Origin of the sequence: Propionivibrio sp., assembly GCF_047602565.1 — a bacterium.
GTDB lineage: Bacteria > Pseudomonadota > Gammaproteobacteria > Burkholderiales > Rhodocyclaceae > Propionivibrio.
Window position 1 is genome coordinate 1148512 of the sequence record NZ_JASGGX010000001.1, and the last position, 228234, is coordinate 1376745.

At 63.6% G+C, this 228234-nt stretch carries 217 protein-coding genes, 1 tRNA gene and 4 pseudogenes (1 of these 222 only partly in view); 119 read left to right on the top strand and 103 right to left on the bottom strand.

Translation table 11 applies throughout. From position 1 onward, the window contains the following. Positions 1 to 83 precede the first annotated feature (83 nt). The 6 genes from QM701_RS05195 to QM701_RS05220 form a co-directional block, all read right to left on the bottom strand. The gene (locus QM701_RS05195; protein WP_415166027.1) at positions 84 to 1727 is read right to left on the bottom strand and encodes a putative manganese-dependent inorganic diphosphatase; all 1644 of its coding nucleotides are present in this window, start codon (positions 1725 to 1727) and stop codon (positions 84 to 86) included. Between the two features lie 42 nt (positions 1728 to 1769). Next, positions 1770 to 2309: a cysteine hydrolase family protein gene (locus tag QM701_RS05200; RefSeq protein WP_415166028.1), complete on the bottom strand. Its 540-nt coding sequence runs from the start codon at positions 2307 to 2309 to the stop codon at positions 1770 to 1772. A gap of 212 nt (positions 2310 to 2521) precedes the next feature. After that, positions 2522 to 3391: an acetyl-CoA carboxylase, carboxyltransferase subunit beta gene (accD, locus tag QM701_RS05205; protein WP_415166029.1), complete on the bottom strand. Its 870-nt coding sequence runs from the start codon at positions 3389 to 3391 to the stop codon at positions 2522 to 2524. A gap of 13 nt (positions 3392 to 3404) precedes the next feature. After that, positions 3405 to 4214: a tryptophan synthase subunit alpha gene (trpA, locus tag QM701_RS05210; RefSeq protein ID WP_415166030.1), complete on the bottom strand. Its 810-nt coding sequence runs from the start codon at positions 4212 to 4214 to the stop codon at positions 3405 to 3407. Positions 4215 to 4224: 10 nt separating this feature from the next. Further along, the gene (gene trpB / locus QM701_RS05215) at positions 4225 to 5430 is read right to left on the bottom strand and encodes a tryptophan synthase subunit beta (protein WP_415166031.1); all 1206 of its coding nucleotides are present in this window, start codon (positions 5428 to 5430) and stop codon (positions 4225 to 4227) included. Positions 5431 to 5585: 155 nt separating this feature from the next. Beyond that, complete coding sequence (locus QM701_RS05220; protein WP_415166032.1) at positions 5586 to 6206, bottom strand: phosphoribosylanthranilate isomerase; 621 nt, start codon at positions 6204 to 6206, stop codon at positions 5586 to 5588. Between the two features lie 126 nt (positions 6207 to 6332). On the opposite strand from QM701_RS05220, the gene siaA reads away from it, so the two are divergent. The 4 genes from siaA to siaD are packed head-to-tail and all read left to right on the top strand — an operon-like array spanning position 6333 to position 10079. Beyond that, positions 6333 to 8327: a biofilm regulation protein phosphatase SiaA gene (gene siaA, locus QM701_RS05225; protein ID WP_415166033.1), complete on the top strand. Its 1995-nt coding sequence runs from the start codon at positions 6333 to 6335 to the stop codon at positions 8325 to 8327. A 13-nt stretch (positions 8328 to 8340) separates the two neighbouring features. Continuing rightward, a complete protein-coding gene (siaB, locus tag QM701_RS05230) occupies positions 8341 to 8883 on the top strand; it encodes a biofilm regulation protein kinase SiaB (protein ID WP_415166034.1) in 543 nt (180 codons plus the stop codon). A gap of 22 nt (positions 8884 to 8905) precedes the next feature. After that, positions 8906 to 9289, top strand: coding sequence for a biofilm regulation phosphoprotein SiaC (gene siaC, locus QM701_RS05235; protein WP_415166035.1), 384 nt, complete (start codon positions 8906 to 8908; stop codon positions 9287 to 9289). Further along, positions 9276 to 10079, top strand: a complete 804-nt coding sequence (gene siaD / locus QM701_RS05240) for a biofilm regulation diguanylate cyclase SiaD (RefSeq protein ID WP_415166036.1) — start codon at positions 9276 to 9278, stop codon at positions 10077 to 10079. The genes siaC and siaD overlap by 14 nt, the downstream gene beginning before the upstream one ends. A 23-nt stretch (positions 10080 to 10102) precedes the next feature. On the opposite strand, the gene truA is transcribed toward siaD, so the two are convergent. The 10 genes and pseudogenes from truA to aroC form a co-directional block, all read right to left on the bottom strand. After that, positions 10103 to 10894: a tRNA pseudouridine(38-40) synthase TruA gene (gene truA / locus QM701_RS05245; protein WP_415166037.1), complete on the bottom strand. Its 792-nt coding sequence runs from the start codon at positions 10892 to 10894 to the stop codon at positions 10103 to 10105. Between the two features lie 6 nt (positions 10895 to 10900). Next, complete coding sequence (locus tag QM701_RS05250) at positions 10901 to 11503, bottom strand: hypothetical protein (RefSeq protein WP_415166038.1); 603 nt, start codon at positions 11501 to 11503, stop codon at positions 10901 to 10903. A gap of 86 nt (positions 11504 to 11589) precedes the next feature. Beyond that, positions 11590 to 14700 (bottom strand): FimV/HubP family polar landmark protein, encoded by a 3111-nt coding sequence (locus tag QM701_RS05255; protein WP_415166039.1) that lies wholly within the window; start codon positions 14698 to 14700, stop codon positions 11590 to 11592. A gap of 138 nt (positions 14701 to 14838) precedes the next feature. Next, a complete protein-coding gene (gene asd / locus QM701_RS05260; protein ID WP_415166040.1) occupies positions 14839 to 15969 on the bottom strand; it encodes an aspartate-semialdehyde dehydrogenase in 1131 nt (376 codons plus the stop codon). Between the two features lie 30 nt (positions 15970 to 15999). Next, positions 16000 to 17074: pseudogene (leuB, locus tag QM701_RS05265) on the bottom strand (3-isopropylmalate dehydrogenase). A 68-nt stretch (positions 17075 to 17142) separates the two neighbouring features. Continuing rightward, positions 17143 to 17271 carry an entericidin A/B family lipoprotein gene (locus tag QM701_RS05270; RefSeq protein WP_415166041.1) on the bottom strand — a complete coding sequence of 43 codons (129 nt, stop codon included), beginning with the start codon at positions 17269 to 17271 and terminating at the stop codon, positions 17143 to 17145. Between the two features lie 132 nt (positions 17272 to 17403). Beyond that, positions 17404 to 18216 carry a M48 family metallopeptidase gene (locus QM701_RS05275; protein WP_415166042.1) on the bottom strand — a complete coding sequence of 271 codons (813 nt, stop codon included), beginning with the start codon at positions 18214 to 18216 and terminating at the stop codon, positions 17404 to 17406. A gap of 16 nt (positions 18217 to 18232) precedes the next feature. Next, positions 18233 to 19438 carry an MFS transporter gene (locus tag QM701_RS05280; protein ID WP_415166043.1) on the bottom strand — a complete coding sequence of 402 codons (1206 nt, stop codon included), beginning with the start codon at positions 19436 to 19438 and terminating at the stop codon, positions 18233 to 18235. A gap of 47 nt (positions 19439 to 19485) precedes the next feature. After that, positions 19486 to 19749, bottom strand: coding sequence for a YdcH family protein (locus tag QM701_RS05285; protein WP_415166044.1), 264 nt, complete (start codon positions 19747 to 19749; stop codon positions 19486 to 19488). Between the two features lie 59 nt (positions 19750 to 19808). After that, entirely contained in the window at positions 19809 to 20909 is a 1101-nt protein-coding gene (gene aroC, locus QM701_RS05290; protein ID WP_415166045.1) for a chorismate synthase, read from the bottom strand. A 75-nt stretch (positions 20910 to 20984) separates the two neighbouring features. On the opposite strand from aroC, the gene QM701_RS05295 reads away from it, so the two are divergent. Then, positions 20985 to 21146 (top strand): hypothetical protein, encoded by a 162-nt coding sequence (locus QM701_RS05295; protein WP_415166046.1) that lies wholly within the window; start codon positions 20985 to 20987, stop codon positions 21144 to 21146. Between the two features lie 52 nt (positions 21147 to 21198). Here QM701_RS05295 and QM701_RS05300 read toward each other — a convergent pair whose 3' ends face one another. The 5 genes from QM701_RS05300 to QM701_RS05320 all read right to left on the bottom strand — a co-directional run bounded on the left by QM701_RS05300 (position 21199) and on the right by QM701_RS05320 (position 26487). Further along, positions 21199 to 22431 carry a cystathionine gamma-synthase family protein gene (locus QM701_RS05300; protein WP_415166047.1) on the bottom strand — a complete coding sequence of 411 codons (1233 nt, stop codon included), beginning with the start codon at positions 22429 to 22431 and terminating at the stop codon, positions 21199 to 21201. Positions 22432 to 22657: 226 nt separating this feature from the next. Then, positions 22658 to 22885, bottom strand: a complete 228-nt coding sequence (locus tag QM701_RS05305; RefSeq protein WP_415166048.1) for a hypothetical protein — start codon at positions 22883 to 22885, stop codon at positions 22658 to 22660. 252 nt (positions 22886 to 23137) lie between these two features. Continuing rightward, positions 23138 to 24706 carry a sensor histidine kinase gene (locus QM701_RS05310; RefSeq protein WP_415169348.1) on the bottom strand — a complete coding sequence of 523 codons (1569 nt, stop codon included), beginning with the start codon at positions 24704 to 24706 and terminating at the stop codon, positions 23138 to 23140. A gap of 73 nt (positions 24707 to 24779) precedes the next feature. Further along, a complete protein-coding gene (locus tag QM701_RS05315) occupies positions 24780 to 25661 on the bottom strand; it encodes a response regulator (RefSeq protein WP_415166049.1) in 882 nt (293 codons plus the stop codon). Then, the gene (locus QM701_RS05320) at positions 25555 to 26487 is read right to left on the bottom strand and encodes a TRAP transporter substrate-binding protein (protein ID WP_415166050.1); all 933 of its coding nucleotides are present in this window, start codon (positions 26485 to 26487) and stop codon (positions 25555 to 25557) included. Before QM701_RS05320 ends, QM701_RS05315 begins: the two co-directional genes overlap by 107 nt. A 434-nt stretch (positions 26488 to 26921) precedes the next feature. On the opposite strand from QM701_RS05320, the gene QM701_RS05325 reads away from it, so the two are divergent. From QM701_RS05325 to rpiB, 9 genes are all read left to right on the top strand, one after another. Then, positions 26922 to 27914, top strand: coding sequence for an ABC transporter substrate-binding protein (locus QM701_RS05325; protein ID WP_415166051.1), 993 nt, complete (start codon positions 26922 to 26924; stop codon positions 27912 to 27914). 134 nt (positions 27915 to 28048) lie between these two features. Then, on the top strand, positions 28049 to 29569 hold the full coding sequence (locus tag QM701_RS05330; protein ID WP_415166052.1) for a sugar ABC transporter ATP-binding protein: 1521 nt from the start codon (positions 28049 to 28051) through the stop codon (positions 29567 to 29569). Next, positions 29569 to 30639, top strand: a complete 1071-nt coding sequence (locus QM701_RS05335) for an ABC transporter permease (RefSeq protein ID WP_415166053.1) — start codon at positions 29569 to 29571, stop codon at positions 30637 to 30639. Before QM701_RS05330 ends, QM701_RS05335 begins: the two co-directional genes overlap by 1 nt. Next, on the top strand, positions 30636 to 31637 hold the full coding sequence (gene yjfF, locus QM701_RS05340) for a galactofuranose ABC transporter, permease protein YjfF (protein ID WP_415166054.1): 1002 nt from the start codon (positions 30636 to 30638) through the stop codon (positions 31635 to 31637). The genes QM701_RS05335 and yjfF overlap by 4 nt, the downstream gene beginning before the upstream one ends. Positions 31638 to 31741: 104 nt before the next feature. Beyond that, a complete protein-coding gene (locus QM701_RS05345) occupies positions 31742 to 32635 on the top strand; it encodes an NAD(P)-dependent oxidoreductase (protein ID WP_415166055.1) in 894 nt (297 codons plus the stop codon). A gap of 9 nt (positions 32636 to 32644) precedes the next feature. Beyond that, positions 32645 to 33664: an NAD-dependent epimerase/dehydratase family protein gene (locus tag QM701_RS05350; RefSeq protein WP_415166056.1), complete on the top strand. Its 1020-nt coding sequence runs from the start codon at positions 32645 to 32647 to the stop codon at positions 33662 to 33664. A gap of 76 nt (positions 33665 to 33740) precedes the next feature. Beyond that, positions 33741 to 34403, top strand: a complete 663-nt coding sequence (locus QM701_RS05355; RefSeq protein WP_415166057.1) for an aspartate/glutamate racemase family protein — start codon at positions 33741 to 33743, stop codon at positions 34401 to 34403. A gap of 80 nt (positions 34404 to 34483) precedes the next feature. Beyond that, the gene (locus QM701_RS05360) at positions 34484 to 35884 is read left to right on the top strand and encodes an L-fucose/L-arabinose isomerase family protein (protein WP_415166058.1); all 1401 of its coding nucleotides are present in this window, start codon (positions 34484 to 34486) and stop codon (positions 35882 to 35884) included. 66 nt (positions 35885 to 35950) lie between these two features. After that, the gene (rpiB, locus tag QM701_RS05365) at positions 35951 to 36442 is read left to right on the top strand and encodes a ribose 5-phosphate isomerase B (protein ID WP_415166059.1); all 492 of its coding nucleotides are present in this window, start codon (positions 35951 to 35953) and stop codon (positions 36440 to 36442) included. Between the two features lie 578 nt (positions 36443 to 37020). Here the strand turns inward: rpiB and QM701_RS05370 are convergent. Continuing rightward, positions 37021 to 37980: an HNH endonuclease gene (locus QM701_RS05370; RefSeq protein ID WP_415166060.1), complete on the bottom strand. Its 960-nt coding sequence runs from the start codon at positions 37978 to 37980 to the stop codon at positions 37021 to 37023. 254 nt (positions 37981 to 38234) lie between these two features. On the opposite strand from QM701_RS05370, the gene QM701_RS05375 reads away from it, so the two are divergent. Both QM701_RS05375 and QM701_RS05380 read left to right on the top strand, forming a co-directional pair. Beyond that, a complete protein-coding gene (locus QM701_RS05375; RefSeq protein ID WP_415166061.1) occupies positions 38235 to 38822 on the top strand; it encodes a recombinase family protein in 588 nt (195 codons plus the stop codon). A 629-nt stretch (positions 38823 to 39451) separates the two neighbouring features. Then, complete coding sequence (locus QM701_RS05380) at positions 39452 to 40126, top strand: ParB N-terminal domain-containing protein (protein WP_415166062.1); 675 nt, start codon at positions 39452 to 39454, stop codon at positions 40124 to 40126. Positions 40127 to 40382: 256 nt separating this feature from the next. On the opposite strand, the gene QM701_RS05385 is transcribed toward QM701_RS05380, so the two are convergent. From QM701_RS05385 to QM701_RS05415, 7 genes are all read right to left on the bottom strand, one after another. Continuing rightward, positions 40383 to 42068, bottom strand: coding sequence for an integrase (locus QM701_RS05385; RefSeq protein ID WP_415166063.1), 1686 nt, complete (start codon positions 42066 to 42068; stop codon positions 40383 to 40385). A gap of 115 nt (positions 42069 to 42183) precedes the next feature. After that, positions 42184 to 42273: transfer RNA gene (locus QM701_RS05390), tRNA-Ser, on the bottom strand. 88 nt (positions 42274 to 42361) lie between these two features. Next, entirely contained in the window at positions 42362 to 43645 is a 1284-nt protein-coding gene (gene serS / locus QM701_RS05395; RefSeq protein WP_415166064.1) for a serine--tRNA ligase, read from the bottom strand. Positions 43646 to 43683: 38 nt separating this feature from the next. Then, positions 43684 to 45000, bottom strand: a complete 1317-nt coding sequence (locus QM701_RS05400; RefSeq protein ID WP_415166065.1) for a replication-associated recombination protein A — start codon at positions 44998 to 45000, stop codon at positions 43684 to 43686. Beyond that, entirely contained in the window at positions 44993 to 45631 is a 639-nt protein-coding gene (gene lolA / locus QM701_RS05405; RefSeq protein ID WP_415166066.1) for an outer membrane lipoprotein chaperone LolA, read from the bottom strand. The genes QM701_RS05400 and lolA overlap by 8 nt, the downstream gene beginning before the upstream one ends. 43 nt (positions 45632 to 45674) lie before the next feature. Then, positions 45675 to 48008 (bottom strand): DNA translocase FtsK, encoded by a 2334-nt coding sequence (locus QM701_RS05410; RefSeq protein WP_415169349.1) that lies wholly within the window; start codon positions 48006 to 48008, stop codon positions 45675 to 45677. A gap of 82 nt (positions 48009 to 48090) precedes the next feature. Further along, the gene (locus tag QM701_RS05415) at positions 48091 to 48765 is read right to left on the bottom strand and encodes a Crp/Fnr family transcriptional regulator (protein WP_415166067.1); all 675 of its coding nucleotides are present in this window, start codon (positions 48763 to 48765) and stop codon (positions 48091 to 48093) included. 159 nt (positions 48766 to 48924) lie between these two features. On the opposite strand from QM701_RS05415, the gene trxB reads away from it, so the two are divergent. Then, complete coding sequence (trxB, locus tag QM701_RS05420) at positions 48925 to 49884, top strand: thioredoxin-disulfide reductase (protein ID WP_415166068.1); 960 nt, start codon at positions 48925 to 48927, stop codon at positions 49882 to 49884. Positions 49885 to 49998: 114 nt separating this feature from the next. After that, positions 49999 to 50556, top strand: a complete 558-nt coding sequence (locus tag QM701_RS05425; protein WP_415166069.1) for a Smr/MutS family protein — start codon at positions 49999 to 50001, stop codon at positions 50554 to 50556. Positions 50557 to 50568: 12 nt separating this feature from the next. On the opposite strand, the gene QM701_RS05430 is transcribed toward QM701_RS05425, so the two are convergent. Then, complete coding sequence (locus QM701_RS05430) at positions 50569 to 50952, bottom strand: hypothetical protein (protein ID WP_415166070.1); 384 nt, start codon at positions 50950 to 50952, stop codon at positions 50569 to 50571. Positions 50953 to 51174: 222 nt separating this feature from the next. Between QM701_RS05430 and QM701_RS05435 the strand changes: the two genes are divergently transcribed. Together QM701_RS05435 and QM701_RS05440 are read left to right on the top strand one after the other, a co-directional pair. Then, positions 51175 to 51909 (top strand): response regulator, encoded by a 735-nt coding sequence (locus QM701_RS05435; RefSeq protein WP_415166071.1) that lies wholly within the window; start codon positions 51175 to 51177, stop codon positions 51907 to 51909. Then, complete coding sequence (locus tag QM701_RS05440; protein ID WP_415166072.1) at positions 51906 to 53276, top strand: ATP-binding protein; 1371 nt, start codon at positions 51906 to 51908, stop codon at positions 53274 to 53276. Before QM701_RS05435 ends, QM701_RS05440 begins: the two co-directional genes overlap by 4 nt. Before the next feature lie 168 nt (positions 53277 to 53444). Here QM701_RS05440 and dctP read toward each other — a convergent pair whose 3' ends face one another. Continuing rightward, a complete protein-coding gene (gene dctP, locus QM701_RS05445) occupies positions 53445 to 54467 on the bottom strand; it encodes a TRAP transporter substrate-binding protein DctP (RefSeq protein ID WP_415166073.1) in 1023 nt (340 codons plus the stop codon). Positions 54468 to 55017: 550 nt separating this feature from the next. On the opposite strand from dctP, the gene QM701_RS05450 reads away from it, so the two are divergent. Continuing rightward, positions 55018 to 55848 (top strand): shikimate dehydrogenase family protein, encoded by an 831-nt coding sequence (locus QM701_RS05450; protein ID WP_415166074.1) that lies wholly within the window; start codon positions 55018 to 55020, stop codon positions 55846 to 55848. A 161-nt stretch (positions 55849 to 56009) separates the two neighbouring features. Here QM701_RS05450 and ppnN read toward each other — a convergent pair whose 3' ends face one another. Beyond that, on the bottom strand, positions 56010 to 57401 hold the full coding sequence (gene ppnN, locus QM701_RS05455) for a nucleotide 5'-monophosphate nucleosidase PpnN (protein WP_415166075.1): 1392 nt from the start codon (positions 57399 to 57401) through the stop codon (positions 56010 to 56012). Between the two features lie 130 nt (positions 57402 to 57531). On the opposite strand from ppnN, the gene QM701_RS05460 reads away from it, so the two are divergent. After that, positions 57532 to 58221 carry a DUF3334 family protein gene (locus QM701_RS05460; RefSeq protein ID WP_415166076.1) on the top strand — a complete coding sequence of 230 codons (690 nt, stop codon included), beginning with the start codon at positions 57532 to 57534 and terminating at the stop codon, positions 58219 to 58221. 24 nt (positions 58222 to 58245) lie between these two features. Here QM701_RS05460 and QM701_RS05465 read toward each other — a convergent pair whose 3' ends face one another. After that, a complete protein-coding gene (locus QM701_RS05465; protein ID WP_415166077.1) occupies positions 58246 to 58614 on the bottom strand; it encodes a sulfite exporter TauE/SafE family protein in 369 nt (122 codons plus the stop codon). Positions 58615 to 58836: 222 nt separating this feature from the next. Here QM701_RS05465 and QM701_RS05470 point away from each other — a divergent pair, with 222 nt between their 5' ends. The 3 genes from QM701_RS05470 (at position 58837) to QM701_RS05480 (ending at position 61896) form a co-directional block, all read left to right on the top strand. Then, positions 58837 to 60063 carry an MFS transporter gene (locus QM701_RS05470; RefSeq protein ID WP_415166078.1) on the top strand — a complete coding sequence of 409 codons (1227 nt, stop codon included), beginning with the start codon at positions 58837 to 58839 and terminating at the stop codon, positions 60061 to 60063. 35 nt (positions 60064 to 60098) lie between these two features. Beyond that, on the top strand, positions 60099 to 60782 hold the full coding sequence (locus QM701_RS05475; RefSeq protein WP_415166079.1) for a hypothetical protein: 684 nt from the start codon (positions 60099 to 60101) through the stop codon (positions 60780 to 60782). A gap of 235 nt (positions 60783 to 61017) precedes the next feature. Beyond that, positions 61018 to 61896, top strand: a complete 879-nt coding sequence (locus tag QM701_RS05480; RefSeq protein ID WP_415166080.1) for a DMT family transporter — start codon at positions 61018 to 61020, stop codon at positions 61894 to 61896. Between the two features lie 18 nt (positions 61897 to 61914). On the opposite strand, the gene QM701_RS05485 is transcribed toward QM701_RS05480, so the two are convergent. The 6 genes from QM701_RS05485 to QM701_RS05510 all read right to left on the bottom strand — a co-directional run bounded on the left by QM701_RS05485 (position 61915) and on the right by QM701_RS05510 (position 67133). Further along, positions 61915 to 62643, bottom strand: a complete 729-nt coding sequence (locus tag QM701_RS05485) for an amino acid ABC transporter ATP-binding protein (RefSeq protein ID WP_415166081.1) — start codon at positions 62641 to 62643, stop codon at positions 61915 to 61917. Between the two features lie 56 nt (positions 62644 to 62699). Further along, positions 62700 to 63440 (bottom strand): amino acid ABC transporter permease, encoded by a 741-nt coding sequence (locus QM701_RS05490; protein ID WP_415166082.1) that lies wholly within the window; start codon positions 63438 to 63440, stop codon positions 62700 to 62702. A 3-nt stretch (positions 63441 to 63443) separates the two neighbouring features. Beyond that, entirely contained in the window at positions 63444 to 64136 is a 693-nt protein-coding gene (locus tag QM701_RS05495) for an amino acid ABC transporter permease (protein ID WP_415166083.1), read from the bottom strand. Positions 64137 to 64302: 166 nt separating this feature from the next. After that, positions 64303 to 65109, bottom strand: a complete 807-nt coding sequence (locus QM701_RS05500; protein ID WP_415166084.1) for an ABC transporter substrate-binding protein — start codon at positions 65107 to 65109, stop codon at positions 64303 to 64305. 113 nt (positions 65110 to 65222) lie between these two features. Next, positions 65223 to 66329, bottom strand: coding sequence for an aminotransferase class I/II-fold pyridoxal phosphate-dependent enzyme (locus QM701_RS05505; protein ID WP_415166085.1), 1107 nt, complete (start codon positions 66327 to 66329; stop codon positions 65223 to 65225). Positions 66330 to 66458: 129 nt separating this feature from the next. Next, positions 66459 to 67133 (bottom strand): RraA family protein, encoded by a 675-nt coding sequence (locus QM701_RS05510; protein WP_415166086.1) that lies wholly within the window; start codon positions 67131 to 67133, stop codon positions 66459 to 66461. A 155-nt stretch (positions 67134 to 67288) separates the two neighbouring features. Between QM701_RS05510 and QM701_RS05515 the strand changes: the two genes are divergently transcribed. Then, on the top strand, positions 67289 to 68251 hold the full coding sequence (locus QM701_RS05515; RefSeq protein ID WP_415166087.1) for a LysR family transcriptional regulator: 963 nt from the start codon (positions 67289 to 67291) through the stop codon (positions 68249 to 68251). A gap of 259 nt (positions 68252 to 68510) precedes the next feature. After that, positions 68511 to 68957 (top strand): DUF2141 domain-containing protein, encoded by a 447-nt coding sequence (locus QM701_RS05520; protein WP_415166088.1) that lies wholly within the window; start codon positions 68511 to 68513, stop codon positions 68955 to 68957. A 27-nt stretch (positions 68958 to 68984) separates the two neighbouring features. On the opposite strand, the gene trxC is transcribed toward QM701_RS05520, so the two are convergent. Next, positions 68985 to 69452, bottom strand: coding sequence for a thioredoxin TrxC (gene trxC / locus QM701_RS05525; RefSeq protein ID WP_415166089.1), 468 nt, complete (start codon positions 69450 to 69452; stop codon positions 68985 to 68987). Between the two features lie 74 nt (positions 69453 to 69526). Between trxC and QM701_RS05530 the strand changes: the two genes are divergently transcribed. From QM701_RS05530 to QM701_RS05545, 4 genes are all read left to right on the top strand, one after another. Next, positions 69527 to 69880, top strand: coding sequence for a carboxymuconolactone decarboxylase family protein (locus QM701_RS05530; protein ID WP_415166090.1), 354 nt, complete (start codon positions 69527 to 69529; stop codon positions 69878 to 69880). A gap of 142 nt (positions 69881 to 70022) precedes the next feature. Continuing rightward, complete coding sequence (gene ppgK, locus QM701_RS05535) at positions 70023 to 70781, top strand: polyphosphate--glucose phosphotransferase (RefSeq protein WP_415166091.1); 759 nt, start codon at positions 70023 to 70025, stop codon at positions 70779 to 70781. A gap of 46 nt (positions 70782 to 70827) precedes the next feature. Further along, on the top strand, positions 70828 to 71721 hold the full coding sequence (locus QM701_RS05540; protein ID WP_415166092.1) for a ketopantoate reductase family protein: 894 nt from the start codon (positions 70828 to 70830) through the stop codon (positions 71719 to 71721). Continuing rightward, positions 71718 to 73010, top strand: coding sequence for an Nramp family divalent metal transporter (locus QM701_RS05545; RefSeq protein ID WP_415166093.1), 1293 nt, complete (start codon positions 71718 to 71720; stop codon positions 73008 to 73010). Before QM701_RS05540 ends, QM701_RS05545 begins: the two co-directional genes overlap by 4 nt. 18 nt (positions 73011 to 73028) lie before the next feature. On the opposite strand, the gene QM701_RS05550 is transcribed toward QM701_RS05545, so the two are convergent. From QM701_RS05550 to QM701_RS05565, 4 genes are all read right to left on the bottom strand, one after another. Next, the gene (locus QM701_RS05550) at positions 73029 to 74438 is read right to left on the bottom strand and encodes an enolase C-terminal domain-like protein (RefSeq protein WP_415166094.1); all 1410 of its coding nucleotides are present in this window, start codon (positions 74436 to 74438) and stop codon (positions 73029 to 73031) included. A gap of 152 nt (positions 74439 to 74590) precedes the next feature. Then, complete coding sequence (locus QM701_RS05555) at positions 74591 to 75565, bottom strand: Bug family tripartite tricarboxylate transporter substrate binding protein (protein WP_415166095.1); 975 nt, start codon at positions 75563 to 75565, stop codon at positions 74591 to 74593. A 64-nt stretch (positions 75566 to 75629) separates the two neighbouring features. Continuing rightward, positions 75630 to 77141: a tripartite tricarboxylate transporter permease gene (locus tag QM701_RS05560; RefSeq protein WP_415166096.1), complete on the bottom strand. Its 1512-nt coding sequence runs from the start codon at positions 77139 to 77141 to the stop codon at positions 75630 to 75632. 12 nt (positions 77142 to 77153) lie between these two features. Continuing rightward, positions 77154 to 77618, bottom strand: coding sequence for a tripartite tricarboxylate transporter TctB family protein (locus QM701_RS05565; RefSeq protein ID WP_415166097.1), 465 nt, complete (start codon positions 77616 to 77618; stop codon positions 77154 to 77156). A gap of 218 nt (positions 77619 to 77836) precedes the next feature. Between QM701_RS05565 and QM701_RS05570 the strand changes: the two genes are divergently transcribed. Further along, the gene (locus QM701_RS05570) at positions 77837 to 78565 is read left to right on the top strand and encodes a GntR family transcriptional regulator (protein ID WP_415166098.1); all 729 of its coding nucleotides are present in this window, start codon (positions 77837 to 77839) and stop codon (positions 78563 to 78565) included. Between the two features lie 101 nt (positions 78566 to 78666). Here QM701_RS05570 and QM701_RS05575 read toward each other — a convergent pair whose 3' ends face one another. The 4 genes from QM701_RS05575 to denD form a co-directional block, all read right to left on the bottom strand. Next, complete coding sequence (locus QM701_RS05575; RefSeq protein ID WP_415166099.1) at positions 78667 to 78831, bottom strand: hypothetical protein; 165 nt, start codon at positions 78829 to 78831, stop codon at positions 78667 to 78669. 118 nt (positions 78832 to 78949) lie between these two features. After that, positions 78950 to 79738 (bottom strand): N-acetylmuramoyl-L-alanine amidase, encoded by a 789-nt coding sequence (locus QM701_RS05580; protein ID WP_415166100.1) that lies wholly within the window; start codon positions 79736 to 79738, stop codon positions 78950 to 78952. Between the two features lie 10 nt (positions 79739 to 79748). Beyond that, complete coding sequence (locus QM701_RS05585) at positions 79749 to 81164, bottom strand: TonB-dependent receptor (protein ID WP_415166101.1); 1416 nt, start codon at positions 81162 to 81164, stop codon at positions 79749 to 79751. A gap of 132 nt (positions 81165 to 81296) precedes the next feature. Beyond that, positions 81297 to 82271 (bottom strand): D-erythronate dehydrogenase, encoded by a 975-nt coding sequence (gene denD / locus QM701_RS05590; RefSeq protein WP_415166102.1) that lies wholly within the window; start codon positions 82269 to 82271, stop codon positions 81297 to 81299. 212 nt (positions 82272 to 82483) lie between these two features. Here denD and QM701_RS05595 point away from each other — a divergent pair, with 212 nt between their 5' ends. The 14 genes from QM701_RS05595 (at position 82484) to QM701_RS05660 (ending at position 96200) form a co-directional block, all read left to right on the top strand. Continuing rightward, positions 82484 to 83461 carry a ParA family protein gene (locus tag QM701_RS05595; protein ID WP_415166103.1) on the top strand — a complete coding sequence of 326 codons (978 nt, stop codon included), beginning with the start codon at positions 82484 to 82486 and terminating at the stop codon, positions 83459 to 83461. Between the two features lie 3 nt (positions 83462 to 83464). Continuing rightward, positions 83465 to 84733 carry a ParB/RepB/Spo0J family partition protein gene (locus tag QM701_RS05600; protein WP_415166104.1) on the top strand — a complete coding sequence of 423 codons (1269 nt, stop codon included), beginning with the start codon at positions 83465 to 83467 and terminating at the stop codon, positions 84731 to 84733. Then, positions 84730 to 85227: a hypothetical protein gene (locus QM701_RS05605; protein ID WP_415166105.1), complete on the top strand. Its 498-nt coding sequence runs from the start codon at positions 84730 to 84732 to the stop codon at positions 85225 to 85227. The genes QM701_RS05600 and QM701_RS05605 overlap by 4 nt, the downstream gene beginning before the upstream one ends. Further along, positions 85224 to 86063, top strand: a complete 840-nt coding sequence (locus QM701_RS05610; protein ID WP_415166106.1) for a hypothetical protein — start codon at positions 85224 to 85226, stop codon at positions 86061 to 86063. Before QM701_RS05605 ends, QM701_RS05610 begins: the two co-directional genes overlap by 4 nt. Beyond that, positions 86060 to 86533, top strand: coding sequence for a lytic transglycosylase domain-containing protein (locus tag QM701_RS05615; RefSeq protein WP_415166107.1), 474 nt, complete (start codon positions 86060 to 86062; stop codon positions 86531 to 86533). The genes QM701_RS05610 and QM701_RS05615 overlap by 4 nt, the downstream gene beginning before the upstream one ends. An 11-nt stretch (positions 86534 to 86544) precedes the next feature. Then, entirely contained in the window at positions 86545 to 88698 is a 2154-nt protein-coding gene (locus QM701_RS05620; protein WP_415166108.1) for a DNA topoisomerase, read from the top strand. Between the two features lie 635 nt (positions 88699 to 89333). After that, complete coding sequence (locus tag QM701_RS05625; protein WP_415166109.1) at positions 89334 to 89627, top strand: TrbC/VirB2 family protein; 294 nt, start codon at positions 89334 to 89336, stop codon at positions 89625 to 89627. A 9-nt stretch (positions 89628 to 89636) separates the two neighbouring features. Next, positions 89637 to 89984, top strand: coding sequence for a type IV secretion system protein VirB3 (locus QM701_RS05630; RefSeq protein WP_415166110.1), 348 nt, complete (start codon positions 89637 to 89639; stop codon positions 89982 to 89984). A 176-nt stretch (positions 89985 to 90160) separates the two neighbouring features. Beyond that, positions 90161 to 92551, top strand: coding sequence for a VirB4 family type IV secretion/conjugal transfer ATPase (locus QM701_RS05635; protein WP_415166111.1), 2391 nt, complete (start codon positions 90161 to 90163; stop codon positions 92549 to 92551). Then, positions 92548 to 93429 (top strand): hypothetical protein, encoded by an 882-nt coding sequence (locus tag QM701_RS05640; RefSeq protein ID WP_415166112.1) that lies wholly within the window; start codon positions 92548 to 92550, stop codon positions 93427 to 93429. Before QM701_RS05635 ends, QM701_RS05640 begins: the two co-directional genes overlap by 4 nt. Continuing rightward, complete coding sequence (locus QM701_RS05645; protein WP_415166113.1) at positions 93429 to 93734, top strand: hypothetical protein; 306 nt, start codon at positions 93429 to 93431, stop codon at positions 93732 to 93734. The genes QM701_RS05640 and QM701_RS05645 overlap by 1 nt, the downstream gene beginning before the upstream one ends. Next, positions 93731 to 94078 (top strand): hypothetical protein, encoded by a 348-nt coding sequence (locus tag QM701_RS05650; protein WP_415166114.1) that lies wholly within the window; start codon positions 93731 to 93733, stop codon positions 94076 to 94078. The genes QM701_RS05645 and QM701_RS05650 overlap by 4 nt, the downstream gene beginning before the upstream one ends. A gap of 178 nt (positions 94079 to 94256) precedes the next feature. Beyond that, positions 94257 to 95459: a replication initiation protein gene (locus tag QM701_RS05655; protein WP_415166115.1), complete on the top strand. Its 1203-nt coding sequence runs from the start codon at positions 94257 to 94259 to the stop codon at positions 95457 to 95459. Between the two features lie 342 nt (positions 95460 to 95801). Continuing rightward, entirely contained in the window at positions 95802 to 96200 is a 399-nt protein-coding gene (locus QM701_RS05660; protein ID WP_415166116.1) for a transcriptional repressor, read from the top strand. Between the two features lie 304 nt (positions 96201 to 96504). Here the strand turns inward: QM701_RS05660 and QM701_RS05665 are convergent, their stop codons facing one another. The 4 genes from QM701_RS05665 to QM701_RS05680 are packed head-to-tail and all read right to left on the bottom strand — an operon-like array spanning position 96505 to position 99652. Then, complete coding sequence (locus tag QM701_RS05665; RefSeq protein ID WP_415166117.1) at positions 96505 to 97068, bottom strand: DUF3299 domain-containing protein; 564 nt, start codon at positions 97066 to 97068, stop codon at positions 96505 to 96507. Between the two features lie 4 nt (positions 97069 to 97072). Further along, positions 97073 to 98338 (bottom strand): ABC transporter permease, encoded by a 1266-nt coding sequence (locus QM701_RS05670; RefSeq protein WP_415166118.1) that lies wholly within the window; start codon positions 98336 to 98338, stop codon positions 97073 to 97075. After that, entirely contained in the window at positions 98335 to 99048 is a 714-nt protein-coding gene (locus QM701_RS05675) for an ABC transporter ATP-binding protein (RefSeq protein WP_415166119.1), read from the bottom strand. Before QM701_RS05675 ends, QM701_RS05670 begins: the two co-directional genes overlap by 4 nt. A gap of 4 nt (positions 99049 to 99052) precedes the next feature. Beyond that, the gene (locus QM701_RS05680; RefSeq protein ID WP_415166120.1) at positions 99053 to 99652 is read right to left on the bottom strand and encodes a DUF2796 domain-containing protein; all 600 of its coding nucleotides are present in this window, start codon (positions 99650 to 99652) and stop codon (positions 99053 to 99055) included. Between the two features lie 704 nt (positions 99653 to 100356). Here QM701_RS05680 and QM701_RS05685 point away from each other — a divergent pair. The 18 genes from QM701_RS05685 (at position 100357) to QM701_RS05770 (ending at position 122251) form a co-directional block, all read left to right on the top strand. Then, positions 100357 to 101145 (top strand): SDR family NAD(P)-dependent oxidoreductase, encoded by a 789-nt coding sequence (locus QM701_RS05685; RefSeq protein ID WP_415166121.1) that lies wholly within the window; start codon positions 100357 to 100359, stop codon positions 101143 to 101145. A 109-nt stretch (positions 101146 to 101254) separates the two neighbouring features. After that, on the top strand, positions 101255 to 102067 hold the full coding sequence (locus QM701_RS05690) for a sugar phosphate isomerase/epimerase family protein (protein WP_415166122.1): 813 nt from the start codon (positions 101255 to 101257) through the stop codon (positions 102065 to 102067). A 212-nt stretch (positions 102068 to 102279) separates the two neighbouring features. Beyond that, positions 102280 to 103065 carry an IclR family transcriptional regulator gene (locus QM701_RS05695; RefSeq protein ID WP_415166123.1) on the top strand — a complete coding sequence of 262 codons (786 nt, stop codon included), beginning with the start codon at positions 102280 to 102282 and terminating at the stop codon, positions 103063 to 103065. Positions 103066 to 103073: 8 nt separating this feature from the next. Beyond that, a complete protein-coding gene (locus QM701_RS05700) occupies positions 103074 to 104126 on the top strand; it encodes a Gfo/Idh/MocA family protein (protein WP_415166124.1) in 1053 nt (350 codons plus the stop codon). Between the two features lie 62 nt (positions 104127 to 104188). Continuing rightward, the gene (locus QM701_RS05705) at positions 104189 to 105073 is read left to right on the top strand and encodes a shikimate dehydrogenase family protein (protein WP_415166125.1); all 885 of its coding nucleotides are present in this window, start codon (positions 104189 to 104191) and stop codon (positions 105071 to 105073) included. A 55-nt stretch (positions 105074 to 105128) separates the two neighbouring features. After that, entirely contained in the window at positions 105129 to 106148 is a 1020-nt protein-coding gene (locus QM701_RS05710) for a TRAP transporter substrate-binding protein (protein ID WP_415166126.1), read from the top strand. 77 nt (positions 106149 to 106225) lie between these two features. Next, positions 106226 to 106732: a TRAP transporter small permease gene (locus QM701_RS05715; RefSeq protein WP_415166127.1), complete on the top strand. Its 507-nt coding sequence runs from the start codon at positions 106226 to 106228 to the stop codon at positions 106730 to 106732. 49 nt (positions 106733 to 106781) lie between these two features. Further along, positions 106782 to 108059: a TRAP transporter large permease gene (locus tag QM701_RS05720; protein ID WP_415166128.1), complete on the top strand. Its 1278-nt coding sequence runs from the start codon at positions 106782 to 106784 to the stop codon at positions 108057 to 108059. 50 nt (positions 108060 to 108109) lie between these two features. Continuing rightward, positions 108110 to 109129, top strand: a complete 1020-nt coding sequence (locus QM701_RS05725; protein WP_415166129.1) for a Gfo/Idh/MocA family protein — start codon at positions 108110 to 108112, stop codon at positions 109127 to 109129. A gap of 15 nt (positions 109130 to 109144) precedes the next feature. Continuing rightward, entirely contained in the window at positions 109145 to 109996 is an 852-nt protein-coding gene (locus tag QM701_RS05730) for a sugar phosphate isomerase/epimerase family protein (protein WP_415166130.1), read from the top strand. Positions 109997 to 110173: 177 nt separating this feature from the next. Next, positions 110174 to 111211 carry a sialidase family protein gene (locus QM701_RS05735; protein ID WP_415169350.1) on the top strand — a complete coding sequence of 346 codons (1038 nt, stop codon included), beginning with the start codon at positions 110174 to 110176 and terminating at the stop codon, positions 111209 to 111211. Between the two features lie 137 nt (positions 111212 to 111348). Then, positions 111349 to 112998, top strand: coding sequence for a hypothetical protein (locus QM701_RS05740; protein ID WP_415166131.1), 1650 nt, complete (start codon positions 111349 to 111351; stop codon positions 112996 to 112998). A 54-nt stretch (positions 112999 to 113052) separates the two neighbouring features. Next, positions 113053 to 113988, top strand: a complete 936-nt coding sequence (locus QM701_RS05745; RefSeq protein WP_415166132.1) for a dihydrodipicolinate synthase family protein — start codon at positions 113053 to 113055, stop codon at positions 113986 to 113988. 423 nt (positions 113989 to 114411) lie between these two features. Next, positions 114412 to 115677, top strand: a complete 1266-nt coding sequence (locus QM701_RS05750; RefSeq protein ID WP_415166133.1) for an Hsp70 family protein — start codon at positions 114412 to 114414, stop codon at positions 115675 to 115677. Positions 115678 to 115998: 321 nt separating this feature from the next. Continuing rightward, positions 115999 to 117471, top strand: a complete 1473-nt coding sequence (locus tag QM701_RS05755; RefSeq protein ID WP_415166134.1) for a DNA cytosine methyltransferase — start codon at positions 115999 to 116001, stop codon at positions 117469 to 117471. Positions 117472 to 117495: 24 nt separating this feature from the next. After that, a complete protein-coding gene (locus QM701_RS05760; protein WP_415166135.1) occupies positions 117496 to 118869 on the top strand; it encodes an ATP-binding protein in 1374 nt (457 codons plus the stop codon). 144 nt (positions 118870 to 119013) lie between these two features. Next, positions 119014 to 121275 (top strand): Z1 domain-containing protein, encoded by a 2262-nt coding sequence (locus tag QM701_RS05765; protein WP_415166136.1) that lies wholly within the window; start codon positions 119014 to 119016, stop codon positions 121273 to 121275. Position 121276: 1 nt separating this feature from the next. Beyond that, a complete protein-coding gene (locus QM701_RS05770) occupies positions 121277 to 122251 on the top strand; it encodes a PD-(D/E)XK motif protein (protein ID WP_415166137.1) in 975 nt (324 codons plus the stop codon). Between the two features lie 327 nt (positions 122252 to 122578). Here the strand turns inward: QM701_RS05770 and QM701_RS05775 are convergent, their stop codons facing one another. After that, the gene (locus tag QM701_RS05775) at positions 122579 to 124780 is read right to left on the bottom strand and encodes a hypothetical protein (protein WP_415166138.1); all 2202 of its coding nucleotides are present in this window, start codon (positions 124778 to 124780) and stop codon (positions 122579 to 122581) included. A 738-nt stretch (positions 124781 to 125518) separates the two neighbouring features. Here QM701_RS05775 and virB5 point away from each other — a divergent pair. From virB5 to QM701_RS05915, 28 genes and pseudogenes are all read left to right on the top strand, one after another. Then, positions 125519 to 126229, top strand: coding sequence for a P-type DNA transfer protein VirB5 (gene virB5 / locus QM701_RS05780; protein ID WP_415166139.1), 711 nt, complete (start codon positions 125519 to 125521; stop codon positions 126227 to 126229). A 3-nt stretch (positions 126230 to 126232) separates the two neighbouring features. Then, positions 126233 to 126460, top strand: a complete 228-nt coding sequence (locus QM701_RS05785) for a hypothetical protein (protein WP_415166140.1) — start codon at positions 126233 to 126235, stop codon at positions 126458 to 126460. A gap of 12 nt (positions 126461 to 126472) precedes the next feature. Beyond that, the gene (locus QM701_RS05790) at positions 126473 to 126700 is read left to right on the top strand and encodes a hypothetical protein (protein WP_415166141.1); all 228 of its coding nucleotides are present in this window, start codon (positions 126473 to 126475) and stop codon (positions 126698 to 126700) included. Positions 126701 to 126826: 126 nt separating this feature from the next. Further along, positions 126827 to 127864: a type IV secretion system protein gene (locus tag QM701_RS05795; RefSeq protein ID WP_415166142.1), complete on the top strand. Its 1038-nt coding sequence runs from the start codon at positions 126827 to 126829 to the stop codon at positions 127862 to 127864. A gap of 80 nt (positions 127865 to 127944) precedes the next feature. Further along, positions 127945 to 128691, top strand: a complete 747-nt coding sequence (locus QM701_RS05800) for a virB8 family protein (protein ID WP_415166143.1) — start codon at positions 127945 to 127947, stop codon at positions 128689 to 128691. After that, the gene (locus QM701_RS05805; RefSeq protein WP_415166144.1) at positions 128688 to 129695 is read left to right on the top strand and encodes a TrbG/VirB9 family P-type conjugative transfer protein; all 1008 of its coding nucleotides are present in this window, start codon (positions 128688 to 128690) and stop codon (positions 129693 to 129695) included. The genes QM701_RS05800 and QM701_RS05805 overlap by 4 nt, the downstream gene beginning before the upstream one ends. Then, positions 129692 to 130993 (top strand): type IV secretion system protein VirB10, encoded by a 1302-nt coding sequence (gene virB10, locus QM701_RS05810; RefSeq protein ID WP_415166145.1) that lies wholly within the window; start codon positions 129692 to 129694, stop codon positions 130991 to 130993. Before QM701_RS05805 ends, virB10 begins: the two co-directional genes overlap by 4 nt. Continuing rightward, the gene (virB11, locus tag QM701_RS05815) at positions 130983 to 132059 is read left to right on the top strand and encodes a P-type DNA transfer ATPase VirB11 (protein WP_415166146.1); all 1077 of its coding nucleotides are present in this window, start codon (positions 130983 to 130985) and stop codon (positions 132057 to 132059) included. The genes virB10 and virB11 overlap by 11 nt, the downstream gene beginning before the upstream one ends. Before the next feature lie 16 nt (positions 132060 to 132075). After that, on the top strand, positions 132076 to 132843 hold the full coding sequence (locus tag QM701_RS05820) for a hypothetical protein (protein ID WP_415166147.1): 768 nt from the start codon (positions 132076 to 132078) through the stop codon (positions 132841 to 132843). Position 132844: 1 nt separating this feature from the next. After that, positions 132845 to 133306 carry a toxin co-regulated pilus biosynthesis Q family protein gene (locus QM701_RS05825; protein ID WP_415166148.1) on the top strand — a complete coding sequence of 154 codons (462 nt, stop codon included), beginning with the start codon at positions 132845 to 132847 and terminating at the stop codon, positions 133304 to 133306. Between the two features lie 11 nt (positions 133307 to 133317). Beyond that, complete coding sequence (locus QM701_RS05830) at positions 133318 to 134916, top strand: hypothetical protein (RefSeq protein ID WP_415166149.1); 1599 nt, start codon at positions 133318 to 133320, stop codon at positions 134914 to 134916. A 16-nt stretch (positions 134917 to 134932) separates the two neighbouring features. Next, positions 134933 to 135550 carry a hypothetical protein gene (locus QM701_RS05835; protein ID WP_415166150.1) on the top strand — a complete coding sequence of 206 codons (618 nt, stop codon included), beginning with the start codon at positions 134933 to 134935 and terminating at the stop codon, positions 135548 to 135550. 1 nt (position 135551) lies between these two features. Continuing rightward, positions 135552 to 136775 carry a type 4b pilus protein PilO2 gene (gene pilO2, locus QM701_RS05840; RefSeq protein WP_415166151.1) on the top strand — a complete coding sequence of 408 codons (1224 nt, stop codon included), beginning with the start codon at positions 135552 to 135554 and terminating at the stop codon, positions 136773 to 136775. Then, entirely contained in the window at positions 136762 to 138408 is a 1647-nt protein-coding gene (locus QM701_RS05845) for a GspE/PulE family protein (protein ID WP_415166152.1), read from the top strand. The genes pilO2 and QM701_RS05845 overlap by 14 nt, the downstream gene beginning before the upstream one ends. A 5-nt stretch (positions 138409 to 138413) precedes the next feature. Beyond that, positions 138414 to 139502: a type II secretion system F family protein gene (locus tag QM701_RS05850; RefSeq protein ID WP_415166153.1), complete on the top strand. Its 1089-nt coding sequence runs from the start codon at positions 138414 to 138416 to the stop codon at positions 139500 to 139502. A 33-nt stretch (positions 139503 to 139535) separates the two neighbouring features. After that, positions 139536 to 140027: a type 4 pilus major pilin gene (locus tag QM701_RS05855; RefSeq protein ID WP_415166154.1), complete on the top strand. Its 492-nt coding sequence runs from the start codon at positions 139536 to 139538 to the stop codon at positions 140025 to 140027. A 13-nt stretch (positions 140028 to 140040) separates the two neighbouring features. Further along, positions 140041 to 141000 carry an ATPase, T2SS/T4P/T4SS family gene (locus QM701_RS05860; RefSeq protein ID WP_415166155.1) on the top strand — a complete coding sequence of 320 codons (960 nt, stop codon included), beginning with the start codon at positions 140041 to 140043 and terminating at the stop codon, positions 140998 to 141000. Next, positions 141000 to 141473, top strand: a complete 474-nt coding sequence (gene pilM / locus QM701_RS05865; protein WP_415166156.1) for a type IV pilus biogenesis protein PilM — start codon at positions 141000 to 141002, stop codon at positions 141471 to 141473. Before QM701_RS05860 ends, pilM begins: the two co-directional genes overlap by 1 nt. Positions 141474 to 141491: 18 nt before the next feature. Then, entirely contained in the window at positions 141492 to 142886 is a 1395-nt protein-coding gene (pilV, locus tag QM701_RS05870; protein WP_415166157.1) for a shufflon system plasmid conjugative transfer pilus tip adhesin PilV, read from the top strand. 532 nt (positions 142887 to 143418) lie between these two features. Next, positions 143419 to 145537, top strand: a pseudogene (locus QM701_RS05875) (type IV secretory system conjugative DNA transfer family protein). After that, entirely contained in the window at positions 145534 to 147408 is a 1875-nt protein-coding gene (locus QM701_RS05880) for a PriCT-2 domain-containing protein (protein WP_415166158.1), read from the top strand. Before QM701_RS05875 ends, QM701_RS05880 begins: the two are co-directional and overlap by 4 nt. A gap of 448 nt (positions 147409 to 147856) precedes the next feature. Then, the gene (locus tag QM701_RS05885) at positions 147857 to 150628 is read left to right on the top strand and encodes an LPD7 domain-containing protein (RefSeq protein WP_415166159.1); all 2772 of its coding nucleotides are present in this window, start codon (positions 147857 to 147859) and stop codon (positions 150626 to 150628) included. A gap of 15 nt (positions 150629 to 150643) precedes the next feature. After that, entirely contained in the window at positions 150644 to 150898 is a 255-nt protein-coding gene (locus tag QM701_RS05890) for a hypothetical protein (RefSeq protein WP_415166160.1), read from the top strand. Further along, entirely contained in the window at positions 150891 to 151553 is a 663-nt protein-coding gene (mobC, locus tag QM701_RS05895; protein ID WP_415166161.1) for a plasmid mobilization relaxosome protein MobC, read from the top strand. Before QM701_RS05890 ends, mobC begins: the two co-directional genes overlap by 8 nt. Continuing rightward, positions 151553 to 152725: a relaxase/mobilization nuclease domain-containing protein gene (locus QM701_RS05900; RefSeq protein WP_415166162.1), complete on the top strand. Its 1173-nt coding sequence runs from the start codon at positions 151553 to 151555 to the stop codon at positions 152723 to 152725. The genes mobC and QM701_RS05900 overlap by 1 nt, the downstream gene beginning before the upstream one ends. A gap of 131 nt (positions 152726 to 152856) precedes the next feature. After that, the gene (locus QM701_RS05905; RefSeq protein WP_415166163.1) at positions 152857 to 153444 is read left to right on the top strand and encodes a TrbM/KikA/MpfK family conjugal transfer protein; all 588 of its coding nucleotides are present in this window, start codon (positions 152857 to 152859) and stop codon (positions 153442 to 153444) included. Positions 153445 to 153784: 340 nt separating this feature from the next. Then, the gene (locus QM701_RS05910) at positions 153785 to 154744 is read left to right on the top strand and encodes a hypothetical protein (RefSeq protein ID WP_415166164.1); all 960 of its coding nucleotides are present in this window, start codon (positions 153785 to 153787) and stop codon (positions 154742 to 154744) included. Between the two features lie 359 nt (positions 154745 to 155103). After that, positions 155104 to 155753 (top strand): annotated as a pseudogene (locus QM701_RS05915) (IS5 family transposase); the annotation flags it as partial. A gap of 259 nt (positions 155754 to 156012) precedes the next feature. On the opposite strand, the gene QM701_RS05920 reads toward QM701_RS05915, so the two are convergent. The 10 genes from QM701_RS05920 to QM701_RS05965 form a co-directional block, all read right to left on the bottom strand. Continuing rightward, positions 156013 to 156912, bottom strand: a complete 900-nt coding sequence (locus QM701_RS05920; RefSeq protein WP_415166165.1) for a sulfurtransferase — start codon at positions 156910 to 156912, stop codon at positions 156013 to 156015. Between the two features lie 78 nt (positions 156913 to 156990). Next, positions 156991 to 158103 carry an ABC transporter substrate-binding protein gene (locus tag QM701_RS05925; RefSeq protein ID WP_415166166.1) on the bottom strand — a complete coding sequence of 371 codons (1113 nt, stop codon included), beginning with the start codon at positions 158101 to 158103 and terminating at the stop codon, positions 156991 to 156993. 35 nt (positions 158104 to 158138) lie between these two features. Then, the gene (locus QM701_RS05930) at positions 158139 to 158873 is read right to left on the bottom strand and encodes an ABC transporter ATP-binding protein (protein ID WP_415166167.1); all 735 of its coding nucleotides are present in this window, start codon (positions 158871 to 158873) and stop codon (positions 158139 to 158141) included. Between the two features lie 7 nt (positions 158874 to 158880). After that, entirely contained in the window at positions 158881 to 159636 is a 756-nt protein-coding gene (locus QM701_RS05935) for an ABC transporter ATP-binding protein (RefSeq protein ID WP_415166168.1), read from the bottom strand. After that, positions 159633 to 160499, bottom strand: a complete 867-nt coding sequence (locus QM701_RS05940; protein ID WP_415166169.1) for a branched-chain amino acid ABC transporter permease — start codon at positions 160497 to 160499, stop codon at positions 159633 to 159635. The genes QM701_RS05935 and QM701_RS05940 overlap by 4 nt, the downstream gene beginning before the upstream one ends. A gap of 79 nt (positions 160500 to 160578) precedes the next feature. Then, entirely contained in the window at positions 160579 to 161472 is an 894-nt protein-coding gene (locus QM701_RS05945) for a branched-chain amino acid ABC transporter permease (RefSeq protein ID WP_415166170.1), read from the bottom strand. A 48-nt stretch (positions 161473 to 161520) separates the two neighbouring features. Continuing rightward, positions 161521 to 162816 (bottom strand): NAD(P)/FAD-dependent oxidoreductase, encoded by a 1296-nt coding sequence (locus QM701_RS05950; RefSeq protein WP_415166171.1) that lies wholly within the window; start codon positions 162814 to 162816, stop codon positions 161521 to 161523. A 368-nt stretch (positions 162817 to 163184) separates the two neighbouring features. Next, entirely contained in the window at positions 163185 to 163364 is a 180-nt protein-coding gene (locus tag QM701_RS05955) for a hypothetical protein (protein WP_415166172.1), read from the bottom strand. 1522 nt (positions 163365 to 164886) lie between these two features. Then, positions 164887 to 165141: a hypothetical protein gene (locus tag QM701_RS05960; RefSeq protein WP_415166173.1), complete on the bottom strand. Its 255-nt coding sequence runs from the start codon at positions 165139 to 165141 to the stop codon at positions 164887 to 164889. Positions 165142 to 165152: 11 nt separating this feature from the next. Beyond that, positions 165153 to 165818, bottom strand: a complete 666-nt coding sequence (locus QM701_RS05965) for a DNA methyltransferase (protein WP_415166174.1) — start codon at positions 165816 to 165818, stop codon at positions 165153 to 165155. 731 nt (positions 165819 to 166549) lie between these two features. Between QM701_RS05965 and QM701_RS05970 the strand changes: the two genes are divergently transcribed. After that, positions 166550 to 167584: an IS110 family transposase gene (locus tag QM701_RS05970; RefSeq protein WP_415166175.1), complete on the top strand. Its 1035-nt coding sequence runs from the start codon at positions 166550 to 166552 to the stop codon at positions 167582 to 167584. Between the two features lie 38 nt (positions 167585 to 167622). On the opposite strand, the gene otnI is transcribed toward QM701_RS05970, so the two are convergent. Genes otnI through otnK form a run of 3 tightly spaced genes read right to left on the bottom strand, consistent with a single transcriptional unit; the run spans position 167623 to position 170368 of the window. Beyond that, complete coding sequence (otnI, locus tag QM701_RS05975) at positions 167623 to 168423, bottom strand: 2-oxo-tetronate isomerase (protein ID WP_415166176.1); 801 nt, start codon at positions 168421 to 168423, stop codon at positions 167623 to 167625. Between the two features lie 14 nt (positions 168424 to 168437). Beyond that, a complete protein-coding gene (gene otnC / locus QM701_RS05980; RefSeq protein ID WP_415166177.1) occupies positions 168438 to 169091 on the bottom strand; it encodes a 3-oxo-tetronate 4-phosphate decarboxylase in 654 nt (217 codons plus the stop codon). Further along, complete coding sequence (gene otnK / locus QM701_RS05985; RefSeq protein WP_415166178.1) at positions 169088 to 170368, bottom strand: 3-oxo-tetronate kinase; 1281 nt, start codon at positions 170366 to 170368, stop codon at positions 169088 to 169090. Before otnK ends, otnC begins: the two co-directional genes overlap by 4 nt. 221 nt (positions 170369 to 170589) lie before the next feature. On the opposite strand from otnK, the gene QM701_RS05990 reads away from it, so the two are divergent. The 4 genes from QM701_RS05990 (at position 170590) to QM701_RS06005 (ending at position 174673) form a co-directional block, all read left to right on the top strand. Then, on the top strand, positions 170590 to 171351 hold the full coding sequence (locus QM701_RS05990) for a FadR/GntR family transcriptional regulator (protein ID WP_415166179.1): 762 nt from the start codon (positions 170590 to 170592) through the stop codon (positions 171349 to 171351). A gap of 301 nt (positions 171352 to 171652) precedes the next feature. Next, positions 171653 to 173926: an NADP-dependent malic enzyme gene (locus tag QM701_RS05995; protein ID WP_415166180.1), complete on the top strand. Its 2274-nt coding sequence runs from the start codon at positions 171653 to 171655 to the stop codon at positions 173924 to 173926. A gap of 55 nt (positions 173927 to 173981) precedes the next feature. Beyond that, positions 173982 to 174326: a YidH family protein gene (locus QM701_RS06000; RefSeq protein WP_415166181.1), complete on the top strand. Its 345-nt coding sequence runs from the start codon at positions 173982 to 173984 to the stop codon at positions 174324 to 174326. A gap of 8 nt (positions 174327 to 174334) precedes the next feature. After that, positions 174335 to 174673: a DUF202 domain-containing protein gene (locus QM701_RS06005; RefSeq protein ID WP_415166182.1), complete on the top strand. Its 339-nt coding sequence runs from the start codon at positions 174335 to 174337 to the stop codon at positions 174671 to 174673. A gap of 94 nt (positions 174674 to 174767) precedes the next feature. Here the strand turns inward: QM701_RS06005 and rpmG are convergent, their stop codons facing one another. The 3 genes from rpmG to radC form a co-directional block, all read right to left on the bottom strand. Beyond that, positions 174768 to 174923 carry a 50S ribosomal protein L33 gene (gene rpmG, locus QM701_RS06010; RefSeq protein WP_305073498.1) on the bottom strand — a complete coding sequence of 52 codons (156 nt, stop codon included), beginning with the start codon at positions 174921 to 174923 and terminating at the stop codon, positions 174768 to 174770. Positions 174924 to 174937: 14 nt separating this feature from the next. Beyond that, positions 174938 to 175171 carry a 50S ribosomal protein L28 gene (gene rpmB / locus QM701_RS06015; protein WP_415166183.1) on the bottom strand — a complete coding sequence of 78 codons (234 nt, stop codon included), beginning with the start codon at positions 175169 to 175171 and terminating at the stop codon, positions 174938 to 174940. Positions 175172 to 175259: 88 nt separating this feature from the next. Further along, positions 175260 to 175937: a RadC family protein gene (gene radC / locus QM701_RS06020; protein ID WP_415166184.1), complete on the bottom strand. Its 678-nt coding sequence runs from the start codon at positions 175935 to 175937 to the stop codon at positions 175260 to 175262. A gap of 50 nt (positions 175938 to 175987) precedes the next feature. On the opposite strand from radC, the gene coaBC reads away from it, so the two are divergent. Together coaBC and dut are read left to right on the top strand one after the other, a co-directional pair. After that, complete coding sequence (gene coaBC, locus QM701_RS06025) at positions 175988 to 177190, top strand: bifunctional phosphopantothenoylcysteine decarboxylase/phosphopantothenate--cysteine ligase CoaBC (RefSeq protein WP_415166185.1); 1203 nt, start codon at positions 175988 to 175990, stop codon at positions 177188 to 177190. Next, positions 177177 to 177626 (top strand): dUTP diphosphatase, encoded by a 450-nt coding sequence (gene dut, locus QM701_RS06030; RefSeq protein WP_415166186.1) that lies wholly within the window; start codon positions 177177 to 177179, stop codon positions 177624 to 177626. The genes coaBC and dut overlap by 14 nt, the downstream gene beginning before the upstream one ends. A 12-nt stretch (positions 177627 to 177638) precedes the next feature. Here dut and QM701_RS06035 read toward each other — a convergent pair whose 3' ends face one another. Both QM701_RS06035 and QM701_RS06040 read right to left on the bottom strand, forming a co-directional pair. Beyond that, complete coding sequence (locus QM701_RS06035) at positions 177639 to 177866, bottom strand: sulfurtransferase TusA family protein (protein WP_415166187.1); 228 nt, start codon at positions 177864 to 177866, stop codon at positions 177639 to 177641. A 32-nt stretch (positions 177867 to 177898) separates the two neighbouring features. After that, complete coding sequence (locus QM701_RS06040; protein ID WP_415166188.1) at positions 177899 to 179377, bottom strand: M48 family metalloprotease; 1479 nt, start codon at positions 179375 to 179377, stop codon at positions 177899 to 177901. On the opposite strand from QM701_RS06040, the gene QM701_RS06045 reads away from it, so the two are divergent. Continuing rightward, positions 179376 to 179537 (top strand): hypothetical protein, encoded by a 162-nt coding sequence (locus QM701_RS06045; RefSeq protein ID WP_415166189.1) that lies wholly within the window; start codon positions 179376 to 179378, stop codon positions 179535 to 179537. The two genes, QM701_RS06040 and QM701_RS06045, sit on opposite strands and share 2 nt — an antisense overlap. Here QM701_RS06045 and QM701_RS06050 read toward each other — a convergent pair. Beyond that, on the bottom strand, positions 179524 to 179727 hold the full coding sequence (locus QM701_RS06050; protein WP_415166190.1) for a cold-shock protein: 204 nt from the start codon (positions 179725 to 179727) through the stop codon (positions 179524 to 179526). The two genes, QM701_RS06045 and QM701_RS06050, sit on opposite strands and share 14 nt — an antisense overlap. 222 nt (positions 179728 to 179949) lie before the next feature. On the opposite strand from QM701_RS06050, the gene clpS reads away from it, so the two are divergent. Both clpS and clpA read left to right on the top strand, forming a co-directional pair. Next, positions 179950 to 180261 carry an ATP-dependent Clp protease adapter ClpS gene (gene clpS / locus QM701_RS06055; protein WP_415166191.1) on the top strand — a complete coding sequence of 104 codons (312 nt, stop codon included), beginning with the start codon at positions 179950 to 179952 and terminating at the stop codon, positions 180259 to 180261. Next, positions 180262 to 182512: pseudogene (gene clpA, locus QM701_RS06060) on the top strand (ATP-dependent Clp protease ATP-binding subunit ClpA); the annotation flags it as partial. It lies immediately after the preceding gene. A gap of 67 nt (positions 182513 to 182579) precedes the next feature. Here clpA and QM701_RS06065 read toward each other — a convergent pair. From QM701_RS06065 to QM701_RS06075, 3 genes are read right to left on the bottom strand one after another with little or no spacing between them, the layout of a single operon-like run. Further along, the gene (locus QM701_RS06065; protein WP_415166192.1) at positions 182580 to 183164 is read right to left on the bottom strand and encodes a CoA pyrophosphatase; all 585 of its coding nucleotides are present in this window, start codon (positions 183162 to 183164) and stop codon (positions 182580 to 182582) included. 40 nt (positions 183165 to 183204) lie between these two features. Beyond that, complete coding sequence (locus QM701_RS06070) at positions 183205 to 183468, bottom strand: hypothetical protein (RefSeq protein ID WP_415166193.1); 264 nt, start codon at positions 183466 to 183468, stop codon at positions 183205 to 183207. Positions 183469 to 183477: 9 nt separating this feature from the next. Continuing rightward, positions 183478 to 184080: a TIGR02281 family clan AA aspartic protease gene (locus QM701_RS06075; protein ID WP_415166194.1), complete on the bottom strand. Its 603-nt coding sequence runs from the start codon at positions 184078 to 184080 to the stop codon at positions 183478 to 183480. A gap of 91 nt (positions 184081 to 184171) precedes the next feature. On the opposite strand from QM701_RS06075, the gene QM701_RS06080 reads away from it, so the two are divergent. Further along, a complete protein-coding gene (locus QM701_RS06080; RefSeq protein ID WP_415166195.1) occupies positions 184172 to 184897 on the top strand; it encodes a type 1 glutamine amidotransferase in 726 nt (241 codons plus the stop codon). A 72-nt stretch (positions 184898 to 184969) separates the two neighbouring features. Here QM701_RS06080 and rquA read toward each other — a convergent pair whose 3' ends face one another. From rquA to QM701_RS06130, 10 genes are all read right to left on the bottom strand, one after another. Then, positions 184970 to 185680 carry a rhodoquinone biosynthesis methyltransferase RquA gene (rquA, locus tag QM701_RS06085; protein ID WP_415166196.1) on the bottom strand — a complete coding sequence of 237 codons (711 nt, stop codon included), beginning with the start codon at positions 185678 to 185680 and terminating at the stop codon, positions 184970 to 184972. Positions 185681 to 185877: 197 nt separating this feature from the next. After that, on the bottom strand, positions 185878 to 188889 hold the full coding sequence (locus tag QM701_RS06090) for a DEAD/DEAH box helicase (protein WP_415166197.1): 3012 nt from the start codon (positions 188887 to 188889) through the stop codon (positions 185878 to 185880). Positions 188890 to 189095: 206 nt separating this feature from the next. After that, positions 189096 to 189590: a YajQ family cyclic di-GMP-binding protein gene (locus QM701_RS06095; protein WP_415166198.1), complete on the bottom strand. Its 495-nt coding sequence runs from the start codon at positions 189588 to 189590 to the stop codon at positions 189096 to 189098. Positions 189591 to 189600: 10 nt separating this feature from the next. After that, entirely contained in the window at positions 189601 to 189912 is a 312-nt protein-coding gene (locus tag QM701_RS06100) for a pyrimidine/purine nucleoside phosphorylase (protein WP_415166199.1), read from the bottom strand. A gap of 55 nt (positions 189913 to 189967) precedes the next feature. Beyond that, the gene (gene argF / locus QM701_RS06105) at positions 189968 to 190903 is read right to left on the bottom strand and encodes an ornithine carbamoyltransferase (RefSeq protein ID WP_415166200.1); all 936 of its coding nucleotides are present in this window, start codon (positions 190901 to 190903) and stop codon (positions 189968 to 189970) included. 12 nt (positions 190904 to 190915) lie between these two features. After that, positions 190916 to 192088, bottom strand: a complete 1173-nt coding sequence (locus QM701_RS06110) for an aspartate aminotransferase family protein (RefSeq protein WP_415166201.1) — start codon at positions 192086 to 192088, stop codon at positions 190916 to 190918. A 212-nt stretch (positions 192089 to 192300) separates the two neighbouring features. Next, the gene (gene rpsT / locus QM701_RS06115) at positions 192301 to 192567 is read right to left on the bottom strand and encodes a 30S ribosomal protein S20 (protein ID WP_415166202.1); all 267 of its coding nucleotides are present in this window, start codon (positions 192565 to 192567) and stop codon (positions 192301 to 192303) included. 176 nt (positions 192568 to 192743) lie between these two features. Next, on the bottom strand, positions 192744 to 194408 hold the full coding sequence (locus QM701_RS06120; protein WP_415166203.1) for a PepSY-associated TM helix domain-containing protein: 1665 nt from the start codon (positions 194406 to 194408) through the stop codon (positions 192744 to 192746). 18 nt (positions 194409 to 194426) lie between these two features. Beyond that, positions 194427 to 194717 carry a hypothetical protein gene (locus tag QM701_RS06125; RefSeq protein ID WP_415166204.1) on the bottom strand — a complete coding sequence of 97 codons (291 nt, stop codon included), beginning with the start codon at positions 194715 to 194717 and terminating at the stop codon, positions 194427 to 194429. Beyond that, entirely contained in the window at positions 194714 to 194980 is a 267-nt protein-coding gene (locus QM701_RS06130) for a hypothetical protein (protein ID WP_415166205.1), read from the bottom strand. The genes QM701_RS06125 and QM701_RS06130 overlap by 4 nt, the downstream gene beginning before the upstream one ends. 181 nt (positions 194981 to 195161) lie before the next feature. Between QM701_RS06130 and murJ the strand changes: the two genes are divergently transcribed. Together murJ and QM701_RS06140 are read left to right on the top strand one after the other, a co-directional pair. Then, complete coding sequence (gene murJ / locus QM701_RS06135; protein ID WP_415166206.1) at positions 195162 to 196700, top strand: murein biosynthesis integral membrane protein MurJ; 1539 nt, start codon at positions 195162 to 195164, stop codon at positions 196698 to 196700. A 40-nt stretch (positions 196701 to 196740) separates the two neighbouring features. Next, complete coding sequence (locus QM701_RS06140) at positions 196741 to 197370, top strand: YbhB/YbcL family Raf kinase inhibitor-like protein (protein WP_415166207.1); 630 nt, start codon at positions 196741 to 196743, stop codon at positions 197368 to 197370. Positions 197371 to 197452: 82 nt separating this feature from the next. Here the strand turns inward: QM701_RS06140 and adk are convergent, their stop codons facing one another. The 6 genes from adk to QM701_RS06170 all read right to left on the bottom strand — a co-directional run bounded on the left by adk (position 197453) and on the right by QM701_RS06170 (position 201205). Further along, a complete protein-coding gene (gene adk, locus QM701_RS06145; protein WP_415166208.1) occupies positions 197453 to 198106 on the bottom strand; it encodes an adenylate kinase in 654 nt (217 codons plus the stop codon). Between the two features lie 76 nt (positions 198107 to 198182). Then, positions 198183 to 198959, bottom strand: coding sequence for a 3-deoxy-manno-octulosonate cytidylyltransferase (kdsB, locus tag QM701_RS06150; protein ID WP_415166209.1), 777 nt, complete (start codon positions 198957 to 198959; stop codon positions 198183 to 198185). Further along, the gene (locus QM701_RS06155) at positions 198959 to 199135 is read right to left on the bottom strand and encodes a Trm112 family protein (RefSeq protein ID WP_415166210.1); all 177 of its coding nucleotides are present in this window, start codon (positions 199133 to 199135) and stop codon (positions 198959 to 198961) included. The genes kdsB and QM701_RS06155 overlap by 1 nt, the downstream gene beginning before the upstream one ends. Further along, entirely contained in the window at positions 199116 to 200150 is a 1035-nt protein-coding gene (gene lpxK, locus QM701_RS06160) for a tetraacyldisaccharide 4'-kinase (RefSeq protein WP_415166211.1), read from the bottom strand. The genes QM701_RS06155 and lpxK overlap by 20 nt, the downstream gene beginning before the upstream one ends. Positions 200151 to 200169: 19 nt before the next feature. Beyond that, on the bottom strand, positions 200170 to 200586 hold the full coding sequence (locus tag QM701_RS06165) for an ExbD/TolR family protein (protein ID WP_415166212.1): 417 nt from the start codon (positions 200584 to 200586) through the stop codon (positions 200170 to 200172). A gap of 10 nt (positions 200587 to 200596) precedes the next feature. Next, positions 200597 to 201205, bottom strand: coding sequence for a MotA/TolQ/ExbB proton channel family protein (locus tag QM701_RS06170; RefSeq protein ID WP_415166213.1), 609 nt, complete (start codon positions 201203 to 201205; stop codon positions 200597 to 200599). A gap of 317 nt (positions 201206 to 201522) precedes the next feature. Between QM701_RS06170 and xseA the strand changes: the two genes are divergently transcribed. From xseA to QM701_RS06200, 6 genes are all read left to right on the top strand, one after another. Beyond that, positions 201523 to 202878 carry an exodeoxyribonuclease VII large subunit gene (xseA, locus tag QM701_RS06175; RefSeq protein ID WP_415166214.1) on the top strand — a complete coding sequence of 452 codons (1356 nt, stop codon included), beginning with the start codon at positions 201523 to 201525 and terminating at the stop codon, positions 202876 to 202878. Positions 202879 to 202962: 84 nt separating this feature from the next. Continuing rightward, entirely contained in the window at positions 202963 to 203550 is a 588-nt protein-coding gene (locus tag QM701_RS06180; protein WP_415166215.1) for a superoxide dismutase, read from the top strand. A 105-nt stretch (positions 203551 to 203655) separates the two neighbouring features. Beyond that, the gene (locus QM701_RS06185) at positions 203656 to 204798 is read left to right on the top strand and encodes a cytochrome P450 (protein WP_415166216.1); all 1143 of its coding nucleotides are present in this window, start codon (positions 203656 to 203658) and stop codon (positions 204796 to 204798) included. A 284-nt stretch (positions 204799 to 205082) separates the two neighbouring features. Then, on the top strand, positions 205083 to 206057 hold the full coding sequence (locus tag QM701_RS06190; RefSeq protein ID WP_415166217.1) for a DEAD/DEAH box helicase: 975 nt from the start codon (positions 205083 to 205085) through the stop codon (positions 206055 to 206057). Further along, positions 206023 to 206412 (top strand): hypothetical protein, encoded by a 390-nt coding sequence (locus QM701_RS06195; RefSeq protein WP_415166218.1) that lies wholly within the window; start codon positions 206023 to 206025, stop codon positions 206410 to 206412. Before QM701_RS06190 ends, QM701_RS06195 begins: the two co-directional genes overlap by 35 nt. Then, positions 206409 to 206621, top strand: a complete 213-nt coding sequence (locus QM701_RS06200) for a hypothetical protein (protein ID WP_415166219.1) — start codon at positions 206409 to 206411, stop codon at positions 206619 to 206621. The genes QM701_RS06195 and QM701_RS06200 overlap by 4 nt, the downstream gene beginning before the upstream one ends. 154 nt (positions 206622 to 206775) lie before the next feature. On the opposite strand, the gene QM701_RS06205 is transcribed toward QM701_RS06200, so the two are convergent. Continuing rightward, positions 206776 to 207558, bottom strand: coding sequence for a hypothetical protein (locus tag QM701_RS06205; RefSeq protein WP_415166220.1), 783 nt, complete (start codon positions 207556 to 207558; stop codon positions 206776 to 206778). Between the two features lie 12 nt (positions 207559 to 207570). Next, on the bottom strand, positions 207571 to 208224 hold the full coding sequence (locus QM701_RS06210; protein WP_415166221.1) for an intradiol ring-cleavage dioxygenase: 654 nt from the start codon (positions 208222 to 208224) through the stop codon (positions 207571 to 207573). 330 nt (positions 208225 to 208554) lie between these two features. Between QM701_RS06210 and QM701_RS06215 the strand changes: the two genes are divergently transcribed. Together QM701_RS06215 and QM701_RS06220 are read left to right on the top strand one after the other, a co-directional pair. Continuing rightward, positions 208555 to 210648: an ATP-dependent helicase gene (locus QM701_RS06215; protein ID WP_415166222.1), complete on the top strand. Its 2094-nt coding sequence runs from the start codon at positions 208555 to 208557 to the stop codon at positions 210646 to 210648. Between the two features lie 589 nt (positions 210649 to 211237). After that, positions 211238 to 212089, top strand: coding sequence for a LysR substrate-binding domain-containing protein (locus tag QM701_RS06220; RefSeq protein ID WP_415166223.1), 852 nt, complete (start codon positions 211238 to 211240; stop codon positions 212087 to 212089). Between the two features lie 19 nt (positions 212090 to 212108). Here QM701_RS06220 and QM701_RS06225 read toward each other — a convergent pair whose 3' ends face one another. Together QM701_RS06225 and QM701_RS06230 are read right to left on the bottom strand one after the other, a co-directional pair. Then, positions 212109 to 212867 carry a hypothetical protein gene (locus tag QM701_RS06225; RefSeq protein WP_415166224.1) on the bottom strand — a complete coding sequence of 253 codons (759 nt, stop codon included), beginning with the start codon at positions 212865 to 212867 and terminating at the stop codon, positions 212109 to 212111. A 207-nt stretch (positions 212868 to 213074) separates the two neighbouring features. After that, a complete protein-coding gene (locus QM701_RS06230) occupies positions 213075 to 213944 on the bottom strand; it encodes a LysR family transcriptional regulator (RefSeq protein ID WP_415166225.1) in 870 nt (289 codons plus the stop codon). A gap of 86 nt (positions 213945 to 214030) precedes the next feature. On the opposite strand from QM701_RS06230, the gene QM701_RS06235 reads away from it, so the two are divergent. Next, positions 214031 to 214981 (top strand): DMT family transporter, encoded by a 951-nt coding sequence (locus QM701_RS06235; protein WP_415166226.1) that lies wholly within the window; start codon positions 214031 to 214033, stop codon positions 214979 to 214981. A gap of 194 nt (positions 214982 to 215175) precedes the next feature. After that, positions 215176 to 215652, top strand: coding sequence for an Lrp/AsnC family transcriptional regulator (locus QM701_RS06240; RefSeq protein ID WP_415166227.1), 477 nt, complete (start codon positions 215176 to 215178; stop codon positions 215650 to 215652). Between the two features lie 37 nt (positions 215653 to 215689). Here QM701_RS06240 and QM701_RS06245 read toward each other — a convergent pair whose 3' ends face one another. Beyond that, entirely contained in the window at positions 215690 to 216982 is a 1293-nt protein-coding gene (locus QM701_RS06245; RefSeq protein ID WP_415166228.1) for a serine dehydratase subunit alpha family protein, read from the bottom strand. A gap of 495 nt (positions 216983 to 217477) precedes the next feature. Between QM701_RS06245 and QM701_RS06250 the strand changes: the two genes are divergently transcribed. From QM701_RS06250 to QM701_RS06265, 4 genes are all read left to right on the top strand, one after another. After that, complete coding sequence (locus QM701_RS06250; protein WP_415166229.1) at positions 217478 to 218446, top strand: ABC transporter substrate-binding protein; 969 nt, start codon at positions 217478 to 217480, stop codon at positions 218444 to 218446. After that, entirely contained in the window at positions 218443 to 220116 is a 1674-nt protein-coding gene (locus QM701_RS06255) for an ABC transporter permease (RefSeq protein WP_415166230.1), read from the top strand. Before QM701_RS06250 ends, QM701_RS06255 begins: the two co-directional genes overlap by 4 nt. Positions 220117 to 220178: 62 nt before the next feature. Further along, positions 220179 to 221222 carry an ABC transporter ATP-binding protein gene (locus QM701_RS06260; protein WP_415166231.1) on the top strand — a complete coding sequence of 348 codons (1044 nt, stop codon included), beginning with the start codon at positions 220179 to 220181 and terminating at the stop codon, positions 221220 to 221222. Continuing rightward, the gene (locus QM701_RS06265) at positions 221219 to 222022 is read left to right on the top strand and encodes an inositol monophosphatase family protein (protein WP_415166232.1); all 804 of its coding nucleotides are present in this window, start codon (positions 221219 to 221221) and stop codon (positions 222020 to 222022) included. Before QM701_RS06260 ends, QM701_RS06265 begins: the two co-directional genes overlap by 4 nt. Positions 222023 to 222042: 20 nt before the next feature. On the opposite strand, the gene QM701_RS06270 is transcribed toward QM701_RS06265, so the two are convergent. The 7 genes from QM701_RS06270 to rfaD all read right to left on the bottom strand — a co-directional run. Further along, complete coding sequence (locus tag QM701_RS06270) at positions 222043 to 222861, bottom strand: GntR family transcriptional regulator (RefSeq protein ID WP_415166233.1); 819 nt, start codon at positions 222859 to 222861, stop codon at positions 222043 to 222045. A 133-nt stretch (positions 222862 to 222994) separates the two neighbouring features. Continuing rightward, entirely contained in the window at positions 222995 to 223333 is a 339-nt protein-coding gene (locus tag QM701_RS06275) for a P-II family nitrogen regulator (protein ID WP_415166234.1), read from the bottom strand. Between the two features lie 38 nt (positions 223334 to 223371). Beyond that, a complete protein-coding gene (locus QM701_RS06280) occupies positions 223372 to 224982 on the bottom strand; it encodes an NAD+ synthase (protein ID WP_415166235.1) in 1611 nt (536 codons plus the stop codon). A gap of 88 nt (positions 224983 to 225070) precedes the next feature. Further along, positions 225071 to 225553 carry a 2TM domain-containing protein gene (locus QM701_RS06285; protein ID WP_415166236.1) on the bottom strand — a complete coding sequence of 161 codons (483 nt, stop codon included), beginning with the start codon at positions 225551 to 225553 and terminating at the stop codon, positions 225071 to 225073. A 117-nt stretch (positions 225554 to 225670) separates the two neighbouring features. Further along, a complete protein-coding gene (locus QM701_RS06290) occupies positions 225671 to 226465 on the bottom strand; it encodes a 3'-5' exonuclease (RefSeq protein WP_415166237.1) in 795 nt (264 codons plus the stop codon). 42 nt (positions 226466 to 226507) lie between these two features. Next, entirely contained in the window at positions 226508 to 227410 is a 903-nt protein-coding gene (gene cysM / locus QM701_RS06295) for a cysteine synthase CysM (RefSeq protein ID WP_415169351.1), read from the bottom strand. Next, positions 227400 to 228234, bottom strand: the 3' portion of a protein-coding gene (gene rfaD, locus QM701_RS06300; RefSeq protein ID WP_415166238.1) for an ADP-glyceromanno-heptose 6-epimerase. Its footprint extends 161 nt past the window's final position; the window shows 835 of its 996 coding nt (coding positions 162-996); its start codon lies off the right edge, out of view — the gene reads right to left on this strand; it ends in the stop codon at positions 227400 to 227402. The genes cysM and rfaD overlap by 11 nt, the downstream gene beginning before the upstream one ends.

Genomic DNA, 228234 nt, shown 5'->3' on the forward strand with positions numbered 1-228234 from the left:
GGCGACACAACGGGCACAACGAGAAATAAGATTTTGCTTCTCGCCGTGCCCGCCGTGTCGCCGTGGTTAATTGTTTTTGCCTTTCATCCCTTTCCCACGACATCAAGGATGCGCAGGATTTCCGGCAGCAACTGCTTCTTGCGCGAGAGGATGCCGGGCAGGTCGAAGATGTTTTCTTCGAGGCGCTTGTAAGCGAACTCCTTCGCCGCGGCGGGCCAGGGCGAGCACAGCAGCACGCTGTGCTCGCGGGTCACGTCGGTCACCAGCAGCAGCGCCCAGGTCAGGTTGCGCTCCTTGCAGACACGTTCGAGCGCGGCCAGGATGTTGGCCTTGACCTCGTCCATGTCGGCCAGCGTGCCGACCTCGACTTGGCTGACGCCGACCCGGAAGCCGCATTCGGCGTATTCCTTGAAGTCGCCGGTGACCATCTGCAGCGGATCGGTCTGCTTCAGGCTGGCCGTGAGCGAGAGCATCAGCGTGCCGTATTCCTGCAGGTCCACGCCGGCCAGCCGCGCCAGTTCCGGCGCGTACAGGCGGTCTTCGGGCGTGGTGGTCGGCGAGCGCAGCAGCATGGTGTCCGAGAGCAGGCCGGAGAGCATCAGCAGCGCGGTTTCCCGGTCCGGCGCAACGCCGGCCATGCGGAAGTGGCTGTACACGATCGAACAGCTCGAACCGATCGGCTTGCAATAGATGTAGATCGGCGTGTTGGTCTTCTCCGCGCCCATGCGGTGATGGTCGATGATCTCGCAGATCTCGGCGTCCTCGGCGCCGGCGACGGCCTGCGACAGCTCGTTGTGGTCGATCAGGATCAGCTTGCGGCGCGGCTTCTCGATGAAGCTCTCGCGCGTCACCACGCCGACGAAGCGCCCGTCCTTCAACACCGGCAGCCCGTGATGCTCGGTGTTGAGCAGGGTTTTCTTGGCGGCGTCGAACAGTTCGTCGTGCGGCAGGCACAAGGGCTTGGTGTCCATGATCTGCTTGACCGGCAGCGACAGGCGCAGCATGCGGATCGTCTCCGAGGTATCGCAGGTGGACACATAGACCGAACCGGCAAAGCCGCCGAAATCGACCGACGGCGTTTCGCCGGCTTCGTAGCCGGTGAGGATGATCGCCGGGACTTCCCGGTTGATTGCCATGTCGATCAGCTCCGGCCGGTTGCCGACGATCATGATCGGCTTGGCCGGCGCCAGGGCGTCGAGCCGCTTGGCGGACTGGTCGAGGGCCATCGCCCCGGCCATGATCGGCGCCCGGAACTCGTCGTCCCGGCCGCGCTTGAGGAAATAGCCGGGGATCACCTTTTCGATGTTGTCCGCGCGGAAAGTGTAGAACGGCCGCGACTTGACGGTGCCCTCGACGAAATAGCCGAGCATTTCATGCACGCCGACGATGCCGGCGAAGTTCTTCGCGTCGTCGAACACCGGCACCACCGACAGCCTCGGCGTATCCAGATCGTGGAAGGCCATCTTCAGCGGATCGTTCTGGTCGAGGCGGATGCCGGCGTCCTCGGCGATGTCGCCGACGCGCGGAATGACGTCCTTCAGGTAGGGTGGCGGTTCGACGCCGGCATTGGTGAACACGAACTTGGCCTGCCGCCCCAGCTGGCCGCACACCGCCGCGCGATAGCGGTGCTGCGGATCGACGGCGTTCTTGTAGCGCGCGTAACTCCAGGCCGCGCAGGCGGAATCGGTGTCGGGATTGCGGTGGCCGATGACGATGATTTCAGACATGGGATTCTTTCAGCGAAAAATGACGCGGATGCCGAACATGGACTACGCGGTGATCCGTATTTCGGAGGCGGGCGACACGCGGGCGCGAGGGCCGAAGCTCGTAATGCTGCTCAAGGTCGCATTGTGATGAGCGGATATCTGGGAAGCCTTGAGCACGCCGTTATCGACAGTCGAATGACCGTCGGAGACTAAAGTCACGGGATACCCGAGCGCCAGGGCGCGCCTGACGGTGGTATCCACGCAAAAATCGCTTTGCAGGCCGCAGACGATCAGGCTCGAAACGTGGCGCGCGGACAATATCGCCTGCAGCTCGGTGTTGTGAAACGAATCCGGCGTCCGCTTGCGCAGGCGTATATCCGCAGGAGCGACGACGAGGCCGGCGGCCGTCTGCCAGCCGGGCTCTCCGAATTTCAACGGGCCGTCGGGCGTCTCGTGCTGGATGACGACCACCGGGATGCCCGCGCTTCTGCCGAGCGCGGATACCTGATTGATGCGATCGATGACGCGCTCGGCCTCGAATGCGGCGAATTCGCCGAAACAAAGCGACTGCTGTACGTCAATGATCAGAAGCGCTGTGGTCATGGCTGGAAATTCAAAGGCCTATGCGATGTAGTTTTGCCGGAATCCCCGGGCGGTACCGCCATCTCTCCCTCCCCTTCAAGGGGAGGGCCGGGGTGGGGATGGGGTAACGCCTCGGCCATCTAAACGCCACCCCATCCCCCTCCCAACCTCCCCCTTGAAGGGGGAGGAGTCCGGGGCGGAACCGGTGTGGCAAATTACTGACCCCCAAAACATCACGCCGCCGCCGGCAGCTTCTGCAGCATGCCCAGCAGCTTCGCCAGCCGGTCCTTGAGTTCGCGGCGGTCGACGATCAGGTCGATGGCGCCCTTTTCGAGCAGGAACTCGGCGCGCTGGAAACCTTCCGGCAGTTTCTGGCGCACCGTCTGCTCGATCACACGCGGGCCGGCGAAACCGATCAGCGCGCCGGGTTCGGCGATGACCACGTCGCCGAGGAAGGCGAACGACGCCGAGACGCCGCCCATGGTCGGGTCGGTGAGGATCGAGATGAACGGCAGGCCGGCCTCCGACAGCCGGGCCAGCGCGGCCGTCGTCTTGGCCATCTGCATCAGCGAGAACAGGCCTTCCTGCATGCGCGCGCCGCCCGAAGCGGCGACGCAGAGGAAGGGCAGGCGCTGCTCGACCGCCAGTTGCACGCCGCGCACGAAGCGTTCGCCAAGCGCGGAGCCCATCGAGCCGCCCATGAACTCGAACTCGAAGACCGCCAGCACGACCGGGATCGCGCGCAGCCGCCCCTGCATGACCACCAGCGCGTCGGTCTCCCCCGTGCTTTTGGCCGCGTCGGCCAGCCGGCCGGCGTACGGCTTGCTGTCCGTGAAGTGCAGCGGATCGGCGGGCAGGACGTCGGCGCCGATCTCGAAACGCTCGTCCGCATCGAGCAGCAGGTCGATGCGGGCGCGCGCGCCGAGCCGGTTGTGGTGGCCGCACTTGGGGCAGACCTGGTCGTTCTTCTGCAGGTCGGTGGCGTAGAGCACGGCCTCGCAGGCGGGGCACTTGCTCCACAGCCCTTCCGGCAGGCTGGTCTTGCGTTCGACGCCGGCGGGGCGCTTGATCTTGGGCAGGACCTTGTTCAACCAGCTGCTCATGGCGTTTCCTTCCTCAGGCCTGGCCGGCTTCATCGATGCCCCGGCGCAGCTCGGCGACGAGGCGCTTCACCCGCGCGCAGACGTCGCCTTCCGGCGATTGCTCGATTTCCTCGATGATCCGGCTGCCGACGACCACCGCGTCGGCGATGCGCGCGATCGCGCCGGCCGTCCGCGCGTCGCGGATGCCGAAGCCGACGCCGACCGGCACGCCGACCGCCGCGTGGATCTCGGGAATGCGCCGGGCCACCGCCTCCACGTCGAGCTGCGCCGAGCCGGTGACGCCCTTGAGCGAGACGTAATACACGTAGCCGCTGGCCAGTTCGGCGACCATGGCGACGCGCTCCTCGGTCGAGGTCGGCGCGAGCAGGAAGATCGGATCGAGCGCGTTGGCCTGCATGGCCCGGGCGAAATCGGCGCTTTCCTCCGGCGGGTAGTCGACCACCAGCACGCCGTCGACGCCCGCGTCGAACGCCGCCGCGGCGAAGGCCTCGACGCCCATGGCCTCGATCGGATTGGCATAGCCCATCAGCACGACCGGCGTCTCGTTGTTGTCGGCGCGGAAGTTGGCGACCATTTCCAGCACCCGGCGCAGGCTGACGCCCTTGGCCAGGGCGCGTTCGGAGGCGCGCTGGATGGTCGGCCCGTCGGCCATCGGATCGGAGAACGGCACGCCGAGCTCGATGATGTCGGCGCCGGCTTCGACCAGCGCGTGCATCAGCGGCACGGTCAGCGCCGGCTCGGGGTCGCCGGCGGTGATGAAGGGGATCAGCGCCTTGCGCTGCTGCGCCTGCAGACGCTCGAAGGTGGCTTGGATCTTGGACATGGCGGCCTCCTTAGAATTGGATGCCCGACTTTTCGGCGACGGTGTGCATGTCCTTGTCGCCTCGGCCGGAAAGGTTGACCAGCAGAATCTTGTCTTTGCCCATCGACGGGGCGATCTTGACCGCGTGCGCCACGGCATGGCTCGATTCGAGCGCCGGGATGATGCCTTCGAGCCGGCACAGGGTATGGAAGGCCTGCAGCGCCTCGGCGTCGGTGATCGTCGCGTACTCGGCGCGGCCGGTGTCCTTCAGCCAGGCGTGCTCGGGGCCGACGCCGGGATAGTCGAGGCCGGCGGACACCGAGTGCGTCTCGATGATCTGCCCGTCGGCGTCCTGCAGCAGGTAGGTGCGGTTGCCGTGCAGCACGCCGGGATGCCCGGCGGTCAGCGAGGCCGCGTGGCGGCCGGTCTCGATGCCGTCGCCCGCCGCCTCGACGCCGATCAGGCGCACGTCCGCGTGGGCAATGTACGGGTGGAAGATGCCCATGGCGTTCGAGCCGCCGCCGACGCAGGCGATCACCGCGTCGGGCTGGCGGCCGCACAGCTCGGGCAGCTGGGTCAGGCATTCCTGGCCGATCACCGCCTGGAAGTCGCGCACCAGCATCGGATACGGATGCGGGCCGGCGACGGTGCCGATGATGTAGAAAGTCGTCGACACGTTGGTCACCCAGTCGCGCATCGCTTCGTTGAGCGCGTCCTTGAGCGTCTTCGAGCCGCTTTCGACCGGCACCACCGTGGCGCCGAGCAGCTTCATGCGGTAGACGTTGGCCGCCTGCCGCCGGATGTCCTCCGAGCCCATGTAGACGACGCAGTCCATGCCGTAGCGCGCGGCGACGGTGGCCGTGGCGACACCGTGCTGGCCGGCGCCGGTCTCGGCGATCACCCGTTTCTTACCCATGCGGCGGGCGAGCATGGCCTGGCCGATGCAGTTGTTAACCTTGTGCGCGCCGGTGTGGTTGAGATCCTCGCGCTTGAGATAGATCTGCGCGCCGCCCAGTTCGTCCGACAGGCGCTTGGCGTGGTAGACCGGGCTGGGCCGGCCGACGTAGTGCTTGAGGTCGTACTCGAACTCGGCGATGAATTGCGGATCGCGCCGGGCGGCCGCGTAGGCCTCGTTCAGTTCGGCGAGCGCGGGAATCAGCGTTTCGGCGACGAAGATGCCGCCGTAGGGGCCGAAATGGCCGCGCGCGTCGGGCAGGTCGTAAGGTGTGGCAGTCATGATTTTTCCTTGAGGCGATTGAAAAGGGACAACGGATGATCGGGTCGATCATCGGCCTCAGGTGTGATCGGCAAGGAACCGTCTCCAGCAGGTGCGGGTACGTCCGCCACAGGTCTTGCGCATCGTTCCGTCCAGTTCTTCCCGGAAAGTCCGGATCAATCGGTTGCCGCCGCGCGCGCGGCGGCGATGAAAGCGCGGATCTTCGCCGCGTCCTTGATGCCCTTGGCCGCCTCGACGCCCGACGAGACGTCAACCGCCGCCGGCCTCACCCGGGCGACCGCCGCGCCGACGTTGCCGGCGTCGAGCCCGCCCGAGAGAATGAGCGGCTTCGACAGCCCGGACGGCAGCAGATTCCAATCGAATGCCCGGCCGCCGCCGCCGTACCCGGCGACGAAGGCGTCGACCAGGATGGCCTGCGCCGAGGGGAAAGCCGCTGCGTATTGTAGCAAATCGAATCCCGGCCTCATCCGCGCCGCCTTGACGTAGGGCCGGCCGAACTGCCGGCAGTAGGCCTCGTCCTCGTCGCCGTGGAACTGCAGCAGATGCAGCGGCACGGCGGCCAGCGTTGCGTGCACGCGCTGCGGCTCGGCGTTCACGAACAGGCCGGTCACGCTGACGAACGGCGGCGCCAGCCGCGCCAGCCGCGCCGCCTGTTCGAGGTCGACGCAACGCGGGCTCGGCGGGTAGAAGACGAGGCCCAGCGCATCGGCGCCGGCGTCGATCGCCGCCCGCATGTCCTGCTCGCGCGTCAGGCCGCAGATCTTGATTCGCAACATAGGCACACATGAATTGAATGGCGGGCTTCGATTATACGATGCCCGATTTTTATCCTCTCCCACTGATGATTTGCCGCCCCAGTGAAGACTACAATAGCCGCTTTTCGAATCGCGTCAGGGGACCAGATGGCCATCTGGAATCTAAGATTAAGAACAAAGGCGATATTGGCGTTGTTGTTGGCATGTTTGCTGGTCATGCTGCCGGCGGGCCTGGTGGGGCGACATGTTTTCGAGGAGGTCCGCAATCATTTCGGGGAAGCCTACGCGGTCAATTTCACCCTGCACAAGCGGCAGAGCATCCTCGCGCCCGTGGCCCGGGAACTGGTGCTGTCCCAGCGCCTCGCGGATTCGGTCGTTTCCATCCAGTGGCTGCTGGACGAGGACAACGCCGACAAGCGGGCGCTGTTCTTCAAGGAAGCGGACAGATACCGCAAGGATTTCCGCGATCACGCCTATTCCATCGCCAGCGCGGACAGCCGGGGCTATTACGCCAACGACGACAAGGAGCCGTTCAGCGAGCAGCCCCGTTACGTGCTGAGCCGGGACAACGAGCGCGATTCGTGGTTCTTCAGCTCGCTCGCGCGGCGGGAGGATTACAACATCAACGTGGACTACGACCGCGTGCTGCAGGTCACGCGCGTCTGGTTCAACGTGCTCGTCCGGGACGGCGACCGCATCCTGGGCGTCGCCGGCGCGGGCCTCGACCTGAGCGGCTTCCTCCAGGATTTCATCGCCACCAGCGAACCGGGCGTCACCTCGATCATCATCAACCAGGCCGGCGCCATCCAGGCGCACGGCGACGAGCGCCTGATCGCCTTCAATACGGCGGCCAACGCGGCCAGCGGGGAGCAGACGCTCGCCGGCCAGCTGGCGGACGGCGGGCAGCGCGGCGAACTGGCCCACGCCATGGGCCAGGCGTACGCCCAGCCGGGCAAGGTGTTCACGCTGTACGCCACGCTGGACGGCAAGTCGCAGCTGCTCGCCCTGTCCTACATCCCGGAACTGAAGTGGCATATCGTCACCGCGCTCGACCTGCAGGCCGCGCAGGTGCTGGACCGGATGTGGCTGAACATCGCCATCGCCGCGCTGGTGGTGCTGATCGCCATCCTCTCGGCGGTTTTCGCCTACGCCGTCAACCGGCTGGTGCTGCGGCCGCTGAACAAGCTCAAGCTGTCGGCGACGGCGCTGGCGCAGGGCAATTTCGAGGTGTCCCTGCCGCCGCCCACGGAGGATGAGCTGGGCGACCTCAGCCGCGCATTCGGCGTCATGGCCAACCGTATCCGGCGCAACACCGAGGAGCTCGAGGACAAGGTGCAGGCCCGCACGCAGGCGCTGGAGGCGGCGAATCTCGAAATGCGCCGGGTGCACCAGAAGATCAAGGATTCCCTCGACTACGCCAGCCTGATCCAGCGGGCCACCCTGCCGGACCGGCAGCTGCAGCACGCGCTGGGACAGCATCACTTCGTGCTCTGGCGGCCGCGCGACGTGGTCGGCGGCGACTTCTACGTCTTCCGCGCCGACGACGAGCGTTTTCTGGTCGGCGTGGTCGACTGCGCCGGCCACGGCGTTCCCGGCGCATTGATGACCATGCTGGCCCGCGCGGCGCTGGATTTCGCCACCAGCCGCGCCGGCATGGAATCGCCGGCGGCCATTCTCGAACAGGCGGACGTGTCCATCCGCGACATGATCCGGCAAGGCGATTTCCAGCGGTCGATCGCCACCAACATGGACGTCGGGCTGGCCTACGTGAACCGGGAGCGCAAGATCCTGCGCTTTGCCGGCGCCAAGATCGGCCTGTACTGGACCGACGGCGGGCAGGTCAGGGAAATCAAGGGCGCGCGCCGGGCGATCGGCGACCGCCGCCGGGGCAGCTACGCCGACACGGAAGTCGAGATACAGGCCGGCGCGACCTACTACCTGGTCACCGACGGCTTCCTCGATCAGGCCGGCGGCGAACTGGGCTACGGTTTCGGCAACACCCGTTTCGCCGAGCTGCTTCAGAAATGCGCCGGGCTGCCGATGGAAGAACAGGCCGGCGCGCTGAATCAGGCGCTGGAGGACTTCCGCGGCGCCTATCCGCAGCGGGACGACATCACGATACTATCTTTCCGATTCGACTGAAGGGGGAGCGGCGATGGAACCGATCGGCATCTTCGAACTGCGCGAGTATTTCAACAGCGGAAAAATCCTGCTTTGTTTCAACGGTCCGATTTCCCGGAGCCTGATCGAAGAAATCGGCAATGCCCTGAAGAACTATCTGCAGGCCGACAACGCGCATCCGGCCGAAGCCATGGACGTGTTCGGCGTCTACGTCGAAATGACCCAGAACATCCGCCATTACGCCCTGGCCCGGGGCTACGACGAAATGAACAGCTCGGCGACGGTGATCGTGGCGCGGGACGCCAGCGGCCGCTACCTGGTGGAAGCCTGCAACCTGGTGGAAAGGGACGACGGCGAAACGCTGCTGGCGCGCGTCGGGGAGCTCGCCCGGATGGACAAGGAGCAGCTCAAGGCCGCCTACAAGACGCAGCTGCGCCTGCCGCGCCCGGAAGGCGCGGCCAGCGGGGCGGGCCTGGGACTGATCGACATGGCCAGGAAGTCGGCCGAACCGCTGCGCGCCTGCCTGGAGCCCACCAGCGCCGTGCGTTCCTTTTTCAGCCTGCGGGCCGTCATCTGAAATCGTTATCGGATTTAGCGCAATGAATAGTCTGAACATCCAGGGAAGCCAATCGACCCCGAGCATCAGCGGCGACTGGGAGCGCGGCGTGCTGGCCATGGCCGGCGATTCCTACCCGGAAAATTCCTTCGAGTTCTTCGGGCAGGTGATCGGCTGGGTCGAACGCTACCTCAAGGAAACCTCCGCGCCGCTCAACCTCGAATTGCGGCTGGTGTACATGAACACCAGCTCGGTGCGGGCCATGATGGACATTTTCGACCTGCTCGAAGAGGCGCATGGGCGGGGCCGCGCCGTCAGCGTGAACTGGTATTACGACCCGCGCAACGAGCGCGTGCTGGATCTGGCCGACGAGTTCCGGGAGGATTGCACCTTCCCGTTCGAGATCGCCGCCGATGTGCGCCAGTAGTCCGCTGCCGACTCCGGCCGCCTCCGAAGACGATCTGGCCGCGCTGATCCGGGCGGCCCTGGCCGATCCCGCGCACGCCGGCAATCCGCTGCGCGAACTGCTTGCGCAGCTGCTCGAACAGAGCGACGGCCAGCGGCAGCGGCTCGAACGCCTGGTCAGGATTTCCGACGGCTATCACCTGCTGTCGCGTTCGAGCAACGAAACGCTGGTGCAGCAGTACGACCGGCAATTGCGCCGCATCGAAAAGCTGGTACGGATTTCTGACCGCTACCAGCAGAGCCTGAGGGAATTGAGCGAGACGCTGCGCGAAGTGTCGCTGCGCGACCCGCTGACCAGCCTGGGCAACCGCCGCTTTCTCATGGAACGGCTGGCCGAGGAGAGCGAGCGCTCCAGCCGCAACGGCACGGGCTATTCGCTCGGCATCGCCGACATCGATTTCTTCAAGTCGGTCAACGACCGGTTCGGACACGACGTCGGCGACCGCGCGCTGTCCGAGGTCGCCTTCACCATCCGCGACGCGCTCAGGGAATACGACGTCTGCGGCCGCTGGGGCGGCGAGGAATTCCTGTTCATCCTGCCGGAGACGCCGATCGAACTGGCCTGCCAGATCGCCGAACGGGTACGCACGTGCGTCGAGCGCATCCGCTTCGATTTCACCGAGAGCATAACGATCAGCATCGGCCTGGCCCGCTACCAGTGCGGCGAAAGCTATTCGCACACGCTCAACCGCGCCGACAAGGCGTTGCGCCAGGCCAAGACGCTGGGCCGCAACCGCGTCGAAGTCTTCTGAGTTTTTGCCGCCGGTCCGGCCCGTCAAGGAATGGCGTACCCCGGCAGGAACGGATTTTCCGCCACCGGCAAGCCCCAGCATTTTTCGTAGCGCACCCCGACGAGGTATAGGCCGGCCGCCGCGAAGGTCGGCGCCGCCAGCGTGCGGTCCCGCGCCGCCAGCAGCTCGCCGATCCATTCCGGCGGATGCTTGCCCTGCCCGACGTAGACCAGGCTGCCGACCAGGTTGCGCACCATGTGGTGCAGGAAGGCGCCCGCTTCGAAATCGAAGACCAGCATCTCGCCGACGCGCCGGACCTCGGCGTGGCGCATCGTCTTGACCGGCGTTTTGGCCTGGCAGTCCGCCGCGCGGAAGGCCGAAAAATCGTGCTCGCCCAGCAGCAGATCGGCGGCCCGCTGCATCTGCGCCTCGTCCAGCGGCCGGTGATGCCAGCCGGCGCGGCCGTGCCAGACGCCGGGGCGCTGCGGCCGGTTGAGCAGCAGGTAGCGGTAGCAGCGCCCGTACGCCGAGAAGCGGGCATGAAAAGCGTCGCCCACGGGCTGCGCCCAGCGCACGGCGACGGCCGGCGGCAGGAAGCTGTTGGCCCCGCGCACCCACGCCGTCAGCGGGCGCGCGGCCTGCGTGTCGAAGTGCACGACCTGCCCGGCGGCGTGCACGCCGGCGTCGGTCCGTCCGGCGCAGACCACGGCGATCGGTGCGCCGGCGATGCGGCTCAGCGCCGCTTCCAGCGCGTCCTGCACCGTGCCGCCGCCCGGCTGCGTCTGCCAGCCGCGCAAGGCGCCGCCGTCGTATTCCACTCCCAGGGCAATGCGCATCGCCGGCTACCGGAAACAGAACAGAACGAGACCGCCGAGCAGCCCGGCCATCACGCAGCCGTCGAGCCAGCGCAGGGCCTGATGCTCGATCTCGATGGTTTCGCAGGCGGCGGTTTCCGGAATGTCGAGCAGCGATTTCCAGTCGCGCGGCCGGGGCAGCGTTTCCACGTAGCGCAGCACGAGCATCAGGCGCACGACCCCGCGGTCCGCATCCACGCCGAGGCGCCGCAACGGCGCGAGCAGCGCGTGCGTGGCCGCCAGCAGTTCGGCGAGCGGCATGAATTCGAGGAACGCCGCCACCGAGACGAGCACCAGCACCAGGCGGCCGAGATGTTTCAGCGCCTCGTCGACGCCCTCGCGGGTCGGCGCCAGGCTGCCGCTCCACAGCGGCTCGCCCGCGACGCCCCAGGCAAAGACGAGCAGCAGCGAGAGCAGCAGCCAGCGCGTCCGCCAGACCAGGCGGCCGCCGCGCCGCATCACCCGCGCGCCCGCCAGCGGGGCGAACAGGCAGGCGGCGAGCAGCACCGCGCCGCTCAGGCATTGCACGGCGATCAGCAAGGCCAGCCAGGCGATCAGGCGCGTCGCCGGATGAACGGCCGTTTTTCCCATATGCACCGAATCCGCTCCCCCCGCTCAAAAGAGAAGGCCGCATCCCGCTGCCGGGCTGCGGCCTTGCGTGCCACGTCCCGCGAGGATTATCCGCCGATCCGCGTCAGCATGCTCTGCGCGGCCTCGCGCTGATTCGCATCCCCTTCCTTCAGGACTTCCTGCAGCAGTTCGCGCGCGCCTTCGACGTCGCCCATTTCCTCGTAGGCCTTGGCCAGATCGAGCTTGGTCGCGACCTCCTCGCCCACGCCGATATCCAGCTCCGGCGCCAGTTCCTGGGCCGGACCGGCGGTCGAGGGACTGATGACCGTCTCCGCCTGCTGGTTGGCGAGTTCGAAATTGAGCGCCGTGTCGGACTGCGCATCCGGTATTCCCGGCACCACCAGCGTTTCCATCTGTTCCGAGGCGAAATCGGGGTTCACCGTCGTGTCGTCCTGGCCGCCGGCGAAGCTGGTGGGCGTCACCACGGTTTCCATCTGCTCCGTAACGAAATCCGGATTGACCGCGGTGGATACCTGCGCGCCCTCGAACGCGGCTTCCCCGGCGGGCTCCTGGGGCGTCTTCGCCGCACTGGCGGCGGCGGGCGGTTCTTCGAGTCCGCCGATTTCCAGATCCGGCGACTGCAAATCCAGATCGATCGCCGCCATGTCGAACGACGACGGCTCGGGCGGCAGGCGCCCGAGGAAAGTGGATTCGGTCAGGCTGACGTCGAACTCGACCGCATCGTCCCCCAGGGCCGGCGCGTCGGCGGGCGTGTCGGCCGCCTCGGCAGCCTTCCCGAAATCGACCGGGACCACGCTGTCGCTCCCCAGATCGAAATCGAGATCGGACAGCTGCGCCTTGGCTTCCTGCCGGTCGAGCGTCTCGGACAACGGCGCGATCTTCGTGCCGATGTCGAAATCCAGATCCGACGCTTCGGCATCGGCCGCCGGAGCGGCGGGAGCCGCCGGCACGGCTTTTTCGGCTGCGGCGGGCGCGGCGAGGTGCTGGCCGGCATCGCCGCCGAGATCGAAATCAAGCGTCTCGGGCAGCGGCGATGCCTTGCCGGCCGGTGCCGGCTGCGGAGCCGGCGCGGGCTTGTGCCCGTCGTCGCCGAGATCGAAGTCGAGGTTCGCCAGGGCGGCGGCGGACGCCCCCGCGACGGCCGCCGCAACGGGTGCCGCCAGCCCGGACGAGCCGCCGTTCGCCGGCCCGGCCTTCACCGCGCCGGCGGACACGGTGCCGCGGAAAATCGGATTGTTGGGGTCGAGCAGACGCCCCATCGCCGCGGCCTTCTCCCAATCGGAGCCGACGCCGCCCGTTTCGCCGTACAGCTCGGCCGCCAGCGCCTCGAACTGCTTGGCGTCCTTGCGCCCCGAGTAGATCTCGAGCAGCTTGACGGCGATGGCGGTGCGCTTCGGGTCCTTCTGGCGGGCTTCGAGCAGGATTTCCTCCGCCTGCGCGTCGCGGCCGTAGGCCATATAGACGTCGGCCTCGGCCACCGGATCGACTTCGTCGGTATCGATGCTGCCCGGCCCGGCCTGGCTGAAATCGGTCTGCGCCGGCACCTGCGACGAGGTATCGACGCTCTGCCCGCCGGTGTTGCGGAACACCGAATTGGCCGTCAGGCCGGTCGTGCTCGGCGGCGTCAGGGTGCTGCTCAGATCCCGCTCCGGCGTGTCGGCCATGGCGCGCCGGCGGCGCATGAACAGGTAGGCCGCGATGAGCGCCAGAATGCCCCCGCCGCCCAGCAGCGCCGTGGTGTTGCCGAGCAGTTCCTCGAAGAATCCCGGCTCCTCGGGGGGAGGCGGCGGCGCGACGACCTTGGGTTTTTCGGCCGGCTTCGCCGGCGGCGGCGGCGGCGGCTCCACCTTGGCCGCGGGCGCCTCAGGCGCCGGCGCCGGGGGTGGCGCCACGGCGGCGGGGGCGGATTCGGCCGCCTTGGGAGGCTCCGCCGGCGCGGCTGGCGTGGCCGCTGCGGGCGCCTCTTCCGGCTTCGCCGCCGGAGCGGCGGGCGCCGGCTGCGCCGAGGATTGTTTCTGCAATTCGGCCAGGTTCTGATTCTTCAGTTCCAGCAGCTTCTGCAGGTCGGCCACGTTCTTTTCGAGGGCCGCCACGCGCTCGTTGGACTCCTTGAGCGCCTTGTCCCTGGCGACCGCATCCTCCGCGGACTCCTTCGCGGCCGCCGCGCCGCCCTTGGCCGGCGCCGATTCGGCCTTGGAAACCTTCAGCTGATCCTTGGGCGCGGCTTGTTCCGCATCGTCGACCTTGGCGGTGATCTTGCCACTGGCTTCCTGCCGCGCCGCGTCGTCCTTGGCCGGCGACTTGGCGGCGACGCCGGCGAGCTTGCTCCGGTAGGCGTTCCAGTCCGACGACTGCGCCACCACGATTTTCCTGGCTTCTCCCGGAGCGACCGCTTCGATCGCCGACTTGTCGGGTATCGCGAGAATGGCCCCGGTCTTCAGGCGGTTCATGTTGCCGCCGTCGAAGGCGCCGGGATTGGCGCGGAACAGGGCGACCAGCATCTGTTCGAGCGAAACGCCTTCCAGTTTCGTTTCCGAGGCGATGCGGTGCAGGGTCTCGCCGCGCTTGACTTCGCGCCCTTCCCCGGCCTGGACGGCCGGTTCGGCGGATTTTTGCGGCGCCTGCTGCCGGCCCTGCACCTGCGCGGCCGCCCGCGCCCGCACCTCGTTGTCGATGGCCGAGGAGCCGCCGGACGCCGGCACCGACCGGCCGGCCGGCGCGGCGACGACCGCCGGGGCCGCCGGCGCGGACGCCTTGGCGGCGAATTCCGGCGGATCGAGCAGGAAGGTGTATTCGCGCACCAGCCTGCCCGTGGACCAGTTCAGCTCCAGCAGCATGTCGAGGAAGGGCTCGCTGATCGGCCGGTCCGAGGTCAGCCGGATGACCGCCTGGCCGTTTGGCCGCTTGTCGAGGCTGAAGCGCACGTTCAGCAGGGCCGTCGCGTAATCCAGTCCGGCCTGCTTGAAGGTCTCGGGCGAGGCCAGCTGCGCCTTCATGCCGGCCAGTTCCTCGCGCGTCGCGGTGACCTCGATTTCCGCCCGGAGCGGCTGGCCGAGCGCCGAGAACACGACGAGCCGGCCGAGGCCGGCCGCATGCGCCGCCAGCGGTACGCCGGACAGAACGAGGGAGGATGCGACCGCCATGACGGAGGAGCGCAGGCCGAAGTGCTTGATGGATTGATATGTTTTATTTGCCAAGACGGCACCCTGAGCGTCGAAATCGGGAATATTAAAATAACATCATGGGGTTAGCGATGCAAGCTCGACTTGCTTATAACATGCCGCCAAACCGTAAAAAAGACCGGGGAGCCACCCCCGGTCCTTTTTTTGTACCAATCAGCCTTCGAGCAGGACGCGCAGCATGCGCCGCAGCGGCTCGGCGGCGCCCCACAACAGTTGGTCGCCGACGGTGAAGGCGCCGAGGTATTCCGCGCCCATGGCCAGCTTGTGCAGGCGTCCGACCGGCACCGTCAGCGTGCCGGTGACCGCCGCCGGGGTCAGTTCGCGCTCGCTGATCTCGCGCTCGTTGGGCACGACCTTGGCCCACGGGTTGCCATCGGCGATGATGCCCGCGATCTCGTCGAGCGGCGCGTCCTTGCGCAGCTTGATGGTCAGGCCCTGCGAGTGGCAGCGCATGGCGCCGATGCGCACGCAGATGCCATCGACCGGGATGCTTCCCGGCGAGCGGAACGGCGGACGGCCGAGAATCTTGTTGCATTCGGCGCCGCCCTTCCATTCTTCCTTGGACTGGCCGCCTTCGACCGGCACGTCGATCCAGGGGATCAGGCTGCCGGCCAGCGCCGTGTTGCGGAAGTTCTTGGTCGGGAAGCTGGACGCGCGCATCGTCTCCGCGACCTTGCGGTCGATTTCGAGGATGGCCGAGGCCGGATCGGCCAGCTCGGCGCGCACCGCGTCATGCAGCGCGCCCATCTGGCACAGCAGTTCGCGCATGTTCTGCGCGCCGGCGCCGGAGGCGGCCTGGTAGGTCATCGCCGAGACCCACTCGACGAGATCGTGCTTGAACAGGCCGCCGATGCCCATCAGCATCAGCGACACGGTGCAGTTGCCGCCGATCCAGTTCTTGCCGCCCTTGGCCAGCGCGTCCTTGATGACGTTCAGGTTGACCGGATCGAGGATGATCACCGCGTCCTTGTCCATGCGCAGCGCCGACGCCGCGTCGATCCAGTGGCCGTTCCACCCCGTCGCGCGCAGCTTGGGGAAGACTTCCTTGGTGTACTCCCCGCCCTGGCAGGTAATGACGATGTCCATCTGCTTGAGCGACTCGACCGACATCGCGTCCAGCAGCGTGCCGCCGTCCTTGCCGCCCCATGCCGGCGCCTTGCCGCCGACCGACGAGGTGGAGAAATACACCGGTTCGATGAAGGCGAAATCGCCTTCCTCTTCCATGCGCTGCATGAGCACGGAACCGACCATGCCGCGCCAGCCTACGAGACCTACCTTCTTCATTGCGTTTACCTCGATCAAAAAAAGAAATCTTTACGCTGCCCGGAGCGCCGCGAGCACGGCGTCTCCCATCTCGGCGGTGCCGACCCTGGTCGTGCCCGGCTCGTAGATGTCGCCCGTGCGCAGGCCCTGTTCGAGCACGCGCTTCACCGCGTTCTCGATACGCCGGGCCGCTTCCTCCTGGGCGAACGTGTAGCGCAGCATCATCGCCGTCAACAGGATAGTCGCCAGCGGATTGGCCACGCCCTTGCCGGCGATGTCCGGCGCCGAGCCGTGGCAGGGCTCGTACAGCCCCTTGCCGGTCTCGTTGAGCGAGGCCGACGGCAGCATGCCGATCGATCCGGTGAGCATCGACGCCTCGTCGGACAGGATGTCGCCGAACATGTTGCCGGTGACCATCACGTCGAACTGCTTGGGCGCGCGCACCAGCTGCATGGCGGCGTTGTCGACCAGCATGTGCGTGAGCTCGACGTCGGGATATTCAGGCGCCAGTTCGTTCATCACGTCGCGCCAGAGCTGCGTCGTCTCCAGGACGTTCATCTTGTCGAACCGAACAGAGCTTGCGGTTGCGCTTGCGCGCGGCTTCGAACGCCATCTTGCCGATGCGCCGGATTTCCGCTTCGCTGTAGATCATCGTATTGACGCCGACGCGCTGTTCGGCGCCGTCAACCTGGCGCGTCTCGATGCCGCGCGGCTGGCCGAAGTAGATGTCGCCGGTCAGTTCGCGCACGATCAGGATGTCGAGGCCGGACACGACTTCCGGCTTGAGCGTCGAGGCGTTGGCCAGTTCGGGATAAAGCACGGCCGGACGCAGGTTGGCGAACAGGCCGAGCAGCTTGCGGATGCCGAGCAGGCCGCGTTCCGGGCGCAGTTCGCGGGCCAGGACGTCCCATTTCGGGCCGCCGACCGCGCCGAGCAGCACGGCGTCGGCCGCCTGGGCAAGTTTCTGGGTGGCCTCCGGGAACGGATTTCCCGTCGCGTCCACGGCGCAGCCGCCGAGCAGGGCTTCTTCCATCTCGAACTTCAGGTCCAGCGCCTTCAGCACGCGCAGCGCCTGGGCGGTGATTTCCGGACCGATGCCGTCACCCGGCAAGACACAAATTTTCACGTCATTTTCCTCGATACGATCAAAAAACCGGTTTCGCTCTTCCTCGGAGCGTCAACACGCAGAGGCGGCTACTTGGTGGCCGCCTTCTCGATGGCCTGGCCGCCGCGCTCGATGTCCTTGCCGATGCCGCGCACGGTGTTGCACGCCGCCGACAGGGTGGCGGCGACGAGCACCAGGGCGAGCACTATTCTTCTCATGGCGAATCTCCTCCAATTGCGACAAGTCGGCCATCCGTGGGACATCTCTGTGAAAGACGCCGAAAAACCCGATGATTATCTCATGGGATACCGGCCCTGTCAGCCGACACAACCCCATGAAACCAAACAAATTCAATTCCTTGCACGCGCCGCGCGATAGAGCGGCTGCACGCGCTCGGCGTAAACCCGCAGATCGGCGAGGCGCGTCTCGTTCGACGGGTGCGTGGATAGCCATTGCGGCGTGCCGTTCCCGGACGCGCGCCCCATCTTCTCCCAGAGGGAGACCGCCGCCAGCGGATCGAAGCCCGCCCGCGCCGCCAGTTCGACGCCGATCCGGTCCGCCTCCTGCTCCATCCCGCGCGAATTGGGGCGCATGAACGCCAGATCGCCGGCGGTTCCCACCACCTCCTTGCCGATGCTGGCATCGAGTCCGTAATACGCGCCGATCACGCCGCCCAGCGTGGCCGCCAGATCGACGCCCGCCGCCTGGCTCGCCTTCTCCCGCCCATGTTCGCGCAGGGCGTGGGCGATCTCGTGCCCCATCACCGCCGCCAGCTCGTCGTCAGTCAGCGCCAATTTTTCCAGCAGCCCGGTATAGACGGCGATCTTGCCCCCCGGCATGCACCAGGCATTGAGCTCGCTCGAACTGATGACGTTGCTCTCCCAGCGCCAGCCGGGCGCGTCCGTACGGAACACTCCGGTCACGGCGACCAGGCGCGCGGCGACCGCCTTGACCCGCTGCACCTGCGCGGGATTGCGGTTCAGCAGGTTTTTCGCCCGCGCTTCCTGGATCGTCTGCGCGTAGGCCTTTTCCGCCGCCTGGTTCACCTCGGCGGACGAGAGCAGCATGGCCTGCCGCCGCTCCACGCCGACCGCCCCGGCGGACGTCGTATGCGTCGGCGTACAGGCCGTGCCCAGCAGCATCGATAGAAAAACCGCGCTCACCCCGACCTTCAAAACGCTACCTCCGTCGCCCTTCGACATCGCTCACTCCATTGACAACGCACAACGGTTGATTTTCGCCGACATCCGCGCCCCGAACCCCGAAAAAAATGACAGTTAGACCGACGAGCGCGAACAACGATCCCAACGCGAACGCCTCGGCGCCGCCCAGGCGCTCCCAGGCCCAGCCGCTGGCCAGCCCGCCGGCCACGCCGCCGGCGCCGAAGCTCACCGAGGAATAGAGCGCCTGGCCGCGGGCGCGGATGTTTCCCGGGAACCAGAGATTGATCGTGGCGACCGCCGCCGAATGAAAGGCGCCGAAGGTGAGTCCGTGCAGCAGCTGGGTCAGGACCAGCGCGACCGGCAAGTCAACCAGTTGTCCGATGGCCGCGAAACGCACGACCGCCGCCGCGAAGCACGCCAGCAGGACCTGCCGCAGGCCGAAGCGGCGCATGAGCTGCGCCATGAAGAAAAAGGTGACGATCTCGGCGAGCACGCCGAAGGTCCACAAGGTTCCCGCCGCCGACTTGCTGTATCCGTGGTCGGTGAGGAAGATGGTGTAGAAGACGTTCATGGCGCCGTGCGCCGCCGACATGGCGAAGCAGGCGGTCAGCAGGGCCATGACGCGCGGCTGGCGCAGGACGCGGCCGATCGGCTGATGCGTTCCGGCGGCATGCGGGACGCCCGCCTCGGGCACCGCCAGCCCGCACAGCGCGGCCATCGCCAGCGAAAAGCCGCACGCCCAAAGCACCGCGTCCACCGGCCACCGGTCGAGCAGCGCGCCGACGCCGAGCACGGCCGCGATGAAGCCGACCGACCCCCACAGGCGGATGCGGCTGTAGCGTTCCGGCTTTTCCCGCAGATGGTCGAAAGTCAGTGTTTCCAGCAAGGGCAAGGCCGCCACCCAGAAGAAGGAAAAGCAGCTCATGGTGGCCAGCACGATGCCGAAGCGGCGCGCCACGAAGAACACGCAGAACAGCGCGAAGGTGGCGATCCCGGTCAGGCGGATGACCGCGATCCGCTTTCCCGTCCGGTCCGCCAGGGCGCTCCAGAAGAACGGGCCGGCCAGGCGCATCAGCTGCATCTGCGTCATCAGCAGGCTGATGTCCCACGCCGAGAAGGCGAGCGAGCGGAGATAGAGCGCGAAGTACGGGGAAAAGGCGCCGATGAAGGTGAAATAGAAAAAGTAGTAGGCCGACAGGCGCCAATAAGGAACGGGGAGCATCCGGCAATTCTACCGAACGCTCCCCGGACCGATTCCGTAAAAAAGAGTTATTTGACCGACTGCTGGCCCGCGCGGTAGGCAAGCATCATGTGATAGAGGTCGTCCTTGACCTTGACGCGGTGCTTTTTCATGTCTTCGAGGGTGAAGTCGTCTACCGGCATGTCGTGTTCTTCCAGATCTTCAACCTTGCCCGTCAAGCGGTGGTAGGTCGCGAAAAGCCGGGCAAACATGGGATTTCCCGTGCGCAAGGTATTGATCACGTCCTTCATCTCGGGAAATTCCTGGTGAAGCTCATGGTGTTCGACGTGCATTTTGAGTCCCTCCTCCGTGCAAATTTCCAGTTGGACATCGACAGAAAGATGCGTTTGTTTCAAGGCATTTTGCTCCCAATTTTCGGCGTTTGGCAATCCACGTCCGCGCACTGCGCGCGGTGCCGCAAGGCATGGTCGATGAGCACCAGCGCGAGCATCGCCTCGGCGATCGGTGTGGCCCGGATGCCCACGCACGGGTCATGGCGGCCGTGGGTTTCGACCGTGGCCGGCCGGCCCTGCAGATCGATCGAGCGGCGCTGCAGCCGGATGCTCGACGTCGGCTTGACGGCCAGGCGGACGACGATCTCCTGGCCGGTGGAAATGCCGCCGAGCACGCCGCCGGCATGGTTGGAAAGAAAACCCTCGGGGGTCATCTCGTCGCCGTGCTCGCTGCCCTTCTGGGCGACACAGGCGAAGCCGGCGCCGATCTCGACGCCCTTGACGGCGTTGATGCCCATCATCGCGTAGGCGATGTCGGCGTCCAGGCGATCATAGACCGGCTCGCCCCAGCCCGGCGGCACGCCGCGCGCCGCCACGCTGATCTCCGCGCCGATCGAGTCGCCCGCCTTGCGCAAGGCGTCCATGTATTCTTCGAGCCGCGGCACGATCGCGGCGTCCGGCGCGAAGAACGGGTTTTCACCGATCCGGGCGGCATCGACGAAGGGAATCTCGATCGGCCCGAGCCGGCTCATCCAGCCCTGGATGGTCACGCCGCAGCGCTCCTTGAGCCATTTGCGGGCGATGGCGCCGGCCGCCACGCGCACCGCCGTCTCGCGCGCCGACGAGCGGCCGCCGCCGCGATAGTCGCGGAAGCCGTACTTCTGCGTGTAGGCGTAGTCGGCATGCCCCGGACGGAAGGTCTGGGCGATGTTGCCGTAATCCTTGCTGCGCTGGTCCTGGTTGCGGATGAGCAGGCCGATCGGCGTCCCGGTCGTCCGGCCCTCGAACACGCCGGACAGGATCTCCACCGTATCCGGCTCGCGGCGCTGCGTCACGTGCCGCGAGGTGCCCGGCTTGCGTCGGTCCAGTTCCGCCTGGATGTCCGCCTCGCACAGCGCGAGCCCCGGCGGGCAGCCGTCCACCACGCAGCCGATGGCCGGGCCGTGCGATTCGCCGAAGGAGGTGACGGTGAACAAGGTGCCGAGTGTATTGCCTGCCATGATTTCCCGGGATCGATAGAATGAGCGGGAAGTCTAGCATAGAGGCATTGCCCGCCCCGCCGAGGAGACACCGCCATGCGCAACCCGCCGAAACCGCCGCGCCAGCCCCGGCCGGACTCCGGCCGGCCGGGGGACGGACCGGCCGTGCCCGACCCGTCGCGCCAGCCGGACCGGCGCTGGCAGCGCACCGTGCGCTACGGCTGGGACAAGGGCGGATCGCGCGGCGGCCGGAAGTAGCACCGGCCCGCCCGCGCCCGTCAGAGGCGCCGACGGTGGGAAGGCCCGCCCGTCAATCCTCCAGCGCCCGGCCGAAGTCGGCGAGCAGGTCCTCGACGTCCTCGATGCCGACGGAGATGCGGATCAGCGATTCGGCGATGCCCAGGCTGGCGCGGCGCTCGGGGCCGAGCTCGAAATAGATCGTCGGCGCGACGGGAATGGCCAGCGTGCGGTTGTCGCCCAGGTTGGTCGAGGAAATGACCAGTTCCAGCTTGCCGAGCACGTCAAAGCAATCGACGCCGTCGACCAGCTCGAAGGACAGGATGCCGCTATTCCCGCCGAACAGCGCCTTGGCGCGCGCGTACTGGGGATGGCTCTCCAGCCCCGGATAATAGACTTTCGCCACTTTCGGGTGCGCCGCCAGGAACTCGGCCAGCGCCTGGGCGTTGCTGCAGGTGCGCGCCATGCGCAGCGCCAGCGTCTCGGCGCCGATGGCCAGGTGATGCGCCGCCTCGGGCGACAGCGTGGCGCCAGCGTCGCGCAGCCCCTTCTTGCGGATCTGCACGATGCCCCACGTGCGGGGATCGCCCTTGCGGTACAGCTCGCTGATGTTCGGATAGCGCGTCCAGTCGAACAGGCCGGTGTCGGTGAGCGCGCCGCCCAGCGCGTTGCCGTGGCCGCCGATGTACTTGGTCAGCGAATTGACGACCAGGCTGGCGCCCACGTCCCGAGGCCGGAACAGGTAGGGCGAGGTGACGGTGTTGTCCACCACGTAAACGACGCCGCGCGACCGGCACAATTCGCCGATGCCCGCGAGGTCGGTCACCTGCGTGCGCGGATTGGCGATCGTTTCGACGAAGACCAGGCGCGTCTCCGGACGCAGCGCCGCCTCCACGTTGGCCGCCTCGGTGGCGTCGACGAAGCTCACCTCGATGCCCATCCGGCCGAAGGTTTCGAACAGGCTGGTGGTATTGCCGAACAGGAAGCTGCTGGAAACGATGTGGTCGCCGGCGCGCAGCAGCGCGAAGAGCGTCGCCGAGATCGCCGCCATGCCGCTGCTGAAGGCGACGGTCAGGAACCCCTGCTCCATGCGCGTGACCTTTTCCTCCAGCGCCGCCGAGGTCGGCGTGCCCTGGCGCCCATAGACGAAACCGGCCTGCTCGCCCTGGAAGACCTTGACGAGATCGTGCGCGCTGGCAAAACCGAACGCCGCCGAGTTATGCACGGGTTTGTGGGTCGCGCCGTGCTCGATCGGCTTGGCACGGTCGCAATGCAGCGTGGTGGTGGTGAATCCGCGTTTGTTCATGATGTCCAGAAGAAGATTGAGGAGGTGGGAGGCGATCGCCCGAGCGGGCTCCGGCATCGCGGCAAAGCAGTCATTCTAACGCTCCGGCAACCGGTTCCGACGATCTGTACGTGCAGGATGTCCCCCGGGAATCGGTGCCGGAGGGGACATGGCCGCGGGAGATACGCCGAAAAAAAAGCGCGGCGGGCTGCCAGGCCAGGGCCGACACCTTGCGAAGCGGCGGCGTTCAGTTCACCGATTTCACCGAGGAAGCGCGCTTGACGCGCAGGCCGTGCGACAAAAGGAGCACCCAGATGACCGTACCGAGCGGCAGCACGGCCCCGATGCCGAAAAGGACCATTTTCGTCGAACGACCGAGCGGCGTACGCGCAAAAAACAACGCGCCATGGGCCTGAGTCAGCTTTTTCCCCCACTTCATATAGCCGCGTGACAGGGATGCGGCATTCTCTTCCATCTCGACGGTCCTCTTCTACAGGACTTCATTATCGCGCAGCACCGTGACCGAATGATGAAAAAAAACAACAAAATCACTGGAAGTGTTGTAAATCTGCAAAAACATCCCCGGCGTGGCTGGGACGCGCCGTATCGGCAGACAAAATCGCTGCCGATTCAATAGCTAACGCTGCGAGGCAGTCGTCAGCTGCTCAACTCCGGTGGGTCCTCCCTAGGGCGGGCGTAGCTCATACCTGGCCATGGGGCGGCCGGATCACCGGGCAACGGGCGGATCGTTCCGACAGTCCCCCGTCGGCGGCGCGGGCCAGCGCTTCATTCGTCGTTGAGCGGCAGCAATATCTTGACCGTGGTGCCCTGGCCCAGCTCCGAGTTCAACAAATATCCGTCCCTGGTGGGCCATGATCACCCGATAGCAGTAACTCAGCCCGAGCCCCCAGTTTTCCTGCCTGTTGCCCGTGCTGAAAAACGGAATGAATATCTTGTCGAGATTGTCTTTCGCAATGCCGCACCCGTTGTCGGAGATCGAAATATCGACCCAGAACTTGTTTTTGTGCATTTCGATGCAAAGTGAGCGCGGCTCCTGCGGCATTGCCTGCAGGGAATTGTTCAGTATGTTGATGAACACTTCCTTCATGTGTTGCGGATCGAGAAGAACGGGAAGCGGGTGCTCGTCGGCCGAGTACTCGATGCCCACCCCTTCGGACTTGAATTGATCGAGCGCGCGACTCATGACCTCCCGGATGTCCGCGGCGCACAGATTAAGCGACGTGACGGAGAACTTCGACTGAATTCCGTTGAGGGTGACCAGCAGTTCCTTCGAATTCCGAATGATCCGGTCGGCGTGCGTCAGGACGGACGATGCGTCGGACACCTTGTTTTTGAGCGATTCGCCGTCGACCAGGATGGCCATGGCGAAATTCTTGATCATATGGTTGTAGAACTTGATGCCTGAATTGGTGATGTCGAATGAACGATAGATGTTCGTCTTGACGTTTTGCAGAGAAAAATACAGGTGGTTGAAGCGGTACAGCGCCAGCAGCAGGGTGACGAACGAGGCCAGCATGATATGAGGGTAGAACTCGATGATGTTGCCTTCGACGAGAATCGATACCGGCAGGAAATGCATGGAGTCCTTTGCCGTGGTGAGAGAAATAAGCCTCTTGGGCGCCCACCAGAGAAAGGTGATGAACAAAAGCACTATCGACGTGTATCCGGAAGCGATCAGGAAATAGTAGCTGCGGAAATATTTTATTTTTGGGGTGATGAAGTAGTTGTAAATCATCATCACGAAGCCCGAGCCTATGTAGGAATGATTGACCAGTTTCGTGATGAAATGGATATTCTCGTCAATGGCGTAGAAGTCGGCGAATGAAATCACGTCCTGATAGGGCGAGACGAAAAGAGTCCTGTAGACGTATTCATATACCCAGGGAGAGTAGATGAAGAACTGCAGAAGTTGAGGGATGGCCAGCAGAATGTAGATACCCGTGTTCTTCCTGAGCGGCTTCAGAAAAGACAGCGGAAAGCAGAGCGCCGAATATACGAAAATGGCTATTCCGAAGTTCATTACCGAGATGATCTTGTCGCCGCTGCCAAGCAGCGTGATCGGCGATTTTGGCAGGAGCGTGGTGATGAGTATCTTTTTCGAGAACAGGTTCTGGTACAACTCCCGTTGATCCAGGTATTGGATGTAAGCGATGAAAAAGAATACCGAGATGATCCAGCCGGCGGTGAGCAGGAACAGGAAAATCCGTGTATCGCCTTTTTCCTTATAGAGGATGAATAACGAAAACGCGACAAGAATGACTGCCAGATAGACCATCACGGTTGCGATCCGCAAATAGTATTGAAAATGGGAACGGGCGCGCCGGGATGCCGTGCGTGGCGCGCGTCGGCTAGAAGCGGATCGACTGACGCAGAAGATCGTCGGATTGATAGTTTTTCAAGGCCTTCACGATGTCGCTCGAACTCTTCATCTCCAGTTTCTTCAAAATACTGCCGATATGCGTCTTGACGGTCGACAACTCTATGCAACGTATATGAGATATTTCGTTGCGCGTCTTTCCGTCGCACAGCAAAAGAAGGATATCCAACTCGACCTGCGTCAACACCCTGGCGATATGCAGCACGAATCTCATCGACTCCTGGTTTCCGCGAAGGTGCGCGAATTCCTTCCTGAGTTTTTTTGCGATCAGCGGAGAAGGCGTTGACTGATCCCGGTATGCCGACTTGACCGCTGAAAGGATCTCGTCGGGCTTGGCGTTCTTGAGCAGGTAATCCACGGCGCCGATCTGGAATGCATTGAAGACGGTTTCGTCATCCTCGAGGACGGTGGACATGATGATTTTCACCGACTTCAAAGCTGTGCAGATCTGCGTCGCCGCATCAATTCCGGCGCGATCGTTCTCCATGATTACATCCATGAGAATGACATCGGGCCGTTGCTTGAATGCAATCGCGACGGCTTCTTCTCCCGAGGACGCCACCCCCACGACCTTGATCGCCGGATCGTCCGAAAGAACTTCGCAAAACCTTTCGCGAAAGGTTTCCATATCGTCAACTACGAGAACTCTGATCATAAATAAATAACGCTGTGAGTGAGAAAAGTACGAACAAATCCGCCTGGGAACCGTCGATGCGCAATTCGGTTTACGCAAACGGCCCGAGCCTTCAATATTTTTTCCGCAGGTCCGCGATGATCTGCTGCTCCTTTTCCATGCCGATCCTGCGGGCGTTTTCCACGTGCAGGCTCCTGCATATGTCCACCGCGCGTTCATAGTCGGCGTTGCTGAGTTCGGTCACTTTCAAGCCGTACTGCTCCTTCAATATCTGTTCATTTTTCTGGTCGAATTCGATCGCCCAATCGAGTTGCTCCTTGGCCGAATCCTGCGCGGCCTGGATTACGATGTCTCCAATGTCCTTCGGCAGTTTCTTGATGAATTTTCCGCTGAGGATGGCCGGCATTGCCATGTGGTTATGCGCCGTCCTCAATACATACTTCGACGTTTCGTGGAATTTCATTCCAATGAGCGCGGTCATCGTGTTTTCCGCTCCATCGACGCGCCCGGCCTGAAGCGCCGAATACAGTTCGAAGTATCCAGTCGGCGTCGGATTGGCCCCAAGCGCCCGCCAGGCGCCGAGTTCGCTCGGTCCCGTCATCGTTCGCAGCCGGAGCCCCTTCAGGTCGTCGAGTGTATGAATTTCCTTCCGGGTAAACACATTGCGCACCCCCTCGGTGTAGACGCCGACAAAATGATTTCCTTGTCTTTCCATCACTATCTTCACGAGCTTGTCATTGACCGCGCTATTCATCACGGCCTTCATATGAGCCCAGTTCTTGAATGTGTAAGGGGGGCTGTAAATATCCATCTCCGGTACGGAATTGGCGTATTTCGCCGACGAGTGGATGGTGAAATCGACGGTTCCCTGCTGCATTCCCTCGGCCAGTTGTTCTTCGTCGCCCAACAGGCCGTCGGCGATCACTTCAACGACGACCTTCCCGTCGGTTCTCTCCTCGACCAGCTTTTTGAAAATCAGAATTCCCTGGTACTGGCCGCTTATTTTTGGATTGTTCAGCGCCGCCCGCAAGACGACGGGACTCATGCTCCGGTCCGTTTCCGAGAGAGCTTGCATTGGAATGCCGGACAGGACGAGGCCGGCGAAAGACAGCAGGAATAAACAAATCCGATTCATGGAATTGCCTTTAAGGAAATCCAGTTCCGCAGGCTAGATTAACTCTTTTTCCGAGATAGAAATATCTTCCTTCGAATCATTTTTGCGGTCGGCGCGATATATGGAAATTTGTATTCCTTGAAAGCGGATTCAAGGCTGCGCATTACGAAATACCGCATTGCGCGAACGGGGAGGTGGAGAAAATATCCACCTTCCGGATGGGGGAAATACCCGACTCCCGGGTGGATTAAATCTCCGACTTACGCGGCCGGAAAAGGATTGTTACTCTGGAAATGCAGAAGCCCTGAATGTGCGTCTCTGCGAAAACGATCAGATAAGAGGGTTAGACTTTTTGGAGGAAACACATGATTAATCGATTCAGAATATTCACGGCATTATTGGCGTCGGCCGGGCTTTGCATGATGGCGCCGCAGACGTCGTTGGCTCAGACAGGCAAGAAATCGGTGATCGGGTTTTCGCAGGTTGGCGCGGAGACGGAATGGCGCGTAGCCATGTCGAAGATCATGAAAGAAACGATCGGCAAGGAGAAGGATATGGAACTGATCTTCTCCGACGCGCAGCAGAAGCAGGAAAACCAGCTCAAGGCGTTGCGCACGTTCATCTTGCAGAAGGTGGACTTCATCGTCTTCGCTCCCGTCGTGCAGACCGGCTGGGATGCCGTGCTACAGGAAGCGAAGGAAGCGAAGATTCCGGTCATCGTCATCAACCGCCTGGTGAAGACCAGCGCCGTCAAGCTGGAGGACCATACCGTCACGTTCATCGGTCCGGACAATATGGACGCGGGCCGGTTTGCCGCCAACTACATGATCGAGAAATTCAAGGACGCCAGCGGCACCGTGAACGTCGTGCAACTCGAGGGCACGGTCGGCGCTTCGTCGGCGGTCGAAAGAAAAGCGGGTTTCGACGAAGTCATCAAGGGGCAAAGCAAACTGAAGATCGTCAAGACTCAGTCGGGCGACTTCACTCGCGCGAAAGGCAAGGAGGTCATGGAGGCGTTCTTGAAATCGACGAAGGCCGAAGGCATCAAGATCGACGCGCTGTTCTCGCATTCCGACGACATGGGCATCGGCGCCATGCAGGCCATCGAAGAGGCCGGTCTGAAGCCGGGGAAGGATATCGTCATCGTCGGCATCGATGGAGTGAAGGGCGCCTTTGAGGCCATGATCGCCGGCAAGCAGGCCGCGACGGTCGAAAATCCGGTCGACTACGCCAAGCCGCTCATCCAGGTGATTCGGGATTACCAGGCCAAGAAACCGATTCCGCCTTGGGTAAAGCTCAAGAACACGGTTTATCCGGCTGAGGTCGCCGCCAGGGAACTGCCCAACCGCCTGTATTAGAGCGTCGCCGATATTGCGCTTCCCTCCCGGGGTAACGCGGCAAGCACCTTGTATCGCCAGCGAGATGAGGGGCCGATCGCGGACCCCGGGGACGGGTTTTTTCCGAATCAACGCAATCGAGGGAAAAAAGGGCCATGGGGACGACCAATCCACTCTTGAAAATGCAAGGCATCAGCAAGGAATTTCCGGGCGTGAAGGCGCTCGACAATGTTGATTTTGAACTTCGGCACGGCGAGATCCACGCGATTTGCGGCGAGAACGGCGCCGGCAAATCAACCTTGATCAAGGTTCTGACAGGCGTCGAGATCAACGAGCGCGGCGACATTCATCTGGAAGGGAATCCGATCCGTCCGAAGACGCCCATGGAGGCGCCGGCACTGGGAATCAGCACGGTGTACCAGGAGGTGAACCTGTGCCCCAACCTTTCGGTGGCCGAAAACATCTTCGTCGGCCGCGAGCCGATCAAACACGGGAAGATCGACTGGGAAGGAGTGAATCAGCGCGCGGCGGCGGCGTTGGCTCGGTTGAACGTCAGACTGGACGTAACGGCGAGGCTCGACGAATACTCGGTGGCCATTCAGCAGATGGTGGCGATTGCACGGGCGCTGGACATTTCGGCAAAGATTCTCGTGCTGGACGAACCGACTTCGAGCCTCAACAAGACGGAAGTCGCCAATCTTTTCCGGGTCATGCGCAAGCTGAAAGGCGAAGGGATCGGCATCATCTTCATCACCCATTTTCTCGAGCAGGTGTACGAAGTCACCGATCAAATCACGATCCTGCGCAACGGGCGGCTGGTCGGCCAATTCGAGACAGCCAAACTGGATCGCCTGCAATTGATCGCCAGGATGATCGGCAAGGATCTGGCGGAATTCGACAAGGCGATCAAGGAAAATGTGCAGGATGCCGACCCCGCCGCGGATGAAAGAACCTTCTACAAGGCCGAACGGCTGGGGCAGCAAGGTTCGATAGCGCCGTTCGACCTGTGCATCGGCAAGGGTGAGGTGGTGGGACTGGCCGGCTTGCTGGGGTCGGGCCGCACCGAAAGCGCACGGGTGATTTTCGGAATCGATCGGCCGGACAGCGGCGACGTCCATGTAAACACCAGGAAGGTCTCGATCAACACGCCGGCCGACGCGATCCGGCTGGGCTTCGGCTTTTGTTCGGAGAACAGGAAGACGGAAGGCATCGTCGCCAATCTCACGATCAGGGAAAACATCGTCCTGGCATTGCAGGGAAAACGGGGCCTGACGGCCTTTCTGACCCGCAAGGAGCAGGAAGACATCGCGGACAGATACGTCAAGCTGCTGAACATAATCACGCCCAGCATCGAGCAATTGGTCGGGAATCTGAGCGGCGGGAACCAGCAGAAAGTGCTCCTGGCGCGCTGGCTGGCGACCGACCCGGAATTGCTGATCCTGGATGAGCCGACGCGCGGGATCGACATCGGCGCGAAGGCCGAGGTACAGAAACTGGTTCTTCAATTGGCCGGCGAAGGGAAAGCGGTGCTGCTGATTTCTTCGGAACTCGACGAGATGGTTCGTTGCTGCGGCCGGATGGCGGTCTACAAAGACAAGCAGAAGATCGGGGAGCTGCGGGGCAAGGACATCTCGGAGTTGAACGTCATGAGAACCATTGCGGGAGGACAGCATTGATGAACACCAGAAAGAAGATGGACAAAAGGCTCATCGATCATCAACTCTTCTGGCCGCTGTTTGCCTTGGTCGTGCTCCTGGTATTCGATTTCTTTTACATCAAGGGGTTCTTCCACATCGAGATCATCGACGGGCATCTCTACGGCAGCCTGATCGACATCGTCAATCGGGCGACGCCGCTGATGTTCATGGCGATCGGCATGACCCTGGTCATCGCCTCCGGCGGCATCGATATTTCGGTGGGCTCGGTCCTGGCGATTTCGGGAGCGATCACCGCCATCATGATCGGCGGCGACATGGTCTTCGTGGACGGCGTTCAGAAATATGCCGCGCACTACCCGATGTCGGTGGCGATCCTCGTGGCCCTCGCCGTTTCGGTCGTATCCGGGATATGGAACGGGCTGCTGATCGCCAAGCTGGGGGTCAACGCGATGGTCGGGACGCTCATCCTGCTGGTCGCGGGGCGAGGCATCGCCCAGCTCGTCGTCGACGGCAACGTGATCACCGTCTACTACGAGCCGTTTTTCTACATCGGTTCCGGCTTTTTCCTGGGCTTGCCTTTCTCCATCTACCTCGTTGCCGCATTTCTGGTGCTCATCATGTGGCTCATAAAGAAGACCGCCTTCGGCCTCTTCCTGGAATCCATCGGCTCCAACAAGGTGTCCAGCCGGTTTACCGGGTTGAACGTACAGACGATCGTCTGGGCCTGTTATGCGATCAGCGGTCTGTGCGCCGGCATCGCGGGAATCATCATCGCTTCCGAGGTGAAATCGGCGGACGCCAACAGCGCCGGCCTGTTCATCGAGCTCGACGCGATCCTCTCGGTCGTGCTGGGTGGGAATTCGATGGCCGGGGGACGGTTCTCGGTGGTCGGCAGCGTGATCGGAGCCCTGGTCGTGCAAACCCTGACCACCACCATTTATGCCATAGGCGTTCCACCCGAAGTGACCATGGTGGTCAAGGCCCTGGTGGTCATCGTGATCTACCTGATCCAATCGCAGATGGGCAGGAAAGCGGTCAAGGCGCCGGCAGGCGAGCCGTCACTGAAAACCCAGGAGGCCAAGGCATGAGAACGCTGCAGATCAACTCCAAGTTCATTCCTCTGCTCATCACCATCGCCCTTTTTGGCGGGCTGTTCGTCGCCGGTTCGGTTTCCTATCGGGGATTCTTCTCGATGCAGGTCGTATTGAACCTGCTGGTGGACAATTCGTTCCTGATCATCGTCGCGCTCAGCCAGGCGATGATCATCATCATGGGCGGCATCGACCTGTCGTGCGGGGCGCTCATCGCCCTGTCGTCGATGGTCGTGGCGTACTCGATGTCGCACCTGAACTTCCATCCGGCGCTCGCCATCCTGGCGGTGCTCCTGGTCTGCTCGCTCTTCGGGCTCGTGCAGGGGTGGCTGATCACCTACCGGAAGTTCCAGCCGTTCATCGCCACCTTGTGCGGAATGTTCATCGCCCGCGGCCTTTGCTTCATGATCAATCAGGATACCGTGCCCATCACGGACCCCTTCTTCATGACCATGGCCACGACCCGCATCAAGCTGATGCCGGGCGCCGTGATTTCGACCAGCGTGATCATCGCCCTGGTCATCCTGGCTCTCTATATCTACATCGCCCACTTCACGAAGTTCGGCAGGGCCATCTACGCCATTGGAGGCAACGAGCAATCGGCGCGACTCATGGGCTTGCCCGTGGATAGGACCAAGGTCCTGGCCTACACGCTGAGCGGTTTCACCTCCGGGCTCGCCGGCATCGTGTTCTGCTTCTACATGCTTTCAGCCTACGGCCTGAATGCCATGGCCCTGGAGATGGACGCCATCGCCGCGGCGGTGATCGGAGGCACGCTGATGACGGGCGGCGTCGGGTATGTCGTCGGCGCGGTTTTCGGCGTGATGATCGAGGGCATCATGCAAACGCTCATCACCTTCCAGGGCGACTTGAATTCGTGGTGGACGCGCATCGCGATCGCATTCCTGTTGTGCGTATTCATCGTCGTTCAACGCATCCTCGTCCTCAGGAGAGAATCCAGGAAGATCATGAGGCCGGTCGAATTCATCGGTTAGGTCGTGCATCCTTTGTCGCGGTGTTTGCCGGGCGGCCACGGCCGCGCGTTCCCGGGGACGCTGCCTGATTTTTGCGTGCGGCAATTTTCTGGAGTGGGCTTGCAATGAAAAAAATAGGTTTCGTCGGGCTGGGCATCATGGGGTTTTCCATGGCGGAAAACCTGATGAAAGCCGGTTATGAACTTTGTGTCTTCGCGCGTTCGGACGGAAAGGCCCGGCTTCTGGAAGAACGGGGCGCCGTGCGCAGCCCCACGCCGGCCGACCTTGCCGCCAGGTCCGACGCCGTGGTCGTCATGGTGACGGCGGACAGGGATGTCGAAGAGATCGTGCTCGGCGAGAACGGCCTGGCCGAGGGCGCAAGGCCGGGCCTGGTGATCCTCAACGGCAGCACGATTCTTCCCTCGACCAGCAAGCGGATGGCCGAAACCGCCGCCGCACGGGGAATTCACATGCTGGACTGCCCGGTGACGGGCAGCGCGCCCCAAGCCAGGGAGGCGAAGCTGGGATTCATGGTCGGCGGCGACAAGGAAATCTTCGAGCGTTGCAAACCGCTTTTCATGGCCATGGGCAAGGCCGCGTACTACCTGGGAGAGAGCGGCTCCGGCTCCTACGCGAAGCTGGCCAACAACACGATGTACGCCATCAACCTGCTGTCGTTCGTCGAGGCCGTGTCCATTGTCGGCAAGAGCGGCATCGATCCGGAATTGTTTCTTGAAATCGTGGGGCAAGGCGGCGCCAGGAGCGCGGTCTCCGAAGCCAAGCTCCCGAAGATCATCAGCCGCGATTTTTCCCCCGCGTTCTCCCTGGCGATGATGAACAAGGATGCGGGACTGGTTGGCCGATTGGCCGCGGAGCTGGGCGTGGCCACGCCGGTGTTCGACGCGGTCAGGGAGGCCTTCGGCAAAGCGCTCGAAAAAGGATGGGGGGACGAGGACTTGTGCAGCGTGATCAAGCTGTACGAGGAATCGAGCGGACACGTGATCGGCAGACGCCGCTGAGGCATGGCGATGAAAATCCTGATCTTGGGAGGCACCGGGGTGATCAGCCGGGAGATAGTCCGGCAGCTGATCGCCGCCGGGCACGGCGTGACGGTCTACAACCGCGGCCTGCGTGATCCGGGGTTCGGCAAAGAGGTAGGCCAATTGATCGGAGATCGCCTCAGGCGGGCCGAATTCGAGGACGGCATGCGGAAAACGCGGTACGACGCAGTCATCGACATGATCTGCTTCAACGCCGACGACGCACGCTCGACGATTCGCGCGTTCGCGGGCCGGGCCGGCCAGATCATCGTGACCTCGAGCATCGCCGCCTACCGGCGGCCGTATCGGAGCGTGCCCACGCAGGAGGCCGAGGAGACGCTCTGGGACGACCCGGCCTTTCTCTATGCGTTCCACAAGGCGGAGATGGAGAAAATCCTGCGGGAGGCGATCCGGCGGGACGGATTACCCATCACCGTCGTCCGTCCGTCGCTGACCTATGGTCCCGGCGCGGCCAATATCGGCGTGCTTCGACAGAATTGCGGGATCGTCCACCGGATCAGGCAGGGCAAGCCGCTGGTCATGTTCGGGGACGGTACGACTCCCTGGAGTTTCACTTTTGTTCCCGATCTGGCCAAGGCCTATGTGGGCATCGCCGGGAATCCGAAGACCTTCGGCGAAGATTTTCACGTGACCAGCGAAGAACGCCGGGTATGGGACGACCTGTACCTGGAATTCGGCCGCCTCGTCGGGAAGACGCCGGAGATCGTCCACCTCCCTTCCGAGCTGTTGCGCAAGGCGGCGCCTGACCTTTGCTCTCACCTGTATTTCGAAAAGTCGTATTCAGGGTTGTTCGACAACTCGAAACTGCGCAGCGTGATTCCGGATTTCAAGGCGGACATTTCGCTTCGCGAGGGATTGCAGACGATCCTGGCCGGCTACGAGGCCGAGGCGCACGAGGCCGATGCGCAAAAGGATGCGCTCGAAGATCGACTGGTGGCGCTCCACGGCGAATTCGCGGCGCGGATGTGCGGCCTCCAGGCAAAGTGAGGCGATGAATGCGCCACCCGCGAGAAGGCCATCCGGCGGCAGCCCGACGCACTGCGTCCAACATCAAGGAGCGGAAATGAAAACCATCGCGGCCGTCTATACGGCCCAGTCTCTCATCGATCCAACCCGGGCCCTGTTTGCCGAGCTGATGCCCGGGCACCGGCTGGTCAACATCTTCGACGACAGCCTGATTGCGGACGTCATCCGGGCGGGGTACTTCGTCACCACGGACGTCCGACGGCGTCTGGCGTCGTATTACCGTGCCTGCGAGGACATGGGGGCCGATGTCATTCTCAATACCTGTTCATCGATGGGCGATGTCGTCGATCAGATCGCCCCCTTCTCGCGCGTGCCGATCCTGAAGATCGACGAGCCGATGGTCCGGAAGGCCGTCGAGACGGGCGCTTCGATCGCCGTGATGATGACCAATCCGACGACGATCGTGCCGACGCTCCGCCTCGTCCGCTCGGTGGCGGGACAGCTGGGCAAGCCGGTCAATATCGTCGAAGGATTGGCGAACGGGGCATTCGAAGCGCTCGTGGAAGGCCGGCCGGAGGTGCACGACGAATTGCTGTTCAAGGCGGCCATCGCCGCCGCCAGCGAAGCCGACGTCGTCGTTCTGGCCCAGGGGTCGATGGCGCGAATGCAGGACGCAATCGAGCAAGCCACGGGCCTGCCCGTCTTTTCAAGCCCCCGGCTCGGGGTGCTGGCGGTCAGGTCCTTCCTGGAGGATTCGTGACACGGACCGGGATTCCATCCGGGGAGAACGGACTTGCCGCCCCGTCACCCACGACCATGCCTAACGACAGGGAACACCCAATGATCAACGTAACCATCCTCTCGTTCTCGGACGGCCGGAAAAGGGTTCATGACACGCTCGAACCCTACATCGCCGAGCAGGCCGAACGCCTCCGGGCGAGCCTGGAGAGCGCCGGCGAAATCAAGGTCCGGGTTGCCGGCAACATCGTCTGGAACAACGCGCTGGCCAAATCGGAGGCCATCGCCTGCCTGGCCGGATACCCCGATGCGGTGATTCTGAACATTCCCGTGTTCGCCTTTCCCAACTTCGCCATGATTGCCGCCTCGCTGCTCACGTCGCCCTGCCTGGCGATCGCCCCGGTCAACGGCAAGCTGCCCGGGCTGGGCGGCCTGCAGGCGGCCACCAACGCCATCCGGCAAGTCGGACTGAAGTGCGACAAGGTGTGGGGCAACATCGAGGAAGACGCGACCTTGCGGCGCGTCATCTCGTTCCTCCGGGCCGCGCATGCCGTCACCCGGCTGAAGGGGCAGGTCTACGGCCTGATCGGCGGCCGGAGTATCGGCATGGCTTCCGGAGCGGTCAATGCCGATGCCTGGATGAGGATTTTCGGCGTCGATGCGGATCACGTCAACCAATCCGAAATCCTGCGTCGCGCGGCCCTCGTCGAAGAGGTCAGGGTCGACGCGGCATTGGCCTGGCTGTCGCAGAAGACGGGAGCTATCCGCTATGACGGCGACAAGCTGACGCCCGATTCGCTGAAAATGCAGATCCGCTGCCATATGGCCACCCGGGAATTGATCGACGAGCGCCATTTCGACTTCGTCGGCGTGAAATGCCACTACGACCTCAGCGAGTACTACGTTACCCAGTGCCTGTCGGCGGCGCTGTTCAACGATCCATACGACTGGGACGGCGCCAGGCAGCCGACGGTCTATTCGTGCGAGGCCGATGCGGACGGGGCCCTGACCATGCAGATCATGAAACTGATCTCGCGGCAACCGGCCCTGTTCTTCGATTTTCGGCACTACGACAAGGCGGCGGGCGTGTTCGTGTTCTGCAACTGCGGCGCCATGTCAACCTGGTACGCGGCCCGCAGCGACGACCCTGGAACCAATCTGAAAAAGGTCACCCTGCATCCGATCATCAACAAATACGGTGGAAAGGGCTGCCACGTGCAGTACGTCGCCGCCGCGGGCGAGATGACGCTGGGACGCCTGAGCCGGGTCGGCGAGCGGTACAAGATGACCCTGTTCCGCGGCCGGCTCCAGTCGTTTCCGGAAGAAAAGCTCCAGGAATCCTGTCCGGTCTGGCCGCATGGCTTCCTGGTGCCGGATGCCGATCCGCGGCGGGTGATCGACGGCTACGACAGCAATCACGTGCACGGCATCTACGGGGATCATCTCGATGCCTTGGCGAAGTTCTGCGAATTGAAGCAGATTCAATGCGAAATCCTGGAATGACGGGCAGTCCGGCCGGTAGCGATACCGGCCGGCGCGTAACGAGGCAAAACCGAGGGAGAACGATCGATGAACGTCAATGAGATATGGATTGGCAACGACCACGGCGGCTTCGAGCTGAAGTCGCAGATCGTCGAGTTTCTGAACAGGAAGGGAATCGCACTCAACGATGTCGGAACGGGGTCGACGGATATCGTTCGCTACCCTTATTTCGCGCAGAAAGTGGCCGGCGCCGTTTCCGAGGGACGTGTTGCGCGCGGCATCCTGATCTGCTCGACAGGCATCGGGATGAGCATCATCGCCAACAAGTTCAAGGGCGTGAGGGCGTCGCTGTGCACCAGCACCTTCATGGCCAAGATGACGCGCGCGCACAATGACTCCAACATCCTGGTCCTGGGCGGCAAGATCACCGGAGTGCTGGAGGCGCTGGACATCCTGGAGGCCTGGCTGTCCACGGAATACGAGGGCGGACGCCACGCCATATCGCTCGGGCTGATCCGGGAAGCCGAAGAAGCGATCTGCAATCCGGCGGGATGGCAGCCTGCGGATACGACCCGATGAGCGGCGTCGGAGCGCAGGCGGCCTGACCTGCCGGATCCCTTCTGCTCGCCCGGTCCCGGAACACGGTTGCCGGCGGCAAGTCACGCGCCGCCTCGTGGAGTTCGAATCACGGGAAGACGACAGCGCGCGCGCCTGAACCATCGCGCAACACGAACAATGCGCTGGCCACGTACAGCGCCAAGGTTTTCACTACGACGCTCCATCCGTTCGTCAAATGTCGCAGCTTATCCAGCGGCTTGCGGCGAGAGAAAGGCCCACCGGCGAGTGCGCCTCGCGAAGACCCCCAGCGGACCGTCAACAGGCCGCTACCAATAAAAAAAAAGCCCTTGAGGAATCAAGGGCTTTTTTCAAAACTGGCGGAGAGGGAGGGATTACCTCAACTATCTACCAGTCCTAGTATTCATGCGGGTTCCAGAGGAGTCCCCTGCGAATTGTTCCCAGCGCCGTTCCCGGCAACATTTACGTATGCAGCATTCTCCTCCCTCCCGGCAACAAGCACAAGCATCCATGAAATCCGACGAAAATTTCCGAGAGGCCTTCCTCTTCTTGATGCCCAGCAGGTTTCCCCCGGTAGGGGATTAATTTCGTACAAACCCCTTCAATTCCGCAATCGAGAGCCACTGCCGTTTTCTGTGAATCATGCGGTGGCAGTTCGAACAAACAAGCTCTAGATCATCAATGTGAGTTTTGTGCCCTGCCGAGAGACTTGCCAGAGGTTTCGTGTGGTGGCACTCAATATAGCCCGAGCCATATTCCCCATACTTCATGGAAAAATCGAAACCGCAAACCACGCATTCAAGCTTGCCACTCTTTTTCAAAACCCTATTTCGCTTAGCTTCAACTAATTTTCGGTCACGTTCCCTGACTAAGTGCGTTCGAGTAAGCAAGCGTCCTTCAGGTGCTTCCTCAATGTCCTCCGAAATGGCACCACTTCCCTCCCCACCATCAGCCCCAAAATTCTCAAGACTTCCGATAATCGCATTCGCGACTTCGGTGCATCTTCCAGGGAACTGCGAGAACTCTTCCCAAACCAGTTCATCGCCCTTTGAACCCCTAGCCAAACCTGATTTGTTATGCGAAGTGTATTGAGAGTCAAGCCGCCTGAAGTTCATTAGCTTCATGTAAACACCATTCACGTTACGAAAGGTGTCCGAAATCGCGTAGTGCGGAAAAAGGAGTGGGGCTAGGCTTTGAAGCTGCCTGCTGAGTTGATTGATTTCTTCACTCGTCTTAGCCGGAGGATTCGGGCGATGCCTCAGGTACACATCAAGGGCAAGAATGAGTTCATCTCTAACCCAATCCGGGTTACTGTCTTTCATCCGGGCTTTATGGCTCAACGAACAATCCGGGTTTCTAGCAAGGTGTTCGAAGTGGGCTTCTGCCCCTCCGCCACTTTTATGCGGTCTGACTTGTTCTCCGCACTCGGGGCACCGAAAAACAGCCGTCCCTAAGTTTTTTCCGTACTGCGTCCGATATGTTAGTGCCTCATTGATGTCGATGCGTTTGCCACCAAAAATTGCCTCCGTAAGATTGGGCATTCCCCTCTCCTCAAATAGACTTTGTATGTACCCTCCGCTGCATTGCAGTGATTCGCCAGCGGTAAAAACGAATCTCGTAAAGAGAACAATTGCCAATTTAGGGCATATCTTTTCCCGGCTGTCGAGATTTTGTTATTTTTTGCCACAAACCGGCCACTTTCTGACACTCTGCCGAAGACTGTCACAAAACTACCCGTTCCATTAAGTGACGGTCTGTGCTATCCTGACACCGTTTTATAACAAAAAGGTCAGCCATGAGCCGTGTCTTTGCGTATGCCCGCGTCTCCACTGTGGAGCAGCTTACCGAGAACCAGCGGGAGCAAATCGAGCAGGCTGGATACCAGATTGCGCCCCGCAGATTCATCGAAGAGAAAGTCAGCGGGAGTGTCCCGGCCCTCCAGCGCCCCGGCTTTGTCCGCCTACTGGATCGCCTTGAGGCCGGGGATACCGTAGTCGTCACCAAGCTGGACCGCCTCGGGCGGGATAGCATCGATGTTCAGCAGACGGTAAAGCTTTTTCAGGATCGGGGATTGCGCCTCGTGGTCCTCCAACTGGGGAACCTCGATCTGACCAGCAGTGCGGGCGGGCTCATGGTCAAGATGCTGGCGGCTGTGGCCGACTTCGAACGAGAACTCATCATCGAACGGACACAGGCAGGACTTGCCAGGGCCAAGGCTGAAGGTAAGCGGCTGGGGCGTCCGACGAAGACCTCCGAGAAGGACCGGGAGGCAATCCGTAAGGCGATCCAGCAGGGGCAAACCATCAGCGAAATAGCCAGGAACTACGGCATCAGTCGGGCGCTTGTCCATAACATCCGGGATGCAGCAGCGAGCGGAGCGTAGTCCGGAAGGCGACAACCACACCCGTCTATTTGTGACATTGGTATAGACACTCAGCGATCCTGTCGGGCGCCTTGAATGGCAATGGTTTATAAGTATTTACTTATGTAAAACCCCCCTATCACAGATACCGGACCCCGCACATCTGCGCGATGGCCCCCAAGAACGGGCACCGTACAGCCGCCCTTAAAGCCACCTTACGGAGCCTCCAGCAAGCCGTCAGGGCCGAGACATACCCGAGCATGGGAAAGATGTTCTGCACCCCTATTGCGGCCTGCAATGAGGTTTCTGCGGGAGCCTTCGAAGAGTTCTTCGGGGTACTTAAAGAGGACGCCAACAAACTACCTTGGGAGGATTGAATACCTTGAATTGCGGCACACAGAACAGAACCGAAGCCCTTGTCTTCAGGCAAGTGGCCTTCCCACTGTCAGCCTTCGACTACCTCAAGGAGTTTCAGCGAGTGTATGAAAAGGCGCATGGGGTACGATTGAATAATAACCAGACCTTGGCCGTGATCCTGGCCGAGCATAGGCAGATAACTGAAGAAAGTGGAGAACAGCAGGATGAGTGCAGCAAGTTCGAACGGTAGTGCTTGGCCGTGGAGGACCCCCAGCGAGTCCCAACGGGTAAGCGTGGAAAAGATTCTCAGGGACGAGAGACTTCAACCACGGGCGGCGTTGCTCCCCTCGCTGGTGGAACGCTACAAAAACTCAATGGAAACGGGGAGCCAGTTCCCTCCCATCACGCTAGCGAGGATCAGCGGGAAGGAGAAGCTGCATTTGGTCTGCGGCTGGCACAGATTCGAGGCCGCGACCATCAAGCTAGGTATGGAGCATGTGCAGGCGGTAATCATCGATGCGCCTTTCAACGAAGCCCGCTGGATCGCGGCAAGTGACAATCTAGAAAACGGCCATGCCTACACCCAGCGGGGGGACAATAAGCGGGTCTTCCTTGCGTACATGCATGCCAGGAAGAACAAGAAGGCGGATGGCTCATTGAAGAGTTACCGGGAAATTGAACGCGAAATCCAGGTCAAGAAGTCCAGCCTGCACAACTGGATGAAGGAGCATTTCCAGGCCACTGCGCTCAAGATGGGCGAAGAGAAAGCGGGCAACCGCGATGCGGACGCCCCCGACATGGACCACAGCGGAGAACTCCTTCGGGCCATCGAGAGAAACACACAGGAGCTGGAGAACTACGTGGAAAAACTCTCGGACCCGGAGGCCCGCTGGAGGGCCGTCGATAGCATCCTGGGTATTGTGGAGCGAATGAAGCGACTGCCTATGGAAGAGCCGGAATTCCATTGACCCAGCAGCCCCCGGCAGGGAACTCCGCAGGTATCTTCAAGTTTTTCCCTTGAAGGGACCCCAGCGGGAACTCTGCCTGGGGTGCTGTCCAAAATGGACACCTACAGGGAACAGAGGACCGGGCCAAGCCTTGCGGCGGCTGGCTTTTATACAGGCTCCCGACAACCAAAGTCCGATGGTGATCAAAGAAGTTACACCAGCGCCCGCGTCCCGTCCTTGATCCCCTGTTTTTTACGCCCCACAGAGCATCAAAGAGTCACCTAACGAGGGGCGAGAAGGTTAAATCGTAATGAATGCGTTCTAGCTTGTCCCGGTTCTTGGTCAAGGCTATGGCCTCCTTGTAGCCTTCTTCGGTAGCATTTGCAGACGACTGGCGGTGCCCCGTCAAAGTCCCCGGCTTGGGAATATCCAGATGATCCGCACGCGAAAGGAGCGTGGATCGCATGGCATGGAATCCTACAAGCCGCTGTTTTGGTGTCTCGTCCCGGAGCCCTATGGATTCGAGCAACCCTCTAAACCACTTCTCGGCCTTCCCGCTGGCTCTACCCTTTACCGGGGGCCATTGCGGGAACAGTAGCGCCGCCCCTCCTTCTTTCATCTGCTGCGCGTACCGAAGGAAGCCCAATCCAAGTAATGTTGAATGAATGGGAACTTTGCGGCGAGAGGAGTTGTTCTTCACGCTCTTCCTGACGCCTTCTGCGGTGTCGGATTCATCCGTGATGTCCAATAGCCAGACCCCATGCTCTTCCCGGATGTCACATTGCGGATTAAGCTGGCATAACTCATTGACACGCGCCCCAGTAAAGAGCCCTAGCAAGGGAAGCCAATAACAATGCTCCTGTGTAGGGTCACTCGCAAAGGAGGCGAACTCCGGCCCCTCGAAGAGTCGTTTTAGTTCATCCGGCCTGAGCGCCCTTTGCTTGTTTTCTCCCCCCTCGCGGTCCCCCTGGTACTTGATACCTTCCGTAGTTAGATTCGCGGGGAAACCCTGATCCCCGAAGACGCGGCGGGCATGAATAAAGAACGGGCGGAGGGCGGCCATATAGCTGTCCTCAAAGGTCTTGCGATTGACACACTTTTCCCACTCCATGGCAGCCAATTCACGGGCCGTCTTCCCGAGTTGTCGCTTCTTGTCAGACCAGCGAGGTGGCAGACGGCAGATGAGCGAGAAGAAATCATCGACTTCCTGCTGTTTCAAGCTGGATACAGGGCAATCCCCGAGGACTTCAAGGAGAAGCGCCGTAGCCCCCTTGTACTTCTTGAACATTGGGGCGCCTTCACGTTGCTTGCTAAGGAAATGCTGGACCACCCCGGAAAGCGTCAGGTTCTGGACCGGCTCACTGCGCGAAGGAGGCTCCGGGCGAGGAGGCGTTTCTACCCATTCCCCGGCATTACGAGCCTTCTTCGCCTGTATCGCTTCCGCCCGCCCCTTGGCAAACTCTCTACAGACTTCCCGGAAGGACTCGCTATCGCGGGGAATGTCGTAGCCATGCCCCCAGAGCCAATCTTCCACGATGGACGGTAACGCCCCTGTGAAAATGCGGCGTGAGATAGCTAAACGGGTCTCGCTATCTGCCTCTTCAAGGTCCCGTTGGGCGCGCTCATATGCGAGGTCATCGGCAAAATCGCCAGCATCTGAGCACGCCTCATGGGCCTCTAGCGTGGAATGCACCATCATCCGCGCCAGATGTTGGACATCCTCGTTGGAGATGACTTTCCTTTCCTTGCTGCCAGTCTCCCGGATACGCTGGAACTCTTCTTCAAGGGCGGCACGCCAACGCCAGACAAGAACATCAGCGGCTTGCCTGTTAGATTTACCTGTCTGGTACCGGAGAAAATCCGAGGCGTAATGTTCCCGGAGAGCTTTAGGTACGCGCTTTGTTGCGCGCCATCCTGAACCGTGCAACTCCATCCCTGGAGCGTGTCCCATTTCCTTGTCCATCCCCGCATGATAGCTGGAATGTTCCCAGCTTTGTTCCCAAAATGACCCAAGGGAACCGCTTGAATTACAAGGAAACCTTTAAAAACAAAGGCCCCGAAGGGCCTCTGGTTTGTTCTGGCGGAGAGGGAGGGATTCGAACCCTCGGATGCCGTAAGACATCGCCTGATTTCGAGTCAGGTACAATCGACCACTCTGCCACCTCTCCGGTAGGCGGCGGATTCTAGCACAGCTCCGTTGACCGGTGCCAGCTTTCGCCGCTTCTTTCCCGCATTTTCTCCGCCGCCCGGCCTGCGTCACGCGGCCAGGATCTTCTCCATGCCGCCCAGGTAGGGGCGCAGGGCCACCGGGACCGTGATGCTGCCGTCGGCGTTCTGGTAGTTTTCCAGGATCGCCACCAGCGTGCGCCCGACGGCGAGGCCCGAGCCATTGAGCGTGTGCACGAGCTCGGTCTTGTTCTTCTCGTTGCGGCAGCGCGCCTGCATGCGCCGCGCCTGGAAGGCCTCGAAGTTGGAACACGAGGAAATCTCGCGGTAGGCGTTCTGCCCCGGCAGCCACACTTCGAGGTCGTAGGTCTTGGCCGACGAGAAGCCCATGTCGGCGGTGCACAGCACGACGCGGCGGTACGGCAGGTCGAGCTTTTCGAGGATGGCCTCGGCGTGGCGGGTCAATTCCTCGTGCGCCTCGTTCGACTTCTCGGCGGCGACGATCTGCACCAGTTCCACCTTGTCGAACTGGTGCTGGCGGATCATGCCGCGCGTGTCCTTGCCGTAGGAACCGGCCTCGGAACGGAAGCACGGCGTATGGCAGACGAACTTCAGCGGCAGGACGCCCTGCCCCAGGATTTCGTCGCGCACGATGTTGGTCACCGGCACCTCGGCGGTGGGAATCAGGTACAGCGGCTCGGCGTCGGCGCGCAGGATCTTGAACAGGTCGGCCTCGAACTTGGGCAGCTGACCGGTACCGAACATGCTGTCGGGATTGACCAGGTAAGGCGCATAGACCTCGGTGTAGCCGTGTTCGGCGGTATGCACGTCGAGCATGAACTGCGCCAGCGCGCGGTGCATGCGGGCGATCGGCCCCTTGAGCAGGGAGAAACGCGCGCCGGCGATCTTGGCGGCGGCGGCGAAGTCGATCTGGCCCAGCCCCTCGCCGAGGTCGACGTGGTCCTTGACCGGGAAATCGAAGGCGCGCGGCGCGCCCCATTTCTTGAGTTCGGCGTTGTCGGCCTCGGATTTGCCGACCGGCACGCTTTCCTGCGGCACGTTGGGGATGGTGGCGATGAAGGATTCCATTTCCTTCAGCAGTTCGCCGAGGCGCTGTTCGTTGGCCTCCAGTTCGTTCTTCAGCGCGGCGACTTCGGCCATCGCCGCCGAGGCGTCCTCGCCTTTGCCCTTGAGCATGCCGACCTGCTTGGACAGGCTGTTGCGCTTCGCCTGCAGATCCTGCGTCCGGGTCTGCAGGGTCTTGCGCTCGGCTTCGAGCTTCTGGAAGGTGGCGGCGTCGAGCGTGTAGCCGCGCGTGGCCAGGCGCGCGCTGACCGCGTCGATGTCGGTGCGCAGCAGTTGGATGTCAAGCATGGTCGGTCCTCAAAGTGGTTCGATTCGTCGGCTTCGTTCTATTTCTTCGCCTTGCGCAGCGCCTCGCGGTCGAGTTCGCGCAGGTGCGCGAGCTTTTCGCGGATCTTGATTTCCAGCCCGCGGTCGACCGGCCGGTACCACTCGACCGGCGGCATGTCCTCGGGAAAGTACTTTTCGCCCGCCGCGTACGCTTCCGCCTCGTCGTGCGCGTAGCGGTAGTCCTTGCCGTAATCGAGTTCGCGCATCAGCTTGGTCGGCGCGTTGCGCAGGTGCAGCGGCACCGGCCGGGAACCGTCCTTGGCGACGAAGGCCCGCGCGGCATTATACGCGACGTAGGCGGCGTTCGATTTGGCGGCCATGGCCATGTAGATCACCGCTTCGGCCAGCGCCAGCTCGCCTTCGGGCGAGCCCAGCCGCTCGTAGGTTTCGGCCGCGGCGGCGGCGACCTGCGCGGCGCGGGGGTCGGCCAGGCCGATGTCTTCCCAGGCCATGCGCACGATGCGCCGGGCCAGGTAGCGCGGGTCGGTGCCGCCGTCGAGCATGCGGCAGAACCAGTACAGCGCGGCGTCGGGGTTCGAGCCGCGCACCGATTTGTGCAGCGCCGAAATCTGGTCGTAGAACGCCTCGCCGCCCTTGTCGAAGCGGCGCAGGCTCTGCGCCAGCGTGTTGTCGATGAAGGCGCCGTCGATGTGCGCGCGCCCGGCCGTTTCCGCCGCCGTGCGCGTCTGTTCGAGCAGGTTGATCAGGCGCCGCGCGTCGCCGTCGGCCTGGCCGATCAGGCGGTCGCGCGCCTCGTCGTCGAAGGTCAGTCCCTGCAGGGCCTTGGCGCAGGCGCGCGCGAAAAGCTGCCCCATCTCCTCGGTGGACAGCGGGTTGAGCACGTAAACCGAGGCGCGCGAGAGCAGCGCGGAATTGACTTCGAACGACGGGTTCTCGGTCGTCGCGCCGACCAGCGTGAGCAGGCCTTCCTCGACGTACGGCAGGAAGGCGTCCTGCTGCGCCTTGTTGAAGCGGTGCACCTCGTCGACGAAGAGGATCGTCGAGCGCCCGTGCTGGGCGCGCACGGCCTCGGCCCGCGCCACCGCCTCGCGGATGTCCTTGACGCCCGAAAACACGGCGGACAGGGCCAGGAATTCGGCGTCGAAGGCATCCGCCATCAGCCGCGCCAGGGTCGTCTTGCCGACGCCCGGCGGGCCCCAGAAGATCAGCGAATGCGGCTTGCGCGCCTCGAAGGCGAGGCGCAGCGGCTTGCCCGGCCCGAGCAGGTGCTGCTGCCCGATGACCTCGTCCAGCGTCTTGGGCCGCAACGCCTCGGCGAGCGGCACCGGGTGGGCCTGGGTGAAAAGGTCACTCACCGATGACGTCGGTACCGGCCGGCGGCACGAAGCGGAACTGCGCAGCCGGCAGGGACGGGTTGCGCTGCAGGTTGGAAAAGACCAGCGAGGTCGTCTGCCCGAAATTGTCGTACAGCTCCATCGCCTTCAGGTCGTCGCCGTCGAAGCCGAGGTGCAGCTTCTCGAAGCCGCTGTCGGGCGACTTGGGCTTGGCTTCCAGCCAGTCCAGCCCTTCGCGCTCGCCCAGTTCGCGCAGGTCGAAGTTCTTTTCCAGCGTGTTGCCGCCGACCAGCAGGGCCGCCGGCGTGCTGCCCAGCGCGGCGTCCATCTTCTTCACCGTGGCCTGGCGCAGGTCCGGGTCGTACATCCAGACCCGCTCGCCGTCGCCGACCAGCAACTGGCTGTAGGGTTTGTCGACCTGCCAGCGGAACTTGCCGGGCCGCGCAATCATCATCGTGCCGGACGACTGCTGCGGCCGCCGGCCGTTCTTGGCCACCACGAGCTGCGAAAAGTCGGCGCGCAGGGTTTTGGTCGTCTCCAGGAAGCGATGCAGCTTGTCCAGCGCGCCGGCCTGCGCCGGCAGGGCGCCAAGCATGGCGAAGCAGCACAGCAGCGCCGGAAAGAAGCGTAATGAACGTCCGCCGAATTTCATGTTCCTTGCACCCTTGCGTCTCCGTGGCCGGCGTCCGCCGGCGTCATTCGTCCGTCGTCCGGCCGAGGACTTCCCGGCCGCCGCGCGCGTCCATGGACGACACCAGCCCGGCCTTCTCCATCGCCTCGATCAGACGCGCCGAGCGGTTGTAGCCGATGCGCAGGTGGCGCTGCACCAGCGAGATCGAGGCCCGGCGGTTCTTCAGCACGACCTCCACCGCCTGGTCGTACAGCGGATCGGCCTCGGCGTCGCCGCCGTTCTCGCCGTCGCCGTTGCCATTGCCGCCTTCCTCGTCGTCGAAGCCGCCGCCGTTGAGCACGCCCTCGACGTAGTCCGGCGCGCCGGCCTTCTTGAGGTGCTCGACGACGCGATGCACCTCGTCGTCGGCGACGAAGGCGCCGTGCACGCGCGTCGGGTAGCCGGTGCCGGGCGCGAGGTAGAGCATGTCGCCCTGGCCGAGCAGCGCCTCGGCGCCCATCTGGTCGAGGATGGTGCGCGAGTCGATCTTGGACGAGACCTGGAAGGACATGCGCGTCGGGATGTTGGCCTTGATCAGGCCGGTGATCACGTTGACCGACGGCCGCTGCGTGGCCAGGATCAGGTGGATGCCGGCCGCGCGCGCCTTCTGCGCCAGGCGCGCGATGAGCTGCTCGACCTTCTTGCCGGCGACCATCATCAGGTCGGCCAGCTCGTCGATGACCACCACGATGTACGGCATGGCGACGAGCGGTTCGGGCGTCTCCGGGGTGAGCGACAGCGGATTGGGCAGCTTCTCGCCGGCCTTCTCGGCGTCCTTGATGCGATGGTTGAGGCCGGCGATGTTGCGCACGCCCATCGCCGACATCAGCTTGTAGCGGCGCTCCATTTCGCCGACGCACCAGTTGAGCGCGTTGGCCGCCTGCTTCATGTCCACCACCACCGGCGCCAGCAGGTGCGGAATGCCTTCGTAGATCGACAACTCCAGCATCTTGGGATCGACCAGGATCAGGCGCACCTTGTCCGGCTCGGACTTGTAGAGCAGCGACAGGATCATCGCGTTGATGCCCACCGACTTGCCCGAGCCGGTCGTTCCCGCCACCAGCAGGTGCGGCATCTTGGCCAGGTCGACCACCACCGGCTGGCCGCCGATGTCCTTGCCGAGGGTCATCGCCAGCGGCGAGGACATGGCGTGATAGTCGCGGCTGGAGATGATCTCCGACAGGCGCACCATCTGGCGCTTGGGATTGGGCAGCTCCAGCGCCATGCACGACTTGCCCGGCACCGTCTCGACGACGCGGATCGACACCATCGACAGCGAGCGCGCCACGTCCTTGGACAGGTTGACGATCTGCGAGCCCTTCACGCCGACCGCCGGCTCGATTTCGTAGCGCGTGATCACCGGGCCCGGATAGGCGGCCAGCACCTGCGCCTGCACGCCGAAGTCAGCCAGCTTGCGTTCGATCAGGCGCGAGGTGAATTCCAGCGTCTCGGCGGCGACCGTCTCGGTCGCCGCCGCGGGCGGCTCCAGGAGATGCAGCGGCGGCAGCAGCCCGCCGGCCACGGCCTCGGGGAACAGCGGCGTCTGCCGTTCGCGCTCGATGCGCTTCTCGACCTTGGGCGGCACCGGCGCTTCGGGCGGCGGCGCCTGGATGATGATCGGTTCGCGCGTCTCCTCGCGGCGCTTCTCGCCTTCGACCACCGCTTCGCGCTCGCGCGCCACCTCGCGGCCGATGCGCCGGTCCTGCCAGCGGTCGAGCAGATCGCGGACGCCGAAGATGGACTTTTCCAGCAGGGCGCCGAAGCGCTCGACGACGGACAGCCAGGACATCCCGGAAAAGATGCTCCAGCCCAGCGCCCACGCGGCGATCAGCGCCAGCGTCGCGCCCGTGTAGCCGAAATAGCGGACGGTCAGGCCGCCCAGCCCCTGCCCCAGCATGCCGCCCGGCCCCAGCGGCAACTGGGCCTTGTGCGAATAGAAGCGCAGGGCCTCCAGCGCGCTGCTGGCGACGATCAGCAGCAGGAAACCGCCCAGGGCGATGTACAGCGGCCGGCGGTCGGCCGGACGCAGCCCGTCCAGCCGGCGGTAGCCCCACCAGACCATGGCCAGCAGCAGGATCACCCACCACCACGCCGAAAAGCCGAAGACGTAGAGCAGGAGGTCGGCCAGCCAGGCGCCGCCGCGCCCGGCCGGGTTATGCAGGGCGGTCGCGGAAACGGCATGTGACCAGCCCGGATCGGCGCGGTCGAACCCCCATAGCGCCAACCCTAGAAAAGCCGCCACCGCGATCAGCGCCAGCCAGCGCGATTCCTGGAGAACGAGACCGATCTTCTCCGGCAGCGGGCTGGGAGGGGCGGAGGCACGGTTGAACTTGGCGGTGGATTTGTACTGCGCAGCCATCACGATCCGTCGTACGGGTCAAAAGCGGATTATAGCCGTCCGGCACCCGGTGCTGCGCGCGCCGGCCAGTGCCCGGCGGCGGTCAGTCGCCGTTGAGGATGATCCGCCCCGGCTCGCTGCGGATGATGCCGCGATGTTCGAGATCCCGCATCACGCGGCTGACCATCTCGCGCGAGGCGCCGACCATCTTGGCCATGTCCAGCTTGGTGATCCGGCGTTTCACGCTGCGCACGCCGTCCTCGGTTTCGGAGAGATCCAGGAGCAGCTTGGCCACCCGCCCGTACACGTCCATCAGCGCCAGGCTCTCGATCTTGTGGTTGGCCTCGCGCAGGCGCAGGACCAGGCTCTTCATGATGTTCAGGCAGAGATCGACGTTCTCGGACAGCGCCCGGGTGAAGTCGGCCTTGGAGATCACCAGCAGGTCGCAGGGCTCGTTGGTCACCACGTCGGCCGAGCGCGGCGAATCGTCGATCAGGCCCATTTCGCCGAAACACTCGCCCGCCCCGAGCATGGAGAGAATGACCTCGCGCCCTTCGGAATCCCGGTTGAGCACTTTCGCGCTGCCCTTGACGATGACGAACAGCGAATCGGTCCCCGCCCCCACGAAGACGATCGTCTTGTTGCGGGGCTCCCGCCGCAGCACGGCCATGCGCGCGATGTGGTTCAGCTGCGTCTCGGGCAGGCCCGTGAAGAGGGGAATGTTCTGCAACAGCAGACGCACGGACTTTCCCGCGACCGTTTCACCGACGTTATCCATGGATGCTCCTTCGTCCGGGACGATGACCGTCCCCCGCTATGATCCGCCAATACTCGCCCCCAGTTCAAGCGCGGCGGCATCGTGCCGCCGGCCGGGGGCCGCCATCCGCGCCTGCCGTTATAATCAAGCCGGCACTCACAATCAAGGAAAGGAACCGACATGTCGCAAGCGCGCCACTGCAAGCTGCTCATCCTGGGGTCCGGCCCGGCCGGGTACACCGCCGCCGTCTATGCCGCGCGCGCCAATCTCAAGCCGGTCCTGGTCACCGGGATGGCGCAGGGCGGCCAGCTGATGACCACCACCGACGTGGACAACTGGCCGGCCGCCGCCGAGGGCATCCAGGGCCCCGAGCTGATGCAGAAGTTCGAAGAGCACGCCCGCCGCTTCGAGACCGAGATCGTCTTCGACCACATCCACACCGCCGATCTGGCGAAACGGCCCTTCACCCTGGTCGGCGATTCCGGCACCTATACCTGCGATGCGCTGATCGTCGCCACGGGCGCGTCGGCGCAATACCTCGGCCTGCCCTCCGAAGAGGAATATTCCGGCCGCGGCGTCTCGGCGTGCGCGACCTGCGACGGCTTCTTCTACAAGAACCAGCCGGTCGCCGTGATCGGCGGCGGCAATACCGCCGTCGAAGAGGCGCTCTATCTCGCCAACATCGCCAGCCACGTCACGCTGGTGCACCGCCGCGATAAGCTGCGCAGCGAGAAAATCCTGCAGGACCACCTGTTCGAGAAGGAAAAGACCGGCAAAGTCACGATCAAATGGGATTCGACGCTGGAGGAAGTGCTCGGCGATCCCTCCGGCGTCACCGGCATCCGCGTCAAGAACGTGCGGACCGGCGCCAGCGAGGAAATCCCCCTGCTCGGCGTATTCATCGCCATCGGCCACAAGCCGAACACGGATCTGTTCGCCGGCCAGTTGGAGATGGAAAACGGCTACATCATCACCCAGGGCGGCCGCCACGGCAACGCCACCGCGACGTCGATCCCCGGCGTCTTCGCCGCCGGCGACGTGCAGGACCACATCTACCGCCAGGCCTGCACCTCGGCGGGCTCCGGCTGCATGGCGGCGCTGGACGCCGAGAAATATCTCGACGGCCTGCTGGACAAGTAAAGAGGCAAACGCCGCCGCGGCACGGCGAAAAACCGGGCGCCGGCCTTCGACGAGGCCGGCGCGCCGGGTGCGATGCCGTCCCGCCGCGGTTCACGACCGGGTTTCCGCATGCCGATGAGTGAACCTCCCCAGCCGTCGCCGGAAGACATCGCCGATTTCCGCTCGGCCGTCGCCGACGCGCGTCCGCTGAAGACGCCGGAGCGCGTCCTGCACGAGCGCTCCAAGCCGAGTCCGCGCCCGCGCCAGCGCGAACTCGACGAGGCGGCGGCCGTCGCCGAATCGCTGCATGGACCGCTGGAGATCGACGACCTGCTGGCCATCGGTGAGGCCGACGCCTTCCTGCGCCCCGGCCTGCCGCGCAGCGTGCTGCGCGACCTGCGGCGGGGCCGGTGGACGATCCGCAACCATACCGACCTGCATGGCCTCAACCGGCACGAGGCGCACGAGGAAGTCGCGCGCTTCCTGGCCGAATCGGTGCGCGAAGGCAGGCGTTGCGTGCGCATCGTACATGGCCGCGGCCACGGTTCGCCGGGCCGCGAAGGCGTCCTGCGCCAGCTGGTCAAAAGCTGGCTGTCGCGCAGCAAGGACGTCCTGGCGTTCTGCCACCCGCCGCCCAACGACGGCGGCGAAGGCGCGCTGTGGGTCCTGCTCCGCTCTTCCACCCGTGCCTGAAGGCACCTTCCGCTACTTGAGCAGGCCGCGCGCCTGCATGCGCTCGCAGCCCAGCTGGCGCGCCGCCGGCAGCGTCACGCCCCGTTCCCTGGCGCGCGCCTCCATGACCGCGCGATGTTCGGTCTGGTACGCCTTGCAGTCCGCGTAGGTCTGCATCGACAGCATTTTTTCCCGGTGCGCGGCTTGCTCCGCCGGCGTCATCAGCGTCCATCCCGGCGTATTGTCCTGGCTGAAGCGCATCCCGCGTCCCATCCCGCTGCCCATGCCCGGCGCGGCGTTCTGCATGCGCGGTCCGCCGCCCATGCCCGGTCCCGGCTGGGCCAGCGCCGAAGCCGCCAGCATCCCGCCGAGCAAGGCGGCCAATGCGATGTTTTTCCAATCGGCAGCGCTTTTCATGTCGTCTCTCCCATAAAGCGGATCAAGTGCAGGACGCCCGTCGTTCGGCGCGTCCATGGCGCCATTGAACGCTGGAGTTGTAAGCCCGATGTTGCCGGGGAAAACTGAATTGCATCGCAGCGTTGCGGCGCCTCGCGGCGTTACACTGCGTTACACGCCCGCCGCCACGGCGCGGGAAAAAGCGCTATCAATCGCATCGTGCAGCATCGCCAGAGCATCGCAATGGATAAAACCGACACCATTCTGATCGTCGACGACGACCCGGAAATCCGCCGGCTGCTCGAGGACTATCTGGCCCGCAACGGTTTCGCGGCCATCGCCGTGCGCGGCGGACGCGAGATGTGGCAGGCCCTGGAACGCCATGCCGTCGACCTGATCGTGCTCGACCTGATGCTGCCCGACAGCGACGGCCTGACGCTGTGCCGCGACCTGCGCGCCAAGCCGGGCAAGCCGAATCTGCCGGTGCTGATGCTCACCGCGCGCGGCGAGGACGCCGACCGCATCGTCGGCATCGAAATGGGCGCCGACGACTACCTCGTGAAACCGTTCAATCCGCGCGAACTGCTCGCGCGCATCAAGAGCATTCTGCGCCGCACGCGCGCCCTGCCGCCGAACCTGGCGCCGGAGGCGGCGCGTTATCTCGTCTTCGCCGGCTGGACGCTGGATACCGCGGAGCGTCTCCTGACCGCGCCGGACGACGTGGCCACCCCGCTTTCCGGCGGCGAATACCGGCTCTTGCGCATTCTGCTCGACCATCCCAACCGCGTGCTGACCCGCGACCAGCTCACGGAGATGATCCACGGACGCGAAGCCGAGCCCTTCGACCGCGCGATCGACGTGCAGGTCAGCCGCCTGCGCCAGCGCCTGCGCGACGACAGCCGCGAACCCGCCCTGCTCAAGACGGTGCGCGGCGAAGGCTATGTGCTGGCCGCGGCGGTGGCAAGGCGGGAAAAATGACCCTCGGCCGCCGCCTGGCCGCGTTCATGCCGTCCAGCCTTTCCGCCCGCCTGGCGCTGATCCTGCTGGCCGGCCTGGCCGGCGCCCAGTCGCTGAGCCTGTGGCTGCACTGGAGCGAACGTGCCGCGGTCGTCACCGAGGCGCGCGGATTGCACATGGCCGACCGCATCGCCGACGCCGTCCGGCAGCTCGAAGCCGGCGCCGCGGCGGGATACCCGCAGGCCATCGCCCGGCTTCAGACGGACGACCTGCGCGTGGCGCTGATCGACGCACGCCAGGTGTCGCCGTTCCCGCCGCGCGGCCAGATCCAGGCGGGTGTCGCCGCCCGCCTGGGCGGCGAGCGCGAGATCCGCTCGGCCGGCGGCATGGGAAAAGGTGGCGGGATGGGCGGCGGCATGGGCGGCATGGGGCGCATGGCGCAGGACTCCGCCTCGCGCACTTTCGACCTGCGCCTGCGGGACGGCCAGTGGGTGCGCGTCACGGCCACGTTGCAGCCCGGCGCGCCGGCCTTGCCCGGCTGGTTCTACGTCTACCTGGCGGCCTCCCTGGGCATCGTCGCGGCCGTCGTCATGCTGGTCGTGCGCCAGGCGACGACGCCGTTGCGGCATCTGGCGCAGGCGGCCGACACGCTGGGGCAGAACCTCGACGCGCCGCCGCTGGCCGAGGCCGGCTCGACCGAGGTGCGCACGGCGGCGCAGGCGTTCAACCGCATGCGCGACAAGCTGCGGCGGCTGATCGAGGAGCGTTCGCGCGCCCTGGCCGCCGTCTCGCACGACCTGCGCACGCCGCTGACACGGCTGCGCCTGCGCAGCGAGCTGATCGAGGATGAACGCCTGCGCGAGCAGATGGCCGCCGACCTCGACGCCATGGCGCAGATGATCGACGCCACGCTGGATTACCTGCGGGGCCTGCGCGAAAACGAACCGATCCGGCCGATCGACATCAATGCCCTGGTCCAAAGCCTGGCGGAAGATTCCTCCGCTCCGGGCCGGCGCGTGACCGTTTCAGGCCAGGCGCTGCATGCCTATCCGGGGCGTCTGGCGGCGCTGCGCCGGGCCTTGCAGAATCTCATCGACAACGCCTGCAAGCACGGGAGCAACCCGCGCCTGCGCATCGCCGACGGCGCCGAGGCCCTGCGCCTGGCGGTCGAGGACGATGGCCCGGGCATCCCGGAAGCGGCATTGCCGCTGGTCACCGAGCCGTACTACCGCCCCGACGGCGCCCGCGCCGCGGACACCGGCGGCGTCGGACTGGGCCTGTCGATCGTCAAGGACGTCGCCCTGCTGCATGGCGGCGAACTGATCCTCGCCAACCGGCCCGCAGGCGGGCTGTCCGCCACGCTGGTATTGCCGAGGACCGCCACGTGATCGGGCCTGCCCGGGCGCGGCCGACGCGAGAAGCGCGGACGCGGCATCCTGAAGGGCACTGACGCCGGACCTCCCGCCGGAAACGAGGACAGCAAAAAGGGGAAGGGCGCGGCTGCGCCCTTCCCCTGCGCGGGGGCGCATCGGCGCCCCCCGGACTCCCCTGCCCCGTTACTTCTTCGCGGCGCGGTACTTGGCGATCTCGGCGAACAGCAGCTTGCCGAGCGCTTCGTCGTAGACCTTCAGGTACTTCTCGACCACCGGCTTGGTGGCTTCGCGGAACGGCGCGATTTCCGCCGGCGTGAGCTCGGTCACCTGCGTCTTGGTCTTCTTCAGATCGGCCAGGCAGTCGGCCGATTTCTTCAGGGAAATCTGGCGCTGGAAGCCGGTCGACTCCTTGGCGGCATCGGAGATGACCTTCTTCTCGTCGGCCGTCAGCTTGTCCATCGTCTTCTTGCTCATCAGCAGCGACACCGGCGTGAAGGAGTAGCGGTTCACCGTGTAGAACTTGGAGACTTCGCCGATCTTGCCGTAGATCATGTTCAGCGGCGGCTGCCCGCCGCCGTCGACGATGCGCGATTCGAGCGCGCTGAACAGCTCGGCGTAGGCCAGCGGCACGGCGTTCGCGCCCCAGGCCTTGAAGGTATCGATGGTCACCGGGGTCTCAGTCACGCGCATCTTGAGGCCCTTGACGTCGTCGATCGTCTTGATCGGGTGCGTGTTGTTGTGCAGGCTGTAGTAGCCCATGTCGAAGAACGCCAGGCCGATCAGCCCCTTCGGTTCGAGTTCGGAATGGATCTTCTGCCCGAACGGGCCGTCCAGGACGGCATAGGCTTCCTGCTCGTTGTCGAAGATGTAGGGCAGATCGACGAGGCCGGCGTCCTTGACGATGCCGACCAGCAGGTTGGTGTTCATGGTCGCGCCATCGACGGTGCCGCCCTGCATCGACGACAACACCTGGATGTCCTTGCCCAGGGTGGCGCCGGTGAACACCTTGACCACCATCTTGCCGCCGCTCTTTTCCTTGACCAGGTCGGCAAACTTCATCAGGCCGTCGACCTGCGGATTCCCCTCGACGTTGCTCGACGCGAATCTGAGCACGCGCTCGTTGATCTGCGCGGACGCGCTCGTCGCGGACAACGCCAGACCACAGACGGCCAGCGCCGCGACTACCGTTTTGAGTGCCTTGACCATGAAGCAATCCTCCTTATCGATTTTTCCCTTCCGGGATTTTTGTCATCAGGCTTCGAGTCCCGCATTCCGCAAAGATCTGCCCGCCCCTCGTCTATAAACCATGCACGGACTTTGTGCCGCTTCCAAACAATCGTCCAAGCCGTCTGCCGACAGCCGCGAGGTCATTCTAGCGCAAGCCCTCTTGAATTCATGTTTGACGGGCATCCTAGTCGCGACGAATTATTCTGTCTATAAAATGAAAAATATATTAATTATCTGTAGAAAAGAATATTTGTACCGGAACGGCTCCGGACGCCACTACCCGATCTCCTCTCCATTTAGGTACCGTCTTCCGTGCGGGCCGTAAAGCTTGGTACGGATTGATCATGTTAATTTTCATATACTAAATATATTTTCCATTTTATTTACTCGATAACACGTTTTCCCTATAGTCGCGCCGTGCTTCGGCCCACGGTACCTCGGCCAGGCATCTTGCCGGGTGCGGGCCACGCAGCCGAATCCGGAAAACGCATGAAAAACGGGTACCGCGCCTCCGGGAGAAACACTGTCCATGATCACCGGCCAAACGCAACTGCTGCCCTTGTTCGGCTATCCCACGCACGCCTTCAAGGCGCCGCTCATCTACAACCCCTGGTTCGAGCGCAACGACATCGACGCGGTGGTCGTCCCCATGGGGGTCAAGCCCGAGGACTACCCGGCGGTGATGAAATCCGTGTTCGCCCTCACCAACGTGCCGGGCGCCCTGGTCACCATGCCGCACAAGATCACCACGGCCGGGCTGGTCGACGAACTGTCCACGGCCGCCAAGATCGCCGGTTCCTGCAACGCCGTGCTGAAGCGGCCGGACGGCACGCTGCTCGGCGACATGTTCGACGGCGCCGGTTTTACGCGCGGACTCCGGCGCAAGGGATTCGCCTTCGCGGGCGCGGAATGCCTGGTGGTCGGCTCCGGCGGCGTCGGCTCGGCGATCGCCGCGTCGCTCGCCGCCGAGGGCGTGGCGGCCATCACGGTCCATGACGCCTTTCCGGAATCGGCCGCCGGCCTGGTCGACCGGCTGCGCCAGCATTACCCGAAACTGGCGGCGCGCACGGGCACGAACCGGGCCGCCGGCTACGACCTGGTGGTCAACGCCACGCCGCTCGGCCTGCCGGGCGACCCGCTGCCGATGGACCTCAACGACCTGTCCGCCTCGACCTTCGTCGGCGAGGTGGTGATGAAACAGGAGATGACGCCCTTGCTGCAGGCGGCGCGGGCGCGCGGCTGCCGCTACCAGATCGGCGTCGACATGCTCTACGAAATGATCCCCGCGTACCTGGAGTTCTTCGGCTTCGGCCGCACGACGACCGAGGAATTGCGCGAAGTCGCGCAAGTGGCCTATTGACGGCCGATGAACCGGAAAGGCATCGACCAGAACACCCGCCGGCCGGCTCCGGCCTGATTACCCGTTCGAGCGCAACAATGGCTCAGGCGTCCCCCGCTCCACCGACGGGGGGCGCTTTTTTTCGCCCGTTCCGCAGCCTTGCCGTTTTCGCCGGGTCCCGGTCAGGCGGCCGCGCCGCCAACCTCCTGGCCGACAATCCGATAGCACGGGTGGTAGTCCTTGCCCGGCAGCTTCATGCGCGTCTGCTCGACGAAGGACGCCAGCAGCGCGTCCATCGGCCCCATGATCGCCGCATCGCCATGGATTTCGAACGGCCCGTGCCGCTCGATCTCCCGGATGCCGTCGGCCTTGACGTTGCCGGCCACGATGCCCGAAAAGGCGCGCCGCAGGTTGGCCGCCAGAAGATGGCTCGGCCGGTCCTTGTACAGGTCGAGCGTCCGCATGTTCTCGTGCGTCGGCCGGAAGCGCCGCTGGAACTCGTGGTCGACGTGCAGCAGCCAGTTGAAGTTGTAGGCGTCGCGCCGGCTTTTGCGGAATTCGCGCACGAGCGTCAGGCCGGCCTTCATTTCGCGCGCGACGCGCTCCGGATCGTCGAGGATGATCGAATAGCGGCGCTGCGCCTCGCGCCCCAGCGTCTGGCCGATGAAGGCGTCGATGTGCCTGAAATAGCCCTCCGCGCTCTTCGGTCCGCTGAACACCAGCGGAAACGGCAGTTCGGCATTGCGCGGATGCAGCAGGATGCCGAGCAGGTACAGGATTTCCTCCGCGGTGCCGGCGCCGCCGGGGAAGATCACGATGCCGTGGCCGACGCGCACGAACGCTTCGAGGCGCTTCTCGATGTCCGGAAAGATGACCAGGGCGTTGACGATCGGATTGGGCGACTCGGCGGCGATGATGCCAGGCTCGGAAAAACCGAGATAGCGGCCGCCGATGCGCTGCTTGGCATGGCCGATGGTGGCGCCCTTCATCGGTCCCTTCATGGCGCCCGGACCGCAGCCGGTGCAGATGTCCAGGCCGCGCAGGCCGAGCTGGTAGCCGACCCGCTTGGTGTAGTCGTACTCCTCCCGCGAGATCGAATGCCCGCCCCAGCAGACCACCACGCTGGTGTCGGCCACCGGCTGCAGGATGCCGGCGTTGCGCAGGATGTGGAAGACGATGTCGGTGACGCCGTCGGACGTCGATTGATTGAATTTCCTGTTGTCGCGAATCTCGTCGCCGAGATAGACGACGTCGCGCAGCACGGCGAACAGATGCTCGCGGATGCCGGCGACCATCTTGCCGTTGACGAACGCGCTCGCCGGCGCGCCGTGGATGTCGAGCTTGATGCCGCGCTCACGGCTGATCAACTGGATGCTGAAGGACGGATAGCGCTCCAGCAGTTCCTTGCCGTCATCGAGTTCGTTGCCGCAGTTCAGGACGGCCAGCGCGCAGTTGCGGAAGACGTGGTGCAGGCTGTCGTGGCCATGATCGAGCAGCCGGGCGACCTCGGCGCGGGACAGGACTTCCAGCCTGCCGGTGGGTGAAACCTGGGTATCGACGACGGGGTAAGGCATCTTTTCGTTTCGCTTGACGGGGTGGCAACGATAGCAGAAGCCGGCCGCCCGCGAAAATGGGAAAAAGACGCGCCCGTGGCCGCAACTGTGCTATACATGACGCATTTTCCCAACAATCGGCGATAACACCATGAGCCCGCTCGAAAAAACAGTCGTTTTCGGAACCGAGGACCTGCTCGTCAGCCTGTGCGATTCGGTAACCAAGGTCCTCACCCTGGCCACCCAGAGCCAGATCCGCTATTCGGCGATGGTGCAGCGCATCAGCAAGACCTGCCTCAAGCCGGACATCGGCTGCTTCGTCCTCTTCGACGGCGGATTCTCCGGGCTGGTGATCATCAACTTTTCCGCCCAGGCGGCGATGGAACTCTACGAGCGCTACATGCTCAGCATGGGCATCCCGAAGGACGGACTGGCCAGCTCCTTCACCTCGGACGAAGTGGCCAACGTCATGGGCGAGTTGATGAACCAGATCGTCGGCGATTTCACCGGCAAGATCGGGCGCGAGCTGCAGACGCACATCACCCAGAACCAGCCCAAGATGCTGGCCATCAACAAGCAGGTCATGCTCAGCGTCGACGCCAACCTCGATCAGCCGGAGGCGCGGCGCGTCACGTTCTACACCGGCGGCAACAACATCTTCTACCTGGAACTGGCGATCGACCGCACCGAGTTCATCAAGCTCTACGACTTCGAGCCGCACGAAGCGCCCGATCCGGACGAGCTGATCGCGCAGGCCAACAGCGGCGCGACGACCGCGACGCCGCCCTCGCCGCCCGACCACGGCGACAGCGACGAACTGCTCAGATCGCTCGGCATGTAGCCGCCAGCGAGCCGGCCGACGGAATCAGGCCGACTTGCCGAAGAACAGCATGTAGCCGCCCAGGGCGATCAGGAAAACGCCGAACAGGTTGCGCAGCCAGCTTTCGTCGAGGTGGTTGGCCGCCATCGCCCCCAGCCACGCGCCGACGAACAGCGTCGTGGCCAGGATGAGGGCGGCCTGCCAGTCGATGTGCCCGGCGCGGTAATACGCGTAAACCGCCGCCGCGCCGATGGGCGGCAGCAGCACGGCGAGGCTGGTGCCGACGGCCCGATGCAGCGGGAAATCGAGCAGGTATACCAGCGCCGGCACGATCAGCACGCCGCCGCCGATGCCGAACAGCCCGGAACTCATCCCGGCGCCCATGCCGATCAACACCAGAATCGCCATCCGCATGCCCGCTCCTCGCGTCAATACCCTGCCAGTCGGAAGGGCGGGATTATAAGGGACGCCGTCCGATGCCTCAAAAACGCCCGCCGTTCGCCGGCGGCGCCAGCCGTGTCCAGGTGTTGCCCGCATGCCGCAACCGGGACATTCCTGCGCTATCCACGCAGCAGGCAAGACGCGGCCGGGGCATCGGCCGTATAGTGGACGCTTTTCTCCCGCCCTTCCCGCATCATGAAAAACACGTCAAGCGCGGCAGCCGGCTCGGGCACCGCCTTCGGGGTGCTCGGCGCCATCAGCTTCTCGCATTTCCTGAACGACACCATCCAGTCGCTGATCCTGGCGATCTATCCGCTGTTCAAGACCGAATTCGGCCTGAACTTCGCCCAGATCGGGCTGATCACGCTGGTTTTCCAATGCACGGCGTCGCTGCTGCAACCGGTCGTCGGCTATTACACGGACCGGCGGCCCAAGCCGTACTCGCTGGCCCTGGGCATGGGCTGCACGCTGGCCGGCCTGCTTACCCTGTCGTTGGCCAGCCATTTCCCCGTGGTCCTGCTGGCGGCCGCGCTGATCGGTTCGGGCTCGGCGGTCTTCCACCCGGAATCGGCGCGCGTCGCGCGCATGGCCTCGGGCGGACGCCACGGACTGGCCCAATCGATCTTCCAGGTCGGCGGCAACGCCGGCGCGGCGACCGGGCCGCTGCTCGCCGCGTGGATCATCCTGCCGTACGGGCAGCGCAGCATCGCGCTCTTTTCGCTGGTCGCGCTGCTGGCCATGATCGTGCTGATCGGCGTCGGGCGCTGGTACCGGCAGCACCAGCGGCGGCCGGCCAGGACGCCCGCGTCCTCCGGACAGTCCCTGCCCAGGGCCAGGATCGTGCAGACGCTGGCCGTGCTGCTGACGCTCATCTTCTCGAAGTTCTTCTACATGGCCAGCATCAACAGCTACCTGATCTTCTATCTGATGCACCAGTACGGCCTCGATACGCAGACCGCGCAGTACCACCTGTTCTACTTCCTTGCCTCGGTCGCCGCCGGGGCGCTGCTCGGCGGGCCGATCGGCGACCGCATCGGGCGCAAGCGGGTGATCTGGATATCCATCCTCGGCATCGCGCCGTTCACTTTGGCGCTGCCTTATGCCGGCCCCGCCGTGTCGGTCGTGCTGACCATGATCATCGGTTTCATGCTGGCCTCCGCCTTCCCCGCCATCCTGGTGTATGCGCAGGAACTGTTCCCCGCCCGGATCGGCACGGTTTCCGGACTGTTCTTCGGCCTGGCCTTCGGTCTGGCCGGCATCGGCGCGGCGGTGCTCGGACAGCTCGCCGACGCATGGGGCATCGTCGCCGTCTATCGGCTGTGCTCTTTCCTGCCGCTGCTCGGGCTGTTCGCCGTCTTCCTGCCGGACCTCCGCCATCCGGCGCCGGCCCCTGGCGTGCCGGAAACGGCGAAGGCCGGCTGATCCCCGGTCGCAGGCTTATTTCGAAGGAGAAAAACATGGCACTGCTCGGCAACGCGGCAATGATTCTTTCGTTCGACGTCGTCCCGGAGGCGGTCGCCGAACACGACGACTGGCATTCGCGCGAACACCTGCGGGAACGGATGTCGATCCCCGGTTTCCTGCGCGGATCGCGCTGGACGGCGACCGGGCCGGGCCCGCGCTACTTCGTGATGTACGAGGTCGCCGGCCTCGACACGCTGGCCTCGCCGCCCTACCTCGAACGCCTGAACAATCCGAGCGCCTGGACGGCCCGGATGATGCCGCACTACCGCGGCATGCGCCGGGGATTCTGCCGCGTCGCCTTCAGCCGCGGCCCCGGTCTGGGCACCAGCGGACTGTTGATCCATTTCAGCCCGGACCCCGGCCAGGAAACCGCCCTGCGCGACTGGCTCGTGGCGCAGGCGCTGCCCGCGTCGGCCGACCGGCCCGGCGTGGCGAGCGCGCACCTGTTCGAGGCCGCGCTGACGCCTGAGATGACGCGCGAGCAGCGCATCCGCGGCAAGGACGGCGGCGTGGACTGGGTGCTGCTGGTCACCGGCCACGCCGAGGCCGCCATCGAAGAACTGGCCGCCACCGCGCTGGCCCCCGAGGCGCTCACGGCCCGCGGCGGCATCAACGTGGCCGCCGGCCGCTACCGCATGGGCCATGCGCTCTCGGCGCAGGAAGCGGCGACCGACTGATCCCGTTCATCCGGGACGGCGGCCGGAAGCGTACCCGGCAAGGTCGGGGCGGCCGGGAAATGCAATAGAATTGTGGAAATCCGATGTACGCGGGAGGGATGGCGGTAGCGTAGGATCGCCGGTGCGGATTTCCGCCGACGCGACGGTTCTCCCTCTCCCTGGCCGCCGCGTCGCCATTTTTTTCCAGGGTGCCGCGGCCTTTCCGACAACGTTTTTCAGCGGGATCGCCTCATCCATGCCTTACCTCGTTCTGGTCACCGTCCTCTGGGCGTTTTCCTTCAGCCTGATCGGCCAATACATCGCCGGCCGCGTGGACGCCGACTTCGCCGTGCTCGTGCGCGTGGCCATCGCCGCCGCCGTATTCATTCCCTTCACCCGCTGGCGCAACCTGCCGTGGCGGCTAGTCGGCGGCCTGTGGCTGGCCGGCGCGCTGCAGTTCGGCATCACCTACCTGTGCCTGTACCGCAGCTTCAACGTGCTCACCGTGCCGGAAGTCCTGCTGTTCACCGTGCTCACGCCGATCTACGTGACCCTGCTCGACGACGGCCTGGCCAGGCGCTTCAATCCCTGGTCGCTGGTCGCCGCCGCCGTGGCGGTCACCGGCGGCATCATCATCCGCTTCCACAAGATCGAGGGCGAATACCTGATCGGCTTCCTGCTGCTGCAACTGGCCAACGCCACCTTCGCCGCCGGCCAGGTGCTGTGCCGCCAGCTACTCGCCAAGTATCCGACTGATCTGCCGCTGCACCGCTTCTTCGGCCATTTCTTCCTCGGCGCGATGGTGCTGGTGGTCCCGTCCTTCCTGCTGTTCGGCGACCTGTCCAAACTACCGCAGACCGCCACCCAATGGGGCGTGCTGGCGTGGATGGGCCTGTTCGCCACGGCGCTGGGCATGTACGGCTGGGTCAAGGGCAGCACGCGGGTTGACGCCGGCACGCTGGCGATCATGAACGAACTGCACGTGCCGGCCGGCCTCATCGTCAACCTGCTGATCTGGAACCGCGACGCCAATCTGCGCACGCTGACGATGGGCGGCACGGTGATTCTTTTCTCGCTGTGGGTCAACGGCCTCGGACGCAAGCTCGGGAGGCGGCGGACGGAGCGATTGCTCTGAAGCAGGGAGGGTGGCGCCCTACCTGACCAGAACGTCGGCCAGGAATTTTTGTGTTCTCGGATGCTGCGGGCTGTTGAAAAAACTGGCGGGGTCGTTCCGTTCCATGATGCTGCCTGAGTCCATGAAGATCACACGGTCGGCGACCTCCCGGGCAAAGCCCATCTCATGCGTCACGCAAACCATCGTCATGCCTTCCTTCGCTAACTGCTTCATGACGCCAAGCACCTCTCCGACCATTTCAGGATCAAGCGCGCTCGTTGGTTCATCGAACAGCATGATCGGGGGCTCCATGGCGAGGGCGCGGGCAATCGCCACGCGCTGCTGCTGCCCTCCGGACAAGTGTATTGGATAGGCATTCTCCTTGCTGAGCAGTCCTACCCGGTCCAGCAGTTTCCTCCCCCGTTCTTTCGCCTCGGCCGCACTGATGCCCAAGACTTGGCGGGGCGCAAGCGTGATATTTTCGATGGCCGTCAAATGAGGGAAGAGATTGAATTGCTGAAACACGAAGCCGATTCCACCTCTGAACTCATTCAACGACACCGACTTCGAATGGATATCTACGCCACCAATGCGGATATTTCCTGCCTGAATGGGCTCCAGGCGATTGATGGTCCGAATCAGCGTCGATTTGCCGGAACCTGACGGCCCGCAGACAACGACTACCTCGCCCTTGGCGATCGTTTCGTCGATATCCTTCAATACTTGGAAATCGCCATACCATTTGCCGACGCTTCTAAACTCGATCATCGCAGCCCCGTCCACCTATCAATCATCAACGCCAACAACAGCCAAAATCACGATCCTCAGGCCGGTTTGCTCTCAGCCGGCACCATGTCCTGTTCGCCGCCCCGCGGCCCACCACCTCCCCGCTTCCTGGTAATCATCCGATCGACGCGGCGGGCAATCTGTGTCAACGTGAAGCAAAGCAAAAAATAGGTTATCGCCAGGATGCCGTACACCTCTGCCGGTTTCGTCAGCAAAACGCTATTGATCTGATTGGCGGCAAAGGTAAGCTCGTGAACGCTGATCACATAACCGAGCGATGTTTCCTTGATCGTCGATACGAACTGACTGACCAGGCTCGGCAGTACGTTGTAGAGCGCCTGGGGAAGAATGACGCCGCGCATCGCCTTGAAGTAGCCGAGCCCCAGCGACCGGGCCGCCGCCATCTGCCCCTCCGGCAACGCTTCTATTCCGCCCCGGATGATCTCCGATAAATACGCGCACTCGTAGATGATCAGTGCGCACACCAGGGTCGTGAAACCCGAGATGGCCTTTCCGGTAATGGCAGGCAGGAAAAAGTAGACCCAGAAAATGAACATCAGGAACGGCAAGCCCCTGACCACCTGGATCAAAGCGAATGCAGGATAGTAGATCAGGCGAAAAGGACTGAGGCGGGCCAATGCAAGAAGAATCGCCAAGGGAAACGAAAGTACAAGTCCCAGGATTGCGATGATGAATGTCAGGCTCAAGCCGCCGAGCGGACCATGGGGATACTGGCCGATGAGAAGCAGCAACCAATTGTCGCGAAGCACGTCCCACATACATCAACCTCCGCGGCGGCGCAAACGCCGTTCGATCCGCTGGCCGAACGCCATGATCCCGAACGACACTGACAGATAGATCAAGGTGCATATCGCATAGATCTCAAACGTGCGAAAGGTGTCGTTTTCGATTTCGCGCGTTTTATACATCAGTTCCGCCAAGCCGATCGCCATCGCCAAGCTGGAGTTCTTGAACAGCAGCAGCGCCTGGCTGACCAGAGGCGGAATGGAGGCACGGATGGCCTGCGGCATGACGACGAGACGCATGGTCTTGAGATAGCTCAATCCGAGCGCCCGTGCCGCCTCGATCTGAGAGGATGGGATCGCCCGGATACCGCTCCGCAAGTCCTCCGACATGTACGCGGCTGCGCACAGCCCAAGCGCCATCATGGCGGACAGAAATTCCATGTTGTGGGCGATCAGCCAGTCACGCGCCTCTTGCGGCAGCAATTCCGGAACACCGAAGTACCAGAATAGAATATGGACCAGCAGCGGCACGTTACGCTGATACTCGACATAAGTAGCGACAAGCCACTGCAAGGGTTTGAAAGGCGTGCTCCGAATGCCCGCCAGCAGGATAGCTAAAAAGAAGCCCAACGACCACGCGGCAACGGAGAGCTGCAGGGTCAGCCAGAGACCTTTCAGCAGCCCAATGGGATATTCCCCGGCCAGTACGACGCTGAAATTGAATTGCATATCAAGAGCGTGTGTGCAGTGTTACGCAGGTCGATTGGGCCGGCAGCTCGACAGAAGGCGGCAGAGACTGACGACTCCCGCTTGCGTCGCACATCGGCTGGACGCCCCTCTCATCCCGACCGGATGATAAAGCCAGAAATGATTGGGGAGTCACGGCAGCCCGCTCTCAGTCCTTGATCTCGGCGATCTGATACTCACGCTTCATTTTATAGATCGTGTCGTTTCCGAACCATTTTTTGAAGGTAACGTCGATTTCACCCGTGGTTTCGAGACGTGCAAGCGTTTTGTTGACCTGATCGAGGAAATTCTTTTCACCTTTCCGCACGCCCAGTCCCCAAGCTTCGACCATCAGGACGTCGTCCAAGATCTTGAGAGGTTGCGTTTTTTCACTCTGGTCTTTCAGCTTGACCAGGTTCAGTTCAGAGGAGCAGAACGCCGACACCTTGTTCTGCACCACGGCGAGATAGGCCGCCGTACCGTCGTTGTAGGTCGTGGTTTGCGCCTCCGGGATTTCACGCCGTACCGCCATTTCCGAGGTCGATCCTTTGGTCGCGGCGATCCTTTTGCCTTTCAGTTGCTCGCGGCTATCGATGCCCGAATCTGCTCTCACCAGCAGCTTCTGCATGCTGACGAAGTAGCTGTGGCTATAATCGATCTGCTCTGCGCGTGCCTTGGTGTACCCCAGGTTGGCCGCCAGAATGTCAACCCGGCCCTGCATCAGCGAAGGGATTCTGGCGTCGACGGCGACCATCTGCACTTGCAATTTGACACCCAGGTCTGCGGCGACTGCTTTGCAGGCATCGACATCGAAACCGATGATTTCTCGTGTTTTAGGATCCTGGAAACTGAAGGGCTCCGCAGTGCCGAGCGTCCCGCAAATCAGAGTCCCTCTCGCTTTGATGTCCTCGAGTTGATCGGAAAAGGCATTCCCGCTCATCAATGCAACGGCAGCGACAGCGCCCATGAACGACATGCAGGACCTGCGCCTCGACCCCCTGCCTGCATGACGCACCAAACCGAAGAAACCACCTAGTTGGCCAGTTTTCACGCTTACACTCCTTATCACATAGTAAAAATCTTCAATGGCTAAACTAATGCATTGCAGCATTGCCTGATCCGTTGGCATCCATCAACAAGCTCATCGACCGATGTGGCAATCGAAATGCGGAATGCGGGCGATAGGCCATAAGCAGACCCGCTCACGACGGCTACGCCGCCCTGTTCCAGCAAATGCAGTACGAGATCGTCATCGCTGTCGATGCGCCCCCCATCGGCCGTGCGCTTACCCATGAGGCCGGCGCACGAGGGGAAGAGGTAGAAAGCGCCCTCCGGCTCGACGATCGACAATCCCTGGGTTCCCTCCAGAATCGACAGTGCAAGATCGCGTTTCTCGTGCAGATTCTTCACATTCTCCCGAATCGAACCTTGCTCCCCAATCAATGCAATCCGCGCCGCTTCCTGACTGATCGAAGTGACACACGATGCACTTTGCGATTGCAGTTTCGACATGGCGTCGATCAGCATCCGGGGCCCGCCTGCGTAGCCGATACGCCAGCCTGTCATCGCATAAGCCTTCGAAACCCCATTGATGGTCAAGACCCTTTCGGTCAGTTCGGGGACAGCCTGCGCAAAGGTGGTGAATTTCGAATCGCTGAAGCGAAGATGCTCATAAATGTCATCCGTCATCACCCAGACATGGGGATGACGCTTCAGCACGTCTCCCAACGCACGCAGTTCCTGTTCGTCGTAAACCGCCCCCGTCGGATTGTTAGGCGAATTGAGGACCAACCAGCGGGTACGCGCCGTGATCACCGCCGCCAATGCGTCGGCGCGCAACTTGTAGCCGCTGCTTTCAGAACAGGGAACGATGACCGGCTGCCCCCCGTGATACTGGGCGATGTCAGGGTACGAGACCCAATATGGAGCGGGAATGATTACTTCATCCCCATGATTCAAGGTGGTCGCGAAGGCGTTATAGATGACCTGCTTGGCACCGGCGCCAACGAAGACCTCTTCGACATCGTATGTGAGATCGTTATCTCTTTTGAATTTTTGGACAATTGCGCGGCGTAGCGGCAGCGTTCCTTTACCGTGAGTGTACTTCGTGTCGCCCCTCCAGATCGCGTCGACCGCCGCTGTTTTGACGTGGTCCGGAGTATCGTAATCAGGCTCTCCGATGGTCAGGTTGACCACCGTTCTACCTGCCTCCTTCAGCGCTCTGGCCTTGTCATTCGCCGCAGCACTGGGTGAGGGGCGAATTCTCTCTATTCTTTCTGATAACTTTAATGACATATTCGACTCGAAACTTCCAACGATCCAAACCTACGACACTATGCCTTTGGCTTTCAGCACGGCATCGATCCATGACACGTCGAGCTTTCTCGACGCTATCGCCAGGCGAATCTCCTCTTCTTTCCGGTGCAGCGCATTGGCAAGCTCGAGCACACGGCTCGCATCATCGGGCGGAAGTACAACCAGTCCATCTTCATCACCGACCACCAGATCACCAGGATTGATGACGGTACCGCCGATTGCAACGGGGACATTGACCTCGCCTGGACCTTCCTTGTACGGCCCGCGATGGGTCACCCCTTTCGCATAGCATGGAAACGTGGATGAGCGATAAGCGGCGACATCCCTGATGGCGCCGTTGATGATGAACCCCACACAGCCCCTCGATTCCGCCGTCAGCTTCATCAACTCACCAACCAGCGCATTACTCGTATCTCCGTATCCGTCGACGACCAATACATCATCCGGTTGCAGCATTGTCATCGCTTTGTGAATCATCAGATTGTCGCCCGCACGGGTCTTGACGGTCAGAGCCCTTCCTGCCAAGGGGGAAGGCCGGTGATAAGGATTCAGCCCCAGAATGCCCGAGGCTCTATGCAGGTTGTCGCTGATGTGGGCGGTTGCTACAGATCGGAATTTCTGGATCGTTTCGCTGGAAAGCGGTCTGCAGTCTCTTGGCAGTACCCGGAACCCTGGCTCTTGCATGCTCTGTATCCTCCATTACGCCTATGTACGGCAAACACCGTATGTTCGACATGGATTCTGGGCATTTCCTTATAATAAAAAAAACGATATTTTTTAATATAAAAAAATCACTTTTTTAGATAATGACACAGCGATAGAGAAAGGCCGACGTAGCGATGATGACATTCAAGCAATTGGAAGCGCTCCATTGGATCGTCAAGCTAGGAAGCTTTTCGCAGGCGGCGGCCAAGCTGCACACGACGCAATCGGCCATCTCGAAACGAATTCAGGAATTGGAAGACTATTTCGAGACTGAACTTTTCGATCGCAATCGGCGCACGGCCCGACTGACGGAAAAAGGGGAGGAACTGTTGCTGCAAGCCGAGCGACTGCTTGCACATCGTGATCAGGTGATCGAGGCTTTCAGCCGTTCGGAAGTACTGGAGCGCCGTATCAGTCTGGGTGTTACTGAAATGACGGCGCTTACCTGGCTCCCTCAATTCGTAGATAAAATCCAGCAATTTTATCCCAGAGCCATCGTAGAGTCCGATGTCGATCACAGCGTGAATCTGAGAGACAAATTACTGGCTGATAAAGTTGATCTCGTCATCGTGCCCCACATTTTTCATGAATCCCTGTTTCGCGTCACCCCGCTCAGCAAGGTAGACAATGCATGGATGTGCAAGCCAGGCCTCATCAAACATGGCAGAGCGCCAATCTCGATGCACGAGCTCGCAAAATTCCCGCTGCTGATTCAGGGAAACCGATCCGGGTCGGGTTTACTGCATGGCCGTTGGCTCGACGATCTCGGCATCAAGCCCGTCAATCACATTGACTCCAACAGTTTGATCGCGATGATAGGGCTGACCATTTCCGGGCTGGGGGTCAGCGGCCTGCCGAAACAGTGCATGACCCAACTGATCGAGTCGGGCATGCTGGAAATCATCCACACCCGGCCGGCGCTTCCAGCCATCCCGTTCGTGGCCGTATGCAAGGCCGAAGCGCACAGCGCTCTACTGACCTCCATCACTAATATCGCCAAGGAATGCTGCGATTTTTCAAAGTTGTTTCAAGCAAAGCGCGGCGATACCTCTGGACAGATCACCCGGTCGTCAGTTGCGCGTCATCAGACTGGGTGACCGGGATACGCGGCGTGTGCGCTCCCTACAGGCCGTATACCGTCACTCCGACACGCGGCTCGTATTGCATCGAGAAGCAACCGTAGCGTACGGGTAATCGCCTAGCAGTACAGGCGGAGCAGTTACTGATAACCAGACGAATCATGGATGAAGCACAACTAGGACTTAAAGGCACAGTGATCCTCCTCTGTTTGTGGGTCAACGAACTGGGCTGCAGGCTCGAGCGGTTGCGGGTAAGATAGGCCAGATGGACAAAACCATGTTCTGCCAGAAAAGTCTGCGTACCGCCCTCGCTGGCGGGTTCCTTTCTCTGCTTGCCCTGCCAGCCGCCGCGGCCGAACTCGACGTGCGCGTCGAAGGGCTGGCGGCCGCCGGCGACGTGCACATTTACGTGTTCACCTCGCCCGAGGGCTTCCCGAAGGAAGAAAACGCCGCGGTCCACCGCAGCTACCCGCGGCCGTCCGGGGAGCGGAACGACCTGACGGTGCGGGTCGAGGTACCCGATGCGGCCGAGTACGCGCTGGTGGTCTTCCAGGACAAGGATGGCGACGGCAAGATGAACCGGCTGCTCGGCATGATTCCGCAAGAGCCGTATGGCCTGAGCCGCAACCCCGAGGTGTTCGGGAAGCCCAAGTTTCCCGATGCGGCGATACGCCCCGGCAACCCGCCGGACCGCGCGCCGATCGTGATCAGGCTGCGCGACTGACTCGCGCGCGGGGAAATCTCTCCCCGCTCATCCCCGCCCCGCGCCCGGCGTTCCCGCCGCCGGCACCACCGCCCGGACCCACGCCAGCAGCGCGGCGAGGCTCATCGCGCCGGCGCGTTGCTGCACGACGCGGCCGGCCTGGAAAATCGCCAGCGTCGGGATGCTGCGGATGGCGAAGCGCGCGGCGATGCCGGCCTCCGCCTCGGTATCGAGCTTGGCGACCCGCACCGCCGGCGCCAGGACGCGCGCCGCCTCGGCGATGACCGGCGCCATCATCCGGCACGGACCGCACCACGGCGCCCAGAAATCGACGAGCACCGGGAAATCGGACTTTTCCACGTGCCGGTCGAAATTCGCGCCGGTGAGCTCGATCGGCTCGCCGGGAAAGAGCGGCCGCTTGCAGCGTCCGCACACCGGACCTTCGTCCAAACGCTCCGCCTGCAGGCGATTGACCGCGTCGCAGTGCGGGCAGACCAGTTGAATCACTCGTTCCATGCGCCACCTCTATATATTAGATTATTCTTATATTATAATAACCAAAGCTATTCAACCCAACTCAAGGAGAAGACATGACTTCCAGCTACAAGCAGATCGTCACCGACATCGGCGGCAAACTCAAGGAACTGAACAAGGAGATTCCGGAAACCATGCAAGGTTTCCAGCAGATGGCCAAGGCCACGCACGCCGACGGCGCGCTGTCGGCCAAGACCAAGGAGCTGATCGCCACCGCCATCGGCATCGCCGCCCGCTGCCAGGGCTGCCTCGGTTTCCACGCGCAGGCCTGCGTGCGCATGGGCGTGACGCGCCAGGAGTTCGAGGAGATGGTGCAGGTCGCCATCTACATGGGCGGCGGCCCGTCGGTGATGACTGCGGCGGAAGCCCTGCAGGCCTACGAGGAGTTCGGCGGGGAAAAGGCGGCCTGACCTTCGCCCGCCGAACCCGGTCCCGGCCACGCGGCGAGGGAAAAACTCCCGGCCCGTCCACGGTCCGTTTGATTACACGGCAAAATCCGACGATGATTCATGCGTTGAACGGCCGTTGGACGGACAGAGGAAAGGGAGCGACGTGGAAATTTTGGGCATCGATGTCGGCGGAACGGGGATCAAATCGGCGATCGTCGAGACGGCGACCGGGGAGCTGCTGGACGAGAAGCACCGGATCGCCACGCCGCGCCCGGCCACGCCCAAGGCGGTGGCCAGGGCGCTCGGCGAGGTGCTCCGGCACCATGGCTGGAACGGCCCGGTCGGCATCGGCTTTCCGGCGGCGATCCAGCATGGCGTGGCGCGCACCGCGGCCAACGTCGACAAGTCGTTCATCGGCCTGCCGATCACCGACTATTTCTCCCGCGAAACCGGCCGCCGCGTCTTCATCGCCAACGACGCCGACGTCGCCGGCCTGGCCGAGATGCGCTTCGGCGCCGGCAAGGGCCATGCCGGCGTGGTGCTGATCATCACCATCGGCACCGGGCTCGGCACGGCGCTGTTCAGCGGCGGGCACCTGCTGCCCAACACCGAGCTGGGGCACGTTTTCCTGGAAAACGGGCAGGAGGCCGAACGCTACGCCTCGGAAGCGGTGCGCGTGACCAAGAAGCTCAAATGGAAGGACTGGGGCGAACGCCTGAACCTTTACCTGCGCACGATGGAAGGCCTGCTCTGGCCGGACCTGATCATTCTCGGCGGCGGCGTCAGCGAAAAGCTGAACAAGTTCTCGCCGACGCTCACCACCAAGGCGCCGGTCGTGGCCGCCGGCTTCCTCAATCGGGCGGGGATCGTCGGCGCGGCGCTGTTCGCCGAGGAGTCGCTGCGCAAGGCGGCAGGCGCGTGATACGCCGGCAGTAAATGATGCGTCGAAGGGAATCCGGGGGAATCCGATGAAGATCGCGGTCATGGGCGCCGGCGCGGTGGGCTGCTACTACGGCGGCCTGCTCGCGCGGGCCGGACACGAGGTGCGGCTGATCGGCCGCGCGCGCCACGTGGAGGCGGTCGCGCGCCACGGCCTGCTGCTGGAAACGGCCGGCTCGTCCGGCCGCATCCCGCTCGCCGCGACGACCGGCGCCGACGGCGTGCGGGACGCCGAACTGGTGCTGTGCTGCGTAAAGACGTCCGATACGGCGCCGGCGGCCGCCGCGATGCAGCCGCATCTCGCCGCCGATGCCATCGTCGTCAGCCTGCAGAACGGCGTCGACAACCCGGACCTGCTGCGCGCCGCCCTGCCGCAGGAGATCATCCCGGCTGCCGTCTACGTGGCGACGCAGATGGCCGGCGACGGACACGTGCGGCATCACGGCGGCGGCCGGCTGGTGCTCGGCGACACTCCGCGCGCCGGCCGGGTGGCGGCGCTCTTCGCCGGGGCCGGGATTCCGGTCGAAATCTCCGGCAACATCGACGGCGAGCTGTGGACCAAGCTGATCGTCAACTGCGCGTACAACGCGCTGTCGGCCATCACTGCCCTGCCCTACGCCCGGCTCGCGCAACACGCCGGCGTGGCGCAGGTGCTGCGCGACGTGGTCAACGAATGCCTGGCGGTGGCGGATAAAGCGGGCGTCGTGCCGGCCGGGGACGTGTGGGAAAGCGTCGGGCGCATTCCCCAGGCCATGCCCGGACAGATCTCCTCGACCGCGCAGGATCTGCAGCGGGGCCGCCCCACCGAGATCGATCACCTGAACGGCTGCATCGTGCGCCGGGGCGATGAGCTCGGCGTCGCCGTGCCCGTCAACCGGCTGTTGTACACTCTGGTGAAACTCCTGGAATCGCGATCGTCATGAACCTGCTCGCCCGGCTGAAGCGCCGGCTCGCCGAATTCAACAAGGAAACGCGCCCGCCCTCGCTGACGGCGCTCGAAATCTTCCGCTACATCGGACCCGGCCTGCTGGTCACCGTCGGCTTCATCGATCCGGGCAACTGGGCCGCCAACATTTCCGGCGGCGCGCAGTTCGGCAGCATCCTGCTGTGGGTCATCACGCTGTCCACGCTGATGCTGATCGTGCTGCAGCACAACGCGGCGCACCTGGGCATCGCCACCGGGCTGTGCCTCTCCGAGGCGGCCACGCACCACCTGCCGGCGCGCACCGGCCGCTTCCTGATCGGCTCGGCGGTGCTCGCGGCCATTTCGACGGAAGTCGCCGAACTGCTCGGCGCGGCCATCGCCATCAACATGCTGCTCGGCATCCCGGTCAAGCTGGCGGCGGTGGGCGCCACGCTGTTCGTCGCCTTCTTCCTCTACAGCAACTCGTACAAGCGCATCGAAACGATCATCATCGGCTTCGTCTCGATCATCGGTGTCTCGTTCATCTACGAGCTGCACCTGGTGCCGGTCGACTGGGGCACCATGGTCCGCCACTGGCTGACTCCCACCCTGCCCGACGGATCGATCGTGCTGGTGATGAGCCTGCTCGGCGCCGTGGTCATGCCGCACAACCTGTTCCTGCATTCGGAAATCATCCAGAGCCGGCAATGGAACCTGGAAGACGAACAGGTCATCAAGCGCCAGCTCAAGTACGAATTCCTGGACACGCTCCTGTCCATGGGCATCGGCTGGGCGATCAACAGCGCCATGATCATCGTGGCGGCCTACACCTTCTTCACCGCCAGCGTCGACGTCGTCGACCTCTCGCAGGCGTCGGTGCTGCTGGAACCCATCCTCGGCAAGGGCGCGGCGCTGGTGTTCGCCTTCGCCCTGCTGTGCGCCGGGATCGCCTCGTCGATCACCGCCGGCGTCGCCGGCGGCAGCATCTTCGCCGGCCTGTTCGGCGAACCCTACGACATCAAGGACAAGCACTCGCGGCTCGGCGTCAACCTCGTGCTCGGGTTTTCGCTGGCGATCATTTTCCTGATCGAGGACACGCTGCAGGGACTGGTGCTGTCGCAGGTCGTGCTCTCGCTGCAGCTGCCCTTCACCATCTACCTGCTGGTCCGCCTCACTTCCTCGCGGGAGGTGATGGGCATCCACGTCAATCCGCCGGGCACCCGCTGGCTGCTGATCTTCTTCGGGGCGATCATCACGGCGCTCAACCTGTACCTGCTGTTCGATCTCGCCAGGGGCATGCTGGGCTGACTCCCCGCAACGACGGCGTCAGCCCCGGCCGATGCTCGGCCGCTTCGGATCGTATTTCCAGCCGGGGAAGAGATATTGCATGGACGCGGCGTCGTCGCGCGCGACGGCACCGATCCTGCCGTACAGCGCATTCGCCTCGAAAATCCGCTCCATGTCCGGTTCGATGCCCAGGCCGGGCCTGTCCGGCACCCGCACGTGCCCGTCGACGATGCGCAACGGTTCCCGGGTCAGGCGCTCCCGGCCTTCCTGCCAGATCCAGTGCGTGTCGATCGCCGTGATCTCGCCGGGCGCCGCCGCCGCCACGTGCGTGAACATCGCCAGCGAAACATCGAAGTGATTGTTGGAATGCGATCCCCAGGTCAGGCCGAATTCATCGCACATCTGGGCGACGCGCACGGACCCCTGCATGGTCCAGAAGTGCGGGTCGGCCAGCGGGATGTCCACGGCGTCCAGCTTCAGCGAGTGGCTGAGCTGGCGCCAGTCGGTGGCGACCATGTTGGTCGCCGTCGGGATGCCGGTGGCGCGTTTGAATTCGGCCATGATCTCGCGGCCCGAATAACCGTCCTCCGGTCCGCACGGGTCTTCGGCGTAGGCCATGACGGAACCCCGCCCCTGGCACGCCGCGACGGCTTCGGCCAGCGACCAGGCGCCGTTCGGGTCGAGCGTGACGCGCGCCCGCGGAAAACGTCGCTTGATCGCGGCGATGGCCTCCACCTCATCTTCCGCGCGCATCACGCCGCCCTTGAGCTTGAAATCGGCGAATCCGTACGCCTCCGCCGAAGCCTCCGCCAGGCGTACGAGCGCTTCGGGCGTCAACGCCTCTTCGTGGCGCAGGCGATGCCATCCGCTCTTCGCCTGCGGTTCGGCGGGATAAGGCAGATCGGTCCGGGTACGGTCGCCGATGTAGAACAGGTAGCCCAGCATGCGCACCGCGTCGCGCTGCCTGCCGGCCCCGAGAAGCTCGCACACCGGCACGCCGAGATGCTGGCCGAGCAGGTCGAGCAGGGCCGCTTCCACGGCAGTGATCACGTTGTCCATCCGCAGGTTGATCTCATGCGGCTGCGCCAGGACCCGCGCCTCCGCAGCGGACGTCACTTCATGCACGGTCGCCTGGCGGGCCGTCCGCCCGCCCGCGAAGGAGTGCCGGATGCCGTTGAGGATGGCGTGATACGAGCCGATGCGCCGGCCGACCACCAGTTCGTGGGAACGCTCCAGCGCCTGCCGGATGCCCTCGCCGCCCGGCACCTCGCCGATGCCGATGCGGCCGGCGCCGTCCTTGAGCATGACCAGGTTGCGGGTGAAGAACGGCCCGTGCGCGCCGCACAGGTTGAGCAGCATGCTGTCCCGCCCGGCGACGGGAATCACCTGCATGTCGACGACGGGCGGCGTCCCGCCCGCCGTGCTCCGGCTTGAATCGTTGTCGTTCATCGTTCGGTTCCGGTAAGTAGTCCATCGGGCCGCGCGCCCGCCCGTCGAGCGGCAGGCGCCGGCAGAATAAAAAGCCGCGCCGGGAGCGAGAGGATGAGCTCCCGGAGCAGATGAAAGCGTTTTGCGTGCCGCTTTTCAGGCGCGGGGCCGCGTCATTCCGCCGAGGCGCCCGACTTCTTGATCAGGGCGGTCCAGCGCGGGATTTCCCGCTGCATCAGGGCTGTCAGCTCCTCGGGGGAACTGGCCACGATCTCCATGCTGATGCCCTTTTCCAGCCGGTCCTTCGCGTCCTGCGACTTCAAGCCCTTGGTGATTTCGGCATGCAGCCGGCTGCGGATGTCCTGCGGAATCCCGCGCGGCGCATACACCGCCTGCCACGACACCATCTCGAAGTCCTTGACGCCCGCCTCCATCATCGTCGGCGTGTCCGGCACCAGCGGGGAGCGCTTGGCGGAGGTCACGGCGAGCAATTTCAGCTTGCCCGCCTTGACCAGCCCCAGTCCGGCGGTCAACTGGTCGAACATGAACGCCACCTGCCCGCCGGCCACGTCCTGGAAGGCCTGCGGGCTGCCCTTGTAGGCCACGTGCGTCAGGGGCACGCCGATGATGTCGGCCAGCAGCTCTCCCGCCAGATGCGTCGACGTTCCCGAGCCGGACGAGGCGAAGGTGCGCGCGTCCGGGTCCTTCTTGAGCAGGGCGATCAGGTCGGCCACCGAATTGACCGGCAGCTGCGCATTCACGTACAGCGCATTGGGGATGAAGCCGACCAGCGTGATCGGATCGAAGTCCTTGACCGGATCGTAAGGCAGATTCTTGTACAGGCCGGCGTTGATCGCGTGAGTGCTGATCGTTCCGCCCATCAGCGTGTACCCGTCCGCCTTGGCCTTGGCGGCGGCGGTGGCGCCGACGGCGCCGGCCGCGCCGGGCCGGTTCTCGACGACCACCGGCTGGCCGACGGCCGCGGACAGATGCTGCGCGACCGTGCGCCCCACCACGTCGGTCGTCCCGCCCGCCGTGAACGGCACGATGTAGGTGATCGGCTTCGACGGCCAGGACTGCGCCAGCGCGGCAAGGGAGGTACCCGCCAGCAAAGCGGCGGCCATGAGGGGAAGCGTGCATCGGTTCATCGCGATCTCCTTGGAATCGGGTTGAAGAACACTGGCTGCTGAAAAAACGGTTCGCCGCACCGGATCAGTCGTCCTCGACGAAGACTTCCTCGCGCTTCCTGCGCAAGGCGGGCAGCAGGATCGTCGCCATGGCCAGCGCCGCGATCGCCAGCATCGCCGCGCTGATGGGCCGGCTGACCAGGACCATCGGGCTGCCCTTGGAGAGCAGCAAGGCGCGGCGCAGGTATTCCTCCATCATCGGCCCCAGGATGAAGCCGAGCAGCATCGGCGCCGGCTCGCATTCGAGCTTGCGGAAGACGTATCCCGCCAGCCCGAAGGCGGCCATGAAATACACGTCGAAGGTGGTGTTGGCCAGGCTGAACACGCCGATCGCGCAAAACACCATGATCGTCGGGAACAGCAGGTGGTAAGGCACCGAGACCATCTTCACCCAGAGGCCGATGAGCGGCAGATTGAGCACGACGAGCATCAGGTTGCCGATCCACATCGACGCCACCAGCCCCCAGAACAGCGCCGGCTGTTCGGTCATCACCGAGGGGCCGGGCTGGATGCCCTGGATGATCATGGCGCCGATCATCAGCGCCATCACCGGATTGGACGGGATGCCGAGCGTGAGCATGGGGATGAACGATGCCTGGGCGCCGGCGTTGTTGGCCGCTTCCGGCGCCGCCACGCCTTCGATCGCGCCCTTGCCGAAATTGGCGGCGTTCTTCGAAACTTTCTTCTCCAGCGCATAGGCCGCGAACGACGAGAGCATGGCCCCGCCGCCGGGCAGGATGCCCAGGATCGACCCGAGCAGGGTGCCGCGCACGACCGGCGCGGCGATCGCCTTGTACTCCTCCCTATTCAGCATCAGCCCGGTGACCTTGGTGACCATCAGGCTGCGCTCACTTTCGTTCTCCAGGTTGCAGATGATCTCGCCCAGGCCGAACACCCCCATGGCCACCACCACGAAGTTGATGCCGTCGAGCAATTCCGGAACGCCGAAGGTATAGCGCGCCACGTTGGAATTCACGTCGGTGCCGACGATGCCGAGCAGCAGGCCGAAGACGATCATGCCCAGGGCGTGCAGCAGCGAACCCCGCGCCAGCACGACCGACGCCACGAGTCCGAGGACCATCAGCGAGAAATACTCCGCCGGGCCGAAGCGCAGCGCAATTTCAGCGAGAGGCGGCGAAAACAGCGCGATCAGCACGGTGGTCACCGTCCCCGCGAAGAACGACGCCAGCGCCGCGGCGGCCAGCGCCTTGCCCGCCCGCCCTTGCCGCGCCATCTCGTGGCCGTCCAACGCCGTCACCACGGACGACGACTCGCCGGGCAGATTGATCAGGATCGCTGTCGTCGAACCGCCGTACTGGGCCCCGTAGAAGATTCCGGCCAGCATGATCAGCGCCGATACCGGCGGCAGGCCGAAGGTGATCGGCAGCAGCATGGCGATCGTCGCCACCGGTCCGAGGCCGGGCAGCACCCCGATCGCCGTCCCCATCACCACGCCGCAGAGGCAGTACAAGAGATTGACGGAGCTGGCGGCCGTCTGCAATCCCATCCAGAGATTGCCGAAAAGGTTCATGTCCATGGGCTCTCCTTTTCAGCCGCCGAACCACGAACCGATGAGCGGCATCGGCAACGACAAACCCTTGACGAACACCGCCACGCAGAAAGCGATCAGGGCTGCCGCGGCCAGCATGGCGCGCCACTCGAAACGGAAGCGGACGCTGGCCGAAGCGCCGCCCAGGATGAGCGCGGCCAATGCCGCGATGAAGCCGGCCCGCTCCAGCAGGAAGGCGAACGCCACCGTCGAACCCGCGACGATCAGCGCCGGCTTCCAGGCGAACCGGCCCAGCGGCGCTCCCGTCCGGGTCACGCCGCGCAGCAGCGCGATCAGGCCGAAGACCATCAGCAGGACCGACAGCACGGTCGGAAAATAACCGGCGCCCATGCGGCTGGCGGAACCGAAGGAATAATCGCGCGCGATCCAGAACGCCAATGCCCCGAATCCGCAATACAGAACGCCCGTCCAGAAGTTTCTCGGGCTCTTGATCAAGCACGCCACCCCGCCCTCCTTCGCCGCCGATCCGGCGCCATTTGCCGCAGCCGGTCGGCCGGGCTATCGGCAAGGGCGGGTCGCGCCTGCCCGGCCATTTTTTCGAAAGGGAACCGCTTTGTACGGAGGATCGAAACGATATAGCATCCACCGTACCCTGCTTCTTTTGTAGAATAGTAAAGCACTAATATATTAGTGTGTCGAACAGACCTTGGGAATCAACATTCATGGCCTCACCGACGGATTTTCGAGCCCCCGACTCTGCCGCCGCACCGGCGCTCGACCGCTCCAGACACGCCGCGCCGCAGGTTCTCGACTACCTGCGCGAACAGATCATTGCGCTGGCGCTGCCGCCCGGCAGCGTCCTTTCACGCCCCGAGATCGCCGCGAATTTCGGCCTGAGCCAGACGCCGGTGCGCGACGCCCTGATCCGGCTGGCCGAGGAAGGACTCGTCGACGTTTTCGCCCAGCACAAGACCGTCGTCAGCCGGATCGACCTCCGGGCCGCCAAGCAAGCGCATTTCCTGCGGCGGTCGCTGGAACTGGAAATCGCCCGCACGCTGGCGAAGACGCCGGACCGGGAACTCGTCGGCGCATTGCGCTCGGTGATCGTCCGGCAGGAGCAGTCGCTGGCCGCCGGCGACTATGAAGGCCTGATCGACAACGATCGCGAGTTCCACCGCCGGATGTACGAAGCGGCCGGCGTGCCGGACCTTTACGCGGTCGTCCGCCGGCACAGCGGGCACATCGACCGGCTCCGGCGCCTGCACGTGCCTTTCCCCGGCAAGGGCCCGTCCGTCATCGAGGAGCACCGACGCATCCTGGAAGCGATCGCCGTCGGAGACCAGGAAGAAGCCGCGCGCAGCGTCGAGAAACACCTCAGCGGCACGCTGTCCTGGATCGACGGCGTACACGCGCAATTCCCGGAATACGTGATCAACGATTCAGCGGACTGAGGGCACGGCGCCGGCAAGGTTCGCGGCGATTTACGCACGACGGGATCGGCCCCATGCGTGCGGCATGGCTCGGCCGCGCCAGGCGCGGTCCGGGAATCGCCTCAGCTGGAAAAATCGGTTTTTTCTTCCTGAGGCTCTTCGCTGACCTCGCACTGCGCCCTGATTTTCTCGATCAGGTCCGCGACTTCCTCGTAAGGCCGCTTGCCGAGCGCCTGGAGCAGCGAAAAGACGTCACTGTCAGTCAGTTCGAGCGTCAGCTGTTTCATGGAGTCACCTCTTCAGCGTTTCGGACCGGCCGGCGCCGGACGGCGCCGGCATTCAATGTCAGACCCTGTGTCTGAGTATTGGCGACGGCCGGGAGGAAAGCAAGCCGCGCCCGCTCCGTCAGGGCGCGGGCACGCCGCCGCCCGCTGCCGCCGCTTTCTTGCCGAGCAGGCAATAGGCCAGCGCCTTTTCCTCGTCCTCGGACAGCACTTCGCGGTCCGCGGCATAGTGCAGGCGGAACGCCAGCCGCGACGCCTCCGGCGCGATGGGCGAATACCCCAGCGCGGCCAGGGCCAGCGGCAGGTCGAAGCCCTCCGGCGCGGGCGGCAGGGGCGCCTCGCACCACAGGCCGAAACCGTGCTCGGCCAGCCGCCGCCAGGGGAACCACGCGCTCGGGTCGACCTTGCGGCCAGGCGCGACGTCGGCATGGCCGACGACGTTGGCGCCGGGGATGTTGTGCCGCTGCAGAACGTCGGCCAGCAGCAGGAGCAAGGCGTCGATCTGCGCGTCGGCGAAGGGTTCGAAGCCGTCGTTGTCGAGCTCGATGCCGATCGAGCTCGAATTGATGTCGGTGTTCCCACCCCACCAGGACACGCCGGCGTGCCAGGCGCGATCCTTTTCCTCGACCATCTGCACGATCTCGCCGTCGCGCCCGATGAGGTAGTGCGCGCTCACCTTGCGCGCGGGGTTGGTCAGCGTGGCCAGCGCCTCGTCCAGCGTGCCGTCGCTGGTGTGGTGCAGCACTACGAGATTGGGACGGCGGGCGTCGAAATTCGGCGACATTTCCCGGCGGATGGCCGTGCCCGCGAGCGAGCGCGGCGGCGGCGAGGTGCAAGCGGCCAGCGCCGCGGCCAGCAGGACGGCCCAGAGCAGGCGCGGCAGGAGGGAAAAGCGCAGGCGGTCGTTCATGCTCCGGCCGTCACTCGCTGTCGTACTTCATCAGCCGTTTTTCGATGATGCGCTGCGCCACAGCCTCCGGCACGTCGTTTTCCCAGGCGCCCCGGCCGCGGCGCAGGCCGGCGAGGACCTCGCCGGCGTCGATGTGCATGTGGCGGTCATCGAGCGGGATCAGCGGCAGCATTTTGCTGTTTTCCTTGAGGTGGGCGAGCAGATGCCGCAGGTTGGCCGGGACCTGCACGTTGTCCAGGGTGATCTGCGCCGACGGGTCCGTGCCGCGCGGACGCGAGGGATAGACATAGACGTAGGTGTTGTCCGGGAACAGCTTGCCGAAGGCTTCCAGGATGCCGCCCTCCAGGCCCTCGTAATATTTTTCGTCGAACAGGTACTGGAAGTCGCGCACCGAGAGCACGATGCCGATCGGTTTCTGGGTGTAGCGCCGGAAGTAGGCGCGCAGCCGGAAGTAGCGCAGATAGTCGGAAATCATCACCGTATAGCCCTGCGAGGCCAGCAGGTCGACGCGGGCCAGGAAGTCGGCGCCGTCGACGTTGTCCTCGTGGATCAGCGAATTCATGGTGACTTCGGCCAGCGAGACGACCTGCGCGTCGTCGACGGCCGCCAGTTGGCTGAACTGCTTGAGGCCGGCGGCCATCATATCCACGTTGACGTGGGTGACCGGCTTGAAATGCCCGCGCATCACCATCACCGGCTTGCGGTAGAAGAGCTCGCCCGGCACCACGACTTCGCCCTCCGGGTTGAACACCACCGCCCGCGTCAGCCAGCTGCGGATCAGGTGCAGGTTCATCAGGCGGTTCTCCACCTCCTCGAAATAGGGGCCGGAGAAATGGATGAGATCGACCTCGATGCGCTCGGGACTCAGCCCGTCGGCCAGGCAGGCCACCACCCATTCGGGCTTCTGGTGGTAAAAAAACGCGCCGTGGATCAGGTTGACGCCGAGGATGCCAAGCGCCTCGCATTGCTGGGCGTTCTCGTTGTCGAGCATGCGCACGTGCAGGATCACGTCGCTCGGCTCCGCGCCCGGATGCAGCTGCAGGCGGATGCCGATCCAGCCGTGGCACTCGTTCTGCTGCTTGAAGCTGCGCGCGGTCACCGTGGCGGCATAGGCGAAGAAGGTGGTGTTTTTCGGCCGCACGTCGCTCAGCCGGTCGACCACCTTGGAAAATTCCTTGTCCAGCATCTGCAGCAGGCGGGCGCGGCTGACGTAGCGGTCGACCTGCCCGTAGATGTCGTCGCTGATCGCCATGTCGTAGGCGGACATGGTCTTGGCGATGGTCCCCGCCGCGGCGCCGACCTGGAAGAAGCGGCGGGCGACTTCCTGGCCCGCGCCGATCTCGACGATCGTGCCGAACTTGTATTTGTCGAGGTTGAAGGCCAGCGCCTTCTGGTCGGTGGTCAGGCTGGTGTCGCGTTCACGCATGAGTGCTCCGTCGGCGGGTCGCTTTTTTCAGGGGAACGGCGGGCCGGACAAAGGTCCCGGCCCGCCGGATTCTCACCCCGAAGTATACGGCACGCCGCCCCGGCGACGGCCCCAACCGACCGCCGGCAACGGTCAGCCGACCAGATCGTCCTTGATGAATGCGCGGACGATGCTCTCGAAGTCCTGGTCGCCCTTGAAGCCGAGCATGTGCGCACGGCTCATGTCCCAGCGCGTGGGCCAGGTGTGGATGATGCGCTGGATGGCCGGATCCGGCTCCCAGCGGATCAGCCGCGTGGCGGGCTCGCCGGCGATCCGGCCGAGCACGTCCACCATGTCGCGCACGGTGACGGTCACGCCCGGCAGGTTCAGCACCTGCCGCTGCCCGAACGCCTCGGCGCCCAGGTTGTGCCCGTGGATCAGGCATTCGATGGCCTGGCGCGGGGACATCAGCCACAGCTTCATGTCCGGCGTCACCGGGCAGACCGTCTTCGCGTTGTTCAGCGGCTCGCGGATGATGCTGCTGGTGAAGGACGACGCCGCCTTGTTCGGCTTGCCCGGCCGGATGGCGATCGTCGGCAGGCGCAGGGCGCGGCCGTCGATGAAGCCCTTGCGGCTGTAGTCCGAGAGCAGCAACTCGATCACCGCCTTCTGCACGCCGAAGGAGGTTTTCGGCGTCAGCACGGTGTCGTCCTGCACCACTTCCGGCAGCGCGCCGCCGTAGACGGCGAGCGAGCTGGCGAAGATCACCTTCGGGCAGTGCCCGACTTTCCTGCACGTTTCGAACAGCCGCCGCGAGGCGTCGATATTGACCGACAGGCCGAGGTCGAAATCGTCCTCGGCCTGGCTGCTGACCACGGCGGCCAGATGGAATACGGAGGTCGTTTCGACGTCGATGACTTTGGCCAGCGCCTCGGGATCGTTCACGTCGCCGGTCACCACGTTGATCCGCGGATCGTTGAAGCCGAGCGCCGGGACCATGTCGAACAGGGTGATCCGCTCGATCTTTTCCTCGCGCAATTCGGCGTTCTTGAGCGTTCCCCGCTGCAGCAGCTTGGCCGCCAGACGCCGGCCGAGAAACCCGGCGCCCCCCGTAATCAGAACCTTCATCACATCTCGTATGTTCTCTCTGCGGCACGAACCTAGCTAGTTCGCGCTGTGAGCAGAGGGTTAGTTTGGATCAAACATATCAGTGGTTTTACCACGATAGGGAGACAAAACCCCCTGTTCTTTCCGATTCGCCACGCTGAACGGTATCCAAGGGCTCGACCCTGTACGAACGAGGCAAAGGCGGATTTATTGAACTGTATTAGGGGATGTTTATGAAAACACTGCTTGTAACGATAAGTAAAGGTGGCGTGGGCAAAACAATGTGCACGTGTCAGTTAGCCCGTCACGCACGATCACTCGGCCTCCGCGTCCTGGTAATCGACTTCGACGATCAAGTGAACGCAAGCAACGCCCTTGAACGCAAGTATACCGAAAACGACGTCGTTGCGACACGCCTTGGTCAGACGGCCACAGAATTGCTGTTGCGTTACAGCGAAACCGACCTCGGATCGATCCCGGAATTCGCCCTGGTCGCCGGCGACGGCGCGCTGGTACGCGAGTTCGTTGAATTCGCCCGCACGACCGATCCGGGACAAGTCCATTCCCGGATGTACATGGCGCAAGCCAACTTCGCCGCATTCCTGGGGGATATCGCTCCGCACTTCGATCTGTGCATCATTGATAGCCCTCCAGCGGCCGACATCCGTATATCTGTTTCGCTCATGGAGGGTGATGCTGTCCTCAGCCCGATCCAACTCAGCCAGGAATGTATCGAAGGCATCGCGGAGACCCTTTCCGGCCAGCGCGGCATCCTGCGTATCAAAGCGTCGACCAACCCCGAGCTCCAGTTCCTGGGCTTCCTGCCCAACATGGTCGAATCGACCCCCAAGCAACGCGAGGCCCTGCGCGAGATCGCGGACAACGTGGGCGAATTCCTGCTGCGCAATGAAAACGAGGAACTCGTGTTTCTGCCTCGGCGTGCTGCCTTTGCGGACGCCCAGGAGAAGGGTACGGCGCTCGCCAACCTGGCGAAGACCAACACGGCGGCCCGGGAAGCTTGGGCGATCACCAAACCGATCTTCACCCTGATCCTGGAACGGCTTGGGCTGACGCCCAAGCTCCGGCAGTTGGACGCATCGCGCAAGATTCAGAAAATCGAATCCCAGGCCCTGGGCGTGAATCCTGACGACGTCCTTGGTGCCACCGCCGACGAGGGTGCAGGCAACGAATCTGTGGCCAGCCGGAGCTAAGCCATGGCCACTCCCGGGCAAACTGAAAAGCCGCCCAAGCGCACCCCCCGGTTCGATTTCTCGTCGCTTTCAGATCCGACGTCCGTGCAGACGGCCCGCAAATGGGCGGCCGAAGTCGGGCAGCGGGCGATCGTCGAGTTGTCGCTCGCTGTCGTCATCGAAGACCCGGATAATCCCCGCACCTGGTTCGACGAGGAAGTGCTTCAGGCACTGGCAAAGGGCATCAAGGCCCGCGGCGTCATGCAACCGATCCTTGTTCGCGAACGAGGACCGGATGGGATGCACATCATCATCCACGGGGCACGGCGCTATCGCGCATCGAAGATCGCCGGCAAAACCACCATCCCGGCCATCATCATTCCGGACGCCGAACTGCACATTTACGACGACTACAGCCAGGTCATCGAGAACGTTCAGCGCGAAAACCTCAACGCCGAGGACATCTACGCCTTCATCATCAAACGTCTGGCGAAAGGTGACAAAAAGGGCGACATCGCCGAAAAGCTCGGCATTCCACCAAGAACCGTCTCGGCCTACCTGTCATTCAAGGATCTGCCTGAGAACATCCTCGACCTGTTCCGCGCGGGGAAGATCGCAGGGATCGAACCTCTGTATGACCTGGTACGTCTTCGGGCGAAGGCGCCTGAACTGGCGGACCAGCTGGTCGCCGACGCCGAGCAGACCAACCTGGGCGAAATCACGCTGGCCATGATCAGGCGTGCCCTCAAGGGAGCGGAACAACCGCAGGCCACCGGGCCGCAGTCAGGCGCATCTCAACTTCAATTGGTTCATTCCTCGTCGCCGGCGGCGAGCAGTGGCGGATTACAGGTCGGAGAGGCCCTGTCGTCCGAAGCTGCAACTGCAGGTGGTGAAGAGGAGCCGTCCGGGGAGGCCGTATCCACGGTCGCCAGCCCGCTCACGCTTGAGCAAACCCAGGATGTGCAACACATCCGTTCATCCAAAGGAGATCAAAACGCTGAAGAACCCACAAAACCCCAACCCACCGCAGGGCTTGTGCCATTCCACAACCCGGATGCGCACAAAGCGTCGGGTAGTGGTGATGGCCGCAAACCCGATCCGGATTACATCAGGAAGCCGCTCCTGCTGGGCGAGATCGACGGCGAGCCGGTAAAAGTCCTGCTGACGCGTCGGCCGACGTCGCCCGGCCTGGTGCATATCAGCCGGGAAGACACGGGCATCGAAGAGGAAGTGGCGCTGGACCGGATCAAGCTGACGCTGCTGTCCGACATGAAGGTACAGGAGACGGCATGATGGATACAGCGCGTATGCAGCTGGATTGGAAAGACGCCGCCATCGAGACGCCGCCCGACGAGTCGTTGCTCTTGGTCATCGAGGACCGCAACAGTAAAGGCCGTGCCGGCGATATGGTCGCCGGTTTTTTTGCCGAGGGCGAGTATGTCATCGGGACCACGATGGCCGGAGATCCACTGCCGGCCGACCAGATTGTTCGATTCTGGGCGATCCCGGTGTGGCCTCAAGGCTATGACGATGCCGGCATCTGGCACGAGCCGGGCGAAGAAGCTACAGGTATTGCGACCTGTATCGGATGCGGATGCAACGATCTGCATGCCTGCTGGGACGACGCGGCAGGCAATCCTTGCAGCTGGCTGGTCGTCAACCGAGCTTCCGAGCGTGGTGTGTGCTCCTGCTGCGCTGACCACCTGGAGCGATGGCATCAAGGCGACCAGGAGGTTGCGGTCCCCGTCCATCGGGCCGCCATCCAGGAGCGAGGGGTCGATCGATGAACTTCGATGTCTTCGCTGCGCTCGCCCAGCCCGGTTTTTCCGTCACCGTGCACAACGTCCGGCTGATCGACGTGCGGCCTGCCGAGGACGGCCACGAGTTGCTGGTTGTCGAGCACGCCGGTGGCACACGCGAGCTGATCGGTGGTGGATTGTGGAATGAAGAATTCAGCCGCCGCAACGTCGGCCGATTCGGTTATATCGTGCCGGCTCAGCCCTTCGGCCTTGAGTTGCCAGTCGGTGCGTGCTGCTTCCGCGATTACCTCGATCAGAGCCTGCGTCGCGTGCCCGAGCTGGACAGCGATTACCAGGAAGCCAGTGGTGCCGGACGCGTCCTGGAGGTCATCGGCTGGCGTTGCGATGCGCAGCCTTACGGCTTTCGTGCGCCGGCTGGCATCATCCCGGGCGAGGGTGGACGCTTCGTGCCCGACGACACCATTCCGGTCACGCTGCGCGTGCCACCCGAGTTCGTGCGCGAGTGCCGGCGCGTGCAGATGACTCCGGAGGAACTGCTGCGCAGCTTCGTGGGCGACCTGGCCGGCATTCAGAACTTCGCCGTCTGTCCGCGCGCCGATGGCTACGGCAACAACGGTAGCGACGAACGCGACTACGCCGAGGCCTGGCTGCATCGCGCGCACGGCATGAACGCCGTCAACCTGGACGAGATCGAGGCGCGCGAGCTGGAGGCCGGGGAAAAGCAGTTCGAGCGTGAGGATTTCGCCGACCTGCTGGATGACTTCGAGGGCTACGGCGGCAACGTCGATGATCTGTTTGCGGCCGTTCAGGCGCTGGTTGACAAGCAAGGCGAGATTAGCAAGCGGAACGGGGAAACCGCATGATGACTCCCGGCATCCTCGCCTTGATCCAACTGTGTGCGCCGATGGTCCACCCGACCACCATGGCAAAGGTCGTCACCGTCGAATCCTCGGGAAATCCCTACGCCATCGGCGTCGTCGGCGGACGCCTCGCCCGGCAGCCCCGGAATCTGGCGGAGGCCCTGGCCACGGTGGAGGCGCTGCAGGCCGCAGGCTGGAATTTCAGCGTCGGCCATGCCCAGATCAACAAGGTCAACTTTCGCAAGTACGGATTGAATCCCGAAACCGCGTTTGACCCCTGCACCAACCTCCGCGTCGGCGGCCTGATCCTCCAGTCGTGCTACGTGTCCAGCCTGTCGTCGGCCCCGGCACGGAACGACAGCCAGTTTCACCTGACTCGGGCGCTCTCCTGTTACTACTCGGGTCGGCTGGACTCCCGCGACGGCTGGCACTACGCCGGCAGTGTGTTTTCCGCAGGGAGCGGAAACAGATGAACGACCATGAAATGAAAACCCTCATCGTCGCTGAAAAATCCTCTGTCGCCAAAGACATCGCCAAGGCCCTGGGCGGCTTCACGGGCCAGGGCGATTACCTCGAACGCGAGGATATCCTCGTCACGTCCGCCCGCGGCCACCTGGCCGGCCTGCAGGTCTCCGAGGCCGCCGCCGGCGCGACCCTGCCGATCATCCCCGCCGAGTTCGGGGTGGCCCCCATCGACGACGACTGCGCCAAGCGGATCCGCATGATCGCCGGCCTGGCCAAGAAGAAGGACGTCACGCGCATCGTCAACGCCTGTGACGCCGGCCGCGAGGGAGAATTGATCTTCTGGTACGTCTTCCAGTGCATCGACGTCGCCAAACCCTTTTTCCGCATGTGGATGCAGTCCATGACGGACGGCGCCATCCGGCAGGCGTTCGCCCAAATGGCGCCGGCCGCGGACAAGGCGGGCCTCCTGGCCGCCGCGCGATCGCGCGCCGAGGCCGACTGGCTCGTCGGCATCAACGGCAGCCGCGCCTTTACCCAACTGTTACGGATGGCCACTGGTCAACGGATCAACGTCACCGTCGGACGCGTGCAAACGCCTACGCTCTCGCTCATCGTCCACCGCGAGCTGCAGATCCGTCACTTCAAACCGCGGGACTACTATGAAGTCCACGCGACCTTCCACGTGCGGGCCGGCCAGTACGTCGGCCGCTGGGTGCGCCAGCAGCCCAGCGGGGACGATGACAGCAAGCACCGCATGTCTGACCTGGTCAGCGCCCAGGCCATCGTCGCGACCTGCAGGAACGCCGGCGGAGACATCCGTGTCCGGGAAGAATCCAAGCCGACCAGCAGGTCTCCCGGCAAGCTGTTCGACCTGACCAGCCTGCAGCGCGAGGCCAACACCCGGTTCGGATTCACTGCCAAGCAGACGCTCGACCTGGCGCAGAGCCTGTACGAGAAGCACAAGGCCACCTCGTACCCGCGTACCGACTCCAGCTTCCTGCCCGACGACTACCCGGGCAAGGTGCGCGACATCCTGGGCGATCTGTCCAATCAGGACGTCTACTCGCCATTGGCCACGGCGGTCCTCAGCAATGACTGGGTGGCCGCCAACGGCAAGACCTTCGACAGCAGCAAGGTGTCCGACCACTTCGCCATCATCCCAACGGGCCAGGCGCCGCGGGATTTGGCCGAGGCGGAACAGCAGATCTACGACCTTGTGGTCCGGCGCTTCATCGCCGTCTTCTATCCGGCCGCACGGTATCTGCAGACGATCCGGACGACCCTCGTCGGATCGGAGACCTTCCTGTCCACCGGCAAGGTCCTGAAACCCCCGGGCTGGCTCGCCGTGTACGGCCGGGCCGCCGACGAGGATGACGCGGATCCGGAGCTCTGTCCCCTGGACGCCGGCGAGACGGTGGGGCTCTCTGACATCGAGGCCAAGGCCAAGCAGACCACGTCGCCCAAGCGCTTCACCGAGGCCACCCTGCTGACGGCCATGGAGCACGCCTCCGCCGACATCGAGGATGACGACGACGCGCGCCAGGCCATGGCCGAGAAGGGCCTCGGTACGCCGGCTACCCGGGCCGCGACGATCGAAGGGCTCGTCGAGAAGGGCTACGCCAGCCGCGAGGGCAAGCAATTCGTCCCGACCGAACGGGGTCTCCAGCTCGTGCAGCAGCTGGAGCGCCTGCAACTCGGGCTGCTGACCTCGGCCAAGCTGACGGGTGAGTGGGAACACAAACTCGGTCTGGTCAACAAGGGCCGGGAATCCCGTGCGACCTTCATGGCGGAAATCGCCGATTTCACGCGCGGCATTGTGACTCGCCTTGAGGAGGAGCGGAGCCAACTGAAGCCGCGCCCGTCGGCGCAGTCGTGTCCGGATTGCGGGTTTCCGATGCTCCTGGGTCAGAGCAAGTTCAAGGCCGGTGCTCGTTACTGGGAATGTTCGAATTACCCGACCTGCAGGACGAAATGCGACGACGTCAACGGCAAGCCTGGGCGGAAAAAGGAAGCGCCTCCGGTGAGTACCGAACACCTCTGCCCGGACTGTGGCAAAAGCCTGATTTTCCGGCGCGGCGTGGGCAAAAAGGGGCCATGGAAGATGTGGACCTGCAGCGGCTATCCCGAGTGCACGGCCAAGTTCGACGACGCCGGCGGCAAGCCGATTCTGTAGAGGAAAGCATGCCAAGACCGATCCAGTTCGGGAAATGTTCGTAGCGAAAGCCACGGCGCCGTGTTTGGCTGCCGTGGGTTGTAGCACCGGCTTCAGGACCTTGGAGGAGATAAGGCCTTGGAGATAGCACGGCGGTTGTTGGAGCAGCCGTCATGCCAAACGGTGGTGAGGAAAGGTGTCGCGTTTGTTGGAGCAAGCGCGATACCGGACCGCACGAGGACACGGCGACTGTTGGAGCGGCCGCCATGCTCAGTGAGGAAGGAAGGAGGGAGGGTATAGCGCATTCGGTAGGGGCGGCACTACGGCTGTTGGAGCAGCCGTAGTGCCTAACCAAATACGCGCTGCGGCTTGCGGAGATAGGCCACAGAAGTCACGGCGACGGGTAATTGGCTGCGATGGATTGTAGCACCAGCGTCAATCCTGGGAGATAGGACAGGGCCTTGGGGAGGCACGGCGACTGTTGGAGCGGCCGCTACGCCAAACGCGAGGAACGGTGTCGCGGTTGTTGGAGCGACCGCGATACCCGACCTTTTGTGAAGTAAAGGGGAGCGCAAAGTAAAGGACCCGAACCGCTGGTCAATTGATTACGCATATCCCATATTCTTTCAACACAACCGTAACAGAAGGAGATAGAGATGGAACAACAGCACTCCCAGAAAACGCCAGCACTGCGCCGGCAAGCACTCTTCACGCTTGGCCTCGCGTTCATCAGCCAGTCGGTCCTGGCTACGCCCGGCCAGAGCCAGCTGTCCACCGTTCAAGGATGGCTCCAAGTGCTCGGCGGAACCATCATAACCATCGCTGTGATGTACGTGAGCCTCAAGATGGCGTTTCAGAAAACTCCGTTCCATGAGCTTTCTCACGTTCTCGCCGGCGGCGTCTTGTTCGGATGTGCGTCGTTGGTTGGGTCCATGCTGATCTCTGGCTGATCGCCCGTCATGGAAAAGGGGAGGAAACTCACCGCCATTGATCCGCTGTTCAAGGGATGTACCCGGCCCGCCATGCTGCTCGGCGTGCCCATGATCCCGATGATGGTCGTCTGCATGGCGATTTTCCTGCCGGGGATGTGGGTTCTGCTGTTCGCGGGTCCGATCGGCCTGGTCCTCATTTTCGGGGTGCTGCCGGGCTGCGTCTGGTGGATGCGCGAGGTGACCAAGAAAGACGACTACCGCCTCGAGCAGTTGATCTTGCGCCTGTCGCTGCGCATCCGGCAGGTCAATGGCGCGCTATGGGGCAAGGGCGTGGCCGCGTACAGCCCAATTCAGTATCGACGGCGATGGCGGTAGATCGTACGTCTCCAATGCGCTCAATGGGCAGCCGGGTAGCTCCCGGTGGGAGGGAACTTCATCCCCGTTCCTCTCCCTGCCCACCCTTTTTTTGCTCTCCGCGGGGAACCCCACACTCATGGCCGCTGTAACTTCCAAGTTGAAATTCTCCGATGAGGCATCCCGCGAGGTGCCGGTTGCCGATTTTGTGCCTTATCGGGGCCACGTCACACGGCGCATCGTCAAAAGCCGGGACGGCGCCTACTGCTCGACCTGGAAGGTTCGACGGCATCACCTGGAAAACCAGCGACCCGCAGGATCTGCTCACGCGCCACGAAGGGCTGAACCAGATGATTCGCGGCCTGGGCCACAACGTCTCGATCTGGATCCACCGGATCCGCCGGCCGACCTCCGATCGCCTGTTAACGGACTATGACAACGACTTCGCCCGGGATCTCGCCGAACGGTACTACGACAGTTTCACCGGCACGCGGATGATGGCCACCGAACTGTATTTCACGATCGTTTACCGGCCGACGGAATCGACGGTCGCCAGCAATCCGCTGCTGCGCGTTGTGTCGTCGGGAAAGCCCCGGTCGCTGGCGGCAGTCCGCGCCAATGAGCACGAAGCCATCCGCGAGATGGAGGACTTGGCCTACAAGGTCGAGTCGGGACTCAAGAAGTTCGAGACTTTCCCACTGGAAATGCGGGAGCCAGAGCCAAGCGGTGTGGTGTTCTCGGACCAGCTGGCGTTTTACGGTTTCCTGATCAACGGCGTTTGGCGCCGCGTTGGCGTACAGCAAAGCAGCATCGGCAACTACCTGGCGACGTCCCGAGTCTTGTTCGCGGGCGAGATGCTCGAAATCCGGCGCCCCGATCAGCAGTTGTACGTGGGGTTTCTGGACTTCAAGGATTACCCGTCCGATTCTGGCCCCGGCATACTCAACACCTTGTTCGACTGCCGCTTCGCTTTCATCGAGACGCACAGCTTCTCGATCTACAGCAAGGCGGACGGCAAAAGCGCCCTGGAAACCCAGCAAGGCCAGCTGATGGCCGCCGAGGATGCCGCCGGCAATCAGATCCAGGCCATGGACAAGGCCCTGGAGCAACTCATCGACGGTAAGTTCGTGATGGGGGAATACCACTATTCCCTCGCTGTCATGGATGCCGACCTGGACGCGATCACCAAGCATCTTGCGCAGGCGGAGACGGCCATCAACGACGCGGGCTTCCAGGTCGCGCAGATCGACCTGGTCGCGGACAGCGCCTGGGCCGCGCAGCTTCCCGGAAACTGGCGCTACCGGCCGCGGATCGCCAAGATCACCAGCCGCAACTTCGCCGGCCTCGCTTCGATGCATAGCTTCGGCAGCGGCAAGCGCGACTACAACCCCTGGGGCGAGGCGGTCACCGTCCTCAAAACCCCGAGCGGGGAGCGCTACTACCTCAATTTCCATGGCACGGACGAAAAAGAGGATTCGACCGACAAGAAGCCGCCGGCGAACACCATGATCATCGGCATGACGGGCAGCGGCAAGACCGTCCTGGAGCTGTTCCTGATCTGCATGCTGCAAAAATTCGGTGTCACCGTCGTGATCTACGACAAGGACCGCGGCTGCGAGATCGCGATCCGGGCGCTGGGCGGCAACTACCGCACGCTGCGCCGGGGCACTCCGACAGGCTTCAACCCCTTCTGGCTACAGCCGACGGAACAGAACATCCGCTTCGTCGAGCAACTGATCCGTTCCCTGATCCCCCGCAGCCTGTCGCCGGTCGAGGCCAAGGCCCTCGATGGCGCGATCCGTGCCACCTTTGCGTTCGACGACAAGTCCAAGCGCCGTCTGGCCTACATGCATCAGATGCTGCCGCTCGGCGACGAGCACAGCATGCACGCCTACCTCGGCCGCTGGGTCCAGGGCGGCGCCCTCGGCTGGGTGCTCGACAACCCGGAAGACACGCTGGACTTGACCAGCAATACGCTCTACGGCTTCGACGACACCGATTTCCTCGAGGATCCGGAAGTCCTCGCGCCCGTCACTGCCTACCTGCTGCACTGCACGGAATCCCTGATCGACGGCCGCCGCTTCGTCTACGTCATGGCCGAATTCTGGAAGCGTCTACAGCTGCCCGTGTTCGCCGAGTTCGCCGGCAACAAGCAGTACACCATCCGCAAGCAAAACGGTTTCGGCATATTCGATACGCAGTCGCCGGCGCAGATTCTCGGCACCAAGCACGTCGCCGCGATGGTGGAACAGAGTGCCACCCAGATCTTCCTGCCCAACCGGAAAGCCGACCGGAAAGACTACATCGACGGTTTCAAGGTCACCGAGGCCGAATTCGACATCATCAGCACTCTGGATGACGACAGCCGGCAGTTCCTGGTGAAACAGAACGGTAAATCCACCCTGGTGCAGCTGGACCTCAAGGGCATGGACGACGTCCTGGACATCCTGTCGGCGACCTCCGACAACGTCGAGATGCTCGATGACATTCGCCTCGCCGTGGGAGACGACCCCGCCAGGTGGATACCGGTTTTCCGGCAGCGTCTCGAGGAACGCCGGACATTCACCCGGGAGAAAAAACGGAAATGAGCAAGGCTGTTCTCAACGGCAAGGACCGCGACGCTACCAACGATGTCGCCATTTTCCTGCTGGACCCTGCTGGCCGATTCTCGCCGGTAGCGTCATACCGATCCGAAATCGATGCCCTTTGTGCAGAGATTGTCCGTCGTACAGGCACAGGGGCGGAAACCCGGCTGTCCGGCAATGCCGATATTGAAGGCATGCATTTCGTTGCCGTGCGTGACGATGTGCGGATCGAGATTGAAGGGCCGCTGGGACAGCTAAACATCAATGCGGAGTTTCGCGATGTCGCCGCCAGCATCACGCCGCTCTCCTGGACGGTGGCAACCCCAATCGACCTGCTTTGCCTCCTGGCGCGGATACTGGCTGCCCTCGATCGAGCCGCCCTGGCTCAACACCGGCCCCGGCGCCCATGCCGCGCCCCGTGTGGTGAAGGCGTCGTCGTTCTCGACGAACACGGCGGCCTCGGCGCACGAACAGAATGGCGAGCGGGAATTGACGCACTGTGCTCAAGCATTCGCCAAAGCGTCATGAAGGCGACCGTTCAGTTCTGCCCATATCGGCATGGACATGCGCTGGCTCTCGATCTGGTCGGCCCTGACCAACTGATCACGATGAGCGTTTCAATCAATCCGCAGGGCAACCCACTGGACATTGCACCTGACGACCTTCCGGCGCGCTCCTTCGGCGACTTACCGCAACAAAACGCGCTGGAGTTCTGGCTCGCGAATCACGCTGATTGCCTGTACTTGGCCGCCAGAGTGCTTGCTGCACTGAATCAAGATGGCGAACTGGCGTTCGCAGTCTCGACACCCTCATCCAGCTTGGTGCCCAGTATCAAAACAAGGCGTCGCAAGCTGGCGGACGCGGCTCAAGGAAGGACGTGATGGCCGTCATCACCAATTTCGACACGCTCAAGGCGTTGCACGAAAACGCGAGGGCGAGCAGCGCCGGCCGGCGGGACTGGATCAAATTCGCCGACACCATGATCGATTCGTTCCCCAGCCTGTACCGGACGGCCAAGGCGATGAATGGCCGCTCTGCGGAACTTGAAAAAGCGCTGCGCGACCTGGTCGCCCAGATTGAGTTAAGGACCGACTGCATGGACGGCCGCATTGATCGTGCGGCGCTTGACGATCAAGTCGAAACCGCCGAACGCCTGGTTGGAGTCGGGCCAGGAGGGACGAGATGAACGCATTGCGCCACAAAGCAATACGTCTGCGCGATGCGCTGAACGTCCAGATCAAAACCACGAATGACGGCGGCCCGAGCGTATGGATGGGCGCCGGAAAAGCCCTCGAGAAGCACTGGCAGGTGCTCGGGGTAAGGCTCATTTCCAAGACGCGCGGCGAAAAGCTCGGCCTGGCGCTCAAGCGCAATGCCCGGCCGCTGCTGATCCGTTACTTCGGCGCCCCAATCAATGACCACGTGGCGTTGTACGACCAGTTCACGCAGTTCTCGCGCAAGGCTATCCGGAGAGACGCTGCCAGGGCAGCAGCGGGCGTTGACAAGGGGAAAGCCGATGTAGCGACCTAGCCTGACACCAAAAACAAAAGCCCACCGGCAAGTGGGCTTTTGGTGAGACTTTCGGGCTGGGAAGCCCACGGCTGCACAAAAAAATGCACAGCGACAGGAAGCGTCATTCTAGTGCAGCCGTGCCCCGGAACGCAAGCCTCGTTCGCCCTCAATTTCGCAACAGAGGTTCCGGGAAAACATGGCCGTCCCCCAGGCACAACCAGAAGAACAGACGCAGGCCCGTTACTTCCAGGCAGGCACGGCACTCCACCGCATCTTCACCGAAGCTCCCTATCTGCCACGCTGTTCGGACAACAAAACGGCCGCGCGCGTTCGACCGCGTGAATATGCCATCCGCTACCCGTACATGCAGGTGAACCGGAGCGGTTTCGTCAGCTGGCTGATCTTCGACCTCGATCACAACCGCGCCATGGCCTGGGACGATGCCGGCCTGCCGGCGCCGAACCTCATTGTCCGGAACCGCGACTCCGGCCACAGCCACCTCTTCTACGCCATCCCGCCAGTCTGCACGACCGAGAACGCCCGCAGCCGGCCGATCGCCTACATGAAAGCCGTCTATGCCGCCTTCGCCGTCCGGCTCCAGGCCGACCCCGACTTCCACAGCGGCCCGGTGGCAAAGACGCCTGGCCATCCCTGGTGGCTGACGCACGAACTGCACAACCACGTTTACGAACTGGGCCAGCTGGCCGATTACGTCAACCTGGCCAACGAGAGCCCCTGGGGCCAGAGCCCGCGGCTTGACGACGTCAGCCACTCCCGCCATTGCATCCTCTTCGAGCAGCTGCGGCACTACGCCTACAGCATCGTCAACAAGGAACGCGAACGCGGCACATTCGAAACGTTCACCCGCCTCCTGGAAGCCTACGCCTACAACAAGAACCGTTTCGTGAAGCTGGGCCTGGGCTTCAGCGAGGATCTGCCGCTCTCGTCGATCAAGGCCACGGTCAAGTCAGTGGCCCGCTGGACCTGGTCGCGCTACGCCGGCACCGGCCGGTGCAATCGCGGGGTGATGAACCTGGACAAGGATCTGCCCCTGCCCGAGCGCCAGCGCCTCTCGGCCACCAGAACCCACGAACTGCGGCGCAAGGCCACCGAATCGAGGATTCGTGGCGCCTGCAGAGCCCTACAACAGCAGGGCAAGGCCTTCACCCAGGCCGCCGTCGCCAGGGCTGCCGGGATCTCGCGCCAGACGGTGGCCAGCTTCAAGCACGTGCTCGACGAGGTCCGAAAAATCCCCGAAACCGTCACCGCCCTGGTGAAGCCCTTGGCCAAGGCCGTCGATGTCAAGTTTGGTGGACATCAGGTAACTGCCGGCCCAAACGCCATGTCCCCGCCGCCGATTTTTCCACGGAATGACGGCCTGCCTGTTCCTGACACCTGATCCGTATATTTAAATCCCGTCGAAACGAACCCCCGGCGACCTGATCCCGCAGCGAAGCGAGGACAGCAGGTTGCCCGACAAGCGAGGGTTATCCACGGGCCACCGGCCGGTGGATAACCCGGAAAGCGCGTCAGGTGACGGTATGGAGTTCTTTCGAAGTTTCAGCTTTATCCGGTCAGCTTTTCAGCCTTATGGAAGCTCTTCGAGATCGAAGACGGTAGGATCGAAGCGGCCTCCGGACCATTCGATCATTTCGCTGTGTTCGGGATGAGCACGATAAACTGTCCAGCGTTATAAAATAACGTCCCAAGAATATAAGTCTCGTCCTCGTTGGAGCCAGAAATGTCCCAAGCGCCTGATCTGACCAGACACCAGTCACTCGTGTTCAACGCCCTTTCTCGCGAGGCTGGTCCAGCCAGCGCCTATACCCTGCTCGACCATTTGCGCAGCGACGGCCTTCGGGCGCCGCAACAGATCTACCGCGCCTTGGACAAGCTGCTTGAGTACGGCCTCGTTCACCGTCTCGAGAGCCTGAACTCCTTCGTCATCTGCGCGCACCCGCATGACCATAAGCATGGAATGATCGCTTTCGCGATCTGCGATACCTGCGGCCATGTGGACGAGTTCTCCGATACGGCGATCGAGAAGCGCTTGAAGGGCTGGTCGAATGACCACGCCTTCACGCTGAACAGGGCCGCGATCGAGATGCACGGCACCTGCGGGAATTGCGAAGCGGGGTAATCCTCTCGCCGTGCCGAATCGCCTTAAAATTCCATTTTCATACTGACCGATACAGTCCGGCCGGGAGCCGTATACGCTGCCAGTCGCGCATCGTTGCCGGTCAACTGGCTCACGGCCGGCCAGTCGAAATACTTCCGATCGAAGAGGTTATACACGGCAAAATTCAGGGTGACCTGCTTGTCCAGGCGCCGATACCCGATCACACTCCAACTATGAGAGACATCAAGTAACGGTCACAGGCGACGAAGAAGTCTGACAGTTCTCCTGGCCAGAAGCATGCATCGAGCAAAACGTGTGTTCAGGTTCAGGGCTTGCGTTCCTTTGGCGTGTACTTTATGACCTTGCTGGCGGTCATGCTGTAACCGCTGATGCCCATCGAGGAGTCAACGCGCCCCACCCCGAGCTTTCCGCTGACCCAGACCGCGTCCATGGTCCGGAAGCCCTTGACGGGGGACGACGAACGGACATGGACGATCTGGTTGGCAGGCGGCGGCGGTACGTGAATGCAAGCCCCAAAATAAGGAACGAGCAGAAACTCCCGAATACCGTCCCTGCCGGTCTCCAGCGGCACCAGATACCCTGGCAGCGTGACGGCGCGGCCCGCCAGGGTTGGCACGGTCGGAGCGTTGTCCCAGACTTCGCGCATGCGGATGTACAGTTGCTGCACACGGACATCGGAATCCGGAAGCGTGCTGAGGCTCTGCAAATCCTGGAACGACTTCATCGGATCCCAGTTCTTGGGAATCAAATCATCCCAGGAGATTTCGGGAAAGTCCGCTGCGGGTGCGAGCGGGGCGATGGCGATACCGAGCGCGGCGAGCAGCAGCCGCCTGCGCGTACGGTTTCGTTGGCCGATGTCGATGTCCATGGCTTCAGATCCGGGGAGACAGGCCGTCGGCCAGCGAGAGCCGGTAGGCTTGCCATGCCGGCAACAGGCTGGCGAACCAGCCCGCCGCCAGAAGACCGCCCAGCAGCAACCATTGCATCGGGGTCGGCTGAGCAAGATGCAGGGTCAAACCGAATTCGGCCTGCAGCCAGGGCCCAAGCGCAAGCAGGACTGCCGCCATGGCGGCAGTCCCGATCGCGATTCCGGCAAGGGTCATCAGCAAGCCCTCCAGGGCCAGGAGCAGCAGTACATGATACAGGCTGGCACCCACCGCGCGCAGGACGGCGAGTTCGCGCCGCCGTTCGTTCAAGCTTGCGAGCACGACCGACATCAGCCCCGCCATGCTGACCAGCGCCACCAGCCCCGACATCAGCAGCAGGGCTTTCTCGCCCGAACCGACCACCTCCCAAAGCTCATCCAGCGCAACGCCGGGGAGTATGGCCATTAGCGGCTCGCCTTCGAAAGTGTTGATCCGCCGTTGAACCGAGAAAACGGCCGCGCGGCTGTCGAGGCCGACAAGCGCCGCGGTGACTGCCTGGGGCCGCAGGTTCATCGTGCGCACGTCGTCCGGGCCGATGCGCAGACCCGGGATCGGAGCCCCTCCCATCCAGTCCACGTGCAGCGCCTCCATGGCTTCCAGGCTGATGTGAACGGTACGATCCACGGGCGTACCGGTGCGGGCCAGGATGCCGCTGACAGTGAACGGCTTGTCTGCGTGCTCGGCCAGGTTCAGGTCTCCGCTGCCATGGGCCAAGGTGATGCGCTGACCCAGCCGGTACCCGAGTCTGTCGGCGACCTCGGCCCCGAGCACCGCGTCGAAGAGATCGGCGAACCGCTGTCCCGACTGGAACCGCAGGGCTTGCCGGTCGCCGTGCCGGAAATGCTCGAAATAGTCCGTCGAGGTCGCGAGTACAGGAAAACCCCGGTGCGAGTCACCGAGCGACAACGGCACCACCCAGGCGACGCCGCGTTGTTGCTGCAGCGCCTGCACGCTGCTCCAGCGGATATTGTTGGTCGCGGCCCCGACGTGGAAAACGGCGTACAGCAGCAACTGCACGGAGCCCGTGCGTGCGCCGACGATCAGGTCCGTTCCCGAGACGGCCGATGTGAAGCTGTCGCGCACGTCAGTACGGACGCGCTCCACGCCCAGCAGCATGAAGGTGGACAGCGCGATCGAACACACGACCAGCGCCAGCGTCATGCGACGGCTCCAGGCGCTGCGCCATGCCAAGCCCAGAAGGAACGAGGTCATGGCACGCTCTCCTCGCCCCGGCCGGCCCGATTGATCGAGGGAAGGAGGACTTCGCGCGGAAAACGGCTGGCGATGCGCCGGTCGTGGCTCACGAAGACCAGGGCGCTGCGGGCATCGGCGCAGGCGGCGAGCAGGAGGTCGAGAAAGGCGTTGCGGCGGTCTTCGTCGAGCGCGGAGGTCGGTTCGTCAGCGATGACCAAGGCAGGCCGCCCGACCAGTGCGCGCGCCGCAGCCACGCGCTGCTGCTGACCGACCGACAGATCCCGTGCGGCACGCAGCCAGAGCGCGCGTTCCAGGCCCATGCCGTCCAGCCAGGCCTCGGCCTCGGCCCGTGCGGAACCTGCCCTTTCGACCGCGGCGGCCCGGCGGCGCATGGAGAACCGGCACGGAACGAGCACGTTGTCCAAAACGCTCAGATAGGGCAGCAGGTTGAACTGCTGGAAGATGTACCCCACGTGGTCCACCCGGAAACGGTCGCGGGCGACCTGGCGCAGGGCACCCCAATGGGTACCTAGCATGGCGACGCGGCCCGCCTGGGGCAACAGTACGCCGGCCATCAGCGACAGCAGCGTACTTTTGCCGCAGCCGCTAGGGCCGTGCAGGAAGACGGCTTCTCCGGCATGGACCTCGAATACGGGGATGTCCAGGATCACCTGGCCGCGCGACCAGGCAAAGCGTAGGTCTTTCAACTCGAGGACGACGGAATGCAAGGCGTCAACGACCCCACTGAATCCGCGACGAGCCGGGCTTCAGGCTGTGCTTGAACTGGCCTTGGGGGGCGGCAACCTGCGCGTCTATGGTTCGAATGCCCTTGAAAGCGTCGAACAGTTTGACGTCGATGAAGCGTGCCGCAGCCGCCTTGGCGCACGCAAAGACAACCGTCACATCGATGTCCGCATGTTCGTGCCCGCCATCATCTTTTTTGTCGTGACCGTCGTGGGCGTGGTGATGATCCTCCTCCTTCTTGGCGCCGCCCAAGTCCAACACCGTGGATTCGATATCCACCTTTGCGAGCTTGCATTCAGCGCCCGGATCGGGTTGAAAGAGCCGATCCGCCGCATTGAGGCGGGCTACCATGTCCGCAACCCGCTTGCGCTCGGCATCCGTGCGCGGCGCGCGCTCAAAACCCAGGAAGTTGTCCAGCGGCGATTCGATCTGCAACGTAATGGCTTGAGTGTCAATGGCAACGTCCAGTTCGACGCGGCCGTGCGTATGCGCATGCTGCTGCGCGTTGCCAGTACCAAGCATCATCAACATGGCCGCAGCACCGACGGCACGTACGACGAATCGGCGGCAAGGGAGGTACGAGTTCATAGATGGCTCCTGGACACAAACAATTATGACTTGGACTCCAACCTTCGGAGGAAGGCCGACCTAAATGTTATTTTATAACATCCCAATCAGTCGTTACACCCTCGTTTCCATGTCTGTCGGTTCCGATCACTCTTGAACGGGGCGCAAAACCAACTGCACCTTGCCATGCCAATCCTGGAGGCCATCCGGCCTGATCCCGGCGGCAATAGGCGGCACCTCGGCCACAGCTGCCGCTGCCGAGGCGGACAATGTCGGGCGGCAATGAGTCGGTAAATTGCCATTCCGCCAGCGATCAATCCGAACGGCAACTTCCTCAAATTGTGAATTCGTGTTTCCGACCCGTTGCGCACCTTCGCTGGGGCGCAGGTTGACGGGTAGGTGGCAAGGTACAACCGCCGTTTGTGGCATGGCCACGAGCGAGTCGTCCGCTGTCGTTCTTCGGCCGCGCCGACAACGATGACGCCATAGGGCTCTCGTTGGCATCTGAAAAACGCCTTGACAACCATTTTTACGAGGAGCAAACTATATTTGTGAACTAAGTTCATATATGTGAACCGAGCGGTGATCAGGTTGTTCGCGCAATGTGCCTTCAAGCATCTTCAGCGGTTGCGCGTTCTGCTTACCATCAACCAGTTGCGGCAAATATCGACGAACTACAGGTGCCGAGGGCAAAGGTCTCGAGAGCGCCGGTTAAGGAGAAGCTTATGAGAGTCTTGGTGAGCGGCGGGAGCCGCGGGATTGGAGCAGCGGTTTGCTTGCGAATCACAGAGGCCGCACTCGCGAGGGGTGAGCACCCGAGGATTGCGGTTTGCGGCCTAGAGGGGGCTGACGCGGAGCAGGTTGCCCGAGCGGTGCGCGAGATGGGCGGAGAGGCCATCGCCTTGGTCGGAGATTTGGCCGACGCCAACGTCCCCGCGAAACTGGTGGATGCGGCCGTTGCGGAATTCGGCGGCCTCGACGCGCTCGTTTCCAACGCCGGCGTCGCGAGTCCGGCAAAACTCTGTGACGTTTCGCTCGAGGAATGGACCAGGATGTTCGACGTCAACCTTCGCGCAGGCTGGTTGCTCGCCAAAAGTTGCTATCCGCATCTGAAGGAGAGTCGCGGCGCAGCCTGCTTCACGTCTTCAATGTCTGGACAACTACCGCATGAAGGGTCGGGGGCGTACAGCCCGACAAAAGCGGCGCTTACCATGCTTGCGCAGACGCTCGCACTGGAGTGGGCGGCTGACGGCATCCGGGTCAATGTCGTTTCTCCGGGCATGACCCACACTCCAATGTCCGCCAAGATGTACGCTGACCCAGCTATCAAGCGGGCACGGGAAGCTATTATTCCATTGGCAAGGATTGGCGAGCCGAGAGACATCGCTAATGCGATCGAATTCATGATTAGCCCGCTGTCTAGCTTTGTTACTGGCCAAGACCTCTGCGTGGACGGCGGCTTCACAAAGTCCATCCTGAACCATATTCCTGGGCGGCCGAGTTCCAAGTCTTAGGTGTAGAAGGGAATTCTTTGTCCATGTGCTGACAGCCTCAGTGCTATTCGACCCTAAGTCAGGTCGCACATCGCTTTCAAATCCGTATGCCGTTGCCGGAGATTGACCAATGATAATTTCTACGTTCTCGTACCTGTGGTCGCACTCTGCGATTGATGCGATAACTGAACTGAGTCGAGCTGGGTACCGCGAATTCGAGGTGCCTATCAGCTCACCGCATTGTTGGCCGGCTGAAATGCCGCCTTCTGTGCGGTCGGAAGCAAAGCGACGTTTGCAGGACTGTGGTGCCAGCGTGAGATCGCTCAACCCTGGTGGATATGACCTCAATTTGGCAAGCCCCGCGGCAAATATGAGGCGCAAGAGCATCGACCACATCAAGGACGTGATGGATCTAGCCTTCGAATGGGGTTCGACCGAACTGGTGATTTCGCCGGGAACCCGACGCCCTATGATTTCTCCGTCGTTGTCAAAGACACTCGACTGGCTGACCGACAGTTTGGAAGTCCTGCTGCCTAGAGCGGAGCAGGCCGGCGTTCGATTGCTTCTCGAAAATACGCCGTACTGCTTCCGGCCAACCTTGGATGAGATGCTAGGCCTCGTCAAGCAGTTCAATAGTGAAAAGCTGAAGATTGTCTACGACGTTGCGAACGCAGCATATATCAACGAGGACCCCGTAACGGCTCTGCTGGCCGGTGGCTCGGAAGTTGTGCTTGTGCACGTCTCTGATACGGGTCTTGAGGAATGGGGCCATGATCCGATTGGCACGGGGGTCATCGATTTTGAAGCGCTTGGCAAGGCGGTCGACGCTACCTGCAAAACCGAAAATGCTGTTCTCGAAATTATCCGGGAGAAGGGCCCACTGACGGAAATGCACGCTGGCATCAGTGAGCTCAAGAAGCGCGGGTGGCGCATCAACCCTTAACTTCGATTGATGGCCGTTCACCATGTTGTGTGGGCCCGAGATTTGACCCGTTCCTACATGCTGGCCGAACAATTCGGCGTACAGAGCTTCCAGTGTTATGAAGAACTGCTGGCATCAACCGACGCTGTCAGCTTTGCCGCAACTCCTGTAGGGCAAGCCGAACTGGCCCCTCAGGCGTTGCAAATATCGACGAACTAGACGGAAAGAAGTCCATGGATCTCGTGAATTCCATCGTCAAGGCGGTACGTATCCTCGACCTGCTCAAAGGTCACGGAAGCCTGAGCTATATCGAAATTCTCAAATTGTTCCCTTTGCCGAAGGGCACGCTTTTCAAAATCCTTTTCACGCTTGAAAGCGAGGAACTGATCCGTCGCGACCAGGCCAGCGGCAAATACGAGTTGGGTGTGAAATTGATCGAGTGGGGTACCGGTGCCCGGTCGCAGTTGGAAATCCGCAAGATTGCCTTGCCTTTCATGCAGAAGCTCAGCGAAGACATTGACTGCACGATTCACCTAACCGTTGTTTCTCACGGTGAAGTCTTGCCGATCGAGAGCTTCGAATCAGGAAGCACGACGTGGCCGCACTATCTCTTTCACGGCGGCGTCGGCATCCCAGCGCCTTTGCACGCTACTGCTGCCGGGAAAGCGATTCTGGCCTTCATGAGCCAGGAGAGCCTCGAAGATACGCTCAAGGGCAAGGTGCTAGAGAAGTTTACCGAGAACACTATTACGACCATGCCGCAACTGCGCGAGGCTCTTGCAGAGATTCGTCGCACCGGCTATGCGGTCAGCTACTCCGAACACTATGAAATGGTTCGCGGAGTCGCCGCCCCCATCCGTGACAACGAGGGCAAGGTGTTCGCTTCGCTGAGCGCGCTTGGTGTCACTTCTCGAATGACCGCGGAGTGGTTGCCGGAAGTCGCCTTACAGGTGGTTGAGGCCGCGAATGGGATCTCGCGGCTATTCGGGTACTCCGCGTCTGGCGTGAGAGCCGCCTGAACTGGCGCATGGCAATCGCGAGCAGCGCAGACCTTTTTAAGCTGAATCAGAGAAAAATGGCTGACCCGACCAAAACTGATAGACCGTTGCGTGCCGCGATTATCGGAGCAGGCGACTGGGCGAAGCAGTACCACTTTCCAGCACTGGCGCTCCTTGCCAGCGAGCGTGCGGTCCATATCGCAGGAGTATGGAACCGGACTACTGAAACAGCCGAGCAGGTTGCGCGCCAATTTTCGATCGATCGTGTTTATCGTAGCTTGGACGAGGTTCTGAACGACCAACACATTGATTGTTTCGTTGTTCTCGTCAATTCGAATGTGCTTGCTGAAACCGTTTGGCGTCTGCTCGTACGCGGCCTGCCCATATTCACCGAAAAGCCGCCGGGAGGAACGTACCGGGAGGCCTTGGCGCTGGCGGACGGCGTCACGGTTCCCAATCTTGTCGCATTCAATAGACGCTATATGCCCATTAATCGGCGCTTTAAGGTATTCGCCGACGCGATTGAAGGCGTTTATTTTGCCGAATGCCACTTCTATCGAAATGAGCGACTCTACGACCACTTCGTGCGGGAAACGGGCGTGCATGGGATCAACTACATGGAATACCTGTGTGGCCCGATCCGCGAGCTACATACTGAAACCGGAAGAATTGCGCGGAACGGCTCGCAGTTCTGGATCAGTTCGGTGACGTTCGAATCAGGAACGCGAGGAGTCTTCAAGTTCTTCCCGTGTTGCGGTTCCAGCATCGAACGCTATGAAGTGCATGGGCAGGAGACCTCGATCTACCTGCACTGCCCTCAGAGCTACACCAGCGATCATCCGGGGCGAATCGAGGTTCATAAAAATGGCTATGTGGATTCGATCATCTACGACGCTGAAGAAGAGGGAGACCTCTTGTCGATGGGCATCGTCGATGAGTATCGGGAATTCTTCGCTGCGGTCCTGCATGGTTCAGGGACCGCGTCGAATTTCGCTAATGCCTGCAACACGATGAAAGTCGCCGAAGCAATCGAAGCCGGCACTCCTATCAGCCCCAATTCCTCTACGCAACCAAACTCTTGAGGACGCTCTCCGCCAAAGAGAGCATTCGCGAACGATTGAAAACCTACAGACGTTAAATGCAAATGGACGCCACCAGACACATCAAAGGTACAACGCGACTCTACGGGTCGGTAGGCGATCCGGTCGCTACGGTCAAATCGCCCGAACTCCTGAACCGTCTCTTCTGCGAACAGCGCGTAGACGCGGTCTGCGTCCCGTTCCGGGTAAAGGCAGGCGATCTGTCCGCGTTCGTTGCAGGCGCACGAACCGTGCGAAATCTTTCCGGCTTGCTGGTCACGATGCCTCATAAGCAGGAGATGCTTTCCTTTGTCGACGAACTGCACCCGACAGCTCGCCAGGTCGGTGCGCTGAACATCATCCGCTGTGACGACGAAGGCCGCTGGGTCGGTGCCATGTTCGATGGCGTCGGCTGCGTGCTTGGCATGCAATGGGAAGGTCATCCCCCCGCGAACAAGTCGGTTCTTCTCGTCGGCGCCGGGGGCGCTGGTCGGGCGATTGCCTTTGCGGTTGCAGATGCAGGTGCCCGATCGCTCACGATTTTTGACATCGATGAGCGTCGCGCCGACGAACTCGCCAGGTCCGTGGCCGCCGCAACCGGGTGTGCCACGTCATTTGGCGCCCCGGATCCGCGGGGTCATGAAATAGTCATCAACGCAACGGCGCTGGGCATGAAGCCCGGAGACGCCATGCCGGTGGATCCCAATCGTCTCGAGCCTGGTTCCACCGTTGTAGACATTATCACTACGCCGGACCCCACACCGCTTTGCCGTGCCGCCCTTGAACACGGCTGCCGTACGCAAGGTGGACGTCCCATGCATGAAGGCCAGGCGGTGCATGCGTTGCGCTTCCTGGGATTTGACTACCTGCCCGAAGGGAAGTCACTACAAGACATTGGTTTGCCGTCCCTGCCGGCCAATGATGCCGCACCCCTGAAACCGAAGTTCTGAAGAAACAAAGCCCGAAAACCAACCCTTGTCACCGATCGAACGAATGGAGACCCACATGAACAGCATTCTTAGGACACTTCTTACTGCAGCATTCGTTGCATCTGGCGTCGCCACGGGCGCCGCGCAGGCGCAGGCGCCGGACAAATGGGATGCAAACCCATGGATCGACGGCAAGCTGTTCACGCTGAAGGCCGGCTACAACACTGTTAGGCAATATCCGCACGCCCGGGCCATCGAAAGGTTCGTCAACCGAGTTGCCGAGCGCACCGGTGAAAATCTCCAAATTCAGACGTTCCCGTCCGAGCAGGCCGGTAACGAACGCCAAATGTTCGACGCCGTCACTCTTGGCACCCTTGACATTGCCAAGGTGTCCACCGGCGTGATTTCTGCCGCGGTTCCTGAGTTCGGTGTCTTCGACCTGCCCTATGTGTTTCGCGATCTCAACCACATGATGGCGACCACTCAGAGCAAGGTTGGCCAGGACCTGGCGGCCAAGCTCGAAGCTCGCAACGTAAAAATCCTGTTCTGGATGGAACAGGGCACCCGCAGCTTCTACACCGCGTCGAAGCCGGTCCGGACCCCGAGCGACCTCAAGGGTATGAAGATCCGTACCATTTCCGCCCCGGTGATGGTTGACACCATCAACGCGCTCGGCGCAACGGCAACTCCGATGGGCTTTGGTGATCTTTACCTCGGCCTAAAGTCAGGGATAGTGGACGGCGCGGAAAATGCCCCCGATGCAATCTGGTTTGCGAAGCACTATGAAGTGGCCAAGTATTTCACGCTCACCAATCACTTCCGCACGCCCGTCGTGGTGGTGATGAACAAAGCTAAGTTTGACGCACTTTCTCCCGAGTATAAGGAAATCATCACGACGACGGCGCGCGAAACCCAGGAATGGGCTGGAGCGCTCTATTCGAAGGTCTCCGAAGCACTCTTGGCGTCCCTCAAAAAGGCCGGCATGACGATTGTCGAGGCCGATGAAGAGGCCTTCCGCAAGGCAGTGGAGCCGGTGTATGCGAAGCACGGGCAGCAATTCGCGGCTCAACTGAAAGCGATCCGCGAGATCAAGTGATCGGGAGTGCCACGCGGACGTAGTAGCCCGCGTGGCACGACTTTCTTATTAGGCTGGTTAGAGGACAAATGAACAACATGCCAACCCTGCTTCGTCGCGGCCTCGAATATTTGTGTGCCGGACTTCTCTTTGTCATCGTAGCCATCGTTTTCTCCAACGTGGTCGGCCGCTACTTCTTGCACTCACCCATTCGGTGGAGTGACGAGGTTTCGCTGTTCCTTTTTCTCTGGCTCGCGTACCTGGGGGCTTTGACCGCATTGATGGCCGGACGCCACTATTCATTCCCGGGCCTGATTGACTTGTTTCCGCCCAAATTGCGCCTTGCTGCAAAGACGCTGAGCGATTTGATCGTGCTGGTCATGCTTGGGGTCCTGGTTTGGTGTGGCGTTCAGCTCGTCGATTTGCTGCACTTCCAGCGATCCCCGGCCATAGACCTCCCGCTGTACTACGTATATTCCGCGTTGCCTCTCGTTTCCTTTCTTATGGCGCTGGTTGTTGCCTATCAGATCGTAGCCCGACTGCGCGGAGCTCCGGAGCTCGGTCAGGAACCCGTTGAGCCCTCATCGAATCCGGATCCGCTATGACATCGACTCATCAGAGTATGAAAAACACTACAAGCAAAGGGGTTGCACGATGATTTCCGGCATCTTAATGAGCGGCTTCATAATCCTACTTCTGCTCGACGTCCCGATCTCATTCGCGCTCCTCGGCGCCGCTATGGTCGCGATGTATCTTACGGGCAGCCTCATGCCCGCGGCGCAGAGCATGATCGCAACGGTGGACTCGTTCACACTATTAACCATTCCACTATTCATCATGGCGGGCGATCTCATGAACCGTGGCGGAATCACGTCGCGGCTTGTCGATCTGTCGAACGCCTTGGTCGGGCACTTCAAGGGATCGCTGGCACAAACGGGCGTGGTCGCGGCAACGCTCTTCGGTAGTGTCTCGGGGTCTGCGGTTGCTGATACCGCGGCTGTCGGGTCTGCGGTGATTCCGCCGATGCTCAAGCAAGGTTACGCCCCCGCGTTTTCCGCGGCCCTGATCGCGACATCAGGCACGATCGGCATGTTGATGCCCACCAGCATAACGCTCATTATCTTTGCGATTACGGCGAATTTGTCGATCGCCAAGCTGCTGGTGGCAGGTCTCATCCCGGGCCTCATTATGGCCGCTCTACTGTGCCTCTATAGCTACGCTTATGCGGTGCGCAACAAGATCGAGTTCGCCGAGAGATTTTCTTGGGGCAAGCTGTTTCGAGCCGTTCGCCAAGCGATTATTCCCGGGATTACTCCTGGAATCATCGTTACCGGTATTGTCGGCGGCGTTTTTACGCCGACAGAAGCTGGCGCTGTCGCGGTTGTATATGCTGCTTGCATTGGTTCCTTCGTGTATCGCGAGCTGGACTGGAAAGGTCTTCTTGACTCTGCCGTCCATACCATTGCGATCACGGGGCTCGTGATGTTCCTGATCTTCACTTCCTATGCATTCAGTTGGGTGATTACCCTGGAGCGCGTGCCCGAGATGTTCTCGTCGCTTCTGTTGAACGGCACGAACAGCCCCCTGGTGGTGTTCTTGCTGATGAACGTATTTCTGTTGGCAATCGGCACTTTCCTTGATCCGACACCCACTATTCTGATCACGGTCCCGATTTTCCTGCCGATCGCAATGCAGTTCGGCATCGACCCGACGCATTTTGCGATCGTCTTTGTGATCAATATGGCGATTGCGCAAGTGTCGCCTCCGGCCGGGGCAGTGTTGTTCACGGCATGTGGGCTGGCGCGGGTATCGATGGCACAAGTCACCCCGCCGTTACTTCCCCTGATGGCCGTTCAGTTGGTGAGTATGGTTGTCGTCATGTTGGTGCCATCGCTCGTACTGTTTCTGCCGAACCTGTTCTTTGCCAACTAGGGAATGGCAAAACGTTTAAGACTGCGAACCGAGAGTAGAGAGGGCAAAGAATGAGAGTTGCGTTACTGGAGGCGAGCCACTGGCATGTCCCACTGTATCTTGATCCGCTCGATGCGAAGGGGATTGAAGTGGTGGCCGTTTCGGATGCGGAGCACGTAAAGGGTGCCGCGATTGCCGAGCGCTATGGATGCAAGCTGTATTCATCGAGCCTTGAGCTGCTCGACCGCGAGCAAATCGATTTCGCGTTTGTATTCGGCAGACACTCCGAAATGCCGACGTTCGCCGAAGCATGCATAGCGCGCAAGATTCCATTTGCCCTGGAAAAGCCCTGCGGGATCAACATGGCGCAGGTCACCCGGCTCCGTAAGTTGGTGGAGGACGCTAACTTGTACTGCGCGGTACCGTTCATCTTTCGCTTGAGTGACCTCTACGAGGCCGTCAAAGCTGCTGAGGGACGGATTCCTTCGGACTTCAACTACATGTCGTTCCGATTCATCGCCGGTTCTCCCGAACGTTACAAGGCTGTCGGCTCGGGATGGATGCTTGACCCCATGTTCTCGGGTGGTGGATCGACCATCAATCTCGCCACGCATTTCATCGATTTCTTCAGATTGCTGACAGGCAAGGAAATCGTGCGAGTGTCTGCTGTCATGAATTCCCTCACCCACCACGGCGCCATCGAGGACTATTCGCTCCTGACGATGCAAACGGAGGATGGCGTGATCGGGTCGATTGAAAGCGGATACAGCTTCCCCAGCTCTGCTGACGAGCAGCGCGAATTCTCTTTCACCCTTGCATCCGATCGTATGTACGCGCAATCGGGACCGGATCGGATTGAGATTCGCGACCGCAACAATCTTGCCGCCGGGACCCGAAGTCTCCGCCTTCGGCTGGAAACTGATGTGTACTACCCGCTGTTCGTCAAGCAAGTTCTCGCTGAATGCCGCGCAGGGGCGAAGCCGATCGCATCCTTACGTGACGCCGAAGCGATGATGCAGGTGATGGATGCGGCGTACGCTTCCGCACGGCAAGGGGGAGCGCCGCAGACTCTTGCTCCGATTCCTGCATAACTCCAGGGTGCCGAGATGGACTCGCGTAATCCGCAGGCGACAAAGCCCCTCAACAAGGGAACTTACGGGGTTAACACGTATTCATTCACGCAGACGCACCGCGCGGGAGACTGTCTCGAACAGCTGGCTGACCTGGGATACCGGCGATTTGAGATCATGCTGGTCCCCGGGCATTTCTGGCCGAGCGTGGATGGCGACACGGGGCGGCGGCAGATCGAGTCACTGGTCGGCCGAAAATCTCTTGAGATTTTGTCGCTGAATCAACCAAACCTTGACGTCAATCTAGCCTCGCTCGTCCCTGAGATGCGCCGGCATTCCTGCGCCGTTGTTGCGAGCGCTATTGAGCTCGCCGCGGCTTGGAATGCCAAGGGAGTAGTCGTCAATCCAGGAAAGAGTAATCCTGTTTTTCCTGCGGCCACGGAGATCCTCGCTGACTGCTTCCGACGGTCACTCGAAGTCCTGGTTCCGGTCGCGCGAAGAGCCGGCGTCCAGTTGATCGTCAAGAATCATCCGCTCAGTTACCTTTATCGTGCAAGCGCGTTGCAGCAGTTCTTCGATGCCTTCGGCTGGGAGCAAGTGGGGATTGGCTACGACTTCGCGAACGGACATTTTGCGGGCGAAGCGGCGGAAGAGGTAGTACAGCTCCGTGATCATCTGTCGTTTATGTATGCCGCAGACACGACGCTCGACACGTTCCGTCACGCGCAAATAGGTACCGGCACTGTGCCGTTCGAGGCGATCGCGAAGATGCTCCGCGACGCGGGGATGAATCTGCCGACGATTCTGGAAATCGTTGCCGAAAACGCGCAAGTTGCGATCGACGCCAGCGTCCGGCATCTCGATAGCGTCGCTTGGCCGACTGCTTGAATGAGGATCCAACGAGCGAATCCACATGAGCGACTAAAACGTTTCCGCCTGTCAGCGCGCTGCGCTTGTGGACGATTGCCACCAGTACCCTCGGTCAACGTGACTTGCCCAAGCCACAGCTTCATCGACCACCATGGTCCCTTGAAACCCACTACCACGAGATAACCATTGAATACCATGATTCCCGTACGCGAACTCCTGCTGCCGACCGACCACGCGCGCTTCAGCCAATGTCATGCTTCGACCCTCGTTCTCTTGCCGGACGGAGACATCCTTGTTGCGTTCTTTGCCGGGGCCCGTGAGGGTGAAGGCGATACCGCGATCTGGATCGCCCGTCGCAGCGACGGGCGATGGAACGATCCACAGCGGCTGATGGCCGAGCCCGGTGTGCCGCATTGGAATCCTGTGCTGCACGCGGAGGGCAACAATGTCTGGCTGTTCTACAAGACGGGCGCGACCGTGCACGATTGGATCACGCGCTGGGCGGCTTCTTCCGACGGCGGTCGCTCCTGGTCGAACTCTTCGCTGCTGGTGCCGGGGGACGCGTCGCCGCGCGGCCCGGTGAAGAACAAGCTGATCGTGATGTCCAATGGTGAATGGCTTGCGCCGGCTTCGGTCGAGACGGAAACGACCTGGGATGCGTTCGTCAACGTCTCGCATGATCGCGGCGAACACTGGCAGCGATGCGACATCCCACTCGTTCACGTACAGCCGGGCGCGCGCCGTGAGAGCGCAATGTGGGACGGATTAGCCTCCAACGCGTTGTGGGAGAGCGACGTCGATACGGTCTTCGCGTGGGATGGCGTCATCCAGCCGACGTTGTGGGAATCGGTACCTGGAACGATCCACGCACTGATGCGAAGCACACGGGGTCACGTCTTTCGCAGCGATTCCTTCGATTGCGGTCGGACCTGGTGCCCTGCTTATAGCACGCCGTTGCCCAACAACAACAGCGGCATCGATGCCGTACGTACAGAAGATGGCCGTGTCGCGCTGGTGCACAACCCGGTCGAGGGCAACTGGGGACGTCGTCACCCGTTGTCCCTCACAGTGTCACGCGACAACGGTGAGAACTGGGCGCCGCTTCTCGATCTGGAGACGGAGGCTGGAGAGTTTTCGTACCCAGCGGTGATCGCACAGGGCGATTGTCTCCACGTCACTTGGACGTGGAACCGGCGAACTATCGCCTACCGCCGCGTGTCGCTTGCGGATTGACTTGAGGCTATGTTGTTTTTGCGCCATTCAGCGAAACGTCACTAACTCGAAGTAACCAAATCAAACGCGGCGTAAGGTGCGTCTGATTCGTCGTGACTGACGACCGGCCGCCCATTTCAACCGAAAAGGATACTGCCATGCTTACCCTGACCCTTCCCGCATCCAAACCGCTGATCAAGGCCGGCGACCAGGAAGTGCTGCTGGTCACCAACGCCGACCTGCGCGAATCCGCCAACGTCGAATGCTGGCCGGTGGAGAAGAAATTCGAGGACAAGCTGGAACGGGCGCTCGCCGGCCGCTTCGGCCTCAAGGCCCGGCGCGCCCACCCGGTCAAGGACGACAAGGGCCACGGCTTCATCAGCAGCCAGCGCGAAGGCAGCGACCTGTTCGCCGCGATCGATCCGGACGCGCCGGTCATCGTGCTGCTCACCGCCTGGCAGTACTCGCACCACCTCGCGCCGAGCCTCGCCCGGCATCGCGGCCCGGTGCTGCTGCTGGCCAACTTCGACGGCACCTGGCCGGGCCTCGTCGGCATGCTGTGCATGGCCGGCACGCTGACCAGCCTGGGCAAGACCTATGCGCGCCTGTGGTCGGCCGAGTTCGACGACGAATTCTTCTTCAAGGGCCTGGCATCCTGGCTGAAGACCGGCGCCATCGAGCACGACACCTCGTACCTGCGCCCGGTCGACGCCGCGCATGCGGCGAGCAACACCCCGGCCTGGGCCGTCGGCCGGCAGGTCGGCGAGTTCGTGCTGCGCAACAAGGAAATCATGGGGCTGTTCGACAGCTTCTGCATGGGCATGATCAACGGCGTCTTCCCGCAGAAGGCGCTGGTCGACATCGGCATGCCGATGGAAAGCCTGTCGCAGTCGGCGCTGCTGGTCGAGATGGCCAAGGTGCCGGCGGCGCTGCGCGAGGAATGCCTGCGGTGGTACGAGGCGCGCGGCATGAAATTCGAGTTCGGCAGCGACCCGGCGACGGAGCTGACCCGCGAGCAGGTGCTCGAACAATGCGCGATGATGATCGCCATGGCGCGCTTCACGCAGCGCTTCGGCCTCACCGCCGTCGGCGTGCAGTACCAGCAGGGGCTGGCGCATTCCTGCGCGGCGTCGGACTTCGCGGAAGGCGCGATCGGCTCGACCGAACGCTTCCCGATCCCCGACGAGAACGGCCGGATCATCCGTCCGGGCAAGCCGATCACCTGCATCAACGAGGTCGACATGGGCACGGCGATTCCGCAGACCATGCTCTTCCGCCTGCTCGACTCGCTCGGCCTGCCGTCGGAGACCACGCTGCACGACATCCGCTGGGGCAGCGACTACCAAGGCACCTTCTACTGGGATCTGGAAATTTCCGGCGCGGTGCCGTTCGAACATCTCAAGGGCGGCATCGCCGGCGCCACCGGCTACCGCCAGCCGGCGATGTATTTCCCCAAGGGCGGCGCCACCCTCCAGGGCCAGGGCAAGGCCGGCCGCCTGATCTGGGCGCGCGCGCACTACGAGGGCACGCGGGTGGTGATGCACATCGGCACCGGCACCGCCGTCGAGCTGCCGGCGGAAGAGTTCGAGCGCCGGCGCCGGGCGACCACCTACGAATGGCCGCTGCTCAACTGCACGCTCGACGGCGTCGGCCGCGACGACCTGATGGCCGGCCACCAGAGCAACCACATCACGGTGGCCTACGTTGCCGAGGACAAGCTCCAGGACGTGCTGCGCGCCTTCGTCGCGCAGGCCGTCACGCAGGGCATCCAGGTATCGGTCGCCGGCGACGCTTTCGGCATGCTGTAACCCTCCCCAGGGCGGCCGGCGTTGCCGCCGCCTCCATTTTTTCGCTGGATGAGTATGAGCACCACTGACCACTACCGCGGCGTCTGGCCGGTCATGCTGACGCCTTTCGACGACCGGCGCGAGATCGACTGGGCGTCGCTGGAAAAACTGATCGACTGGTACATCCGGGCCGGCGTCAACGGCCTGTTCGCCAACTGCCAGTCGAGCGAGATGTTTTTTTTGTCCGAAGCTGAATCGTTGCAGCTGACCCGCTTCGTGCTCGATTACGTCGATGGCCGCGTACCTGTCGTGGCTTCGGGCCATACCGCCAGCAGCCTGTCGCAGCAGATCGACCAGCTCGGCAGGATGGCCGAGACGGGCGTCGACAGCGTGATCCTGATCAGCAACCGCCTGGCCATGCCCGGCGAGGACGACGGGACCGTGCTGGACAACCTGCGCAAGATCACCGCCGCCCTGCCGGAGACGGTCGGCCTCGGCATCTACGAATGCCCGCACCCGTACAAGCGCCTGCTTGCGGACGAGGTGGTGGACTGGTGCGCCCGCAGCGGCCGCTACACCTTCATCAAGGACACCTGCTGCCGGATCGGCACGATCGCCCGCCGCGTCGAACTCTCCCGGGGCAGCCGCCTGCGCATCGCCAACGCCAACGGCCAGACCCTGCTGCCTTCGCTGCAGGCCGGCGCGCACGGCTACAGCGGCATAATGACCAACTTCCACCCCGAGCTGTACGTCTGGCTGTGTGACAACTGGCAGGCGGAGCCGGAAAAGGCCGAAATCGTCGCCGCCTATCTGTCGACCGCGTCGCTCGCCGAATACCTCGACTACCCGATCTGCGCCAAGGACTACCAGAAGTCGATCGGCAATTTCGCGTCGGTCGCCAGCCGCGTCCGCGAGGCCGGCAACTATTATTCGGCGCACTTCCAGAGCAACATGCGGCAGATGGTGCAGCTCGGCGAAATCGTCAAGAAGCAGCTCGCATTGTTTGGTTGAGCCGGCAGCGCGAGTTCGCTTCAGCGTTCTTTGGTTCCATGATGGTCAAGCCGGCCGAAAGATTGGATTGACTTTTTCCGGCCGGTCAAATCCGATATCAACGCTCGGTCTGCAACCTAGTGTGAGTTCCCCGAATCGGTAAGCTGTCGGTCAGCGTGATTTTCAGCTGAACGGCAGTTGACCTGCGCATTGCCGCCCGACATTGCTTGCCCCGGCTACGGCAGCTCTGGCCGACAACTTACCGGCCGAAATATCGTCGGCCAGAAGTCTTTCCGAATTCACACTCCTCGGCCAAAGCGGCCCGTCGATGCTCAGAGGAGCAATGACCGGTTTACACAGAAATTCGGATATATCCCTGTCTGGACAAGCGCTGCCGCCTCGCGTAGCATCGCCGCCCCGCCGCACATCTCACCTGCTTTCTCCATGCCTCACGCCTCCTCCGCCCGCGCCTGCGGCCTCGATTTCGGCACATCCAATTCCACGGTCGGCTGTGTTCGGCCGGGGCAGGAAACGTTGCTGCCGTTGGAAGATGGGAAGGTGACGCTGCCCTCGGTCGTGTTCTTCAATGCTGACGATGGCAGTACCTGCTTTGGCCGCACCGCGCTGCAGGAGTATCTGACCGGTTACGAAGGGCGCCTGATGCGTTCGATGAAGAGCCTGCTCGGCAGCCGCCTCCTCGACGGAAGAACCGAAGTTCACGGCCGTTCTCTGCTGTTTCGAGACCTGCTCAGGCAGTTCATCGGCGAACTCAAACGGCGGGCCGACCTTCATGGAGAGAGAGCATTCGAGCACGTGGTGCTCGGACGGCCCGTGTGTTTCGTCGACGACGACCCGGCGGCCGACCGGACGGCAGAAACGACGCTGGCTGAGATCGCACGAACCATCGGCTTCAAAGAGGTGAGTTTCCAGTACGAGCCGATTGCGGCGGCCTTCCATTACGAGACGGAGATTCATCGCGAGGAACTGGTACTGGTCGCCGATATCGGCGGCGGTACCTCGGATTTCTCGCTCGTTCGCCTCTCGCCGCAACGCGCGACACTGCCGAATCGTCGCGAGGATTTGCTGGCCAACGGCGGCGTGCATATCGGTGGCACGGACTTCGACCGTCTGTTCAGCCTGGTCGGCGTCATGCCGCTCTTCGGCTTCCGCAGCCTGCTGAAAAACCAGCGCGAAATGCCCTCCCGCGTCTATTACGACCTCGCTACCTGGCACAGCATCAACGCGGCCTACACGTACCGGGTGCTGACCGAGCAGAAGCGCTTTTCGTTGGACGCGCAGGAACCGGAAAAAATGGCCCGCCTGCTCACGCTGATCGAGAAGCGCGCTGGCCACTGGTTGGCCAACGAGGTGGAGCAGGCAAAAATCGCCCTGTCGGATCAGGAGAGTACGACGCTGGTGCTGGATCACATCGAGCCCGACCTGCGGCGGCAGCTGACCCGCGACGAATTTGACGCGGCAACTACCGGTTTGGTCGGCAAAATTGAAGCGAAGCTTGCAGCGCTCTTGCGCGATGCCGGCGTAGCGCCTGAACGCATCGATACGATCTTCTTCACAGGCGGCGCCAGTGGCATGCCACTCCTGCGCCGCCGGGTCGCAGCCCTGCTCCCGCAGGCGCGCCCTGTCGAGGGGGACCTGTTCGGGAGTATCGGCGCGGGACTCGCGATCGAGGCTGCACGACGCTACGGGTAGGTCTGAAACGTCACTTTTCCAGACCCAAGGTCTGTTTTGTTTTCTGACAAAGCGATGCGCCTGCTACTTGTCGATCAGTCTTGAAAGTCTGGGAACGGCAGCCTCATGATTCGGCGAATTCGAGCTTCCGACCCGTTGCCGTCATCCGTTGTCACCACAGGCCAACGGCAGGTTTCTGAGTCGAGCGGTCGCAACATGCCGTCTCACCGGCAACTGCTCGGCCAAAGCGGCCAGTTAGCGATGGAATAACTAACGGCCGGTTTACACAAAAATCCGGACACGCCCCGCCCATAGCATTTGCGTCGTCATCCGCGACGGCATGTGGAAAGTGCGGTACATTTACAACAATCTCCATCTGGCATTTTGTTAGAAGTCATGCTATTCGGTCGCGATACAGAAAATTTTGGCCAGCCGTCGGCCGGATGCCAGCGATTTTTGGGTGGCAGAGTGGAAAAATTTAGGTTTATCGACCTCTTCGCAGGTCTTGGCGGATTCCATGTCGCCCTCGGCAAACTCGGAGGCGAATGTGTGTTCGCTGCAGAGTGGCAGGCCCATCTTCAAGAACTGTACTTCAAGAACTTTGGCATTCGACCAGCAGGCGATATTCGAGAAGTGAAGCCGGCTTCGGTACCGGACCATGAGTTGCTCTGTGCCGGATTCCCTTGTCAGCCATTCTCGAAAGCCGGCGAACAACTCGGTTTCGAGTGCACTCGACAAGGCAATCTCTTCTTCAACGTCGCAGCCATCATCAAAGCAAAGACGCCGCGCTATTTCATCCTCGAAAATGTCCCTAACCTGCTGCGGCACGACGGCGGCAAGACGTTCGAACGCATCAAGGGTATTCTAATCGAACTCGGCTATGAGGTTGACTCGCGGCGCCTCTCACCACATCAGTTCGGGATTCCGCAGATCCGAGAGCGCGTCTACATTGTGGGCTCGCGAGTTGGTCTCAATGACTTCGAGTGGCCCGAGCCGACCAACCAGCCGACTAGCATTAGGTCGGTTTTAACACAGCAGCCTGCCGATGCAAAGCCACTCTCCCTGCAGGTGGAAAAAAGCCTCGATGTCTGGAACGACTTCCTGAGGCGAAGCCCGCAGTCCATCGAACTGCCGTCTTTCCCCATATGGTCGATGGAATTCGGGGCAGACTACCCCTATGTTGATGGTACACCGTTTGCCGTTTTGCGTGAGAAAGGGACGCGAGGTCTCACCAAATTCCGTGGTTCTCACGGCGTACCCTTGAGGCAGTTCAAGCCGAACGACCGATGGGCAGCACTGCCGAGCCATGCACGTACCGAGCAGTTGGAGTTTCCGAAATGGAAGCAGAACTTCATTCGACAGAATCGCGAGTTCTACGCGACGAATAAGAAGTGGATAGACCCGTGGCTATCTAAGGTCCTACCGTTCCCTTCAAGCTTGCAGAAGTTGGAATGGAACATCAAAGGTGGTGAGCGCGACATCTGGCACTACGTAATTCAGTTCCGCGCCTCGGGCGTGCGCATCAAACGGCCGACAACTGCTCCTAGCCTCATCGCGATGACGGATACTCAGGTGCCCATCATCGGATGGGAGAGGCGCCATATGACGCCGAGAGAGTGTGCCGGACTTCAGAGCCTTGGAGACCTTGTACTGCCCCAGAGCCGTACGCGCGCATTCGAAGCACTCGGCAACGCGGTCAATGCTAGCGTCGTCGGCAGTATTGCATCGAATCTCATTGCTAACTTCAACCAGTTCGTCCCCTCATGGAGACAACCCTCTGATCGGGAGGCTGCACGCACATGGCCGGCGCCATAACCAAGGTCAACATCCGGCCAGAAGTTGAACATCCTGTCGGTGCTACGGCACCTGAACTACCGGCCGTGGTTTGCACTTGCGGAGTTCGTTGACAACGCTATCCAGAGCTACATCACCAACCGAGAAGAACTGCGAGCAGCAGATGGCGTTGATGCCCCACTTTGCGTGACGGTAAATATCGACCCAGAGGGTGCGGGTCGAATAACCGTTACCGACAACGCAGCCGGCATTGCCCTACGCGACTTCTCCCGTGCCTTCCGGCCGGCGCAGGTTCCACCAGACCGCGATGGCCTATCCGAGTTCGGCATGGGCATGAAGAGTGCGGCGTGCTGGTTCGCTAAGAATTGGAGCGTCCGCACTAAGGCTCTCGGGGAGAACGTCGAGCGGGTCGTCAGATTTGACATCGACGAAATCGTCGAGGACCGCATCGAGGAGTTAACGATTATCGAAGTGGCTTCGCAGCCACAGAGGCACTATACAGTTCTCGAACTCACTGACCTTTGCCACGTGCCGAAGAAGCGCACGATTGGAAAGATAAAGGAGCACCTCGCCAGCATCTATCGAACCTTCCTGCGCGACAAAACGTTGACGCTGGTCTTTGGACGAGACGAACTCACCTTCGAGGAGACGTCCGTCCTCAAGGCGGCGCCGTTTCGCGAGCCGTCCAGCAAGCCGATTGAATGGCGCAAGGCCATCGAGATGGACCTTGGTAATCCTCACAAGGTAACTGGCTTTGCGGCGCTACGCGAGGTCGGTTCAACAACACACGCAGGGTTTGCGCTCTTCCGCCGCGGGCGGCTCATTCAGGGGAGCGCCGACGAGTCATATCGGCCAGAGCAGATTTTCGGCAAGAGCAATAGCTATACGTTCCAGCGGTTGTTTGGCGAACTTCACCTTTCCGGTTTCGAGGTGAGCCACACGAAGGATGGATTCCGCTGGGAAGAGCACGAGGAACTCTTCCTGGAATTACTCAAGGGCGAGTTGAGGGTGTCGCCGATGAACCTCCTAGATCAGGCGGAAGGTTACCGAGCCAAGCAGCAAAATCGCACGCGGGACCTCGAGAATGTCGCTAAGACGGCGACCAACAATGTTGCCAATGTCGTTGAGCGTGAACTCGCGCCGGTACTCGAGGAAGAGACGCAACATCCGGCAAATCCACCTGCAGTTCCACTAAAGATTCCGGTCCCTTCTGTCTCGGGCTTTGAGCGCACAATCGAGGTTCGCGTGTCGACGACCGTCTGGGTCTTGACCATCAAGGCAAGCACTGACCCCACCGTGAGTGACTGGCTCAGAGTAGGCGACGCCACGAAGCCGGCCAACGACGGCATGCGGCAGCGCAGCGTACAAGTTGAACGTCTCGCTAGTACATCCGTTCGTGGAGCGGTTCGCTGGAACTAGCAATGAAAACATGGAGGTATTCGTACGCTTCGCAAGTGCCGCTGCTTTGGCGGCCGCCCTCAGTTCAGAAGCCGGTGGGAAGCCTCAGTTCTTCCTCCATCATCTCAATAAACTCCTCCGCGAGACTTTCGCGGCCCCTTAGTCATGAATATTGTTATCGAGCGCCTAAGCGGTGGCACCCTAGATACCCGCTGGACCCCAGTTGTGGGGCCTTTCACCAAAGAATTCGTCGAGCGCAAGCTGAAACAACGCAGTGCCCCCGACGCTGATGCGATGGACCGCGTCGTGACCGAGGCAGCAACTATTCTTGGCCGCTGTGTACCTCCCTCTGAGTCGGCCGGCCAGGATGCTGGCCTTATCGTTGGCTACGTGCAATCCGGCAAGACCTTGTCGTTCACCACTGTCACGGCGCTAGCGAGGGATAATGGCTACGGTGCGGTCATTCTGTTGGCTGGCACCGCCGTGGCGCTGAAGGGCCAGTCCGAGGACCGGCTCACAATTGACTTGGGCATGAGTGAAATCCAGCACGACTGGCGCAAGTTCGAGAACCCTGAAGTTAAGGCGGGCCATGCTGCCGACATTGAGAAAGTCCTACGCGCATGGAGCGGCAGTCGCGGTGGTGCCCCGGGCACTGCAAAGCGCTCTGTCCTGATTACAGTGCTTAAACACCACCAGCGCCTCAAAAATCTGCGCGACACCCTTGAGCGCGTGGACCTCACAAACGTCCCCGTCCTCATCATCGACGATGAAAGCGACCAAGCCGGGCTCAATGCTAAGGCAGGGAAGAATCTGCGGACCGGCTCAAACGAGTTGAGTTCGACGTATCGGCGCATTCTCGAACTCAAGGCGGTCATCCCCCACCACACTTATCTCCAGTACACAGCGACTCCGCAAGCAAACCTCTTGATTGCCGTCGCCGACGTCCTGAGCCCGTCCTTTGCCGAGTTAGTTTCACCTGGTGGCGGCTACGTCGGCGGTAGTGACTTCTTCAGTGAAGATAAACCGCTCTGCTTCAAGATTCCTCCCCAGCAGGTGCCGACGGTGCAGAACCCGCTGACAGGGGCACCACAAACCCTACAGCAGGCGCTGCAGCTTTTCATCCTGGGAGCCGCTCATCACAGCGTTACGCGTGGCAAGGGCAATCGCTCGATGATGGTCCACCCGTCTCAGCGCACTGCACCGCACACGGATTACAAGGAATGGCTGGATGGCTTGCTTGACCATTGGCGCGACTTTCTTGAGCAGCCCAAGGGCAGCGCCGTGCGAAAGGAACTTGAGCGCAGCCTCCGTGAGAACTACGATGAGTTGCTGAGGACGTTCCCTACACTCGAACCGTTCGACACGCTCGTGGATGCACTACCTGAAGTCTTCAGCGAACTTAAAGTCGTGAAGGTGAATTCCAATGCTGATGGCCAGAAAGCGGTCAAGTGGAATGACTGGCCATATTGGATCCTGGTCGGAGGCCAGAAACTTGACCGGGGTTTCACGGTCGAGGGGCTCACCATCAGCTACATGCCGCGTACTGCGTCAAGCAACGCGGATACCTTGCAGCAGCGCGCCCGGTTCTTCGGATACAAGAAATCCTATGAAGGGCTGTGCCGGGTCTTTCTCCTCGACGACGTCATCGACGCATTCGAGAGCTATGTGGAGTCCGAGGAATTCGTACGTGGAGCCCTCTCCGAGCATCGAGGGAAGCCGCTGCAGGAATGGAAGCGCGACTTCATCCTGAATCGTGCGTTGAACCCGACGCGAAAGGCAGTTATTGGTCGACGCATCGTTCAGGTGGAAATGGACGAAGGATGGGTCGTGCCTGGCTCGCTGTACTTCGACGCAGAGGCCGTCCGCCACAATCGCCAGTTGGTCGAGCGCAAAGCTGTTGCTTGGAAGCAGGCGTACGGGGCAGTTGATGCGGCGCAACGACCAGAATTCAAGGATTTGCGCCGCGACTCGCCTCGTAACGTCCTTGTTGAGGGCGTGCCCATCGACGAAGTGCTGGACTTCCTGCTCGACGCAAGAATCCGTAGCCTTGACGATTCGACGGATGTCGCTGCCGCCGCGATTTCGCTTGTCAAGCATCGCGATGAAGCCGAAGAACCCGCACTCGTGGACGTCATCTTGGTTGGCAACCTCAGTACGGCCGGCCTCACAGGTCGGAGCCTTACTGCGGACGGAAAAATCAACAACCTCTTCGTCGGTGAAAGTCCGAAGAGTGCGGCATCCATCGATCAACTCAACTACGTTGGTGACCGTGCCCTCTTTACTCCTGGCCGAGTGACGCTGCATTTGCGCTACCTGGTGTTCAAGCCAGATACCAGGATTGACGCGAGTATCGCGGACTGCGTGCCATGGTTCTCCATTCACCTCCCCGAGCCGGTCGCGAAAGACTGCGTCATCGAAGAGTTCTGAGATGCGCAGCAAGTTCTATGACGCGTATCGTGAGGCGGCGTCGGCTGCGCCGGCCGGGGATGGGGCACTACCGGCGTCCGCAGCACCTGGTCGCAAGCACGACTACATCTCCGTGGGGACGCAGCAACAACCAGTCCTCCTACTCTCATGCACCTCGTTGGTCGGCCTCAGGCGCCCGCCAATCAGCCTGCGGCACCTGACCATCGAGTTCGGGATTCGCTTCCGCGTTCGCGCTTCCTCCGGCGTTGTGGATGGCGACTTCGTGGTGGTCTCGCTTCGCGGTGACGACCTTGGGCTTGCCGAAGCGTTCTGTTTGGCTGCAGACGCACTTGTAGCAGCGTTGCCTGAGGCTCCTTCTTTGTCAGACATTGAAAAGGCTGTTCGTGAGTTCGTCGAGGTGTTAAGCGTGCTGTCGCTTCCATCTTCGCGTGCTATCGCCGGCCTTTGGGCCGAACTTTGGATTATGTCAGTTGCATTATATCCGCCGGCCGCGGTAGCAGCTTGGCATCGAGATCCCACAGATCGGTTCGATTTCTCGTTCGCTACCCACTTTGTCGAAGTCAAAGCGACCGAGCGAGAGGAGCGGATCCACAATTTCTCTTATGAACAACTCCGTCGGAGCGAGGCGCCTATCACGGTTGCATCATTAAGACTTAGACGGACACAGGGCGGCAAATCCGTTGCCGACCTTGTGGCCACGCTCCAGGAAGGGCTAAACGCAGCACTGCGGACGAAGTTGGTCAAGAACGTGTTTGGCGCAATTGGCAGCGCCGTTTCCGAGGCATCGGAAATCCGATTTGACGAAAAGTTTGCCGAGTCAAACTTAAGGGTCATTGCGGCCGACCGGGTCCCGGTAGTGATGATACCCGATGCTAGTCCAATCACAGCGGTTCGGTTTCGGGTAAAGCTAGACGACTCGTCGTTGGCAGCCGACCTGCTGAGACCCGCGGTTCAGTTAGCACTCTGCGCACCTTAGCGCTGTCGCTATCGGTAAGACTCACACAGGCTGATCATCTCCGCCGTTTGCCGCAAATCACAACTGAGTGGCAGGTAATCGATGCGTTGCTGCCAACGATGGTCAAGATGGCTAGCGTCTGCTTTGTAAGCCCCCGGCGAAGTCATCTATGAATTGAGGTTTTAGACTGGGAAGATCGTATCCGCTAAAAAAAATGGGGGACACGATCGATGGAAATACAGAAACCGATGCGGCACACGCGGTATCACCGGGAAGAGTTCAAGCGTAAGCGTCCTACGACGCCACTGATCCAAGACGATGGTTGCGACTAGATGTCAACGGATAGGCCTAGGCGCTCGCCTTCTGCACAGCGTCCTCCAACCACCGTAATGAACGCCTGTAATGCGCGAGGTCCGCCCCGTCCGCATCTTTAGCGTGAGTGTCGGGACGGTCGTTCACAACGACCGAATGCTCTTTAAACAGTCGAAGGTCGTTGAAAATCGGGGAAAACAACATCCACTCCTTCTCCACTAGCCTGACAAGTTCAGACCACAAGAGCTTTTCAACTAAATCATCAGCGGGGAGATGCTTCAGCTTATCGACTCGAGCTTTCTCGACGCATGCTTGAATCCTTCCGGTAGCGGTCCCCTTTGATTTGTCTTGTAGGCAGGAGAATTTAATGAAGTTCAAGGAAAGTGCGCGCATCCGTTTCTCGAGCTTATTCCGAGTTGCATTGATCAGCGCCAACTCATCGGCCCATTCATCAATCGTAAGTTTTAGGGCGGGATTCGCGCCGGCCTCTACAACCGGCACCGGCAGTGCGACGGAGCTCCGTTTTTGAAGGTATAGCTTCATTCCCTCAGAGATCATCGTGCTTGCGAGTAAAACCCGGCCGGACCGCTCGGCCACAACTCCATATCGCATTAAGGTCGATACCAGCGGCTCGGCCTTGCTATGGAGGCGGCCATCTGCAATGCTCTTTGCTGACTCGAATACCTCCGGGTGCACCTTGAACAGGTGATTGAGCGCTACTTCTGCAATCGCAGCGCCTTCAACCTCCACGAACTCCCCGACTAATCGCTCGACCGTTTCGCGAGGAACAGCACATGGGCGATCTCGGACATCAATGTGACGGTGAATGTACGAACAGGCCTTTCGAGTCCAGTAGGGCATGTTCCCGCAGGAGTGCCCTATCCACTCGGCCGTACTTTCATCGAAGGAAAGGCCCGCAACTTTGGATATCGAGCGGATCATCGCGGCGATCGCTGTCGGCGCGAGCGGAGAGAGATACTCTTCAGGGATGAACGATAAGACTGCGTTTTCAATGCCGTTAACCGATTCTTCCTTGAACCATTTGCTGGAAACCCCGCAGACGAAGAGAGAGAAATTTCGACTGGAGCGAGCCGACTCCTGTGTGACTGCCCGCAGGTTTCGCCAGAACGGGTTGAAGTTTTCCGCCCACAGTTCACGCGAAGTTGGACTGCTAGGTGTTATGTAATCCACTTCGTCAAAGAAGATAATGACTGTGCCAGGTGCAGAACTTACCGCGCTCTGCAGGCTGCGTCGGGCGCTACTCAAGTCGTAGCTCGGCTTACGCGTTCTTTCAACCTCCGCGTAGTGAGGATTTGCGCCGGCGGCTCGCTCTACGGCGTCAGATATTGATTGCAGCAATTCCCCGGCTGTTTGCGCCCATATATCGTCCTTTGAGCAGTCGATCATCACGCACACTGAGCCGTGATTAGCTTTGGCCTCATGTAGGACCCGGTTCAGAATGGAAGTCTTTCCAATCTTTCTAATTCCAAGTGAAGAACGGATCTGACCGCCCTGGAGCTGTCGAGAGATGTCGAGTGCTTCGGACCGCCTCCCGAAAAACCTTGCATCGTCGGAAACGGGCCCAGTGACATCAAACGGGTCGTTTGAGAAGAAGTCCTGAAGCAGATCTCGTTCGAACGCGCCACGGTCGGATAACGAGTCGATTGAGGATATGGGAAGTACGGCAATTCCCTGTTCACGCCCCCAGTTCTTCAGCTTGTTATTTCCGTCCGGATCAGCATGAACTACCACTGCAAGCGCAGTTTCAACTCGCCCTAGAGACTTTTCGATTTGCCCCTTCAGCGCGTGGATTGTTCTTTGCTGTTGCTCCGGGAAGTTGGTGATCAGAACAAACACCTCACGGTCAGACGAAAAAATCTTGGATAGCCGCTTGTTTGGCCTCACGTACATTTCGCCGTAAGTGCCGTTTTCGTACTCGAAGCTGTCCAGCGGGCGGGTAATGGAAAATAGACCCTCTGAAGAATCCTCAAAAAGTCGAGCAAGCTCTGTGATCTTTTGAATTGAACGCTTAACCATACTGCCCTCCACAAGTTTTCGCGGCAGTATATAGACAAACTCTTGCGGTGCGTTACCGCGAGCAATACTCGCCCGAACCGCAGCCACAATCGCGGTCGACTTAGTGGTGACCGCCGGAGTGAACGAGCGCACAGTTGATCCGGCAAACTCATTGCCATTCATCGTTACGGGAGGACAGCCACTGGTTTCCAAGGCGATCACGCCACTGTCCGCTCCATCGATCCGCGAGCGGCAGAGATGGGTCGGTTGTGTGAGCTCACCAAATAGGCAGGCTGACGTTCAGCGTCAAATCGGCAAGGTTTGTTGTCCACGGGAGACCCACCGTTCGCCGACGCAAGCCCTATTCTAGATCGGCCGAGTTGTGTGAGTTGGCTATCCGGCAGGTTGCAAAGCACGGCGGCCATTCACATGGCGGCTTTATGACAGAGGTGTGAGATCGCTCCTAGCCAAAGCTGCCGGAGATCAAGATTACAAGAACCCTTGGTCGAGCGCGCATTTTCGTCGACGAAAATTTTTCCGCCCTCAACCGAACCGGTCTGCCACTGCTGAATACGTCGCAACTATAGCTGCGTGGCGGCAATGGGCAAGGAAGCTCTTGATTCGGCCACTCGATTTGGTAGGCAGCAGCCATCTTGCAACAGCAACTGACCTCCTTGTATGAATCTGCCGACGATCAATCCACAAAAGTCGGGGATAAGCCTGGGGATAAGCCGAGAAGTCCCCCCGCAATCAATGGATTAGCTGAGTGATTCGTTTTTGAGCAGCCCAAGGCCGACTGGCGGATATGTTTTAAAAATATGTTTTACAGGTATAGCAAATATGCCAAAGATCAAATACAATTAGCATCTATGCCGTCGGGGTCCTCTCCCCCCGGGCGGCTGATCAAGCTCATCGCCGCATGATGAGGTGTTGGTACGTCTTATCCATCGGAGAGGAATCATGAAACGCTTTTGGATCATCCTTGGCTTGCTTACTATGCTGACGATTACGACCGGTCCTGCTCGTGCACAGGGAATTCCTGTCTACGACAACCTCGCTGTGGTCCAGCAGATTCAACAGGTCGCGTCCTGGGCGCAGCAGCTCAGGGCCATGGCGGACCAATACCAGCAGCTGGAGGGACAGTTCCGGGCGTTAACCGGCAGTCGGGGCTACGGCAACATTTTCAACAACCCCCTGTTGCAGCAGTACCTTCCCGCCGAATGGCAGCAAGTCTACGGACAGATCCGCCAGGGCGTGGATGCCCTATCCAGCGGCGCGCAGGCGTTCAGGCACCAGATCGGCGACACCCGCAGTTGCTCCATGATCGCCGATACCAAGGCTCGCATGAGCTGTCAGCAGGCCATCGCTTCGCCGTACCAGACCTACGATGTTTTCCAGAGTGCGCTGAACATCGCTAACCAGAAGCCGCAACAGATCCAGTCGCTGATCGGCCAGATTCAGACCACCGAGGACCCCAAGGCCATCGCCGAACTGCAGGCCCGCATCGCTGGCGAGCAAGCGGCTATGCAGAATGAACTGCTCAAGGTTCAACTCTCAGTGCAGATGGCCGAAGCGCAGAACAAGCTGACCAAGGAACAAGCCGAGCGGGATCGGTTGAATGGCATCCGCAAAGCTGGGAATGATTCTCTCAAACGACTTCTTGGAAAATAATTCATGAAAAAAACACTCGTACTGACTTTGAGTCTGATTGCCATCGCCCTCTCAGCCTGCCAGAAGACGCCAGAGGAAAAAAGGAAGGAAGAGATCGCCGCCGCCTTGGACAAGGCCACCAGCAAAGAGGAAATCCAACGTCTGAATGAAATTAGAAGGCAAGGAGATGAATCTTTGAAAAAACTCCTTGGTGATATGAAAAAAGGTAGTTCTACGAAACCAGAGAAATAAAGAAGTCTTATCATGAAAAAAACACTCGTACTGACTTTGAGTCTGGTTGTCATCGCCCTTTCAGCCTGCCAGAAGACGCCGGAGGAAAAAAGGAAGGAAGAGATCGCCGCCGCCTTGGACAAGGCCACCAGCAAAGAGGAAATCGAGCGTTTAAACGAAATTGGTAGGCAAGGAGATGAATCTTTGAAAAAACTCCTTGGTGATATGAAGAAAGGTAGTTCTACGAAACCAGAGAAATAAAGAAGCCTTAAAAAGTCAGCGAGAATACTAACTGCCTGCGGGGTCCTCTCCCCCCGCAGGTGAATTTGCAGCCGTTGCGTATGCGACGGTGTAGCTGCGCGCCTACGCGCATAGGAGAGGATAAACATGGAAATCTATGTTTTCAGGAACATCGGCGGCATCATCGAATCCAGCCTGGTTGAACCGGCACAGCAAATCGCAGAATCACTTTCGGGCAACCTGATTCCATTCGTTGCCATAGGCATAACGATATGGGTGATGGTTTATGCACTAGCCATAGTGCGAGGTGTGGTTCATACACCCGTCAGTGATTTTGTCTGGCGCATCGTCAAAATCACTCTGATCCTATACCCCGGCATTGCCGGCGGCATCTTTCAACCCGAGGCCTTCGGGTTCTACACTGAAATTTCCAATGCCATTTATAACGCCGTCAACCAGGGAGGTGGTGGCGTTTGTGCCATTTCGGAGAACGATCCAATGGGCATTTATAGCGCACTCGATTGCGGCGTCAACCAAAGCCTCACACCGCTATTCGAGGTCGCAGGCAAAGTCTTAGCGTTAGTAGCCCCAGCTGATGCCGGTTCATTGGACATCGCGGGGAATATCCTTAGTGCCATTGTCCCGTTTGCGCTCTTCCTCCTTATGTTCGCCGGCGGCGTGATTCTCGCCATTGCCATGGTCGCCTATATGGGATTCGAAGTCATTTCGTTACGCGTCACTGTCGGCCTGGCGTTCGCACTCAGCCCGCTGTTCATCTTTGCGTTGGCCTTCGAACCGATCAAAAGCTTCTTCTCGAACTGGCTCAATTTCGTCATCAAGTCGATCGTGTTTCAGGCGCTTTTCGTGACCTTCATGGGCGTAGCCTTTGGCGCTTGTGCCAACCTCGTCGGGCAAATGTTTGATTTTGCCCTCACAGACATAATCGGTGCGCTGTTTGCAGGTGCCTTTGCTCTGGTTAGCTTCATCATCATGATGGTGATCTTTGTCTTCGTCGCCGCCCGCCTCCCGAGCGTGGCATCGGAACTGACTGGCGGCGGCGCGGGCAGCGCAGGCCTGGGCACGATTTTGACCGCCCAGGCGGGAAAACAACTGTTCAAATGGACCGGCGGCAAGCTGGGCAGCATGATGAACAAACCAGGAGGAAAGATGACCGGTAACGACTAGCACATCGCTACAGATCAGGCACTGAACACTTAGTAGCACCAAGCAATACGCGGCATTGGAGTGCCGCCAGGAGATAGGAAATGTTCAAAAAGCTGACCACGCGCTCGGCCGCAGGGGCCGGCGCGCCATCGTCCGCATCTGGCGAACGTGTGGAATCGCTTCTGCAACAAAGCCAGGACTGGGAGGCCGACCGGATCGAGGCGCTCGAACGCTCAGAAGCCCGGGCCTGGAGCACCGTCCGCATCATGGGCGCGATCACCATCCTCGCCGTCGCCGCGCTGGTGGCGATGGTGCCGTTCTACAAGGTGATCGCGGCTGTCTTCGAGGTGGACCGCGCCACCGGCGAAGTGACGCAAGCCATCACGGACCCGTCCAAGATCACAGAAAACGAGCTGGTGGCCAAGAACATGCTGGCCAGCTACGTTTCCCGCCGCGAGCGGTACCACTGGACGCTCCTGGACGACGACTACGACGCCGTCCTGCAGATGTCGGACGAACACGTCGCGCGCGACTACAAGGCCATCTACGACGGCCCCAACGCCCTGGACAAGCGCCTGGGCGACGGTACGGACATCCGGGTCAAGATCGTCTCCGTCGAACTCTCCCCGAATGAGCCGGACAGGCGCGGCACCGTGCGCTGGGAACGCCGGACCCGGCGGAACGGCCGGGACGAGGGCGGCGTGGAACGGTTTTCCTCGACGATGTCGTTCAAGTTCGCGCCGCCCAACGTTTTCAAGCGCGAAAAGACCCTGATCGCCAACCCCATGGGCTTCAAAGTGGACGGTTACGCCGTGGCCAGCGTCTTCGTCAGCGAGGGCCGTAAATGACCGCCCTGCCCTTGCCTTCCTTGGGCAGCCGTCGATACAGCCGTACCGCTACAGTGCTGTCCCTATGCCTGACCGCGCTGCTCGCCCAGGGCGAGGCGGCAGCCCTCGGCGCCGACGCTCCCCGTTCATCGGAACCGGCAGCGGCGGACAAAGCAGCGGCGCCGGACACCGCAAACGCCAAGTCTCCCAAGGCCAAACCAAAGGCTGCCGGCCCCCGGACCGCCGGCGCCGGCAACCCGGCCGATCGCTGCGCGGCCCCCAGCCGCATCGAACTCTTCGAGCCGGGCCGAACCTATCGCCTCCAAGCCCGCCGGGGCTACGTCTCGGAAATCCATCTGGGCGCCGGGGACAGCATTTCCTTTCCGCCGGCGGGGGGCGACACGGATGGCTGGGATGTGGATAGCACCATCGGCTCTGCCGTCGTCACGGTCAAGCCCCGGCACAAGGCGGAGAATTCCAACCTGATCCTTCAAGCCGCCGGCCGCTCCTACCTGATCGCCCTCGACGTCATTCCTGAACACTCGCCGTGCAAGGGCGAATGGCAATTGTCGTTTCAGCTGCCGGCCCCGCCGGTGGTGCTGATGGCTGAGCCGCCGGCCCTCGTCGCGGCCCGGGAGGCGCGCGCCCTGCGGGAGGCGACGCAAGAGGTCCCGGTCGGGCGCAACTGGTCGTATTCGATGCAGGCCCTGCCCGGATCCGACGACATCGTGCCGACCGAAGTCTACGACGACGGCAGGTTCACCTTCATCCGGATCCCGGGCAACCGGGAACTGCCCAGCGTGTTCCGCATTTCCAGCGATGGCACCGAGAGCTTCGTGGAACGCCATATGGAAGGCCGGGATGTGATGGTCGTTCACGACGTCTCCCGTCAATGGGTGCTGCGTCTGGACAAGCAGACCGTCGGCCTGTGGAACGAGGCCTTCGACATCGAGGGCGTCCCTCCCGTCGCCGGTGCCCGTTCCGATCGGATCCAGCGTGTCATTCGCGGCGGAGAACAACTATGAGTGCCTCTAGTGAGAGCGGCACGCCACCCGCTGCCGACGAAGCCAAGCCCAATGAGATCGTGCCGGATCGCGGTTCGCCGCGCGTCCAGGCTCGGTCCGAGCCGAACCGATTCCTGGCGCTGGTCCCGACGGTGATCACGATCACGGTGATTTTGGGCGCCATCATCGGCGGTTGGCTATCCTGGCAGGCGCATCGCCAAGCGCAGGAGCAAAACGCCGATGGGAATGTGGCCAGCAAGACCTCCATCGGCAAGCGTCGTAACGACAACACCGAAGACTCCCCGCGCCGGCTCGGCGCCGACGGGGAGGACCCCGCCGCACAGAAACCGCCCCAGGTGCCCGCCGTCGAGCAGGAAAACCGACGTCAGGGCGCCTCCCCGGGCCAAGCCCAACCGATTCCCGTCCAAGGCAACGGCAACGGAGCCCCGGCAGCCCCGCCACGTAGCCGCTACGATGCCCCGATGCGTTTCGGCTCCAGCGGGCAGGACGCCTTAGCCACGGGCCAACCTCCGGCGTCCCCTGGATATCCGGGAACGCCGCCGTCCGCCATGAAGGCCGGCCCCGGTACCCGGCCGGACTACTCGGTTCCCCCGGCGCCGTCGTCGGCCACGCAGATCCCGCTCACCGCGGGGCCGGTCCCCAAAGGCGCCCTCAATCTCCAGACGCTCAAGACGCCGAAGGCCGAGGCCTCGCTGATCGGCAACCGCAATTTCATCCTCGCCAAGGGCGCCTCGATGGACTGTGACCTGGATACCGCGATGCGCTCGAACCAGCCCGGCATGGTGCGCTGCACGCTCATCAAGGACGTCTGGTCGGACAACGGGCGCGTGGTGCTGGCTGAACGCGGATCGTCGCTGACGGGCGAATACCACGCCAACGTCCAGCAAGGGCAGGCCGAAATCCAGGTGATCTGGAGTCGGATCAAGACGCCCTACGGCGTCGTCGTCAACCTCGCATCGCCGGCGACCGACGCCCTCGGCCGCGCCGGCATCGACGGCACGGTGGACAACCACTGGGGCCAACGCGTCGGCGCCGCCTTCCTGCTCTCGTTCGTGAAGGATGCCATCGGCTACGCGACGGCAACGAACGGCACCAATGCGGCAACGACGGGGACCGTCTACAACAACAGCGCCACGACTGGCGAGTCCATGGCCGACACCATCCTGAAACAGACCATCAACATCCCGCCGACCATCGAGCGCGCCCAGGGAACCCGGGTCAAGGTGTTCGTGGCGCGGGATCTCGACTTTTCCAGGGTGTACGAATTGAAACTGAACCGGGGGCCGCATGCTGATTAACGACGTTCCTATCGAGCGCGGCGCGGCGGTGCTCGCGCTGGCCGAGCCGATTCTGCTCCATCTGGCCCGGCCCGGCTTGACCGATCTCGTCATCAACCGGGCCGGCGTCGTCCAGGTTGAAACCGATCGGGGCTGGGAACGGATCGAGGATCCGGCCCTGGACCACGGCAAGCTGATGGCCTTGGCCACCGCGATCGCCACGTACAGCCACCAGAAGATCGGCGCCGTCCACCCGATCCTCTCGGCCAGCCTGCCGACCGGCGAGCGGATCCAGATGATCGTTCCCCCCGCCGTTGAGCCCGACACGGTCAGCTTTACCATCCGCAAACCCTCTTTCGAAACGCGCTCGATGGAGCAATACATACGGGACGGCCTGTTTGAAACAACCCGGTGGCGTGCCAAGGGGGCGAAGCGCGATCAACTGGAGCACAAGGACCGGGACCTGCTCGATCGGCTCGCCGCGCGGGACGTTCCCGCATTCTGGCGCGAAGCGGTCCTTCAACACCGCAATATCGCCATCGTCGGCGCCACCGGTTCCGGCAAAACGCTGTTCATGCGCATGCTGTGCAACCTCATCCCCGATCAGGAACACATCATCACGATCGAGGACGTCCGCGAACTGTTCCTGCGGCACAGCAATGTCGATCACCTGCTGTACAGCACAGGCGGCCAGGGCATGGCGAAGGTGACGCCCTCCGACCTGCTCACCGGATGCATGCGCCAGAAACCCGACCGGGTACTGCTGGCCGAGCTGCGCGGCGCCGAAAGCTACGATTTCCTGAAGCTGCTCACCAACGGCCATGACGGATCGATCACCAGCTACCACGCCGGTTCTCCGCAGGCCGCCATCGCCCGCTTCATCCTGATGGCCAAGCAGCATCCCGAAGCCGCGTCCTATTCGGCCGCCGACCTGAAGCACCTGTTTTTCTCGGCCATCGACATCGTCGCCCACATGGGCGTCGAGAAGATCTACGACGGCGACGGCCAGCAGATCGGCCGGCGCTGGCGGATGACCGAGATCTATTTCGACCCGGTGAAGAAGCTCGAATTCGCCTATGACGTCTGACCCCAAGGAGACCTCCGTGAAATCCATGACGCCGCGATGGCCGCGCCCGCTCGGGATGGCCCTTGCCTGCCTGTTGTCCGCCTGCGCCTCCTTCGCGCCGGAAAAGCCCCCGGTGCCGGACGGCAGTTCCCGCGTTCCGGTCAATCGCCTCGCCCGCGGTCCGGCCCCGGCCGGCGAGACGGCCGCACCGGCGGCCCGCCAGGCTCCGCCGGCCCGGCCGGCATTTACGCTCGAAGCCAAACCCGTAGACGGAAAAACCGTCCGGGTGTCCCTGCTCGCCACCCTGGAGAAGATCGCCCGTCACACCGGCCTGCGTCTGCGCGACAACGATCTTGCCGACGAAATACTGCCCATCGTCCCCAGCGACGACCCCTTCGACGTGCTGCGCCAGCTGGCCGGCCAGACCCGCTACCGGATCGGCCTCGACCGCGCGACGGGCCGCCTGACCCTGAGCGGCGAGGAGCCTGCGGCCGGCATCGTCGTGCTGCGCGACGCCCAGCCGGTGCGGCAGATCGGCTCCCCGGTCGCCCTGGCGAAGATGCCCGGGAAATCGCTGCCGATGATCGAAGCCTTGCGGCTCCTGGCGCCGGCGGATTTCGAGATCGGCTACGCCGGCGACATCGATCCGAACATCCGCGTCAACCTCTCCCAGGCCACGAGCTGGCTGGATGGACTGGAGCGCGTCGCGATGCAGACGCCGTACCGGGTCGTTTTCGACTGGGACAAGAAGCTCGTCTATGCCATTCCTATTACGCCTGTCGCGGGCAAACCCAAGCGGAGCTGAGATGAACTACCTGTCTGTTTTCCCGACCCTGGCCCTGGCCGGCCTGCTCGCCGCACCGGCCCATGCCGAAACCTACGGCGAATCAGTACCGGACGAACCCGCACTGCCCGGCCACATCAGGACCGTGCCTCGCGCGACGCCGGCGGCCACCAGTCCCGCGATCGTCCCGGCGGCAGCGGCACCGTCCCCCGAGACCGGGCGCTGGCGCCTGAGCGCCGGCCACCTGGTCCGGCAGGACCTGACCAGCTGGGGCAAGACGAGCGGCTGGCAGGTGATGTGGCATCTGCCGCACGACTGGACGGTCCCGGCCGACACCGATTTCGACGGCGATTTCAAGGCTGCCGCCAGCGCCGTCATCCGCACCCTTGCGGAAAACGGCCTGGTCATCCGCGGCCAATTCTACGACGGCAACCGCACGCTGGTCGTCAGCGGGGCCGGGCCGGTCATTCTCGATCCTCAGTGAAGGACGTTCTCATGAAGCATTTTTCTTGGCTCTCCCTGATGCTGCTGGCCGTCAGCCTGGCGGCCTGCGTCAATTTCGATTCGACCCGGGCCCTGAAACAACGGACGACGGACGAGCTGCGCACCCGCATCGCGCAGCACGAGCAGAAACCGCCGGTGGTGACTTCCACGGCCGGCGCCTGGCTCGCCGGCCCGTCCGTGCAACTCGAAGAACCGCTGCATCCGGCCCTGAAGCAGCAGTTCGTCTACCACCCGACGCAGGCGGTCACGCTCTCCGAGGTCGCCTCCTGGATCACGCAACGCACCGGGATTTCCGTCAACATTTCCGAGCTGCAGGCCTCTGCCGGCAATGCCAACACGGCGGCGCTGCCCCCCGGGCAACCCGGCAGCGCCCTGCCCAACCCGGGTTCCTCCGGCGGCCAAGGACAGTACGGGCCGAACCGCGAAAGCATGTGGGCCATGCACCTCAACTACGAGGGCTCGCTGGCCGGCCTGCTCGACGTCGCCGCCAACAAGGCCGGCGCCTGGTGGCGCATGGCGAACGGGAGGGTCACGTTCTACCGGACGCTCTCCCGGACCTTCTACCTGCCGGCCATCGCCCGGAAGTTCAATGCCAGCTCCACCATCTCGACGACGTCGGGCAACAACAACGGCAGCACCGCGAACGCCACGACGAACCAATCGTCGCTCTCGTCTTCCGGCGGCATCGCGACGAACAGCCTCTATGCCGTGGACCTCTGGAGCGATCTCGAAAAAACCGCGGCCAAGGTCGCCGCCGGCGCCCAGATCGCCGTCAATCCGTCCGCCCGTTCGATCACGGTGACCGGCACGCCGGCGCAGGTCCGGCAGATCGAGGAATGGACGAAGAGCCTGAGCGACCAGCTCACCCAGCAGGTGGAAATCACCGTCCGCACGTTCAACGTCAAAGTCGAGCACGCCGACAACTACAACTGGAGTCCGAGCGTGATCTTCAAGTTGACGTCCGGCGTGCTGGGCGCCACCCTGACCGGCGCGCAGGCGCCCAACATCGCCTCGGGGATGACGGCCGCCCAACTGGGCCTCTCCATCTCGGGCAACGCCTTCGACGGGACCACCGCGGCCCTGCAGGCGCTTTCGACCCTGGGCGAAGTCGTCGAGACGAACAAGCAGACGGCGGTAACCACCAATGGGCAGCCGATCCTGCTGCAAACGGCCAACACGCAGGGCTACATCGCGTCCGCTTCCACGACCGCCACCACCAACGCCGGCACCACCGCCACGCTCACCCCGGACTCGGTCACGGCCGGCACCACGTGGGTGTTCCTGCCGCAGATCGCCAACGGCAAGGTCATCCTGGGGATGAACCTGACGCGCACCATCAACAACGGGTTCAAACCCTTCACGTCGGGGGACATCAAGGTCCAGACGAAGGACGTCGACTCCGACAGCTCCGAGCAGTCCGTTTCCCTGACGCCCGGCGATGCCCTGGTGCTGTCCACGCTCACCCGGGAAACCGGCAGCACCAACAAATCCGGCACGGGCAGCCCGGACAACCCGGTGTTCGGCGGCGGCTTCGCCAACGTCCGCGGCCAGGTGCTGACCGGCATCGTCATCAGCGTCCGCATTCTCTAACCCAGGGAGAACTCTCGTGTCGAATCCGAACATCCACCTCCTTGCCATCGCCTTGCTCGCCGGCCTGAGTCAACCGGCCTTCGCGATCGGCACCGCCCCTCCGGACGCCGCCCCGGCCGCGGCTGAATCCGCCGCCAAGCCGCCCCCTTCCCGCGAACCCTCGCCGCTGCCGGCGGGCGCCAAGTCGGCGACCAAGCTCGAACTCGACGCCCTCCGCACGCAGAACGCCCTGGCCGCCGAGCGGGCGAAGGCCCTGGGAGCGGCGAACGGCATCAGCGCCGGCCCCACCGTCCCGGCCGCCGATGCCCGTCCGATTGACGTGGAGGCCACGCCCGGCCGCGGCGGCGCCGCCGCCAATTCGGCGCGCGTCACGATGGTCGCCGGTCCCGTAGGGCAACTGGCGGCCACCATCATGACGGCGCGGGGACTGGTCGTCGCCCGCGCCGGCGACCGGGTGCCCGGGCTCGGCACGATCCGCGCGATCGCGGTCAATCAGGTGCTGGTCGAAGACGGCAAGCAGACGGTCTCGCTTCCTTTCGCGGCCGAGCCGGCCGGCAGCCTGATCCAGGGCGGCGCCCCGATGCCCGGAGGCGGGGGCATGCCGGGCGCGGGCCTGACCTACGGAGGCCGGTGAGATGCGGCGCCGGCCGAACGTGCTGCATCCGAACGTCGTCGAGATCGACGGCAAGCCCTATTACCTGGGCATGGAGTGGTATGCCTACCCCGAAGCGCCTGCCCGGGCGGAGATCCAGGAAAAAGCCGATCTCAAGGGTGCGCAATCCTACGTCCTGCGCGAGGGCGAGAGCGCGCTCCAGGTGGGCTTCTGCGCGCCGTCACTGGACGAGCTGCCCAAGGGCACCGTCAGTCTTGCCGCCTGCCTGGCCGACTCCGCCCTGCAGCCATGGCTGGGAACCTTCGAGGTCGCGCCGGGCCGGTGGTGGTACATCGCCGTGCGCGACCACAACGCCGTTCTGCCGGACGGCGACGTACTCGGCGACGAGCAGCAGGTGAAAGCGGCCCAGGACGCGCACAGCGGCTTCGTCGACTGGCGCTATCTCTCGGGCACCCTCGACGACCTGGCGCGCATGGTCACGGACACCAAGGCGAAAGGCGCCCGCCTGCGCTCGGTACGCACCACGCCGGGCGAGCGCCGGCGCCACGTGCTCGCCGCCGGTGCGGCCACCGTGATCGCAGCCGCGGCAGCCGCCGGCGCCTGGTACGTCAACGACCTGCAGGAACAGGAAGCCCTCCGGCAGCAACGCGCCCGCCAGGACGATCTTCGACGCGGCAAGATCGATGCGGCGAAAGCGGCGTTCGTCAGCCCCTTCTATCTGACGCCGGCGCCCGCCAGGCTGCTGATCGCGTGCCGCCAGGTATTCGCCGCGACGCCGATCAGCGACCAAGGCTGGACGTCCGACCGGATCACCTGCACGCCGGCCGGCGCCACGATCGAATGGATACGCGGCGAAGGCGCCTCGGTCCGCCACATGCCGGCCGGCGTCATTACCGACGACGGCGACAAAGGCACGCAGAACGTCGCCTTCACGCTCCTGCCCGATGCCGGAAGCGCCGACGGACTCGTCAAGCTCGACGAGGTCAGGCTGGCCCTGCTCGCCTGGGCGCAGGAAGGCGGATTTACGTTCAAGGCGACGCCGCTCCCGCCGCCCGCCATCCCGGAGGGCGTCGACGTGAAGGATCTGCCGCCGATCCTGCCGGCCCTGTCCTTCGTCATCGGTTCGAAGATTTCCCCGCTCGGGATGATCGAGGACTTCCAGAGCTACCCGGGACTGCGGCTGACCTCCCTGCAGGAGAGTCCGACCGGCTGGATCATCGAAGGAGCGCTCTATGGCAAACGATAAACGCCAGCTGGCGGGCCTGTTCCGCCGGCCGGCGCCTGCTCCGGCGCCGGACGTCGAAGCGGCCGCCGGCGTGCTCCTGGCGCCGCCGGCGGATCTGCAGAACGCGATCGCCGTGGATCTGCATGGCTCCCGCGCGACGGTGTACGTCAGCCAGGCCTTCGCCGGCAACCCGTTGTTCCTGACCTGGATCGCCAGCAACCGGGACCGCGGGACGGCGATCCAGGTACAGCACATCGGCGTCGAGGAAATCGCCGGTTACCGGACTCGTTTCGGCACGCCCGCGCACGAAGCCGATCTCGATCTGGCTGCCCGCAATCAGGCCATCGATCTGCTCAAGCAGGCCGCCGCCTACAAAGCCTCGGACATGCACATCCGCGTCAATGGCGAATACGGCGAGGTCCAGATCGTGGTCAAGGGAGAGCTCAGGATCCTGCACCGGCTGCCCCATCAGGCGGGAGAAACCCTCATCCGCGCGCTGTATCAGGGAGTGGCGCGCACCAAGAGCGACAGCCTGAAACCGACCGAATACCAGAATGCCCAGATTCCGGGGGACGTGTTCGGCAGCGAGGTGGGCGTCACCTCGATCCGTCTGGTGCGCGGCCCGTGCTACCCGGTCGCCGAAGGCGGCCAGTTCATGACCCTGCGCCTGCAATACCACGCTCGCCCCGCGGCGCCGCCCGGCGGGCCGGCTCCCCAAGCCGCGGCATGCGTGGAGCTGCTGCCGCTCCCGTTCCCGAAGCCGCCGCCGGGAGAACTCCATCTGCACCAGCTGGGCTACAGCCGGACGCAGATCGACAGGCTCGCCATGCTGATGGCGGCGCCTTCGGGGCTCGTGCTGTTCACCGGCCCCACCGGATCGGGAAAAACGACCACGATGTTCGAGTGCCTGTCCGAAATCGCCCGCCGGCGGCCCTGGGATCGCCAGGTCACGGCGGAGGATCCGGTGGAGTACCCGATGGACTGGGCCGTCCAGCTCGGCTTCACCGATTCCCGCTCCGACGTCGAAGCCGGCGCGGCTTTCCTGGAAGCGGTGCGGGTCATGTTGCGCATGGCGCCCAAGGTCATCCTGATCGGCGAGATCCGCGGCGCCGAGGTGGCGAGCGCCGCGATGAACGCGGCCATCACCGGGCATCTGGTCATCTCGACGCTGCACGTCGACGATCCCTACCTGTTCGTGGAACGCCTGGAGTTCATGGACCGGGCCCGGCTGCAGCGCGACGTGTTCTGCGACCCCAAAATCGTGCGCGGCATCATCGCGCAGCGCCTGATTCCCCGCCTGTGCCCGAATTGCCGGATTCCGCTGGGCGATGCGCCGGGAGAATTGCCCGAGCGCATCCTGGCCGGCCTGGCGGCCCGCGGGCCGCTCGCTCGGGTCATGCTGCGCGGCCCCGGCTGCAGGCGCTGTGCCGGCGACGGAACGCTCGGCCGGACGGCGATCGCCGAGGTGGTCGTCATGGACGACATCCTGGCGGCCGATTTCATCAAACACGGCACCGCCGTCGCACGCGCCCGCTATCGGCAACGTCCGGATGCCGATCCGTCCATGCTCGAAACCGCCATCGCGCACGCCCTGGCCGGCGAGGTCGATCCGCGGGCCGTGGAGAAGAACATCGATCTCATTCTGCCCCGGTGACGATCATGGCCACCAAAGCACATTCCCCCAGCCGCATCCGGAACGCATTGGGCTTCGGATGGACGCAGCGCAAGAATTTCTACCGGCACCTCGCCATCCAGAGCGCGAATGGCGTGCCGCTCGAACGCGCCCTGGACAGCTTCCTGCCGCGCCTGCACCGCAGCCGCAAGGTCTACGCCGCCGGAGTCATCGCCACGGTCGCCAGGCGCTTCCGGGACGGAGCTCCTCTGGCCGATGCGCTGAAGGGCTTCGTCCCGCCGGACGAACTGGCAGTCATCCGCAGTGGCGAGCTCGGCGGCACCCTGGCTGACTCCCTGGCCCTGATCATCGAGTCGGCGGACAGCGTGCAGCGCGTTCGGAACGCCATCCGCCGGGCCGCATTCACGCCCGCCGTCTACACCGTGGCGACCTTCGTCCTGCTCTGGATCATCGGCCGCTACGTGCTCCCCGATCTGCAGCAGGTCCTGCCCGCGCAGCGCGCCCAGGGGTCGGTCGCCCTCCTCTATGCCCTGGGCGACGTCGCCAACAGCCTGTGGGCCGCGCTGCCGCCGGCCATCGCGCTGGCGTGCGCGGCCTGGGTGTACTGGGCCATGCCGAACTGGACGCACCCGACGCGCCTGGCGGCCGAGCGTTTCTTCCCCTTCAGCTTTTACCGCGACACCACGGGGTTCCGCTGGCTGATGAGCTTCACGTCCCTGCTCGGCGCCGGCGTACCGGACGTGGAGATTCTCCAGATGCAGGCGCGCGACGCCTCCCCCTGGCTCGCCCAGCGCCTGCGGACGTTCCACCGGGCCATGATCAACGGCACGTCGTTGTCGGGCGCCCTGCTGACCCGCGCCAAGGGACGCCGGCCCTACGGTTTTCCCAACCCGGACATCGTCAACGACATCACGAGCTTCGACGGCTTCCCGGATTTCCACATCAACATACAGGCGCTGGCCCGCGAATGGGCGCGCGACCTCGAGGAAAAGACCCTGCTGTGGGCCTCACGCATGGGTTTCTACTGCGAAATGGTCCTGTTTGCCGTCATGGGCTTGCTCATGGTGGCCATCAACGACCTCTCCTCGCAGATCTCCCACGTCACGGGCATGTGACGACCTTCATCCATCCATCAAGGAGTCGAAACCATGAGTGAAATTCTCGGTGCCATTTTCAAAGCCATCGTCGCGCTGCTCTCCCTTGGCGCGGTCGTCGGCATCGGCGTCACGGCCTCCAACGGCAACAAGAACGCGAACGCCGTGGCCGAACTGTCGCAGTTGGTCTTCAACGTGCAGGCCAGTTATCCGAGCGGTGCCTTCACGAGCCTGACCAACACCGTCGCGACCGCCGGCGACAAAGGCTCGCGCATGGCGCCCGAAGGCATGATTTCCGGCACCAGCCTGGTCAATCCCTGGGGCGGCGCCGTGACGGTGAACGTCAACGCCGGCAATGCCGCGCGCTTCGACGTGACGACGGCCTCCGTCAGTGCGAGCGGCTGCCAAAAACTCGCGACGAACATGGGCACCGCCCTGGCCCTGTCGATCAACGGCACGGCCCAGACCCTGCCGATGGACGCCGGCACGGCCACGACCGCTTGCCAGAATTCGCCGAATTCCATGGCCTTCACCTTCGGCCACTGACCCGGGACGCCCGATGACCTCGCTTGCCGACCTGGCGTTTTCCGATTTGTGCATCGACCCGGTGATCTCCCGATCCTGGATCAAGGCGACGCCGGATTCGCTCAAGGCCGAGCCGCTGCCCGGCGCGTGCCACGACGAAGCCGGGCACCTCCTGGTTGCCCTGGAGGCGCAATTCCGGCAGGTCGGCAAACCCAATTTCCGCTTCGTCTGGCGGGAGAATCCCATACGTGTGCAACGCATGCAGCTGTACGACGGCACCGCCGTTTTCATCTGCCGGCAATTCAGGAAACTGGCCGGCGGCCTGACGGGATTGGGCGTCCCCCGGCCGGTCGCCGCCGAACTCCTGTCGCCGCGCCTGCGGGAAGGGATGGTCGTTTTCCTGGGGAAAGCCGGCTCCGGCAAGACCACGGTCGCCGGCACGCTGATCGTCGAGCGCCTGGCCACCCTGGGCGGCATCTGCTGGACCATCGAAAACCCCATCGAGATGACGCTCGAGGGACGGCACGGCCAGGGCATCTGCTACCAGACCGAGGCCAGTTCCGATGAAAGGATGGCGGCCCTGATCGCCGAGGTTTACCGGGCGACCCCGAACATGATTCTGGTGGGCGAGGCGCGGGACGGGCACACCGTCCGCGAGGCGCTCGTCGCCTCGCTCTCCGGGCATCTCGTCATTCTCACCCTGCACGCCGGAGACATCATCACGGGCATTTCGCGCCTCGCCAGCCTCCATGGCGGCGGAAACGCGTTCCGGGTCTTGGCCGACGCGCTGCGCGTCCTGGTACACCTGAATCTGCACCACCCTCCGCCGCTGCGCCCCCTGCAGACCGCGCAGCGCGTGCTTTCCGTCGAGCCGTTGCTGGTCAACGCCGAATCCGTCCAGGCCGTCATCCGCGATGGTTCGCTGCACATGCTGCGCAACGAGATCGAACGGCAGCGCCGCGTCTTCATGTCCCACGGGCAGGAGCAACGCTGATGGGGGCCTCGCCGCTGTTTCCCCTGTTCGTCGCCCTGTTCTTTCTCGGCATCGCCGCCCTCGGCCGCAATCATCTCGAGATGAGCCGGAGCCAGACGACCACCGTGGCCGATACGGTCCTCCAGGCCGGCGCCTTCCTGCACTATCGGGGCGCAGTCACCGCCTACGCCGTGGCCCACCCCGGCTGGACCGGCACGGTGCCCGCGGCCCACCTCGACGGCCAGGGCATCACCACGGCAGTCCAGGGACTATTCAGCCATCAAGTCGTCGCCAGCACCGCCGGCAGGCAGGTCGTCGTGTACGCCGGCATGCCCGGCAAAGGGTATGAGGTCTATCGCCAGGCAGAAGGGGACGCCTCGATCGGCGTGGCCGTGAACGGGCAGTTCCAGTCCTTCAATCAAGGCCTGCCGGCGGTGCTCCCTATCGCCGTCCCGGACGGCAGCGTCATTTCATTCGTGGAAGCGGGCAACTAGCCCCGGAGACAAAAAATCATGGCACCGATCCTCGGCGCGCTCTTTGCGATTCTCATCGGGCTGCTGTCCGTCCCTTCGCTGATCTCCTGGCAGAATCAGGCCAAGAACAACGTCAACGCGGCCTCGATCGCCCAGCAGGCCCGCCAGGTCGTCCTGGCGTCGAGCCAGTATATCCAGGCGAATGCCGCCACCCTCCAGGCGACGGCGACAGCCAGTACGCCGGTCACGGTTTCGGTCGCGCAACTGCAGGCCGCCGGGCTGCTGCCGGAGGCATTCAAGGCGACCAATCTGTACAACCAGACGTGGCAGCTCCAGGTTCTCCAGCCGACGGCCGGCAACCTGCAGGGCCTGGCCATCACCACGGGCGGCGAGGCGATCAGCGACGTGCAGGCAATGCAGGTCGCCAAACTGATCGGCTACGAGGGAGGATTTTTTCCGAAGAACGATACGGGACTGTACCCGGGAGGCGCCGACAACGCCCACGGCGCCAGCTGGGGGCCGCTGTCCGCCGCGGGCTACACCCGTCAGGCGGGCCACATCGCCTTGCTCATCAACTTCAACAACGGCCAGCTCACCGACAATCGCCTTTACCGGAACGCGGTGCCCGGCCAGCCCCAGCTGAACACCATGACGACCCCGCTCATCATGGCATCGACCCAGACGCAAGACGCCGCATGCGGAACGAAGGGGGCGATTGCCGCCGACAGCACGGGAGGACTGCTCGTTTGCCAGTCCTCGCAATGGAAGTCGCCCGGATCGGCGTACTGGAAGGACCCGGTGGCGAATTATGCGAGCCTGCCGGCGACCGATCCCGTGGGGGCGGTACGGATGACGGTCGATACCGGCCGGGCATACATGTGGACCGGAGGAGGATGGGCGGCTCTTGCCGTCGATCAGGACGGCAATCTGACGGTACCGGGAACGCTCAGCGCAGCGGGCGGCCGGGTAATCGCCTGGAACGCGGTGTCCGAAGGCGGCGTGCTGCAGTTGGTCGGCGCGAACGGCGTGAGCATGTACCTGGAGAACAACAACGGTACGTTTCGTTTGATCAATCATCCCTGGAACGCGCAGCTTCTGTCCGTGGATCAGAACGGGAACCTCTCGACCAAAGGCAACGTCGCGGCCGACGGCGCACTGATGCCCGGCCTGACCGTGGCGGAAAACAGCAGCTGTGCCGGGTACCAGGAAGGCGCGATCGCGCGATCGGCCAACACGTCCGGTTTAACGCTTGCCTGTCAGTCCGCGACGTGGAAAAGAACGTCAAAAATGACCATCAACTATGGAGCATGCCAATACTACGGCTGGGGCGGCTTCTATGGACTCTGCCCCGTCGATCACTTCATCGTTGGAGCGGTCACCAGGAATTCCGATAGCGGCGAGTGGAACGGCTTCTATTGTTGCCCGCTCAACTAGCCACCCGATAGGTTTTTTTCATATCCTTTTTTCATCAATTTGATCATATTTCATAGCCTGTATTCTTGGAGGCACGGAAGATAGACGATATACTGTTCGGGTAGCGAGGCAGATCCGCTTCGCCAACGAAAATCCGCCGCCGACGGGGTCCTCTCCCCCCGCCGGCAAACAAGACCCGTCGCACGCGTGGCGACGGGTTTTCATGCCTTCATGCTCTTGGAGAGGAATCGCCATGCCCTTCCGGCCCATCTTGCCGCGCCCAACGCCGGCATGCCCAGCAAATCGCGCACCCCGCAGAACGTCCGGTTTCAGTAGCGTCGGCCGGTAGGTCGTCGGCATGCACAAGAAGCTCAGGCCGTACCTGCCTGTCTTCATCGTGGCCGGAATCGCCGCTCTGGCACCGGTCGCGATGTTCCTGGCCAGCATTCTCTATTTTCTGCTCCACAAACTCAGCCCTCTCCGGGCCAGTTTCTGGAGCTGGGTGGACTACGTCGTCAAGGACCCTTCCGATCGGCTGGTGCAGCTGAAGGCGATGGGCATTGCCCTCTTCACCACCTACCTGCTGATCCCGCTGTTCATCTCGACGCTGCTCCACAAGAAACCGGCGCTCCACGGCGAGGCGCGTTTCGCGACCGCCCACGAAATCCGGCAGGCCGGACTCTTCGATCTCGACGGCATCATCGTCGGCCGATATGAGGGGCGCCTTCTCCGCTTCGGCGGCCAGCAGTTCGTGATCCTGGCGGCCCCCACCCGCTCCGGCAAAGGGGTCGGCATCGTCATTCCGAACTGCCTGACCTACGAACAATCCCTCGTCGTCACCGACCTCAAGCTGGAGAACTTCAAGAAGACCGCCGGCTACCGGAAAGCGGTCATGGGCCAGGACGTCTTCTTGTTCAGCCCCTTCGCCGGCGAGCCGGCCGATCCGGACGACCCGGACAGCGAACCGACGCCGATGTGCAGCCACTGCTGGAACCCGCTCGATGTCATTCCGCACGGGATCTTCCGCATCGGCGAGATCATGAGCATCGGCAAGGTGTTCTGGCCGGGCACGGACGAGAAGAACAAGTTCTGGGACGAAGGCGCCCGCAACGTGTTCGTGGCCATCGTCCTGATGCTGTGCGAGCTGCGCGACCAACGGAGGAAGGAGATTGCCGAAAACGGCAAATCCGGCCTGCCCGACTACCCCGTCTCCTTTGGCGAAGTCCTCCGCCAGGCGAGCGGCCGTGGCACCGGCAAAACCGCCAAGGCCCATTTCAAGACCCAGCTCGAAATCTACCCCTGGCTCTCTCCCCGCTGCCGTGACGCCCTGACCAAGTTCGCCGCGTCCACCGACGACGTCGCCCAGAGCACCATCGACACGCTCACCAACCCGCTGGGCATCTGGCTCAACCCGATCGTCGATGCCGTGACGTCCACCAGCGATTTCAGGCTGTCCGACGTGCGCAAGAAGAAGATGACGATCTACGTCGGCATCCCGCCGAAACGTCTGAAGGATTCCGCCCGTCTGATCAATCTGTTCTTCTCCCAGCTGGTCAGCCTCAACACCGGCCAACTCCCCGAGGACAACCCCAAGCTCAAGTACGCCTGCCTGTCGCTGATGGACGAATTCACCGCCTTCGGCAAGATCGAGATCATGGCTGAAGCGGTGTCCTACATCGCCGGCTACAACCTGCGCCTGATGCCGATCATCCAGTCGATTGCGCAACTCGAAACGACCTACGGCAAGGGGGATGCCAAGAACTTCGTCACCAACCACGCGATGCAGATCGTTCTACGCGCCTCGCGAGCAGGAAGACGCCAACAAAGTCTCCGAGGCCTTGGGGTATTTCACCCTCAAGAACGACAGCCGCAGCCGCTCGACGGGCGGACGCGGTGGCGGTTCGATCAGCACGTCGGACCAGCGCCGGGCGCTGATGCTGCCCCAGGAGGTCAAGAGAATGGGGATGTGGAAGGAAATCATCTTCCTGGAGAACACCGAGCCTATTTTCTGCGACAAGATCAAGTATTACGAGGATCCGTTTTTCACGGAACGGCTGCTCCCGGCCCCCACGATGGCGGCGCTGGACATCGACCTGTTCCTGGCCCGCCAGGAAAATCGCCTGCGCGAAATCACCAACGCCGACATCGACTTCAGCGAACTTCGCCTGGTCGATCCGCCGGGCGCCTCTCAGCTCCAGCTCGTCGGCGAGTGCGGCCCCATCCCGATCGACTACGGCGACCCGATCGACGAGCGGGCCATGCTCGATGCGGTCGGGACGCTGTACTCGGCGGCCGGCATGCCGGCGGAGCGCATCGCCACGGTTTCCGACCAGGTCCGTACGGAAGCGCAGGCCCGGGCGGCGGCCCTGGAGGCGTTCGAGAACGGCCCGCGCACGGCGCCGCTGGCGGGCGATCACGGCCGCGCCGTCTCCGGCGCCGACCTGGCCAGCGTCTTCGGCGACCTCGGCGACGAACTGGAACTGATCGAGGCCGATACCTCCCCGCTGCCGGAAGACACCGCCGTTCCTCTGTCGCCGGACGACATCGACACCGCGTTCGGCGTCGGCGCGCCGGCATCCCAAACGGCCGATGCCGACGCCCCCTTCGCCGAGATGGCCAGCGCCTTCGGCGGTGATGAGCCGGATTCCGATTCGATGGAGTTCACGCAATGAGCGACCCCCGACTGGTGACTGAATACGACAAAGCACACGAAGCCTTGAAGTATGCCGACCCGAACTGCGACCGCCTGACCTGGGTGCGGATCGCCACCGCTCTCAAAGGTGCGTTTGAAGAGAAGGTCGGTTTCGAGCTGTTCGATACCTGGAGCAAGGGAGGCGACAAATACGACATGTACGCGACCCGCGACACCTGGAAATCGGTCAAACCCGGCAGCGGTGTCTCCCTCGGCTCGCTCTACCACGAAGCGAAAAAAGGCGGATTTCGGCCGTATGAGTGGCAAACGCAGGCGGCGCCGGTACGGGTGGATGACGGCCAGCGAGCGGCGGAACGTGCCGCGGCTCTGGCAGCCGAGGCAAAGGAAGAGGCGCGCCGGTACGCCGAAGTGGCACAGAAGGCTGTGGAGCTGTTCAAGAAGGCGCGGCAGGTCGCGGCCGATCACCCTTACATCGTCCGCAAAGGCCTGCGGGATCACCCCTGGTTGCAGGCCGAGGCGGTGGCTCCCCGGGAAATGGACGCCGCGGATCTCGCCAGGCACCTCGGCTACAAGCCCAAGGCCAAGGGCGTGCCGCTGGCCGGCCGCGTGCTGCTGATCCCGATGATCGACGGCCGCACCATGACCACCCTGGAATTCATCGACGGACACGGCCGCAAGACCGCCCTGGCCGGCGGGCTCAAGAAAGGCGCCTGGAACACGCCGGTGCCGATGGGTCTGCATCTCGCGGCCAACCCGGACACGCCCATCGTCGTCGTCGAGGGCTGGGCCACCTCCTACAGCGCCCAATACGCCTTTCTGCGGCCTGAACTCGAAATGCCGGGTGCCTACGTCGTGGCCGCCGGCGCGGACACCAACCTGGGCAACGTGGCGCGCACGCTGCATGCCCAACATCCCGATGCGCCGATCGTCATCGGCGCCGACGTCGGCAACCCCGACAGCATGGACTACGCACGGAAAGCGGCGGCGTCGGTCGGTGGCTGTGTCATGACGCCAGACTTCCCTGACGAACAGTTTCACTTTTTGCAGGGCTATCTTGGGAAGTCCCCCACCGACTTCAACGACCAGCTCGCCTACTACGTGGCGAACCGCTTGCCCCTGGACGGCTTCCTGAAGGACTTGGACTACGCCTTCCGGCATGCGGAATTTCCCGACCGTTCGGAATTTCCCGACCTTGTTCCGGAGGCGGCTGTCTCGCACGCCTCCAGGGCAATTTCAATCCCCCGCGAGGCCCCCGCATTCACAGGAGACAGGACGATGGAAGCAGAAGCACCCAGCACGCACGCCCCCACCCAGAAGCGCGAACCCGGCGAGCCGCTCTACGACATCAAAACTCTCCCGGACGAAACCCGGGACGCCGTCCAACGCATTTTTGGGAGTCGCCATACGCTCTACGCTCCCCGTGAAAACGGCGGGCCCTACAGCGGGGAGGTGCACGAAGCCCCGGGTTATCTCATCCAGGAGGTCGGTTCGCGCTCGCTCGTCGTCCACGACAAGACGACGCTGCAATTTGCCAACGATCGTCTGAAATGGATGGACGAAAACCAGAAATTGAATGGCCACGAGTTGTCGGTCTTCTACAACGACAACCAGGCGAAGGTCTATCCCTACGACCGTGTCCGCGACGAGCTGGACCGGGCGGTCGGCTCCTTCAAGAAATCGGCGAAGGAACTGGGCCTGGATCCTCAGTTCGCGGACCAGCTCGACAAGGCCTTCACGAAATCGATGGACCGCATCCAGGGCCTGCGTAAAGAGGCCCAGGCCAAGGCGAAGGAGTCTCGCGCCGCCAACACGCCGGCAGCCCCGGCACCGCAGGCGAAAACCGAGCAGCACCCCCAGCCCGCCAAACCGACCCGCAAAGCCAAGCGGTAACCCCGAGTAACGCGGCGCCGGCCGTCTAGAAGACGGTTGGCGCAGCTGCTCGGCAGAGACATGCCCCGATGAAAACCTCCAACTTGCCCAACGATCCCGAGTTCACCGCGATCGCACGCGCCTATGGTCACCAGTTCTACAACGCGGTCAGTCTGGAAAACGGGCAAAAGAAAACCCCGGCAGTCTCTCCGAGGGATACCCCCGAGCAAGTCGGGGAACGCGCCACATCGGCCAATACCGAGGTTGACTCCTTTATACGCCCGCCGCTCCGCTACATCAATCCCGACACGCGGCCGCGGCATCAGCGGCACCCGCACCGAACTCAAAAACCGAGGGACAGCCGCAACCCACCCAACCGGCCCGCAAACCCTGGCCCTAACCCTTTGGCGGTACAGCACCAGCCGTGCGAAGGACGGTCGGTACAGCTGCCCGGCGTAGACATACCCCGATGAAAACGTCCACCCTACTCGACGATCCTGAGTTCGCCGCAACCGCGCGTGCCTATGGCGGCGCCAAAGGCTACGCGCAGGCTCAGGTCACCGGCCGGACGAAGCTGACCTACCAGCAGTGGGTGCAGGTACGGACGCCGGTGTTCAAGGCGTGGTTCGGGGATTGGGAAGGCGGCAATGCCCGCATCCAGCCGGTGACACTGGATTTGGCGGGTTGGTCAGGCAGCGCCTCCGAACTGAGCGCACTGGCGCGTGAGGTTTACACCAAGGAACTTCAGGGGACCACGATCGATAACGCCAGCCTGGGCGCGCCTGTAGCTTTCTCGGCGGAAGGTAAGGGCGAAGCGTTCGGCGCACGCGGCAAGCTGCGCAATCCCGCTCGGGCCGAACTGGTGCGAGTATTGCGTGAGGTGGTCGGTGGCGCTGTTGCGGTAGCGCAGGAAGCGCCGAAGAAGGGCCGCGAAGTGGATACACGGGCGTTCCATACGTTGGTGGCACCGCTGTCGGTGAACGGCCAGACGCACGCGGTCAAGGTGACGGTACGCGAGGCGCTCAAGGTGCCACCGGGCGACGCAGCGCACAAGTTCTACGATGTAACTTCCATCCAGATAAACCGAAGCCCCGATGTGCATGGACTTGATGGTACCGAGGCACCAGCGCATCCCGCTCCTGTCGAGGCTTCGGTTGTTATGGTAGCTGATCTGGCGCGGGCCTTCAATCTGAATGTGCACGTTGATCCAGCCTCCGTCTCCAAGGTCACCGATCCCGCCACCGGCGAACCTTTAGTGCTGTATCGCGGCACGGAGGCCACTTTCGCCGCGTTCAGCCGGGAACACCCGCGAGACGACGTTCCGTTCCCACCGGGGCTTTTTTTTACAAGGACTCCGCCGTCCAGCGATGCAGCACCCCCCGTATTCCTGAATGCCAAAACGCCCAACGGCGCAATTGACCACGTCCACGACGGCGATGCCTGGCTGGTGTTCGACCCGGCCCAGGTCCAGAACGCCGTTGGCAATCCCCATTCCCTCGACCAGGACGAGCTGACGATCGTCCTGGCCAACCTTTCAGCAGGAGATCAAACCATGGCGAATCCCATTCAGAACGAATCCGCGGTTTACGGAGGAATACCCCCGGCCGAGCCTGGCAGCGGCCTCGTTCACGACACGCCCCTCGACAGTTCTGGTGAACCAGAGACACGGGAACCTTGGCGCCTGGAAAACGGCGTTGTGGATGACGTTCTCTACTACGCCGAAGGTCAAGAAAAATACGATGAAGCGATCCGCGACGGCAACCACGCGTTGGCCGACGATATCTCGGGATACTACAACCTAGCTCACCAGAAGGAGCTTTCCGGTTTCACGCTAGAGAGCTACGCCCGCGACTATGACGAGGCGCACAGACTGAATGCCGCGATGGATCCGGCCCGTTTTTCCGAGGAAAAGCCGGCGACCCCGAAACGGACCAAGAAAACCACGGCCGGCGCCCAGTCCTCGCCGGCGTCGAAAGCGACAAAACCGAAACGGGCAAGCTCGGCTAAGGCCAAGGGGGATGCGGCTTCGAAGCCACAGGCCACCGCTCCCCAGGAAACGGTAACGCCGGCGCCGGTACCCTCACCTGCCCCACCCCCGGCAGACGTCGCCGCACTCGACCCTCACGCCCAGCAACGCCTGGACCGCGTCTCGTCGAACCGGGCCGCCGACCTGGCAGATGCGCAAAAGAAACTGAACGCAGACGCGGCGAATCGGGCCAGGATCCATCTCCTGCAGGATCCGATCGGGCGGCACATTGTCGCCATCGATCGCGGCGGTGTCACCAAGGCATACGCCGTCGATGAAAATCCGGGTATCGCGGCCAAGACGGTCAACACCCTTCGTGACGGCATCCGCAAAATCGGCGACCTAGCCGGGGAAATCAACTTCCTCCCCGACGTCATCAAGACCCGATTCCGCCTCAAAAGCGGGGAGGAAAAGATCGCCTACAACGTTGACCCCGAAGGCGTCGATCCCCGGCATTCGCAAATGCGCGAAGCCGGGCTTGGCGAAAACGACCGGCGCAATCTGGTCGTGATCCCGGAGGGCAATCCGGACGAGATTTCCAGGCACGTCCTGCCGTCGTCCCATCTGCCCGACGATGTCAGGAAACGGTTCGTGTACAGCGACACGGTGCCCGGCCAGTATTTTGACCGCAACCGCAAGCTCGCCTTCATCGACAAAGGTGGTCGTCTTGCCACCGACCAGAACGCCCCCGAAATCATCGCCTCGATGGTATCCGTTGCCCAGGCCAAAGGCTGGAAGGCAATTACCGTCAAGGGGCACGAGGACTTCCGGCGCGAAGCCTGGCTGGCCGCATCCTTGGCCGGTCTCGAGGTCAAGGGCTTCAAGCCGAGCGATCCGGACTTGGCCAAGCTCGAGTACGAACGCCAGCTGCGGCTGGGCAATGCCATCCAGCCGGCGCTACCACCCCCCGCGACGGTCGTGAATGAAATGGTGGGAACTTTCCCGGAAGCGCCACCGCCCGTCATCGGCGCCGAGGCGGTTGCCCTGGGCGAGGTAGCCCGCCTCAAGGGGGTCCGTGAGGATCAGATCCCCAATTTCATGAAGACGGCCCAGGCCTTCATCGACGAAGCCAAGCGTGTCGGCATCGATCTGCCCGCCTTGAAAGTCTTCGATCCGGCGGCGCCGGCGACGCCCACCATCGCCACTCCCGACAAGGCGAAGGAACCGGCACGGGGCATCGACCTTCCGCACCCGGACAAAGCACCGAAGCGATAACACGGCCCGGCGAATATGCACATCACACAGGAATTCATGCACGACCTGGCGGAAAACGTCCAGCGTCCCGAGCTGCCCGACACCGGCGAAATCAGCAAGACGATGGCGCTCCGCTATCTCGCTCCGGAGATCCTCCAGCTGCGGCTCCTGGGGTTCAAGCTCGATGCGATCCGGACGCTCCTGGAGGAGGAACATCTCCAGGTATCGCTGCCGCTCATGCTCAAGACCTTACGCCCGTCTTCTCTGCTGGTGGAGAGCATCGATGAGTGACACCGTCGTGATCGTCACGCGCGCGTCACGGGATGCCGGCGAGGCCTTCACCGCCTATTGCCGGCGTCGGCGGTCGACCGTCGCGGAGCAGCTGCGGCGCCTGATCGGCGAGGCCTTGGAAGAAGATATCCAGCACGACGTGGAAATCGCCCCGCGAACGATCGGCCGCGGTGCGCTGCGCTTCGAGCTGCGTCTGCGCCCGAACGAGGGGCGCCTGGCGGGCCAGCTTGCCGAAGCCGATGGAATCACCATCCAGCAGTGGTTTATCGCCCGCCTGCTCGATGCCGGCCTGAAACGTGACGACTGTTTCGTCAATACGCCGGAGGCGCGCCGCCTAGCCGAGGAGATCGAGCGCATCATGCGCTCGCTGCTCGGGATGGCGAACAATCTGAACCAGGTCGCCCGGGTATTGAACAACACCCGGACGTCTAGCCAGAAGATCGCGCCGGAGCGCCTGATGGTGCTGTCCATGATCGAGAAGGATCTGATGGCCTTCGTCCACCGGGCGCATGCGGTCCTGGAGAAGTTGGACAATCCCCGCGGCCTCAAACCGCTGCCCAAGAAGAACTCGATTCCCATCACGCGCGAGCTGTGCGAGCAGATCCGCGGGAAGCTCGACGTGTTCATCCGTGAACGCGGTGCGGACCGCCCCTGATGGCGTATCCCAAGGTTTACGTTGACGGCATTCTGCTCAATTGGGCGGACAGGCTTTTTCCGGCACCCTACAAACGTCCGCGCAGTGCGCCAGGCCTGTCGCCGGTGCTGCTCCACCTCGCGCTCCGGTCCGGCGGAAAAGCCGCCCGGGTGCGTGCGCAGGTCGATCGGACGGCCCGAAAAGTGCCGGAAGTGATGGTCAAGGTCACCAATAAAAAAAGCGCCGGTCGGGGAATGGCGGCCATCCGGGAACATCTCGATTACATCTCCCGCAACGCCAAGATCGAAATGGAAGACCAGGATCGTGAGATCTTCAACGATCGGCAGGCGCTTCGCCAGCTAAAGGAATCCTGGCAGGTCAGCGGCCGGCGCCGGATCCCCGACGAAACGGAGAACGGGCGAGGACTCGATGCTTTGAACCTCATGTTTTCCATGCAGCCCGGCACGCCGCCGGAGCTCGTGAAGGACGCCGTCCGGGATCTGCTGCAGGAGGAGTTTCGCGGCCGCGAATACCTGTTTGTCCTGCATACGGATAAGCTGCACCCGCACGTACATGTCTGTCTCAAAACCGAAGCGACCCGGGAACTGCCTCGCCTACGGCATGGGCGAAAAGAGCTACAACGCTGGCGCGAAGGATTCGCGGAGAACCTGCGGCAACGCGGGATCGAGGCGAATGCTACCCCACGCCCGACCCGGGGACAGCCGCGGTTCCCGGTCCCACTTCATGAATACCATCGTGACAGGAAGACGCCCCGGCCGCCGTCTCCGCCTCCGCCCGTCAGCCCGCATGCGTTCCAGCCCCAGCGTGACGCCTGGCGCGCCATGGCCCACGTCCTGAACCGGTCGAGCCGGCCGGAGGACGTCGGCCTGGCCAAGCGCATCGTCGCGTTCTGGCGCAGCACGCCCGTCGGCGCCGTCGCACCCTCTCCTTCTTCTCTCCCTCCGGAACCCCGAAACCATGAAAACCCCGAAAGACTCCAGCGCGCCCGCATCGCCGCGGCTCGACTTAACCACCCTGCCCTATTTGAGCCCGACCCTGGAAACCCTGCAACTCGCCGGCAAATTGAACCCCTTTCCCGCCTGCGGCATGTGTCCGGCGGCGATCTGGTACAGGACCGCCAAAACCCTGAACTGCTTCTGCAGCCGCATGCACGCGGTCACCTGGAACGGTAAAGAGGAATCCGCCGTACTGAACTGCGACGGGCAGGTGCTGGCGATATTGCAGATGGAAGTAGCTAAGCGTGAGTGATCGAGCCCACCAACTCGAAGTGACAACCCTGGAGCGTAACGAAGGAGCGTGCCTCATGAAAAAAACTGTATTGATCGCGGCCACGGTGGCCCCCCTGATCGCGGGCCACATCGCACCCGCACACGCCGATGATGGCGTGTTCGAAGGCGTGACGCGCTTGGCGTGCGAGGCGCTGCTGTGCCTTTCCAGCGGTGTCCGCCCGGGCGCCTGCTCGCCGTCGCTGTCGTATTACTTCGACATCGTCAAAAGGACAATGTCCGGAACCATCAGCGCCCGCCTGGATTTCCTGAACCTTTGTCCGGTGGCCAGCCAAACGTCGGAAATGCAATCCTTGGTTTCGGCGATCTCACGCGGCGCTGGACGCTGTGACACGGCGTCGCTGAATCGAATTCAGTATTACGATCAGGTCACCGGGGAATCCTATGTCAGCAATCAATACCCGGCCTACTGCAACGCCTACTACACCAATAGCTACACGGACTTCATGTCTGGTTACTACCTGCCGAAGTATGTTGGGGTACCGGAGCGTGGGGGGTATTGGGTTGACCCGAAGGACTACGATGCCGCGCTGGCCGAGTACGAAGCGCGTGTTGCATACGAGGATGAACAACGCGAGATGTCCGGTTCGGGCGGTGGGGGTTAACTGTCAGGAGATGGAAGGCCAAATTTTAGTGGTTAGTCTCCACAACGAAAGGGCTTCAAGATGTTGACTGAAAGTGATTGCAGCAATCTGCGTGACTTGATTTTCGCAAGCACGTTTCACACGCTTCAGCCGGGTGTATCCGAGCGGCGGTTTCGGTTCGTCGCGGTCGAGCCTGGTGGTGCGAGGGATTCCGATGCCACCGTTCATTTCGCCTACGTCCCAGCCGTCTGGACGCGTGCCGGATACGGCAGTGCGTCCAGTGATGCGGTGACGTCTGGAGGCGACGATCAATGAAACACCGTACAAGGACAAAAATCTCACGCTTCAATTCCACGACTACTTGCGCGGCGGCTGGCCGGTTGCATGGGACATCACCGCCAAGGAATCCTTTGACAATTTTCCTACCTTAGTGCTGTCTGAAACTGAGGACGGGAAGGTGGCCGGCGTGCTGATGCGCAACCCGCACCACAGCAACGTCGACGCTCGCTTGGCGAATGCCTATGCGGAGCCGCACGAGGTCGAGGTTTTGATCAAGGAGCTCACGGGCCTTGCTCCGGACAAGCGGTTCATGGGCTGGTACAAGGACTGCAACATTACGGCGGACTCAATTGACGCAGCCATTGCGTTGACGCCGGAATCGGATGCGGGGCAAAAGCACGTGCTTGTTTACCGTGAAATGGAATGGCTGTCGGGGCTATGGAACAATCCGGCCAAGCCCCACGCCTATCCGATGGAGCTTTCGAGTGTGGCTGATTTCCACGGTACCCGTGTCTCAGTGGCCAAGCGACGTTCTCGGGGTGATCTTGAAGTTGCGCAGGCAAAGCAAACAATCCCGGGTGATTACGACGTGCTGGACCAGGCCCTCGCATTACTGTCTTCATCCGATGGCGGCACGAATTCGGACTACGAGGCCGTTCCCGCCATCAAGGTTTTGTGTGACTGGTGGAACACTCATGCCCCGGAGTCCATGCGGCCGGCGGCACTCTTCCGTGTGTATATCTGGAAACCGAATCGCCGTACGTTCGTGGCGGCCGATCCGGAGGAACCTGCGCTCCAGGCGGAGGTTTTGGCGAAGATCCCGGCGTATGCGATCTTCCAGCGTAGCGGCCGCCCTACCATCGCCCTCAACTTCTACCGTGGCCGCCTTTTTAACAAAGAAGACACGTGTGGAACGTTAACATATTACGCCAATGGTCAGGAGGCTTGGCAGATCGACCAGGACCTTGCCCAAGTGGATGAAGCGTATTACTCGCTAAAAGGGATGCGTGCCCTTAACTCGCAAATCGCAAATCGCATTTAGTGGTTGATATCAACCATTAAATCCGGACACCCTAAATTTGGAGTGTAGTGGTTACGTTAAAAACATGGCATTTCGATTTCCTATACGTTTGCGATGGTCATTTGTTGGCCACAGACAGAACAGACGTATTTTGGACTTCCATGCTCGTCCGTTCCTGCGTCCCGCATGCCGCTTAAAGAAACCGACTCCCAAGACTTGGAATAAGGCTGATCGTTTTCGGAAGTCTTTTCTACGCCTTGATGCCCCGCTGGACACACATAATGAACGAATGTTCTTAAAACCTCTAACAAAATGACGGTTACCCCTGTTCACAGAGGAGGAAATTGGTTAACCTCTGGGTTGTTTTTTGAGCAGAGGAAATGGCCAAGCCGATACTGGACGACGCCTTGTGGGGGCTGATCGCGCCGTTGCTACCGCCGCCCAGGCCACGCCGGGCAAAGAACCCGGGACGCAAGCCGCTGGACGATCGAGCGGTGCTGACCGGCATCCTGTTCGTGCTGCAATCGGGCATTCCGTGGGAAATGCTGCCCCAGGAGATGGGCTGCGGTTCGGGCATGAGTTGTTGGCGCCGGCTGCGCGCCTGGCAGGATGCCGGCGTCTGGCAACGCCTGCACGAAGTTTTGTTGGCCAAGCTGCGTTCGGCAAATGCCATCGATTGGTCACGCTGCATCGTCGATTCATCCTCAATTCGAGCGGTGGGGGCCGGTCAAAAACAGGACCGAATCCCACCGATCGCGCTCGTCCCGGCTCCAAGCACCATCTCATCACCGAAGCGCAGGGCATCCCGCTCGCGGTGATCCTGACCGGCGCCAACCGTAACGACATCACCCAACTCTTGCCGCTCGTCGAGGCCATTCCGCCGATCCGAGGCAAACGGGGCCGACCGCTCTCCAAGCCTCGCCTGATCCAGGCCGATCGGGGCTACGACCATGACACGTACCGTCAGCCCTTGCACGCCTCAGGCATCCCCACCCAAATCGCGCGACGTGTCCAGACCGCCGGAGAAGGCGATGCCGACGCGCTCGCCGGCGGGAATCTTTTGCAGGATGGTTGCAGCCACGGAGGTTTCTCACGATGTTTGAGGGATACCCGTATTGTAGCGCGTCCTCCGCGCTGCCCGCGCGCCGGAGCGCTGGCGGCGGCCTGCACCGCGGCGCGCGTCCACCCGGTAAATCCAGAGGCGCCGTCATTCCGGGCTTGACCCGGAAGCCATGGGGCGCCACTGGATTCCGGCTTTCGCCGGAACGACGGGAACTGTCTCTGACTGACTACCCGGCCGTCCCGGCGGACACCGGCGCCCCCGGCTGGGCGATCCACTCGCTCCACGAACCGGCGTAGAGCGCGGCGCCGCCGAGTCCGGCGACTTCCATGGCCAGCAGATTGTGGCAGCCGGTCACCCCCGAGCCGCACTGGTGGATGACCTGGGCGCTCGGCCATGCGCCCAGCACCGCGGCGAACTCGGCGCGCAGCTGCTCCGGCCGTTTGAAGCGGCCGGCGGCGTCGAGATTGTCGCGGAAGAAGCGGTTCGCCGCACCGGGAATGTGCCCACCCACCGGGTCTATCGTCTCGTTCTCCCCGCGGAAGCGGTCCGGCGCGCGCGCGTCGAGGACCAGGGCGCGGGGCGCGGCGAGGTTCGCCAGCACCTCGCCGAAACTCGCCGTGCGGACCAGGCTGGGCCGGGCGGTGAACGCCGCCCGGCCGCCGCGCGCCACGCCGGGTTCGCCGGTCGCGGCGTGGGTGGCGTTGACCGCCCGGCCGGCCGCGCGCCAGCCGTCCAGCCCCCCGTCGAGCACCGCCGCCCGGCCATGCCCGGCCCAGCGCAGCAGCCACCAGAGGCGGGCGGCGTAGGGGCCGCCGGCATTGTCGTAGGCGACGACCAGGGTGTCGTCGGAGATGCCCAGGGCGGCGACCCGGGCGGCGAAGGCGTCCCGCTCCGGCAGGGGATGCCTGCCGGAGCGCCCGTTTTTCGCGCCGCACAGATCCCGGTCCAGGTGCACGTACACGGCGCCGGGAATGTGCGCCTGGCGGTACAGCCGGTAGCCCTGCTCCGGGTCCGCCAGATCGAAGGAGCAGTCCGCGATCACCAGGTCGAGGGACGGCGAGCCGGAGACCTCCGCCAGTGCCTGCGCGGAGATCAGGTTTTCATGCGTGGAGATCGATTCGTTCATGGTCTGGCCTTGTGCCTTGTCCGGTGCCGCCGCGGACGGACGCCGGCCAGGCCGGCGCGCCGCGCCGCGGCACGGCGCTCACAACTGGACGAACTTGCCGTCGCGGACGGTCAGCACCACGCCGTCGTAGGCCGGGGTGCGCGTCGCGGTCTGGGTCAGCGAACCGTTGCCGAGCACGGTCGGCAGGTTCTTGATGCCGGCCAGGCCCTTGCGGATCGACTCCGGGCTGTAGTCCGGGCCGGCGCTCTTGATCGCCGCGGCGGCCGTCTTGAACACGGTGTAGCCGATGGCGGCGAAGGTGTCCGGTTCGATGCCGTACTTTTTCTTGTAGGCGGCGATGAAATCCTGGTTCAGCCTGGAGGGATTGCCGATGAAGTAGTCGGAAGTGAAGATCACGCCTTCCACCGCCGGGCCGCCCACCTTGAGGAACTGGTGCGAGGCGGCCGACGGCGTGCCGACGATGCGTACGGACGCCGGCAGGCCGGCCTGCTTGGCCTGGATGACGATGTTCGCGGTAACTTCGCCGGTGGTCGACACCACCAGGGTGTCGATGTCCTGCGCCGCGATCTTGGTGACGATGGCGCTGAAGTCGGTGTCCGAACCGACGATGGTCTCTTCCAGCACGGTCTTCACGCCGGCCTGTTCGAAGCGCGCCTTGACTCCCTCCTTCTGCTGCACGTAGGACTCGTTGTCGCGGTTGAAGACGTAGGCCGCGCGCTTGGGCTGGTAGTCCTTCAGATAGCGCTGCGCCAGGCTTTCCATGATCTTGCTGGGCGAGGCGTTGGCCTTGAAGATCCAGTCGCCGATGACCGCCACGTCGCCCGAGGCCTGGGTCAGCGCGGGAATCTTCTTGCTCTGCGCGATCGGCAGATAGGCCTGCGCCTCCACGGTCGAGGTCGACCCGAGGATCAGCACCGCCTTGTTGGTGTTGAGGAAGCGGTTCACCAGGTTCACCGCCTGGTTCTTGTCGCTGTTGGTGTCTTCCAGCAGCAGCTTGATCTTGACGCTGCCGAGCTCGCCGGACTGGGCGACCTCCTCGGCGGCCAGGGTGATGCCGTTGCGCGCCGGCAGATTGGCGAAGGAGAAGATGCCGGACGAGGAAATCGGCACGCCGACCAGGACTTCCTGGGCGTGCGCGGAAAGGCCCGTCAGGGCCAGCGCGGAAAGCAGGGAGAGCAGGGATTTTTTCACGGTGAACGACTCCAGGTGGGACGAAAAAAAAGGGTTCAAAGCGCCGCCGCGGCCGGCGCGAGGCCTTCCGCCGACGGCAGGTAGTGCTCGACGATGCGCGGATCGTGGCGCAGTTCCGCGCTGGGCCCGTCGAGCACGATGCGGCCGTGTTCCATGACGTAGGCGCGGTCGCTGGCGGCCAGCGCCAGGCTGGCGTTCTGCTCGACCAGCAGGATGGTCAGGCCGCTCCGGCGCAAGGTCTGCAGCACGGCGAACACCTGATCGACGACGATGGGCGCCAGCCCCAGGCTGGGTTCATCGAGCACCAGCAGGCGCGGTCCGCCCATCAGCGCGCGGCCGATGGCCAGCATCTGCTGCTGCCCGCCACTCAAGGTACCGGCCTTCTGGCGCCGGCGTTCGCGCAGGATGGGGAACAGCGCGTACACCTCGTCCAGGCCGTGAGTGGATATCCGCCCGGCCAGCGCCTGGCGGCCCAGCAGCAGGTTGTCCTCGACGCTCAGCGGTCCCAGCACCTGACGCCCTTCCGGCACCTGCAGCAGGCCGGCGCGAGCCACCTTGGCGGCGCTCCAGCCGGTGATGTCCCGGTCGCCGAAACGCACCTCGCCGTCCGCCGGCCGCAGCAGGCCGCTGAGGGTGTTGAGCAGCGTGCTCTTGCCCGCGCCGTTGGGACCGATCAGCGCGATCAGTTCGCCCTGATCGACGCGCAGCGAGGCGTCGCGCACCGCCTGGATGCGGCCGTAGGAGGCGGAGAGTCTATGCAGCGTGAGCATGGCGGAATCAACTCCCCAGATAGGCCGCGATCACCGCGGCCTGCGCCCGCACGGCCTGCGGCTCGCCGGAGGCGATCAGGCGCCCCGCGTCCAGCACGTGCAGTTCCCGGCACAGCGACATGACGAAGCGCATGTTGTGTTCGATCAGCAGCACCGCCAGGCCGTCGGCCGCCAGCGCGGCGAAAATCTCGCCCAGGGCGTCCGCCTCGCGGTCGTTCATGCCGGCCACCGGTTCGTCGAGCAGCAGCAGGCGCGGCCCGGTGGCCAGCGCGCGCATCATCTCCACGCGCCGCTGGTGGCCGTAGGACAGATTGCCGGCCAGCTGCCCGGCGTACTGCAGCATGTTGAACTGGCGCAGCAGGGCGGCGGCGCGCTCGCGGAATCCGGCGGCCTCGCGGCGCGCCGCCGGCGTGCCCAGCAGCGAGGCCAGCCAGGGGCTGCGTTCGTGGCGATGGAAACCCGCCGCCACGTTGTCCAGCACGCTGGCTTCCTTGAGCAGACGGATGGTCTGGAAGGTGCGCGCGATGCCGCGGCGCGCCACCGCCGCCGGCTCGATCGCCGAAATATCCTCGCCGTCCAGGTGGATGGTGCCCTGCGTCGGCAGCAGCAGGCCGCTGATCAGGTTGACCACCGTGGTCTTGCCCGCGCCGTTCGGACCGATCAAGCCGGTGACGCGGCCCGGCCGCACCGAGAAGGATACATCGCCGACCGCCAGCAGGCCGTCGAAGCGGCGGCTCACGTTGCGCAGCGTCAAGCCCTTCATGCCGCCTCCGTCTGCGCGCGCACCGCCCTGCGCTGCCGCCAGTGCAGGCTCAGCGTGTCGACCACGCCGTGCGGCCAGTAGATGATGGCCAGCACCATCAGCACGCCGTTGACCGCCAGGCGGTAGTCGGCCAGCGGCCGCGCCGCTTCCGGCAGCAGATTCAGGATCAGCGCGCCGGCCAGCGGTCCGAGCACGGCGTTGCGCCCGCCCAGGACGACGAAGCTGAGCGCGGCGATCAGCAGCGGAAAGCCGAAATCCTCCGGCACGATCGAATAGTTGCGATAGGCCATCAGCCCGCCGCCCAGGCCGCCCAGCGCGCCGCTGAGCGCGAAGGCCAGGCGCTGGTGGGCGACCACCGAAATGCCCAGCGACACGGCCACGGTCTCGTCCTGGCGGATGGTGTCGAAGGCGCGGCCGATGCCGGTGCGCGAGACGGCCCGCATCAGGTACAGGACGGCGCCGGCCACGATCAGCAGATGGCCGAGGTGCACCAGCTTGGGAATGCCGTTCAGGCCCAGCGCGCCGCCGGTCAGCGACTCCCAGTACAGCCCGAAGGACATCACGATCTGCACGAAGGCCAAGGTAGCGATGGCCTGGAACACGCCGCGCAGACGCGCCAGCGGCCAGGCCAGCGCGCCGCCGGCGGCCGCGCCGATCAGCGACGCCGCCAGCAGCCCGGCCCAGAAGGGGAATCCGAGCCGCACCGCCAGCAGCGCGGCCGCATAGGCGCCCAGCGAGGCGAAACCGGCGGTGGCCATGGAGAAGACCCCGGCGCGCAGGACGATGTACTGGCTGTAGGCCAGCACCCCGCTGACCAGCACCAGCTCGAGCAGGGACAGGTGGCCGAGAACAAAGGCGCTCACTGGACTCCCCTCCTGTCACTACGTGACGCCCTCCCCGAGGGAGGGCGAGCGCCCCCTTCGGGCGGCCGGGCGGAGGCGCTCATGCCCGCACCACCCGCGTCTCGATGTGCAGCTTGCCGAACAGGCCCGAGGGACGCAGCAGCAGGACGCCGAACAGCAGGCTGTATATGATCGCGTCGCTGAGCGAGGAGGACAGATAGCTGATCGCCACGGTCTGCACCAGGCCGAGCAGCAGACCGCCCACCAGGGCCCCGCCGATGCTGCCCAGCCCGCCCAGCACGATGACCACGAAGGCGCGCAGCAGGTAGGGCTCGCCCATCAGGAAGTGCACCGAATTGAAGGCCAGGCCGATGACCACGCCGGCCGCCCCGGCCAGCGCGCCGGAGATGAAGAAGGTCAGGAAATAAACCACGCCGGGACGGACGCCGAGCAGCGCGGAGGTGCGCGCGGAGATCGCCACCGCGCGCAGCTGGCGGCCGAAATCGGTGCGGAACAGAAACAGCAGGAGCGCCAGCGCGAGCAGCAGCGACAGCGCCAGGATGACGATCTGCAGCAGCGAGATGCGCAGCCCCCAGAATTGATGGACCACCACCGGGAAGGTGCCGAAGGGGAAACGCATGATCTGCGTCTGCGAGATCGCCTGCCCGGCGCTCATCAGCACCTGGGCGATGCCCAGCGAGGAGATGATCGCGGCGAACTCCGCCGCGCCGCGCTGGCGCAAGGGCCGCAAGGCCAGCCAGTCCACCGCCACGCTGATCAGCCCGCCGGCCAGCATGGCGAGCAGCAGCGCCAGCGGCAGCGGCAGGCCGGCCGCGGTCACCGCGTACAGGCCGGCAAAGGCGCCGGCCATGAACACCGCGCCGTGCGCCAGATTGAGCACGTGCAGCACGCCGAACACCAGGGTGAAGCCCAGGGCGAACAAGGCATACGTGCTGCCGGTCACCAGGCCGTTCAAGAATTGCTGAGCGAGCATGCGAAACAGTCTCTCCAAAGGGAATCGAATGAAGGGAGGGAAACCGGCTCAGGCCTCGCGCCGGTTGCTCCACAGCTCCCAGGAGAAGCGGGCACGCACGCCGACGTCCAGGAAGGGGCGCGGCGGCAGCAGCGCCGGCCGGCCGAAGGATTCGTAGGTGGCGATCAGCGGGTTGTCAACGCCGCTCGCCTTGTCGGCGATCAGCAGGCCCGAGGCGGTGCCCTTGGTCCAGCCCATGCCGTTGTCGCACACCGCGGTGTAGACGCCGGGCGCGACCTCGCCGAAGCCGGCGCCGCCGTTGCTCGAGATGCAGATGAAGCCGGACCAGGTATGTTCGATGTTCACGCCCTTGAGTGCCGGGAACCAGGTGTCGAACAGCGCCTGGTGGTGTTCGGCCACCTGCGGGTAGGAGTCGCCGTCGCGCACCAGCCGCGGCTCGTAGCGCATGTCCTGGCGGATCAGGATGCGCTGGTCGGGGGTGCGCCGCACGGTCACGCCGACGAAGGCGTTGGCCGGGGTCAGCCCCCAGGTGCGCAGTCCTTCCAGGCGGCCCTGCTCCTCCTCGGTGAGCCGGCGGGTCAGGCTGCCGTAGGCGGAGATCGGGATCAGGCGGTTGCGCAGCACGCCGAACTGGCCGGCGAAGACGCTGACCGCCAGGATCAGCTTGCCCGCGCGGACGGTTCCCTGCGGCGTGCTCAGGCGGATTCCGGGCTTGAAGCGCACTTCGGTCACCGGCGTGTTTTCGTACAGGCTGACGTTGGCCGGCAGATGGTCGGCCAGCCCGCGCGACAGCGCGGCCGGGTTCACCAGCACCGCGCCCGGCGTGTGGATGCCGGCGGCGAAATGCTTGAAGCCGATGCGCTCGTGCAGCGCCTTGTCCTCCAGCCAGGTATAGGGTTCGCCGAGCGAATCGAGCACCTCGCGCGTCGGCTTGAGCACCCGCGCTATGCCCTGCGGCGAAACCGCCGTGTGCAGCTTGCCGTTGGGGTCCCAGTCGCACTGGATGCCGTGCTTGCGGACCTGCTCCTCCAGGCTGGCGATGGCGCTGCGCGCCAGCCTGACGTGATCGCGCGCGGCCGACAGTTCGCCGAGCGAACTGCCCACGTTGTGCGGGGTGTCGATGATGAAGCCGGCATTGCGCCCCTGCGCGCCTTCGCCGACCTCACCGGCCTCGATCAGCGCGATCGAATCGCCGGGGCGGTTCTCGGCCAGGCGGCGGGCCGCGGCCAAGCCGGCCTGGCCGGCGCCGACCACCGCCCAGTCCACCGACAGCTCCCCCTGCAGCGCCGGCCGGGGCTGGCGCGGCGGCAGAATGCGGCTCCAACCGTTCGTCTTGTCGTTCAAGGGACCAATCGCCACGACCGTCATACGCGCTCCAGGATATTCGTTGAATGGCTCGGCCGGCCGCGCGCCATGGCGCCGGAAACGGGCGTCACGGCGGCGGGGCGCCGGGCTGCGGCCTTGCCGCGAGGGAGCTATTTGAAGATTTTTCGCCCGGGCAGAGAACTAATAATTTCTGCTAACCATATGCGAATGAGCGCACAGGGGCGGGACGGCCGCCCCTCGCCGCGCGGGAGGGAAGCGGCGCGGGACAGGCGCACGGCATGCGGCATGCGGCATGCGGCGGGCGGCGGGCGGCGGGCGCGCGGCGCACCGACCGAACGGAGCGGGAGCCCGCTCAGGATGCGGGCATGAGCGGCCGGCGCGCCGGTTCAGGCGCCGCCGATGTCCAGGACGACGTCCGGGAACCAGACGCTCTGCCAGCGGCTGCGCTTCTCGCTCGCGGAGAGCAGCCTCGGCGACACCGGCTGCGCCTCCCCGAAACGCGCTTCGCCGGCCAGCGCGGCACGGTTCACCGTGGCATACGCGCGCCCGCCGTCCTGGTAAAGCACGCCGATCAGGACGGCGGCAGCGCGTGCAGAAAAGACAGTCCGCGCTGCCGCCGCCCTGACGGTATCTGCCGAGGCAGCGGGAATCCGCGGCCGCGATGGGCAGCGCACCGAGCGGGTCGGAGATGAAGGCCGCGCCGTGCTTGCGGCAAAAATCGCAATCGCAGACCCGGGGCCGGTACTCGCCCGGAGGACGGGAAAGCTCGGCGGCGACGCGCAGCCCTCCGCAATGGCATCCGCCTTCGATCCGATGCATGCCGCCTCCGCTCACGGGTTGTGGTGCGGCATCCAACTGGTACTGCAAAATTTCCGTTGACGGAAATTTCCTCCTGCCCCTTGCTGTTTCTAACAGGGCCTGCCTGTTTCGCTTGAAATGAGGACAAAAAACACTAAACGTATACGTTTGCCGGTATACGGCATATCCTGCCTTAGATTACCGCTTTCGCTCTTTTTGCTTTTTCGTTGCCTTTCCCTTCAGAGCAGCAACGACCGTTGATGCGATCTCAAGTGGGTGGAATTTCCGTCAACGGCAATTCCACCCGGCGGGTCCAGGGCTGGCCACAGAAGTCCTGGCGAGGCGTGGGCGCTGCCCTGGCCTCGAATCGTTCCGGGCTGGGGGCAACTGCGCCCAGCCCGCCTCAAGCGGCCACTGGCCGCCTGCGCACAGGCCGCGCAGGTTACAGAAAAACCTCGGAAACCACCCCAAAAACTTTCGTCAACGAAAATTCCGCCCGCGTCGGTCGGCACCCCAAAAACTTTCGTCAACGAAAATTCCGCCCGCGTCGGTCGGCACCCCAAAAACTTTCGTCAACGAAAATTCCGCCCGCGTCGGTCGGCACCCCAAAAACTTTCGTCAACGAAAATTCCGCCCGCGTCGGTCGGCACCCCAAAAACTTTCGTCAACGAAAATTCCGCCCGCGTCGGTCGGCACCCCAAAAACTTTCGTCAACGAAAATTCCGCCCGCGTCGGTCGGCACCCCAAAAACTTTCGTTAACGAAAATTCCGCCCGCGTCGGTCGGCACCCCAAAAACTTTCGTCAACGAAAATTCCGCCCGCGTCGGTCGGCACCCCAAAAACTTTCGTCAACGAAAATTCCGCCCGCGTCGGTCGGCACCCCAAAAACTTTCGTCAACGAAAATTCCGCCCGCGTCGGTCGGCACCCCAAAAACTTTCGTCGACGAAAATTCCCGCGAGCGGGAATTTTCCCTGGCCCGATGGGCCAGGGGGCTACTACACCCGGCCGACAAGCCGGACTCTTCGATTGCCGTGCACTTGTGAGCAGCAACGACCGTTGATGCGATCTCAAGTGGGCGAAATTTCCGTTGACGGAAGTTCACCCGGCAGGTCCAAGGCTGGCCACAGAAGTCCTAGCGAGGCGTTGGGGGCAGCCCAGGCCTCGCATCGTTACAGAGAAGAACCGCGCATACCACGGGAAGAAATTTCGCTGATGGAAATTCCCGCAAGCCGGCGGGAACTTTTACAGGCTCCGACTGGCGCCGTCGCTCCAGTCGGAGGCCCGATCAATCAATCTTGCAGCATCGCATGGATGCAATCTTCAAAAACCGCCGGAACATTAATCCGTCCGTCCTGGATCGCGGCTAACGTCTGGTTGGGCAATGACGACAACAGCTTACGTGCTCGGATAGCCAGGATATCTTGGGCAATCTGACTCCACAGGACGCCGGCAAGGCCCGTTCCATCTTCGGTATACTCGATCATCCAGTCCAGAGCGCGCTCGGACAAATCTTCAATGGCCGCGGTAACAAAATCGTATTCCATAACCTGGCCCCCTATGCAGCCATGAGCTCGTAGCTGGCAAAGGCACCGGCATCGGCCAGTCGTTTGTGAGCGGCGGCGTAATAGGTCGGATCAAGCTCGATTCCGATAAAACGACGACCACACTCCAGAGCCGCTATGCACGTCGAGCCAGAGCCGGCAAACGGATCGAGGACGATTCCGTTTGCCGGGCAGAACGCCTTGATCAGAGGAACAAGCGCGGACACAGGTTTTTGCGTCGGGTGCAGCGTATTCCCGCTGTACTTCCAGGGCAGCACGTCGGGGGGCGGCTCGGCCGGTAGGGCCGGATTGCCTTTAGCAAGCAGGAATGCCGATTCGTGGCGGTAACCGACAAATCTTGCATTCGACACGTAGGGCTTTGCGAAGACGATATGTCCGACCGGGCGCAGACCGGCACGCTTCCAGGCAGCCATGAACGTATCGACGCGCGTCCAGCCGTAAAAGCTCGCGCAAAGCGTGTTCGGGCGTAGGACGCGCGAGACCTCGGCAAAGGCGGGTTCTAGCCACTCTTCCCGCAGGTCGTTTGCAATGGACCGGCCCGAACGGTCCTTGTAGTTGACCAGGTAAGGCGGATCGGTAAGCACGAAATCCACAGAGCGCGCCGGCAGTTTCAGCAGCACATCCAGACAATCCCCATTCATCAGCACGTTATTGCTCATAACATAAGCCTCCATATCAGGTTGAGATAGGGGCTGAAATGGGTGACGCGGCCACCGCAGTTCAGATCCCGGCGCTGGCGAGCGCACGGGGGGATGGCCTGGTCAAGGGACCGTGGAATAAATGTGGGGGAAGCCCGTAGGGGGTACCGCTTTTATGCCGCGAAAGCCCTTGAAGCCTGGAATTGCGCGACAATTTATGCGCGCAATTCCAGGCGTCCGGGGCATCCCCCCCGGGCGAACGTTGGCGCCGGGATCTGAACTGCCCACCTCGCGCGAAGCGCCTCGGCAGAACGCCAGTGGGAATACCCACTGGCGCGTTTTTTTAGATCGTACTTTTCGGACGAATAGACGGAGTGAAGTTGACCACGCTTTAGTCAGCTCACATTTCCGCCGGCGAAAATCCAGGTGTCCCCAAGAGCCGTTACAGGAACAATTTTTAGGCCTGGAAGGAGGAATATTGATTTAAGAAATTGCCTATTCGTATGACTTCCAGGAAATGCTAGATTCCGAGGAACGTAGCACTTCCATACCCGCTCACCGCCTATTACAAAAGTATCAGCATTACGACATGATCGTGCGTAGGAGATTTACTGGTAGGCAAATGAAATACGAGTGGCCGGCCGATTAATGCTCAACGGTATGAAGCGGGTTCGACCCTGAATACGAGACAAACATAGAGGCATCTGTATGGAGATGTGCATGCGCCTATCAACATTCATGCGGGAACCAAAATGCACTACCTCGGCTGCGACGTGTCGAAACAGAAACTCGATTTTTGTTTGCTGACTGAAAATAAAAGCGATAAAGACCAGGGCGCGCTTCGGCCAAGATCTAAATCTAAAACGGTGGCAAACACTTCCGCCGGAATCGAGGAGTTCCTTAACTGGCTAAAAAGAAACGACGTAACAGACGTGTGTTGTGCCCACGTCGCAATGGAGGGAACAGGCGTCTATCATGAGGTGGCCGCCTATGAGCTGACGAAATACGGAATCATCGTTTCGGTCTGCAATCCAGCTCAAACGAAGAACTTCGGGAGAGGTGTAGGCATCCAGAACAAGAATGACAGCATTGACAGCTACGTCCTTGCGTATTATTGCCAGAAGGTCAACCCTAGGCCATGGATTCCACCTTCCCCGGAGGCGTACACATTAAGGGTTCTTATCGCGCGTACTGACGCGATTACCAACGACCTGGTTCGGGAACAAAACAGGGCGGAGAAGGCTGCCGCAACCCGTACGCCGGATACCGTTGTGTGTTCAATTCAGGACAGCATTGAATTTCTCAAAATGCAGCTGGCGTCAATACAGAAAGATATTGACGAACACATCTCAAGCCACGAGAACTTAAGGCAGGATATGTGCTTTCTGACAAGCATTCCGGCGATCGGCAACAGGGTTGGTGCAGCAATGCTCTCTCTTTTGCACTGCCACTCATTCGACTCCGCAGAGCAGCTCGCCGCCTATCTCGGCCTCGTACCTATCATGAGGCAGTCCGGAACGTCCCTTGCCGGGAAACCGCGAACGTCGCACCAAGGCCCCAAACGACTACGCTCCCTCCTGTATATGGCCGCCGTGTGCGCCATACGCAAGAAATATGGGAACACTTTAGTCCGTCCGCTTTATGAGCGGTTGCTGGCGAAAGGAAAAGCCAAAAAGCTGGCGCTAGGGGCCGTGATGCGGAAACTCGTGCATATCTGCTTTGGCGTTTTTAGAAGCAAAACACCGTTTGCTGCCTCTGCATCGCCGGAAATTTCTCCGCAATCATGAGATTAGCCCCTATAGCCGCATCTCTTATGAGGTTGCTTTCAGCATTCTTTGCTTGACAAAGGACACGGTATCTCCCTAAACCATCCCAGGCCATCCTCGGTGCGGCCGCGCGGCCTGTATTCGCAACCGACGAAACCATCATAGCCCATCTCGTCGAGCAGCTTGAAGATGTGGCGATAGTTGATCTCGCCCTCGTCCGGCTCGTTGCGCGTCGGCACGCTGGCGATCTGCACGTGGCCGATGCCGGCGAAATTGTTCTTGAAGGTCATGGTCAGGTCGCCCTCGACGATCTGGCAGTGGTAGAAATCCATCTGCACCTTGAGGTTGGGCAGGCCGATCTCCTTGCACACCGCATGCCCTTCGGCCTGGGTGTTCAGGAAGTAGCCGGGCATGTCGCGATGATTGATCGGTTCGATGACCAGCATGCGGCCGTGCTTGGCCATTTCCTGCGCGGCATAGCGCACGTTTTCGATGTAAAGCGCCCGGTGCTGCGCATGATCACCGCCCGCGGGGACCAGCCCGGCCATGCAATGAACCTTCGGCGTGCCGAGAGCCAGCGCGTACTCGACGGCCTTGGCCACGCCGTCGCGGAACTCCTGCTCGCGCCCCGGCAGCGAGGCGATGCCGCGTTCGCCGGCGGCGAAATCGCCGGGGGGCAGGTTGAACAGGGCGTTCACCAGGCCGTTCTCCTTCAGCCAGCCCGCGACCTCGGCGGGCGCATAGTCGTACGGAAAGAGGAATTCGACGGCCTTGAAACCGGCCTTGGCGGCGGCGGCGAAGCGTTCCGGGAACGGAACCTCGTTGAACATCATCGACAGGTTGGCGGCAAACTTGGGCATGGCGATCCTTTCGTTCAGATATCCAGTTTAAAAGCGACCTTGAGTTCCTCGATCTGCTCGGCGTTGAGGCAGTTCGTGGGCGCGTTGCGCAGCATGAGGAAAATCTTGGCGGTTTCTTCCAGCTCCTCGGAGGCGTAGATGGCGCCTTCGAGGTCCGCGCCGGAAACCACCGGCCCGTGGTTGGCCAGCAGCACGGCGCTGTTCTTCGGCGCCAGCGTCTTGATCACCTCCCCGAGCGCCTTGTCGCCCGGCCGGTGATACGGCACCAGCGGCAGGCGGCCGATCTTCATCACGAAGTACGGCGTGAGCGGCGGGATGCAGTTCGCCGGGTCGAGGCCGCACAGGCACGAGACCGCGGCCGAATGCGTCGAGTGCAGGTGCACGATGGCCCCGGCCTTGGGGCGAACCTCGTACATCGAGCGATGCAGGAAGGCTTCCTTGGACGGCGGGTCGCCGGCCAGGACGGTGCCCTGCCAGTCGAGCTTGCTGATGCGCGCCGGATCGAGTTCGCCCAGGCAGGAGTTGGTCGGCGTGAGCAGCCAGCCGTCGGACAGGCGCACGCTGATGTTGCCGCTGCTGCCGGCGGTCAGCCCGCGCTCATACAGGGAACGCGACAGGCGGGCGATCTTGTCGCGCTCGCGGGTTTCTTCGGTGAGGATGGCGGTCATGATGCGAGCTTGCTCCAGGCCTTGAGGAAGAAGTCGGGGGTGCCGAAGTTGCCGGATTTGAGGGCGAGGGCCAGCGGCCGCTGCACGGCGTCCTTGGTGATGCCGGTGGTCCAGGGCACGCCGGGGTCGATCTCGGGACCGATGCGCAGGCCACTGACGCCGAGCGCCTTGACCACCGCGCCGGAGGTCTCGCCCCCGGCGACGATGAGTTGTCCGACGCCCAATGCAACCAGCCCTTTCGCGATGGCGGCGAGTGCGTCTTCGACCAGGCTGCCGGCCTTCTCGGTCCCCAGTTGGACCTGCACGGCTTTGACGGCTTCGGGAGTGGCGGTGGCATAGAAGAGGACGGGTTCGTTCTCGATCTTGCCCCTGGCCCAGGCCAGTGCCTCGCTCACCACGTCCTTGCCGTGCGCGAGATCGAAGGGGTCGATGTTGAAGGCGGGATGTTTCTCGCGCAGGGCGGCAACCTGCCCTTGCGTGGCGAGCGAGCAGCTACCGGCGATGACGGCGCGCAGGCCGCCGGTCGGCGGCAGGGCATCGGCAACCTGGTGCTCGGGCAGCAGGCCGGCTTTCCGGAAGTTCTGCGGCAGGCCCAGCGCGATGCCGGAACCGGCGGTGACGAGCGGCATTCCGTCACAGGCGGCGCCGATGGCCAGCAGGTCGTCGTTGGTGATGGCGTCGGGAATGGCAAAAGTACAGCCGGCGGCCTTCAATTGCTCGAAGCGGGCCTTGATGGCTTCCGGGCCTTGCCGGACGACGCCGTAGTCGACCAGGCCGGCCTTGCCCTTGATCTGCGCCTGCAGGACCTTGACCAGGTTGGCGTCGGTCATCGGGGTGAGCGGGTGGTGGCGCATGCCGGAGTCGGAAAGCAGAATGTCGCCGACGAAGAGGTGGCCCTTGTAGATGGTGCGCCCGTTGACCGGGAAGGCCGGGCAGGCGATGGTGAAATCCGTTCCCAGCGCGGCCATCAGGGCTTCGGCCACCGGGCCGATGTTGCCCTTGGGCGTCGAGTCGAAAGTCGAGCAGTACTTGAAGTAGAACTGCTTGCAGCCGGCCTGCTGCAGCCAGCGCAGCGCGGCCAGCGATTCGGCGATGGCTTCCTCGACCGGGTTGGTGCGCGACTTCAGGGCGATCACCACGGCGTCGACGTCGTCGCCGATCGGTTCCCCCGGCACGCCGATCATCTGCACGGTGCGCATGCCGGCTTTCACCAGCATCCCCGCCAGGTCGGTGCCGCCCGTGAAATCGTCGGCGATGCAGCCCAGCAGAACGGTCATTTGCTTGCTCCTTCTCGTGTGCGGCGGATTGAAGGCGCGACGGGCGGACGCGGATTCCGCCTTGCAGGAACAGCCCCTTCGTCGCCTCCCCGCCTGAAATGGGTGGTTGACTTACTTATCGGGTTATCATACAACATTACATATTCCAAGCTCTGCAAGTAGAACATAGAAAAGCGCCGATTACAACATCGGCAACTGATTTGATCTGACGGGTCGAGGCGATGACATCCATTCCGGAATTCAAGGTTGAACGGATCACCCTGGCGGGCACGCTGACCGACCGCGTCTTCGACGCGCTGACCCAGCTCATCAACGGCGGGGACTTCAAACCGGGGACCCGCCTGCCCTCCGAACTGGACATGGCCGACCGCTTCGGCGTCAGCCGGACGGTCATCCGCGAGGCGGTATCGCGGCTGAAATCGGAAGGATTGGTCGAATCGCGCCAAGGCAGCGGCGTATTCGTGCGCGATCGCAACATGCACACCCCTTTCCGCATCGACCCGACCCTCATGGATTCGATCGAATCGGTCCAGCAGGTGGTCGAGCTGCGCCTGTCGCTCGAAGGCGAAATCGCCGCATTGGCGGCAACGCGCCGGACCCGCGCGCAGATGGCCGCCATCAAGCGCGCGCTGAAGCAGATCGAACTCGCCGAACAGGCGGGAAAGGACGGCGTCGAGGCCGACATCGAATTCCACCGCAGCATCGCCGAAGCCACGGGCAACCCGCATTTCCTGGCCCTGATCAAGTTTCTCTCCAATTTCCTGATCAAGGCGACGCTGATCTCGCGCAGCCATGAAGCAACCAAGGCGACGCTGTTGCAGCAGGTCAGGGACGAGCATCAGCGCATCGTCGACGCCATTTCCCAACAGGACCCCGCAGCCGCCCGCCTTGCCGCCCGCCAGCACATGGAAGGCGCTTCCCGCCGCCTCGGTTCGGTCGACATCGGGCGATTCCCCACGCAAAACGGTCAGAACGAAAGCTGACCGTCCACTCCGGGACGAACCCGGCAAGAACGCGCGAAAGCGAGGTTCGATGCCGCCCGGAGCGACAGCCGCGCACGTCCCCGGATGCGAATCCCGCACTTACCAGGCGAAACCCGCAATCCTTCGCGGATTATGACGGTAATATACGCTCCTCGGAATCAGTTCTTGCTGGTAACGTGTGTGAGTTGAACGCCCGCCACCGGCACGCCTGGCTCCGTCCGGGCCGCATGTCCTGGCCAAACCACCGACGCATCGCCCCCCTCGGGACGCGTCGTCAGAATTGAACAGCAAAGGAGCAGCAGTGAACAAGAATCTGCGCGAAACCGCACTCGAATATCATCGACTCCCGACCCCCGGCAAGATTTCCATCCAGCCGACCAAGGCGCTGACCAATCAGCACGATCTCGCGCTGGCCTACTCTCCCGGCGTGGCGTTCGCCTGCGAGGCCATCGTCGAAGACCCGGACAATGCCGCGCTCTACACCTCCCGCGCCAACCTGGTCGGCGTCGTGACCAACGGCACCGCCGTGCTCGGCCTGGGCAATATCGGACCGCTGGCCGGCAAGCCGGTGATGGAAGGCAAGGGCTGCCTGTTCAAAAAGTTCGCCGGCATCGACGTATTCGACATCGAACTGGCCGAAAACGACCCTGACAGACTGATCGACATGATTGCCGCCCTGGAACCCACGCTGGGCGGGATCAATCTCGAAGACATCAAGGCCCCCGAATGCTTCTACATCGAGCGCAAGCTCAAGGAACGCATGTCGATCCCGGTCTTTCACGATGACCAGCACGGAACGGCGATCATCTCGGCGGCCGCCATGCTCAACGCGCTGAAAGTGACCGGCAAGAACATCGGCGAAGTCAAGGTGGTCTGCTCGGGCGCCGGCGCCGCGGCGATCTCCTGCCTCGATCTCTGGTGCGATCTGGGCATCCGCCGCGAAAACGTCCTGGTCTGCGATTCGAAGGGCGTGATCCATGTCGGCCGCGAGGCGCACATGGAACCGACCAAGGCGCGCTACGCGCGCGAAACCGAGGCGCGCACCCTGGCCGACGCCATCGACGGCGCCGACATCTTTCTCGGCCTCTCCACCGCCGGGGTGCTGAAGGCCGAGATGGTCGCCAGGATGGCCAGGCAGCCCATCGTCTTCGCGCTGTCCAACCCGACGCCCGAAATCATGCCGGAGCTGGCCCGCGAGGCACGTCCCGACGTCATCATGGCCACCGGCCGCTCGGACTATCCGAACCAGGTCAACAATGTCCTGTGCTTCCCCTTCATCTTCCGCGGCGCGCTCGACGCCGGAGCGACGCGCATCACCGAGGAGATGAAGCTGGCCTGCGTACACGCCATCGCCGCCATGGCGCATGAGTCGGTGGCCAGCGAGGTCGCCACGGCCTACCCGGGCCAGGAGCTTGCGTTCGGCCCCGAATACCTCATCCCCAAGCCTTTCGATCCGCGCCTGATCCTGGTCATAGCTCCGGCCGTGGCGCAGGCCGCCGCCGATTCGGGGGTCGCCAGGCGCCCGATTCAGGACATGGCCGCCTATAAAGAGAAGCTGCAGGGCTTCCTCTACCGGACCGGGGTCGGCATGCGCTCCATGTTCTACGCGGCCAGAAGCGGCAAGCCGACGCGCATCGTCTACCCCGACGGCGAGGACGAACGGGTCCTGCGCGCCGCCCAGATCATCAAGGAAGAACAGCTCTGCCTCCCGACCCTGATCGGACGCCCCGAGGTCATCTCCGCGCGCCTGGAAAAAATCGGTTCGAAGCTGCGCATCGGCACGGACATCGAGGTCGTCGACCCGAACAACGACGACCGCTACAACGAATGCTGGAGCGCCTACCATCAGATGATGCGGCGCCGCGGCGTCACCATCGAGATCGCCAAGGCGCGCTTGCGCAAGCACAACACGCTCATCGGCGCCATGATGATCAGGCAGGGCTACGCCGACGGAATGATCTGCGGCATTTCCGGCCGTTTCGAACACCATCTGCAGCAGGTGGAGGACGTCATCGGCAAGGCCGCCGGACGCTCGACGCTGGCGGCGATGAACCAGATCATCCTGCCCGGCCGCGCCTTGTTCATTTGCGATACGCACGTCAATGAAAACCCGGACGCCGCACAGTTGGCCGAGATCGCGCAGATGGCGGCCGACGAAGTTCGCCGTTTCGGCATAGAGCCGAAAGTCGCCATGCTCTCCCATTCCAATTTCGGAGCATCGACGTCCGCCTCTGCCCGCAAGATGGCCGAAGCCACCGCGCTCTTCCGTGCCAAAGCCCCCGGCATCGAGGTGGATGGCGAGATGCATGGCGATGGCGCGCTGTCCGAGGAAATCAGGAAGAAGTTCGACCCTGATTCGTCGCTGACCGGCGAAGCCAACATCCTGGTCATGCCGAACCTGGACGCCGCCAACATCTCCTACAGCCTGCTCAAGATGACCGGCGGCGACGGCATCACCATCGGGCCGATCCTGCTCGGCGCCGCGCGTCCGGTGCATGTCCTGACCACGACGGCGACGGTCCGGCGGATCGTCAACATGACCGCGCTGGTCGCGGTCCAGGCAGCCAATGCATGACGTTTCACGCCAGGCGCCCGCCCGGCGTGACGACGATGGCGGACAGGAGCGCCAGGTGAAATGGTGGAACGACGGCAAGACGCCCGACTACCGTTTCACCCTGGCGAACGAACGGACGTTTCTGGCGTGGATACGAACGGCCCTGGCCTTCATGGCGGGCGCGGTGGGCATCGACCAGTTCACGCCCGATCTGGGCGTGCCATGGATGCGCCATGCCGTGACGACCGCGCTGCTCGTCGCGGCCTTCTGCCTGGGCCTATGCGCCTACCGCCGATGGGCCGCGACCGAGCGCGCCATGCGCCAGGAAAAGGACATCCCCTATACCGGCCTGCTGCCGCTCATCGCCCTGTTCGTCTCGCTGGTCGGCATGGCGCTCCTGCTCCTCATCCTCATCCGCTAGGGCACCGAGTGGGCAACGGGGCGGCAACGGAAAAGAAAGATCCAGGCCTGCAACTGGAACGCACGGGGCTCGCCTGGTCGCGCACCGCGTTCGTCCTTTTCCTCTACGGCCTGCTTGCGCTCCGCGCGGCGATCGTGTCGCCGAGCCTCGGCTTTGCCGGCATGGCCATCCTTGCGTTCTGCGTATCGGCACTGGCATACGCACTGGCCGTCAAGCGCGCCTCGTCCGTGTTGGCGGGGGCAATACCCATCCCGGCGATGCGCGGCGTCATGTCCCTGATGGCGCTTTTCGTCTGCGTCTGTTCAGGAGGGGCGCTGCTGCTGCTCGGCGGCCGGCTGATCCTCTGAATGCGCGGAATCGGCGCCATGTGGCAAGACCATCGGCAACGGGCAAAAAAAAGCCCCGCGAATCGCGAGGCTTTTTTCGAACCCGAAGGGGGCTTTATTTAAGCTTGGTTTCCTTATAAGCCACATGCTTGCGGGCGACCGGATCGTACTTTTTTATTTCCAGCTTTTCCGGCGTCGTCTTCTTGTTCTTCGTCGTAGTGTAGAAATGGCCCGTTCCGGCGGTGGATTCGAGCTTGATCTTTTCACGCATGGCTGAACTCCTTGTCAGATCTCGCCGCGGGCGCGCAGGTCGGCGAGCACGGCATCGATCCCGTTCTTGTCAATGACGCGCAGACCGGCATTGGAGATACGCAGGCGCACCCAGCGGTTTTCGCTTTCGACCCAGAAGCGGCGGTACTGCAGGTTCGGAAGGAAGCGGCGCTTCGTCCTGTTGTTGGCATGGGAAACGTTGTTCCCAACCATCGGGGCTTTGCCCGTCACTTGGCAGACACGTGCCATGATTCGTTACTCCAATTGGTCTCGGGGAGAAAGTCGCGCATTTTATCCCGAACCCGTGGGGAAATTCAAGACCTTTATGAATTCAAGGCTATAACAGCCCGCGCTCGGCGAACGACAGCGGCGGCGCCTGCCCAGCCACCACGAAATGATCGAGCACCCGCACGTCGACCAGCGCCAGCGACTGCTTGAGGCTGCGCGTCAACGCCTCATCCGCCGGCGACGGCGTGGCCACGCCGGACGGATGGTTGTGCGCGAACACCACGGCGGCCGCATTGTGCGCCAGCGCCTTCTTGACCACCTCGCGCGGATACACGCTGGTCTGCGACAAGGAGCCGCGGAACAGCTCCTCGGCCGCCAGCAGGCGGTGCTGCGCGTCCAGCCACAGCGCGAAAAACACCTCGTGGGCCAATCCCGACAGATGCAGGCGCAGGTAATCGCGCACCGCGGCCGGGCTGGCGAAGGCGCTGCGCGCCTTCATCGTCTCGCCCAGCGCGCGCCGCGCCATTTCCAGCACCGCCTGCAATTGCGCGTACTTCGCCGCGCCCATGCCGGGAATGGCGGAAAACTCGGCTTCGCTGGCGGCAAACAGCGCGTTCAGGCTGCCGAAATGACCGATCAGCTGGCGCGCCAGATCCACGGCGCTCTTCCCTTTCACCCCGACGCGCAGAAAGATGGCCAGCAATTCCGCGTCCGACAGGCTCGCCGCGCCGTGCGCCCGCAGGCGTTCGCGCGGCCGCTCGCTCTCCGGCCAGTCCGTAATTGCCATGCGGCGATCTCGGTTAGAATGACAGCCCGGCATTCTAGCGGAAAATTCGTATGGAATTAAAAGGAAAGCGCGTGGCGCTCGGCGTCACCGGCGGAATCGCCGCCTACAAGTCGGCCGAACTGGTCCGCCTGCTGATCAAGCAGGGCGCCTCGGTGCAGGTGGCGATGACCGAGGCGGCCATGCATTTCGTCACCCCGACGACCTTCCAGGCACTCTCCGGCAACCGGGTGTTCACCGACCAGTGGGACGCGGACGTCTCCAACGGCATGGCGCACATCAACATCTCGCGCGAAGCCGACGTGCTGCTGATCGCCCCGGCCTCGGCCGATTTCCTGGCCAAGGTGGCCAACGGCATCGCCGACAACCTGTTGACCACGCTGACCCTGGCGCGCGACTGCCCGCTGTTCGTGGCGCCGGCGATGAACCGTCAGATGTGGAGCAACCCGGCCACGCAACGCAACGTCGCCACGCTGCTGGGCGACGGCGTGACCGTGCTCGGCCCCGGCAGCGGCGAGCAGGCCTGCGGCGAATTCGGCGACGGCCGCATGCTGGAGCCGGCGGAGATTCTCGAAGAGCTGATCGCCCATTTCCAGCCCAAGCGGCTGCAGGGCAGGACAGTGCTGATGACCGCCGGCCCGACTTTCGAGGCGATCGATCCGGTGCGCGGCATCACCAATCTGTCGAGCGGCAAGATGGGCTTCGCCATCGCGCGCGCGGCCCGCGAAGCCGGCGCCGAGGTCACGCTGGTCAGCGGGCCGGTGTCGCTGCCGACGCCGCGCGGCGTCGCGCGCGTCGACGTCACCAGCGCCCTGGAGATGCGCGAGCAGGTGATGCGGCGCGCCACCGCGCACGACGTGTTCATCGGCGTCGCCGCCGTGGCCGACTATCGGCCCAGGACCGTGTCGGAACAGAAGGCCAAGAAGGACGGCGGCCTGCCGCCCGTGATCGAACTCGTGCAGAACCCCGACATTCTCGCCGAAGTGGCCGCCCTGCCCCACCCGCCGCTGTGCGTCGGCTTCGCCGCCGAAACCCGCAATCTGGCCGAGTACGCGGAAAAGAAGCGCCGCACCAAGAAGATCCCGCTGATCGTCGGCAATCTCATCCAGGACGGCTTCGGCGGCGACGCCAACACGCTCGTCCTGTTCGACGACAACGGCCGGCAGCCGTTGCCGCCCGCCTCGAAACTCGAACTCGCGCGCCACTTGGTCGCGCGCATCGCCAACCTGCTGGAGAACCCGCATGCACCGCATTGACGTGCGCATCCTCGATCCGCGCCTGAAGGATTCGCCGCCGCACTACGCCACGCCCGGCTCGGCCGGCCTCGACCTGCGCGCCTGCATCGAGGCGCCGATGACGATCCGCCCCGGCGAGACGCACCTGATTCCCACCGGCATCGCCATCCATCTCGAAGACCCCGGCCTGGCGGCGTTGATCCTGCCGCGCTCCGGCCTGGGACACAAGCACGGCATCGTGCTCGGCAACCTGGTCGGGCTGATCGACTCGGACTACCAGGGCGAAATCATGGTGTCGACCTGGAACCGCGGCCAAGAGAACTTCACGCTCAACCCGCTCGACCGCCTGGCGCAACTGGTCGTCGTGCCGGTGCTGCAGGTGGCCTTCGACGTCGTCGAGGAATTCGCCGCCAGCACGCGCGGCGCCGGCGGCTTCGGCAGCACGGGCAAGGGCTGAGCCGCCGCCGCGCTACTTGCGCTTGAAGAGGAACTCGAACGTCGCGTCCGCCTCGACGGTGGACAGCAGTTCGTTGCCGGTCTGCCTGGCGAACGCCTGAAAATCCTTGACCGCATGGGCATCGGTGGCCACCACACGGAGAATCTGGCCCGAGGCCATCTCGGCCAGCGTCTTCTTGGTGCGCAGGATCGGCAGCGGGCAACTCAGCCCCTTGACGTCCAACTCGCGATCAACGTGCATGGACGGCCGCCGTTCGGACAAATGCAATCGTTCTAACCACCGTTTCTTCCCTTCTTCTCTTCTTCCATCTGCAACTTGCGCAGCTCGCGCAGCCGCGCATCGACGGCGGACAGTTCATAGAAATCGCCATCCGTTTCCTTCTGGGCGAACTGAAGCTGCTCGATCGCCGGCCCGAGCTGCCCCTGGAGCAAATAGTACTCGGCCTGCGCGCGGCGCTGCGACACGCGCTTGCCCAGCGCCGCATACGTCTTGGCCTGCAGGCCGAACAGCCTGAAGTCCGCTTGATCGCGGACCAGCTGCCCCTCGAGGAACGCCAGCGCCTGCTGGTACGACCGTGCCGCGAAAAGCGAATCGGCATAGCCGTACACCAGCGACTTGGCCTGCGGAAAACGCAGCAGCGCCTGCCTGTACAGCTCGTGCGCGCCGGTGAAATCGCCGGACTGCTCCTTGATCGACGCGGCCAGCCCGGCCAGGATCGGCGACTCCCCCTGCAGCGCGGCCAGCGGAGCGCTGGCGCGCCGGGCGCCTTCCACGTTGCGGGCGCGCAGCAGCGCATACGCCAGGCCGTAGCGCATGGCCGGCTCCGACGAGTACTTTTTCTCCTGCAGCGCCCGCTCGAACTCGGCGACGGCGTCTTTCGGCTGCCCGGCCTGCGCCCGCAGCTTGGCGCGCACGAGGTGGAAATCGAGGCTGCTGACGACCTGCCGGTACGGCGAATCCTGAGCCCGGTTCTGCATGTCCGAAAGCCGCTCGACGGTCAGCGGGTGCGAGCGGAAATACACCGGCGCGTTGTTCTCGTACAGCCGGCCCGCCTTCTGCAGACGCTCAAAGAAGTCGCTCATGCCATGGACGTCGAACCCGGCTTTTTCCAACGATTGAAAACCCACCCGGTCGGCTTCCCGCTCGAAATCCCTGGAATAGGCCAACTGCGCCTGAATCATGCCGGCCTGTACCGAAGTGATCGCCCCCGCGGCGACCGACGTGTTCGAGCGCGCGGCGAGCACCCCGATGGCCATGGCGATCAGGCTCGGGATGGTGTTCTGCTTTTCCTTGGCGATCTGCCGCGCCAGATGGTTCTGCGTGACGTGGGCGATTTCGTGGGCCAGCACGGCGGCCAGTTCCGATTCGCTCTGCGCCGTCAGCACCGTTCCGGTGTTGACGCCGATGTAGCCGCCGAACATGGCGAACGCGTTCACCGTGTTGTCGCGAATGGCGAAGAAATGAAACTCGCCGGTCGGATTGGCGCTGGCCTCGACCAGGCGGCGGCCGAGCTGCGCCAGATAGTCGTTGATCTCGGGATCGTCGACGTAGCTGGGCTCGCGCAGGCGGATCTGGTTCATGATGCTCTCGCCGATCTTGCGCTCCGTCTGCGGCGACAGCTCGGCGCGCGCAGACTCGCCCAGATCGGGCAGATCATTGACCTGGGCGTTGCCCGCGAGCGAAATGCAAGCGATCAGCGCAAGAACCGCCCCACGGACGCGGCGCTGTTTGGAGAGACTCGGCGACTTCATGACCATCCGGCTGACGCGAAAAATTCGCGTCTATGATAGCGGAGACGGCCGGAAGGTGCTGTTTCGGTTTGTATCGAGAATGGTGGACAAAACGGTGGACAAAAAAAACCCGCCGATGGCGGGTTTTTTCAGCGTGGTCGAAATAATCAAGCACGTGTGATATTCGAAGCCTGTTTACCCTTTGGACCCTGCGTGACATCAAATGACACTTTTTCGCCCTCTTTGAGGGTCTTGAATCCGCTCATGGTTATCGCCGAAAAATGGGCGAAGAGATCTTCGCTGCCATCGTCCGGAGTGATGAAGCCGAAACCCTTGGCGTCGTTAAACCACTTGACAGTACCAGTTGCCATATTGCTACTTCCTTAAAAAAGACTAGATCCGGGCCAGGCCCGACTTGCATGCTTGGTCTCGTTAACTGCTTAAAAAACCAAAACATGCGGTCTTTGTACGCTAGTTTTGTCGGATGCGTCAAGCATTTGCCGCCTTCTCCCTCGTGATTGTGTGGTTTTTCACACAAAAGAACGCGGATGGCGGCGGTTTTCGCACCCCCTAAGACTGGCTACAATGAAACCATGGCAAAACCTCATCAGCACGAAGGCTCAGTATTGGAAGCACGACGGACCAAACTCGTACCGCCGCCGCTGTATACCGTATTGCTGCTCAACGACGATTTCACTCCGATGGACTTCGTGGTCCATGTATTGCAGAAGTTTTTTTCGATGAACCAAGAACAAGCGACGCAAATCATGCTCAAAGTTCACATGGAGGGGCGCGGCGTATGCGGCGTCTATCCACGTGACGTCGCTGCCACGAAGGTCGAGCAGGTATTGAGCTTTGCACGGGAGAACCAGCACCCGCTGGCGTGCATCATGGAGGAAAACTAGATGATTGCGCAGGAACTTGAAGTCAGTCTGCACATGGCCTTTGTCGAAGCCAGGCAGAAACGCCACGAGTTCATCACCGTCGAGCATCTTCTGCTGGCGCTGCTCGACAACCCCTCGGCCGCCGAGACCTTGCGCGCCTGCGGCGGGAACATCGAGCAGCTGCGCAAGGACATTTCGCGCTTCATCGACGAGCATACGCCGTCGATCGAAGGCAAGGACGACATCGACACCCAGCCGACCCTCGGTTTCCAGCGCGTCATCCAGCGCGCCATCCTGCACGTGCAGTCGTCGGGGAAGAAAGAGGTCAACGGGGCCAACGTGCTGGTCGCCATCTTCGGCGAGAAGGATTCGCATGCCGTCTATTACCTGCAGAAGCAGGGCATCACCCGTCTCGACGTGGTGAACTTTATCTCGCACGGCATCAGCAAGATTCCGCAGCAGGCCGCGCGCAGCGAACCGGAATCCGAAGTCGAAAGCGAGCAGCAGGCGGCGCCGGGTTCCCTGGAAAGCTACACGATCAACCTGAACGCCCTGGCGCAGCAGGGCAAGATCGATCCGCTGATCGGGCGGAACAACGAACTGGAGCGCGTCATCCAGACGCTGTGCCGGCGGCGCAAGAACAACCCGCTGCTGGTCGGCGAGGCGGGCGTCGGCAAGACGGCGATCGCCGAAGGGCTGGCCCGGCGGATCGTCGAGCACGACGTTCCCGAGGTCTTGGCCAACGCCCGGGTTTACGCGCTGGACATGGGCGCGCTGCTGGCTGGGACCAAGTATCGCGGTGATTTCGAGCAGCGCCTCAAGGCCGTGGTCAAGCAATTGAGCGAAAACCCCAACGCGATCCTGTTCATCGATGAAATCCACACGCTGATCGGCGCGGGTTCGGCCTCCGGCGGCACGCTGGACGCCTCCAACCTGCTCAAGCCGGCCCTGTCCAACGGCCAGCTGAAGTGCATCGGCGCCACCACGTACAACGAGTACCGGGTGATCTTCGAGAAGGACCACGCGCTGTCCCGCCGCTTCCAGAAGATCGACGTCAACGAACCTTCGATCAACGACACCATCGAGATCCTGAAGGGGCTGAAATCGCGCTTCGAATCGCACCACGGCATCAAGTATTCGGCGGCGGCGATCACCTCGGCGGTCGATCTCTCGGTGCGCTTCATCACCGACCGGCACCTGCCCGACAAGGCCATCGACGTCATCGACGAGGCCGGCGCGGCGCAGCGCATTCTGCCGAAATCCAGGCAGAAGAAGATCATCAGCAAGCAGGACATCGAGGAGATCATCGCCAAGATCGCGCGCATTCCGTCGGCCCAGGTGTCGAGCGACGATCGCCACGCGCTGAAGAACCTCGACCGCGACCTCAAGGCCGTCGTCTTCGGGCAGGACCCGGCGATCGACGCGCTGGCGAAATCCATCAAGATGGCCCGCTCCGGCCTCGGCACGCCGGGCAAGCCGATCGGCTGCTTCCTGTTCTCCGGGCCGACCGGCGTCGGCAAGACCGAGGTCGCCAAGCAGCTCGCCTACTGCATGGGCGTGGAACTGCTGCGCTTCGACATGTCGGAGTACCTGGAACGGCACGCCGTGTCCCGCCTGATCGGCGCGCCGCCGGGCTACGTCGGGTTCGACCAGGGCGGCCAGTTCGACCGAGGCGGTCACCAAGAAGCCCTACTGCGTGCTGCTGCTCGACGAGATCGAAAAGGCGCACCCGGACATCTACAACATCCTGCTGCAGGTCATGGACCATGGCACCTTGACCGACAACAACGGGCGCAAGGCGGACTTCCGCAACGTGGTGATCATCATGACCACCAACGCCGGCCAGGAAGCGATCCAGAAGTTGACGATGGGCTTCACCGGCAAGCGCGAGGCGGGCGACGAGATGGGCGAGATCAAGCGCCTGTTCACGCCGGAGTTCCGCAACCGGCTGGACGCGATCATTTCGTTCAAGGCGCTCGACCACGAGATCATTCTGCGCGTCGTTGACAAGTTCCTGATGCAGCTGGAGGAACAGCTGCACGAGAAGAAGGTGGAAGCGGTCTTCTCCGATCGCCTGAAGGAGCATCTGGCGAGCAACGGCTTCGACCCGCTGATGGGCGCCCGGCCGATGGCCCGGCTGATCCAGGACACGATCCGCGCGGCGCTGGCCGACGAACTGCTGTTCGGTCGGCTGGCCAGCGGCGGCCACGTCACGGTCGATGTGGACGACGAAGGCAAGGTGCGGCTGGTGTTTGCCGAGGAAGCGGAAGCCGTCGAACTAGCCGTCGATCGGCAGGGACCTCCCTCCGGTTCGCGCGAAGGCGCGGCCGGAGGATGGATTATTCTAAGGCGGCCATCGCCCGCGCCAGGGAGACGATGATCCCGGCCGTCGCGCCCCATATGTAGTGCCGTCCGTAGGGCATGGCGAAGAAGTAGCGCGTCGTTCCCTGATATTCGCGCGAGCGGCGCTGGTGATTGGCCGGGTCGAGCAGAAAGGCCAGGGGCACCTCGAAAACCTCCGCCACTTCCGAAGAGTCGGGCCGCAGGGTGAACGGAGGCGTCAGGAAGCCGACCACGGGAGTGATCCGGTAGCCGGTCACGGTCCGGTATTCCGGCAGGAAGCCGGCGACCTCGACATGGCGGGACGCCAGGCCGATCTCCTCCTCCGCCTCGCGCAAGGCCGTGTATTCCGGCGAAAGGTCGCCCGGCTCGGCGCGCCCGCCCGGGAAGCTGATCTGGCCTGCGTGGTCGCGCAGGTGTTCGGTGCGCTGCGTCAGCAGGACGGTCGGGCCGCCCTCGCGCAGGACAATCGGAAAGAGCACCGACGCCGCGACCAGCGCCTGCGTTTCCGCTCCCGTCTCGACGACGGGCTCGGCACTGGCCGGTCGGCGCAGCAGGGCCGCACGCAGGCGGTCGAGATTCACACTGGCAGGAGCGCCGAGCGGCGCCGCCTCGCCGGCTGCGTCATTCTCCTGGAACAGGGTCCTCTTCCTCGATTTCGGCGTTAACGGAACTCAGGGCATCCCTGAGGCTTTCTTCCGGCAACAGATTGATCGACGTGGCCAGCTGGTCGGCCGCCTCGACGGCTCCCACCGGCAGGCGCTTGCTGTCCAGGCTGGCGATCAGCACGGCGCTCGCGCCCACGACGCGCAGCAGTCCCTGCCGCTCCCCCATCAATATTTCGAGCTGGCGGCGCAGCATGGCTATTTCCTGGTCACGATGCGGCATGGAGCCCTCCTAGTAGCGTTTGGTCAAGGTCATGGTGTCCCCGCTTCGCTGCATTTCCATGCGATTGAGGAAACTCATGCCCAGCAGCGTCACCGGCAGGTCATGCTGGTGCACCAGCGCGTTGACGTTGTTCAGTACGACGTCGCCGACCCGCACGGAGTTGAGTTTAACCCGGGACACCTGAGCCTGTCCGTTGGCGGTGTTGACGATCCCCGGCACGCCCTTGCCGGGGTCGATCCCCATCCGCCGCGCGTCGCCGGCGCCGATGGACACCATCGAGGCGCCGGTATCGACCAGGAAGCGGACGCTCGTCCCGTTGATGTTGCCGGTGGTGAAAAAGTGCCCGCGCGCGTCGGCGGTCAGCACCACGCTGGCCGGGCCGGCACCCGAAGGCTGCGCGGCGACGTTCTGGCCGACGCGCAGCACGCGCCTTTTGCCGTTGACCTCGATGGTCGCCGTTTCGCCTTCGATGGCGACGACGCCGACGCCTTCGGCGGTCCGGGTGCCGACGGCGACGATGCGCGGGGCGCCGCCATTGATGGTCAGCAGGGCCTTGCCGGGAAACAGGCCCGCCAGCCCGACGTCCGCGCCGCACACAACGAAAGGCCACAACCCGGCCGCCAGACAGAGGTCTCGCAAGATATTTCGTTTAGAATTGGAATCCGGCCTGGCATCAGGCTCTGTCATCCCGAAAATCCGCGCCATGAAACCCATCGCCATTTTTCGTCACACCCGAACGGAAGGTCCGGGCTATTTTGCCACATTCCTCGACCGGCACTCGATTCCCTGGCGGCTGATCAAGATCGATGACGGCGAGCCCGTACCGGACTCCGTCGCTCCGTTTTCCGGCCTCTGCCTGATGGGCGGCCCGGTCAGCGTGAACGACCCCTTGCCGTGGATCGGGCAAAGCTGCGCGCTGATCCGCGCGGCCGTCGCCGGCGGCCTGCCGGTGATCGGGCATTGCCTCGGCGGCCAGTTGATGAGCAAGGCGCTCGGCGGCCAGGTTACGAAGAACCCGGTCAAGGAAATCGGCTGGGGGACGGTCCATGTTGACCGGAGCCCGGAGGCGGAGCGCTGGTTCGCTGCCGCCGTTGACGAGGCGAGGCTGGCCACGGTCTTCCATTGGCACGGGGAGACCTTCAGCATCCCGCCCGGCGCGGTGCGCCTGCTGAGCGGCCCGTTCTGCGCCAACCAGATGTTCGCGCTGGGGCCGCACCTCGGCATGCAATGCCACGTGGAGATGACCGAGGCCATGATCGAGACGTGGAACAAGGGCTGGGACGGCGAAACGCAGGGCCTCGCGCCCCTGCCGGAAAGCGTGCAGACGCCGGAGGAAATGCGGCGGCAGACGCCCGACCGGCTGCCCGCCATGCGCCGTCTGGCCGATCAGTTGTATGCGGTGTGGATTCGCGGCCTCGCGCGCGACTGAGCAAAAAAACGGCGATGATCATCGCCGCCGTTTTCTTCGCAGCCGCCGCGCCGGAGGCGCGCGCTCAATGCATCAGGACTTGTGCTCGACGACCACGCATTGGTAGACGCCGGCGAAGAAGGTCCGCTTGCGCCAGGTGAACTGGTCGGCCTTGCGCGCGTAATGCCGGATTTCGTTCTTCCACATGGTTTCGGCGAACGGTTCGAGATAGCGGTTGACCACCTTGAGGATGTAGCGGATCGGCTGCCACCACGCCGGGTTGTGGTAGTCGACGAACACCGCCTTGCTGCCCTTGGGCAGTTTGGCCAGCATGTGATTGACGATTTCGTGCTTCTTCTCCTCGGGCACCTCGTGCAGCAGGAAGAAGCTGCAGATCAGGTCGTACGAATCCTGCTCCGCGAAGTTGAAGCTGGCGGCGTCGGCGCGGATGACCTTGGTCCAGTCCATGCCGGCCAGCTTGCGGGTGCCGTGCTCGATCTGCACGGGCGTGATGTCGGTCAGATGGAAAACCCCCTTGGGGCCGACCTTCCTGGCGACGCGCGTGACCAGGTCCCCGTACACATGGGCCACCTGCCAGACGCGCATGCCTTCCTTGATCTCGTCCAGGTAGGCGCGCATCAGGCGCTGGTCGTTGAGGAACAGGAGAACGCGGACGACCCAGTTGTGATCCAGCGCGCGCACCCACTTCGGATCGACATACGCCCAGTCATACACTTCGGTCATGTACTCGGGAACGCCATCGTAATAAGGATCGATGGCAAGTGACGAGTGGTTCTTGGTCATTTTCTCTGTCCTATCTATGCAAATTCTGGAACGGGTGCGATCGGCGCGGGGCGGCCGCGGGAAATGCGGCGGAGGGGCGGGAGGGGCACAAAAAAAGCGATTATCCTCCAAGCCTCGCCGCACGGTCAAACAGGGGAAGCTGATGAATGGAAGGCAAATCCCTTTGCTTTCATGGCTCTCGCCGCGCCCGAGCCCTGTCAGGAGGGCAGCGGGGCGAACAGCGCGGCGATGTCGTCCTCGCCGAACTTGAGCACGGCGTTGCTGTCCGCCGACAGGATTCCGTCGGCGAGATCGGCCTTGCGCTCCTGCAGCGCGAGGATTTTCTCCTCGATGCTGCCGGCCACGATCAGCTTGTAAACGAACACGGGCTTGTCCTGGCCGATGCGGTGTGCGCGGTCGGTGGCCTGGTTCTCCGCCGCCGGATTCCACCACGGATCGTAGTGGATCACCGTATCGGCGGAAGTCAGGTTGAGGCCGACGCCGCCCGCCTTCAGGCTGACCAGGAACACCGGCACCTCGCCGGCCTGGAAACGGCACACCGGGCGTTCCCGGTCGGTGGTGTCGCCGGTGAGCAGCTCGTAATCGATGCCGGCGCGCTTCATCTCCTGCTCGACCAGCGCCAGCATGCCGGTGAACTGGGAGAAGACGAGGATCCGCCGCCCCTCGTCGACGAGTTCCGGCACCATGGTCATCAGCAGGTCGAGCTTGGCGCGCTCCTTGACCTTCTGGGCGATCGGCACCTTGACCAGCCGGGGATCGCAGCAGACCTGGCGCAGCTTGAGCAGGGCATCGAGGATGACGATCTGGCTGCGCCCGAAGCCCTTGCTGGCGATTTCCTCGCGCACCATCACGTCCATCGAGGCGCGCACCGCCTCGTAGAGGTCGCGCTGGCCGCCGGTCAGTTCGACCTTGCGCAGGATGACCGTCTTCGGCGGCAGCTCGGGCGCCACTTCCTCCTTGCGCCGCCGCAGGATGAACGGGCGGATGCGCTGCGCCAGCAGGTCGCGCCGCTGCGTGTCGCCCTGTTTCTCGATCGGCGTGCGCCAGTACCGGGCGAAGGTATTGGCGTCGCCCAGGAAACCCGGCAGCAGGAAGTCGAACTGGCTCCACAGCTCGCCCAGGTGGTTCTCCAGCGGCGTGCCGGTCAGGCACAGGCGGTGCCGCGCGTCGATCCGCCGCACCACCTCGGCGCCCTGGCTGCGCGAATTCTTGACCGTCTGCGCCTCGTCGAGGATGAGCATGTGGTATTTGAAGCGGGTCAGCTCGGCGGCGTCGCGCCAGAGCAGCGGATAGGTGGTCAGCACCACATCGTGCCGCGGAATCCCGTCGAAGCGGAGCTTCCTGTCCACGCCCTGCAGCGCGAGCAGCGACAGCGCCGGGGCGAAGCGCGCCGCTTCGTTCATCCAGTTGAAGACCAGCGAGGTGGGCAGGACGATCAGCGCCGGCCGGTCGAGCCGCCCCGCCTCCTTCTCCAGCAGGAGGTGCGCCAGCGCCTGCGCGGTCTTGCCGAGCCCCATGTCGTCGGCGAGGATGCCGGAAAGCTCATGCTCGCGCAGGAACTGCAGCCACGCCACGCCTTCCTTCTGGTATTCGCGCAATTCCAGCCCGAGCCCCGCCGGCGGCGCAATGGGGCGCACGCCCTGCGCGGCCAGCAGGCGGTCGGCCAGCGCCACGATCTCCTCCTGCCCGCGGAACTGCCAGCGGCTGGTGTCGTGCAGGGCCTTGATGCGCTGCACGTCGAAGCGCGAGATGCGCAGCCGGTGGCCGCCGTCGAAGCCGTCGAACAGGTCGATGAGCGTGGCGGCGAGCGGCTTCAGCCGTTCCGCCGCCACGCGCAGGCGCCGGTTGGTCGGCGTGCGCAGTTCGATCGCCTCGTCGTCCGGGATTTTCAGCAGCTCGACCGTCTCCAGCCAGCGCGCGTCGCGCTGGAACAGGGAGGCCAGCAGCGGCGCCAGCGGCAGCCGCTCGCCTTCGACCACGATGCCCATGTCGAGCGCGAACCAGCCGTTTTCGGAGGGGAGCAGCTCCGCGTCCCAGGCGTTGACCTGCAGGGCGTGATGCCGGAATTCCTCGTCGAATTCGATCTCCCATCCCGCCGCGCGCAGCGCGTTGCACCCGCCTTGCATGAAATCCGCCCAGCGCACCTCGGCGGCCAGCGCGTACATCGCGTCCGGCGAGCGACCGACGGTGCGCAGCAGGGCGGCGGGAACGGGCTGCAGGCCGGCCCCGGCCAGGGCCTCGACGAAGGCGTTTTCCAGGTCGGGCCGCCGTTCGACGCGCACCGTTTCGCCGTCCTCGAGCGCGACGAACACCTGCTCGTCGCCGATCCCGACTTCGGCCTCGCCATAGCGGAAGCTCGGCAAGGCCACGTCGAAGCCGACGGTATCCGGCGTTTCGAGGTAGTCGCGCCAGGCCGCATGGCCGTGCGTCTCCAGCGTGCGCAGGCGCAGCACGGGACGCGGCTCGGCGACGATGCGGCGCAGCGACGCCTGGGCGTTGGCGTCCGGCGGCGGCAGATCCGGCGCCAGTTCGGCGAGCATCTCGGCCACCAGCGCGGCCCGCTTGTCCGGCAGCGGCGGCAGCGAGAACAGGCGGGCGATGACGACAGGATCGCCGGGAATCTCCAGCGGACCGACCAGGCCCCGGTCGAGATCGACGTACCACGGGGGGAGCAGCGGCAGGGCCAGGCTGGATTCCGCAAGCGCCTTGAAACAAGGACGCTGGCATCCCTGCGGGTCGATCCGCCAGCCGAAGCTGCCCGGCCTCGCTTCGCCGGGAAGCAGGGGCGAAAGATCGGTGGACAGGGCTAGGCGCCCGGTCCGCAGCAGGCGCTGCAGGAGCTCGCCGGCCTGCGCGCCGCGCAGCGCGAAGGCCTGCAGGCCGCCGTCGTCCATGCCCGCCTCGCGCAGCATGTTCAGGATGTCGAGATCCTGCTCGGTCACGAAAGGCGGCGGCTTGACGAGCGCGCGGTCGATGTCCCGCCACGCTTCGGCGTCCTCCAGATCGCGCCCGCGATGCACGGTGATCCCGAAACGGCTGGCATCGGGCGTCCAGTGCAGCAGATAGAAAAGCTGATGGCGGCTCGACGCCGGTTTGCTGCTGCTCTGGCTCACCGCCAGCGACACGCGCCGCAATTCCTCCGCCCACGAGAGTCCGGCCGGAGCACCGGCTTCCTTTTCACTCAGATCTTCAACAACCTTCGTTGACATGAATAACGACATCCGCCCGGCGAACGGCACGATACGGCAAAAAAATCACGCCGCCGGCTTCGCCGCCCGGCAGGCCAAACGCGACAGTTTATTCCATTTATGGAGGGCTGGCGAGGCGAACGAGAGATCGCCGGCGCCCGGCGCGGGCGCCGCCGGCCTTCGCGGCGACGGCGCGCGCCCCGCGGACGGGCAGGATAAGGGGTCCGCTAGTCGCGGAAATTGCCGTACTTGATCGGGTAGTCCGTGATCGCCTTGGTCACCGTGGCGATGCAGGCCTGCAGTTCGTCGCGCTTGGCGCCGCTCACCCGGACGGTGTCGCCCTGGATCGTGGCCTGGACCTTCAGCTTGGAGTCCTTGACCAGCTTGACGATCTTCTTCGCCAGTTCGCTCTCGATGCCGATCTTGATCTTCAGTTCCTGCTTGACCTTGTTGCCCGAGATCTTCTGCACGGCCTGGTGATCGAGGCGCTTGACGCTTTCCTTTTCCTTCTTTTCCATGGCCGGGAACAGGATGTCCTTGATCTGGCCGAGCTGGAAGTCGGAATCCCCGTGCAGCGTGATGATCTTGTCCTTCTCGTTGAGCTCGACCTTGGCCGACGTGCCCTTGAAATCGTAGCGCGCGTCGATCTGGCGGCTGGTCACGTCGATGGCGTTTTTCAGCGCGACGAGGTCGGCTTCCGAGGAAAAATCGAAGGATGGCATGGCGGCGGCCTCAGCCGAAATGGCAGACGTAGTGGTACGGCTCGTCGCAGGCGATCTCGAACGACGAGTCGCCCGGCACGCTGAACGACTGGCCGGCCGCGTACGTCTTCCATTCGCTCTCGCCCTTGAGGCGCACGCGGCAGCTGCCGCCGACGCCTTCCATGCGCTCGGGCGCGCCGGTGTTGAACACCAGCGACGACGGCAGGATGACGCCGACGCTCTTCTTCGTGCCGTCGGCCAACACCACGGTATGGCTGACGCACTTGCCGTCGAAATAGACGTTGGCCTGTTTGAGAACGCTTACGTTGTCGAATTGGGACATGGTTGCTTTTCCATAAATTTGCGATCGCCGACCGGGCGACGACGTTGGCCTGTGTTCAGGAACTCACCCGGCCGAGGAGGAGGAACTCCATCAGCGCCTTCTGCACGTGCATGCGGTTCTCCGCCTCGTCCCAGACGAAGCTCTGCGGCCCGTCGATCACCTCGGCCGTGACCTCCTCGCCCCGGTGCGCCGGCAGGCAGTGCAGGAAGATGGCGTCGGGATTGGCGGCGCGCATCATCTCGCCGTCGACCTGGTAATCGGCGAAATCGCGCAGGCGCGCCTCGTTCTCCGCTTCGAAGCCCATCGAGGTCCACACGTCGGTGGTCACGATGTCGGCGCCGCGCGCGGCCTCCATCGGGTCGGAAAACTGCCGGAAGTGCCCGGTGCCGTGCAGGCCGGCGCGTTCCGGCTCGACCTCGTAGCCGGGCGGGGTCGCCACGTGCACGTTGAAGCCCAGCACCTCGCCCGCCTGCAGCCAGGTGTTGCAGACGTTGTTCGAATCACCGATCCAGGCCACCGTCTTGCCCTGGATCGCGCCGCGATGCTCGATGTAGGTGAAGATGTCGGCCATGATCTGGCACGGGTGGTATTCGTTGGTCAGCCCGTTGATCACCGGCACGCGCGAATTCGCCGCGAAACGCTCGACGATGGTCTGCTCGAAGGTGCGGATCATCACCAGGTCGCTCATGCGCGAGATCACCTGCGCCGCGTCCTCGACCGGCTCGCCTCGCCCCAGCTGCGAATCGCGGGTGTTCAGGTAGATGGCCATGCCGCCGAGCTGCTGGATGCCCGCCTCGAACGACAGGCGCGTGCGCGTGCTGGCCTTCTCGAAGATCATCACCAGCGTGCGGTCGCTCAGCGGCCAGTAGCGCTGGTAGGCCTTGAACTGCGCCTTGATCCAGCGCGTGCGGTCGAACAGGTAGGCGTATTCGTCGCGGGTGAAGTCGTTGAACTGCAGGTAATGCCTGACGGCCGGCTTGACGGTGGTCATATCCACCTCCGCTCAGGAAGCAAGGAAGGCGCGGATCAGCGCCGAGAGCCGTTCGACCAGCTCGCGGCCCTCGTCCGCGCTGAAATTCAGGGCGGGCAGCAGACGCACGACCCGCTCGGCGGTAACGTTGATCAGCAGCCCGGCGTCGAGGCCGCGCTGCACCAGTTCGCCGCACGGGCGATCGAGCTCGATGCCGATCATCAGGCCCATGCCGCGGATGCCGACGACGCCCGGCACGCCGGACAGCGCCTGCGCCAATCCCTCGCGGACGACTTCGCCGACGGACACCGCGTTGACCAGCAGGTTTTCCTTCTCGACCACTTCGAGGGTGGTCAGCGCCGCCGTGGTCGCCAGCTGGTTGCCGCCGAAGGTCGAGCCGTGGTTGCCCGGCTGGAACAGCCACGCCGCCTTGCCGGCCGCCAGGCAGGCGCCGATCGGCACGCCGCCCGCGAGGCCCTTGGCCAGGGTGACCACGTCCGGGCGGATGCCGGCGTGCTGGAAGCCGAACCAGGTGCCGGTCCGCCCCATACCGCACTGCACCTCGTCGCAGATCATCAGCCAGCCGTTCTCGTCGCACAGTTTGCGCAGGCCGCGCTGGTACTCCAGGTCGGCGACGTAGACGCCGCCCTCGCCCTGGACGATCTCCAGCATCACCGCGACGACGTTCTTGTTGTGCTCGCCGATCGCGCGCACCGCCTCAAGATCGTTGAACGGCACGCGCACGAAGCCGGCCACCAGCGGCTCGAAGCCCGCCTGGACCTTGCGGCTGCCCGTCGCCGACAGCGTGGCCAGGGTGCGGCCGTGGAACGAATGCTCCATGACGATGATCGCCGGATTGTCGATGTCCTGCCGGTGCCCGTAGAAACGCGCCAGCTTGATCGCCGCCTCGTTGGCCTCGCAGCCCGAGTTGCAGAAGAACACCTCGTCCATTCCGGACAGCTCGGCCAGCTTGTCCGCCAGCCGCTCCTGCTGCGGCATGCGGTAGATGTTGGAGGTATGCAGCAGGCGGCCCGCCTGCGCCGAGATCGCCGCGACCAGGGCCGGATGGTTGTGCCCCAGCGTATTGACGGCGATTCCCGACAAGGCGTCGAGATACGCCTTGCCCCCGGTATCGGTGAGCCGGCTGCCGTTGCCGTGGCTGAACGCCACCGGCAAGCGCGCATAGGTATTCATCACGTGCGACATCTTCAACCCCTAAAGCTGAGGTGCATAAATGAAACGGCGGCTTGCGCCGCCGGAACCCATCGCCGCCTGCCGGCACCTGCGTGGAACACGCCGCCAGCCGGAAATGCAGGAAGGGAAATTCTATGGGAAAACGTGGGGATTGTATAGCCGGACGGCCAAGACAAACGGCGCCCGCAGGCGCCGTCGAATCAGGCTCCGGCGTTCCCGGACGATCAGGCGGCGAGCGCCTTGATCTGCGCCGACAGGCGGCTCTTGTGGCGGGAGGCCTTGTTCTTGTGGATGATCTTCTTGTCCGCGATGCGGTCGATCACCGACACCGATTCCTGGAAAATGCTTTGGGCGGCCGCCTTGTCGCCAGCGACAATCGCCTTCTGCACACGCTTGACGGCCGTACGCAGGGTGGAGCGCAGGCTGGCGTTGTGGGCGCGTTGCTTGACGGCTTGACGGGCACGCTTGCGGGCTTGTGCGCTGTTGGCCATGAATTGATCCTCGGAAAAAGCTGTTGAGTTACGGAAACCCGCGATTCTACAAACTTGGCGGGAGGAAGGCAAGCGATCAAGGCGATCGCACGAATGTGGCAGGGCTCGGCTGGCGGAGTGGCGTGGATCGCCGGCCTGGGCGGCGGCACGGTGGGCGCGCCGGCGATCCGCCGGGTTCAGGACGCCCTGACCGGCGCGTCCGCGGCGGCTTCGGCCGGCGCGGCGTGCCCGGCCGGCGACCAGACGCTGTCGGCCGGGCCGTTCGCCAACCGGCGCGCGGTGGCGCGGGCCATCCCCAGGAAGCACAGGCCGCCGGCCAGCGCCGTGGCGTTGACGCCCAGGCTGGCCGGACTGCCGTGCGCCCACAGGCCGAGCGCCGGGAAGAGCCAGGCGAGCAGCGTGGTCAGCGGGATCATGAAAGTAAACAGCGCGGCGGCGACCAGCAGGTGCACGGAGGCCCGCGCGGCGCCGCGCAGGAAGGCCCAGCCGACGCCGGCGAAGAACACCGCGTAATAGACGTAGCGGTGCCAGGCGCCGAGGTCGGCAACCTGCCCGGACAGCCATTTGCCGGCGACGATGGTGGCCGAGACGCCGGCGACGCAGCCCAGGCAGACGCCGACCGTCGCCGCGGCGAGCAGGCGGACGTCGCGGCGCTGTTCCGGCGCCGCGCCGCCGTCGCGCGCGGCCTTGCGGCGGCGGCTCTCGATCCACAGCAGGTTGCCGCTGTAGAACAGCCAGGCGCCGGCCAGCCCGAGCAGGAAATAGGCCCATTGCACCGGCGTGCCGCCGAAGGTGGCGAAATGCGCGGCGAAGAAGCTGCTGACCAGCGTGTGCGCACCGTCCTGGCGGCCGGGCAGGTAGTCGGCGCTGACGATGCGGCCGTCGTACGGATCGATCGCCACGAAGCCGCCGGCCGCGCGCGGCGACAGCGCCGCCGCGTCGTGGCCCCACACCCGGACGACGGCGCGCGGGCTGGTCGTATTCAGATATTGCAGCGCGTTCGGCGCGAAACCGGGCGAGAGTTCGTGCACGCGGGCCAGCAGTTCCGCCGGCGCCAGCAGGCTGGCGGGATCGCGCGCGGGTCCCGGCGGCGCCTTGCCGCGCCCGCCGCCGGCGAAGGCGGCGGTCAGCTTGCCGTCGTGGAACATCCGGTCCTGCAGGTGATAGATGCCGTCGTGGAAGGCGAACACCACCGCGGTCAGCGCCATGACCAGATGGAACGGCAGGCTGACGATGCCGACCACGTTGTGCGCGTCCAGCCACATGCGCTTGAGGTTCCGCCCCACGCGCAGCGCGAAGAAGTCCTTGACCAGCGAGGGCAGCAGCACGACGACACCGGAGATCAACGCCAGCGTATAGAGCGCGGCGACGACGCCCATCACCCAGCGGTTCGGGTCGGTGTCGAAGGGCAGGCCGACGACGCGATGCAGCACGTCGATGAAGGCGCCGACCTGCGCCGGACGGGCTTCGTCCACCCGCGCCGTACCGTCGGCCTCCAGCGTCGCGGTGTAGTGGCGGGCCGACGAGGCGTCGTGGTCGTCGGCGTCCGCTTCGCGGACGTGCCAGCTCAGGCGGGCCGGCACGTGCTCGGCGGCCTGCAGGTGCAGCCGGAAATCGCGGGCGGCGTCGGGCCGGCTGGCCAGCACCTGGGCGATCAGCGCCGGCGCGTCTTCCAGCGGCACGGCGGCGGCGCCGGCCGCCGGCGGCGAGGCCCAGCGCGCCAGCGGTTCCTTGAAGACGGTCAGGGCGCCGGCGTAGAAGGCGATGAACAGGGCCATGCCGGAGAGGATGCCGGTCCAGGTGTGGACCGCCTTGTAGATTCGGACGTAGTCGGAACGCATGGCGTTTTCCTTGCCGCTTCAGGGCAGGCGCACGGCGGCCAGCAGGCCGAGGATCAGCGCGTTGGCGCCGGCCAGCCAAGCCCAGGCCAGCCGGCCGCTGGTGAAGAAATAGCAGCCGCCGAGCACGGCCAGGGCGATCGGCGGCACCATCCACATGGCTATCTGGCCGCGGATGCTGGTAGCCATGCCCGGCGCCAGTTCGGTGAACAGGCCGCTGCACAGCATCGCCAGCGTGAAGCCGAGCAGCATGCCGGCCAGCGTCTTGGACAGCCAGTCGCGCCGGATCGGAGCAGGCTTGGCCGGCGTCATGATTTCCCCCGCGGGCCGCGCAGCGCGCCGAAATAGGGGAAGGCGACGAACAGCAGCATCAGGCCGGTGGCGAAGGTGAACACGGCGGCGACGCCCTGCATGTCCCGCCACAGGGCGGCCAGCCCGGCTGCCAGCAGCAGGCAGCCCGCCGGCCTTCCAGCCGGCCGGGCACGCTCCAGCCAGCGCTGGTTCGGCGACGCCAGGTAAATGCCGGCGCAGCCGAACGGCAGCAAGGCCAGCCCCACGACGAACAGTTCGCTCATTTTCAGGAATCCCGTGGAATGGCGGACGCCGGCCGGGCCATGTCCGGGCTGGCGTCCAATCAAGAATGATTCTTATTCTCCCGATTTCGGTCTGGCCGGTCAATGCATGCCGGCGGGCGGACGGGACGCCGCGTCCGCCATTAGCGGCTAAGATGGCGGCTTTCGATGCGCCGCCGCCCCGATGAACCTGCTCAAAGCCCTTGCCACCGTCAGCAGCATGACCTTTCTCTCGCGCATTCTGGGGTTCGTGCGCGACTTCGTGATCGCCCGCATTTTCGGCGCGGGCGTGATGACCGATGCCTTCTTCGTCGCCTTCAAGCTGCCCAACCTGCTGCGCCGGCTGTTCGCCGAGGGCGCCTTTTCGCAGGCCTTCGTGCCGATCCTCGGCGAATACAAGAACCGGCTCGGCGACGGCGAGGCGAAGCGCCTCGTCGATCGCGTCGCCACCCTGCTGCTCTTCGTGCTGGTCGTGGTCACCCTGCTCGGCATGGCGGGGGCGCCGCTGCTCGTCTACATCTCGGCGCCCGGCTTCGCCGCCGAACCGGAGAAATTCGCGCTGACCGTCGAGCTCACGCGCATTACCTTCCCCTACATCCTGTTCATGTCGCTGGTGGCACTGGCCGGCGGCGTGCTCAACACGTGGAACCGCTTCGCTCTGCCGGCCTTCACGCCGGTGCTGCTCAACCTCGCGTTCATCGCCATGGCCCTGTTCGCCGCGCCGTGGTTCGCGCGCCCGGTCCTGGCGCTGGGCTGGGCGGTGTTCATCGGCGGCGCGCTGCAGCTCGTCTTCCAGGTTCCCAGTCTGCGACGCATCGGCATGCTGCCGCGCTTTGCGCTCGACTGGCGCGACGCCGGCGTGCGCCGCATCCTGAAACTGATGGCGCCGGCCGTGCTCGGCGTCTCGGTGTCGCAGGTCAGCCTGCTGATCAACACCATCTTCGCCTCGTTCCTCGGCACCGGCAGCGTTTCCTGGCTGTACTACGCCGACCGGCTGATGGAGTTCCCCTCGGGCATGCTCGGCGCCGCGCTCGGCACGATCCTGCTGCCGTCGCTGGCCAAGTACCACGCCGGCCAGAAACTCGACGAGTATTCCCGGCTGCTCGACTGGGGGCTGCGCCTGACCCTGCTGCTCGCCGCGCCGGCGGCGGTCGCGCTGGCGATCATCGCCGTGCCGCTGATCGCCACGCTCTTCCACCACGGCGCCTTCGCCGCCGACGACGTGTTCAAGACGCGCGACGCGCTGGTCGCCTACAGCGTCGGCCTGCTCGGCCTGATCCTGGTCAAGGTCCTCGCGCCGGGCTTCTACGCCCGGCAGAACGTGCGCACGCCGGTCAAGATCGGCGTGGTGACCCTGTGCGTCACGCAGGCGCTCAACCTGGCGCTGATCGGCTGGCTCAAGCACGCCGGCCTGGCCCTGTCGATCGGCCTCGCCGCCTGCCTCAACGCGGCGCTGCTCTACCGCGGCCTGCGCCTGCAGGGCATCTACACGCCGCAGCCGGGCTGGCGGGTCTTTTTACTCAGGCTGGCGGCGGCACTCCTGGCGATGGGCGCGGCGCTGTGGTTCGCCGCCGGCGGTCCCGGACCGTGGCTGGAATGGCGCCTCGCCGCGCGCCTCTGGCGGCTGGCGCTCGTCGTCGGCTGTGGCGCCGGCGTCTATTTCGCTACACTATGGCTTGTCGGCTTTCGTCTTGGGGATTTCCGGCGGCGCGCCGCCGAGTGAACCTCTGAATGATCCTGCGTGACCTTACGGAGAAACGACCATGAAACTGAGCAGCGACAGCTTCGCGGACGGACAAGCGATCCCGGGCGATTTTTCCTTCTGCATCCCGGACCCGGAACACCACGTCTGCCTCGGCAAGAACCTGAATCCGCACCTGGCCTGGATCGAGGTCCCGCCGGGCACGCTCTCGTTCGCGCTGATCTGCCACGATCCCGACGTCCCCAGCCAGGGCGACGATGTCAACCAGGAAGGGCGCACGGTGCCCGCCACGCTGCCGCGCGTGGATTTCTTCCATTGGGTGCTGGTCGATCTTCCCGCCGAGGTCACCGCGATCGAGGCCGGCGAGTTCTCCAGCGAGGTCACCCCGCGCGGCAAGGGCGGCCCGGCCGCGCCGCACGGCGCGCGGCACGGCATCAACGATTACACGGCGTGGTTCGACGGCGACGGCGACATGCGCGGCGACTATTTCGGCTACGACGGTCCCTGCCCGCCGTGGAACGACGAAATCCGCCACCGCTACGTATTCACCGTCTTCGCGCTGGACGTGGAGCGCCTGCCGGTGGAAGGACGCTTCAACGGCCAGCAGGTGCGCGAGGCGATGCGGGGGCACATCCTGGCGCAGGCCAGCCTGACCGGCCTCTACGCGCTCAATCCGGCGATCGGCGCCTGAGCCGGCACCGGCGCACCCGGGCGGCGACCGCCCGGGTTTAAAACCCTCTGCCTCTTCGTTTCCCGAAACCCCGGCGATCCGCCTAGCCGAGCGCCGCGAAGACCGCCCGGGTGATCGCCTCGACGCTGCCGACGCCCGACACCTTGCGGAATTTCGGCGCCGCCGGATCGCCGGTCGCCGCCCAGCGCGTGTAGTAGTCGATCAGCGGCTGGGTCTGCGCATGGTAGACCTCCAGCCGCTTGAGCACCGTCTCGCGCGAATCGTCGTCGCGCTGCACCAGCGGCTCGCCGGTCACGTCGTCCCTGCCCTCGACCTTCGGCGGATTGAACTTCACGTGGTACGTGCGGCCGGACGCCAGGTGGACGCGGCGGCCGCTCATGCGTTCGACGATCTCGGCGTCGTCCACCTCGATCTGCAGGACCGCGTCCAGCGCCACGCCGGCGGAGCGGATGGCCTCGGCCTGCGGGATGGTGCGGGGAAAGCCGTCGAACAGGTAGCCGGCGCGGCAATCGTCCTGCCGCAGGCGTTCGCTGACCAGCCCGACGATGGTGTCGTCGGAGACCAGGCGCCCCTGGTCGATGACCTTCTTGGCTTCCAGCCCGAGCGGCGTTCCCGCCTTGATCGCCGCGCGCAGCATGTCCCCGGTGGATATCTGCGGAATCCCGAACCTGTCGCAAATGAACTTGGCCTGCGTCCCCTTCCCTGCGCCCGGCGGACCGAGCAATATCAGTCTCATGATTTTCCTCGTACGTTGAACCGACAAAACCCGACAAAACCGGCCGGGCCGCGCCCTCTCCCCGGGCGCGACAATCTCAGGCGTTCCTGGCGAACCACTCCTGCATGCGCGCCGCGTCCTCGGGCGTGTCGACCCCCGGCATCGGCAGGTGGTCGGACACCAGCACGCTGATCCGGTAGCCGTGCCACAGGGCGCGCAGCTGTTCGAGCGCCTCGAAGCCCTCCACCGGCGACGGCGCCAGGCGGGCGTAGGCGCGCAGGAACCCGGCGCGGTAGGCGTACAGGCCGATGTGCCGGTAGGCGGGAAGGCCCGCGGGCAGCGCGTCCTTCCGGGCGGCGAAGTGATCGCGCGCAAAGGGAATCGGCGCGCGCGAGAAGTACATCGCGTCGCCGTCGGCCCTACACACCACCTTGACCACGTTCGGCGCGAAGAAGTCGGCGGGGTTGTCGATCGGGTGCGCCAGGGTGGCGATGTCCGCCCCGCTTGCGGCGAGCTGGCCGGCCGTGCGGGCGATCAGCTGCGGGTCGAGCAGGGGTTCGTCGCCCTGCACGTTGACCACGATCGTATCGTCGCCCCAGCCGCGCTGCTCGACGACCTCGGCGAGACGGTCGGTGCCGGTCGGATGATCGGCGCGGGTGAGCAGCACCGAAAGGCCGTGGGCTTCGGCCGCGCGCACCACGTCGGGATGATCGGTAGCCACCCAGACTTCCTCGGCGCCCGACTGAACCGCGCGGTCGGCCACGCGCGCGACCATCGGCTTGCCGCCGAGATCGAGCAGGGGTTTGGCCGGCAGCCGGGTCGACGCGTAGCGCGCCGGCACCACGGCCTTGAAACCGACGCTTGCCGACGGCATCAGAGGTCCTCCTCGGAGAGGCGGCGCGCCTGATCCTCCAGCATGATCGGAATGTCGTCGCGCACGGGGAACGCCAGTTTGCAGGGCTTGCACACGAGTTCGGACGCCGCCTTGCGATATTCGAGATTGGCCTTGCAGATCGGGCAGACGAGGATGTCAAGCAGACGTGCGTCCATGCAGTTTCTCCAGAATGATATCCAGCAGCGAACTTCCGTCCGGAGCATCGTCGATGCAGGCTTCCACCGGCAACACCCACGCCTCGGACAAAGCCAAACCTGCGCATTTTACTGCATCCTTCTCGGTCATAAGAAGCACGCCGTGACGGGCGAAAGCCAGATCGTCGGCGCCATAGGCCTGGTGATCGGGAAAGGGATGCGCCGAGAATTCGAGCCCCATCGCGGCGAGCTGCGCGAAAAACCGCGACGGGTCGCCGATGCCCGCCAGGGCGTGCAGGTTCTTCCCCCGCAAATCCTCCGCCGAACACGTTTTCCGCGGATCGTCCAGGGCCGTGAAACGCCGCCCGAACAAATGCATCGGGAAACACGGCGCGCCGGCCGCAGGCACGTTCGCGGCGCCGCCGTTGAACACCACCGCCGTCACGCCGGCCAACCGGGCCAGGGGCTCGCGCAGCGGGCCGGCGGGCAGCAGGCGCCCGTTGCCCGCGCCGCGCCGGTCGAACACGGCGATCTCCACGCGCCGGGCCAGCCGGTAATGCTGCAAGCCGTCGTCGGAAACCAGCACGTCGCACTCCGGGTGGGCGGCGAGCAGCGCCTTGCCGGCGGCGGCGCGGTCGCGCCCGACGAACACCGGCACGCCGCCGCGCCGCGCCAGCAGCAGCGGCTCGTCGCCGACTGCGGCGGCCGCCGAGTCCGGCAGCACCGGCCGGACCGCCTCGCCGCCGCCGTATCCCCGGCTGACGATGCCGGGATGCCGGCCGCGTGCGCGCAGGCGCTCCGCCAGCCAGAGCACCAGCGGCGTCTTGCCGCTGCCGCCCACCGTCAGGTTGCCGACGACGATCACCGGCACGGGCAGCGCAACCGCCGCCAGGATTCCTTTGCGATAGAGAAAGCGCCGGAGCGCGGCGATGCCGCGAAACAGCCACGACAGGGGCAGCAGGGGCAGCAGGAGCGGCGAGAGTCGCGCGCGGAACCACAGGCGGGGCAGACGTTGCGCGAGGCCGCCGCGGCTCATGGGATGACCCGTCCGCCGCTCAGCGCGGCGCTTGCGTGGCGAAGGAGATGTGCGGATAACCGGCCGTCTGGGCCGCCTGCATGATGTCCACGACGCTCTGGTGCGTGGCCTTGGCGTCGGCGTTGATCACGATCAGCGGGTCCTGCCGGTCGCCGGCCGCGCGCCGCAGGGCCTCGCTGATCGAGCGCACGTCGGTGGCCGCCAGCGGCGTCTTGTTGACCAGCACCTGGCCGGCGGCGGTGACCGCGACGTTGACCTCGTTGGGCTGCTCCGCCTGCTTGCTCGCATCGGCGGTCGGCAGGTTGATCTCCAACCCCGAGAACTTGGCGTAGGTGGTGGTCAGCATCAGGAAGATGATGATCACCAGCAGCACGTCGATCAGCGGGATCAGGTTGATTTCGGGTTCGTCGTGGCCGCGGCCGCGCTGGAAGTTCATGGCCGCGCCCTCACGCCTGGCGCTCGCCGTGCAGGATCTCGACCAGGCGGATCGCCTGCTGCTGCATGTCGATGACGAAACTGTTCACCAGCGCCCGGAAGTGGCGCCAGAAGATCATGCTCGGGATGGCGATCAGCAGGCCGAAGCCGGTGTTGTACAGCGCCACCGAAATGCCGTGCGCGAGCTGCACCGGGTTGCTGCCCGTCGGCGCCTGCGAACCGAAAATCTCGATCATCCCGACCACCGTGCCGAACAGGCCCATCAGCGGACTGATCGAGGCGATCGTGCCCAGCGTGGTCAGGTAGCGCTCCAGGTCGTGGGCGACCACGCCGCCGGTTTCCTCGATCGCCTCGCGCATCACCTCCCGCGAACTGCCGACGTTGCGCAGGCCCGCGGCGAGCACCCGGCCGAGGGGCGACTGCGCTTCCAGCGCGGCGAGGGACGATTCGTTCACGCCCTGCTGCCGATAGTCGGCGACCACGCGCTGCAGGAGCCCGGCGGGCAGCACCTTGGCCTGGCGCAAGGCGGCCAGCCGCTCGATGATCAATGCGACGGCGACAATCGATGCGAACAGCAAGGGCCAGATCGGCCAACCGGCCGCCAGAATGATCGAAAACACGCTTTCTCCCTCATGATGATTCGAGCATGAGACTTTAGCCCGAGCGACTGCGGGCGGCAAGTCCTGTATCGTTCGCGCGCCGCGCTCCTTGTCCACATATTCTGTGGATAACTTTGTGGATCACTCCTGAGGAAGCCACGTAAGCCCTCTTTGCCAAAGGCTTTTTGACACTTTGCAGAAAAAAGAGGCATGTAATATTTTTCATTTGAAATCAAGAAGATAATAAAATACCCAGGCTACGTCAGGCTTTGCCGCCGGTTCCTCCCCGCAAACGCAGCAAAGATGTGCATGATTTGACAAGAATGTAGAATCGATGCATGGATGAGACCCGTTCCTCTGCCGCAGGCCTTGCGGCGCCTGCCCCTATCCTGACCATTTCGCTGCTCAACCGCCTGGCGCGCGAGCGGTTGGAGAGCGCGTTCCCGCTCTGCTGGGTCGCGGGCGAGATTTCCAATCTGACCATCGCCGCCTCGGGGCATGCCTATTTCTCGCTGAAGGACAGCGCGGCGCAGGTGCGCTGCGTGATGTTCCGCAACCGCGCCCAGCTGCTCGGCTGGCGGCTGGAGAACGGCCAGCACATCGAGGCGCGCGTGCTGGTCACGCTCTACGAGGCGCGCGGCGATTTCCAGCTGAACGTGGAAACCGCCCGCCGGGCCGGCGTCGGCAATCTCTACGAACGGTTCCTGCGGCTCAAGGAAAAGCTGGAGCGCGAGGGGCTGTTCGCCGCAGAGGGCAAACGCCCGCTGCCGGCCTTTCCGCGGCGGCTCGGGGTGGTGACGTCGTTGCAGGCGGCGGCGCTGCGCGACGTCCTGATCACGCTGAAACGCCGCGCTCCGCACCTCGACATCGTGCTCTATCCCACGCTGGTGCAAGGGGACGAAGCGCCCGCGCAGATCGTCGCCGCGCTCGAAACCGCCAGCCGGCGGCGCGAATGCGACGTGCTCCTGCTGTGCCGGGGCGGCGGCAGCCTGGAAGACCTCTGGGCGTTCAACGACGAAGCGGTGGCCCGTGCCATCCGCGCCTGCCGGGTGCCGGTGGTCAGCGGCATCGGGCACGAAACCGACTTCACCATCGCCGACTTCGCCGCCGACCGGCGCGCCGCCACGCCGACGGCCGCCGCCGAAGTCGCGGCGCCGGAACGCGCGGCCTTGCAGAACCGCCTGCTCGATCTGCGCAACGCCCTGGCGTACCGCATCGCACGGCGCCTGGAAGCCGGCGGCCAGCGGCTCGACCTGCTGGCCCGCCGCCTGGTCCACCCCGGCCAGCGCCTCGGCCGGCAACGCGAACAGCTCGACGCCCTGCAACGCAGGCTGGCGGCGGCGCTCCGCCAGACCGGGGCGCTCGGCCTCGCCCGCCTGGCCCGGATCGGCCAGCGCCTGCGCCTGGCGCGGCCCGATACGCAGGCGCGGCGGGCCCGGCTGGAAAGGCTCGGCGACGGCATGCGCAACGCCTGGCTGGCCGACCGCAACCGGAAGATGGCCCTGCTTGCGCGCCTCGCAGCCGGCCTCTCGCACCTTGACCCGCGGGAGGTCATGGCGCGCGGCTACAGCATCGTGCGCGACGCCGAAGGGCGCATCGTCAGGGACAGCCGGGCGCTGGAACCAAACCATGCGGTCACTGTCTCTTTCCACTCAGGTGAGGCGGAGGCCCGGATCACCTCGGTACGTCACTGAACAGAATGCACCAAGCCGCCGGCGGCATTCGCCGGCGGAAAAAAACCAAGACCAACACCGCTCTTACTCGATCAAGGAGACATGATGGAACATCAACTACCGCAACTTCCTTTCGCGCAGGACGCGCTTGCCCCGCACATCTCGAAGGAAACGATTGAATACCACTACGGCAAGCACCACCAGGCCTACGTCACCAACCTGAACAACCTGATCAAGGGCACCGAATACGAGAACCTCGATCTGGAAGCCATCGTCAAGAAGGCGCCAGCCGGCGGCATCTACAACAATGCCGCGCAGGTATGGAACCACACCTTTTTCTGGAACAGCCTGAAACCGAACGGCGGCGGCGCCGCGTCCGGCGCGCTGGCCGAAGCGATCAACAAGAAATGGGGATCGTTCGACGACTTCAAGAAGGCTTTCCAGACCTCCGCCGTGGGCAATTTCGGCTCCGGCTGGACCTGGCTGGTCAAGAAGTCCGACGGATCGGTGGACATCGTCAACATGGGCGCCGCCGGTACCCCGCTGACCACCGGCGACAAGGCGCTGCTGTGCATCGACGTGTGGGAACACGCCTACTACATCGACTATCGCAACCTGCGCCCGAAGTTCGTCGAGACCTTCCTGAACAGCGTCGCCAACTGGGGCTTCGCGGAGAAGAACTTCGCCGGCTGATCGCGGTTATTTCAGGATAAAAACTCGTAAATACGAGCCTGAGTCAAAAAGGGAGCCGTCGGCTCCCTTTTTCATTGCCGTTTCACGATCACGACTGGAGCCAACATGACCGACCACATGCCGGACGACTTGTCCGCCGCCGGCCGCGACTTGCGCGCCTACACCGACGAGTTGCGCCCCAGGCATCCGGTGGTCAGAAACGTCGCCGGCGAATGGGTGCTGCTCAGGCATGCCGACGTCGTCGCGGCGGCCCTGGATCACGAGCGGTTCTCCAGCAGAGTCTCCCGTTACCTGCAGGTCCCCAACGGCTTCGACGGCGAGGAGCACGCCCGCTACCGGGAAGTCATCGCGCGCTACCTGAGCCATGACGCGCTGGCCCCGTTCGTGCCCGTCTTCGCAAGTGTGGCGGCCCGACTGATGGCGGAATTGCCCCGGCGCACGGTACTGGACGCCGTGAGCGAAATCGGCGCCGTGTTCGCCGTACGTGCCCAGTGCAAATGGCTGGGTTGGCCCGCCGAGCTGGAACCACGCCTGCTGGCGTGGATGGAGGAAAACCACGCCGCCAGCCGCTCCGGGGACCGTGCCTGGATGGCGGACGTGGCCGACCAGTTCGACCGGATCATTCTCTCGGTCATCCTACCCCGCCGGGCAGCGGCAGGCGACGCGCCCGACGACGTGACCACCCGGCTTTGCCGCGAGGTGGTGGACGGGCGCTTGCTGACGGAGGCGGAGCTGGTTTCGATCCTGCGCAACTGGACCGGCGGCGACCTGGGCTCCATCGCGCTGTGCATCGGCGTACTCGTGGCCCAGGTCGCCGGGCAGCCGGAACTGGCGGAGCGGCTGCGTACGGCCCCGGACGGCGAAGTGGAAGCGGCCATCGATGAGATTCTGCGCCTCGACGACCCGTTCGTGTCCAATCGACGCATCACCACCTGCCCGGTGCGGATCGGAGGCCAGGAGATCCCCGGCGGTGCCCGGGTCAAGCTGCACTGGACTTCGGCCAACCGCGACGAGGCCGTCTTCGACGACAACCGCTTCGACCCCGAGCGGAACGCGGCAGCCAACCTGGTCTACGGAATCGGCGAGCATGCCTGCCCTGGGCGGCTGCTGGCTACCTGGGAATTGCGCATTGTGCTGCAGGCCTTGCTGGCGTCGGTGCAGAGCATCGAGCTGGCGCCCGGCCAACCGCCTGAGCGGGAAGTGGCGCCCGTGGGCGGGTACCGCCGGGTGCCGGTGATATTGCGCTAATGTCGTGCTGCCTGCTGTCCGGAACTCAAATCGTGCCGCGAACGCCTTCCCGTCTTGAGTCAGCCGCACATCCACGGGGCCACGGACGATTTCCCGATCGGAAACACCCGGAATGTGTTAGGATCGCACCTCCTCGCCGCGCCATTCATCAGTCTTGGCGCGCGCCCGATCCGGCTCGGCGGCATCGCCTGGCCTGACCCAACAATCCCTGTGCGTCTGCCCAGACTGGTTCGTGCATCCGCGGTCATCCGCGCACGCAGGGCAGATGCCTGGAGTCCACACACGTGAAATTCACCGAACTGGGTCTCGTCCCCGAGATCCTGCGCGCCATTGCCGATCAAGGCTATGAAACCCCCACCCCGATCCAGGCCCAGGCCATCCCCAAAGTCGTCGCCGGGCATGACCTGATGGCCTGCGCCCAGACGGGCACCGGCAAGACCGCCGGCTTCACCCTGCCGATCCTCAACCGCCTGGCGAGCAGCAAAACCACCGGACCGCGCAAGATCCGCGTACTGATCCTGACCCCGACGCGCGAACTGGCGGCACAGGTCGAGGACAGCGTCCGCACCTACGGCGCCCATCTGCCCTTCAGGTCGCTGGTCGTCTTTGGCGGGGTCGGCATCAACCCGCAGATCGCGGCGCTCAAGAAAGGCGTCAACATCCTGGTGGCCACGCCCGGCCGCCTGCTCGACCACGCGCAGCAGCGCACCGTCAACCTGTCGGGCATCGACGTGCTGGTGCTCGACGAGGCCGACCGCATGCTCGATATGGGCTTCATCCACGACATCCGGCGCGTGCTCGCCCTGCTCCCGAAGAAGCGCCAGAACCTGCTGTTCTCGGCGACCTTCTCCGACGAGATCCGCACGCTGGCCGGCAGCTTCCTGGTCGATCCGGAATACGTCGAATCCGAACGCCGCAACACCGCGCCGGAACTGGTCAAGCAATACGTTTACAGGGTCGACCGGGAGCGTAAGCGCGACCTGCTGGTCGACCTGATCCAGGAAAAAGGCTGGTCCCAGGTGCTGGTGTTCACGCGCACCAAATGGGGCGCCAACGGCCTGGCCGAAAAGTTGCTCAAGGCCGGCATCGGGGCCGATGCCATCCATGGCAACAAGAGCCAGAACGCCCGCACCCGGGCGCTCGCCGATTTCAAGAGCGGCAAGCTGCACGTCCTGGTGGCCACCGACATCGCGGCGCGCGGCATCGATATCGATGAACTGCCGCATGTCGTCGAACTACGAGTTGCCGAACGTGCCTGAGGACTACGTCCATCGCATCGGCCGTACCGGCCGCGCCGGCTCTGAAGGAGCGGCCGTCTCGCTGGTTTGCGTCGATGAGCACAAGCTGCTGAAGGACATCGAGCGGCTGATCAAGAAGCCGATCGACGTGGTGGCGCATCCGGGGTACGAGCCCGACCCCAGCATTCGCCCCGAACCGATCCAGGTGCGTTCGGCCGGAGCACGCGGCGGACAACGCCCAGGGGGCGGGCGCCGGGGAGGCGCGGCGCGGGCGACCACACCGAAAGTTCCGGCAAAGACAGCGGCCCCGGCCGGCAAGCCCGGCGGCGGCGCGGCGCGGCGCAGGAAGGCGCGCGACGGGAAGCAAGCCTTATGACCTATGAAGAACACCTCGACGAGGTGACCACGCTGATCACCGAAAAATACGCGCTGGCGGATCGAGACGCCATCGAAATGGTGATGCTTGCCCAGGCGGACGACTACTTCAGCGGCCACGACGACGACCCGTCGATCTGTACCCTGGACCGCGCGCACGAAGACGCGCGGACGGTGTTCAAGAAGTACGGGGCCAGGAAGCCCAATTGAGGAAGCGGATCGGCGCAGGTCTGATTAAATGACAGGAACGGGATTCTTACCGACTATTCGCAACTGCGCTGGTCGATGAGCGCTTCGGCCGAGGACACGACGTCGGCCAATCCGGCCGTTCGTTTGCCTGGGTCTATCGGTCGGCAATGCACGGTTACCTTGCCCCACTTTTCCCGAGCACGCGTTCCTTCGCCAGAGCTTCCGCCTCGATGACGTCCTTCTTCGCCTGCGTTTCCGCGTCGATGATCTGCACCTTGTTGGCGGCCTCGATGCGTGCGTAGTTTTCCTTGGCCAGCGCATCCGCCTGGATTATCCGTTCCTTGGCCTCGGCTTCCGCGCGCAGAACCTGTTCCTTGCCATCCGATTCGGCCCGAATGGCATCCGCTTTGCTCTCGAACGGCTGCGCGCTGGCGCCGCTCGTCCACTTCACCAGGTTCAGCGCAATGAGCAGCGATGCCAGCAGAATGCAGAACAGGCCGGGGGAACTCACCTTGATCGCCAGGGAACCGAACTCCGCAGCGCTGCCTCTGAAGGCCGAGGCGCCTTCGATGCCCATCACGAAAAGAGAAAAGCCGATCGAGATGAGTGCGAAGCAGAAGCCAAGCAGGAGTGTGGCCTGCCTCTCTTCGGATTGAGCCATTCTCTGGTAGATCTCGAAGAGCCTGGTGACAAACGCGCCGGACGAATCCGTCATTTCGTCATTTCGCGCCACTCCGGCGGTGGCATTGCCCTGGGTCTGGCGGCTGGGGACCGTCGATGCCTCCGGGGTGGCTTGCGACTGCATCGCTTGCACGGCATGACCGTAGCTTTGCGGCGAGGGTCCTAAAAACATCAGAATCCAGGCGAGAACCATATTGAGCACGGCGATGGTGATGCCCGTGACGATCAGGCCTTTCGACCACCGCGAGTCCCGCGCATGAAGAGGGCTTTCGTCCATGAGCCGTCCCTGTCAGGCGGCCACCACGATAGGGAAGACGGCCCGCAGGCCGTCGCCCTCCGGCGCAAAAGTCACGGTCAGCGCGGCGCGGTCGGCCACGCTCAAGCTGCGCCATAGAAAATCGCGAGGGTTGCCGGGATCGCCCGCGACATACACCTGTGTGGTCAGCAGCTCGCGCGAGCCGAGCCTGACCTTGATGTGAATATGCGGAGTACGCCCGCTGTAGGCCACCGGGCGGATGGTGTGAAAGCGGTAACCGCCGTCGGCCGCCACCGTGACTCTGCCAAACCCCTGAAACCGGCTGTCTGCCGCGCCGCCGTCGCCGGGATGGTGATAGTGGCCCGCATGGTCGCACTGCCAGATTTCGACCTGCGCGCCGGCAACCGGCCGTCCGGCAAGGTCGCTGACCCGCCCTGCGAGCCAGACCCGCTGCCCTTCCGGATAATTCAGGGCGCCGTTCTTTAAAAGGTCGTAATCGGCATCCTTGGGAAAAACGACCGGATAAAACGGGCCTTCGGTTTGCGCCGGCGTGGCTCTCCGGCCCTGGAACGGCTGGGCCAAAGCATCCATGCACAGGGACGGCGCGCCCACCAGCACGGCAACGACGGCGCGGCGGCGCAGCAGTCCATGAGGCGTCATTGAAGAAAGCGGGGCGGCAGGGCGCATGAGAGATCTCCAGGCACTGACTTTCGAGGCGGCCGACAGGACGAAGTTCCGGATTTCGCCAGGAAGAACCCATTGGCTCCTCTCGCGGCGACGGCGATGGCCCCGCTCAGCCGTACTGTATATAATCACAGTATTCAAGGAATCCGCCATGTCCGTTCGCCCCCCGCGTTTCATTTGCCCGTATTGCCATTCCCCGATTGATCCGGGCCGGATGGAAACCGCCCTGAAAGGCGCCGCCGAATACCGCGTCTGCCCGGAATGCGACGTCCCGGTCGCGCTGCAACCGCAGTCCCCCGTTTCACGGGAACGGCCGGCGGAGCCGTGCCGTCCATGAGCGCAGCGGCGGCCGGAATCCCGGCCTACCTCGCCCGCCTCAACGATGCGCAGCGCGCGGCGGCGACTCACGGCATCGGCGAAACGGACGTCTGCGCGCCCCTGCTGATCATCGCCGGCGCCGGCACCGGCAAGACCGACACCCTGGCCCACCGCGTGGCGCATCTGCTGGCCCACGGCGCCGATCCGGACCGGCTCCTGCTGCTCACCTTCTCGCGCCGCGCCGCCGACGAAATGACCCGGCGGGTGCAGCGCATCGCCGGCCAGGTCTCGCCCCGCCACGCCCGGCTGGCGGAGGGCGGTTTCGCCTGGGCCGGCACCTTTCACGGCGTCGGCGCCCGGCTGCTGCGCGACTACGCCGGCCGGATCGGCATCGACCCGGCGTTCACCCTCCACGACCGGGAAGATTCCGCCGACCTGATGAACCTGGTGCGCCACGAGCTGGGCTTCTCCGGCCAGGGCAAGCGCTTTCCGCTCAAAGGCACCTGCCTGGCGATCTATTCCAGCGTGGTGAATACCCAGGCGGATCTGGCGACCGTGCTGCAGACCACCTACCCGTGGTGCAGCGAGTGGGAGGCGCAGCTGAAGCCGCTGTTCCTGGCCTACGTCGAAGCCAAGCAGGCGCAGCGGGTCCTCGACTACGACGATCTGCTCCTCTATTGGACACAGATGGTCGGCGATGCCGAGCTGGCCGGGGAACTCGGCCGCCGCTTCCCCCATGTGCTGGTCGACGAATACCAGGACACCAATCCCCTGCAGGCCGCGATCCTCCTGGCCATGAAGCCGGACGGCCGGGGCCTGACCGTGGTCGGCGACGACGCCCAGTCGATCTACCGCTTCCGCGGCGCCACCGTGCGCAACATCCTCGACTACCCGGGGCGCTTCGACCCGCCGGCGCGGGTGATCGCCCTCGAACGCAACTACCGCTCGACGCAGCCCATCCTCGCCGCGGCCAACGCCGTCATCGCCGAGGCCCGGGAACGTTTCACCAAGGACCTGTGGAGCGAACGCGCCGCCGCGCAAAAGCCGGTGCTGGTGACCGTGCGCGACGAGACGGACCAGGCCGCCTGCGTGGCCGGGCACGTCCTCCTGCGACGCGAGCAGGGCGTGGCGCTCAAGGCCCAGGCCGTGCTCTTCCGCTCCGCGTCGCACAGCGTCCGCCTGGAGATCGAGCTGACCCGGCGCAACATCCCGTTCGTGAAGTTCGGCGGCCTCAAGTTCCTCGAAGCCCGGCACGTCAAGGACATCCTGGCCCTGCTGCGCTGGGCGCAGAACCTGCGCGACCGCGTCTCCGGCTTTCGGGCGCTCCAGCTCCTGCCCGGCATCGGCCCGAAGACCGCCAGCCGCATGCTCGACAACCTGCAGGCGGCAGCGCCGGGTTGCCTGCTGCTGGCCGAACAGCCCGTGCCGGAGAAGGCTCGGGCCGAGTGGCTGGAATTCGTCGCGCTGCTGGACGGGCTGGAGCAGGCCGGCGCCTGGCCGCTGCCCCTGGAGCAGGTGACGCGCTGGTACGACGCGCAGATGGAGCGGCTGTTCGAAGACGCCGAGACGCGCCGCGCCGACGTCCAGCAACTGGCGCGCATCGCGGCTACGTACCCGAGCCGGGAACGCTTCCTCACCGAGCTGACGCTCGACCCGCCGGAGGCGAACGCCAGCGAAGCCGGCGTCCCCTTGCACGACGAGGACTACCTGATCCTGTCGACCATCCATTCAGCCAAGGGCAAGGAATGGAAGGCGGTATCGATCCTCAACGTCGTCGATGGCGGCCTGCCCTCCGACCTGGCCACCGGCAGCGAAGAGGAGATCGAGGAAGAACGGCGCCTGCTGTACGTGGCCATGACCCGCGCCAAGGACCATCTCGAACTGCTGGTGCCGCAGCGTTTCTACACCACCGGGCCGACGGGCGGAGGCGACCGGCACGTCTATGCCGGCCGCACGCGCTTCATTCCCAATCGTCTGTTGAAATACTTCGAGGAGCGCAGCTGGCCGCTGCCGGAGCTGCCGGGCTTCGAGGAATGGCAGCGCCGGAATCCAATGGAGCCCGGACAACGCCTCGACCTCGCGGCACGCATGCGGGAAATGTGGAAATGACGGGGAGCGCCGGCGGACTCGCCGGACGGCCGGCAGAGGCGGCTACGTGGAGGCGCTTCGTCCGGTCCGGGAACGCGACGTCGGCCTTTGCCGGCATTTGATCGCCTGGGTATTTCGCTCCGAGAAGCGTTGCCCCGCAGACCGTCAGAATTACGACGAACGCCAGCTTTCTGTAACGAGAACTTTGATTTCTAAAGGTTCACGCACGCCCGACTGCAATTCCCGGTCAAAGTAGATAAATTGACCACGCGCTCGACCATACGTTGCGTCCAAGTGTTACGTATCAGCGCCTGCTCTGCTCTGGCACGAGTTGGGTAATACTCGACCGATTCCCGTGAAAAGGGCAATCCGTCTTTGTGGGTCCCAACATAAAAACCTTCTCCAGTTTCCAGAATTTCCAACGAAAGCTCTTCCCCAAAACGTAGGGCGATTTTTCCAATCCTACTGGCTTGTCTCATTCGTTTTCCTCAGTTAGCCGCGAGTTCAACTGCACCGCATCGAACGTGATCGATGGCAATGAGTATCCAACGCCGCCATAATTTATAAAAACGAATTAAAATTATTAAATAAATCAGATTTTCTGACCAATATGAAAAAACTGGACTTGGACGTACTGAGCATGCTGGTAGCAGTGGCCGATAGTGGCAGTTTCATTGCTGGTGCCGAGCAGGTACACCGCTCGCCATCTGCACTCAGCATGCAGATCAAGGCGTTGGAAACGGCATTGGGAAAGCCCTTGTTCATTCGCACCACACGTAATCTGGCGCTAACGCCGGAGGGCCATACTTTGCTCGGTTATGCGCGCCAGATGCTCGCGTTGCGCGATGAGGCATGGGCGGAGATGGTTCGTCCGGAGGTCAGAGGCCGTGTACGCATAGGAATGCCGGATGACTATGCGTCATCCCTGCTGCCACCGGTATTAAGGAAGTTCTCAATTACCTATCCGAGAGTCGAGATTCAGGTAATTGGTCGGCCCAGCCATGAGTTGGCATCGCAAATAAAGGACAACTCTCTCGATCTGGCGTGCATAACCAGAACCAAAGGCTGTCCCGGAGAGTTCATCCGGTTGGAACCTATGGTATGGACCGGGTCGTCGGCAAGCCGACCCGTATGGAAAGAACGGCCATTGCCCATCGCTGTGTTTTCGGAAGGCAGTGTCGCCCGTGCCAACGCCATCGAAGCCTTGCAGAATGCCCGCATTGCCTATCGTATGTCATACGAAAGCCCGAGCATTCAAGGACTGCTGAGCATGGTCGATGCCGGCCTGGCCATAGCCCCGCTGGCACGTTGTAGTGTGCCTGCCCATTTGATTCCTCTTGGGCCTAGTGACGGATTGCCTTCCCTGGCTGGACTGGAAATGGTGCTGGCGCGCAGCGCCCAGTCCGCAAAATCCCCTTGCGACTTCCTCGCCGAATTGATTTTTCAGGAACTGAAGCAGTGAAACGTTTCGAACCGCCCAATCAATGCCTCCTGCGGCGATGGAGCGCCGCACTGACGAGCAGGCTGGAGACCGTTGCCATGGTGTAGACGAGGACGGGATTCAACACCGGCAGACCGAGCGCCACGACCGAAAAGAAACTCATAAACGATGAGGAACCGAGCACGATGCCTCGCAACAGATTGGTCGCGTGTCCGTACCCCGCTTGCCGATGGGTGAAGGTGCTGAAAATCAGGACGAAAACCGGAAACGGAGCGAGCAAACCACCCAGCGTTGAGCCGAGGTCCCGAGATAACGTCGTCATCCCAAAGACGAATACGGCCGACAGCAGCATTCGTACCGGGATATCCCAGACTGGAGGCCGGGGTAAGGGTGTCAGCACGTGGACCGGCCGCATGATCCGAAGCAGCAACAGTATGGTCGAGATCAAAAGCAGCAGTGCTGTGGGCAGAGTCCAGGTGATCGCGCTCCATAGGGACGTCGAAGCGGCAAACGTCAGAATTCCGAGCGCAGCGCTGGTCCAGCACGCCATGCCTTTTCGGGCCGCCGCCCAATAGGCCAGGCAGAACAGACAGGTTGAAACCTGACCGACCAGATTGGACGTGGCGGCCTTTGCGGCAAATGCCGCTCCTTGTTCCCAGGCGACTATGGTGGAGATCGGTCCGGTCAGAAGGGGAATTCCGATCAACAGGCCAACGAGCGCGGTTCCGTACCTCCGGGTTGCCCAGGTCAGGGCCGCAATGAGGATCGGCGCCGTGAAAAGCTTGAATAGGAGGATCAATTGGGAATCGGCGCGGCAACCGGACGTACGCGAAGGGGAAGGAGAATAGTACATAAAGCCCCTGCGCGGTGAATCTGGCACCCGCGCCAACAGGACGCCGTGATCAAAGCCGGTCTCCTTCGTGGCAATGGCGCCCGCCAAGCCGATAGCGGCGGGAAAAGCCGTCAGGGCCGGAGGTTCGCGGTCACCCGATGACGAAACTGCCCTTCAGCCCGGCTCCGACATTCTGAGCGTTTTCACCAGAAGGCCGAACAGGTTATCCACGGCTTTCGAGCCCCGCGATTCGCGGCTGCGGTAGGCGGCGACTTCCATGGGTTCGAGCGGTCCCAGGCCGTGCTCGCTGCCCAGGATCAGCAAGTCTCCGGGCGCGCTGCATTGGGTCAGCACCGCGACGGCCAGGCCGCTGTCGACGGCGGCGATCTGCCCGGCCAGGCTGGAACTGTTGTAGACCACCTTGTAGCGGCGTCCCTGTTGTGCCAGCGAATTGATCGCGCTGCGCCGCGCGAGGCTCGTGTCCTCGTACACCGCGATCGGCAGCGGGTCGCGCCGCCACAGTTCGAACTGCGGCGAACCCACCCAGACCATCGGTTCATGGAACAGCAGGGTGCCGCGCCGGGAATGGTCGCGCGACACCAGGGCCAGATCGAGGTCGCCGCGCGCCACGCGCGGAATCAGCGCGGTGGATTGCTCGCAGTTCAATTCGATCTCGACACCGCTGTATCTGGGCGCGAAGCGTTTGAGTACGGGGGTCAGGTACTTCGCCGCGTAGTCGTCGGGAACCCCGAGCCGCACCCGGCCGGTGAGCTCTTCTCCGTTCGGGGCGATCTGCGCCTCGGCGTGCAGATCGAGGATGCGGCGCGCATAACCGAGCAGCAACTGCCCGTCCGCGGTCAACTGGAGCTTGCCGGCGCCCCTGTCGAGCAGCCGGCGCCCCAGCGCGCTTTCAAGCTTCTTCAACTGCATGCTGACCGCCGACTGCGAGCGATAGACCTCCCCGGCCGCGCTCGACAGGGAGCCCGCATCGACCACGGCGACGAAGCATTTGAGCCAATCCAGTTGCAAGTCTCGCGGGATCATGTGCTCTTTTCCACTTTCGTTTATCGAATGCATGTGTTCAGGATTATGCGCTTTCCGTTTGCCTGATTGCAGCACAAACTGCGCCGATGAATACGCACCGACACCTCCAGGAAGCAGCCTCCGGCCGTGCCACGCCCCAAAAGAACTCGAACACCCGTGGGAGCGCGGCGGGTGCGGCCCCTTTCCTCCTGGGCAATGCGCTGCTGGGCACCATCGGCGTCTTCGTCCATCAGGCCAATACCGATCCATTGACCGCCACCTGGTTTCGCTGTGCTTTCGGTTTGCTCGGCCTGACGGCGTGGCTGCTGTCGCGCCGGCAGACACGCTTCCTGCGCCTGACCAAAGACGACGGCCCATGGGTGCTGGCCGCCGGCATCCTGATGGTGCTGGCCTGGGGACTGTTCTTCGCGGCGATCGAGCGAACCTCCGCAGGCGTGGCGATCGTGCTGTTCCACTTTCAGCCGCTGTGGGTCCTGCTGCTGGGTTCCTGGTGGCTGAGGGAACCGATCGGCCGGCAGCGCATCGCCTCGGTCTGCGCGGCGATGCTGGGGCTGATCCTGGCGGCAGGCGTCCTGGAACACACATCCCTGTCCGGGGGAAACGGAACGCTCCGGACGGGTTATTGGCTGGGCGTCGGCGCATGCCTGATCGGCGGTCTTTGCACGGCGCTGGTCACGGTCATCGCCAGGCGCCTGCGCCACGCCCCCGCCGGAATACTGGCCTGGTGGCAATGCGCGGTCGGCGCCCTGGTGCTGTGGGTGTGGCCGATGGCACGGGGTTGGCCTGACTGGGGCCTGTCATGGGGGTGGCTGGCGGGCTTGGGCCTGATACACACGGGTCTGGCCTACACGCTGATGTACGCGGGCATGGCCCGCCTGAACACCGGCCGCATCGCGGTATTCCAATTCGTCTATCCCGCGGTGGCCATCATGATCGACTGGCTGTTGCTTGATCAGCGCCTCAGCGGCATGCAGCTGTCCGGCATCGCGCTGATGGCCGCCGCCATCTGGTTCGTCGAGCGGCCTGCGAGAGGATGAGAAAACCCCGGAACGTGCCTGCCTCCAGCCCACCGTCGCGCGGCGTTGTACAGGGAAATCGCCGAGAGGAACACGCATACCTGGATCTTCCGCCGGTAATTCCTGTCCGGCCGTGCGAAGGGTGTTTGGGCGGCCCGGGCCGGCCGGGCGGCGGTTATGCGAGAATTCCCTCCTCGCAACCGCGCGGTGACCCCATGGACCGGATCGACAAGGAAATACTGGCGCTGCTGCAGGAGAACGCCGACCTGCCCCTCTCCGAAATCGCCGGCCGCGTCAAGCTGTCCTCCACGCCGTGCTGGCGGCGCATCCAGCGCCTGGAGGAACAGGGCTACATCCGGCGCCGGGTCGCGCTGCTCGATCCGGGCAAGCTGAACGTCGGGGTGACGGTCTTCGTCCTGCTGCGCACCAGCCGGCACAACCAGGAATGGTTCGAAAAGCTGCGCGCCATCGTCGACGCCATCCCGGAAGTCGTCGATTTCTACCGCATGAGCGGCACGATCGACTACCTGCTGCGCGTGGCCGTGCCCGACATCGCGGCCTATGACGCGGTTTACAAGAAGCTGACCAGCAACATCGAGATCTTCGAGGTCAGTTCGAGCTTCGCGATGGAAGAGATCAAGCACACGACGGCCCTTCCGCTGAGCTACATCGATCCGGACGAGCACCCCTGAACGCCCGGCGGCGCCGCCGTCGCGGGCGGGCCGGCGATCAGCAGTGCTTAGCCATGATGATCTCGATGATCTGCCGGTCGGTATGCGCCATGCTCCCGTTGGCCAGAGCGCAGAGGTTGGTGATGGACTGGTCGACGCCATCCGCCACGATGCCTTCCTGCCCGGTCACCCGCGCATCGTCGAGCGCCATCAGCACCGCCTTGTAGGCCGAACTGGCCGACGTCGACACCTTCATCGCGCAACTGTTTGACGCGCCGTCGCAGATCATCCCGGCCAGGTCGCCGATCATGCTGCAGATGGCCATGCTCACGGTCTTGAAGTCCCCGCCAAGCAGCCGGGCCATCCCGGACGCCGCGCCCATCGCCGCCGTGGTGACGGCGCACAGCGCGGAGAGCCGGGGCAGCTTGCCGTGAATGTAGATGGCCATCAGGTGCGACAGCGCCAGGGCGCGGGCCAGCGCCTCGTCGCCGGCCCCGACGTGCTCGGCGACCACCACCACCGGCAGGGTGGCGACGATGCCCTGGTTGCCGGAACCGGAATTGCTCATCGCCGGCAGCGTGGCGCCGCCCATGCGCGCGTCCGAGCACGCGGCGGAGCGCATCACGACGCGCGTCTGCAGATCGTCGGAAAGCAGCCCCGAATCGACGTTGCGGCGCAGGGTGGCGCCGATGTGCAGGCCGTACCCGCCGCGCATGCCTTCCTCGGCCAGCCGCGCGTTGAGCCGGGCGGCTTCGAGGATGAAGGCGATTTCGCCGAACGGCGCCGCAACCGCGAAATCGAAGATGTCGGCGGCCGTCGCACCGTCCGGCATAGGGTCCGGCGCGCAGCCGTCCGAGCCCGGCTCGGCCTTGAACAGGATCTCGCCGTTCTTTTCGACGAGAACGACGCCGGTATGCGAATCGGCGATGCAGACGCGCACCCGGTCGTCGTTGCGGAACAGGCGGACCTCCGCGTAAAGGATGTGCGGCACCGCGGCGATGCCCACGTCCACGCGCTTCTCCGCCAGCATCCGCTTGCCCGCGGCCACCGCGTCGGGCGACAGTTGGCGCAGCACCTCCAGGCCGCCGTCCGGATCGCCGCCGAGCGCCCCGACCGCCGCGGCGATCGGCAGCCCGAGCATCCCCGTGCCGGGAACGGTCACTCCCATGCCGTTCTTCATCAGGTTGGCCGAGACCCTGGCCTCGATACGCTCCGGCGGGCCGTCGAGATGCCTTGCGGCGATGGCCGACGCCAGCGCCAGGGAAACCGGCTCGGTACAGCCGAGCGCGGGCACCACTTCGTGTTTGAGGGCCTTGAGAAACGCGGGCCACAGCAGCGTCTGGGGGGTCAATTCAAGTTCCTCATGAGGATTTCAGCAAGGCCGCCCGGCGGTAATAGTAGAAAAATAATACTTCTTTGATATAAAACTTAACAATATTTATTTTTAAAATAAAAAATATTAGTAATATTTTCTGCAATACAAGATATCACGGCATTTACATGCCAACAGAAGCCTGAATTCGCAGGCCTGTTGAAAAAATATTCCGCACGGGAAGAGGAAACGGCGGGCCAGGCAAAGCACGATTTCGTGAAGACAGCGTCGTCCCGGCGCCAGCCGGGACCCAGTTCGTGCCCCGCAAAACTGGATTCCGGCTTGCGCCGGAATGACGGCACGGGTACCTGAGTCTCACCTATGGATTCCATGAACATTCGTGCGATTGCCCCGAATTGCGCATTGACGTCCTCCCGACAACCTCCTAAACTTGGCATGACAGGTTTCAGAAAACCAACGGGAGGAGAAACCATGAAGCATGTCGGAACAGCCGCATTTGCAGGAGTGATCTGGATGGCGGCAGCGGGTGCCGGCGCAGCCGAGTCGGTCAGCGCCTACTGCTCGATGTCGCAGGTCGATTGCGAAACCATCACCAAGGCGTTCACCGCCGATACCGGGATCGAGGTCAAGTTCATCAGCCTGTCGGCTGGCGAGAATCTGGCCCGGATCAAGGCCGAGAGGAACAATCCGAAGACGGCGGTCTGGATCGGCGGTTCGGCCGACGTTTATATCCAGGCGGCCAGCGAAAGGCTGCTGGAACCCTATGTCGCCAAAGGCGCCGACAGGATCGACGCAAAATACAAGGACCCGCAGAATTTCTGGACCCCGACCTCCTGGGCGCCGCTCGGCATCGAGTCGAACAGGAAACTGCTCAAGGAACTCGGCATCGGGGCGCCGGCGAGCTGGGAGGAGTTGACCAACCCCGCCCTGCGCGGTTCGATCGTGCTGGCGCATCCCGCCTCGTCGGGCACCGGCTTCGCCGTGCTGGCCACGCTGGTCCAGGCCTATGGCGAGGAACGCGGTTTCGCGCTGATGCGGGACATCGCCAAGAACGTCGCGCAGTTCACCAAATCGGGCGGCGCGCCGGCCAACATGACGGCGCTGGGACAGGCCGCGGTCGCCGTATCGTACGTCATGGATATCGAACTCGCCCGCAGCAAGGGCTACGACGTCGAGGCCACCTTCCCCGCCAGCGGCACGGGCTACGGCGTCAACGCCGTGGCGCTGATCGCCAACGGCCCCAAGGCGCAGGCGGCCAACGCGCGGGCCTTCGTGGACTGGATTCTGACCGAGAACGGCCAGAAGGCCGTTGCCAAGTCGTTCTGGCGTCCCGTCGTGCCGGGCGTGCCGAACGAGAACGCCATCGTTGACACGTCGAAAGTCAAGCTGATGAACTATGACGCCTTCTGGGCGGGTGAGAACCGGGCGCGACTGCTACAGAAATTCGAGGCCGAAATCAGCAGCCGCGCGCAGGCCAAATGAGCTTCGCCGGAACGGCCATGCCGGAAGCCCTGGCCAATGCGCGCCGGGAGCCGGCGCGCTTCCTCGTCTTCGCGCTCCTGTGGGCCGGCGTCTTCCTCTTCGCGGCGGTGCCCGTCCTGGCGGTCGTCCGCCAGGCGGCGTCCGGCGAGGACGGCCTGGACGCCGCCGCCCTGTGGGGCTATCTGAACCAGGAAGTGGTGTGGCGCGCTTTCCGGAACTCCGTCGCCCTGGCGCTGGCCACGGGCATCACCTCGACGCTCGCGGGGTTCATCCTCGCCTACACCGTGACGAGGACGACGGCACCCGGCCGCCGGCTGTTCCATCTGCTCGCCCTGCTCCCCATCGTGGCGCCGCCCTTCGTCCTGGCCCTGGCGATCATCCTGCTTTTCGGGCGCTCGGGGCTGATCAGCAGCGCGCTGCTGGGAATCCGCGGTGCGGACGTTTACGGCTTCGGCAGCCTGCTGCTGATCCAGACATTGTCGTTCAGTTCGCTGGCCTATCTGAACATCCGGGGAATGCTGCTGGCGATGGACGCCTCGCTGGAGGATGCCTCGCTTTCGCTGGGGGCATCCAGCTGGCGGACCTTCCGCAAGATCACGCTCACGCTGTGCGGCCCGGCGGTGGTGGTTTCGTTCATCCTGGTCTTCGTCCGCTCGCTTGAGGATTTCGGCAATCCGATGCTGATCGGCGGCAACTACACGACGCTCGCCGTGGAGGCCTACACGCAGATCACCTCGATGTACAACATGAGCGCCGGCTCGGTGCTGGCGCTGGCGCTCCTGGTTCCGTCCATGAGCGCCTTCCTCGTCCAGCATTACTGGACGCGCAGGAAATCCTACGTCACCGTCACCGGAAAACCGGGGCGCGAACCCGTGCGCAACGACCATCCGCTCGCCGTCGGCGGCCTCACGCTCCTCTGCGCGCTGATCACCGGCGCCACGCTGCTGCTCTACGGCACGGTCTTCGCGATCTCCTTCATGCGCACGGTGGGCGCCGACAGCACCCTGACGCTGGCGCATTACCACCACATTTTCGACTCCGGTTTCCGCTCGCTGCGGAACTCGATCGAACTGGCGCTGATCGCGGCGCCGATCACCGCCTTCGGCGGCATGCTGGTGGCCTATCTGCTCAACGGGCGCGCCTTGCCGGGCGCCGGCGGCCTGCGCTGGCTGACCCGGCTCGCCTTCGCCGCGCCGGGAACGATCGTCGGCATCGGCTTCATCCTGGCGTTCAACGGGCCGCCGCTCGAATTGACCGGAACGGCGATGATCATCGTGGCCGCGATGGCCATCCGCAACATGCAGGTCGGCATCGACGCCGGCGAGAACCAGCTGCGGCAGGTCGACCCGTCGATCCAGGAAGCCTCGCAGGCGCTCGGCGCCTCGGGCTGGCGGACCTTCTGGCGGATCAGCTTTCCGCTCATGCTGCCCGCCCTGTTCACCGCGCTGGCCTATGCGTTCACCCGTTCGCTGATCACGCTGAGCGCCGTGATCTTCCTGGTTTCGGCCGACTGGACACTGGTCACGGTGACGATTCTCGGCCAGATCCAGTCTTCCGCGCTCAGCACCGCGGCCGCCTATTGCGTGCTGCTGGTCGTGGTGGTGCTCGCCGTCCTGGCCGCCACCTCGCTGATCCTGAATTTCATCGGCGGTAAAAGGAGGAATGCCTAGTGGCCAGCGTGACGTTCGCGGGTGTGAGCAAGCACTATGGGCGCCCGCCCCAGAAAGCGGCCGTGTCGGAGCTGGATCTGACCCTGGCGGAGGGCACGCTGGTGACGCTGCTCGGCCCGTCCGGCTGCGGCAAGACCACCACCCTGCGCATGCTGGCCGGGTTCGAGCGCCCCAGCAGCGGCCGCATCCTGATCGACGGCAGCGACGTGACCGACAAGCCGGTCAGACAGCGGGACGTCGGCATCGTCTTCCAGAACTACGCGCTCTTCCCGCACATGACGGTGCGCGAGAACGTCAATTACGGCCTCGAAAGCCGCGGGCCGCTGACGCCGGAACTGCGGCGCCGCATCGACGACATCCTCGCGCTAATGAGTCTCGGGGACTATGCCGACCGGGCGCCGAACCAGCTGTCCGGCGGCCAGCAGCAGCGCGTCGCGGTGGCGCGGGCGGTGGTCACCCGCCCGCGCGTCCTGCTGTTCGACGAGCCGCTCTCCAACCTGGACGCGCAGTTGCGCGAGCGCGTGCGCGACGATCTGCGCGCCATCCAGCAGGATCTCGGAATCACCAGCCTCTACGTCACGCACGACCAGTCCGAAGCCCTGGCCATTTCCGACCGGGTGGTGGTGATGAACCAGGGCCGGGTCGAGCAGGATGCCGAGCCGGAGATGATCTATGCGCGGCCGGTGAGCGAATTCGTCGCCCGCTTCATGGGCCGCGCCAACATCATCCGCGCCCGCATCGCGGCGCTTTCGCCGCTGGCCGATCCGGACGTCCTGCGGGCGAACGTCGCCGTCAACGGGCTCGAATTCGTGGCGGACGGCTGGCGTGGCCACCTTGCCGGCAAGTCCGTCGGCGACCTCGTCACCTGCGTGATCCGGCCGGAATCGATCGCGATCGGACGCGACGCCAGTGGCCCGGCCTTCCCGGTCGTGCGAAAAGTCTTCCAGGGAATGCAGACGGAATACCATTTCGATTTTTCCGGGGACGGGCTCCTCGTGTTCGACACGAGCAAGGCGACACCCCTGAAGCCCGGCGATCGCGTGCCGCTCGATCTCTCGGCGGCGAAGGCCTGGATCGTCTCCGAAACAGGAGGAACGCCGGCGTGAATATCTACGAAGCGGCGGTCGTCGAATTCGCGCGGCTCGGCGGCACCCTGGCGCGCGCGGCGTTCCAGGCCGAACGGAGAATGGAAGCGCAGGAGAAGGCCGGACATTTCGACATCGTCACCCAGACCGACCGTCAGGTCGAGATGGCGATCATCGAATCGATCGAAAAGCGTTTCCCGCACTCCCGCATCCTCGGCGAGGAAGGCGGCATGCGCGGCGAGGGCGAGCTGCTCTGGATCATCGACCCCATCGACGGCACCAGCAATTTCGCCTCCGGCCTGCCGATCTTCGCCACGACGCTGCGGGTCGAGGATCGCAGCGGTCCGCTCGCGGCGGCGACATACGACCCGATGCGGGACGAGTTGTTCTCCCTCGCCGGCGACACCTTGCGCTGCAACGGCACGCCGTGGCGCTGGGACGACCAGCCGCTGGCGCCGGCCCACGGCGAACTCCTGACCAACGCGCCCTACGAGGGCGCGCCCCTCGCGGGCGTCGAACTCGAACGCTTCTCGCGTTCGCTGCGGCGGTTCAGGGCGGTGCGCCGCCTCGGCTCCTGCGCCCTGCACGTCGCCTATGTCGCCGCCGGCAGGGCGGCCGCGTGCTACGAATACAGTTTCCATCCCTGGGACATCGCCGCCGGCCTCGCCTTCGCGCAGGCCTCGGGCTGCCGCTTCTTCGGCGCGGACCGGCAGGGCCGCCTCGTCGACGACCCGGTGCGCGACCCGCTGAATGTCGCGCGCATCCTGGTCAGCGCCCCCGGTTTGCATCTCGATCCGGCCGACTACGGAATCGGCCCCTGACCGCGCCGCCGGCCCGGCGGCTATTCGTCGATATCGCCCGAGATCGAAAAGTCCAGGCGGCTGCTGTCGCCGCGATAGGAGGCGCGGGAATATTCCAGCGCCCGCCCCGCCGGATCGTAGTGGACGCTGAGCAGCATGAGCAGGAAAGGAAAGTCGCCGAGCGCCATCAATTCGATTTCCTCCGCCGCAGCCGCCCGCACTTCGACGCTCCGATCCGCCTTGGCCACCCGCGTGCCGTATGTCCGGAAGATGACATGCAGGGGCGTCGTCGACGCGTCGCTGCGGGACACCTGCTCGCCCAGCGGCAGCGGAATATAACTCTCGATCCGGACCCAGGGCGTCTCGTTGGCGAGACGGAGCCGTTCGAGATAATAAACGCGCGTACCCGGCGCGATACCGAGCCGTTTGGCGATCTCGCCGGGCGCCTTGCGGAAGCCGCTGCGCAGGATCCTGGTCGTGAAGGCCGTGCCGCCACGCGCCACCATCTGCGTGTAAAGCCCCTTGAGCGTGAAGCGGTTGCCTTCGGTCCCGGCATGCTCCGCCAGGAACGACCCCTTCCCCTTGACGCGAAAGATCAGCCCATCGTTCTCCATCCCCTCCAGCGTTTGCCGCACCACCGCGCGGGACACCGAATACAGCTCGCACAAGCCGGCTTCGCTGGGCAGCGCGTCGTAAGGCTTGAGCCCGAAAGTGTCGATGGAACGCAGCAACTCCTCGCGCAATCGCTCGTGCTTCGTGCCCCCCTCGCGCACCGCGAGCGGGAAGGCGCTGCCTCTGTCCTTCCACATCCGGGCCGCGCGGCGCGAATTGACGAGCAGGTTCTGCTGGCTGGCGTTCATACATGCACTCTGGGATCGGATTCGGGAATCATTGTAACGGCGCGCACGAAGGCAGGCATTGATCGCCAGGAAAAGAACGGCCCGCCTGCGCGGCGGGCCGTTGCGGGAAAGGATCGTGGTATCGGCGTCCGGCTCAGAGCGCCGCTTCGCCGGTCTCCCCGGTGCGGATGCGCACCACCTGCTCGACCGGCATGACGAAGATCTTCCCGTCGCCGATCTTGCCGGTATGCGCGGCCTTGATGATCGATTCGATCGCCATTTCGACCGCCTCGTCGCCGACGACGATCTCGATCTTCACCTTGGGCAGGAAATCGACCACGTATTCCGCGCCGCGATACAGCTCGGTGTGCCCCTTCTGGCGGCCGAAGCCCTTGACCTCGGTGACCGTCAGGCCGGTGACCCCGATGTCCGACAGCGCCTCGCGCACTTCATCGAGTTTGAACGGCTTGATGATCGCTTCGATTTTCTTCATTGATTGACTCCTGGAGGGTTGCGCAAGATCGTGACCGGTCAGTAAGGATCACGATAACGATTGGTGATCGGATAGCGCCAGTCCTTGCCGAAGCCGCGCTGCGTCACGCGGATGCCGACCGGCGCCTGCCGGCGCTTGTATTCGCTGATCTTGAGCAGGCGCACGACGCGGCGCACGTCCGCCTCGGCATAGCCGCGCGCGATGATCTCGCGCGGACTCAGATCGTGCTCCATGTAGGCCTCGACGATGGCGTCGAGCACGTCGTACGGCGGCAGGCTGTCCTGGTCGGTCTGGCCCGGCTTCAGCTCGGCCGACGGCGGCCGGGTGATGATGCGCTCCGGGATGACGTCGCCCACCGTGTTGCGCCAGCGCGCGATGCGATAGACCAGCGTCTTGACGATGTCCTTGATCACCGCGAAGCCGCCGGCCATGTCGCCGTACAGCGTGCAGTAGCCGACCGCCATCTCCGACTTGTTGCCGGTGGTCAGCACCAGCGCGCCGGTCTTGTTGGACAGGGCCATCAGGATCATGCCGCGGATGCGCGCCTGCAGGTTTTCCTCGGTGGTGTCGGCGGGCAGTCCGGCGAATTCCTTCTCCAGCATCGCGGCGAAGGTCTGCATCGCCGGCGCGATCGGAATCTCGTCGTAGCGCACGCCCAGCCGGCGGATCATCTCGCGCGAGTCGGCCAGGCTGATCTCCGCCGTGTAGGGCGACGGCATCATCACCGCGCGCACCTTGTCGGCGCCCAGCGCGTCGACCGCGACGCACAGCGTGAGCGCCGAATCGATGCCGCCGGACAGGCCGATGAGCGCGCCCGGGAAGCCGTTCTTGCCCAGGTAGTCGCGCACGCCGAGCACCAGCGCCCGGTACACTTCCGGCTCGATCGGCTGTTCCGGCACGAACGGACCGGGCAGCGGCGCGCCGTCGGCGATCTCGACGATCTCCAGCGCCTCCTCGAACTTGGGCAGCTGGCAGCACACCTCGCCGCCCGCGTCGAGGACGAAGGAGCCGCCGTCGAAAACCAGTTCGTCCTGCCCGCCGACGAGATTGACATAGACGACCGGCAGGCCCGTCGTCTCGATGCGTTCGCGCAGCACCTCGGCGCGCAGCCCCTGCTTGCCGATGTGGTAGGGCGAGGCGTTGAGCACGAACAGCACTTCCGCGCCGGCATCCCGCGCCTGGTCGGCCGTGCCGGCCGACCACACGTCCTCGCAGATGTTGATGCCGCAGCGCACGCCCTTGATCGCCGCCACGCAGGGCGTCTCGCTCGGGTCGAAGTAGCGTTTCTCGTCGAAGACCTCGGCGTTGGGCAGGCGCTGCTTGCGGTACGTGGCGACCGCCCGGCCGCCCTGGATCAGCGTCGCCGCGTTGAAACGCTTGCCGTCCTCCGCCAGCGGATGCCCGACGATCACCGCCAGATCCGGCAGCTGGCCGGCCAGCGACTGCATCTCGGCGGCGCAGGCGGCATAGAAATCCTCGCGCAGCAGCAGATCCTCGGGCGGATAGCCGCACAGCGCGAGTTCGGGGGTGAGCATCACGTCCGCCCCGCGCTCCTTGGCGCGCCGGGCGAAATCGAGAATCCTGGCGGCGTTGCCGGCGACGTCGCCGACCACCGCGTTCATTTGGGCAATAGCGATCTTGAGTGGCATAGGCGTAACTATAAACGAGGCCGCGCCCGAAAAAACGCGGAAACCGGCCGGCAGCCCGGAAACCGCGTTCGCCACCCCCGCCTGCGGCCTAAAGCGGCCGCCCGAGACGCCGTTCGACCTGCCGCCTTTCCCATTCCGGGCCCAGCATCCAGTCCGGCCCGAACACCCGGAAGGCGTGCAGCAACAGGCCGATGCCCCAGCCGCCCATCACCCAGAGCACCCACCAGCGTCCGGGCGACTGGATCAGATTGATCGCCGCCAGCGCGAGATTCACCAGCACGTAGCGAAAACAGTGCAGATAGAACCTGCGCAGTCCGCGCACGTGGTCGAAAGCTTCCTTTTCCCGTTGTTCGTCGCAGGGAAGTTCCGTCGCCGCCATTTGTGCCATGTGTCTCTCCGTGTCAAGGATTGAAAAGTCCAGCTCGAACACGGCGGCGATCGACTTGAGCGTTTCTGTGCTCGCGGGCTGCCCCGCCTCGATGCGCTGGATGGTCCGCGCGCTCAAGCCGCTGGCGTCGGCCAACTGCTGCTGGGACCATCCGCGTTTCAGACGCAGCTTCTGGATAAGCATTCCGATGTCTCCGTTGCCGTGGTTTGGCAAGAGTGGCGCATCCCTGGACGGAGCGCGACGACAGCGAGGCGACACGGACACGTCAGCGACGCGACAGCGGCCGCCGACGGGCGCCCGTCAGCCGGCGGTGTTCCAGGCGGCCAGGAATTCCGCCCAATGCGGCTTGTTCAGCTTTTCCAGTTCGCTGCGCACGAACAGGAGTTCGCTCTCGTACTCCTCGCGCGACATTTCGCCGCGCATCAGGCGGAAGCGCAGGTAGACGAGGTAGGTGTTCATCACGTCGGTTTCGCAGTAGTCGCGGATGCCGGCGATCTCGCCGGCCTGCCACGCCTCCCACACCTTGCCGCCGTCCATGCCGAGCTTGCCGGGGAAGCCGATCAGCTTGGCCAGGTCGTCGAGCGGCGCGTTGGCGCGCGGCTGGTACATGGCCAGCAGGTCCATCAGGTCGAGATGGCGGGTGTGGTAGCGGCTGATGTAGTTGTTCCACTTGAAGTCGCGGCTGTCGCCGTAGTCGCCGTCGCCGAGGTCCCAGTAGCGCGGCGCCGCGACGCCGTGGATCAGCCCGCGGTAGTGCAGCACCGGCAGGTCGAAGCCGCCGCCGTTCCAGGAGACGAGCTGCGGCGTGAACTTCTCGATGCCGTCGAAGAAACGCTGGATGATCTCGGCTTCGCCCTGTTCCGGCTCGGCCAGCGACCACACGCGCAGATCCCGGCCCGAACGCAGGGCGCAGGAAATGACGGCCACGCGCTGCAGGTAATGCGGCAGGAAGTCGTTGCCGCTCTGCACCCGGCGCTGCTGGAAAGCCATCTCCGCTACCTCGGCGTCGGAAAGCGCCGAATCGAGCCCGTGCAGGCGGCGCAGCCCCGGTACGTCGGGGATGGTCTCGATGTCGAAAACGAGGACGGGTTTCATCGGAGGGCCTGCGAGGATGAGGTACCGTCTGCCTCCGTGGTTTCAAGCCGGAAAAACCCCGGTCGAAAGGTAGCGGTCGCCGCGGTCGCAGACGATGGCGACGATCGTCGCGTCGCGCACTTCCTCGGCCAGGCGCAGCGCCACGGCCAGCGCGCCGCCGGACGAGATGCCGGCGAAGATGCCTTCCTCGCGCGCCAGGCGGCGTGTCATGCGCTCGGCGTCGCCCTGCGAGACCGATTCGACGCGATCGACCAGCGTGCGGTCGAAGATCTTCGGCAGGTAGGCTTCCGGCCATTTGCGGATGCCCGGAATCTGCGAGCCGTCCTCGGGCTGGCAGCCGACGATGCACACGGCCGGGTTCTGCTCCTTGAGGTAGCGCGAAACACCCATGATCGTGCCGGTGGTGCCCATGCTGCTGACGAAGTGCGTGACGCGCCCCTGCGTGTCGCGCCAGATTTCCGGCCCGGTCCCTTCGTAATGCGCGAGCGGGTTATCGGGGTTGGCGAACTGGTCGAGGATCACGCCCTTGCCTTCGTCGCGCAGCTTCTCGGCGACGTCACGCGCCAGTTCCATGCCGCCGTCGCGCGGAGTGAGCACCAGCTCGGCGCCGAAGGCGCGCATCGTCTGGCGGCGCTCGACGCTCTGGTTTTCCGGCATGACCAGGATCATGCGGTAGCCGCCCATTGCCGCGGCCATCGCCAGCGCGATGCCGGTGTTGCCGGAGGTGGCCTCGATCAGCGTGTCGCCGGGCTTGATGTCGCCGCGCCGCGCGGCCCGCTGGATCATCGACAGCGCCGGCCGGTCCTTGACCGAGCCGGCCGGGTTGTTGCCTTCCAGCTTGGCCAGCAGGACGTTGCCCCGCGCCTCGGCCGCCGCGCCGGGCAGGCGCTTCAGGCGCACCAGCGGCGTTTCGCCGACGTAATCTTCGAGCGTCTTATACATGATCGTTGAGCCAGCGAACGTAGTGGGCCACGCCTTCCTCGACGCGGGCGAACGGCGCCTCGTAGCCGGCTTCGCGCAGGCGGGTGAGGTCGGCCTGGGTGAAGCTCTGGTACTTGCCTTTCAGCGCCTCGGGGAACGGGATGTATTCGATGAAGCCCTGCGCCAGCAGTGCGTCGAGCGGTTCAGCCGGCTTGCCCTGCAGGGCGCGGCAGCTGTTCACGTTGGCCGCGGCGAGTTCGTTGAAGCTCTGCGCCCGCCCGGTGCCGACGTTGAAGATGCCGGATTTTTCCGGGTGGTCGAGGAAGAACAGGTTCACCCGCGCGACGTCGCCGACATAGACGAAATCGCGTTTCTGCTCGCCGTTGCCGTAGCCGTCGCAGCCTCCGAACAGCTTGACCTTGCCTTCGCTGCGGAACTGGTTGTAGTGGTGGAAGGCCACCGACGCCATGCGCCCCTTGTGCGCTTCGCGCGGGCCGTAGACGTTGAAGTAGCGGAAGCCGGCGATCTGCGCGGAGGCTTCCGGCAGGCGCTGGCGCACGATCTGGTCGAACAGGAACTTGGAGTAGCCATACACGTTGAGCGGCGCCTCGAAGGCGCGCTCCTCGGTGAAGCGGCTGCTGCCGCCGTAGGTCGCCGCGCTGGAGGCATAGATGAACTGGATCTTCCGCGCCTGACACCAGTCGAGCAGCGCCAGCGAGTAGCGGAAGTTGTTCTCCATCATGTAATGGCCGTCGGTCTCCATGGTGTCGGAGCAGGCGCCCTGGTGCAGCACGGCGTTCACCGCGCTGTCGAACTGCCCGGCCCGCAGGCGCGCGAGGAAATCCTCC

Excerpts from the sequence above, each read along its gene's own strand:
- QM701_RS05195 (WP_415166027.1), bottom strand. The coding sequence starts at position 1,727 with ATGTCTGAAATCATCGTCATCGGCCACCGCAATCCCGACACCGATTCC.
- QM701_RS05200 (WP_415166028.1), bottom strand. The coding sequence starts at position 2,309 with ATGACCACAGCGCTTCTGATCATTGACGTACAGCAGTCGCTTTGTTTC.
- accD (WP_415166029.1), bottom strand. The coding sequence starts at position 3,391 with ATGAGCAGCTGGTTGAACAAGGTCCTGCCCAAGATCAAGCGCCCCGCC.
- trpA (WP_415166030.1), bottom strand. The coding sequence starts at position 4,214 with ATGTCCAAGATCCAAGCCACCTTCGAGCGTCTGCAGGCGCAGCAGCGC.
- trpB (WP_415166031.1), bottom strand. The coding sequence starts at position 5,430 with ATGACTGCCACACCTTACGACCTGCCCGACGCGCGCGGCCATTTCGGC.
- QM701_RS05220 (WP_415166032.1), bottom strand. The coding sequence starts at position 6,206 with ATGTTGCGAATCAAGATCTGCGGCCTGACGCGCGAGCAGGACATGCGG.
- siaA (WP_415166033.1), top strand. The coding sequence starts at position 6,333 with ATGGCCATCTGGAATCTAAGATTAAGAACAAAGGCGATATTGGCGTTG.
- siaB (WP_415166034.1), top strand. The coding sequence starts at position 8,341 with ATGGAACCGATCGGCATCTTCGAACTGCGCGAGTATTTCAACAGCGGA.
- siaC (WP_415166035.1), top strand. The coding sequence starts at position 8,906 with ATGAATAGTCTGAACATCCAGGGAAGCCAATCGACCCCGAGCATCAGC.
- siaD (WP_415166036.1), top strand. The coding sequence starts at position 9,276 with ATGTGCGCCAGTAGTCCGCTGCCGACTCCGGCCGCCTCCGAAGACGAT.
- truA (WP_415166037.1), bottom strand. The coding sequence starts at position 10,894 with ATGCGCATTGCCCTGGGAGTGGAATACGACGGCGGCGCCTTGCGCGGC.
- QM701_RS05250 (WP_415166038.1), bottom strand. The coding sequence starts at position 11,503 with ATGGGAAAAACGGCCGTTCATCCGGCGACGCGCCTGATCGCCTGGCTG.
- asd (WP_415166040.1), bottom strand. The coding sequence starts at position 15,969 with ATGAAGAAGGTAGGTCTCGTAGGCTGGCGCGGCATGGTCGGTTCCGTG.
- QM701_RS05270 (WP_415166041.1), bottom strand. The coding sequence starts at position 17,271 with ATGAGAAGAATAGTGCTCGCCCTGGTGCTCGTCGCCGCCACCCTGTCG.
- QM701_RS05280 (WP_415166043.1), bottom strand. The coding sequence starts at position 19,438 with ATGCTCCCCGTTCCTTATTGGCGCCTGTCGGCCTACTACTTTTTCTAT.
- QM701_RS05285 (WP_415166044.1), bottom strand. The coding sequence starts at position 19,749 with ATGCACGTCGAACACCATGAGCTTCACCAGGAATTTCCCGAGATGAAG.
- aroC (WP_415166045.1), bottom strand. The coding sequence starts at position 20,909 with ATGGCAGGCAATACACTCGGCACCTTGTTCACCGTCACCTCCTTCGGC.
- QM701_RS05295 (WP_415166046.1), top strand. The coding sequence starts at position 20,985 with ATGCGCAACCCGCCGAAACCGCCGCGCCAGCCCCGGCCGGACTCCGGC.
- QM701_RS05300 (WP_415166047.1), bottom strand. The coding sequence starts at position 22,431 with ATGAACAAACGCGGATTCACCACCACCACGCTGCATTGCGACCGTGCC.
- QM701_RS05305 (WP_415166048.1), bottom strand. The coding sequence starts at position 22,885 with ATGGAAGAGAATGCCGCATCCCTGTCACGCGGCTATATGAAGTGGGGG.
- QM701_RS05310 (WP_415169348.1), bottom strand. The coding sequence starts at position 24,706 with ATGGTCTATCTGGCAGTCATTCTTGTCGCGTTTTCGTTATTCATCCTC.
- QM701_RS05315 (WP_415166049.1), bottom strand. The coding sequence starts at position 25,661 with ATGAACGCGCGGTGGACATATGCAGGAGCCTGCACGTGGAAAACGCCC.
- QM701_RS05320 (WP_415166050.1), bottom strand. The coding sequence starts at position 26,487 with ATGAGTCCCGTCGTCTTGCGGGCGGCGCTGAACAATCCAAAAATAAGC.
- QM701_RS05325 (WP_415166051.1), top strand. The coding sequence starts at position 26,922 with ATGATTAATCGATTCAGAATATTCACGGCATTATTGGCGTCGGCCGGG.
- QM701_RS05330 (WP_415166052.1), top strand. The coding sequence starts at position 28,049 with ATGGGGACGACCAATCCACTCTTGAAAATGCAAGGCATCAGCAAGGAA.
- QM701_RS05335 (WP_415166053.1), top strand. The coding sequence starts at position 29,569 with ATGAACACCAGAAAGAAGATGGACAAAAGGCTCATCGATCATCAACTC.
- yjfF (WP_415166054.1), top strand. The coding sequence starts at position 30,636 with ATGAGAACGCTGCAGATCAACTCCAAGTTCATTCCTCTGCTCATCACC.
- QM701_RS05345 (WP_415166055.1), top strand. The coding sequence starts at position 31,742 with ATGAAAAAAATAGGTTTCGTCGGGCTGGGCATCATGGGGTTTTCCATG.
- QM701_RS05350 (WP_415166056.1), top strand. The coding sequence starts at position 32,645 with ATGAAAATCCTGATCTTGGGAGGCACCGGGGTGATCAGCCGGGAGATA.
- QM701_RS05355 (WP_415166057.1), top strand. The coding sequence starts at position 33,741 with ATGAAAACCATCGCGGCCGTCTATACGGCCCAGTCTCTCATCGATCCA.
- QM701_RS05360 (WP_415166058.1), top strand. The coding sequence starts at position 34,484 with ATGATCAACGTAACCATCCTCTCGTTCTCGGACGGCCGGAAAAGGGTT.
- rpiB (WP_415166059.1), top strand. The coding sequence starts at position 35,951 with ATGAACGTCAATGAGATATGGATTGGCAACGACCACGGCGGCTTCGAG.
- QM701_RS05370 (WP_415166060.1), bottom strand. The coding sequence starts at position 37,980 with ATGCCCAATCTTACGGAGGCAATTTTTGGTGGCAAACGCATCGACATC.
- QM701_RS05375 (WP_415166061.1), top strand. The coding sequence starts at position 38,235 with ATGAGCCGTGTCTTTGCGTATGCCCGCGTCTCCACTGTGGAGCAGCTT.
- QM701_RS05385 (WP_415166063.1), bottom strand. The coding sequence starts at position 42,068 with ATGGACAAGGAAATGGGACACGCTCCAGGGATGGAGTTGCACGGTTCA.
- serS (WP_415166064.1), bottom strand. The coding sequence starts at position 43,645 with ATGCTTGACATCCAACTGCTGCGCACCGACATCGACGCGGTCAGCGCG.
- lolA (WP_415166066.1), bottom strand. The coding sequence starts at position 45,631 with ATGAAATTCGGCGGACGTTCATTACGCTTCTTTCCGGCGCTGCTGTGC.
- QM701_RS05410 (WP_415169349.1), bottom strand. The coding sequence starts at position 48,008 with ATGGCTGCGCAGTACAAATCCACCGCCAAGTTCAACCGTGCCTCCGCC.
- QM701_RS05415 (WP_415166067.1), bottom strand. The coding sequence starts at position 48,765 with ATGGATAACGTCGGTGAAACGGTCGCGGGAAAGTCCGTGCGTCTGCTG.
- trxB (WP_415166068.1), top strand. The coding sequence starts at position 48,925 with ATGTCGCAAGCGCGCCACTGCAAGCTGCTCATCCTGGGGTCCGGCCCG.
- QM701_RS05425 (WP_415166069.1), top strand. The coding sequence starts at position 49,999 with ATGAGTGAACCTCCCCAGCCGTCGCCGGAAGACATCGCCGATTTCCGC.
- QM701_RS05430 (WP_415166070.1), bottom strand. The coding sequence starts at position 50,952 with ATGAAAAGCGCTGCCGATTGGAAAAACATCGCATTGGCCGCCTTGCTC.
- QM701_RS05435 (WP_415166071.1), top strand. The coding sequence starts at position 51,175 with ATGGATAAAACCGACACCATTCTGATCGTCGACGACGACCCGGAAATC.
- QM701_RS05440 (WP_415166072.1), top strand. The coding sequence starts at position 51,906 with ATGACCCTCGGCCGCCGCCTGGCCGCGTTCATGCCGTCCAGCCTTTCC.
- dctP (WP_415166073.1), bottom strand. The coding sequence starts at position 54,467 with ATGGTCAAGGCACTCAAAACGGTAGTCGCGGCGCTGGCCGTCTGTGGT.
- QM701_RS05450 (WP_415166074.1), top strand. The coding sequence starts at position 55,018 with ATGATCACCGGCCAAACGCAACTGCTGCCCTTGTTCGGCTATCCCACG.
- ppnN (WP_415166075.1), bottom strand. The coding sequence starts at position 57,401 with ATGCCTTACCCCGTCGTCGATACCCAGGTTTCACCCACCGGCAGGCTG.
- QM701_RS05460 (WP_415166076.1), top strand. The coding sequence starts at position 57,532 with ATGAGCCCGCTCGAAAAAACAGTCGTTTTCGGAACCGAGGACCTGCTC.
- QM701_RS05465 (WP_415166077.1), bottom strand. The coding sequence starts at position 58,614 with ATGCGGATGGCGATTCTGGTGTTGATCGGCATGGGCGCCGGGATGAGT.
- QM701_RS05470 (WP_415166078.1), top strand. The coding sequence starts at position 58,837 with ATGAAAAACACGTCAAGCGCGGCAGCCGGCTCGGGCACCGCCTTCGGG.
- QM701_RS05475 (WP_415166079.1), top strand. The coding sequence starts at position 60,099 with ATGGCACTGCTCGGCAACGCGGCAATGATTCTTTCGTTCGACGTCGTC.
- QM701_RS05480 (WP_415166080.1), top strand. The coding sequence starts at position 61,018 with ATGCCTTACCTCGTTCTGGTCACCGTCCTCTGGGCGTTTTCCTTCAGC.
- QM701_RS05485 (WP_415166081.1), bottom strand. The coding sequence starts at position 62,643 with ATGATCGAGTTTAGAAGCGTCGGCAAATGGTATGGCGATTTCCAAGTA.
- QM701_RS05490 (WP_415166082.1), bottom strand. The coding sequence starts at position 63,440 with ATGTGGGACGTGCTTCGCGACAATTGGTTGCTGCTTCTCATCGGCCAG.
- QM701_RS05495 (WP_415166083.1), bottom strand. The coding sequence starts at position 64,136 with ATGCAATTCAATTTCAGCGTCGTACTGGCCGGGGAATATCCCATTGGG.
- QM701_RS05500 (WP_415166084.1), bottom strand. The coding sequence starts at position 65,109 with ATGTCGTTCATGGGCGCTGTCGCTGCCGTTGCATTGATGAGCGGGAAT.
- QM701_RS05510 (WP_415166086.1), bottom strand. The coding sequence starts at position 67,133 with ATGCAAGAGCCAGGGTTCCGGGTACTGCCAAGAGACTGCAGACCGCTT.
- QM701_RS05515 (WP_415166087.1), top strand. The coding sequence starts at position 67,289 with ATGATGACATTCAAGCAATTGGAAGCGCTCCATTGGATCGTCAAGCTA.
- QM701_RS05520 (WP_415166088.1), top strand. The coding sequence starts at position 68,511 with ATGTTCTGCCAGAAAAGTCTGCGTACCGCCCTCGCTGGCGGGTTCCTT.
- trxC (WP_415166089.1), bottom strand. The coding sequence starts at position 69,452 with ATGGAACGAGTGATTCAACTGGTCTGCCCGCACTGCGACGCGGTCAAT.
- QM701_RS05530 (WP_415166090.1), top strand. The coding sequence starts at position 69,527 with ATGACTTCCAGCTACAAGCAGATCGTCACCGACATCGGCGGCAAACTC.
- QM701_RS05540 (WP_415166092.1), top strand. The coding sequence starts at position 70,828 with ATGAAGATCGCGGTCATGGGCGCCGGCGCGGTGGGCTGCTACTACGGC.
- QM701_RS05545 (WP_415166093.1), top strand. The coding sequence starts at position 71,718 with ATGAACCTGCTCGCCCGGCTGAAGCGCCGGCTCGCCGAATTCAACAAG.
- QM701_RS05550 (WP_415166094.1), bottom strand. The coding sequence starts at position 74,438 with ATGAACGACAACGATTCAAGCCGGAGCACGGCGGGCGGGACGCCGCCC.
- QM701_RS05555 (WP_415166095.1), bottom strand. The coding sequence starts at position 75,565 with ATGAACCGATGCACGCTTCCCCTCATGGCCGCCGCTTTGCTGGCGGGT.
- QM701_RS05560 (WP_415166096.1), bottom strand. The coding sequence starts at position 77,141 with ATGGACATGAACCTTTTCGGCAATCTCTGGATGGGATTGCAGACGGCC.
- QM701_RS05570 (WP_415166098.1), top strand. The coding sequence starts at position 77,837 with ATGGCCTCACCGACGGATTTTCGAGCCCCCGACTCTGCCGCCGCACCG.
- QM701_RS05575 (WP_415166099.1), bottom strand. The coding sequence starts at position 78,831 with ATGAAACAGCTGACGCTCGAACTGACTGACAGTGACGTCTTTTCGCTG.
- QM701_RS05580 (WP_415166100.1), bottom strand. The coding sequence starts at position 79,738 with ATGAACGACCGCCTGCGCTTTTCCCTCCTGCCGCGCCTGCTCTGGGCC.
- QM701_RS05585 (WP_415166101.1), bottom strand. The coding sequence starts at position 81,164 with ATGCGTGAACGCGACACCAGCCTGACCACCGACCAGAAGGCGCTGGCC.
- denD (WP_415166102.1), bottom strand. The coding sequence starts at position 82,271 with ATGAAGGTTCTGATTACGGGGGGCGCCGGGTTTCTCGGCCGGCGTCTG.
- QM701_RS05595 (WP_415166103.1), top strand. The coding sequence starts at position 82,484 with ATGAAAACACTGCTTGTAACGATAAGTAAAGGTGGCGTGGGCAAAACA.
- QM701_RS05600 (WP_415166104.1), top strand. The coding sequence starts at position 83,465 with ATGGCCACTCCCGGGCAAACTGAAAAGCCGCCCAAGCGCACCCCCCGG.
- QM701_RS05605 (WP_415166105.1), top strand. The coding sequence starts at position 84,730 with ATGATGGATACAGCGCGTATGCAGCTGGATTGGAAAGACGCCGCCATC.
- QM701_RS05610 (WP_415166106.1), top strand. The coding sequence starts at position 85,224 with ATGAACTTCGATGTCTTCGCTGCGCTCGCCCAGCCCGGTTTTTCCGTC.
- QM701_RS05615 (WP_415166107.1), top strand. The coding sequence starts at position 86,060 with ATGATGACTCCCGGCATCCTCGCCTTGATCCAACTGTGTGCGCCGATG.
- QM701_RS05620 (WP_415166108.1), top strand. The coding sequence starts at position 86,545 with ATGAAAACCCTCATCGTCGCTGAAAAATCCTCTGTCGCCAAAGACATC.
- QM701_RS05625 (WP_415166109.1), top strand. The coding sequence starts at position 89,334 with ATGGAACAACAGCACTCCCAGAAAACGCCAGCACTGCGCCGGCAAGCA.
- QM701_RS05630 (WP_415166110.1), top strand. The coding sequence starts at position 89,637 with ATGGAAAAGGGGAGGAAACTCACCGCCATTGATCCGCTGTTCAAGGGA.
- QM701_RS05640 (WP_415166112.1), top strand. The coding sequence starts at position 92,548 with ATGAGCAAGGCTGTTCTCAACGGCAAGGACCGCGACGCTACCAACGAT.
- QM701_RS05645 (WP_415166113.1), top strand. The coding sequence starts at position 93,429 with ATGGCCGTCATCACCAATTTCGACACGCTCAAGGCGTTGCACGAAAAC.
- QM701_RS05650 (WP_415166114.1), top strand. The coding sequence starts at position 93,731 with ATGAACGCATTGCGCCACAAAGCAATACGTCTGCGCGATGCGCTGAAC.
- QM701_RS05655 (WP_415166115.1), top strand. The coding sequence starts at position 94,257 with ATGGCCGTCCCCCAGGCACAACCAGAAGAACAGACGCAGGCCCGTTAC.
- QM701_RS05660 (WP_415166116.1), top strand. The coding sequence starts at position 95,802 with ATGTCCCAAGCGCCTGATCTGACCAGACACCAGTCACTCGTGTTCAAC.
- QM701_RS05665 (WP_415166117.1), bottom strand. The coding sequence starts at position 97,068 with ATGGACATCGACATCGGCCAACGAAACCGTACGCGCAGGCGGCTGCTG.
- QM701_RS05670 (WP_415166118.1), bottom strand. The coding sequence starts at position 98,338 with ATGACCTCGTTCCTTCTGGGCTTGGCATGGCGCAGCGCCTGGAGCCGT.
- QM701_RS05680 (WP_415166120.1), bottom strand. The coding sequence starts at position 99,652 with ATGAACTCGTACCTCCCTTGCCGCCGATTCGTCGTACGTGCCGTCGGT.
- QM701_RS05685 (WP_415166121.1), top strand. The coding sequence starts at position 100,357 with ATGAGAGTCTTGGTGAGCGGCGGGAGCCGCGGGATTGGAGCAGCGGTT.
- QM701_RS05690 (WP_415166122.1), top strand. The coding sequence starts at position 101,255 with ATGATAATTTCTACGTTCTCGTACCTGTGGTCGCACTCTGCGATTGAT.
- QM701_RS05695 (WP_415166123.1), top strand. The coding sequence starts at position 102,280 with ATGGATCTCGTGAATTCCATCGTCAAGGCGGTACGTATCCTCGACCTG.
- QM701_RS05700 (WP_415166124.1), top strand. The coding sequence starts at position 103,074 with ATGGCAATCGCGAGCAGCGCAGACCTTTTTAAGCTGAATCAGAGAAAA.
- QM701_RS05705 (WP_415166125.1), top strand. The coding sequence starts at position 104,189 with ATGGACGCCACCAGACACATCAAAGGTACAACGCGACTCTACGGGTCG.
- QM701_RS05710 (WP_415166126.1), top strand. The coding sequence starts at position 105,129 with ATGAACAGCATTCTTAGGACACTTCTTACTGCAGCATTCGTTGCATCT.
- QM701_RS05715 (WP_415166127.1), top strand. The coding sequence starts at position 106,226 with ATGCCAACCCTGCTTCGTCGCGGCCTCGAATATTTGTGTGCCGGACTT.
- QM701_RS05720 (WP_415166128.1), top strand. The coding sequence starts at position 106,782 with ATGATTTCCGGCATCTTAATGAGCGGCTTCATAATCCTACTTCTGCTC.
- QM701_RS05725 (WP_415166129.1), top strand. The coding sequence starts at position 108,110 with ATGAGAGTTGCGTTACTGGAGGCGAGCCACTGGCATGTCCCACTGTAT.
- QM701_RS05730 (WP_415166130.1), top strand. The coding sequence starts at position 109,145 with ATGGACTCGCGTAATCCGCAGGCGACAAAGCCCCTCAACAAGGGAACT.
- QM701_RS05735 (WP_415169350.1), top strand. The coding sequence starts at position 110,174 with ATGATTCCCGTACGCGAACTCCTGCTGCCGACCGACCACGCGCGCTTC.
- QM701_RS05740 (WP_415166131.1), top strand. The coding sequence starts at position 111,349 with ATGCTTACCCTGACCCTTCCCGCATCCAAACCGCTGATCAAGGCCGGC.
- QM701_RS05745 (WP_415166132.1), top strand. The coding sequence starts at position 113,053 with ATGAGCACCACTGACCACTACCGCGGCGTCTGGCCGGTCATGCTGACG.
- QM701_RS05750 (WP_415166133.1), top strand. The coding sequence starts at position 114,412 with ATGCCTCACGCCTCCTCCGCCCGCGCCTGCGGCCTCGATTTCGGCACA.
- QM701_RS05765 (WP_415166136.1), top strand. The coding sequence starts at position 119,014 with ATGAATATTGTTATCGAGCGCCTAAGCGGTGGCACCCTAGATACCCGC.
- QM701_RS05770 (WP_415166137.1), top strand. The coding sequence starts at position 121,277 with ATGCGCAGCAAGTTCTATGACGCGTATCGTGAGGCGGCGTCGGCTGCG.
- virB5 (WP_415166139.1), top strand. The coding sequence starts at position 125,519 with ATGAAACGCTTTTGGATCATCCTTGGCTTGCTTACTATGCTGACGATT.
- QM701_RS05785 (WP_415166140.1), top strand. The coding sequence starts at position 126,233 with ATGAAAAAAACACTCGTACTGACTTTGAGTCTGATTGCCATCGCCCTC.
- QM701_RS05790 (WP_415166141.1), top strand. The coding sequence starts at position 126,473 with ATGAAAAAAACACTCGTACTGACTTTGAGTCTGGTTGTCATCGCCCTT.
- QM701_RS05795 (WP_415166142.1), top strand. The coding sequence starts at position 126,827 with ATGGAAATCTATGTTTTCAGGAACATCGGCGGCATCATCGAATCCAGC.
- QM701_RS05800 (WP_415166143.1), top strand. The coding sequence starts at position 127,945 with ATGTTCAAAAAGCTGACCACGCGCTCGGCCGCAGGGGCCGGCGCGCCA.
- QM701_RS05805 (WP_415166144.1), top strand. The coding sequence starts at position 128,688 with ATGACCGCCCTGCCCTTGCCTTCCTTGGGCAGCCGTCGATACAGCCGT.
- virB10 (WP_415166145.1), top strand. The coding sequence starts at position 129,692 with ATGAGTGCCTCTAGTGAGAGCGGCACGCCACCCGCTGCCGACGAAGCC.
- virB11 (WP_415166146.1), top strand. The coding sequence starts at position 130,983 with ATGCTGATTAACGACGTTCCTATCGAGCGCGGCGCGGCGGTGCTCGCG.
- QM701_RS05825 (WP_415166148.1), top strand. The coding sequence starts at position 132,845 with ATGAACTACCTGTCTGTTTTCCCGACCCTGGCCCTGGCCGGCCTGCTC.
- QM701_RS05830 (WP_415166149.1), top strand. The coding sequence starts at position 133,318 with ATGAAGCATTTTTCTTGGCTCTCCCTGATGCTGCTGGCCGTCAGCCTG.
- pilO2 (WP_415166151.1), top strand. The coding sequence starts at position 135,552 with ATGCGGCGCCGGCCGAACGTGCTGCATCCGAACGTCGTCGAGATCGAC.
- QM701_RS05845 (WP_415166152.1), top strand. The coding sequence starts at position 136,762 with ATGGCAAACGATAAACGCCAGCTGGCGGGCCTGTTCCGCCGGCCGGCG.
- QM701_RS05850 (WP_415166153.1), top strand. The coding sequence starts at position 138,414 with ATGGCCACCAAAGCACATTCCCCCAGCCGCATCCGGAACGCATTGGGC.
- QM701_RS05855 (WP_415166154.1), top strand. The coding sequence starts at position 139,536 with ATGAGTGAAATTCTCGGTGCCATTTTCAAAGCCATCGTCGCGCTGCTC.
- QM701_RS05860 (WP_415166155.1), top strand. The coding sequence starts at position 140,041 with ATGACCTCGCTTGCCGACCTGGCGTTTTCCGATTTGTGCATCGACCCG.
- pilM (WP_415166156.1), top strand. The coding sequence starts at position 141,000 with ATGGGGGCCTCGCCGCTGTTTCCCCTGTTCGTCGCCCTGTTCTTTCTC.
- pilV (WP_415166157.1), top strand. The coding sequence starts at position 141,492 with ATGGCACCGATCCTCGGCGCGCTCTTTGCGATTCTCATCGGGCTGCTG.
- QM701_RS05880 (WP_415166158.1), top strand. The coding sequence starts at position 145,534 with ATGAGCGACCCCCGACTGGTGACTGAATACGACAAAGCACACGAAGCC.
- QM701_RS05885 (WP_415166159.1), top strand. The coding sequence starts at position 147,857 with ATGAAAACGTCCACCCTACTCGACGATCCTGAGTTCGCCGCAACCGCG.
- QM701_RS05890 (WP_415166160.1), top strand. The coding sequence starts at position 150,644 with ATGCACATCACACAGGAATTCATGCACGACCTGGCGGAAAACGTCCAG.
- mobC (WP_415166161.1), top strand. The coding sequence starts at position 150,891 with ATGAGTGACACCGTCGTGATCGTCACGCGCGCGTCACGGGATGCCGGC.
- QM701_RS05900 (WP_415166162.1), top strand. The coding sequence starts at position 151,553 with ATGGCGTATCCCAAGGTTTACGTTGACGGCATTCTGCTCAATTGGGCG.
- QM701_RS05905 (WP_415166163.1), top strand. The coding sequence starts at position 152,857 with ATGAAAAAAACTGTATTGATCGCGGCCACGGTGGCCCCCCTGATCGCG.
- QM701_RS05920 (WP_415166165.1), bottom strand. The coding sequence starts at position 156,912 with ATGAACGAATCGATCTCCACGCATGAAAACCTGATCTCCGCGCAGGCA.
- QM701_RS05930 (WP_415166167.1), bottom strand. The coding sequence starts at position 158,873 with ATGCTCACGCTGCATAGACTCTCCGCCTCCTACGGCCGCATCCAGGCG.
- QM701_RS05935 (WP_415166168.1), bottom strand. The coding sequence starts at position 159,636 with ATGAAGGGCTTGACGCTGCGCAACGTGAGCCGCCGCTTCGACGGCCTG.
- QM701_RS05945 (WP_415166170.1), bottom strand. The coding sequence starts at position 161,472 with ATGCTCGCTCAGCAATTCTTGAACGGCCTGGTGACCGGCAGCACGTAT.
- QM701_RS05960 (WP_415166173.1), bottom strand. The coding sequence starts at position 165,141 with ATGGAATACGATTTTGTTACCGCGGCCATTGAAGATTTGTCCGAGCGC.
- QM701_RS05965 (WP_415166174.1), bottom strand. The coding sequence starts at position 165,818 with ATGAGCAATAACGTGCTGATGAATGGGGATTGTCTGGATGTGCTGCTG.
- QM701_RS05970 (WP_415166175.1), top strand. The coding sequence starts at position 166,550 with ATGCACTACCTCGGCTGCGACGTGTCGAAACAGAAACTCGATTTTTGT.
- otnI (WP_415166176.1), bottom strand. The coding sequence starts at position 168,423 with ATGCCCAAGTTTGCCGCCAACCTGTCGATGATGTTCAACGAGGTTCCG.
- otnC (WP_415166177.1), bottom strand. The coding sequence starts at position 169,091 with ATGACCGCCATCCTCACCGAAGAAACCCGCGAGCGCGACAAGATCGCC.
- otnK (WP_415166178.1), bottom strand. The coding sequence starts at position 170,368 with ATGACCGTTCTGCTGGGCTGCATCGCCGACGATTTCACGGGCGGCACC.
- QM701_RS05990 (WP_415166179.1), top strand. The coding sequence starts at position 170,590 with ATGACATCCATTCCGGAATTCAAGGTTGAACGGATCACCCTGGCGGGC.
- rpmG (WP_305073498.1), bottom strand. The coding sequence starts at position 174,923 with ATGCGTGAAAAGATCAAGCTCGAATCCACCGCCGGAACGGGCCATTTC.
- rpmB (WP_415166183.1), bottom strand. The coding sequence starts at position 175,171 with ATGGCACGTGTCTGCCAAGTGACGGGCAAAGCCCCGATGGTTGGGAAC.
- radC (WP_415166184.1), bottom strand. The coding sequence starts at position 175,937 with ATGGCAATTACGGACTGGCCGGAGAGCGAGCGGCCGCGCGAACGCCTG.
- coaBC (WP_415166185.1), top strand. The coding sequence starts at position 175,988 with ATGGAATTAAAAGGAAAGCGCGTGGCGCTCGGCGTCACCGGCGGAATC.
- dut (WP_415166186.1), top strand. The coding sequence starts at position 177,177 with ATGCACCGCATTGACGTGCGCATCCTCGATCCGCGCCTGAAGGATTCG.
- QM701_RS06035 (WP_415166187.1), bottom strand. The coding sequence starts at position 177,866 with ATGCACGTTGATCGCGAGTTGGACGTCAAGGGGCTGAGTTGCCCGCTG.
- QM701_RS06045 (WP_415166189.1), top strand. The coding sequence starts at position 179,376 with ATGACCATCCGGCTGACGCGAAAAATTCGCGTCTATGATAGCGGAGAC.
- QM701_RS06040 (WP_415166188.1), bottom strand. The coding sequence starts at position 179,377 with ATGAAGTCGCCGAGTCTCTCCAAACAGCGCCGCGTCCGTGGGGCGGTT.
- QM701_RS06050 (WP_415166190.1), bottom strand. The coding sequence starts at position 179,727 with ATGGCAACTGGTACTGTCAAGTGGTTTAACGACGCCAAGGGTTTCGGC.
- clpS (WP_415166191.1), top strand. The coding sequence starts at position 179,950 with ATGGCAAAACCTCATCAGCACGAAGGCTCAGTATTGGAAGCACGACGG.
- QM701_RS06070 (WP_415166193.1), bottom strand. The coding sequence starts at position 183,468 with ATGCCGCATCGTGACCAGGAAATAGCCATGCTGCGCCGCCAGCTCGAA.
- QM701_RS06080 (WP_415166195.1), top strand. The coding sequence starts at position 184,172 with ATGAAACCCATCGCCATTTTTCGTCACACCCGAACGGAAGGTCCGGGC.
- rquA (WP_415166196.1), bottom strand. The coding sequence starts at position 185,680 with ATGACCAAGAACCACTCGTCACTTGCCATCGATCCTTATTACGATGGC.
- QM701_RS06090 (WP_415166197.1), bottom strand. The coding sequence starts at position 188,889 with ATGTCAACGAAGGTTGTTGAAGATCTGAGTGAAAAGGAAGCCGGTGCT.
- QM701_RS06095 (WP_415166198.1), bottom strand. The coding sequence starts at position 189,590 with ATGCCATCCTTCGATTTTTCCTCGGAAGCCGACCTCGTCGCGCTGAAA.
- QM701_RS06100 (WP_415166199.1), bottom strand. The coding sequence starts at position 189,912 with ATGTCCCAATTCGACAACGTAAGCGTTCTCAAACAGGCCAACGTCTAT.
- argF (WP_415166200.1), bottom strand. The coding sequence starts at position 190,903 with ATGACCACCGTCAAGCCGGCCGTCAGGCATTACCTGCAGTTCAACGAC.
- QM701_RS06110 (WP_415166201.1), bottom strand. The coding sequence starts at position 192,088 with ATGTCGCACGTGATGAATACCTATGCGCGCTTGCCGGTGGCGTTCAGC.
- rpsT (WP_415166202.1), bottom strand. The coding sequence starts at position 192,567 with ATGGCCAACAGCGCACAAGCCCGCAAGCGTGCCCGTCAAGCCGTCAAG.
- QM701_RS06120 (WP_415166203.1), bottom strand. The coding sequence starts at position 194,408 with ATGCGTTCCGACTACGTCCGAATCTACAAGGCGGTCCACACCTGGACC.
- QM701_RS06125 (WP_415166204.1), bottom strand. The coding sequence starts at position 194,717 with ATGACGCCGGCCAAGCCTGCTCCGATCCGGCGCGACTGGCTGTCCAAG.
- QM701_RS06130 (WP_415166205.1), bottom strand. The coding sequence starts at position 194,980 with ATGAGCGAACTGTTCGTCGTGGGGCTGGCCTTGCTGCCGTTCGGCTGC.
- murJ (WP_415166206.1), top strand. The coding sequence starts at position 195,162 with ATGAACCTGCTCAAAGCCCTTGCCACCGTCAGCAGCATGACCTTTCTC.
- QM701_RS06140 (WP_415166207.1), top strand. The coding sequence starts at position 196,741 with ATGAAACTGAGCAGCGACAGCTTCGCGGACGGACAAGCGATCCCGGGC.
- adk (WP_415166208.1), bottom strand. The coding sequence starts at position 198,106 with ATGAGACTGATATTGCTCGGTCCGCCGGGCGCAGGGAAGGGGACGCAG.
- kdsB (WP_415166209.1), bottom strand. The coding sequence starts at position 198,959 with ATGCCGTCGGCAAGCGTCGGTTTCAAGGCCGTGGTGCCGGCGCGCTAC.
- QM701_RS06155 (WP_415166210.1), bottom strand. The coding sequence starts at position 199,135 with ATGGACGCACGTCTGCTTGACATCCTCGTCTGCCCGATCTGCAAGGCC.
- lpxK (WP_415166211.1), bottom strand. The coding sequence starts at position 200,150 with ATGAGCCGCGGCGGCCTCGCGCAACGTCTGCCCCGCCTGTGGTTCCGC.
- QM701_RS06165 (WP_415166212.1), bottom strand. The coding sequence starts at position 200,586 with ATGAACTTCCAGCGCGGCCGCGGCCACGACGAACCCGAAATCAACCTG.
- xseA (WP_415166214.1), top strand. The coding sequence starts at position 201,523 with ATGGATGAGACCCGTTCCTCTGCCGCAGGCCTTGCGGCGCCTGCCCCT.
- QM701_RS06180 (WP_415166215.1), top strand. The coding sequence starts at position 202,963 with ATGGAACATCAACTACCGCAACTTCCTTTCGCGCAGGACGCGCTTGCC.
- QM701_RS06185 (WP_415166216.1), top strand. The coding sequence starts at position 203,656 with ATGACCGACCACATGCCGGACGACTTGTCCGCCGCCGGCCGCGACTTG.
- QM701_RS06195 (WP_415166218.1), top strand. The coding sequence starts at position 206,023 with ATGTCGTCGAACTACGAGTTGCCGAACGTGCCTGAGGACTACGTCCAT.
- QM701_RS06200 (WP_415166219.1), top strand. The coding sequence starts at position 206,409 with ATGACCTATGAAGAACACCTCGACGAGGTGACCACGCTGATCACCGAA.
- QM701_RS06205 (WP_415166220.1), bottom strand. The coding sequence starts at position 207,558 with ATGGACGAAAGCCCTCTTCATGCGCGGGACTCGCGGTGGTCGAAAGGC.
- QM701_RS06210 (WP_415166221.1), bottom strand. The coding sequence starts at position 208,224 with ATGCGCCCTGCCGCCCCGCTTTCTTCAATGACGCCTCATGGACTGCTG.
- QM701_RS06215 (WP_415166222.1), top strand. The coding sequence starts at position 208,555 with ATGAGCGCAGCGGCGGCCGGAATCCCGGCCTACCTCGCCCGCCTCAAC.
- QM701_RS06220 (WP_415166223.1), top strand. The coding sequence starts at position 211,238 with ATGAAAAAACTGGACTTGGACGTACTGAGCATGCTGGTAGCAGTGGCC.
- QM701_RS06230 (WP_415166225.1), bottom strand. The coding sequence starts at position 213,944 with ATGATCCCGCGAGACTTGCAACTGGATTGGCTCAAATGCTTCGTCGCC.
- QM701_RS06235 (WP_415166226.1), top strand. The coding sequence starts at position 214,031 with ATGAATACGCACCGACACCTCCAGGAAGCAGCCTCCGGCCGTGCCACG.
- QM701_RS06240 (WP_415166227.1), top strand. The coding sequence starts at position 215,176 with ATGGACCGGATCGACAAGGAAATACTGGCGCTGCTGCAGGAGAACGCC.
- QM701_RS06250 (WP_415166229.1), top strand. The coding sequence starts at position 217,478 with ATGGCGGCAGCGGGTGCCGGCGCAGCCGAGTCGGTCAGCGCCTACTGC.
- QM701_RS06255 (WP_415166230.1), top strand. The coding sequence starts at position 218,443 with ATGAGCTTCGCCGGAACGGCCATGCCGGAAGCCCTGGCCAATGCGCGC.
- QM701_RS06270 (WP_415166233.1), bottom strand. The coding sequence starts at position 222,861 with ATGAACGCCAGCCAGCAGAACCTGCTCGTCAATTCGCGCCGCGCGGCC.
- QM701_RS06275 (WP_415166234.1), bottom strand. The coding sequence starts at position 223,333 with ATGAAGAAAATCGAAGCGATCATCAAGCCGTTCAAACTCGATGAAGTG.
- QM701_RS06280 (WP_415166235.1), bottom strand. The coding sequence starts at position 224,982 with ATGCCACTCAAGATCGCTATTGCCCAAATGAACGCGGTGGTCGGCGAC.
- QM701_RS06285 (WP_415166236.1), bottom strand. The coding sequence starts at position 225,553 with ATGCTTATCCAGAAGCTGCGTCTGAAACGCGGATGGTCCCAGCAGCAG.
- QM701_RS06290 (WP_415166237.1), bottom strand. The coding sequence starts at position 226,465 with ATGAAACCCGTCCTCGTTTTCGACATCGAGACCATCCCCGACGTACCG.